The organism is Georgenia sp. Marseille-Q6866, assembly GCF_965111665.1.
This window is the reverse complement of sequence record NZ_CBCOOR010000001.1, coordinates 114,725-331,549: the sequence shown is the minus strand read 5'-3', so window position 1 is coordinate 331,549 and position 216,825 is coordinate 114,725. Positions and strand designations below refer to the sequence as shown.

General features: G+C 72.0%; 223 protein-coding genes, 1 tRNA gene, 5 pseudogenes and 2 riboswitches (2 of these 231 only partly in view). Of the genes and pseudogenes, 97 read left to right on the top strand and 132 right to left on the bottom strand.

Going from position 1 to position 216,825, the window contains the following annotated elements:
• Positions 1 to 98 carry the 5' end (the start) of a hypothetical protein gene (locus ACWPXV_RS01635; RefSeq protein WP_454083576.1) on the bottom strand. 592 nt of this gene lie to the left of the window's left edge, so only the first 98 of its 690 coding nucleotides appear in the window; the start codon lies at positions 96 to 98; its stop codon lies beyond the left edge, outside the window.
• A gap of 106 nt (positions 99 to 204) precedes the next feature.
• Between ACWPXV_RS01635 and ACWPXV_RS01630 the strand changes: the two genes are divergently transcribed.
• Positions 205 to 582: a bleomycin resistance protein gene (locus tag ACWPXV_RS01630; RefSeq protein WP_454083575.1), complete on the top strand. Its 378-nt coding sequence runs from the start codon at positions 205 to 207 to the stop codon at positions 580 to 582.
• Here ACWPXV_RS01630 and ACWPXV_RS01625 read toward each other — a convergent pair.
• From ACWPXV_RS01625 to ACWPXV_RS01615, 3 genes are read right to left on the bottom strand one after another with little or no spacing between them, the layout of a single operon-like run.
• Positions 579 to 1,451 (bottom strand): FKBP-type peptidyl-prolyl cis-trans isomerase, encoded by an 873-nt coding sequence (locus ACWPXV_RS01625; protein WP_454083574.1) that lies wholly within the window; start codon positions 1,449 to 1,451, stop codon positions 579 to 581. The genes ACWPXV_RS01630 and ACWPXV_RS01625 overlap by 4 nt on opposite strands.
• 1 nt (position 1,452) lies before the next feature.
• On the bottom strand, positions 1,453 to 2,835 hold the full coding sequence (gene pafA / locus ACWPXV_RS01620) for a Pup--protein ligase (RefSeq protein WP_454083573.1): 1,383 nt from the start codon (positions 2,833 to 2,835) through the stop codon (positions 1,453 to 1,455).
• A complete protein-coding gene (locus ACWPXV_RS01615) occupies positions 2,832 to 3,029 on the bottom strand; it encodes a ubiquitin-like protein Pup (protein WP_251303036.1) in 198 nt (65 codons plus the stop codon). Before ACWPXV_RS01615 ends, pafA begins: the two co-directional genes overlap by 4 nt.
• A gap of 365 nt (positions 3,030 to 3,394) precedes the next feature.
• Here ACWPXV_RS01615 and ACWPXV_RS01610 point away from each other — a divergent pair, with 365 nt between their 5' ends.
• Complete coding sequence (locus ACWPXV_RS01610; protein ID WP_454083572.1) at positions 3,395 to 4,243, top strand: RCC1 domain-containing protein; 849 nt, start codon at positions 3,395 to 3,397, stop codon at positions 4,241 to 4,243.
• A gap of 889 nt (positions 4,244 to 5,132) precedes the next feature.
• Here ACWPXV_RS01610 and ACWPXV_RS01605 read toward each other — a convergent pair.
• The 5 genes from ACWPXV_RS01605 to ACWPXV_RS01585 form a co-directional block, all read right to left on the bottom strand.
• Positions 5,133 to 5,579 (bottom strand): AAA family ATPase, encoded by a 447-nt coding sequence (locus ACWPXV_RS01605; RefSeq protein ID WP_454083636.1) that lies wholly within the window; start codon positions 5,577 to 5,579, stop codon positions 5,133 to 5,135.
• A 1,134-nt stretch (positions 5,580 to 6,713) separates the two neighbouring features.
• Positions 6,714 to 6,842 carry a hypothetical protein gene (locus ACWPXV_RS01600; protein WP_454083571.1) on the bottom strand — a complete coding sequence of 43 codons (129 nt, stop codon included), beginning with the start codon at positions 6,840 to 6,842 and terminating at the stop codon, positions 6,714 to 6,716.
• Complete coding sequence (locus ACWPXV_RS01595) at positions 6,821 to 7,261, bottom strand: GrpB family protein (RefSeq protein ID WP_454083570.1); 441 nt, start codon at positions 7,259 to 7,261, stop codon at positions 6,821 to 6,823. Before ACWPXV_RS01595 ends, ACWPXV_RS01600 begins: the two co-directional genes overlap by 22 nt.
• Before the next feature lie 50 nt (positions 7,262 to 7,311).
• A complete protein-coding gene (locus tag ACWPXV_RS01590) occupies positions 7,312 to 7,554 on the bottom strand; it encodes a toxin (RefSeq protein ID WP_454083569.1) in 243 nt (80 codons plus the stop codon).
• Positions 7,551 to 7,784 carry a ribbon-helix-helix protein, CopG family gene (locus ACWPXV_RS01585; RefSeq protein ID WP_454083568.1) on the bottom strand — a complete coding sequence of 78 codons (234 nt, stop codon included), beginning with the start codon at positions 7,782 to 7,784 and terminating at the stop codon, positions 7,551 to 7,553. The genes ACWPXV_RS01590 and ACWPXV_RS01585 overlap by 4 nt, the downstream gene beginning before the upstream one ends.
• Positions 7,785 to 7,932: 148 nt before the next feature.
• On the opposite strand from ACWPXV_RS01585, the gene ACWPXV_RS01580 reads away from it, so the two are divergent.
• The gene (locus ACWPXV_RS01580; RefSeq protein WP_454083567.1) at positions 7,933 to 8,547 is read left to right on the top strand and encodes a recombinase family protein; all 615 of its coding nucleotides are present in this window, start codon (positions 7,933 to 7,935) and stop codon (positions 8,545 to 8,547) included.
• A gap of 205 nt (positions 8,548 to 8,752) precedes the next feature.
• On the opposite strand, the gene ACWPXV_RS01575 is transcribed toward ACWPXV_RS01580, so the two are convergent.
• The 3 genes from ACWPXV_RS01575 to ACWPXV_RS01565 all read right to left on the bottom strand — a co-directional run bounded on the left by ACWPXV_RS01575 (position 8,753) and on the right by ACWPXV_RS01565 (position 12,220).
• Positions 8,753 to 9,667: an NADP-dependent oxidoreductase gene (locus ACWPXV_RS01575; RefSeq protein WP_454083566.1), complete on the bottom strand. Its 915-nt coding sequence runs from the start codon at positions 9,665 to 9,667 to the stop codon at positions 8,753 to 8,755.
• A gap of 87 nt (positions 9,668 to 9,754) precedes the next feature.
• A complete protein-coding gene (locus ACWPXV_RS01570) occupies positions 9,755 to 10,186 on the bottom strand; it encodes a cupin domain-containing protein (protein ID WP_154795780.1) in 432 nt (143 codons plus the stop codon).
• A gap of 96 nt (positions 10,187 to 10,282) precedes the next feature.
• On the bottom strand, positions 10,283 to 12,220 hold the full coding sequence (locus tag ACWPXV_RS01565) for a heavy metal translocating P-type ATPase (protein ID WP_454083565.1): 1,938 nt from the start codon (positions 12,218 to 12,220) through the stop codon (positions 10,283 to 10,285).
• A gap of 296 nt (positions 12,221 to 12,516) precedes the next feature.
• Here ACWPXV_RS01565 and ACWPXV_RS01560 point away from each other — a divergent pair.
• A pseudogene (locus ACWPXV_RS01560) lies at positions 12,517 to 13,819 on the top strand (IS3 family transposase).
• 60 nt (positions 13,820 to 13,879) lie between these two features.
• Here the strand turns inward: ACWPXV_RS01560 and ACWPXV_RS01555 are convergent.
• The 6 genes from ACWPXV_RS01555 to ACWPXV_RS01530 all read right to left on the bottom strand — a co-directional run bounded on the left by ACWPXV_RS01555 (position 13,880) and on the right by ACWPXV_RS01530 (position 17,376).
• Positions 13,880 to 14,299 carry a hypothetical protein gene (locus tag ACWPXV_RS01555; protein ID WP_324649984.1) on the bottom strand — a complete coding sequence of 140 codons (420 nt, stop codon included), beginning with the start codon at positions 14,297 to 14,299 and terminating at the stop codon, positions 13,880 to 13,882.
• 200 nt (positions 14,300 to 14,499) lie between these two features.
• Complete coding sequence (locus ACWPXV_RS01550) at positions 14,500 to 14,733, bottom strand: heavy-metal-associated domain-containing protein (protein WP_454083635.1); 234 nt, start codon at positions 14,731 to 14,733, stop codon at positions 14,500 to 14,502.
• A gap of 35 nt (positions 14,734 to 14,768) precedes the next feature.
• Entirely contained in the window at positions 14,769 to 15,008 is a 240-nt protein-coding gene (locus ACWPXV_RS01545) for a heavy-metal-associated domain-containing protein (RefSeq protein WP_324649983.1), read from the bottom strand.
• Between the two features lie 130 nt (positions 15,009 to 15,138).
• Complete coding sequence (locus tag ACWPXV_RS01540; protein WP_324649982.1) at positions 15,139 to 15,459, bottom strand: Crp/Fnr family transcriptional regulator; 321 nt, start codon at positions 15,457 to 15,459, stop codon at positions 15,139 to 15,141.
• Positions 15,460 to 15,844: 385 nt separating this feature from the next.
• Positions 15,845 to 16,213, bottom strand: coding sequence for a DUF5655 domain-containing protein (locus tag ACWPXV_RS01535; RefSeq protein ID WP_454083564.1), 369 nt, complete (start codon positions 16,211 to 16,213; stop codon positions 15,845 to 15,847).
• Positions 16,214 to 16,398: 185 nt separating this feature from the next.
• Complete coding sequence (locus ACWPXV_RS01530; RefSeq protein WP_454083563.1) at positions 16,399 to 17,376, bottom strand: GlxA family transcriptional regulator; 978 nt, start codon at positions 17,374 to 17,376, stop codon at positions 16,399 to 16,401.
• A 101-nt stretch (positions 17,377 to 17,477) separates the two neighbouring features.
• Between ACWPXV_RS01530 and ACWPXV_RS01525 the strand changes: the two genes are divergently transcribed.
• Positions 17,478 to 18,116 (top strand): HD domain-containing protein, encoded by a 639-nt coding sequence (locus ACWPXV_RS01525; RefSeq protein WP_454083562.1) that lies wholly within the window; start codon positions 17,478 to 17,480, stop codon positions 18,114 to 18,116.
• Between the two features lie 182 nt (positions 18,117 to 18,298).
• Here ACWPXV_RS01525 and dop read toward each other — a convergent pair whose 3' ends face one another.
• From dop to ACWPXV_RS01495, 6 genes are all read right to left on the bottom strand, one after another.
• On the bottom strand, positions 18,299 to 19,876 hold the full coding sequence (gene dop / locus ACWPXV_RS01520) for a depupylase/deamidase Dop (RefSeq protein WP_454083561.1): 1,578 nt from the start codon (positions 19,874 to 19,876) through the stop codon (positions 18,299 to 18,301).
• A gap of 13 nt (positions 19,877 to 19,889) precedes the next feature.
• Positions 19,890 to 21,527: a proteasome ATPase gene (arc, locus tag ACWPXV_RS01515; RefSeq protein WP_454083560.1), complete on the bottom strand. Its 1,638-nt coding sequence runs from the start codon at positions 21,525 to 21,527 to the stop codon at positions 19,890 to 19,892.
• 68 nt (positions 21,528 to 21,595) lie between these two features.
• The gene (locus ACWPXV_RS01510; RefSeq protein WP_454083634.1) at positions 21,596 to 22,597 is read right to left on the bottom strand and encodes a tRNA (adenine-N1)-methyltransferase; all 1,002 of its coding nucleotides are present in this window, start codon (positions 22,595 to 22,597) and stop codon (positions 21,596 to 21,598) included.
• A 103-nt stretch (positions 22,598 to 22,700) separates the two neighbouring features.
• Entirely contained in the window at positions 22,701 to 22,982 is a 282-nt protein-coding gene (locus ACWPXV_RS01505; RefSeq protein WP_454083559.1) for a DUF2277 domain-containing protein, read from the bottom strand.
• Between the two features lie 39 nt (positions 22,983 to 23,021).
• Positions 23,022 to 23,459 (bottom strand): MmcQ/YjbR family DNA-binding protein, encoded by a 438-nt coding sequence (locus ACWPXV_RS01500; RefSeq protein WP_454083633.1) that lies wholly within the window; start codon positions 23,457 to 23,459, stop codon positions 23,022 to 23,024.
• A gap of 57 nt (positions 23,460 to 23,516) precedes the next feature.
• Positions 23,517 to 24,641: a site-2 protease family protein gene (locus tag ACWPXV_RS01495; protein WP_454083558.1), complete on the bottom strand. Its 1,125-nt coding sequence runs from the start codon at positions 24,639 to 24,641 to the stop codon at positions 23,517 to 23,519.
• An 87-nt stretch (positions 24,642 to 24,728) separates the two neighbouring features.
• Between ACWPXV_RS01495 and ACWPXV_RS01490 the strand changes: the two genes are divergently transcribed.
• Positions 24,729 to 25,661 (top strand): RecB family exonuclease, encoded by a 933-nt coding sequence (locus ACWPXV_RS01490; RefSeq protein WP_454083557.1) that lies wholly within the window; start codon positions 24,729 to 24,731, stop codon positions 25,659 to 25,661.
• Positions 25,662 to 25,685: 24 nt separating this feature from the next.
• Here ACWPXV_RS01490 and ACWPXV_RS01485 read toward each other — a convergent pair whose 3' ends face one another.
• Positions 25,686 to 26,519, bottom strand: a complete 834-nt coding sequence (locus ACWPXV_RS01485; protein ID WP_454083556.1) for an aldo/keto reductase — start codon at positions 26,517 to 26,519, stop codon at positions 25,686 to 25,688.
• A 228-nt stretch (positions 26,520 to 26,747) separates the two neighbouring features.
• Here ACWPXV_RS01485 and ACWPXV_RS01480 point away from each other — a divergent pair, with 228 nt between their 5' ends.
• Positions 26,748 to 27,128 carry a hypothetical protein gene (locus ACWPXV_RS01480; RefSeq protein WP_454083555.1) on the top strand — a complete coding sequence of 127 codons (381 nt, stop codon included), beginning with the start codon at positions 26,748 to 26,750 and terminating at the stop codon, positions 27,126 to 27,128.
• Between the two features lie 15 nt (positions 27,129 to 27,143).
• Here the strand turns inward: ACWPXV_RS01480 and ACWPXV_RS01475 are convergent, their stop codons facing one another.
• Both ACWPXV_RS01475 and ACWPXV_RS01470 read right to left on the bottom strand, forming a co-directional pair.
• Positions 27,144 to 27,857 (bottom strand): HAD family hydrolase, encoded by a 714-nt coding sequence (locus ACWPXV_RS01475; protein WP_454083554.1) that lies wholly within the window; start codon positions 27,855 to 27,857, stop codon positions 27,144 to 27,146.
• 141 nt (positions 27,858 to 27,998) lie between these two features.
• Positions 27,999 to 28,646, bottom strand: coding sequence for a class I SAM-dependent methyltransferase (locus tag ACWPXV_RS01470; protein WP_454083553.1), 648 nt, complete (start codon positions 28,644 to 28,646; stop codon positions 27,999 to 28,001).
• 169 nt (positions 28,647 to 28,815) lie between these two features.
• Between ACWPXV_RS01470 and ACWPXV_RS01465 the strand changes: the two genes are divergently transcribed.
• Together ACWPXV_RS01465 and ACWPXV_RS01460 are read left to right on the top strand one after the other, a co-directional pair.
• Positions 28,816 to 28,995: a hypothetical protein gene (locus ACWPXV_RS01465; protein WP_454083552.1), complete on the top strand. Its 180-nt coding sequence runs from the start codon at positions 28,816 to 28,818 to the stop codon at positions 28,993 to 28,995.
• Between the two features lie 96 nt (positions 28,996 to 29,091).
• On the top strand, positions 29,092 to 29,988 hold the full coding sequence (locus ACWPXV_RS01460) for a PAC2 family protein (protein WP_454083551.1): 897 nt from the start codon (positions 29,092 to 29,094) through the stop codon (positions 29,986 to 29,988).
• On the opposite strand, the gene ACWPXV_RS01455 is transcribed toward ACWPXV_RS01460, so the two are convergent.
• The 4 genes from ACWPXV_RS01455 to ACWPXV_RS01440 form a co-directional block, all read right to left on the bottom strand.
• Positions 29,931 to 31,190 carry a YihY/virulence factor BrkB family protein gene (locus ACWPXV_RS01455; protein WP_454083550.1) on the bottom strand — a complete coding sequence of 420 codons (1,260 nt, stop codon included), beginning with the start codon at positions 31,188 to 31,190 and terminating at the stop codon, positions 29,931 to 29,933. The two genes, ACWPXV_RS01460 and ACWPXV_RS01455, sit on opposite strands and share 58 nt — an antisense overlap.
• Positions 31,191 to 31,194: 4 nt before the next feature.
• Entirely contained in the window at positions 31,195 to 32,469 is a 1,275-nt protein-coding gene (mshC, locus tag ACWPXV_RS01450; RefSeq protein WP_454083549.1) for a cysteine--1-D-myo-inosityl 2-amino-2-deoxy-alpha-D-glucopyranoside ligase, read from the bottom strand.
• A gap of 17 nt (positions 32,470 to 32,486) precedes the next feature.
• On the bottom strand, positions 32,487 to 33,401 hold the full coding sequence (locus ACWPXV_RS01445) for a VOC family protein (protein ID WP_454083548.1): 915 nt from the start codon (positions 33,399 to 33,401) through the stop codon (positions 32,487 to 32,489).
• A gap of 67 nt (positions 33,402 to 33,468) precedes the next feature.
• On the bottom strand, positions 33,469 to 34,332 hold the full coding sequence (locus ACWPXV_RS01440) for an undecaprenyl-diphosphate phosphatase (protein WP_454083547.1): 864 nt from the start codon (positions 34,330 to 34,332) through the stop codon (positions 33,469 to 33,471).
• A gap of 44 nt (positions 34,333 to 34,376) precedes the next feature.
• Between ACWPXV_RS01440 and ACWPXV_RS01435 the strand changes: the two genes are divergently transcribed.
• Positions 34,377 to 35,315 (top strand): aldo/keto reductase, encoded by a 939-nt coding sequence (locus tag ACWPXV_RS01435; RefSeq protein ID WP_454083546.1) that lies wholly within the window; start codon positions 34,377 to 34,379, stop codon positions 35,313 to 35,315.
• A gap of 3 nt (positions 35,316 to 35,318) precedes the next feature.
• Here ACWPXV_RS01435 and ACWPXV_RS01430 read toward each other — a convergent pair whose 3' ends face one another.
• Positions 35,319 to 35,588 carry a DNA primase gene (locus ACWPXV_RS01430; RefSeq protein WP_454083545.1) on the bottom strand — a complete coding sequence of 90 codons (270 nt, stop codon included), beginning with the start codon at positions 35,586 to 35,588 and terminating at the stop codon, positions 35,319 to 35,321.
• A gap of 80 nt (positions 35,589 to 35,668) precedes the next feature.
• On the opposite strand from ACWPXV_RS01430, the gene ACWPXV_RS01425 reads away from it, so the two are divergent.
• Complete coding sequence (locus ACWPXV_RS01425) at positions 35,669 to 35,902, top strand: DUF5703 family protein (protein WP_454083544.1); 234 nt, start codon at positions 35,669 to 35,671, stop codon at positions 35,900 to 35,902.
• A gap of 5 nt (positions 35,903 to 35,907) precedes the next feature.
• Here ACWPXV_RS01425 and ACWPXV_RS01420 read toward each other — a convergent pair whose 3' ends face one another.
• The 3 genes from ACWPXV_RS01420 to ACWPXV_RS01410 all read right to left on the bottom strand — a co-directional run bounded on the left by ACWPXV_RS01420 (position 35,908) and on the right by ACWPXV_RS01410 (position 40,162).
• On the bottom strand, positions 35,908 to 37,215 hold the full coding sequence (locus ACWPXV_RS01420; RefSeq protein WP_454083543.1) for a M20/M25/M40 family metallo-hydrolase: 1,308 nt from the start codon (positions 37,213 to 37,215) through the stop codon (positions 35,908 to 35,910).
• Positions 37,216 to 37,460: 245 nt separating this feature from the next.
• Positions 37,461 to 39,521: a M3 family metallopeptidase gene (locus ACWPXV_RS01415; RefSeq protein WP_454083542.1), complete on the bottom strand. Its 2,061-nt coding sequence runs from the start codon at positions 39,519 to 39,521 to the stop codon at positions 37,461 to 37,463.
• Positions 39,518 to 40,162: an L-2-amino-thiazoline-4-carboxylic acid hydrolase gene (locus ACWPXV_RS01410; RefSeq protein ID WP_454083541.1), complete on the bottom strand. Its 645-nt coding sequence runs from the start codon at positions 40,160 to 40,162 to the stop codon at positions 39,518 to 39,520. The genes ACWPXV_RS01415 and ACWPXV_RS01410 overlap by 4 nt, the downstream gene beginning before the upstream one ends.
• A gap of 189 nt (positions 40,163 to 40,351) precedes the next feature.
• On the opposite strand from ACWPXV_RS01410, the gene ACWPXV_RS01405 reads away from it, so the two are divergent.
• A complete protein-coding gene (locus ACWPXV_RS01405; protein ID WP_454083540.1) occupies positions 40,352 to 42,451 on the top strand; it encodes an RCC1 domain-containing protein in 2,100 nt (699 codons plus the stop codon).
• A gap of 6 nt (positions 42,452 to 42,457) precedes the next feature.
• On the opposite strand, the gene ACWPXV_RS01400 is transcribed toward ACWPXV_RS01405, so the two are convergent.
• A complete protein-coding gene (locus tag ACWPXV_RS01400) occupies positions 42,458 to 43,513 on the bottom strand; it encodes a GNAT family N-acetyltransferase (RefSeq protein WP_454083539.1) in 1,056 nt (351 codons plus the stop codon).
• 51 nt (positions 43,514 to 43,564) lie between these two features.
• Between ACWPXV_RS01400 and ACWPXV_RS01395 the strand changes: the two genes are divergently transcribed.
• The 4 genes from ACWPXV_RS01395 to ACWPXV_RS01380 are packed head-to-tail and all read left to right on the top strand — an operon-like array spanning position 43,565 to position 46,706.
• Positions 43,565 to 43,918 (top strand): VOC family protein, encoded by a 354-nt coding sequence (locus ACWPXV_RS01395; RefSeq protein ID WP_454083538.1) that lies wholly within the window; start codon positions 43,565 to 43,567, stop codon positions 43,916 to 43,918.
• 56 nt (positions 43,919 to 43,974) lie between these two features.
• A complete protein-coding gene (locus ACWPXV_RS01390) occupies positions 43,975 to 44,841 on the top strand; it encodes an SDR family oxidoreductase (RefSeq protein WP_454083537.1) in 867 nt (288 codons plus the stop codon).
• 1 nt (position 44,842) lies between these two features.
• Positions 44,843 to 45,982: a PQQ-dependent sugar dehydrogenase gene (locus tag ACWPXV_RS01385; RefSeq protein ID WP_454083536.1), complete on the top strand. Its 1,140-nt coding sequence runs from the start codon at positions 44,843 to 44,845 to the stop codon at positions 45,980 to 45,982.
• 13 nt (positions 45,983 to 45,995) lie between these two features.
• Positions 45,996 to 46,706: an NUDIX hydrolase gene (locus tag ACWPXV_RS01380; RefSeq protein WP_454083535.1), complete on the top strand. Its 711-nt coding sequence runs from the start codon at positions 45,996 to 45,998 to the stop codon at positions 46,704 to 46,706.
• A 2-nt stretch (positions 46,707 to 46,708) separates the two neighbouring features.
• Here ACWPXV_RS01380 and ACWPXV_RS01375 read toward each other — a convergent pair whose 3' ends face one another.
• Positions 46,709 to 47,191 (bottom strand): NUDIX hydrolase, encoded by a 483-nt coding sequence (locus ACWPXV_RS01375; RefSeq protein ID WP_454083534.1) that lies wholly within the window; start codon positions 47,189 to 47,191, stop codon positions 46,709 to 46,711.
• A 19-nt stretch (positions 47,192 to 47,210) separates the two neighbouring features.
• Positions 47,211 to 48,242 (bottom strand): Rv2578c family radical SAM protein, encoded by a 1,032-nt coding sequence (locus ACWPXV_RS01370; RefSeq protein WP_454083533.1) that lies wholly within the window; start codon positions 48,240 to 48,242, stop codon positions 47,211 to 47,213.
• A gap of 140 nt (positions 48,243 to 48,382) precedes the next feature.
• Between ACWPXV_RS01370 and ACWPXV_RS01365 the strand changes: the two genes are divergently transcribed.
• Together ACWPXV_RS01365 and ACWPXV_RS01360 are read left to right on the top strand one after the other, a co-directional pair.
• Positions 48,383 to 48,691 carry an ArsR/SmtB family transcription factor gene (locus ACWPXV_RS01365; protein WP_454083632.1) on the top strand — a complete coding sequence of 103 codons (309 nt, stop codon included), beginning with the start codon at positions 48,383 to 48,385 and terminating at the stop codon, positions 48,689 to 48,691.
• Entirely contained in the window at positions 48,688 to 50,433 is a 1,746-nt protein-coding gene (locus ACWPXV_RS01360; RefSeq protein WP_454083532.1) for a SulP family inorganic anion transporter, read from the top strand. The genes ACWPXV_RS01365 and ACWPXV_RS01360 overlap by 4 nt, the downstream gene beginning before the upstream one ends.
• Here ACWPXV_RS01360 and hemQ read toward each other — a convergent pair.
• Complete coding sequence (hemQ, locus tag ACWPXV_RS01355; protein ID WP_110853095.1) at positions 50,430 to 51,080, bottom strand: hydrogen peroxide-dependent heme synthase; 651 nt, start codon at positions 51,078 to 51,080, stop codon at positions 50,430 to 50,432. The two genes, ACWPXV_RS01360 and hemQ, sit on opposite strands and share 4 nt — an antisense overlap.
• 64 nt (positions 51,081 to 51,144) lie before the next feature.
• Positions 51,145 to 52,242 carry a ferrochelatase gene (locus ACWPXV_RS01350; protein ID WP_454083531.1) on the bottom strand — a complete coding sequence of 366 codons (1,098 nt, stop codon included), beginning with the start codon at positions 52,240 to 52,242 and terminating at the stop codon, positions 51,145 to 51,147.
• A 196-nt stretch (positions 52,243 to 52,438) separates the two neighbouring features.
• Here ACWPXV_RS01350 and ACWPXV_RS01345 point away from each other — a divergent pair, with 196 nt between their 5' ends.
• Genes ACWPXV_RS01345 through ACWPXV_RS01330 form a run of 4 tightly spaced genes read left to right on the top strand, consistent with a single transcriptional unit; the run spans position 52,439 to position 56,093 of the window.
• Positions 52,439 to 53,509: a FecCD family ABC transporter permease gene (locus ACWPXV_RS01345; RefSeq protein ID WP_454083530.1), complete on the top strand. Its 1,071-nt coding sequence runs from the start codon at positions 52,439 to 52,441 to the stop codon at positions 53,507 to 53,509.
• Positions 53,506 to 54,312: an ABC transporter ATP-binding protein gene (locus ACWPXV_RS01340; protein WP_454083529.1), complete on the top strand. Its 807-nt coding sequence runs from the start codon at positions 53,506 to 53,508 to the stop codon at positions 54,310 to 54,312. Before ACWPXV_RS01345 ends, ACWPXV_RS01340 begins: the two co-directional genes overlap by 4 nt.
• Before the next feature lie 11 nt (positions 54,313 to 54,323).
• Positions 54,324 to 55,292: an ABC transporter substrate-binding protein gene (locus ACWPXV_RS01335; RefSeq protein ID WP_454083528.1), complete on the top strand. Its 969-nt coding sequence runs from the start codon at positions 54,324 to 54,326 to the stop codon at positions 55,290 to 55,292.
• Positions 55,293 to 55,319: 27 nt separating this feature from the next.
• Positions 55,320 to 56,093, top strand: coding sequence for a FadR/GntR family transcriptional regulator (locus tag ACWPXV_RS01330; RefSeq protein WP_454083527.1), 774 nt, complete (start codon positions 55,320 to 55,322; stop codon positions 56,091 to 56,093).
• Between the two features lie 6 nt (positions 56,094 to 56,099).
• Here ACWPXV_RS01330 and ACWPXV_RS01325 read toward each other — a convergent pair whose 3' ends face one another.
• The 3 genes from ACWPXV_RS01325 to ACWPXV_RS01315 all read right to left on the bottom strand — a co-directional run bounded on the left by ACWPXV_RS01325 (position 56,100) and on the right by ACWPXV_RS01315 (position 59,265).
• Positions 56,100 to 56,477: a hypothetical protein gene (locus tag ACWPXV_RS01325; protein ID WP_454083526.1), complete on the bottom strand. Its 378-nt coding sequence runs from the start codon at positions 56,475 to 56,477 to the stop codon at positions 56,100 to 56,102.
• Between the two features lie 507 nt (positions 56,478 to 56,984).
• Positions 56,985 to 58,415: a DUF222 domain-containing protein gene (locus ACWPXV_RS01320; RefSeq protein ID WP_454083525.1), complete on the bottom strand. Its 1,431-nt coding sequence runs from the start codon at positions 58,413 to 58,415 to the stop codon at positions 56,985 to 56,987.
• A 58-nt stretch (positions 58,416 to 58,473) separates the two neighbouring features.
• Positions 58,474 to 59,265, bottom strand: a complete 792-nt coding sequence (locus ACWPXV_RS01315; protein WP_454083524.1) for a DUF429 domain-containing protein — start codon at positions 59,263 to 59,265, stop codon at positions 58,474 to 58,476.
• A gap of 50 nt (positions 59,266 to 59,315) precedes the next feature.
• On the opposite strand from ACWPXV_RS01315, the gene ACWPXV_RS01310 reads away from it, so the two are divergent.
• From ACWPXV_RS01310 to ACWPXV_RS01280, 7 genes are all read left to right on the top strand, one after another.
• Complete coding sequence (locus tag ACWPXV_RS01310) at positions 59,316 to 60,770, top strand: protein adenylyltransferase SelO (protein WP_454083523.1); 1,455 nt, start codon at positions 59,316 to 59,318, stop codon at positions 60,768 to 60,770.
• Between the two features lie 27 nt (positions 60,771 to 60,797).
• A complete protein-coding gene (locus tag ACWPXV_RS01305) occupies positions 60,798 to 61,529 on the top strand; it encodes a TSUP family transporter (RefSeq protein WP_454083522.1) in 732 nt (243 codons plus the stop codon).
• Between the two features lie 90 nt (positions 61,530 to 61,619).
• Positions 61,620 to 63,068 carry an alanine/glycine:cation symporter family protein gene (locus ACWPXV_RS01300; RefSeq protein ID WP_454083521.1) on the top strand — a complete coding sequence of 483 codons (1,449 nt, stop codon included), beginning with the start codon at positions 61,620 to 61,622 and terminating at the stop codon, positions 63,066 to 63,068.
• A 51-nt stretch (positions 63,069 to 63,119) separates the two neighbouring features.
• A riboswitch (TPP riboswitch) is annotated at positions 63,120 to 63,227 on the top strand.
• A gap of 47 nt (positions 63,228 to 63,274) precedes the next feature.
• The gene (locus tag ACWPXV_RS01295) at positions 63,275 to 63,946 is read left to right on the top strand and encodes a YkoF family thiamine/hydroxymethylpyrimidine-binding protein (protein ID WP_454083520.1); all 672 of its coding nucleotides are present in this window, start codon (positions 63,275 to 63,277) and stop codon (positions 63,944 to 63,946) included.
• The gene (locus ACWPXV_RS01290) at positions 63,943 to 64,560 is read left to right on the top strand and encodes an ECF transporter S component (RefSeq protein WP_454083519.1); all 618 of its coding nucleotides are present in this window, start codon (positions 63,943 to 63,945) and stop codon (positions 64,558 to 64,560) included. The genes ACWPXV_RS01295 and ACWPXV_RS01290 overlap by 4 nt, the downstream gene beginning before the upstream one ends.
• The gene (locus ACWPXV_RS01285; protein WP_454083518.1) at positions 64,553 to 66,268 is read left to right on the top strand and encodes an ABC transporter ATP-binding protein; all 1,716 of its coding nucleotides are present in this window, start codon (positions 64,553 to 64,555) and stop codon (positions 66,266 to 66,268) included. Before ACWPXV_RS01290 ends, ACWPXV_RS01285 begins: the two co-directional genes overlap by 8 nt.
• Positions 66,265 to 67,050 (top strand): energy-coupling factor transporter transmembrane component T family protein, encoded by a 786-nt coding sequence (locus ACWPXV_RS01280; RefSeq protein ID WP_454083517.1) that lies wholly within the window; start codon positions 66,265 to 66,267, stop codon positions 67,048 to 67,050. The genes ACWPXV_RS01285 and ACWPXV_RS01280 overlap by 4 nt, the downstream gene beginning before the upstream one ends.
• Before the next feature lie 2 nt (positions 67,051 to 67,052).
• On the opposite strand, the gene ACWPXV_RS01275 is transcribed toward ACWPXV_RS01280, so the two are convergent.
• Both ACWPXV_RS01275 and ACWPXV_RS01270 read right to left on the bottom strand, forming a co-directional pair.
• Positions 67,053 to 67,547: a hypothetical protein gene (locus ACWPXV_RS01275; protein ID WP_454083516.1), complete on the bottom strand. Its 495-nt coding sequence runs from the start codon at positions 67,545 to 67,547 to the stop codon at positions 67,053 to 67,055.
• Entirely contained in the window at positions 67,544 to 69,124 is a 1,581-nt protein-coding gene (locus tag ACWPXV_RS01270) for an N-acetylmuramoyl-L-alanine amidase (RefSeq protein ID WP_454083515.1), read from the bottom strand. The genes ACWPXV_RS01275 and ACWPXV_RS01270 overlap by 4 nt, the downstream gene beginning before the upstream one ends.
• A 218-nt stretch (positions 69,125 to 69,342) precedes the next feature.
• On the opposite strand from ACWPXV_RS01270, the gene ACWPXV_RS01265 reads away from it, so the two are divergent.
• Positions 69,343 to 70,194: an MBL fold metallo-hydrolase gene (locus ACWPXV_RS01265; protein ID WP_454083514.1), complete on the top strand. Its 852-nt coding sequence runs from the start codon at positions 69,343 to 69,345 to the stop codon at positions 70,192 to 70,194.
• Positions 70,195 to 70,306: 112 nt separating this feature from the next.
• Here the strand turns inward: ACWPXV_RS01265 and ACWPXV_RS01260 are convergent.
• A tRNA-Leu gene (locus tag ACWPXV_RS01260) sits at positions 70,307 to 70,392 on the bottom strand.
• A gap of 380 nt (positions 70,393 to 70,772) precedes the next feature.
• Here ACWPXV_RS01260 and ACWPXV_RS01255 point away from each other — a divergent pair.
• Positions 70,773 to 71,993 (top strand): AI-2E family transporter, encoded by a 1,221-nt coding sequence (locus ACWPXV_RS01255; protein ID WP_454083513.1) that lies wholly within the window; start codon positions 70,773 to 70,775, stop codon positions 71,991 to 71,993.
• Position 71,994: 1 nt separating this feature from the next.
• Here the strand turns inward: ACWPXV_RS01255 and ACWPXV_RS01250 are convergent, their stop codons facing one another.
• Positions 71,995 to 75,375, bottom strand: coding sequence for an error-prone DNA polymerase (locus ACWPXV_RS01250; RefSeq protein ID WP_454083512.1), 3,381 nt, complete (start codon positions 75,373 to 75,375; stop codon positions 71,995 to 71,997).
• Here ACWPXV_RS01250 and ACWPXV_RS01245 point away from each other — a divergent pair.
• Both ACWPXV_RS01245 and ACWPXV_RS01240 read left to right on the top strand, forming a co-directional pair.
• Complete coding sequence (locus tag ACWPXV_RS01245) at positions 75,374 to 75,583, top strand: hypothetical protein (protein WP_454083511.1); 210 nt, start codon at positions 75,374 to 75,376, stop codon at positions 75,581 to 75,583. The genes ACWPXV_RS01250 and ACWPXV_RS01245 overlap by 2 nt on opposite strands.
• Before the next feature lie 20 nt (positions 75,584 to 75,603).
• Complete coding sequence (locus ACWPXV_RS01240) at positions 75,604 to 76,179, top strand: protein-L-isoaspartate O-methyltransferase family protein (protein WP_454083510.1); 576 nt, start codon at positions 75,604 to 75,606, stop codon at positions 76,177 to 76,179.
• A gap of 59 nt (positions 76,180 to 76,238) precedes the next feature.
• Here ACWPXV_RS01240 and ACWPXV_RS01235 read toward each other — a convergent pair whose 3' ends face one another.
• Positions 76,239 to 78,614 (bottom strand): alpha/beta hydrolase domain-containing protein, encoded by a 2,376-nt coding sequence (locus ACWPXV_RS01235; RefSeq protein WP_454083509.1) that lies wholly within the window; start codon positions 78,612 to 78,614, stop codon positions 76,239 to 76,241.
• Positions 78,615 to 78,738: 124 nt separating this feature from the next.
• Between ACWPXV_RS01235 and ACWPXV_RS01230 the strand changes: the two genes are divergently transcribed.
• Positions 78,739 to 79,902, top strand: a complete 1,164-nt coding sequence (locus tag ACWPXV_RS01230; RefSeq protein ID WP_454083508.1) for an ROK family protein — start codon at positions 78,739 to 78,741, stop codon at positions 79,900 to 79,902.
• Between the two features lie 7 nt (positions 79,903 to 79,909).
• Here the strand turns inward: ACWPXV_RS01230 and ACWPXV_RS01225 are convergent, their stop codons facing one another.
• A complete protein-coding gene (locus tag ACWPXV_RS01225; RefSeq protein WP_454083507.1) occupies positions 79,910 to 80,317 on the bottom strand; it encodes a hypothetical protein in 408 nt (135 codons plus the stop codon).
• Between the two features lie 90 nt (positions 80,318 to 80,407).
• On the bottom strand, positions 80,408 to 82,399 hold the full coding sequence (locus tag ACWPXV_RS01220) for a Y-family DNA polymerase (RefSeq protein WP_454083506.1): 1,992 nt from the start codon (positions 82,397 to 82,399) through the stop codon (positions 80,408 to 80,410).
• Positions 82,400 to 82,530: 131 nt separating this feature from the next.
• On the opposite strand from ACWPXV_RS01220, the gene ACWPXV_RS01215 reads away from it, so the two are divergent.
• Genes ACWPXV_RS01215 through ACWPXV_RS01205 form a run of 3 tightly spaced genes read left to right on the top strand, consistent with a single transcriptional unit; the run spans position 82,531 to position 84,883 of the window.
• Positions 82,531 to 83,058, top strand: a complete 528-nt coding sequence (locus ACWPXV_RS01215; protein WP_454083505.1) for a YbhB/YbcL family Raf kinase inhibitor-like protein — start codon at positions 82,531 to 82,533, stop codon at positions 83,056 to 83,058.
• Positions 83,055 to 83,627, top strand: coding sequence for a YbaK/EbsC family protein (locus tag ACWPXV_RS01210; RefSeq protein ID WP_454083504.1), 573 nt, complete (start codon positions 83,055 to 83,057; stop codon positions 83,625 to 83,627). The genes ACWPXV_RS01215 and ACWPXV_RS01210 overlap by 4 nt, the downstream gene beginning before the upstream one ends.
• A 44-nt stretch (positions 83,628 to 83,671) precedes the next feature.
• Positions 83,672 to 84,883, top strand: coding sequence for an MFS transporter (locus ACWPXV_RS01205; RefSeq protein WP_454083503.1), 1,212 nt, complete (start codon positions 83,672 to 83,674; stop codon positions 84,881 to 84,883).
• Between the two features lie 7 nt (positions 84,884 to 84,890).
• Here the strand turns inward: ACWPXV_RS01205 and ACWPXV_RS01200 are convergent, their stop codons facing one another.
• On the bottom strand, positions 84,891 to 85,076 hold the full coding sequence (locus tag ACWPXV_RS01200) for a hypothetical protein (RefSeq protein ID WP_454083502.1): 186 nt from the start codon (positions 85,074 to 85,076) through the stop codon (positions 84,891 to 84,893).
• Between the two features lie 129 nt (positions 85,077 to 85,205).
• Positions 85,206 to 85,649: a hypothetical protein gene (locus ACWPXV_RS01195; RefSeq protein WP_454083501.1), complete on the bottom strand. Its 444-nt coding sequence runs from the start codon at positions 85,647 to 85,649 to the stop codon at positions 85,206 to 85,208.
• A 77-nt stretch (positions 85,650 to 85,726) separates the two neighbouring features.
• Between ACWPXV_RS01195 and ACWPXV_RS01190 the strand changes: the two genes are divergently transcribed.
• Complete coding sequence (locus ACWPXV_RS01190) at positions 85,727 to 86,188, top strand: tRNA (cytidine(34)-2'-O)-methyltransferase (RefSeq protein ID WP_454083500.1); 462 nt, start codon at positions 85,727 to 85,729, stop codon at positions 86,186 to 86,188.
• 90 nt (positions 86,189 to 86,278) lie between these two features.
• A complete protein-coding gene (locus ACWPXV_RS01185) occupies positions 86,279 to 86,812 on the top strand; it encodes an OsmC family protein (RefSeq protein WP_454083499.1) in 534 nt (177 codons plus the stop codon).
• 9 nt (positions 86,813 to 86,821) lie between these two features.
• Here the strand turns inward: ACWPXV_RS01185 and ACWPXV_RS01180 are convergent, their stop codons facing one another.
• Positions 86,822 to 87,184: a winged helix-turn-helix transcriptional regulator gene (locus tag ACWPXV_RS01180; RefSeq protein WP_454083498.1), complete on the bottom strand. Its 363-nt coding sequence runs from the start codon at positions 87,182 to 87,184 to the stop codon at positions 86,822 to 86,824.
• Positions 87,185 to 87,267: 83 nt separating this feature from the next.
• Between ACWPXV_RS01180 and ACWPXV_RS01175 the strand changes: the two genes are divergently transcribed.
• On the top strand, positions 87,268 to 87,672 hold the full coding sequence (locus ACWPXV_RS01175; RefSeq protein ID WP_454083497.1) for a RidA family protein: 405 nt from the start codon (positions 87,268 to 87,270) through the stop codon (positions 87,670 to 87,672).
• 6 nt (positions 87,673 to 87,678) lie between these two features.
• On the opposite strand, the gene ACWPXV_RS01170 is transcribed toward ACWPXV_RS01175, so the two are convergent.
• The 7 genes from ACWPXV_RS01170 to ACWPXV_RS01140 all read right to left on the bottom strand — a co-directional run bounded on the left by ACWPXV_RS01170 (position 87,679) and on the right by ACWPXV_RS01140 (position 95,627).
• On the bottom strand, positions 87,679 to 88,143 hold the full coding sequence (locus tag ACWPXV_RS01170; protein WP_454083496.1) for a hypothetical protein: 465 nt from the start codon (positions 88,141 to 88,143) through the stop codon (positions 87,679 to 87,681).
• 43 nt (positions 88,144 to 88,186) lie between these two features.
• Positions 88,187 to 89,008, bottom strand: coding sequence for a TrmH family RNA methyltransferase (locus ACWPXV_RS01165; RefSeq protein ID WP_454083495.1), 822 nt, complete (start codon positions 89,006 to 89,008; stop codon positions 88,187 to 88,189).
• A 74-nt stretch (positions 89,009 to 89,082) separates the two neighbouring features.
• Positions 89,083 to 91,014 carry an ABC transporter ATP-binding protein gene (locus tag ACWPXV_RS01160; RefSeq protein WP_454083494.1) on the bottom strand — a complete coding sequence of 644 codons (1,932 nt, stop codon included), beginning with the start codon at positions 91,012 to 91,014 and terminating at the stop codon, positions 89,083 to 89,085.
• On the bottom strand, positions 91,011 to 92,738 hold the full coding sequence (locus ACWPXV_RS01155; RefSeq protein WP_454083493.1) for an ABC transporter ATP-binding protein: 1,728 nt from the start codon (positions 92,736 to 92,738) through the stop codon (positions 91,011 to 91,013). The genes ACWPXV_RS01160 and ACWPXV_RS01155 overlap by 4 nt, the downstream gene beginning before the upstream one ends.
• 299 nt (positions 92,739 to 93,037) lie before the next feature.
• Positions 93,038 to 94,357: an SPFH domain-containing protein gene (locus tag ACWPXV_RS01150; RefSeq protein WP_454083492.1), complete on the bottom strand. Its 1,320-nt coding sequence runs from the start codon at positions 94,355 to 94,357 to the stop codon at positions 93,038 to 93,040.
• The gene (locus tag ACWPXV_RS01145; RefSeq protein ID WP_454083491.1) at positions 94,354 to 94,809 is read right to left on the bottom strand and encodes an NfeD family protein; all 456 of its coding nucleotides are present in this window, start codon (positions 94,807 to 94,809) and stop codon (positions 94,354 to 94,356) included. The genes ACWPXV_RS01150 and ACWPXV_RS01145 overlap by 4 nt, the downstream gene beginning before the upstream one ends.
• Positions 94,810 to 94,832: 23 nt before the next feature.
• Positions 94,833 to 95,627 (bottom strand): ABC transporter ATP-binding protein, encoded by a 795-nt coding sequence (locus ACWPXV_RS01140; RefSeq protein ID WP_454083490.1) that lies wholly within the window; start codon positions 95,625 to 95,627, stop codon positions 94,833 to 94,835.
• 49 nt (positions 95,628 to 95,676) lie between these two features.
• Here ACWPXV_RS01140 and ACWPXV_RS01135 point away from each other — a divergent pair, with 49 nt between their 5' ends.
• Positions 95,677 to 96,498, top strand: a complete 822-nt coding sequence (locus ACWPXV_RS01135) for a hypothetical protein (RefSeq protein WP_251839382.1) — start codon at positions 95,677 to 95,679, stop codon at positions 96,496 to 96,498.
• 11 nt (positions 96,499 to 96,509) lie between these two features.
• On the opposite strand, the gene glgA is transcribed toward ACWPXV_RS01135, so the two are convergent.
• Positions 96,510 to 97,721 carry a glycogen synthase gene (glgA, locus tag ACWPXV_RS01130; protein WP_454083489.1) on the bottom strand — a complete coding sequence of 404 codons (1,212 nt, stop codon included), beginning with the start codon at positions 97,719 to 97,721 and terminating at the stop codon, positions 96,510 to 96,512.
• A 67-nt stretch (positions 97,722 to 97,788) separates the two neighbouring features.
• Here glgA and glgC point away from each other — a divergent pair, with 67 nt between their 5' ends.
• Positions 97,789 to 99,045, top strand: a complete 1,257-nt coding sequence (glgC, locus tag ACWPXV_RS01125; RefSeq protein ID WP_286010969.1) for a glucose-1-phosphate adenylyltransferase — start codon at positions 97,789 to 97,791, stop codon at positions 99,043 to 99,045.
• Positions 99,046 to 99,183: 138 nt separating this feature from the next.
• Complete coding sequence (gene serB / locus ACWPXV_RS01120; protein WP_454083488.1) at positions 99,184 to 100,074, top strand: phosphoserine phosphatase SerB; 891 nt, start codon at positions 99,184 to 99,186, stop codon at positions 100,072 to 100,074.
• An 18-nt stretch (positions 100,075 to 100,092) separates the two neighbouring features.
• Here serB and ACWPXV_RS01115 read toward each other — a convergent pair whose 3' ends face one another.
• The 5 genes from ACWPXV_RS01115 to fabG form a co-directional block, all read right to left on the bottom strand.
• The gene (locus ACWPXV_RS01115; protein WP_454083487.1) at positions 100,093 to 100,806 is read right to left on the bottom strand and encodes an ABC transporter permease; all 714 of its coding nucleotides are present in this window, start codon (positions 100,804 to 100,806) and stop codon (positions 100,093 to 100,095) included.
• A complete protein-coding gene (locus ACWPXV_RS01110) occupies positions 100,803 to 101,552 on the bottom strand; it encodes an ABC transporter ATP-binding protein (RefSeq protein WP_454083486.1) in 750 nt (249 codons plus the stop codon). Before ACWPXV_RS01110 ends, ACWPXV_RS01115 begins: the two co-directional genes overlap by 4 nt.
• 183 nt (positions 101,553 to 101,735) lie before the next feature.
• Positions 101,736 to 102,242 (bottom strand): SixA phosphatase family protein, encoded by a 507-nt coding sequence (locus ACWPXV_RS01105; protein WP_454083485.1) that lies wholly within the window; start codon positions 102,240 to 102,242, stop codon positions 101,736 to 101,738.
• Positions 102,243 to 103,010 (bottom strand): enoyl-ACP reductase FabI, encoded by a 768-nt coding sequence (fabI, locus tag ACWPXV_RS01100; RefSeq protein WP_454083484.1) that lies wholly within the window; start codon positions 103,008 to 103,010, stop codon positions 102,243 to 102,245.
• A gap of 26 nt (positions 103,011 to 103,036) precedes the next feature.
• The gene (fabG, locus tag ACWPXV_RS01095) at positions 103,037 to 103,753 is read right to left on the bottom strand and encodes a 3-oxoacyl-ACP reductase FabG (RefSeq protein ID WP_454083483.1); all 717 of its coding nucleotides are present in this window, start codon (positions 103,751 to 103,753) and stop codon (positions 103,037 to 103,039) included.
• An 87-nt stretch (positions 103,754 to 103,840) separates the two neighbouring features.
• Here fabG and ACWPXV_RS01090 point away from each other — a divergent pair, with 87 nt between their 5' ends.
• From ACWPXV_RS01090 to ACWPXV_RS01080, 3 genes are read left to right on the top strand one after another with little or no spacing between them, the layout of a single operon-like run.
• Complete coding sequence (locus tag ACWPXV_RS01090) at positions 103,841 to 104,176, top strand: DUF3099 domain-containing protein (RefSeq protein ID WP_454083482.1); 336 nt, start codon at positions 103,841 to 103,843, stop codon at positions 104,174 to 104,176.
• On the top strand, positions 104,173 to 104,394 hold the full coding sequence (locus ACWPXV_RS01085; protein WP_454083481.1) for a hypothetical protein: 222 nt from the start codon (positions 104,173 to 104,175) through the stop codon (positions 104,392 to 104,394). Before ACWPXV_RS01090 ends, ACWPXV_RS01085 begins: the two co-directional genes overlap by 4 nt.
• A complete protein-coding gene (locus ACWPXV_RS01080) occupies positions 104,391 to 105,224 on the top strand; it encodes an SURF1 family cytochrome oxidase biogenesis protein (protein WP_454083480.1) in 834 nt (277 codons plus the stop codon). The genes ACWPXV_RS01085 and ACWPXV_RS01080 overlap by 4 nt, the downstream gene beginning before the upstream one ends.
• A gap of 93 nt (positions 105,225 to 105,317) precedes the next feature.
• On the opposite strand, the gene ACWPXV_RS01075 is transcribed toward ACWPXV_RS01080, so the two are convergent.
• From ACWPXV_RS01075 to ypfJ, 4 genes are all read right to left on the bottom strand, one after another.
• On the bottom strand, positions 105,318 to 106,931 hold the full coding sequence (locus ACWPXV_RS01075) for an ABC-F family ATP-binding cassette domain-containing protein (RefSeq protein ID WP_454083479.1): 1,614 nt from the start codon (positions 106,929 to 106,931) through the stop codon (positions 105,318 to 105,320).
• Between the two features lie 172 nt (positions 106,932 to 107,103).
• Positions 107,104 to 107,547 carry a hypothetical protein gene (locus tag ACWPXV_RS01070; protein ID WP_454083478.1) on the bottom strand — a complete coding sequence of 148 codons (444 nt, stop codon included), beginning with the start codon at positions 107,545 to 107,547 and terminating at the stop codon, positions 107,104 to 107,106.
• Between the two features lies 1 nt (position 107,548).
• Positions 107,549 to 110,512: a hypothetical protein gene (locus tag ACWPXV_RS01065; RefSeq protein ID WP_454083477.1), complete on the bottom strand. Its 2,964-nt coding sequence runs from the start codon at positions 110,510 to 110,512 to the stop codon at positions 107,549 to 107,551.
• Positions 110,513 to 110,946: 434 nt separating this feature from the next.
• On the bottom strand, positions 110,947 to 111,840 hold the full coding sequence (gene ypfJ / locus ACWPXV_RS01060; protein WP_454083476.1) for a KPN_02809 family neutral zinc metallopeptidase: 894 nt from the start codon (positions 111,838 to 111,840) through the stop codon (positions 110,947 to 110,949).
• A 954-nt stretch (positions 111,841 to 112,794) separates the two neighbouring features.
• On the opposite strand from ypfJ, the pseudogene ACWPXV_RS01055 reads away from it, so the two are divergent.
• A pseudogene (locus ACWPXV_RS01055) lies at positions 112,795 to 113,259 on the top strand (integrase core domain-containing protein); the annotation flags it as partial.
• Positions 113,260 to 113,413: 154 nt separating this feature from the next.
• Here the strand turns inward: ACWPXV_RS01055 and ACWPXV_RS01050 are convergent.
• Positions 113,414 to 114,154, bottom strand: coding sequence for a dihydrofolate reductase family protein (locus ACWPXV_RS01050; protein ID WP_454083475.1), 741 nt, complete (start codon positions 114,152 to 114,154; stop codon positions 113,414 to 113,416).
• 427 nt (positions 114,155 to 114,581) lie between these two features.
• Here ACWPXV_RS01050 and ACWPXV_RS01045 point away from each other — a divergent pair, with 427 nt between their 5' ends.
• From ACWPXV_RS01045 to ACWPXV_RS01025, 5 genes are all read left to right on the top strand, one after another.
• Positions 114,582 to 115,550: an IS481 family transposase gene (locus ACWPXV_RS01045; RefSeq protein ID WP_454083474.1), complete on the top strand. Its 969-nt coding sequence runs from the start codon at positions 114,582 to 114,584 to the stop codon at positions 115,548 to 115,550.
• An 87-nt stretch (positions 115,551 to 115,637) separates the two neighbouring features.
• A complete protein-coding gene (locus ACWPXV_RS01040) occupies positions 115,638 to 116,150 on the top strand; it encodes a TetR/AcrR family transcriptional regulator (protein ID WP_454083473.1) in 513 nt (170 codons plus the stop codon).
• Positions 116,151 to 116,452: 302 nt separating this feature from the next.
• Positions 116,453 to 117,991, top strand: a complete 1,539-nt coding sequence (locus tag ACWPXV_RS01035) for an MFS transporter (RefSeq protein WP_454083472.1) — start codon at positions 116,453 to 116,455, stop codon at positions 117,989 to 117,991.
• Entirely contained in the window at positions 117,978 to 118,556 is a 579-nt protein-coding gene (locus tag ACWPXV_RS01030) for a TetR/AcrR family transcriptional regulator (protein ID WP_454083471.1), read from the top strand. The genes ACWPXV_RS01035 and ACWPXV_RS01030 overlap by 14 nt, the downstream gene beginning before the upstream one ends.
• A 41-nt stretch (positions 118,557 to 118,597) precedes the next feature.
• Positions 118,598 to 119,425, top strand: a complete 828-nt coding sequence (locus ACWPXV_RS01025) for a ParA family protein (RefSeq protein ID WP_454083470.1) — start codon at positions 118,598 to 118,600, stop codon at positions 119,423 to 119,425.
• A gap of 284 nt (positions 119,426 to 119,709) precedes the next feature.
• Here the strand turns inward: ACWPXV_RS01025 and ACWPXV_RS01020 are convergent, their stop codons facing one another.
• Both ACWPXV_RS01020 and ACWPXV_RS01015 read right to left on the bottom strand, forming a co-directional pair.
• Positions 119,710 to 120,081 carry a MerR family transcriptional regulator gene (locus ACWPXV_RS01020; protein WP_454083469.1) on the bottom strand — a complete coding sequence of 124 codons (372 nt, stop codon included), beginning with the start codon at positions 120,079 to 120,081 and terminating at the stop codon, positions 119,710 to 119,712.
• A 257-nt stretch (positions 120,082 to 120,338) separates the two neighbouring features.
• Positions 120,339 to 121,553 (bottom strand): MFS transporter, encoded by a 1,215-nt coding sequence (locus ACWPXV_RS01015; RefSeq protein WP_454083468.1) that lies wholly within the window; start codon positions 121,551 to 121,553, stop codon positions 120,339 to 120,341.
• A gap of 166 nt (positions 121,554 to 121,719) precedes the next feature.
• On the opposite strand from ACWPXV_RS01015, the gene ACWPXV_RS01010 reads away from it, so the two are divergent.
• On the top strand, positions 121,720 to 122,295 hold the full coding sequence (locus tag ACWPXV_RS01010; RefSeq protein WP_454083467.1) for a TetR/AcrR family transcriptional regulator: 576 nt from the start codon (positions 121,720 to 121,722) through the stop codon (positions 122,293 to 122,295).
• A 170-nt stretch (positions 122,296 to 122,465) separates the two neighbouring features.
• Positions 122,466 to 123,365: an NAD(P)-dependent oxidoreductase gene (locus tag ACWPXV_RS01005; RefSeq protein WP_454083466.1), complete on the top strand. Its 900-nt coding sequence runs from the start codon at positions 122,466 to 122,468 to the stop codon at positions 123,363 to 123,365.
• A 465-nt stretch (positions 123,366 to 123,830) separates the two neighbouring features.
• On the opposite strand, the gene ACWPXV_RS01000 is transcribed toward ACWPXV_RS01005, so the two are convergent.
• Positions 123,831 to 124,646, bottom strand: a complete 816-nt coding sequence (locus ACWPXV_RS01000) for a hypothetical protein (protein WP_454083465.1) — start codon at positions 124,644 to 124,646, stop codon at positions 123,831 to 123,833.
• A gap of 91 nt (positions 124,647 to 124,737) precedes the next feature.
• Positions 124,738 to 125,322 (bottom strand): TetR/AcrR family transcriptional regulator, encoded by a 585-nt coding sequence (locus ACWPXV_RS00995; protein ID WP_454083464.1) that lies wholly within the window; start codon positions 125,320 to 125,322, stop codon positions 124,738 to 124,740.
• Between the two features lie 265 nt (positions 125,323 to 125,587).
• Between ACWPXV_RS00995 and ACWPXV_RS00990 the strand changes: the two genes are divergently transcribed.
• A complete protein-coding gene (locus ACWPXV_RS00990) occupies positions 125,588 to 127,219 on the top strand; it encodes a potassium channel family protein (protein WP_454083463.1) in 1,632 nt (543 codons plus the stop codon).
• Positions 127,220 to 127,262: 43 nt separating this feature from the next.
• Here ACWPXV_RS00990 and ACWPXV_RS00985 read toward each other — a convergent pair whose 3' ends face one another.
• Both ACWPXV_RS00985 and ACWPXV_RS00980 read right to left on the bottom strand, forming a co-directional pair.
• Complete coding sequence (locus tag ACWPXV_RS00985) at positions 127,263 to 127,517, bottom strand: recombinase family protein (protein WP_454083462.1); 255 nt, start codon at positions 127,515 to 127,517, stop codon at positions 127,263 to 127,265.
• Positions 127,402 to 127,860: a recombinase family protein gene (locus ACWPXV_RS00980; RefSeq protein ID WP_454083461.1), complete on the bottom strand. Its 459-nt coding sequence runs from the start codon at positions 127,858 to 127,860 to the stop codon at positions 127,402 to 127,404. The genes ACWPXV_RS00985 and ACWPXV_RS00980 overlap by 116 nt, the downstream gene beginning before the upstream one ends.
• Positions 127,861 to 128,095: 235 nt before the next feature.
• Between ACWPXV_RS00980 and cmtR the strand changes: the two genes are divergently transcribed.
• Together cmtR and ACWPXV_RS00970 are read left to right on the top strand one after the other, a co-directional pair.
• Positions 128,096 to 128,455, top strand: coding sequence for a Cd(II)/Pb(II)-sensing metalloregulatory transcriptional regulator CmtR (cmtR, locus tag ACWPXV_RS00975; RefSeq protein WP_028708027.1), 360 nt, complete (start codon positions 128,096 to 128,098; stop codon positions 128,453 to 128,455).
• Entirely contained in the window at positions 128,452 to 129,048 is a 597-nt protein-coding gene (locus ACWPXV_RS00970; protein ID WP_030153505.1) for a cadmium resistance transporter, read from the top strand. The genes cmtR and ACWPXV_RS00970 overlap by 4 nt, the downstream gene beginning before the upstream one ends.
• Positions 129,049 to 129,114: 66 nt before the next feature.
• Here the strand turns inward: ACWPXV_RS00970 and merA are convergent, their stop codons facing one another.
• Positions 129,115 to 130,563: a mercury(II) reductase gene (gene merA, locus ACWPXV_RS00965; protein ID WP_030153508.1), complete on the bottom strand. Its 1,449-nt coding sequence runs from the start codon at positions 130,561 to 130,563 to the stop codon at positions 129,115 to 129,117.
• 78 nt (positions 130,564 to 130,641) lie between these two features.
• Between merA and ACWPXV_RS00960 the strand changes: the two genes are divergently transcribed.
• Complete coding sequence (locus ACWPXV_RS00960; protein WP_028708020.1) at positions 130,642 to 131,031, top strand: heavy metal-responsive transcriptional regulator; 390 nt, start codon at positions 130,642 to 130,644, stop codon at positions 131,029 to 131,031.
• Positions 131,032 to 131,654: 623 nt separating this feature from the next.
• On the opposite strand, the gene ACWPXV_RS00955 is transcribed toward ACWPXV_RS00960, so the two are convergent.
• Positions 131,655 to 132,293: a TetR/AcrR family transcriptional regulator gene (locus ACWPXV_RS00955; protein WP_454083460.1), complete on the bottom strand. Its 639-nt coding sequence runs from the start codon at positions 132,291 to 132,293 to the stop codon at positions 131,655 to 131,657.
• Positions 132,294 to 132,405: 112 nt separating this feature from the next.
• Here ACWPXV_RS00955 and ACWPXV_RS00950 point away from each other — a divergent pair, with 112 nt between their 5' ends.
• The 6 genes from ACWPXV_RS00950 (at position 132,406) to ACWPXV_RS00925 (ending at position 137,142) form a co-directional block, all read left to right on the top strand.
• A complete protein-coding gene (locus ACWPXV_RS00950) occupies positions 132,406 to 133,338 on the top strand; it encodes an NADP-dependent oxidoreductase (RefSeq protein ID WP_454083459.1) in 933 nt (310 codons plus the stop codon).
• A 79-nt stretch (positions 133,339 to 133,417) separates the two neighbouring features.
• Positions 133,418 to 134,458 carry an LLM class flavin-dependent oxidoreductase gene (locus tag ACWPXV_RS00945; protein ID WP_454083458.1) on the top strand — a complete coding sequence of 347 codons (1,041 nt, stop codon included), beginning with the start codon at positions 133,418 to 133,420 and terminating at the stop codon, positions 134,456 to 134,458.
• Positions 134,455 to 135,096, top strand: coding sequence for an NAD(P)-dependent oxidoreductase (locus tag ACWPXV_RS00940; protein WP_454083457.1), 642 nt, complete (start codon positions 134,455 to 134,457; stop codon positions 135,094 to 135,096). Before ACWPXV_RS00945 ends, ACWPXV_RS00940 begins: the two co-directional genes overlap by 4 nt.
• A gap of 39 nt (positions 135,097 to 135,135) precedes the next feature.
• Positions 135,136 to 135,489, top strand: a complete 354-nt coding sequence (locus ACWPXV_RS00935) for a DoxX family protein (RefSeq protein WP_454083456.1) — start codon at positions 135,136 to 135,138, stop codon at positions 135,487 to 135,489.
• A gap of 27 nt (positions 135,490 to 135,516) precedes the next feature.
• Positions 135,517 to 136,380 (top strand): NAD(P)H-binding protein, encoded by an 864-nt coding sequence (locus ACWPXV_RS00930; RefSeq protein WP_454083455.1) that lies wholly within the window; start codon positions 135,517 to 135,519, stop codon positions 136,378 to 136,380.
• 96 nt (positions 136,381 to 136,476) lie between these two features.
• Positions 136,477 to 137,142, top strand: coding sequence for an NADPH-dependent F420 reductase (locus ACWPXV_RS00925; protein ID WP_454083454.1), 666 nt, complete (start codon positions 136,477 to 136,479; stop codon positions 137,140 to 137,142).
• Between the two features lie 113 nt (positions 137,143 to 137,255).
• Here ACWPXV_RS00925 and ACWPXV_RS00920 read toward each other — a convergent pair whose 3' ends face one another.
• Together ACWPXV_RS00920 and ACWPXV_RS00915 are read right to left on the bottom strand one after the other, a co-directional pair.
• A complete protein-coding gene (locus tag ACWPXV_RS00920) occupies positions 137,256 to 137,702 on the bottom strand; it encodes an AAA family ATPase (RefSeq protein WP_454083453.1) in 447 nt (148 codons plus the stop codon).
• A 108-nt stretch (positions 137,703 to 137,810) separates the two neighbouring features.
• Positions 137,811 to 138,233, bottom strand: a complete 423-nt coding sequence (locus ACWPXV_RS00915; RefSeq protein WP_454083452.1) for a hypothetical protein — start codon at positions 138,231 to 138,233, stop codon at positions 137,811 to 137,813.
• Positions 138,234 to 138,634: 401 nt separating this feature from the next.
• Between ACWPXV_RS00915 and ACWPXV_RS00910 the strand changes: the two genes are divergently transcribed.
• The 5 genes from ACWPXV_RS00910 (at position 138,635) to ACWPXV_RS00890 (ending at position 143,628) form a co-directional block, all read left to right on the top strand.
• On the top strand, positions 138,635 to 139,540 hold the full coding sequence (locus ACWPXV_RS00910; RefSeq protein WP_454083451.1) for a hypothetical protein: 906 nt from the start codon (positions 138,635 to 138,637) through the stop codon (positions 139,538 to 139,540).
• A gap of 7 nt (positions 139,541 to 139,547) precedes the next feature.
• Positions 139,548 to 139,919 (top strand): GntR family transcriptional regulator, encoded by a 372-nt coding sequence (locus ACWPXV_RS00905; RefSeq protein WP_454083450.1) that lies wholly within the window; start codon positions 139,548 to 139,550, stop codon positions 139,917 to 139,919.
• 330 nt (positions 139,920 to 140,249) lie between these two features.
• Positions 140,250 to 141,332 (top strand): ArdC-like ssDNA-binding domain-containing protein, encoded by a 1,083-nt coding sequence (locus tag ACWPXV_RS00900; RefSeq protein ID WP_454083449.1) that lies wholly within the window; start codon positions 140,250 to 140,252, stop codon positions 141,330 to 141,332.
• The gene (locus ACWPXV_RS00895; protein WP_454083448.1) at positions 141,329 to 141,865 is read left to right on the top strand and encodes a hypothetical protein; all 537 of its coding nucleotides are present in this window, start codon (positions 141,329 to 141,331) and stop codon (positions 141,863 to 141,865) included. Before ACWPXV_RS00900 ends, ACWPXV_RS00895 begins: the two co-directional genes overlap by 4 nt.
• A gap of 53 nt (positions 141,866 to 141,918) precedes the next feature.
• Entirely contained in the window at positions 141,919 to 143,628 is a 1,710-nt protein-coding gene (locus ACWPXV_RS00890) for a type IV secretory system conjugative DNA transfer family protein (RefSeq protein WP_454083631.1), read from the top strand.
• 2 nt (positions 143,629 to 143,630) lie between these two features.
• Here the strand turns inward: ACWPXV_RS00890 and ACWPXV_RS00885 are convergent, their stop codons facing one another.
• Positions 143,631 to 144,065, bottom strand: a complete 435-nt coding sequence (locus ACWPXV_RS00885; RefSeq protein WP_454083447.1) for a hypothetical protein — start codon at positions 144,063 to 144,065, stop codon at positions 143,631 to 143,633.
• A 22-nt stretch (positions 144,066 to 144,087) separates the two neighbouring features.
• Between ACWPXV_RS00885 and ACWPXV_RS00880 the strand changes: the two genes are divergently transcribed.
• From ACWPXV_RS00880 to ACWPXV_RS00870, 3 genes are read left to right on the top strand one after another with little or no spacing between them, the layout of a single operon-like run.
• Positions 144,088 to 144,687, top strand: a complete 600-nt coding sequence (locus tag ACWPXV_RS00880; RefSeq protein ID WP_454083446.1) for a single-stranded DNA-binding protein — start codon at positions 144,088 to 144,090, stop codon at positions 144,685 to 144,687.
• A 2-nt stretch (positions 144,688 to 144,689) separates the two neighbouring features.
• Entirely contained in the window at positions 144,690 to 145,313 is a 624-nt protein-coding gene (locus tag ACWPXV_RS00875; protein ID WP_454083630.1) for a hypothetical protein, read from the top strand.
• Positions 145,313 to 146,323 (top strand): hypothetical protein, encoded by a 1,011-nt coding sequence (locus tag ACWPXV_RS00870; protein ID WP_454083445.1) that lies wholly within the window; start codon positions 145,313 to 145,315, stop codon positions 146,321 to 146,323. The genes ACWPXV_RS00875 and ACWPXV_RS00870 overlap by 1 nt, the downstream gene beginning before the upstream one ends.
• Before the next feature lie 167 nt (positions 146,324 to 146,490).
• Here the strand turns inward: ACWPXV_RS00870 and ACWPXV_RS00865 are convergent, their stop codons facing one another.
• The 10 genes and pseudogenes from ACWPXV_RS00865 to ACWPXV_RS00820 all read right to left on the bottom strand — a co-directional run bounded on the left by ACWPXV_RS00865 (position 146,491) and on the right by ACWPXV_RS00820 (position 154,974).
• Positions 146,491 to 146,703 (bottom strand): helix-turn-helix domain-containing protein, encoded by a 213-nt coding sequence (locus tag ACWPXV_RS00865; protein ID WP_110853490.1) that lies wholly within the window; start codon positions 146,701 to 146,703, stop codon positions 146,491 to 146,493.
• Between the two features lie 38 nt (positions 146,704 to 146,741).
• A pseudogene (locus ACWPXV_RS00860) lies at positions 146,742 to 147,912 on the bottom strand (site-specific integrase).
• Between the two features lie 390 nt (positions 147,913 to 148,302).
• Entirely contained in the window at positions 148,303 to 148,641 is a 339-nt protein-coding gene (locus ACWPXV_RS00855; protein ID WP_454083444.1) for a metal-sulfur cluster assembly factor, read from the bottom strand.
• Complete coding sequence (sufU, locus tag ACWPXV_RS00850; protein WP_454083443.1) at positions 148,638 to 149,132, bottom strand: Fe-S cluster assembly sulfur transfer protein SufU; 495 nt, start codon at positions 149,130 to 149,132, stop codon at positions 148,638 to 148,640. Before sufU ends, ACWPXV_RS00855 begins: the two co-directional genes overlap by 4 nt.
• Positions 149,125 to 150,435 (bottom strand): cysteine desulfurase, encoded by a 1,311-nt coding sequence (locus tag ACWPXV_RS00845; protein ID WP_454083442.1) that lies wholly within the window; start codon positions 150,433 to 150,435, stop codon positions 149,125 to 149,127. Before ACWPXV_RS00845 ends, sufU begins: the two co-directional genes overlap by 8 nt.
• 20 nt (positions 150,436 to 150,455) lie before the next feature.
• Complete coding sequence (gene sufC, locus ACWPXV_RS00840) at positions 150,456 to 151,214, bottom strand: Fe-S cluster assembly ATPase SufC (protein ID WP_454083441.1); 759 nt, start codon at positions 151,212 to 151,214, stop codon at positions 150,456 to 150,458.
• Positions 151,215 to 151,245: 31 nt separating this feature from the next.
• On the bottom strand, positions 151,246 to 151,593 hold the full coding sequence (locus tag ACWPXV_RS00835; protein WP_454083440.1) for a non-heme iron oxygenase ferredoxin subunit: 348 nt from the start codon (positions 151,591 to 151,593) through the stop codon (positions 151,246 to 151,248).
• On the bottom strand, positions 151,590 to 152,825 hold the full coding sequence (sufD, locus tag ACWPXV_RS00830; protein ID WP_454083439.1) for a Fe-S cluster assembly protein SufD: 1,236 nt from the start codon (positions 152,823 to 152,825) through the stop codon (positions 151,590 to 151,592). The genes ACWPXV_RS00835 and sufD overlap by 4 nt, the downstream gene beginning before the upstream one ends.
• Entirely contained in the window at positions 152,825 to 154,255 is a 1,431-nt protein-coding gene (gene sufB / locus ACWPXV_RS00825; RefSeq protein ID WP_454083438.1) for a Fe-S cluster assembly protein SufB, read from the bottom strand. The genes sufD and sufB overlap by 1 nt, the downstream gene beginning before the upstream one ends.
• On the bottom strand, positions 154,255 to 154,974 hold the full coding sequence (locus ACWPXV_RS00820; protein WP_454083437.1) for a helix-turn-helix transcriptional regulator: 720 nt from the start codon (positions 154,972 to 154,974) through the stop codon (positions 154,255 to 154,257). The genes sufB and ACWPXV_RS00820 overlap by 1 nt, the downstream gene beginning before the upstream one ends.
• Before the next feature lie 180 nt (positions 154,975 to 155,154).
• Here ACWPXV_RS00820 and ACWPXV_RS00815 point away from each other — a divergent pair, with 180 nt between their 5' ends.
• Positions 155,155 to 156,105, top strand: coding sequence for an ABC transporter ATP-binding protein (locus ACWPXV_RS00815; protein WP_454083629.1), 951 nt, complete (start codon positions 155,155 to 155,157; stop codon positions 156,103 to 156,105).
• Entirely contained in the window at positions 156,102 to 156,842 is a 741-nt protein-coding gene (locus ACWPXV_RS00810) for an ABC transporter permease (protein ID WP_454083436.1), read from the top strand. The genes ACWPXV_RS00815 and ACWPXV_RS00810 overlap by 4 nt, the downstream gene beginning before the upstream one ends.
• 2 nt (positions 156,843 to 156,844) lie before the next feature.
• Here ACWPXV_RS00810 and ACWPXV_RS00805 read toward each other — a convergent pair whose 3' ends face one another.
• Positions 156,845 to 157,219, bottom strand: a complete 375-nt coding sequence (locus ACWPXV_RS00805; protein ID WP_454083435.1) for a DUF5997 family protein — start codon at positions 157,217 to 157,219, stop codon at positions 156,845 to 156,847.
• On the opposite strand from ACWPXV_RS00805, the pseudogene ACWPXV_RS00800 reads away from it, so the two are divergent.
• Positions 157,125 to 157,853 (top strand): annotated as a pseudogene (locus ACWPXV_RS00800) (LysR family substrate-binding domain-containing protein); the annotation flags it as partial. The gene ACWPXV_RS00805 and the pseudogene ACWPXV_RS00800 sit on opposite strands and share 95 nt — an antisense overlap.
• A 328-nt stretch (positions 157,854 to 158,181) precedes the next feature.
• Here the strand turns inward: ACWPXV_RS00800 and ACWPXV_RS00795 are convergent.
• The 5 genes and pseudogenes from ACWPXV_RS00795 to ACWPXV_RS00775 form a co-directional block, all read right to left on the bottom strand.
• Positions 158,182 to 159,155: pseudogene (locus ACWPXV_RS00795) on the bottom strand (RNA polymerase sigma factor).
• 8 nt (positions 159,156 to 159,163) lie between these two features.
• Positions 159,164 to 159,514: a YciI family protein gene (locus tag ACWPXV_RS00790; RefSeq protein ID WP_454083434.1), complete on the bottom strand. Its 351-nt coding sequence runs from the start codon at positions 159,512 to 159,514 to the stop codon at positions 159,164 to 159,166.
• A 41-nt stretch (positions 159,515 to 159,555) separates the two neighbouring features.
• A complete protein-coding gene (locus tag ACWPXV_RS00785; protein WP_454083433.1) occupies positions 159,556 to 159,900 on the bottom strand; it encodes a hypothetical protein in 345 nt (114 codons plus the stop codon).
• A 14-nt stretch (positions 159,901 to 159,914) separates the two neighbouring features.
• A complete protein-coding gene (sppA, locus tag ACWPXV_RS00780; protein WP_454083432.1) occupies positions 159,915 to 161,516 on the bottom strand; it encodes a signal peptide peptidase SppA in 1,602 nt (533 codons plus the stop codon).
• Positions 161,517 to 161,598: 82 nt separating this feature from the next.
• Complete coding sequence (locus ACWPXV_RS00775; protein WP_454083431.1) at positions 161,599 to 162,420, bottom strand: SDR family NAD(P)-dependent oxidoreductase; 822 nt, start codon at positions 162,418 to 162,420, stop codon at positions 161,599 to 161,601.
• Between the two features lie 174 nt (positions 162,421 to 162,594).
• On the opposite strand from ACWPXV_RS00775, the gene ACWPXV_RS00770 reads away from it, so the two are divergent.
• Complete coding sequence (locus ACWPXV_RS00770; RefSeq protein WP_454083430.1) at positions 162,595 to 162,942, top strand: DoxX family protein; 348 nt, start codon at positions 162,595 to 162,597, stop codon at positions 162,940 to 162,942.
• Between the two features lie 3 nt (positions 162,943 to 162,945).
• Here ACWPXV_RS00770 and ACWPXV_RS00765 read toward each other — a convergent pair whose 3' ends face one another.
• On the bottom strand, positions 162,946 to 163,323 hold the full coding sequence (locus ACWPXV_RS00765; RefSeq protein ID WP_454083429.1) for a VOC family protein: 378 nt from the start codon (positions 163,321 to 163,323) through the stop codon (positions 162,946 to 162,948).
• Positions 163,324 to 163,452: 129 nt separating this feature from the next.
• Here ACWPXV_RS00765 and ACWPXV_RS00760 point away from each other — a divergent pair, with 129 nt between their 5' ends.
• Positions 163,453 to 165,216 (top strand): alkaline phosphatase D family protein, encoded by a 1,764-nt coding sequence (locus tag ACWPXV_RS00760; protein WP_454083428.1) that lies wholly within the window; start codon positions 163,453 to 163,455, stop codon positions 165,214 to 165,216.
• Positions 165,217 to 165,219: 3 nt separating this feature from the next.
• Here the strand turns inward: ACWPXV_RS00760 and ACWPXV_RS00755 are convergent, their stop codons facing one another.
• Together ACWPXV_RS00755 and ACWPXV_RS00750 are read right to left on the bottom strand one after the other, a co-directional pair.
• Positions 165,220 to 166,458, bottom strand: coding sequence for an alpha-hydroxy acid oxidase (locus ACWPXV_RS00755; RefSeq protein ID WP_454083427.1), 1,239 nt, complete (start codon positions 166,456 to 166,458; stop codon positions 165,220 to 165,222).
• Positions 166,459 to 166,493: 35 nt separating this feature from the next.
• Entirely contained in the window at positions 166,494 to 166,952 is a 459-nt protein-coding gene (locus ACWPXV_RS00750; RefSeq protein WP_454083426.1) for a DUF6508 domain-containing protein, read from the bottom strand.
• A 42-nt stretch (positions 166,953 to 166,994) separates the two neighbouring features.
• Between ACWPXV_RS00750 and ACWPXV_RS00745 the strand changes: the two genes are divergently transcribed.
• Positions 166,995 to 167,933 carry an NAD(P)-dependent oxidoreductase gene (locus ACWPXV_RS00745; RefSeq protein WP_454083425.1) on the top strand — a complete coding sequence of 313 codons (939 nt, stop codon included), beginning with the start codon at positions 166,995 to 166,997 and terminating at the stop codon, positions 167,931 to 167,933.
• A gap of 126 nt (positions 167,934 to 168,059) precedes the next feature.
• Here ACWPXV_RS00745 and lsrF read toward each other — a convergent pair whose 3' ends face one another.
• The 3 genes from lsrF to ACWPXV_RS00730 are packed head-to-tail and all read right to left on the bottom strand — an operon-like array spanning position 168,060 to position 171,325.
• Positions 168,060 to 168,947, bottom strand: coding sequence for a 3-hydroxy-5-phosphonooxypentane-2,4-dione thiolase (gene lsrF / locus ACWPXV_RS00740; RefSeq protein WP_454083424.1), 888 nt, complete (start codon positions 168,945 to 168,947; stop codon positions 168,060 to 168,062).
• The gene (locus tag ACWPXV_RS00735) at positions 168,940 to 169,335 is read right to left on the bottom strand and encodes a cupin domain-containing protein (protein ID WP_454083423.1); all 396 of its coding nucleotides are present in this window, start codon (positions 169,333 to 169,335) and stop codon (positions 168,940 to 168,942) included. Before ACWPXV_RS00735 ends, lsrF begins: the two co-directional genes overlap by 8 nt.
• A 13-nt stretch (positions 169,336 to 169,348) precedes the next feature.
• A complete protein-coding gene (locus ACWPXV_RS00730; protein ID WP_454083422.1) occupies positions 169,349 to 171,325 on the bottom strand; it encodes a bifunctional aldolase/short-chain dehydrogenase in 1,977 nt (658 codons plus the stop codon).
• A 133-nt stretch (positions 171,326 to 171,458) separates the two neighbouring features.
• Between ACWPXV_RS00730 and ACWPXV_RS00725 the strand changes: the two genes are divergently transcribed.
• Genes ACWPXV_RS00725 through ACWPXV_RS00715 form a run of 3 tightly spaced genes read left to right on the top strand, consistent with a single transcriptional unit; the run spans position 171,459 to position 174,483 of the window.
• Positions 171,459 to 172,373 carry a transketolase gene (locus tag ACWPXV_RS00725; RefSeq protein ID WP_454083421.1) on the top strand — a complete coding sequence of 305 codons (915 nt, stop codon included), beginning with the start codon at positions 171,459 to 171,461 and terminating at the stop codon, positions 172,371 to 172,373.
• Positions 172,370 to 173,389: a transketolase family protein gene (locus ACWPXV_RS00720; RefSeq protein ID WP_454083420.1), complete on the top strand. Its 1,020-nt coding sequence runs from the start codon at positions 172,370 to 172,372 to the stop codon at positions 173,387 to 173,389. Before ACWPXV_RS00725 ends, ACWPXV_RS00720 begins: the two co-directional genes overlap by 4 nt.
• Positions 173,386 to 174,483 carry a RuBisCO large subunit C-terminal-like domain-containing protein gene (locus ACWPXV_RS00715; RefSeq protein ID WP_454083419.1) on the top strand — a complete coding sequence of 366 codons (1,098 nt, stop codon included), beginning with the start codon at positions 173,386 to 173,388 and terminating at the stop codon, positions 174,481 to 174,483. The genes ACWPXV_RS00720 and ACWPXV_RS00715 overlap by 4 nt, the downstream gene beginning before the upstream one ends.
• Before the next feature lie 23 nt (positions 174,484 to 174,506).
• On the opposite strand, the gene ACWPXV_RS00710 is transcribed toward ACWPXV_RS00715, so the two are convergent.
• Positions 174,507 to 175,193 carry a GntR family transcriptional regulator gene (locus tag ACWPXV_RS00710; RefSeq protein WP_454083418.1) on the bottom strand — a complete coding sequence of 229 codons (687 nt, stop codon included), beginning with the start codon at positions 175,191 to 175,193 and terminating at the stop codon, positions 174,507 to 174,509.
• A gap of 181 nt (positions 175,194 to 175,374) precedes the next feature.
• Between ACWPXV_RS00710 and mtnA the strand changes: the two genes are divergently transcribed.
• From mtnA to mtnK, 5 genes are read left to right on the top strand one after another with little or no spacing between them, the layout of a single operon-like run.
• Positions 175,375 to 176,412: an S-methyl-5-thioribose-1-phosphate isomerase gene (gene mtnA / locus ACWPXV_RS00705; RefSeq protein ID WP_454083417.1), complete on the top strand. Its 1,038-nt coding sequence runs from the start codon at positions 175,375 to 175,377 to the stop codon at positions 176,410 to 176,412.
• 39 nt (positions 176,413 to 176,451) lie between these two features.
• Positions 176,452 to 177,567, top strand: a complete 1,116-nt coding sequence (locus tag ACWPXV_RS00700) for a substrate-binding domain-containing protein (protein WP_454083416.1) — start codon at positions 176,452 to 176,454, stop codon at positions 177,565 to 177,567.
• Between the two features lie 60 nt (positions 177,568 to 177,627).
• On the top strand, positions 177,628 to 179,187 hold the full coding sequence (locus ACWPXV_RS00695) for a sugar ABC transporter ATP-binding protein (protein ID WP_454083415.1): 1,560 nt from the start codon (positions 177,628 to 177,630) through the stop codon (positions 179,185 to 179,187).
• Positions 179,187 to 180,215 carry an ABC transporter permease gene (locus ACWPXV_RS00690; protein ID WP_454083414.1) on the top strand — a complete coding sequence of 343 codons (1,029 nt, stop codon included), beginning with the start codon at positions 179,187 to 179,189 and terminating at the stop codon, positions 180,213 to 180,215. Before ACWPXV_RS00695 ends, ACWPXV_RS00690 begins: the two co-directional genes overlap by 1 nt.
• A gap of 20 nt (positions 180,216 to 180,235) precedes the next feature.
• Positions 180,236 to 181,480, top strand: a complete 1,245-nt coding sequence (gene mtnK, locus ACWPXV_RS00685) for an S-methyl-5-thioribose kinase (RefSeq protein ID WP_454083413.1) — start codon at positions 180,236 to 180,238, stop codon at positions 181,478 to 181,480.
• Here mtnK and dinB read toward each other — a convergent pair whose 3' ends face one another.
• The 4 genes from dinB to ACWPXV_RS00665 all read right to left on the bottom strand — a co-directional run bounded on the left by dinB (position 181,481) and on the right by ACWPXV_RS00665 (position 184,345).
• A complete protein-coding gene (gene dinB, locus ACWPXV_RS00680; protein ID WP_454083412.1) occupies positions 181,481 to 182,749 on the bottom strand; it encodes a DNA polymerase IV in 1,269 nt (422 codons plus the stop codon).
• Between the two features lie 40 nt (positions 182,750 to 182,789).
• The gene (locus ACWPXV_RS00675; RefSeq protein WP_454083411.1) at positions 182,790 to 183,131 is read right to left on the bottom strand and encodes a hypothetical protein; all 342 of its coding nucleotides are present in this window, start codon (positions 183,129 to 183,131) and stop codon (positions 182,790 to 182,792) included.
• Between the two features lie 97 nt (positions 183,132 to 183,228).
• Positions 183,229 to 183,867, bottom strand: a complete 639-nt coding sequence (locus ACWPXV_RS00670) for an NAD(P)-dependent oxidoreductase (protein WP_454083410.1) — start codon at positions 183,865 to 183,867, stop codon at positions 183,229 to 183,231.
• 88 nt (positions 183,868 to 183,955) lie between these two features.
• Entirely contained in the window at positions 183,956 to 184,345 is a 390-nt protein-coding gene (locus ACWPXV_RS00665; RefSeq protein WP_454083409.1) for a hypothetical protein, read from the bottom strand.
• Positions 184,346 to 184,720: 375 nt separating this feature from the next.
• On the opposite strand from ACWPXV_RS00665, the gene ACWPXV_RS00660 reads away from it, so the two are divergent.
• A complete protein-coding gene (locus ACWPXV_RS00660; protein WP_454083408.1) occupies positions 184,721 to 184,969 on the top strand; it encodes a hypothetical protein in 249 nt (82 codons plus the stop codon).
• 29 nt (positions 184,970 to 184,998) lie between these two features.
• Positions 184,999 to 185,742: an AAA family ATPase gene (locus tag ACWPXV_RS00655; RefSeq protein WP_454083407.1), complete on the top strand. Its 744-nt coding sequence runs from the start codon at positions 184,999 to 185,001 to the stop codon at positions 185,740 to 185,742.
• On the opposite strand, the gene ACWPXV_RS00650 is transcribed toward ACWPXV_RS00655, so the two are convergent.
• From ACWPXV_RS00650 to ACWPXV_RS00630, 5 genes are all read right to left on the bottom strand, one after another.
• Positions 185,718 to 186,653 (bottom strand): universal stress protein, encoded by a 936-nt coding sequence (locus ACWPXV_RS00650; RefSeq protein ID WP_454083406.1) that lies wholly within the window; start codon positions 186,651 to 186,653, stop codon positions 185,718 to 185,720. The genes ACWPXV_RS00655 and ACWPXV_RS00650 overlap by 25 nt on opposite strands.
• 70 nt (positions 186,654 to 186,723) lie before the next feature.
• On the bottom strand, positions 186,724 to 188,220 hold the full coding sequence (locus ACWPXV_RS00645) for a UDP-N-acetylmuramoyl-L-alanyl-D-glutamate--2,6-diaminopimelate ligase (RefSeq protein WP_454083405.1): 1,497 nt from the start codon (positions 188,218 to 188,220) through the stop codon (positions 186,724 to 186,726).
• 37 nt (positions 188,221 to 188,257) lie between these two features.
• A complete protein-coding gene (locus ACWPXV_RS00640; RefSeq protein ID WP_454083404.1) occupies positions 188,258 to 188,782 on the bottom strand; it encodes a CarD family transcriptional regulator in 525 nt (174 codons plus the stop codon).
• Between the two features lie 268 nt (positions 188,783 to 189,050).
• A complete protein-coding gene (locus ACWPXV_RS00635) occupies positions 189,051 to 190,226 on the bottom strand; it encodes an RtcB family protein (protein ID WP_454083403.1) in 1,176 nt (391 codons plus the stop codon).
• A 63-nt stretch (positions 190,227 to 190,289) separates the two neighbouring features.
• A complete protein-coding gene (locus ACWPXV_RS00630) occupies positions 190,290 to 191,495 on the bottom strand; it encodes an MFS transporter (protein WP_454083402.1) in 1,206 nt (401 codons plus the stop codon).
• An 80-nt stretch (positions 191,496 to 191,575) separates the two neighbouring features.
• Between ACWPXV_RS00630 and ACWPXV_RS00625 the strand changes: the two genes are divergently transcribed.
• Both ACWPXV_RS00625 and mug read left to right on the top strand, forming a co-directional pair.
• Entirely contained in the window at positions 191,576 to 192,220 is a 645-nt protein-coding gene (locus ACWPXV_RS00625; RefSeq protein WP_454083401.1) for a FadR/GntR family transcriptional regulator, read from the top strand.
• Between the two features lie 17 nt (positions 192,221 to 192,237).
• Positions 192,238 to 192,810, top strand: a complete 573-nt coding sequence (gene mug, locus ACWPXV_RS00620; protein WP_454083400.1) for a G/U mismatch-specific DNA glycosylase — start codon at positions 192,238 to 192,240, stop codon at positions 192,808 to 192,810.
• A gap of 10 nt (positions 192,811 to 192,820) precedes the next feature.
• On the opposite strand, the gene ACWPXV_RS00615 is transcribed toward mug, so the two are convergent.
• Positions 192,821 to 193,000: a DUF5302 domain-containing protein gene (locus ACWPXV_RS00615; protein ID WP_251839336.1), complete on the bottom strand. Its 180-nt coding sequence runs from the start codon at positions 192,998 to 193,000 to the stop codon at positions 192,821 to 192,823.
• 91 nt (positions 193,001 to 193,091) lie between these two features.
• Positions 193,092 to 194,273 (bottom strand): hypothetical protein, encoded by a 1,182-nt coding sequence (locus tag ACWPXV_RS00610; protein WP_454083399.1) that lies wholly within the window; start codon positions 194,271 to 194,273, stop codon positions 193,092 to 193,094.
• Between the two features lie 63 nt (positions 194,274 to 194,336).
• Between ACWPXV_RS00610 and ACWPXV_RS00605 the strand changes: the two genes are divergently transcribed.
• The 3 genes from ACWPXV_RS00605 to ACWPXV_RS00595 are packed head-to-tail and all read left to right on the top strand — an operon-like array spanning position 194,337 to position 195,594.
• The gene (locus tag ACWPXV_RS00605) at positions 194,337 to 194,675 is read left to right on the top strand and encodes a DMT family transporter (protein WP_251304733.1); all 339 of its coding nucleotides are present in this window, start codon (positions 194,337 to 194,339) and stop codon (positions 194,673 to 194,675) included.
• Entirely contained in the window at positions 194,675 to 194,992 is a 318-nt protein-coding gene (locus ACWPXV_RS00600; protein WP_454083398.1) for a DMT family transporter, read from the top strand. The genes ACWPXV_RS00605 and ACWPXV_RS00600 overlap by 1 nt, the downstream gene beginning before the upstream one ends.
• On the top strand, positions 194,989 to 195,594 hold the full coding sequence (locus tag ACWPXV_RS00595) for a class I SAM-dependent methyltransferase (RefSeq protein WP_454083397.1): 606 nt from the start codon (positions 194,989 to 194,991) through the stop codon (positions 195,592 to 195,594). Before ACWPXV_RS00600 ends, ACWPXV_RS00595 begins: the two co-directional genes overlap by 4 nt.
• Here ACWPXV_RS00595 and ACWPXV_RS00590 read toward each other — a convergent pair.
• Genes ACWPXV_RS00590 through gcvP form a run of 4 tightly spaced genes read right to left on the bottom strand, consistent with a single transcriptional unit; the run spans position 195,584 to position 200,346 of the window.
• The gene (locus ACWPXV_RS00590) at positions 195,584 to 195,994 is read right to left on the bottom strand and encodes a PPOX class F420-dependent oxidoreductase (RefSeq protein ID WP_454083396.1); all 411 of its coding nucleotides are present in this window, start codon (positions 195,992 to 195,994) and stop codon (positions 195,584 to 195,586) included. The genes ACWPXV_RS00595 and ACWPXV_RS00590 overlap by 11 nt on opposite strands.
• Positions 195,995 to 195,997: 3 nt before the next feature.
• Complete coding sequence (gene gcvH / locus ACWPXV_RS00585) at positions 195,998 to 196,384, bottom strand: glycine cleavage system protein GcvH (RefSeq protein WP_454083395.1); 387 nt, start codon at positions 196,382 to 196,384, stop codon at positions 195,998 to 196,000.
• Between the two features lie 18 nt (positions 196,385 to 196,402).
• Positions 196,403 to 197,515, bottom strand: coding sequence for a glycine cleavage system aminomethyltransferase GcvT (gene gcvT / locus ACWPXV_RS00580; RefSeq protein ID WP_454083394.1), 1,113 nt, complete (start codon positions 197,513 to 197,515; stop codon positions 196,403 to 196,405).
• Positions 197,515 to 200,346 (bottom strand): aminomethyl-transferring glycine dehydrogenase, encoded by a 2,832-nt coding sequence (gene gcvP, locus ACWPXV_RS00575; protein WP_454083393.1) that lies wholly within the window; start codon positions 200,344 to 200,346, stop codon positions 197,515 to 197,517. Before gcvP ends, gcvT begins: the two co-directional genes overlap by 1 nt.
• A 123-nt stretch (positions 200,347 to 200,469) precedes the next feature.
• A riboswitch (glycine riboswitch) is annotated at positions 200,470 to 200,560 on the bottom strand.
• Positions 200,561 to 200,669: 109 nt separating this feature from the next.
• Here gcvP and ACWPXV_RS00570 point away from each other — a divergent pair.
• Positions 200,670 to 201,350 carry an HAD hydrolase-like protein gene (locus ACWPXV_RS00570; RefSeq protein WP_454083392.1) on the top strand — a complete coding sequence of 227 codons (681 nt, stop codon included), beginning with the start codon at positions 200,670 to 200,672 and terminating at the stop codon, positions 201,348 to 201,350.
• A gap of 51 nt (positions 201,351 to 201,401) precedes the next feature.
• Here the strand turns inward: ACWPXV_RS00570 and ACWPXV_RS00565 are convergent, their stop codons facing one another.
• On the bottom strand, positions 201,402 to 201,740 hold the full coding sequence (locus ACWPXV_RS00565) for a DUF4282 domain-containing protein (RefSeq protein WP_454083391.1): 339 nt from the start codon (positions 201,738 to 201,740) through the stop codon (positions 201,402 to 201,404).
• A gap of 302 nt (positions 201,741 to 202,042) precedes the next feature.
• On the opposite strand from ACWPXV_RS00565, the gene ACWPXV_RS00560 reads away from it, so the two are divergent.
• From ACWPXV_RS00560 to ACWPXV_RS00550, 3 genes are all read left to right on the top strand, one after another.
• Positions 202,043 to 202,321 carry a hypothetical protein gene (locus tag ACWPXV_RS00560; protein ID WP_251304741.1) on the top strand — a complete coding sequence of 93 codons (279 nt, stop codon included), beginning with the start codon at positions 202,043 to 202,045 and terminating at the stop codon, positions 202,319 to 202,321.
• 15 nt (positions 202,322 to 202,336) lie between these two features.
• Positions 202,337 to 203,179: an SDR family oxidoreductase gene (locus ACWPXV_RS00555; RefSeq protein ID WP_454083390.1), complete on the top strand. Its 843-nt coding sequence runs from the start codon at positions 202,337 to 202,339 to the stop codon at positions 203,177 to 203,179.
• Positions 203,180 to 203,325: 146 nt separating this feature from the next.
• Entirely contained in the window at positions 203,326 to 204,387 is a 1,062-nt protein-coding gene (locus ACWPXV_RS00550; RefSeq protein ID WP_454083389.1) for an ATP-dependent DNA ligase, read from the top strand.
• Between the two features lie 18 nt (positions 204,388 to 204,405).
• Here ACWPXV_RS00550 and ACWPXV_RS00545 read toward each other — a convergent pair whose 3' ends face one another.
• The 11 genes from ACWPXV_RS00545 to iolD all read right to left on the bottom strand — a co-directional run.
• Positions 204,406 to 206,337: a heavy metal translocating P-type ATPase gene (locus ACWPXV_RS00545; RefSeq protein ID WP_454083388.1), complete on the bottom strand. Its 1,932-nt coding sequence runs from the start codon at positions 206,335 to 206,337 to the stop codon at positions 204,406 to 204,408.
• A gap of 91 nt (positions 206,338 to 206,428) precedes the next feature.
• Positions 206,429 to 207,487 (bottom strand): non-homologous end-joining DNA ligase, encoded by a 1,059-nt coding sequence (gene ligD / locus ACWPXV_RS00540; RefSeq protein ID WP_454083387.1) that lies wholly within the window; start codon positions 207,485 to 207,487, stop codon positions 206,429 to 206,431.
• Positions 207,488 to 207,719: 232 nt separating this feature from the next.
• Entirely contained in the window at positions 207,720 to 208,922 is a 1,203-nt protein-coding gene (locus ACWPXV_RS00535; RefSeq protein ID WP_454083386.1) for a Gfo/Idh/MocA family protein, read from the bottom strand.
• The gene (locus ACWPXV_RS00530) at positions 208,919 to 209,965 is read right to left on the bottom strand and encodes a Gfo/Idh/MocA family oxidoreductase (RefSeq protein WP_454083385.1); all 1,047 of its coding nucleotides are present in this window, start codon (positions 209,963 to 209,965) and stop codon (positions 208,919 to 208,921) included. The genes ACWPXV_RS00535 and ACWPXV_RS00530 overlap by 4 nt, the downstream gene beginning before the upstream one ends.
• Positions 209,952 to 210,968, bottom strand: a complete 1,017-nt coding sequence (locus tag ACWPXV_RS00525) for a sugar ABC transporter substrate-binding protein (RefSeq protein WP_454083384.1) — start codon at positions 210,966 to 210,968, stop codon at positions 209,952 to 209,954. Before ACWPXV_RS00525 ends, ACWPXV_RS00530 begins: the two co-directional genes overlap by 14 nt.
• Positions 210,965 to 211,771, bottom strand: a complete 807-nt coding sequence (locus ACWPXV_RS00520) for an ATP-binding cassette domain-containing protein (RefSeq protein ID WP_454083383.1) — start codon at positions 211,769 to 211,771, stop codon at positions 210,965 to 210,967. The genes ACWPXV_RS00525 and ACWPXV_RS00520 overlap by 4 nt, the downstream gene beginning before the upstream one ends.
• Positions 211,768 to 212,832, bottom strand: coding sequence for an ABC transporter permease (locus tag ACWPXV_RS00515; protein WP_454083382.1), 1,065 nt, complete (start codon positions 212,830 to 212,832; stop codon positions 211,768 to 211,770). The genes ACWPXV_RS00520 and ACWPXV_RS00515 overlap by 4 nt, the downstream gene beginning before the upstream one ends.
• A 126-nt stretch (positions 212,833 to 212,958) precedes the next feature.
• On the bottom strand, positions 212,959 to 213,822 hold the full coding sequence (locus ACWPXV_RS00510; RefSeq protein WP_454083381.1) for a TIM barrel protein: 864 nt from the start codon (positions 213,820 to 213,822) through the stop codon (positions 212,959 to 212,961).
• Entirely contained in the window at positions 213,819 to 214,829 is a 1,011-nt protein-coding gene (gene iolG, locus ACWPXV_RS00505; protein ID WP_454083380.1) for an inositol 2-dehydrogenase, read from the bottom strand. Before iolG ends, ACWPXV_RS00510 begins: the two co-directional genes overlap by 4 nt.
• A gap of 20 nt (positions 214,830 to 214,849) precedes the next feature.
• The gene (locus ACWPXV_RS00500) at positions 214,850 to 216,349 is read right to left on the bottom strand and encodes a CoA-acylating methylmalonate-semialdehyde dehydrogenase (RefSeq protein ID WP_454083379.1); all 1,500 of its coding nucleotides are present in this window, start codon (positions 216,347 to 216,349) and stop codon (positions 214,850 to 214,852) included.
• Between the two features lie 25 nt (positions 216,350 to 216,374).
• A protein-coding gene (gene iolD, locus ACWPXV_RS00495) for a 3D-(3,5/4)-trihydroxycyclohexane-1,2-dione acylhydrolase (decyclizing) (RefSeq protein ID WP_454083378.1) crosses the window boundary here: on the bottom strand, positions 216,375 to 216,825 show its end. The gene runs 1,454 nt beyond the window's last position; only the last 451 of its 1,905 coding nucleotides appear in the window; its start codon lies beyond the right edge, outside the window — the gene reads right to left on this strand; the stop codon is at positions 216,375 to 216,377.

Sequence of the window (216,825 nt, the reverse complement as noted above, 5' to 3'; positions counted from 1 at the left end):
CCCGACCGCCACGCGCGGTGCTGCCCGCCCGGAAGCGGCTCGGGCGGCGTGGTTGCGCCGAACGCATCGAGGACGCCGGGTGGCGGTGGTCGATCCACGTGGTCCTCCGATCGCTGGGCAGGCCGGTCACAGCCTGCCGTGCCGCGGCGCGAACGGCACGGCCTTTGCGACGCGGCGCCCGGACGGGGCGAGTAGGTTGCCGCCATGGAGCACGCCGTCCCGATCCTCCCGAGCCGCGACCTGGGAGAGACGCTCGCCCTCTACGCGGCGCTCGGCTTCGAGAGCCTCGGCGAGGAGGGCTGGGAGTACCTCATCCTCGGGCGCGGCACGGTCCGGCTGCACTTCACCCACCAGCCCGACGTCGACCCGCTCTCCTCCGCCGGCAGCTGCTACGTCTACGTCGAGGACGCCGACGCGGTGTACCGCGTGTGGGAGCCGCTCGTCCAGCCGGACCCGGCCACCGGTAGCCGGATCGTCGCGCCGAGGTCCACCGAGCACGGCATGCGGGAGCTGGCGGTCGTGGACCGCAGTGGCAACCTGCTGCGGATCGGCAGCCCGCTCGACGCGGGAGGAGCCGGCTAGCTGGGCGCCTCCTCCTGCTCCTCGACGTCGGAGGCGGCGAGGATGTCGACGGCGAAGACGAGCGTCTGCGTCCCGTTGCCGAGCTCCGGGGGGACGACGACGAGCACGCGCGAGCCGACCGTCTGGTCGACGAGCCCGTCGCGCAGGCCGGTGAAGGTGTCGTTGACGAGGATCGTGCGCGGCACCTGGCCGTCGGCCCACGTCGAGTCGTAGATGTCGCCGCCGGGCCACGTGACGGCCTGGTACTGCACCGTGATCGCCTGCCCGGGCGCCACCTGGCGCCCGTCGCCGCGGATGACGGTGTCCACCTCGAGCGCGGACGGCGGGTCGCTGTCGGGCAGGGAGATCGTCACGCCGTCGTTGTCCTGCGCGACGGCGGGCATCCCCTCCTCCGGCTCGAGCTCCTCCCCCTGGGCGACCGTGTGGAGGACGTCGATGACGAGGACGAGCATCCGCTCGCTGTCGTCGGCGCTCACCGGCTGGGTGACGAGCAGGCGGCTGCCCTCGGGCGTGCCGACGAGGAGCGGGTGGACGTCCTCGCCGACCTGCTCGGGGGTGAGGAGCAGGGTGCGGGCGGTGCCGGTGCCGCGGTCCGGGAGCGGCTCGCCGGTGTCGCCGTCGTAGGCGCTCAGCGCGATGAGCGCGGGGCCGCCGTCACGCAGCTCGCGCCCCTCCCCCTCGACGAGCACCTCGGTGTCCTCCTCGGTCAGCTCCAGCGGCGCGTCGAAGCTGACGACGGGTGGGCGGCCGAAGGCACCGGTGACGGCGATGGTCGGCGGCTCCTCGACAGGGGCCTCGGGCTCCTGCGAGCAGCCGGCGAGGACGAGGACGGCGAGAAGGGCGACGACGAGGGCGCGCAGGCGGAGCACGTCAGGCCCCCATCGCCGCGATGAGGGCAGCCACCCGCTCGTCGCTGCTCGCGAACGGGTCCTTGCAGAGAACGGTGTGCTGGGAGGCGTCGTTGAGCTTGAGGTGCACCCAGTCGACGGTGTGGTCGCGGCGGCGCTCCTGCGCGGCGGCGACGAAGTCCCCGCGGAGCTTGGCGCGCGTCGTCTGCGGCGGCGTGGTCCGTGCGGCGGCGATCTCCTCGTCCGTCGCCATGCGTGCCATGAGCCCGCGGGCCCGCAGCTTCTCGGCCAGCCCGTCCGTCGGCGAGATGTCGTGGTAGGCGAGGAGGAGCCGCTCGACACGCACGTCGGCGAGCCCCGCGCCGCTGCTCGTGCGGTAGCGCTCCACGAGACGCTGCTTGATGGCCCAGTCGAGCTCGGTGTCGACGAGCGAGTGGTCCCCGGTGCGCAGGGCGCGCAGCCCGCGCTCCCACAGCTCGAGCACCTGCTGCTCCACGGGGCGCAGGCTCATGCCGGAGGTGTGCGCGAGGACCCGCTCGAGGTACTCCTCCTGCATCTCCAAGGCGCTGCGGCGGCGGCCGGAGACGAGCTCGAGCGGGGTGGTCGCGGTGAGGTCGCGCGAGACGTCGCGGATGGCGCGCATCGGGTCGGCGAGGAGGAGGTCGTCCACCCGCTTGCCGGACTCGACGAGGTCGAGGAGCAGCGCCGTCATGCCGAGCTTGAGGAGCGTCGTCGTCTCTGCCACCGAGGAGTCACCGGAGATGACGTGCAGGCGGCGGTAGAGGTCGGGGTCCCCGTGCGGCTCGTCGCGGGAGTTGATGATCGGCCGGGAGCGGGTGGTCGCGGAGCTCATCGCGTCCCACAGGTGCTCCGAGCGCTGGGAGAAGCAGTACGTCGCCCCGCCCGCGGTCTGGCGGACGGCACCGGCGCCGGTGAGGATCTGGCGGGTGACGAAGAAGGGGACGAGCTGGTCGACGGTCCGCTGGAAGTCGCGGCGCCGGCGCAGGAGGTAGTTCTCGTGGCAGCCGAAGGCGTTGCCCTCGGAGTCGACATTGTTCTTCAGCAGGTGGACGCGCCCGCCGATGCCGTCCTCGGCCAGCCGCGCGGTCGCGTCCTCGGCGAGGTCGATGAGGATCGCCTCACCGGCCCGGTCCTGGACGACGACGTCACGCACGTCGTCGCACTCCGCCGTCGCGTACTCGGGGTGGGAGCCGACGTCGAGGTAGAGCCGGCCGCCGTTGCGGAGGAAGACGTTGGACGAGCGGCCCCACTCGACGACCTTGCGGAAGAGGTAGCGGGCGGCCTCGTCGGCACCGATCGGCGGGCCACTCTCGGGACGGCGCGCGCCGTCAACCGTGATCCCGTACTCGGTCTCGATGCCGACGATGCGGGGAGCGAGGCTCACTGCCCGCCCTTCTGCACGAACCCGCGCACGAAGGACTCGGCGTTCGTCTCGAGGACGGAGTCGATCTCCCCGAGGAGGTCGTCCAGCTCGGCGCTCTGCGCCTGCGCGCTCGCCCCGGTGGGTGCGGGCAGCGGCGGCGGCGTCGGCTCCTCCGGCTCGCGCTCGCTCCGGCGCTGCTGCTCCTGACGGGCCATGGTGGCTGCCTCCTTCTCGACTACCCGTCGATCCTAGTTCGCATCGTCGCTGGTGCGAGCAGCTGGGTCATTTGCGACCGTGCAGCAGCCTGCCGTCACGGACGGCACGGACTCGGGCATGTTGGCTTGGCGGAACGTGAGTCGAGGAGCTGTCGGTCAGCGCACCCTCACCGGGACACATCAACGGACGGGTCATGCGGGACAGCCTTCTGTCCACACGTACGTCGCTGCAGCCCAGCGAGGCACCCGGCCGGTAGGGGTTCGTCCCGTGGGGCACGTGCGTGCGCGGTGCCCGCTTGCTGTAGGCCTTGCAGGGGTCGCGCCTAGAGTGCGGTGGAGGACGCGACGCGCGGCGAGGAGGAGCGATGACACGCGGAGCCGCTGTGGCCGCCGGAAGGCGACATTCGGTAGGTCGGCGCCGCGACGGGTTGGTCGTCGCTGCAGGGAGAGACGGCTCTGGTGAACTCGATGTCGGTCACTGGCTCGACATCGTTGCCGTCGCTGCTGGCAACGTGCACACCGCCGCAAACACAGGGCGATCGCACACAGTAGGCCTTCGATCCAATGGCACCGTGGTCGCGGCAGGGTGGAACGCCGACGGGCAGTGCTCCCTCGACACGTGGGCGGACGTGGTCGCGGTGGCGGCCGGGTGGCGGCGGACGCTCGGTTTACGCAGCGATGGCAGGGTTCTCGTCGCCGGACGAGCTTCTGAGGGCGCGTGCGATGTGCAGAACTGGCGGGAAGTCGTCGCCATCTCGTGCGGTGACTGGCACTCCGTCGGAGTGCGCGCCGATGGAACGGCGGTAGCCGCAGGAAGCAACCGCCGAGGGCAATGCGACGTTGACGCGTGGCGCGAGCTCACTGACGTGGCAGCCGGGTATCTGCACACAGTGGGCCTGCGCAGAGACGGCCGAGTCGTGAGGTCTGGTAGCCGGGCCTCCGCGACCGGCGTGGATGAGTGGCAGGACGTGACCGCCGTGGCCGCCGGTAGCTATCACACCGTCGGAGTGACTGCCGCGGGCCGAGTCGTCGCCACCGGAGACAATGACCATGGGCAGTGCGACGTCGGTGCCTGGCGAGACGTCATCAGCGTGGCCGCCGGCTCCACTCACACCGTCGGCCTTCGCTCCGACGGTTCGGTCATCGCGGTGGGCAACAACGCTGACAGCCAGTGCGAGGTCCAGGCGTGGAACGAGATCCAGCCCGTCAGCTGACCTAGGTAGAGCTACACCTGACCGGGCGACAATAGTGCGCCCGCATCGGTCCACAGAGCCATCGCCTGCCGAAGACACATTAGTCCCAGTACGCGACCGCCAACGGAGTCCCGTCGGCCGCCGTCCTGGTCGTCAAAGTCCACGACTTGCGACCGTCCTCGATGAGAACGACGCCCAATCCGTCAGGCTGGGCACCGCGGAGGCGATAGTGACGGCCGGGACCGTTGTAGTCGAGCAGTAGAACGTCCATGCCGGGGAGCATGCCTTGCGCGCCCCGTTCACGTCACGTCCTGAAGGCGATCTCCTGCGGGACATGTCCCTCCGCATCTCGCTGACGGGAGTCGCGCGTCGATTCGGGCTCCGATTACGACGGTCCGTGTCGGCCGAGCCCTCGAGTGTCAAGGCCGGTCCGCATATCGAGGCGTGTAGGAGTTCTGGGCTCCAATGCGACGGCTCATCGCGTGTGCTCTCGTCGCCGCGCGGACGTTCTTCCTCGGCGTGCGCGTCTCTGACCACTCGCTCGTCGTCACCAACTTCTACAGCACACGCCGCCTGTCCCGGGCCGAGGTCGTGGACATCAGTGCGGTCCAGTATGACGGCCTGCTTGCCCCGGTGGGCTCCTGGTCTTGGACGACCGTCCGCATTCGTCTCCGTTCTGGACGTGAGGTCGTGGCGTATGGGTTAGTCGGGCGTCGAACGGTGGTGAAACGTGTCGTGGCGAAGCTGCGCACGGCCTGCGAGCTCGAGGCACCGGCGCGATCAAGGTCCCACGTGCGTCGGTGATCGGTAGGCCACGGACGAAGGCGTTCGGTCACCGCGCCCCTGAGGGATTCACGAGTGCAACGTCGGTCAGCGATCGATGTGCGGGACATGAACGCTCCGCTGGCCATCAGGGCGCCGAGAGGAGGCGCTGAACCGCATCTGCAAGCTCCGCCACTGAACGCTCACCATTCAGCTCGACTGTCGCACCTCGCCGCAGCAACGGCTCGACTGTCTCGACGTAGTTCGCTACCTCCCCCGCTTCCACTTCCGACTTGCCATAGGGGTTGTTCGTCCGAGACCTCAATCGCTGCAGCAGCACCTGGAGCGGTGCGCTGAGCAGGACCACATGATCGAACCGGTCATAGAACCGGCCTTGGTTATCCACGGTGCCGGACACGACGACATCACGATGATCGGCCAAGAGCTGAGAGATCCGGGGTTCATCCCACGTGCCATCCGGGAGCGTCCATCCGCCGTAGTCGGTGTCGACGACGACGTGGCCGCGCCGCTCCAGTTCTCCGAGCACGGTCGACTTCCCGGTGCCCGACATCCCCGTTACGAGAACTCTCGCCACCATCGCGACTGTAGTGCCGAGGTCTCGCACCGGCGAGTGTCTGGGTTCGCCGAATGCCTCCGGTTGACGATCCGCGATCGGGACGTCCATCAGTAAAATTGCATCGTCGCGAGCTCAGCGGATACGAAATCCCCAAGTCGCCGAACGCTGCGACGTCCTCAGTGGATTACCTGCGAACGTCAGCGTGATGATGACAGCCTTCGCTGTCGCGGCCGCTGGGATGGCCAAACACCAGTGGCCGTCGCGAGTCCTATCGACTTCCGCCAGTCGCGTGGGCCCATCCATATCGACCTCGCGGCGTTCCCCGCAGGGTATGCCATCAGCATCGATACCGGAGAAGTACGCCACGCGAGCGAGCGTAGGCCGCTCCGTGCCCCCAACGGCCACCACTGTCGTGACCGTGCGATCCAGTGCGAGGTCCGGAAGTCGCGCGGCAAGTCGGACCTCCTCTGCCCTGGACGTGGGAGACGTCCCGGGATCTGCGGTGTGGCCCCAATGCGAGCTGAGAAGAGGCAGAACTGCTGCTTCGACCGTGACGGTCGGTGGCTCCAGGGCAGGCCGCTCGTCCTCCGGTGTGGGCGTGACTGCCCGAAGGCGAGCTCGAGCAGGCGTCTCCTCAAAGGGCAGCGGGTTCATCGGCGCCGATGCTGGAACGCCGCGGCGCTCAAGGACGGTTGCTTCCCCAATGACCCGCGGACGCGAGCGCAGAGACAAAAGCTCGAGTAGCGCGCCTGGTTGGATCTCCTGCCATGCCTCGGGCAGCATCGGATGAATCAGTACGTGGCCAGTGCTGCCCGGAGCAAGACTGCGGGCATTGACGAGGTCAATCGGCCCGCTCTCAACGACCCCCTGCCCGTTGCCCTGCTGGAACGACCACACCGCCCCGAAGCCGGACTGCAAGTGACGCACCTTCCCCGCGCGCTCCGGTGGCCACAGCGCTAGAGCGGCCAAGAACGTTCCCTGATGACCGATAGCCCGTCGCCACCCGGTAAGTTCACTCATTTGTCCATCCTGGCAGCCACCGTGGATGAGCGACTGGACACGCGAATCCGATGACTCCAGGCGTCGGCGGTTACGCGGACGGCGGTCTACCGTCACGCCAGTCCGGCGGCGGATCCGGTGACGGGACAGCTCTCACCCTCGGTCGGGACGTCGCCGATCTCGGAGAACACTCCAGAAGTCGGCCTTCCCTGCCGTGTACGCCTCACGGTCCGTGGCGTGCTCCGCAGCCAAGGTGCGCTTCAACTCCGCGTAGCGCCGCACGAGCGCAGGGTCAGCGCGCGAAGCGCATCGCGGAACGCCAGCTGTTCTGCCCAGCGGGTGCTGTCGGCCGACAGTAGGTGCAGGTGCGCTGCACGGTGCTCGTCAACCACCTGGATCAGGAAGCGACGCCAGGGCCTCGCGTCGAGCTGGGCAGGAACGAGGTGCCAGCCAGTGGCGGCCAGAGCTTGGGCCACAGCGTCCGCGCAGCCGAGGTCGACGACCGCGGCCTGCACGTCAATCACTGGCTTAGCTGCCAGCCCCGGCACGGCAGTGGACCCCACGTGCCGGGTGGGCGCTACCAGCCAGCGGGCGAGCACGGCATCCAACTCCCGGCACAGACGCGCTCCTCGCCGCTGGCACTCCTCTTGAGGTGGCTCGACGTGCACCTCCTCCGTCGCCCACGCTGGCCACTCATGCATCAGGCCATGGTGCCATTCGCCGATCCGCTTGTGGTGAGGTGAGAACCTCTTCAGGGCAGGAGGTCCCAGTACTGCCTGCGGGCTGACATCGCGTGAATAACGAGTTCTTCGCCGCTCTGGAAGACAAGGACGACCGTCTCGAGGAGGCGAGCGTGGGTGTCGAATCCGAGTCGCAGTTCGCGGTGGGGCCAGTCCTCCTCATCGAGTGGCTCCACCCAGAGCGGCCAGTCGGCCGCTTGAACAGCGTCGTCTGCAAGCACTCCGTGCTTCAGTGCGCTGGGATGGACTTTCACGCTGCGAAGCCGGCCAATGCCCTGCGGATAGCTTCGGACCGCGAGATGTGCTCGCGCTCGGCGATGGCGTCGACCGCAGCGAGCTCCTCGGCAGTGAGACGGACAGCGACGACCTGCATCGGCTCTGCACCCCGCCCCGGACGACCACGGCCGCGGCGCTTCAACTCCTGGGCGTCATACCCGGCCTCAGCCTCTTGAGCCCACTGCCGGATCTGCTCCTCGCTCACCATGACCAAAATCGTATGACGAAAAGATGGTCACCGGAAGCACTTGCGCACCGAGAAGGAAAGGCAGCCGCTGGTGGTGTCGGGCTCCGCCCGGCGCCCGAGTCGACCACATTCGTGGCACGGCCGGGCCGATCCCTTGGGGAGGTGCGCCATGAGCGCACTACTTGTCGGGTACGCCCGATGCTCCACCGATCAGCGGGACCTCACAGCGCAACGCGATGCCCTGCTCAGCTTCGGCGTCGAGGAAGAACGCATCTATGTCGATCACGGCCTGACCGGCACCAACCGAGAACGCCCCGGCCTGCGCGAGGCCCTGGCCGCGTGTCGGGCTGGGGACACGCTGGTGGTCACGAAGCTCGACCGCCTTGCCCGGTCCCTGCCCGATGCGCGGGCGATCGCGGACGAGTTGACCGCCCGGCAGATCAGCCTCTCGCTCGGTGGGTCCGTCTACGACCCGACCGACGCCGTTGGTCGTCTCCTGTTCAACGTGCTGGCCATGGTCGCGGAGTTCGAGTCCGACCTGATCCGACTGCGCACTGTCGAGGGCATGAAGGTCGCGAAGGCCAAGGGTCGGTTGAAGGGCAAGCAGCCCAAGCTCAGCCGTAAACAGGAAGCACATCTCGTGTCGCTCGTCCACAGCGGTGAGTACAGCACCCTCGAGGTCGCCGAACTCTTCGGCGTTGGTCGGTCCACCGTCTATCGCGCCATCCAACGCCAACGGCTGGCAGCCAAGGCCCAGCTCGCCGCCGCGTCGGCACGAGGCTGAACGCCTCACCTTGCCGGCGTCCCGCAACCGGCTCCGTCGCGGGACGCCGTCAAGCGGGTCTCCGTCGCTGTGGCTTGCGTCGTTATATGGCGGGGTTCTATCGGAGTTGTGTGGCGGCCGGGTCAGCTGACGCCGATGGCGAGGGTGCTCGCGGTGCTACCGGGCCCGGCCCAGGTGCTTCACATACGCAACCGGTCAACCCGCGTCAGGCGTTGTGAGGCTGGATGACGATCTTGCCGGTGGCGTGGCCGCTCTCGACCGCAGCAATGGCTTCGCCCGCGTCCTCCAGCGGGTAGAGGGCCGAGACGTTGGGGTCGACGAGGTTGTATTCGATGACGCCGGTGATCTTCTCCAGTGCCTCGGTGGTGCGCTTCAGGGGACTGCCGCCGAGCTCGGTGACGGTGTCGGGGTCGGCGGCGGAGATGGTCCTGGCCGGGTCGGTGACGAGTCCGGCGACCTGACGCAGGGCATCGCCACCGACGAGGTCCAGGATCAGGTCTACCCCCTCGGGGGCGATCTGGCGCACCTGGTCGGCGACATTTGCACCGGAGGGGATGAACGTTGCTCCGGTGGCTTGAACGATCTCGCGCTTGGCCTGCGAGGCGATGCCGATGACGGTGAACTGGTGGACCTTGCCGATCTGGGCGGCCATGAGTCCGACACCGCCGCCGGCCCCGAGGATGAGGAGCTGCTGGCCGGGCTCGAGCTCGATCTGGTGGGTGGCGTCGTAGGCGGTGGCCCCGGCGACGGGGATGGTGGCCGCGTCGGCGAAGGCGATCTCGTCCGGCTTGGCCACGGCATCGGTAGCGCGCACGAGGGTGTCCTCGGCGAAGGCGCCGTAGTCCGGGACCACAGGGCCGAGGATCTCGTCGCCCACGGCGAAGCTTTCGACTCCCTCACCGAGGGCGGTGACGACACCGGAGACCTCCTGACCCATGGGGGCCGGCAACGGCTGGTCCCGACGGTAGCGGCCGGCGCGGGTCTTGTAGTCGACGGGGTTGACACCGGCGGCGCGGACCCGGACGGCGAGCTCACCGGGGCCGGGCTGCGGCGCTGGACGGTCGATGAGTGCCTGGGTCTCGGGGCCGCCGAAGTCGGTGAATACGTACACCTTGGACATGGGGTTCTTCTCCTTCTGCTGTGTGTTCGAAGCGGGTGAGACAGGTGCGGCCAACAGCCGCTGAGTTCGCTGCGCGGGGATGGCCGGTCAGGCGGCGGTGGGAGGTTCGTCCTGGCCAGCGGCCTCGGCGGCGTCGGCTTCTTCCTTGGTGGGGTAGGCGCCGTCGGCCGCGTGCTCGGGCGGGGAGTAGATGGTGTAGAGCACGAGCGGCTCGTCACCGGTGTTGCGGAAGTTGTGCCGGGCGCCGGCGGGGACGGCGCACTGGTCACCGGCCTCGATCGGGTGGGTATGGCCGTTGAGGTCGGCCTGACCGGCCCCGCTGACGAAGGTCAGGATCTGGTCGGTGTGCTCGTGGACCTCCTCACCGATCTCGCCACCGGCGGGGATCGTCATGATGACGATCTGGGCGTGCTGGCCGGTCCACAGCACCCGGCGGAAGTCGGGATTGTCCTGGGCGACCCGCGCGATGGTGAAGTGCTCGACGTTGCCCTCGATGGTGAAGTGTTCTTCGTTACTCATGATTCCTCCTGTTGTGGTTGTGCCGGGCTTACCCGGCGGTGATACATCCGCGCCTGGCCGGGACGGTGGATGAGGCGTCCCGGCCGGGGTAGAGGGTCAGGACCGGACCGCAGCTGGGATCGGTGCGGCGGTAACTGGCGCGGAAGGTGTCGCCGTGGTGCTGGTGGTGTCCTGGTGGCGGCGCAGCAAGCGCATGGCGTTGACGATCACGACCAGGACCGAGGCTTCGTGGACGAGCATCCCGATGGACATGGTCACTCCGCCGAGCAGCACTCCGGCCAACAGCACGGCCACGGTGATCAGGGCGATGGTGATGTTCTGGCGCATGTTGTTCACGGTGCGCCGGGCCAGGCCGATCGCTTCGGGGAGCTTGAGCAGGTTGTCGCCCATGAGGGCGATGTCGGCGGTCTCTACGGCCACGGCCGAGCCGGCCGCACCCATGGCTACGCCGATATCGGCGGTGGCCAGGGCCGGGGCGTCGTTGACGCCGTCACCGACCATGGCCACGACGTGACCCTGACGCTGCAGGTCGGCCACCGCGTCGAGCTTGTCCTCGGGCAGCAGACCCGCCCGGATCTCATCGACCCCGATCGCCCGGCCGACGGCGTCGGCCACGAGCGGGGCATCGCCGGTGAGCATGACCACCTTCTTCACCCCGGCCTCGTGCAGGCGGGCGACCATCTCCGCGGCGTCGGCGCGCACCTCATCGGCGACGGCGACCACACCGGCCACCGTCTCGTCGAGCGCCACGATCATCGCGGTGCGCCCGGCGGCCGCGAGCTCATCAGCCACCTGCCCGGCGCCGACGGTGTCGGCGATGCCGTACTGCTCGAGCAGGGCCAGGTTGCCGATCAGGACCCGGTGTCCGCCGGTGGTGGCGGTGATGCCCTTGCCGGGCACGGGCTCGGTGACCTCGGGCAGGCCCGGGGTGGCCACCCCCTCTGCGGCTGCGGCGTCCAGGATGGGACGGGCGAGGGGGTGTTCGGAGCCGGCCTCGGCCCGGGCGGCCCAGGTCAGCACCTGACTGCGGTCCATGGTCGGGTCCAGGACGACGACGTCGGTCAGGTGGGGGCGGCCTTTGGTCAGGGTGCCGGTCTTGTCGACTGCGACGGCGGTGATCTTGCCGGAGGTTTCCAGGTACTCCCCGCCCTTGATCAGGATGCCGTCCTTGGCGGCCCGGCCGATGCCGGCGACGATGGAGACGGGGATGGAGATGACCAGCGCGCCGGGGCAGCCGATAACCAGCAGGGTCAGCCCGAGGACGACGTCACCGGTGAGCAGGCCCACCACGAGGGCCAGGACCATGATGGCCGGGGTGTACCAGGCGGAGAACCGGTCCATGAACTGGGCGGTCTTGGCCTTGGCGTCCTGGGCGTCCTCCACGCGGTGGATGATGCGGGCCAGGGTGGTGTCGGCGCCGATTCCGGTGGCCAGCACCTGGAGAAACCCGCCCTTGGCGACGGTGCCGGCGAAGACGTGGTCGCCCTTGGACTTCTCCACGGGGATGGACTCTCCGGTGATGGAGGCCTCGTCCAGGGCGCCGGTGCCGGCGACGACCTCGCCGTCGACGGGGACCTTGGCGCCGTTCTTGACCAGGACGATCTCGCCCATGGCCACCGAGGCGGCAGGGACTTCGACCTGCTCACCGTCACGCATGACCACGGCGACGTCGGGGGCGACGGCGACCAGCTCGGCTAGCGCCGAGCGGGTCTTGTTGAGTGTGGCTGACTCAAGGGCGTGGCCGATGGCGAAGAGGAAGGTCACCGCGGCGGCCTCCCAGTACTCCCCGATGATGACCGCACCGATCGCGGCGACGGAGACCAGCAGGTCGATGCCGATGACCCGGGCCATCAGCGCGCGGGCGGCCTTGGTCACGATCGGGGTACCTGCGACCACGGCGGCGGCCACCATGAAGGAGTTGCTCCAGGCATTGGACCCCAGGACGCGGGCCACAAAGAAGGAGATGAGGATCAACGTGCCCGAGAGGACCGGGATCGTCCACCTGCCGTACCACCACTGCTGCAGCTTGTTCATCGCTGTTCGACCTTCCTATAACTGTCCAACCCCAGTTCGAGGTGCTGACAACGACGTTACGAAGATCGGCACCGGGCAACCATGACCGGCGTCAATCAACCGCAGACCCGTCCGTGTACCGCCGCCGGGACTGCTCCAGCGTGCTGGCGCGACGCTCAGCTGGTCTGGCTCAGAATGCGGCCGGACGAGCCACGTAGCCTTGGCCCGCGGGCGCCCATGACCACACCCCACTCCACGGGACCCGTGGGGCCGGGTGAATCGCCCCGGGTCTGGTGGAGGCTCTCAATCCATGGAGGATGAGAGTCATGGCAGCACCGAGGAAGTACCCCGACGAGTTGCGTGAGCGTGCCACGAGGATGGCCGTGGAGCTCCGGCAGGACCCCGCTACGAAGCAGGGCGCGATCCAGCGTGTGGCTGAGCAGCTCGGCATGCATCCGGAGACCCTGCGCGGCTGGGTCCGGCAGGCCGAGATCGACGGCGGCGCGCGTCCGGGCACCACGAGTGCCGAGGCCGAGCGGATCGCCAAGCTCGAGCAGGAGAACCGCGAGCTGCGGCGCGCGAACCACATCTTGAAGACCTCGGCGGCTTTCTTCGCGGCGGAGCTCGACCGCCCCACCAGCAAGTAGTCGCCTACATCGACGCCCACCGCCACGACATCGTGGATGGGCGCGAGGTCGGGGTCGAGTCGATCTGCACCGTGCTGAAGAAGGCCGGCGTTCAGATCGCCCCGAGTGGCTACTACGCAACGAAGACCAGGGCGCCGTCGGCGCGCGCGATCCGCGACGCCGAGCTGGTCACCGACATCAAGGTCGCCCACAAGGCCAACCTGGGTGTCTACGGAGCGAGGAAGATCCACGCCGAGCTCAACCGTGAAGGCGTGAAGGTCGCCAAGTGCACCGTCGAACGCCTGATGCGGCAAGAGGGTCTGCGTGGAATCTCGCGGGAGAAGACCCGCAAGACCACCATCGGCGATGGCGGCGAGACCGAGCGGCCTGAGGACCTGGTGAACCGGAAGTTCGTCGCGACCGGCCCCAACCAGCTCTGGGTCGCGGACCTGACCTACGTGCGCACGCACGCGGGCTGGACCTACGCGGCGTTCGTCCTGGATGTGTTCAGTCGAATGATCGTCGGCTGGCAGGTGTCGACGTCGTTGCGCACCGACCTGGCGCTGGATGCCTTGGACATGGGCCTGTGGAACCGGCAGCGCGCGGGCCGCGACGTCACTGGACTGGTCCATCACAGCGACAGAGGAGTGCAATATCGAGCGATTCGCTATACCGAGCGGCTCGCCGAGGCCGAAGCCGTCGCCTCGGTCGGCAGCCGCGGTGATTCCTACGACAACGCGATGGCCGAGGCGCTGAACTCGCTGTTCAAGGCCGAGTGCATCCGCAACCCGATCATGCGGCCCAAGGGCGGTTGGAAGAACGTCACCGACGTCGAGATCGCCGTCGCCGAGTACGTCGACTGGTTCACCACAGGCGCCTGCACGGCGAAATCGGACTCGTCCCGCCGGCCGAGCTCGAAGCTGCCCACTGGGCCAGCGTCACACCCGAGCACTACCCTGAAACACCTGTCCCGACCGGGGCTGGTTCCACGTAACCGAGCCTCTACGAGACCCGGGGCGATTCAGGGTGTCATACGCATGGCGGGACGGCTCCGTCAGGTTCGCCTGGTTGCCAGTTCCTCCACCATCAGGCCCAGACCGCTACCGAGCATGAAGACGTCCCGAGCAATCCCCATGCCAGCCGGCGCTGGACGGATTCCGTCATCACGGGTGAAGCCTGGCGTCTTGAGGTACACGGCCATCAATGCGGCCGAGAAACCACTCAGGCCGGCCGCGGCCACCCGGGTGGGTACCACCGGGGCTAGCAGCGCCGTGCCCAGAGCGATCTCGAAGGTCGACAACGCCTTCCCGAAGCGGACCGGGTCCATCTTCTTCAAGAACGGGAACGCGTTGGCGGCTTGGTCCCGCAACCCCGTTGCCCCTTCGAGGTCCAATGACCGCTTCGTGATTCCGGTGTTCAAGATGAAGGCCCCGCTCGCCAGTCGCGGCGGGACATGGTGAAGCTTGACGATCATAGCGACCTCCTGAGTTTCGGACGGGGGAATACCAGCGGCTCGAACTCCACAAAGCAGCGGGCAGGCTCCCCCTGATTCATTGATGGAGCCCGTGACCGGTTCGGGCACCGATTGGCGGCGGGGGCCGTCCGGCCAGTTTGGGCTCTCGCTTGCGGTCTGGGCACGGGTCGACGTCCCCGCTTGTCCCAGTGGAGGCGGTTCTACCTGTCCTCCGAGACAACGCTTGCGGTAACGCCGGCACCGCCGACGGTCACCAGGATGTCCTCGACGTCCAAGCGTTGAGGGTCGTAGTCGACGTCGACCCGGCCGGAGCCGAGATCGACGTGCACGGCTTGCACACCCGCAAGACGCTTCAGGTGCCGGTTGATGTCGGTGGCGCACGAGGGGCAGAACAACTCCCCCAGGCGCAACTGCAGGTGCGCCGCCTGCGCCATCACGCTCACTGTCCTTCTCCTTGGCGCGGCGGGCGTCAGAATGCGGCGGGCTTGGCGACGTACCCGGCCTTGGCAACGGCGGCGATCAGGTCCTCGACGCTGGCCTTCGCCGGGTCGTGGTCGACCTCGATGCGCGCGGAGGCGAACTGGACCTTCACGGCGCTGACGCCGTCCAGGCGCCCGACACGCTTCTCGATCTTCGCCACGCAGGAGGGGCAGGAGAAGCCCTCGGCGCGCAGGATGGTGTGGGTGGTGGTGGGAGCGGTGGTGCTCATAGTGTGTCCCTTCCATTTCTGACGAGGTCTCACCCTTCTTGGGTGCTGGCTACGACGTTACGGGCGGGGCAGGAACCGAACCATGATCTACGTCAATCAACCGCAACAGACATCAGCAAGTCCTCGGCCCTCAGGCACTGGCCGCCACGGTGGCGAGCAGACGGCCGCGGTCCAGGATGGCGGTCCATCTGCGTCCGGAGTCGATGATGCCGTCCTTGCGGAGCTGGCTCATCACCCGGGAGACGGACTCCGGTGTCGAACCGGCCATGCCGGCCAGGTCGGTGCGAGACAGCGGCAGCTGGATCAAGGTGCCACCACAGGCACTGTCCTGCCCGAACTTCCCGGCCAGGCGCAACAACGTGGTCGCTACCCGCTGGGCGACGGTGGCGGTGGACTGCGCGGTTACGTCCGCACGCGCTTGCGCTAGCAGCGCGGTGACGTCGTCTAGCACTGTCCGCGCCACACTAAGCCGCCCACCTATCCCGGGCATCTACGGGCTACGTCGATGCCAGTCCGCTGCCATCGGATCCCCGTGCCGGCCTTCCACGGTCAGCTGCGGCGGGAGCCCTGGATGGAGTCCCGCATCACGTTGACAGTGCGGCTCTGATTGCCGCATTCCATTCTTGGCAGCCACGGCGCACCACTGGCAGTCTGCTGTACGCAAACGAACGATTCCGCTACAGCGACGACGAGGGCTCGTCGCCCTCTTCAGGATGCTTGACGGTTCGCGGTTCTCGGCTGTGGCTTGCGCCACCGTCGCAGCCACGGAGAGCGCCCCCCGAGGGTGGTTCCCATCCGGGACGCTCACAGCGGCTCGGCGCGCGGCCGTGCCGCGGTCAACGTGCGCTCGCGTACGCCTCGGTAAGCCATTCGACGATCTGATCGTCCACGTCGCTGGGCTCGTGAAGCTCAATGTGGTGCATCCACACCTTCGCCGAGGAATGAGCAACTTCCTTGATTCGTTCGGATCTCAGTTCGCGCGGCAGCGCGATGGAGAGCACCGCTGGTACATCACTATTGACGTACTGCCCCGGTCGCCACACGTAGGCAAAGCCACGGCGGCGGCCGAAGGTGACCTGGCTCTTGGTCACCCTCACCGTCGCTTCGCCGATCGCGTGCACGGCCTCCTGGACCGCGCGGCAGATCGCAAGACCCTCGGGGAAGCCGTGAAACAGATCCTCCGGGGAAGCAGCCTCATCGCGCATCGCCCGAGCGTAGATCCACAGGACGCCACCGGCCACCAGCCCAGGCAGGACCAGGAGAGATCACCTGGACGGCACGCGGGTGGGCAAGCCGCGTCATGAGCGGCCGGCCGGTGCACCTCACTCGCTCCGCGCTGACCGAGGTGGTTCGTGAAGACATGAGTAGCCGCGCAGCCGGCGCAGTCCGCTCAAGGACCCTTCGCCGGAACGGTGCCGTCAAGCGCTGTGCTGAACCGTGCCCGGTAGTTGGAGGGCGTTGTTCCCAGGTGCCGGGCGAAGGCGCGGCGGAGCGTTTCGTCGCTGCCGAGGCCGCACAGCTGCGCAACACGCGTGAGGGTGTGGCCATCGAGGACGAGTGTGCGGGCGACGTCGACGCGGACCTGCTCGAGCCACCGTCCTGGTGGTGTGCCGAGCTCGGTACGAAACATCCGGTGGAGGTGGCGTTGACTGACGCCGGCCATGGCCGCCATCGTGGCCACCGTGTGTTCTGCAGCGGGCTCGGCGAGCACCGCGTCCATGAGTGAGCGCAGTTGTGGCGCCCGGGCGGGCGGGGTTTGCAGGACACTGGAGAACTGTGTCTGGCCTCCGGGGCGCTGCATGAACATCACCAGCTCGCGTGCGGTCTCGCGAGCGGTGTCTACCCCGAGGTCGGCCTCCACGAGTGCGAGGGCGAGGTCGATTCCGGCACTGATGCCGGCGGAGGTGAGGTAGCGCCCGTCGCGGACGTGGATGACGTCGGGCTCTACCTGCACCCGCGGGTAGAGCCGCGCCAACACGTGGGCATGACGCCAGTGGGTGGTGGCGCGGCGCCCATCGAGGTAGCCGAGCTCGGCGAGCACAAAGGCGCCGGTGCACACCGACGCCACCCGCTGGGCGCCGTCGGCGAGCCGTTGCACGGCAGCCAGGAGCGCGGCGTCGAACGGACCGCTTGCCAGGTGACGGCCGCCGGCCACCAACACTGTGTCCAGCGGGGCGATGTCGTCGGCCGCGATAGTTCCCGCCAGTGCCATCCCGGATGAGGCGACCACGGTGCCACCGGCCGGGGAAACGTAGGTGATGTCGTAGTGCTCACCGGACGGGTCGGCGTGGTGGAACACCTCGGCCGGACCGCTGGCGTCCAACAGCGTCATCCCGTCGAACACCACAATCCCGACGCGGTGCTTCATGTCCGAAACCGAGGGGTATCGGGCTGGAATGACATGGCGTGACCGTAGCAGTAGGCGCCACGATGGTTGAAGACCCCGTTCCCCTCCGAAAGGCGGCCCCGATGACCGAGATGATCGCCGGTGTCCAGATCCCCGACAGCGCGATGGCCAAGGATGCGACGGCGCTGCTGCGCGACGTGGCAACCCAGCTCGTGTACGACCACTCCCGTCGCGTGTTCCTGTTCGCGTCACTGCGGGGGCAGCGCGACGGCCTCGAGTACGACCCCGAGCTGCTGTACATCGGCACGATGTTCCACGACCTGGGCCTCACCGAGCGCTACCGCCGCACCGACCAGCGGTTCGAGATCGACGCCGCCGACGAGGCCCGCCGCTTCCTCGGAACCTACGGCATCGACGGCGAGGCGGCCGATCGGGTGTGGAACGCCATCGCCCTGCACACCACGCCCGAGATCCCGCTGCACATGGCCCCCGAGGTCGCCCTCGTGACCCGAGGCGTAGAGCTGGACGTCCTAGGAATGGGCTACGACACGATCACCGATGAGCAGCGAGCGGCCGTCGTCGCGGCCCACCCGCGCCCAGGCTTCAAGAAGCAGATCATCGCTTCCTTCGCCGAGGGCCTCAAGGACCGCCCGCACACCACCTTCGGCAACGTGAAGGCCGACGTCCTGGCCCACACCCAGCCCGGGTTCGAGCGTATGAACTTCGTGGAGATCATCCAGAACTCCGCCTGGCCAGAGTGACATCATCCTGCCGGTAGGGCCGGAGTGCGAAACCTCCCGGGTTAGCGAATAGAGCAACCCACGGGGAGACGGCCCACAGCCCGATCCTGGTCCCACATCCCCGTACGCGCCGCACTGACCCATATCGTTCGCCCCCTACCGTCATGTCTCGGTGAACAAGTCGGCTCTCGATGAGGAGAGCGTCAGCCGTGGCGGCGGCGCAGCTCCTCGAGGAGCGTGGCGATGTCGGCGCTGGCGTCCAGTGCTTCCCCGACGTGCTCGCGGCTGCCGCGCGCCGGCTCGGCCATGGGCAGGCGCACGAGGTGCTCCTCGCCCGGCACGTCGAGGACGACCGACTCCCACCCGGCCGCCGCGACCCCGGCGCCGTAGCGGCGGATCGTCTCGCCGCGGAACCACGCGCGCGTGTCCACCGGGGCGGCGTGGACCGCCTCGGTCACTTCCTCCGGGCTCACGATGAGCTCGACAGCACCGGACGCGGCAAGGCGCTGGTAGATGCTGCGCTCGGGACGCACGTCGGACCACTGGAGGTCGAGCGCAGCCAGGCGGGGGTCGTCCCAGCCGATGCCGTCGCGGCGGCGCATGCCCTCGAGCAGCCTGAGCTTGGCCACCCACTCCACCTCGGCGGCGCAGGACATCGGGTCCTCCCCCAGGCGGGTGAGCAACGAGTCCCAGCGGTCGAGGACCGCGCGCGTCTCGGCGTCGACGTCCTCGCCGAGAGCATCACCGATGACGTCGAGGTAGACCCGCTGGATCTCCAGCGCCGTCATCTGCCGCCCGTCGGCGAGCGTGAGCCGGTGGGTGAGGGTCGTGTCGTGGCTGACCAGCCGCGTCTCCGCCACGGAGTCGTCCAGCGCCATCGCGTCCAGGGCGAGCGGCACGGCGTCCTGCTCGAGCAGCCACAGCACGAGGGAGGTGGTGGCGAGCTTGAGCCAGGTCGCCACCTCGAGGAGGTTGGCGTCCCCGACGATGACGTGCAGGCGCCGGTAGCGCGACGCGTCGGCGTGCGGCTCGTCGCGGGTGTTGATGATCGGCCGGTTGAAGGTCGTCTCCAGACCGACGTCGTTCTCGATGTAGTCGGCCCGCTGGGAGAGCTGAAAGCCCGGCACCTCCGAGCGCTGCCCCAGGCCCACCCGGCCCGCGCCCGTGAACACCTGGCGAGTGACGAGGAAGGGCGTGAGGTAGCGGACGACGTCCCCGAAGGGCACCGCCCGGTCCATGAGGTAGTTCTCGTGGGTCCCGTAGGACTGGCCCTTGCCATCGACGTTGTTCTTGTACAGCGCGACGTCGGGCATCGCGGGCTCGGCGGCCAGCGCGGCGGCGGCGCGGCGCATGACCTCCTCCCCCGCCCGGTCCCACCGCACCGCGTCGCGCGGACCGGTGACCTCGGGGCTGGAGTACTCCGGGTGGGCGTGGTCGACGTACAGCCGCGCACCGTTGGTGAGCACGAGCGACGTCGCCGCGGAGGCCGGCTCGTCCACGCCCGGGCGACGGCGGTGGAAGCGTCCCAGCGCCGCGGCCCGCTCGGCCGGGGAGTCGGTGAGCTGGTCGGGGTGCGCCGCGGCACGGTCGAGACGGAAGCCGCGGGCGTCGGCCAGCGGGTCCTCCCCCTCGTAGTCCCACCGCGCCGTCGCGCCCTCGCCCACCGTCTGCGCGTACGCGACGACGACGGCGGCCGACAGAGCCATCGGGTTGGCCATCGGCTGCCCGGGCTGCAGGACCCCGTACTCGGTCTCGATGCCCATCATCCGGTGCACGGTCATCGGCCCGCTCCGCTCACAGGTAGTCGCGGGTCTCCACGACCCGCGTGGGCTCGGCGCCGTCGGTCATGCCCGACCCGCCGAGGGTGCGCATAAAGACGATCCGCTCGCCCTTCTTCCCGGCCACCCGCGCCCAGTCGTCGGGGTTCGTGGTCGAGGGCAGGTCCTCGTTCTCGCGCATCTCGGCGGCGTAGCCGGCGAGGAGGTGCGCGGTGCGCAGACCGCGCTCGCCGGTGGCGATGAGGTCCTTGATCGCCGCCTTCTTCGCGCGGTCGACGATGTTGGCCATCATCGCGCCGGAGGCGAAGTCCTTGAAGTACAGGACCTCCTTGTCACCACTCGCGTAGGTGACCTCGAGGAAGCGGTTGTCGTGCGTCGTCGAGTACAGGCGCTCGACGACGGCCTCGCCCATCGCGGCGACCGCGCCGGCGGCGTCGCCGTGGCGCTCGATCTCCTCGGGGTGGATGGGGAGGTCGGGGGTGAGGTACTTGGCGAGGATCTGCCGGGCGCCGTCGGCGTCGGGACGCTCGATCTTGATCTTCACGTCGAGGCGGCCGGGGCGCAGGATCGCGGGGTCGATCATGTCCTCGCGGTTGGAGGCGCCGATGATGACGACGTTCTCGAGCTTCTCCACGCCGTCGATCTCACTGAGCAGCTGCGGCACGATCGTCGTCTCGACGTCGCTGGACACGCCGGTGCCGCGGGTACGGAACAGGGAGTCCATCTCGTCGAAGAAGACGACGACGGGCAGCCCCAGGGCGGCCTTCTCCCGGGCGCGGGCGAAGATGACGCGGATCTGCCGCTCGGTCTCCCCCACGTACTTGTTGAGGAGCTCGGGGCCCTTGACGTTGATGAAGTAGCTGCCGGGGCGGTGCCCGTCGGCCTGGCCGGCGGCCTCGGCGAGCGAGGTGGCCACCGCCTTGGCGATGAGGGTCTTGCCGCACCCGGGCGGGCCGTACAGCAGGACACCCTTCGGCGGCTTGAGGCCGTGCTCGCGGTAGAGCTCGGGGTGGAGGAAGGGCAGCTCGACGGCGTCGCGGATCTGCTCGATCTGGGTGCCGAGACCACCGATGTCGCCGTAGTCGACGTCCGGCGTCTCCTCCAGCAGCAGGTCCTCGACCTCCGAGCGCTCGACGTGCTCGAGCGCGAAGCCGCTGCGCAGGTCGGCGAGGACGGTGTCCCCCACCCGCACGCCCGCGGCGGCCAGGGGCGCCGAGAGGCGCAGGACGCGCTCGTCGTCGGAGCGGGCGACGACGAGGACGCGGGTGTCGTCGACGACCTCCTTGACGGCGACGAGCTCACCGGTGTCCTCGAAGCCTCCCGCCTGGACAGCGACGAGCGACTCGTTGAGGCGCACGTGCTGGCCGGGGCGCAGCGCGCCCAGCGGCAGGGACGGCGCGGCGGCCACGCGCAGGCGGCGGCCGGAGGACAGCACCTCGAGCTCGCGCTCGGTGACGTGGACCGACAGGACGGTGGCGATGCTGGCCGGCGGGCGGGAGAGGGCGTCGAGCTGCTCCTGCATGGTGGCGAGCTGGTCGCGGGCGCCCTGGAGCGCCGTGGCGAGCCGCTCGTTCTTCGTCGCGAGGCTGATCGCCTGCTGCTCCAGCTCGCGCACGCGGTTCACGCGGAAGTCGTCCATCCCAGCCTCGGCCATGTCGGCCCCTTCCCTGCTCGGTACCGCCCCCACGGTAGGTCACCCACCGTGGGGGCCGCAGGCGCGGGTCAGAGGGTGGGCGGCTCGGACTCGTCCGCGGCGGTGCCCTCTGCCGGTCCCGCGTCCCCGGGCTGCCCGGAGGCCCGCAGCTGCTCGGCACGGTCCTGGTCGCGGCGCACGCGGCGCAGCTTCTTGTCCGAGACGGTGCGCTCGCCCAGGTCCTCCGCCCAGTCCTCCTCCACCGGGTAGGACCCCTTGGCGGGGCGGCGCTTGCGCAGCGGGGGCGTGACGCCCGGAGCCATCCGCCGGGTGGTGACGAGGAAGCCGGTGTGGCCGATCATCCGGTGGTCCGGGCGCACGGCCAGGCCCTCGAGGTGCCAGCCGCGCAGGAGCGTCTCCCACGCGCGCGGCTCGGTGAACTGCTCGGTGGCCTTGGCGTCCTCGACGAAGCGCGAGAGCTGGGTGGTGGTGGCGACGTAGGCGATGAGGACACCGCCCGGCGCGAGGGCGTCGGCCGCGACGGCGAGGTTCTCCCAGGGGGCGAGCATGTCGAGGACGATGCGGTCCACCGACCCGGGCTCGACGGCGGTGGGCAGGACGTCGGCGAGGTCACCGATGACGACCTCCCACGCGGGGTGGTCCTCCCCGAACCAGGCCCGCGCGTTGGACTGGGCGATGTCGGCGAAGTCGGCGCGCCGCTCGATGGACAGCAGCCGCCCCTGCGGGCCCACGGCCTGGAGCAGGGACATGCTCAGCGCACCCGAGCCGACGCCCGCCTCGACGACCCGCGCCCCGGGGAAGATGTCGGCCATCGCGACGATCTGCGACGCGTCCTTGGGGTAGATGACGGCGGCGCCGCGCGGCATCGACAGGACGTGGTCGGCCAGCAGCGGGCGCAGCACGAGGTACTCGACCCCGCCGGTGGTGGCGACGACGACGCCCTCGTCCCCGCCGATGATCGCGTCGTGGCGCAGGTAGCCGCGGTGCGTCTGGAAGGTGGCCTGCGGGTCGAGGGTGATCGTGTGCAGGCGGCCCTTCGGGTCGGTCAGCTGCACCCGCTCCCCGATCATGAGGGGTCCGCGACGGCGTGCGGGACCGAGCGGGCGGTCGGTGGCGGGTTCGGAAGTCACGGTCGACGAGTCTACGGGCCGTGACCGTCGGGCCTTCCGGCCGTCAGGCGGTCTGCTGCTCGGGGAAGCGGAGCCGGCTGCGCTCGCGCGCCTTGGCGGCCTCGACCTCCCGGTCCTTGGGCGGGGCGTGGGTGACGAGCGAGTCGAGGAGCTCGCGGGTGGCGGCGACGACGTGCTCCACCGCGTGCTCGAAGGCCTCGGCGTTGGCCTGCGAGGGCTTGGTCATGCCGGCGACCTTGCGCACGTACTGCAGGGCGGCGGCGTGGACCTCGTCGTCCGTGGCGGGCGGCGCGTAGTTGTGCAGGGGGTGGATGTTGCGGCACATGTCTCCAGGGTGGCACCGCGAGGGGCCACCGGGAAGACCTCAGGCGCCTCCTCTCCCGGCGGGGCCGCCGTCCTCGTCCAGGCGCCGCACGAGGCGCGGCCCGGCGACCTGCCGGTAGGAGCCGTCGAGCAGCTCGGCGACCTCCTGCCAGTCGACCTCCTCCGGCGCAGCGGCGGCAAGGTCGATCCCCACCCAGCCGAAGGGCCCGTAGTACGCGGGCACGAAGGCGCGCGGGTCCTCCTGGAGGGCGGCCAGCTCCTCCTCCCCGTCCGGGACCACGATGAGACCGTGCTCGTACTGGCGGCGCGTGCCGGCCGGACCCTTCGTGCCCCCGCCGTAGATCGCGAACATCTTGCGCGCCCGGAAGGTGGGCCGCCCGAAGGTCTCGACCTCCGTGGCGGAGGGGAAGCCGAGCGCGAGGGGACGCAGCCGGGCGAGGTAGGGATCGTCGTCGTCGTACATCCGCGGGTGCGGCACTGTCACCACCTCCTCATGACGGGAGGGTAGGACCGGGCACCGACATCGCGGGCCTGTTCACCGCGGGGCGTGGCGCAACGCCTCCTCGAGGCGGTCGACGGTGAGGACGCCGACGATCCCGGCCGGCCCGTCGGCGAGGACGACGACGGGGCTCGTGCGGGCGGCCCGGGCGGCGGCGCCCACGCCGTCGGCACCCAGGAGCTCGGTGACGACGCTCCCGGCGGGGAGCACGGAGGCGACCGCGGACAGCGGCGTGGTGGGACGGGCGTGCGGCGGGACCTGGGCGAGGACCGAGGGGTCGACGAGCCCGCTCACCCGGCCGCCGTCGTCGAGCAGGACGATGCGCCGCTGTCCCACGGTGTCCGCGGCCGCGACGGGGGCGGAGGCGGGCAGGGCGACGGCGGGCTCGGCGATGAGACGCAGGTCGATGTGCGCTGCGTTGCGGCGGGCGCGGGCGAGGTTGACGGCCTGGCTGGAGGCGGTCCACAGGTAGCCGGCGAGCAGCACCACCCACAGGACGGTGAAGATCGTCGGGCGCAGGCCCACCATGAGGGGCCGTCCCAGCCCGACGACGACGATGAGGACGGCGACGACGCGCCCGCCCCAGCCGGCGACGCTCGTCCCGGTGAGCCGGTCCCCCGTGATCTTCCAGACGATCGCCTCGAGGATGCGGCCGCCGTCGAGCGGGTAGCCGGGCAGGAGGTTGAAGATCGCGACGACGGCGTTGCTCAGCGCGGCGATCTGCCACACGACCGACGCGAGCGGGGAGTCGACCTGGAGGACGGCGATCCACGAGAGGCCCGCGAGGACCGCGTTGGCGAGCGGGCCGACGACGGAGACGAGCGCGGAGGCGCCGGGACTGCGCATGTCGGAGGTGAACTGGGTGTGCCCGCCCCACAGGGTGAGGACGTACTCGCGCGGCGGGGAGCCGACGGCGTGGCCGGCCATGCCGTGGGCGAGCTCGTGGGCGAGCACGCCGAGCAGGAGCATGAGGGGCACGCTCGCGGCGGCCATGACGGTGGCGGCCGTCCCGGCGCCCGGCACGACGCGGGTGATCGTCGGTGCGACGAGTGCGCCGAGGACGATCGCCATGAAGAACCAGGACGGGGCGAAGACGACCGGGACGCGGCGGACGTGCCCGATCACCCAGCCCGAGGACGTGCGCTCACCCAGCCGTGCCATTGCTGCAGCCTATGTCGCCTCGCGACCTTGCCCACAGCCTGGGCGGGGCTTCCCGGCCGTGTCGGACCCCCGACATACAGTGGCGCCATGGCAGTGAGCAGCACCGAGTCCCCCGCCCTGGCCTCCCCCACGGCGGAGCCGGCGGCGTTGCGCCCGGTGGCCCTGTCGCCGTCGCGCGCCAAGGACTTCATGCAGTGCCCGCTGCTGTTCCGCTTCCGGCTCGTCGACCGGCTGCCCGAGCCGCCGAGCCCGGCCGCGGTCAAGGGCACCCTCGTCCACAGCGTCCTCGAGCGGCTCTACGACCTGCCCGCTGCGCAGCGGGACCCGGCCGCCGGCGTCGAGCTCCTCGCGCCGGCGTGGGAGGAGCTGCGCACCGAGCGGCCCGAGGTCGAGGAGATGTTCGGGACGCCGGAGGAGCTCCAGGCGTGGCTCGTCTCGGCCCGTGAGCTCGTCGAGCGGTACTTCCAGGTGGAGAACCCGCAGCGGCTGGAGCCGGCGGAGCGGGAGAAGCTCCTCGAGGTGGAGCTCGGCTCCGGCATCATGCTGCGCGGCTTCGTCGACCGGATGGACGTCGCGCCGAACGGCGCGGTGCGGGTGGTCGACTACAAGACCGGCCGCTCCCCGCGGCCGCAGTACGCCGCGGACGCCCTGTTCCAGATGCGCTTCTACGGCCTCATGCTGTGGCGCCTCACCGGCACCCCGCCGCGGCGCCTCCAGCTCGTCTACCTCGCCGACGGGCAGGTCCTCACGCTCGACCCCACCGAGAACGAGCTTCTCGCCACCGAGGAGCAGGTCGAGTCGATCTGGGGTGCCATCACGCGCGCCGCGCAGACCGGTGACTTCCGCCCGCGCGTCTCGCGGCTGTGCGACTGGTGCAGCTTCCGGGACAAGTGCCCGTCCTTTGGCGGCACGCCCCCGGAGCCGCCGGAGGAGGGCATGGACCGCCTCCTCGCGGCCGTCGGGCGGACGGCGGCCGGGGCCACCGCGGTGCCGGCCGTCGCGGGCGGGACGACGGTTTAGCGCCGCCGCTCCCGGAGCCGGCGCTCAGGCCTGCGGCAGGTCCATCGTCGCGGGGTCCCAGCCGGTGCGCTCACCGGCGTCCAGGGCGTCGATCGCGGCAAGCTGGTCCTCGTCGAGCTCGAAGCCGAAGAGGTCGATGTTCTGCTCGATCCGCTCGGGCGTCGCCGACTTGGGAATGACGATCCGCCCACGCTGGAGGTGCCAGCGCAGCACCACCTGGGCAGGTGTGACGCCGAGGTCCTTCGCCGTGCGCGTGACCTCCGGCTTGTCCAGCGCGGCACCCCGGCCCAGCGGCGAGTAGGCCTCCACGGCGATGCCGGCCCGCTCGGACGCCTCCGTCACGGCGCGGTTCTGGAACCCGGGGTGCACCTCGACCTGGTTGACGGCGGGAAGCACGTCGGTCTCCGCACGCAGCCGCTCCAGGTGCTCGGGCAGGAAGTTGGAGACGCCGATCGCCCGGGCGGCGCCGTCGGCGTGGAGCTTCTCGAGGGCGCGCCAGGTCTCGACGTAGCGGTCCTTGCTCGGCACCGGCCAGTGGATGAGGTAGAGGTCGACGACGTCGAGTCCGAGCGCGCGGCTGGAGGCGTCGAAGGCGGCGAGGGTCTCCTCGAGGCCGTGGTCCTTGTTGCGGACCTTGGTCGTGACGAAGACGTCCTCACGGGGCAGCCCGACCGCACGCAGCGCGGCGCCCACGCCCTCCTCGTTGCGGTACGCGGCAGCCGTGTCGATGTGCCGGTAGCCGGCCTCGAGGGCGGTCTCGACCGCCCGCTGGGTCTCCTCGGCCGGCACCTGGAACACTCCGAAGCCGACCTGAGGGATCTGGACGCCGTTGTCGAGGGTGAGGGCGGGAACGGTCATGGGTCCTCCTGGACTGTCGGGGAGCGGATCTCAGGCCACGACGGTGGCACGCCCCGTCAGTGTCGGCCCCGAGAGGGTCCTCGGCATGCCGAGACCAGGCTCCGGAACACTGTCCTCGCGGAGCGCCTCAGCTCCTCGAAAACCGTCCCTCCCCGCCCCCCTCGCCCATAGCCTTGGCCCACTTCCCCGGAGTCGCGAGGACGGCGGGGCCTCGTGAGGGGGTCGGACATGGACAGAAGGCACTGGTTGGTGGCCTTTGGCGCTGCATCCGTCGTCGTTGGCGCAGGTGCCGCGATCGTGGGAGGCGGTGACGTTCCCCGCGATCTCTCTCGCGATGTCCCACGCGACGATGACTTCGTTTTCATGGACGACCTTTCCCCGGAGCAGCAGGTCGCCTACCGTCGCATCGAGATCGAGAACCTCATGATCCAGGGTGGTGAGCCATACACCCAGGAGGACGTCGACAGGGAGCTCGCCGAGCTGCTCGAGGCCGAGCGACTGTTCCCGCAGGAGGTACACGACATCCCGCTTTCAGAGGTTCCGAACGTCCCCCTCGAGGACACCGGCGACGCCGACATCACCAACATCGTCGTCGACGACGGCCGGTGAGACGCGCGGCCGCTGCTACCGGACGAGTGGCTCGCCGGACGCGACGGTCGCGAGCTCGCTGAGCGTGAGCCCCTCGAGCGTTGTCAGCATGCTGAGCCCGGGCCCCGGCGCGATCTCGACCATGAGCGGCACGGCGATCGTCGCCGCGCCCGAGGCCAGCGCCGAGGCGACGCCCGGCACCGAGTCCTCGACGGCCACGCAGTCGCGGATGTCGACGTCGAGCATCTCGGCGGCCCGCAGGTAGGGCTCGGGGTGCGGCTTGCTGTGGGTGACCTCGTCCCCCGTGACGACGGCGGAGAAGGTGCCGGCCGGCAGGGTCTCGATGACGGCCTCGGCCATCGAGCGGTAGGACATCGTCACGAGCGCGCAGGGCACGCCCGCCTCGACCAGGGCCGTGAGGATCTCCCGGGCACCGGGCCGCCACGGCGGGCCGTCGGTGCGGATGTGCTCGGTGACGCGGCGGACGAGCTCGGCCGCGACCTCGTCGTCCGTGCCCGGCACGCCCAGCTCGCGGAGCTTCGCCGCGGTGTGGGTGATCGGCTTGCCGACCATCGCCAGCCCCTGCTCGTGGGTCCAGGTCCCACCGTGCTCGGCCGCCAGCGCGGCCTCGGTGGCGATCCAGTACGGCTCGGTGTCGACGAGGGTGCCGTCCATGTCCCACAGGACGGCGGCGGGGAGTCGCAGCGCGTGGTCGGGGCGTGCGGACGTGGCTGAGTTCGCGAGGGTCAAGCGAGGCTCCATCGGTCAGCGACGGCGCCACGACCGACCGGTCGTCGGCGCTGCGTCGCACGGCAGGTCTTCGTCCAGGCTACCTGGGCTGACGGTGTCGACCAGGCGGCCGGGCCACATGGCATGAGCGCGCGGGTGGACTCACGCTCGCCGGAACTCGGCACGCCACGACGGGCGCCCGTCGGCGTCGATCTCCTCGACCGCGACGGTCGTGAGCCCCTGCGTCGCGAAGGACTCGAGCTCGGCGCGGGTCAGCGGCCAGGGCGGGCCCTCGTCGTCGGGCTCCTCCGCAGCGGCCTGGACGACGAGCAGGGTGCCGCCCGGCGCGACGAGCGAGCGCACGCCGTCGACCATCGGGCCGCGCACGTCACGGCTCACCGCCTGGACGGTGTAGATCTCCACGACGAGGTCGAAGGCGCCGGCCCAGGCGGGCGGCAGGTCGAGGAGGTCGGCGACGGCGTACGTCACCGGCGAGCCGACGTTCCTCGTCCGCGCGGCGGCGACGGCGGACGGGGAGACGTCGAAGGCCGTCGTCGCGTAGCCGAGCCGCGCGAGGTGCTCGGCGTCCGCCCCCAGGCCACAGCCGACGACGACGGCGGTGCGGCCAGGCCCGTCAGGCGGCCGCGCCCAGGAGGCCAGGGCGGGGTGCGGATCGGTCCGGTCCCACGGCGTCGTCACCTCCCCGCGCCGCGCGGCCGACCAGAGCCGCTCGAACCAGGCCGTCGGGTGGGCGGGGTCGGCGTTGCCGAGCCGGTCGGCCTCTCTCTGCCACGCGCGCCGGTCGGACATCGCAGTCTCCCGAGGGTCAGTGCGGAACGGGCGTGCCCGCGGGACCACTGTCCCGGAGGTCTGCGGCGCGGACAAGACCCGACACGCGCGTGGTCATGGAACGGCTCAGTCGCATACGGAACAGGCCGCGCACGGCACGCGACATGACGTCGGAAGATAGCCTCCCGCCATGGCGGATGACGTGTGCACCCCGGCCGATCTCGCCCGTGAGCTCGATGTGTCCCCAAAGCGGGTCCGCGATGTCCTCCGAGCGCAGTACGGGCTGCTGGCCGAGCGAGGCGCAACGCGCTGGATGCTGAGCAACGAGCAGGCCGAACACGTGCGGCGCACTATCGCGTATAGGCGGTAGGTCTCAGGTCGGTCCACTGACCTCCGCACGCGCGCCTCCGGTGGCCACGCCCGGTCGAGAACACAGGAGGTCCGCTCGCCCGCATAGGCTGAGCGGATGACCGAGCAGCCTGAGCCCAGCACGGCGCCCGAGAAGGACGCCGAGCGCACCCCTGCCATCCTCCTCGCCGCGTTCGAGGGGTGGAACGATGCCGGCTCCTCCGCGAGCCAGACGCTGCAGGTGGTCGCCGAGGCGTGGGGCGCTCACGAGGTGCACGACCTCGACCCGCAGGACTTCCACGACTTCCAGGTCAACCGCCCGATGAGCGTGCGTGACGAGGACGGCGTGCGTGTCCTCAAGTGGCCGACGACGACGATCTCCGTGGCCCGCACGCCGGTCGCCGGGCGCACGGTGGTCCTCGTCCAGGGCATCGAGCCCTCCTTCCGCTGGCTCGACTTCTGCGAGGAGATCCTCGACATCGCCGAGGAGTGGGAGGTGGGCAGCGTCGTGAGCATCGGCGCCCTCCTCGCCGACGTCCCGCACACCCGGCCGGTCCCCTGCCAGGTGACGAGCGACGACCCCGGCGTCCAGGCCCTCCTCGGTGTCGAGAGCTCGGAGTACGAGGGTGCTGCGGGCATCGTCAGCGTCCTCGCCCAGCTCGCGCAGGAGCGCGGGATGCACGCGATGTCGCTGTGGGCCGCCGTGCCCCACTACGTCGCGCAGCCGCCCTCCCCCAAGGCCACGCTCGCGCTCCTCGGCTCGCTGGAGGAGCTCGTCGGTGAGCCGCTGCCCCTCGGCGACCTCGTCGAGGAGGCGCGCGCCTGGCAGGCGGGCGTCGACGAGCTCGCCGAGCAGGACCCGGAGGTGGCCGAGTACGTGCGCCAGCTCGAGGAGGCCAAGGACACCGCCGAGCTGCCCGAGGCCACCGGCGAGGCGATCGCCCGCGAGTTCGAGCGCTACCTGCGCCGCCGGGACAAGGGCGGGGGCACCCCTCCCCCGCCGCCCGTGCGCTGAGCCCTCGCTAGCTCGGCGTTGACCACGCCGCCGGCCAGCGTGACGATGCTGCTCAGCCACAGCCACACCACCCCGGCGAGCACGAGCCCGATCGTCTGCGCCGCGGCGGTCACCGCCGCGCCCTCGACGTTCTCGCCGCCCGGCGCGCCGGGTCCCGCGAGGCGTAGGTAGGCGCTGAAGCCGACCGACACGAGGACGAGCCCCACGGTGCCGACGGCCGCGCCCGGCAGGCAGCGCCGCCACGTCGTCGTGATGTTCGGGCCGTAGCGGTAGACGATGGTGAGGTACGTCGTCGTCACGACGGCCAGCGCCGGCCACCGCAGCACCGACCAGGACACCTGGAAGAAGGCACCGAGGCCGAGCTGGTCGGCGATCTCCTGCCCGTCGCCCAGCAGTGGGCCAATGACGACGAGCGCGAGGATGACGAGCAGCGTGATGACGGCGCCCAGCGCGAGGGCGATGCCGAGCGCGTACTGGCCGACGAGGCCGCGCCGCTCGGGCACCCGGTAGGCGTCGTCCAGCGCCCGGATGGCCGCGCGGAACATGCGGCTGGCGAGCCACAGGGCCACGAGCACGCTGCCGACGGCGACGCCGGCGCGTTCCTCGCGCAGCAGCCCCTCGATGAGCGGGGCGAGCACGTCGGAGGCGACCTGCTCGGCGAAGACGGTGGAGACGGCGTCGACGAGCGACTCCTCGATCCGCGTCACGGCCTCGGCGCCGACGAGCCGCTCGAGGAAGCCGAGGCTCGCCCCCAGTGCGGTGAGGAGCGGGACGAGGGAGATGAGCCCGTAGTACGTCATCTCGGCGGCGAGCCCGGTCACCCGCACGTCGATCGCCCGTGTCCACGAACCGACGGCGACGGCGAGCAGGTTGGTCCCGCGCGGTCCGACGTGGTGGCGCTCGGCCCAGGACTCGGCCCGCTCGGCGAGGGTTGGTCCCTCGGCCGACCGTTCGCGCAGCGGCGTGAGCCAGCGCGCGTTGACGACGGCACCGAGCGCGATGAGGGCCGCCGTGCCGGCCGCGGCCGGGACGAGCACCCACCACCCGCCACCGCCGGCGAGCAGCGGCAGGCCCGCCAGCGCCGCGCCGAGGAGGGCGAGGATCGTCGTCGACGCCGTGCTCAGGCGTGCACGGACCGCGTCCACCTGGCGCGCGAGCACCCCGCCGCCCAGCCCGACGAGGAGGACCGCGACGGCCAGCACGGGATCAGGGGGTGACGGCCACGCCGAGGAGGGCGTCGACGGTCCGGGCGGCGAGCGCAGGGCCGCGGTCCGGGCCGGTGTGGGCGGCGCCGTCGTCGTACTCGGACGCCGCCACCCACGCGTCGACGGCGTGGAGGGCGGTGGGGGCGTCGAGGTCGTTGGCAAGGGCGGTGCGGACCTGCTCGAGCATGCCGGTGGCGTCGAAGCCGCGCTCGGCGCTCATCGCCCGGCGCCACAGGGCGAGGCGCTCGGTGGCGGTCTCGAGCTGGGCGGGGGTGTACTCCCAGTCCTCGCGGTAGTGGTGGGCGAGCATGACCAGGCGCACGGCCATCGGGTCGACGCCCGAGGCGACGAGCTGGGAGACGAGCACGAGGTTGCCCAGCGACTTGCTGATCTTGGCGCCGTCGTAGGCGACCATGCCGCCGTGCGCGTGGACGCCCACGGCGCTGTCGCGGCCGGTGAGCATGCGCAGGTGGGACTCGCTGCACGCGTGGTGCGGGAAGACGAGGTCGCTGCCGCCGGCCTGGACCTCGACGGGCACGCCGAGGAACTCCCTGACGATGCTCGCGCACTCGATGTGCCAACCGGGGCGCCCGGCGCCCAGGCTCGCGCCGTCCCACTGCGGCTCGCCCGGGCGGGCGGTGCGCCACAGCAGCGGGTCGAGGGGCTGACGCTTGCCGGCGCGGTCGGGGTCGCCGCCGCGCTCGGCGAAGAACTCGGCCATCTCGGCGGCGCCGAGGCCGCTCTCGGTGGCGAACAGCGGGTCGGCGGCGGTGTCGGCGTAGACGTCACCCACGCCGTGGCCCTGCGCGTCCGGTTCCGCCACGCGGTAGGCGGCGCCGCTCGCGAGCAGCTCCTCCACGGCGTCGACGACGAGCGGGATCGTCTCGACCGCCCCGACGTAGTGAGCCGGCGGGACGATGCGCAGCGCCGTCATGTCGCCGCGGTAGAGCTCGGTCTGCTCGGCAGCGAGGTCGCGCCAGTCCACGCCGGTCGCCGTGGCGCGCTCGAGAAGCGGGTCGTCGACGTCCGTGACGTTCTGCACGTACCGGACCTCGCGGCCCGCGTCGCGCCAGGCGCGGACGAGCAGGTCGAAGGCCAGGTAGGTGTTCGCGTGCCCCATGTGCGTCGAGTCGTAGGGGGTGATCCCGCAGACGTAGAGGCTCGCGGGCCCCTCCGCCGCCGTCGCGACGAGCTCGCCGCTGCCGGAGTCGGTGAGGTGGACCTGGTGGCCACGTCCGGGGAGATCGGGAAGGTCAGGGGCGGGCCAGGAGTGCACGAGGGGCAGCCTAACCGTCAGCGCGCGGCGGCCACGACTCGGACGAGGTTGCGCCACGGGTCCTCGACCTCGAGGGTGCGACCGTCGTCACGGAAGGACCAGCCCTTGGTCCGCAGTCGGTCGGTGAGCGCGGCGATGTCCTCGGAGTCGGGCACGACGATGTCGACGACGCCCAGCCCGAGCGCCGGGACGCGCGGGCCGGCGCCGGCGCTGTTCCACGTGTTCATCGCCATGTGGTGGTGGTAGCCGCCGGCGGAGACGAACAGGGCGCTGGGCATCTCGAAGGTCGCCTCGAAGCCGAGCGTGTCGACGTAGAACTGCTTCGCCGTCGTCGTGTCCCCCACCTGGAGGTGCACGTGCCCGACGACGGCGGGGTCCGCCGTCGCCGTGGACAGGCGGCCGGCGTCGAGGTGCTCACCGAGGTAGGCGTTGGGGTCCAGGGCGATGGTGTCCATCGCCACCTGGCCGTCGGTCCACGTCCACGTGTCGCGGGGGCGGTCGAGGTAGAGCTCGATGCCGTTGCCCTCGGGGTCGGTGAAGTAGAAGGCCTCGGAGACGAGGTGGTCCGAGCTCCCGACGAAGCTCTGCGGCGCCAGGCGCGCGAGGGAGGCGACGGCGGAGGCGAGGGCGGCGGGGTCCTCGAAGAGGATCGCGGTGTGGAACAGGCCGGCGTCGCGGCGGCTGCCGCGCGGCAGGCTCGGGTCGTGGCGCAGCACGACGATGGGGCGCGAGCCGCGGCCGAGGACGGTCTCGTTGCCCTCCGCGCTGATGACGGTGAGGGCCAGGCCCTCGACGTAGTAGCGGGTGAGCAGGTCGAGGTCACCGACGAGCAGGGTGACGGGACCCATCTCGGTGTCGGCGGCGAGCAGGTCGCGGTTGCCGGCAGCACGCGTGTTGGTGCCGGGCAGGGAGTGCGTCGCGGTGTTCGTCATGCCCCCATCATAGTTGATGCGTCAACTATGTGCGGGAGAGATCTGTCACGCCGCTATTCGCCGGCCCCTACTCCGCGCCGGCGGCGGCCCCCAGCGGGTCGAGGACGCCCGCGGCCACGCCCGCGACGACGAGGGCCGCCAGGACGATCCGGTAGACGACGAACGGCATGTAGGAGTACGTCGACACGATCTTGAGGAAGGCGATGATGACGAGGAAGCCGACGCCGAAGGCGACGACGGTCGCGATCGCCGTCGCCGCGGCTCCGGGGGCGTCCGGGGCGGGGTCGGCGCCCAGCAGCTGGTAGAAGCCCGAGCCGAAGACGGCCGGGACGGCCAGGAGGAAGGAGTACCGCGCCGCGGCCTCACGCGTGTAGCCGAGCAGCAGCCCCATGGTGATCGTCCCGCCGGAGCGCGAGACCCCCGGCACGAGGGCGAGGGACTGCGCGAGGCCGAACAGCAGGCCGTCGCGCAGGGTGAGCTCGCGCAGCTCCTTGCGCTTGCGGCCCATCCGGTCGGCGATGCCGAGGAGGATCGCGAAGCCGGCGAGCATGGCGGCGGTGATGTAGAGGTGCCGCAGCGAGGTCTCGATCGCGTCCTGGAAGAGCAGCCCGAAGACGACGATCGGCACCGAGCCGATGATGATGTACCAGCCCATCCGGGCGTCGGGGTCGCTGCGCGGCACCGTGCCGCGCCACGGACCGACCGGCAGCGCCCCGAACCAGGCGCGGATGATGCGCCAGATGTCCTTGCGGAAGTAGATGAGCACTGCCGTCTCGGTACCGAGCTGGGTGATCGCCGTGAAGGCCGCCCCGGGGTCACCCCCACCGGGCAGCAGGTCCCCCACGATGCGCAGGTGCGCACTGGAGGAGATGGGGAGGAACTCCGTGAGTCCCTGGACCACGCCGAGCACGATTGCTTCCCACCACGTCACGAGGGATCACCTTACGTGCCGCGGGCGCCGGTAGCGTGAGCGCCATGGAACTTCGCAGGGCCGGGCGCAGCGGGCTGCTCGTGTCGTCACTCGGGCTGGGCACGATGACCTGGGGGCGGGACACCGACGAGCACGAGGCGGCCGAGCAGCTCTCGCTGTTCCTCGACGCCGGCGGCACGCTCATTGACACCGCCGCCTCCTACGGCGACGGCGCGGCCGAGGCCCTGCTCGGGAGCCTCCTCGCGGAGGTGGACCGCCGCGACGTCGTCCTCTGCTCCAAGGCGGGCGTGCGCCGCACCTCCCGCGGCAACCGCCTGGACGCCTCGCGCACCACGCTCCTCGACACCCTCGACGAGTCGCTCGCCGCCCTCGGCACCGACCACCTCGACCTGTGGCTCGTCCAGTCCCACGACCCCGAGGTCCCCGTCGAGGAGACGCTCTCGGCGCTGCGGCACGCCGTCGCGACCGGGCGCACGCGGTACGCGGGCCTGTCCAACCACCCCGCCTGGTACCTCGGCTACGCCGCCGCGAGCCTGGACACGGACGCGACCGGGCTGGCCGCCGTCGAGGTCGAGTACTCGCTCCTCGAGCGCGGAGTCGAGCACGAGGTGCTCCCCGGCGCGGAGGCGCTGGGCGCGGGGGTGCTCGCGTGGTCGCCGCTGGGCCGCGGGGTGCTCACGGGCAAGTACCGCAGCACGATCCCGGCGGACTCGCGCGCGGCGTCGCCGCACCTGCGCGGCTTCGTCGAGCCCTACCTCACCGACCGCTCACGCGGCATCGTCGAGGCCGTCGCGACGGCGGCGGACGGGCTGGGGCGCACGCCGCTGGAGGTCGCCCTCGCCTGGGTGCGTGACGCGCCGGCGGTGAGCTCGGCGATCGTCGGGGCGCGGACCGCCACGCAGCTGCGCGGGGTGCTCGCGGGGGCCGACCTCGAGCTGCCCGGCGCGATCCGCCGGGCGCTCGACGACGTCAGCGCCGAGTGAGTCCTACTCCTCCTCGACCTCGTCGAGGCTGAAGTCCTCGAGGTCGTCGTCCTCGTCGAGGTCGTCGTCGTCGTCGCCGTAGGCCTCGAGGGGGATCTCGACCTGGTAGGCGGTGTACAGGGCGTCGTCGTAGGTGAAGAACGCGTCCTCCACCGTGGCGGCGGCGTCCTCGATGGCGGGGGACTCGGGGTCCTGCGCACTGCTGGCGAGCTCGAAGTGCGCTTCGAGCGCGGCGATGAAGCGATCCAGAGCGGCGCGCGGGTCGATTGACATGGGATGACCGTATCGCGCCTGGTAGGAATGGGCACAGCCCGCCCGGGCAGCGGTGACGATGGGAGACAATGGGTTACGACATGGCCTGGTACACCCCTGAAACTTCCCCCCGTCCCGATGTCCGCAGCGCCTCCCAGTACGAGTTCCGCGTGCTGTCGCTGCCGCCGACGGCCAGCCGCTCGCAGGTGCGGCAGCTCCTCACCGAGGAGGCCGAGTACGGCCGTTGGGAGCTGGCCCGCACCCGCCTCTACATCGGCGGCAGCCGCAAGGTGTGGCTGCGCCGCAAGATCATCAAGGTCCGCAGCACCCTGTAGCCGCGTCAGGCAGTGCGCAGCAACCGCTCGAGCACCCGCACGCCGAAGCGCAGGGCGTCCACCGGCACGCGCTCGTCCACGCCGTGGAACATGCCGGCGAAGTCGAGCTCGGGCGGGAGCTGGAGCGGTGCGAAGCCGTAGCCGGTGATGCCCAGGCGCGCGAGGGACTTGTTGTCGGTGCCGCCGGAGAGCATGTAGGGCAGGACGACGGCGCCCGGGTCCTCGGCGTCGATGGCCGCGACCATGTGGTCGACGAGATCGCCCTCGAAAGGCACCTCGAGCGCGCGGTCGCCGTGGATCGCCTCGATCCGCACGCCCGGGCCGGCGAGCTCGGCGAGCGTGGCTCGCACCGTCTCCTCCTCCCCCGGCAGGAAGCGGACGTCGACGGCTGCCTCCGCGCTGCCGGGGATGACGTTCGCCTTGTACCCGGCGTTCAGCTGGGTGGGGTTCGCGCCGGTGCGGAGCGTGGCGCCGACGAACTTCTGTGCCGGGCCGAGCGCGCGGACGAGACGGTCGATGCCCTCGGGGTCCTCGGGGTCGAAGGTGGTGCCGGTGAGGTCGGCGACGCCGCTGAGCAGCTGGCGCACCGTGCCGGTGAGGTGCAGCGGCCAGGAGTGCGCGCCGATCCGGGCGACGGCGCCGGCGAGCCGGGTGACGGCGTTGTCGGTGTTGACCTGGGAGCCGTGCCCGGCGGTGCCCTCGGCGAGCAGCTTGAGCCAGGCGATGCCCTTCTCGGCGGTCTGGAGGAGGTAGACGCGGCGGCCGTCGATCTCCACCGAGTAGCCACCCACCTCGCTGATTGCCTCGGTGGCCCCCTCGAAGAGCTCGGGGCGGTGGTCGACGAGCCAGCGGGCGCCCTTGGCGCCACCGGCCTCCTCGTCGGCGAAGAGGGCGACGACGACGTCGCGCCGCGGCCGCCAGCCGGTGCGGGCCATGTCACGGACGACCGCGAGGATCATCGCGTCCATGTCCTTCATGTCGACCGCGCCGCGGCCCCAGATCATGCCGTCGCGCACCTCGGCGCCGAAGGGGTCGACCTGCCAGTCCTCGGCCTGCGCCGGCACGACGTCGGTGTGGCCGTGGAGGACGAGCGCCGGGAGCGTCGGGTCGGTGCCCTCGATGCGCAGCACCACCGAGGCACGGCCGGGCTCGGACTCGATGAGCTCCGGCTCCCAGCCGACCTCGGTGAGCAGCTCGGCGACGTACTCGGCGGCCTTGCGCTCCCCCGGCCCCGAGCCGTCGCCGTAGTTGGACGTGTCGATCCGGATGAGCCGCCGGCAGATCTCGACGACCTCGTCAGTGGGAGCAGTCATGCCCCGACCCTAACGCGGGCACCGGACCCCACCCCTTCTCCCGCCGAGCGCTGAGTTGTTACGGGCGTCCCCTCCCGGGCGCCCCCTCGCGCCGAGCGCTGAGTTGTGACGGGCGCCCCCCCCCGCGCCGAGCGCTGAGTTGTTACCCGTAACAACTCAGCGCTCGGCGCAGGAGGGAGGGAGCGCGCGGGTAACAACTCAGCGCTCGGCGCAGGAGGAGGGGAGCGCAGGAGGGAGGGTCTCGGTCAGGTGGTGAGGCCGCGACGCTCGAGGAGCGGGCGGATGTCGGCGTCGCGGCCGCGGAGCTCGCGGTAGAAGCTCAGCGGGTCGGCGCTGTGACCGCGCGAGAGGAGCACCTCGCGGAAACGCTGGCCGGCGGCGCGACCGGGCAGGCCGCCGTCGTCCTTGGGCGCGTCCGTCTCGAACCACCGCACCGTGTCGGCGTCGAGGACCTCGCTCCAGATGTAGGAGTAGTAGCCCGCGTCGTAGCCGCCGCCGAAGGTGTGGTTGAAGTACGTCGAGCGGTAGCGCGGCGGTACGAGCCGCACCGACGCACCGGCGCGCTCCAGCGCCCGGGTGGAGAAGTCCTCGACCTCCGCGGGGTCGGTGGGCACCTCGTCGGGGCCGACCTGGTGCCAGGCCTGGTCGAGGAGCGCCGCGCCGAGGTACTCGGTGGTCGCGAAGCCCTCGCCGTACTGGGCGGAGGCGAGCAGCGCGTCGAGGAGTTCGGTGGGCATGGGCTCGCCGGTCTCGTGGTGGCGGGCGTAGCGGGCGAGGACCTCGGGGTCGCGTGCCCACATCTCGTTGACCTGGGAGGGGTACTCGACGAAGTCGCGGGGCACGTTGGCGCCGGACAGCGAGGGGTGGTGGACGTCGGAGAAGAGCCCGTGCAGGGCGTGGCCGAACTCGTGGAACGCGGTGATGACCTCGTCCCAGGTGAGCAGCGTGGGCTCCCCCGGCGCCGGGCGGGTGATGTTGAGGTTGTTGACGACGACGGGGCGCTGGCCGAGCAGGTGGGACTGGTCGACGAGGTTGTGCATCCACGCCCCGCCGCGCTTGCCCTCGCGGGCGTAGTAGTCACCGACGAAGAGGCCCAGCGGGCGGCCGTCCTCCTCGGTCACCTCCCACACGCGCACGCCGTCGGCGTAGCCGGCCAGCTCTGGCCGCTCGGTGAGCGTGATCCCGAAGAGCCGGTGGGCGGCGTGGAAGACGCCGTCGCGCAGGACGCGCTCGAGCTCGAGGTAGGGGCGCAGCACGGAGTCGTCGATGCTGAAGCGCTCCTGGCGCACCTTCTCGGCGACGAAGGACCAGTCCCAGGGCTCGACCTGCCCGCCGTTGGCCGCCGCCAGCTCCTCGGCCTCGGCCGCGGCATTGGCGACGGCGGGCGGGGCCAGGCGCGCGAGCATCTCGTTGACCGCGGCGGTGGTGCCGGCCGTGCCGTCCTCGGCGACGTAAGCGGCGTGGTGCTCGTAGCCGAGCAGCCGGGCGCGCTCGGCGCGCAGCCGGGCGATCTCGAGCAGCGTCGCGCGCGTGTCGCTGGCCTCGTCGACGCCGGTGCCGCGCTGCACGGAGGCGGTGAAGAGCTCCTCGCGCAGGGCGCGGTCCTCGGCCTGGGCGAGCAGGGCCTGCTGGGTGGGCAGCTGGAGGGTGATGAGGTGGCCCTCGCGGCCGCGGTCGGCGGCGGCCTGGGCGAGGCCGGCGACGGTGCCCTCGTCGAGCCCGGCGAGGCGGGTGTCGTCGGTGACGTGGACGGCGCCCGCGTCCATCGCCTTGACCACGCGCTGGGAGAACTCGGTCTCCAGGGTGGTGAGGCGGGAGTTGAGCTCACGCAGCCGGGTCTGGCTCTCGCCGTCGAGCCGGACGCCGGCGCGGACGAAGTCCTTGCGGTAGGTGCGCAGCAGCCAGGCGGTCTCGGCGTCGAGGTCCTGCCCGGTGAGCGCCTCGAGGCGGTCGAAGATCCGGCGGTCGAGGTAGAGGGCGTCCCAGTGCGCCGACTGGAGCGGGGCGAGCTCGGCCTCGAGCTCGCGCAGCTCGTCGTTCGCGCAGGAGGAGACGAGGGTGCTGAGGACCGGGCTCACCCGGCGCAGGAGGGCGCCGGACAGCTCGAGCGCCTCGAGGGTGTTGGCGACGTCCGGCTCGGCCGGGTCGGTGGCGATGGCGTCCCACTCGGCCCGCTGCTCCGCGAGCCCGGCGAGCATGGCGGGGCGCAGGTGCTCGTGGCGCACGGCGGTGAAGTCGGGAAGCTCGAAGGGCAGGTCCGAGGGGCTCGCGAAGGGGTTGTCCGCGGCAAGGGTGGTGTCGGTCATGGGGCCATTGTCTCCCTGCCCGCAGGCCGCACGGGCTGCAGGAGGAAGTCGCAGCGAGCGGCTCCGGTCGCCAGGGCGCCGGTCCTGGTGAGGCGCACGCTGCGCGGCATCTGCTCGAGGACCACCTGGTCGCCGTAGCAGAAGACGCCCGTCAGCTCGGGGGCGGCGTAGTGCCGCAGCACCCGGAGGTAGAAGCAGGTCGTGACGTCGAACCGGAGGCCGGCCTCGTCGTCCTGGCCCCAGCCGATGGTGAACCCGGCCGGCGGGAACGCGCGCGGGACCAGCCGTCTCGTCACGCGGCGCAGCCGCCCGAAGGGCACACCCACGCGGTCGAGGACCCGGACGACTCGCAGCACCGCCAGCAGCTGCGCCGTCATGAGGTCGCGCACCACTCCCCTGGCCACCGCGGCGTCACCGTGCTCACGGCTGAGCACCCGGTAGGCCGCCAGGTCGGGGAGGATCGCCTGCCGGACGTGGAAGCGCAGCGCCCGGCTCTCCTCACCCCACGGTGGGCGCCGGGCGAGGAGCGCGGAGTACTCGGCGTCGACCGCCCGGGCGAGCTCGCGGCCACGCACGCCGTACCGGGCGACGAGGGCGCGGCGCCACCAGCGGCGTCGCGGCACGTGGACGCGTGAGGGCATCGGGGGCTCCCCTCGCCGACGGGACGCCGGCCGCGGGACGGTGCGGCCGCCTGCGCCCAGGCTACGCCTCGGGCATGCCCCGCCGAGCCGGTACCGCGGGCAGCCGGCCGCGGATCCGGGCGGGCCACGACGGCACGGCAGGAGTACCGTCGAGGTGTCGGAGCTCGTGCGGGACAGGAGATCCACGACATGCGAGCGATCATCGGCAAGACCCTCGTGCTCCTGGGGCTCCTCGCGGCCATGACGGCCGCCGGTGGCCCGCCCGTCGCAGCCGACGGCGCGCCCGCACCGCCGTCGATCAGCGCGGGCGGTCTCCACACCTGTGCGGTGACGGCCGCCGGCGCCGCCACGTGCTGGGGCTTCAACGAGGACGGGCAGGTCGGTGACGGCACCAACCGTGACCGTCACGAGCCGGGCGACGTCGTCGGGCGGGCCACCGGGACCGCCGCCGTCGCCACCGGCGACCGGCACACGTGCGCCCTCACCGACGACGGCGGCGTGCAGTGCTGGGGCAGCAACGAGACCGGGGAGCTCGGCACCGGCGTCACCGGGTACGGCACCGGCTCCCCCGTGCCGGTGGACGTGGTCGGGCTGGGCGCGGGTGTCGCCGCCGTCAGCTCCGGCCACGGGTTCACCTGCGTCGTCACCGTCGACGGCGGCGCGCAGTGCTGGGGCAGCAACAGCCGCGGACAGCTGGGCGACGGGGCCGACGTCGAGATCCTCGCCAACCCGAGCTCGCCCGTCCCGGGGGACGTCATCGGGCTCGACCGCAGGGTGGCGGACATCAGCACCGGTCAGGCCCACACCTGCGCCCTGACCGACGTCGGCGCGGTGCTGTGCTGGGGTGCCAACTCGGACGGCCAGCTGGGGGACGGTGGCACCGACACGACCTCGGTGCCCGTGCACGTCGTCGGGCTCGACCGAGGCATCGCCGCGGTCAGCGCCGGCGGTCAGCACACGTGCGCCCTCACGGAGGACGGCGCGGTGCTGTGCTGGGGACGCAACGGTGAGGGGCAGCTCGGGACCGGAAGCAGGACCAGCAGCAGCGTCCCGGTGCCGGTGAGTGGGCTGGACGGCGGGGTCACCGCGATCAGCGCCGGGCAGTACCACACGTGCGCGCTGACGGACGCTGGCGACGTCACCTGCTGGGGGTCGAACACCTTCGGCGAGCTGGGCAACGGCTACGAGGACCAGGACCCCAGCGAGACCCCGGAGGACCACGTGCTGACCCCGGTGCCGGTGCTCGGGCTGGACGGTGAGGTCGCGGCCGTCAGCGCGGGCGGCGGCCACACGGTCGCGCTCACCACGTCCGGTGAGGCGTGGGCGTGGGGAGACAACTACTACGGCCAGCTGGGCGACCGCGCGCTGCAGAACCGCAACGTGCCGAGCCGGGTGCACGCGCTCGACCTCGACGGTCCCCTCGTGGCGACCCCCGGGCGGGGCGGGCAGTGCCTCACGAGCGGCGCCACCGTGGCGCTCACGGTGGTCGGTGGCACCGGGCAGGACGTCGCTCTCTCGGCGACGTCCTCGGACGAGTCCGTCGTCCCCGCGAGGAGCATCCGATTCGGCGGTGACGGCGCGAACCGGACGGTCTCGCTGCGCGTCTCCCCCGGCGCCGGGGCACGAGCGGCGACGGTGGAGGTGACCGCCGAGGCGGCGTCCGGGACGTCCACACTCACCGTGAGCGTCCGCGTGGGCACGAGCGGCCCGGACACGCTCAGGGGCACGCCCGGCGCGGACCTTCTGCTGGGCGGGCGCGGGGCCGACACCCTCACCGGCCGTGACGGCGCGGACACGCTGTGCGGAGGCCTCGGCGACGACAGGCTCCTCGGCAGCGACAGGGAGGACACCCTGGTCGGCGGCGACGGTCGCGACGACCTCGGCGGAGGCGACGACGGCGACCTCCTCGCCGGGGGCGACGGGAACGACGTCCTGCGCGGCCAGGACGGGGAGGACACGCTCGTGGCCGGCAACGGTGACGACGACCTCCGGGGCGGCGACGGGAACGACGTGCTGCGCGGCGAGAGGGGCCGTGACCGGCTCGAGGGCAGCTACGGCGACGACCACCTCGACGGCGGGCGTCACGACGACGAGCTCCGGGGCGGGACCGGCGACGACCAGCTGCACGGCGGGCCGGGCGAGGACGGTCTCGACGGCGGTCGCGGCGCCGACGTCCTCTACGGCGACGAGGGCGCGGACCACTTCCGTGGCGGCCCCGGCGTCGACGCCGCCTACGACTTCAGCAGCGAGGAGGGCGACACCAAGGACCGGACGGTCGAGAACACCTGAGACCGGTCAGGATGTCGCGGCGTCCCTACCCGCGGCGCGGTCGGCCGCCCACGCCAGGACGCCGGCCACGTCCGGGGGCCGGTAGCCGGGCGCCTTGAGGACCTTCCCGTCCTCCCGCAGCAGCGGACGGCCGTCCGCGCCGAGCTTGGACAGGTTGGCGGCGTGGACCTCGGCGAGCACATCGGGCAGCGGGACGGCGCACTCCTGCGCCATGCCGTAGAGGACGTAGACGAGGTCGGCCAGGGCGTCGGCGGCGGCCACGGTGTCGCGGGCGCCGTCGTCGGCGCCGACGGCGCGGGTGAAGGCGGCCTCCATCTCGCGTCCCGCCGCGGCGCCGTAGACGGCGGTGACGAGCTCGGCGAGCTCCTCGGCGACGAGCGCCATGCGCAGGTGGACGCGGTCGCGGTCGACCGAGGGCGCGTCGTCGGCGACCGGGACGCCGAAGTGCTCGTGGAACTGGCGCACGAGCGCCTCCGGGTCGCGCGGGTCCGCGGGCACGACGCCGGCGACCGGCCCGTCCCAGGGGTGGGCGGGCTCGCGCGGGTCCTCGCGCAGGAGCGTGCCGATCCACTGGTCCACGCGGCGCTCGCCGTGCGTGCCCATCCCCCGCACCTGCCCCTCGCGGCGGAAGCCGTGGCGCCACACCACCTTCCAGGACGGCCAGTTCCCGACGTCGGCGCGCCACTCCACCCGCTCCATCCCGAGCCGGCCGAAGGCCGCGTCGAGGACGAGCCCGACGGCGCGGTGCATGAGGCCCAGGCCGCGGCCCTCGGGTGCGAGCCAGTAGCCGATCTCCCCCGACCCGGCGGCCCGCGAGACACCCACCATCCCGACGAGCCGCCCGCCGTGGCGCAGCGCCCAGGTGAGATTGTCACCTCTCTCCCAGCCGTCAGCGACGAAGCTACCGATGAAGCCGACGGCGTGCTCCCGGCGGTAGGGCGTGGGCACCGTGGTCCAGCGCTGGACCTCCGGGTCCTGGCAGACCTCGGTGACGCGGTCGACGTCGGCCAGGGTCGGCGTCTCGAGGTCCAGGTCGCCGTCCTGCAGCGTGAAGGGCTCCATGAGCGCGCAGGCTACCGACCAAATGTCGGTGCCGGGGTCTACCGTCCGTCCATGAGCAGACACCACAGCATCGACTACATCGAGATCCCGGTCCGCGACCTCGCCGTGGCCAAGCGGTTCTACGCCGCCGCGTTCGGCTGGGACTTCACCGACTACGGCCCCACCTACAGCGGCATCCGCGGTGAGGGCGACCGCGAGACGGGCGGGCTCGTCCTGTCCGACGACGTCCGCCCGGGCGGCCCGCTCGTCATCCTCTACAGCGACGACCTCGAGGCCAGCGTCGCGGCGGTCGAACGCGCCGGTGGACGGGTGGTCGCGCCGCCCTACGACTTCCCGGGCGGGCGCCGCTTCGAGCTCGAGGACCCGAGCGATCACCGCCTCGCGGTGTGGACCCCCACCACCTGAGCCGGGACCGGCCGGCACCGGATGCGACCCGGCCCCACGGGCCGAAAGATGGGGGCATGGACATCGACACCGAGGCAATGAAGGACTTCCCGAAGCAGAGCCAGCCCTGGCCGGGCTGGACCGACCGTCTTGACCCCGTGCCCGACCACGGCGAGACGAGCTACGTCGGCCGCGGGCGGCTCGAGGGCAAGCGTGCCCTCATCACCGGCGGTGACTCCGGCATCGGGCGCGCCACCGCGATCGCCTTCGCCAAGGAGGGCGCCGACGTCGCGATCTCCTACCTCGAGCAGGAGCAGGAGGACGCGGAGGAGACGAAGAAGCACGTCGAGGCCGCCGGCCGCCGCTGCGTGCTCATCCCCACCGACCAGCGCACCGAGGAGGCGAACATCGCCCTCGCGAGGGCCGCCGTGGAGGGCCTCGGCGGCATCGACGTGCTCGTCAACAACGCCGGCTACCAGATGGCGCAGGACTCCCTCGCCGACATCAGCGACGCGCAGCTGCGCCAGACCTACGAGACGAACATCTTCGCGATCTTCTGGCTGACCAAGGCCCTGCTCGACGACCTCCAGGCGGGCGCCAGCATCATCAACTGCACCTCGATCCAGGCCTTCCAGCCCTCCGAGACGCTGCTCGACTACGCCTCGACGAAGGCCGCGATCAACAACTTCACCGTCAACCTCGCCGCCGAGCTGGGTCCGAAGGGCATCCGGGTCAACGCCGTCGCCCCGGGCCCGATCTGGACCCCGCTGCAGCCGGCCACCAAGCCCGCGGAGTCGATGCCGGAGTTCGGCAAGGCGACGCCGCTGGGCCGCGCCGGCCACCCGATCGAGGTCGCCACGGCCTTCGTCTTCCTCGCCACCGACGACGCGAGCTACGTCTCCGGCACCGTCCTCGGCGTCACGGGCGGCAAGCCCGTCTTCTGACATGACCCGCACCGCGAGGACGACGACGGCGGCACTGCTCGCCGTCGTCGTCCTCGCGGCCTGCGGCGGCGGGGAGGAGGCCAAGGAGCGGGCCACCGTCCCGCCAACGAGCCCGACGACGACGGCGCCTGCGCCCGAGCCGACGACGACCGAGCCCGCTCCCCCGGAGCCGGAGGTGCTCGCCACCGAGCTCGACGTGCCCTGGGGCCTGGCGTTCCTGCCCGACGGCACCGCCCTGGTCACCGAGCGGGACACCGCGCGGGTCCTCGAGCTGGTCGCCGGTGAGGAGCCGCGCGAGCTGGCGACCGTGCCAGAGGTGGCCGCGGAGAACGAGACGGGACTGCTCGGGATCGCCGTGTCGCCGGACTTCGCCGACAACGGCCACGTCTTCGTCTACCTCACCACCGCGACCGACAACCGGGTGCTGCGGATGGTGCACGACGGCGAGCGGCTCGCGCCCGACGTCGTCGTCCTCGAGGGGATCCCGCGCGAGACCTACCACTCGGGCGGGCGGATCGAGTTCGGCCCGGACGGCGCCCTCTACGTCGCCACCGGGGACGCCGCGGTCCCCTCGACGTCCCAGGACCCGGGCTCGCTCGGCGGGAAGATCCTGCGGGTCGACGAGGACGGTGAGCCGGCGCCCGGCAACCCGGACCCGGGCTCGCCGGTGTGGTCGCTGGGGCACCGCAACGTCCAGGGCCTGGGCTGGGACGCCGAGGGGCGGATGTACGCCTCGGAGTTCGGGCAGGACACCTGGGACGAGCTCAACGAGATCGAGGCGGGAGCCAACTACGGCTGGCCGGAGGTCGAGGGGACCGCCGGCGCCGCGGACTACGTCGACCCGCTCGTCACGTGGCGCCCGGCCGACGCCTCCCCCAGCGGCCTCGCCGTCACCGAGGACGCGGTGTACGTCGCGGCGCTGCGCGGGGAGTCGCTGTGGCGCGTGCCGCTGGAGGCCGACGGCGCCGCGGGCGAGCCGCAGCGCCTCCTCGAGGGCGAGTACGGGCGGCTGCGCACGGTGACGGTCGCGCCGGACGGGCGGCTGTGGCTCCTCACGTCCAACACCTTCCGCGGGGAGCCCGGACCGGAGGACGACCGCGTCGTCGCCGTCGACGAGGAGTGGCTCGCGTCCCAGGGGTGACTATGGTGGCGCGGTGGACCGGCACCTGGCGCAGGCGCGCAGCGACCTCGAACGTCTCGTCGCGAGGGGCGCCGCGGGTGAGCTGGGGCAGCCCCAGGAGATGCACCGGGTCGACGCCGTCGCCCGCGCCGAGTACCGCCCGGCGGCCGTGCTCCTCCTCTTCACCCCGACCCTCGCGCGGCCCGACGTCTTCCCCGGGCTCGACCTCTACCTCGTCCAGCGCTCCCCGCTGCTGCGCCACCACCCCGGGCAGATCGCGCTGCCCGGCGGGCGCGCCGACGACGGCGACTCCGGACCGGCCGCCACGGCGCTGCGCGAGACCCACGAGGAGATCGGCCTCGCGCCCGAGCGCGTCGAGGTCATCGGCACGCTGCCGCAGGTGGCCGTGCCGATCAGCCGCTTCCTCGTCACCCCGGTGGTCGGGTGGTCTGCCGACCCTGGCGGTCTCGAGGACGTCGAGGTGGGCGAGGTGCTCCACACGCTGCGGCTGCCGGTCAGCGACCTCCTCGACCCCGCCGGGCGCTCCACGGTGACGATCCACGGCCACGGCAGCGCCGGCTTCGCGGTGCAGGGCGGCTGGGTGTGGGGCTTCACCGGCAACCTGCTCGACGGCGTCTTCGACGAGCTCGGCTGGACGCGGCCGTGGGACCGCTCGCGCGAGTACGCGATGTCGATGGCGGAGGCGCGCGGCGACACGCTCCCACCGGCGACGCCGGAGGGCTGAGCTCAGCGCTCGAAGCGCGGGCCGGCGGCCGGGTCGGCCCGGACGGCGAGGGCGTCGGCGATGCGCGTGGCCGACGACGGCGCGAGCGGCTGGGGCAGCGCGTCGAGCGGAAACCAACCCACCTCGAGCGACTCGTCGTCGGCGACGTGTGCCTCCCCGGACTCGTACTCGCAGAGGAAGGCGAGGGAGAGGTACTGGGCCTGGTCCCCGTTGGGGTAGCTGACGACGTCGCCGCTGTCGACCGAGACGAGCGCGAGGACGCGGGCGACGACGCCCGTCTCCTCGAGCACCTCGCGCACGGCGGCGCGGGCGGGCTGCTCACCCGGGTCGAGGATGCCGCTGATCGCGGCCCACATCCCGTTGTCGGCGCGCCGGCCGAGGAGCACCCGGTCCCCGTCGAGGACGACGGCGGTCACGCCCGAGAGCCACAGCGGCGCGTGGCCGACGTGGGCGCGCAGGGCGGTGACGAACTCCGGGACGGGCACCGGGCCAGTGTGCCAGCCCTCAGAACAGCGCCGCCTGCATGACGGCGTCCGGGGCCTGGGCCGGCGCCTCCTCCTGCCGTGGCTGGGTGCGCAGCCCGGCGCCGCGGGCCAGGCCGTGGCGGCGCAGCAGCGGCGCGACCCGCTCGGCCAGCCACGTGCGGTACGCGTCCGGGGCGTAGGCCCCGCGCCCGTACAGGCGCTGGTACTCGGGCACGAGCGCTGGCCGGTGCGTCTGCAGCCACTGGAGGTACCAGTCCTTGACCCCCGGGCGCAGGTGCGCCGCCATGACCGAGGCCGAGGTGGCGCCAGCCTCGGCGATGGCGGCGAGGAGCGCGTCGAGGTGCTCGCGGGAGTCGGTGACCCAGGGCAGGACGGGGGCCACCATGACGTGGCAGTCCAGCCCGGTCTCGCGGATCGCGCGCACGAGGTCCAGGCGGGCGCGCGGGCTCGGCGTGCCCGGCTCGAGGAGCTGCTGGAGGTCGGCGTCGAGGACGGCGAGGGAGATGCCGAGCGACACGGGCACGTGGGCGGCGGCCTCCCCGAGCAGCGGCAGGTCCCGGCGCAGGAGGGTGCCCTTGGTGAGGACAGACAGCGGCGTGCCGGACTCGACGAGCGCGCCGATGATGCCGGGCATGAGCCGGTAGCGGCCCTCGGCGCGCTGGTAGGGGTCGGTGTTCGTGCCCAGCGCTACCTGCTCCCGCTCCCAGGAGGGCTTGGCCAGCTCCCGGGCGAGCACCTCGGGGGCGTTGACCTTGACGACGATCTGGCTGTCGAAGTCCGCGCCGGCGTCCATGTCGAGGTAGGTGTGGGTGGAGCGGGCGTAGCAGTACACGCAGGCGTGGCTGCAGCCGCGGAAGGGGTTGACCGTCCACCGGAAGGGCATCCGCGAGGCCGCCGGCACCCGGTTGAGGACCGAGCGCGCCGTCACCTCGTGGAAGACGATCCCCGCGAACTCGGGCGTCCGGACGGTTCGGACGAGGCCGGCCATCGTCCGCAGACCGGGCAGCGCGGCCTCGTCCTCCGTGCCGATCTGCTGCCCGTCCCACCGCATGACACTAGTCGAACATGCGTACGAGCCGACGTCAACACCCTGGCCTTCGGCTTGATGACTTGATAGAGTCGTCAAGTCACCCACCGACCCGACCTGGAGAACACGTGCCCGACCGCGCCATCGACACTCCCGTCTACGTCATGAAGGCCGAGCTCTTCAAGGCACTCGGGCACCCGGTTCGGATCAGGGCGCTGGAGCTTTTGCGCGACGGCGACCGTCCGGTGAGCACCCTGCTCACCGACATCGGCATCGAGGCCTCCCACCTGTCGCAGCACCTGGCGGTCCTGCGCCGTGCCGGGGTGGTGGCCAAGTCCCGGCAGGGCAACACCGTCACCTACACGCTCGTCGACGACTCGCTCGCCACGATGCTCGACGCCGCACGCACCTTCCTCCTCGGCTCGCACGGTCGGACCACCGAGGCCCTCGGCTCGAACGGGCAGGCACGATGAGCGGCCCCACTCCCCTCGCCCCGCGCCCGACCTGGCGCTCGGCCCTCGGCCACGTCGCCTCCCTCACGCTCCCCCGCCGCTCGGACTACACGGGCCTGTCGCGCTCCTGGCGCGGGGACCTCGTCGCCGGCGTGACGGTGGGCGTCGTCGCACTCCCGCTGGCGCTGGGCTTCGGCGTCGCGTCCGGCGTCGGCCCGGCGGCCGGGCTCATCACCGCCATCGTCGCCGGCTTCGTCGCCGCCGTCCTCGGCGGCTCGCACCTGCAGGTGTCGGGACCGACCGGCGCGATGACCGTCGTCCTCATCCCCGTGGTGGCGCGCTACGGGACGGAGGCGGTCTTCGCGCTGTCGATCCTCGCCGGCGTCCTCGTCATCGTCATGGGGCTCGTGGGGATGGGGCGCCTCGTCTCCGTCATCCCGTGGCCGGTGGTCGAGGGCTTCACCCTCGGCATCGGCGTCATCATCTTCCTCCAGCAGGTCCCCCTCGCCCTGGACACCGAGCGGCCCCAGGTGGAGAACGCGACGGCGGCCGCCGTGGAGACCCTGCGTGTCACCGACTGGGCGCGCGCCGTGACTCCCCTGGCCGTGACCGTCGGCGTCGTCGTCCTCATGGTCCTGCTCACCCGCCTGCGGCGGTCGCTGCCGGCCTCGCTCATCGCCGTCGCCGTCGCCACCGTCGTCGCCGAGCTCGTCTCCCTCGACGTCGAACGGATCGGCGCGCTGCCCGACGCGCTGCCCTCCTTCCAGGTGCCTGCCTGGGACTCCTCCGCGCTCGCGGCCATGCTCCCGTCGGCCATGGCGATCGCCGCCCTCGCGGCGCTGGAGAGCCTGCTCTCGGCGCGGGTGGCGGACGGCATGGTCGAGACCGTGCCGGACACCGACGCCAACCGCGAGCTCGTCGGCCAGGGCATGGCGAACGTCGCCAGCGGCCTCTTCGGCGGCATGCCCGCGACCGGCGCGATCGCCCGCACCGCCGTCAACGTCCGTGCCGGTGCGCGCACACGAGTGGCCAGCGCGAGCCACGCCGTCGTGCTCGTCCTCATCGTCCTGGCGCTCACGCCGGTGGTCGCGCTCATCCCGATGTCCGCCCTGGCCGGTGTCCTCATCGTCACGGCGTTCCGGATGATCGACCTGCGCACGGGCCGCGCGATCCTGCGGGCAACCCGGGCCGACGCGGTCGTCTACCTCTCGACCGTCGTCGTGACGATCGTCTTCGACCTCATCGTCGCGGTCCAGGTCGGCGTCGCGGTCGCCGCGCTGCTCGCGCTGCGGGCGATGGCGCGCGTCTCGGGCCTCACCCGGCGCGACCTGCCGCCGGAGCTCGCCCCCGAGGAGGAGGACGCGCTCCTCGACGAGCACGTCGCCGTCTACCACTTCCGCGGTGCGCTCTTCTTCGGCGGGACGAAGCGCTTCCTCGACGAGATGACGGCGGTCAAGGACGTGCGCGTCGTCGTCCTCGCGCTGCGGGAGGTGCGCGTCATGGACGCGTCGGGCGCCCATGCGCTCGGCGAGATCATCACCGACCTGCGCCGCCGCGGGATCACCGTGCTGCTCAAGGGCCTGGACGCGCAGCAGCTGCGGATGTCGGCCGCCGTCGGGGTCCTCGACGCCCTCGGGGACGAGGGCCACTACTTCGACGACCTGCCGGCCGCCGTCGCCCACGCGCGCAACCACGTGCGCTTCGAGGTGCGCGGCGGCGCCGTGCTCGAGTGCGGCACGGGCGCCGCCGCGCCGGCTCGCTAGCCGCGGGGCAGCTTCTCCACGATCTCACCGAGCTCGCGGCGCGGGCCGGTGAAGAAGGGGACCTCCTCGCGGACGTGGCGGCGGGCCTCGGTGGCGCGCAGGTCACGCATGAGGTCGACGATGCGGCCGAGGTCGTCGGCCTCGAAGCCGAGCAGCCACTCGTAGTCACCCAGCGCGAAGGCGGCGATCGTGTTGGCGCGGACGTCGCCGTAGTCGCGGGCCGCCAGGCCGTGGTCGCGGAGCATGGTGCTGCGCTCCTCCGGGGGCAGCAGGTACCACTCGTAGCTGCGGACGAAGGGGTAGACGCAGAGGAAGCCGCGCGGCTCCTCGCCCATGATGAAGGAGGGCAGGTGCCCGCGGTTGAACTCCGCGGGGCGGTGGGTGCCCACCTGGGACCACACCGGCTCCAGCGCCCCGCCGAGGTTGCTCGCGAGGAGCCGGTGGTAGGCCTCCTGCACCGCCTCGACGTCCTCGGCCCACCACCACACCATGAGGTCGGCGTCCGCCCGGAAGCCGGCGACGTCGTACCAGCCGCGCACGGTGAGGCCCGGGACGTCCGCCAGGTCCGCGAGGACGTCGCGGACGAGGCCGGCGCGCACGTCGTCCTCCTCAGGCAGCGGCTGGATCGCCCGGAAGACGGAGTACATGACGTAGGCGGACTGGGGCTGGGCGGAGCTCACGGGTCATTCCTCCTGGTGGGGCTGGACGGGGTCAGTCGGCGGTGCCGGCGAGGACGGGGATGCCGGTGGCCTCACCGTGGCGCATCCGGCAGCTGCCGGGAGGGGCGACGTCGGGGAAGGCCGGCAGCTGACCGCGCACGGTCACCTGCGGCTCCTCGCCCCGCTCGCGAGCGGCACGCTCGAGGACGAGGTCGACAAGCCCGGAGACGAAGACCGGCGCGGTCCCGGCCGTGCCGGCACGGGCGGCGTCCATGCCGAGCTCTCGGGCCGTCTCCATCGCCTCGGTGTCCAGGTCCCAGGCCACCTCCATGTGGTCGGAGATGAAGCCGATGGGGGCGATGACGACGCGGGTGACGCCGTCCTGCGCGAGCTGGGCGAGGTGGTCGTTGACGTCCGGCTCGAGCCACGGCGTGCGCGGGTCGCCCGAGCGCGAGCAGTAGGACAGCGACGAGGTGATGGTCACGCCACGCTCGCGCAGGGTGGCGTCGATGGCGGCCCGGACGTCCTCGTGCTGCTCGCGGTAGCCGGGGCCGGTGGCGGCCGAGGCGTCCTGCATGGTGTCGGGGATCGAGTGGGTGACGTAAGCGATGTGGACGCCCTCGCCGGCCGGCAGCTGCTCGACCGCAGCGAGGACGGCGTCGGTGTTGGCGTCGACGAAGCCGGGGTCGTTGAAGAAGGGGCGCAGGACGTCGATCTCGAGGCCCTCGGCGTCGACGCCGAGCTCGCTCACGGCCGCGGCGAGGTGCTCGCGGTACTGGCGGCTGCCGGAGTAGGAGGCGTAGGCGCTCGTGACGAGGACGAGGATGCGGCGGGCACCGAAGGCGACGGCGTCGCGGAGGGTGTCGACGGTGTAGGGGTGCCAGTTGCGGTTGCCCCACAGGACCGGGAGCTCGACGCCGCGCTCGCGCAGCTCGGCCGCGAGGGCGGCGCGCAGGGCGAGGTTCTGCTCGTTGATCGGGCTCTTGCCGTCGAAGGCGAAGTAGTGCTCGCCGACCTCCTCGAGCCGCTCGTCGGGGATCCCCTTGCCGCGCACGACGTTGCGCAGGAAGGGCACGACGTCCTCCGTCCTGTTCGGCCCGCCGAAGGAGCAGAGCAGCAGGGCGTCGTAGGGCGCGGCGGGGTGGGACATGGTGACGGGCTCCTCGGGACGGCGTCGCAAACGGGCTCACCGTAACATCAGATGAAGTGGCCCCTGCCGGTGGGGTCTCTCGCCACTGAGGCGTTCGCCACGACTCGCCGCCTCATCAGATGAACTGCTTGATCTGATGAAGTCCGATGTGGTCAGGTAAGGCAGTCCGCCCCGCCCGACCGCTCGAAGGTGCCCGATGACCCAGCTGGCCTCACCGCCGTCCGCGGCGACGGCGCCGGCGGCCGGCTCCTCCCCCTCACCTCGCCGGCCGGTCCCGCGCCGTGCGGCGTGGCTGGCGGGCGGTGCGGTGCTCGCCCTCGTCCTCGCCGCGCTGCTCAGCGTGGGCCTGGGGACGCTGCGGCTGGACGCGCTCGAGGCGGTGCGCGCCGTCGTCGCCCCCGACGGCGGCCAGGTGAGCACGGTCGTGTGGTCCATCCGGCTGCCGCGGATCGTCGTCGCGATGCTCGTCGGCGGGGCGCTGGCGGGGGTGGGCGTGGTCATGCAGGCCGTCTTCCGCAACCCGCTCGCCGACCCGGGCGTCACCGGGGTGTCCTCCGGGGCGGCGGTGGGCGCGGTCGCGGGCATCACACTGGGGCTGGGCGGCTCGCTCCAGTGGGGCGTGCCGGTGGCCGCCTTCGCCGGCAGCCTCGCGGTGGCGCTCGTCCTCCAGGCGGTGCTGCAGGCCAACCGTGGTGCGAGCACCTACACGCTCATCCTCGTCGGCGTCTCGATCAACGCCTTCGCCGGCGCGATCATCTCCGTCCTCGTCGCCAACGCCCACGACGACGCCCTCGCGCGCGGCGCCGTGTTCTGGCTCGCCGGCGACCTCGAGCTGCGCACGTGGACGCACGCGGCGATGGCGGCCGGGCCGGTCCTCGTCGGGCTGGCCCTCCTGCTCACCCGGGCGCGGGCGCTGGACGCCCTGCTCCTCGGCGACGACGTCGCTGCCACCTCCGGCTACGACGTCCACCGCACGCGGCTCGTCCTCCTCCTCGTCGCCTCCCTCGTCACCGGCGCGGCCGTCGCGGTCTCCGGGGTCATCAGCTTCGTCGGGCTCGTCGTGCCGCACGCGGTGCGCCTCGTCATCGGCGCCAAGCACGCACTGCTCCTGCCCATCTCGGTCGTGTGCGGGGCGCTGTTCCTCCTGCTCGCCGACACGGTCGCGCGCGCGGCCTCGGTCTCGGTCGTCGTCCAGACCGGCGCCGTGTGCGCCGTCATCGGTGCGCCGGTGTTTCTTGCGCTGCTTCTCTCGCGGAGGCGGGCATGAGCGACCTCGTCCTCGACCAGCTCGTCGCGCACCGCGGCCGGCCGCTCTTCGCGCCGGTCGACGCGGTCGTCTCGCCGGGCACGCTGCTCGGGCTCGTCGGCCCCAACGGGGCGGGCAAGTCCAGCCTGCTCTCCGCCGTCGTCGGCAACGGGGTGCGCTCGACCGGCGCGGTCCGCTACGGCGACGCGGACCTGCACCGGATGCGTCCGCGCCGGCTCGCGCAGGTGCTCTCGTACATGACCCAGGACAGCTACGCGCCCAACGAGCTGCGGGTGCGTGACGTCGTCGGCGTCGGGGCGCTGGCCACCCCGGAGGCCGGTCCGGCGGAGCAGCGGACGCTCGAGGCGCTGGAGCGGCTCGGGGTGGGCGAGCTCGCCGACCGCAGCTACGCGCACCTGTCCGGCGGGGAGCGGCAGCTGGTCCAGGTCGCGCGCGTCGTCGCGCAGGCCGCGCCGGTCATGCTGCTCGACGAGCCGACCTCCGCCCTGGACCTCGGGCACCAGCTCACCGTCATGCACGTGCTGCGCGAGCACGCGAACGCCGGGCACGTCGTCGTCGTCACGATGCACGACCTCACCCAGGCGCTGCGCTGGGCCGACCGGGTCGCCGTCGTCGCGGACGGCGCGGTGGTCCTCGGCCCGCCGCACGAGGTCATCACCGCCGAGCTCATCCGCCGCGTCTACGGCGTCACGGTCGAGGTCTTCGCCTCGCCGGCCGGCTCCCCCACCCTCAGCCTCGTGCGGCCGTCCTGCCCGACGGCCGCCACCTACACCCGCCACCGCCCCGTCGCGGTCCGTCACTGAGAGGACGCCCGTTGCGTCACCGTCTGCCTGTCCTGCTCGCGCTCCTGCTCACGCTCGGCGCCTGCTCCTCCACCGCTTCCTCCGAGCCCGCGGCCTCGGTGGCCGACGACGGCGCGGCCGCCTTCCCGCGGACCGTCCAGGTCCCGGCGGGGCGTGAGCTCGCGGCCGACGAGGTGACCCTCGAGGCCGAGCCGGAGCGGGTCGCCGCGCTCACCTACGAGACGGCTGCGGTCGTCGCCGAGCTCGGCGCCGCGGACCGCCTCGTCATGGTCCCCGAGGAGGCCTCGAACCCGGCGCTGTCGAACCACGCGCAGGAGATGGCCGCCGTCGAGCACCACGCCGCGAGCGAGAGCAGCATCGACGCCGAGGCCGTCATCGCGGCGGCGCCCGACCTCGTCGTCCTCAACGACCGCCACGGCCTGGAGGCCGGGGTGGGCCAGGTCCTCGAGGGCGCCGGCATCCCGGTGCTCGTCCTGCCGAACACCTGGGCGAGCGTGGATGACATGACGACGAACATCGCGCTCGTCGGTGAGGCGCTCGGCGTGGAGGACACGGCGAGCACGCTCGTCGAGGAGGTGACGACGGGCCTGGTGGACGAGTCCGCCGAGGACGGCCCGCGGGTGCTCGTGCTGAGCAACCAGGCCGGGCGCCCCTTCGTCACCGCTGGCGGCGCGTTCCCGCTCGAGGTCCTGCGCCTGGCCGGCGCCCAGGACGCCAGCGAGACCCTCGGCATGGTGCGGACCGGGCCCATCTCGGCCGAGCAGGTGCTCGCCGCGGAGCCGGACCGGATCCTTCTCGTCGACATGAACGGCTCGGGTGACGCGATCTTCCGCCCGCTGCTCGACAACCCGGCGGTCGCGGCGCTGCCCGCGGTGGCCGATCACGAGACGCTCCTCCTCGAGGGACGCGAGGTGCAGGCGCTCGGCCTCACGGGGACCGTGGAGGGGCGCGACCGGATCGCGCAGTGGATCGCCGGCTGAGCGGCTTTCCCTTCCTATACTCGCAAGATGGTCACCAGCAGCGGCACCGAGCGCGCCCGGAACACGCTCGCCTACCTGCGGCGGCAGATCACCACCGGCGCGTGGGAGGTCGGCTCACGCATCCCGATCGAGCCCGAGCTCGCCGAGACCCTCGGCGTGGGCCGCTCGACGATCCGCGAGGCCGTCCGCTCTCTCGCGAGCATCGGCATGCTCGAGACGCTGCCGGGACGCGGCACCTTCGTGCGCTCCAGCGCCCCGACGAGCGCGGTGCTCTCGGAGTTCCTCACGGCGTACACGCTCGAGGAGCTGCTCAGCTACCGCCGCGCGCTGGAGGTGGAGGCCGCCCAGCAGGCGGCGCTGCACCGGACGCCCGAGGACGTCGCGGCGCTCGAGGCCTCGGTCGCGCAGTCGCTGCGCGGCGGGCAGTGCCCGGCCGTCGGACCGCGGGACACGAGCGTGGAGCTCGCCTCCCGCTTCCACTACCTCCTCTTCGACGCCGCGAAGAACCGGCTGCTCGCCTCGCTGTACGCGGGGATCACCGAGAAGCTCGCGGCGCCCGGGCACGTCGATCGCCTCACCCACGGCAGTGACGCGCAGACCATGCAGGTGGAGCACGAGCGCATCGTCGACGCCGTCCGGCGCGGTGACTTCATCGACGCGGTGCACGCCATGGCCGACCACATGGACAACGACCTCGTCATCATCACGCCCGACGACGAGATCATCCCGCCGCTGCAGCGCTCGCCGGTGGACGTCGAGCGGATCGCGGCGGCTCGCGCCCAGGAGCGCGAGCGCGCCTAGCGTCCGTCAGTCCGCGGCGGTGAAGAACACCGTGTTGCCGCCCCAGCCGGTGCTGAGCGTCCACAGACCGTCGGCGCCCTCGGGGACGGCGACGCAGACGTTGCCCTCGGCGACACCGCCCTCGTAGAGCTCGTCGACGTCCATGAGGTCACCGGGGATGACGCCGCAGCTGTCGGTGTAGGTGCGGGCGTCGCTCCCGACGAACTGGACACTGAGGTCCATCCACGGCAGGCCGGTCTCGTCGCCGAGGTAGGTGGCGGTCACCGGGACGAGGTAGTACTCGGTGCCCTCGGCCGGCGCGTCGTTGAACTGGTTCTCCGCCTGGATCTCCGACCAGCCCTCGCGAGGCTCGCCGAGCGTCACCTCCCACTCGCCGTCGGTCACGGGGGTGCCGACGGGGTAGGGCGTGGAGCGGGCGCCCTCCTCGTCGTCGGCGGGGGCGTCGTCGGTGGGCTCGTCGTCCGCAGCCTCGGTCGCGTCGTCCTCGGCGGGCTTGGCGCTCGGCTCCTCGGTCCGGGCGATGGGGTGGGAGCCGCAGCCGGGGCGTCGTCGTCGCCCGCGCCCCCGATGCCGATCCCCACGACGAGGCCGAGCACGCCCGTGGTCGTGGCCACGGCCGCCACCTGCCAGCCCTTCATGCCGCGCCGCGGCGGCTGCGGGGCACCGGGGAAGGACGGTTGGTACCCGGGGACGCTGACCGGGTCCCCGTACGACGGGACCGGTGCGGCGCCGTAGGGAGGGGGCACCGACCCCGGCGGCGGGACCGGGGCGTAGGGGTTGGTCGGCTGCCCCTCGGGCGGTGTGGTCACGGTGTCTCCTCGCCGGTCGATCGGTCTCCTCGGTCCCATCGGCACGACTGGACCGGATGTGAGGCATCGCTCAGCTTCCTGGTCAGGCGACGCGGTGGAGGTCGAGGAGGTAGCGCTCGGCGGCGCTGTCCCGGTCCGGGTGCGCCGGCTCGCGCTCGTCCGGTGGCGGGTGGCCGGGCAGGGCCGGCGCCCGGGAGCGGTAGCGGTGCCCGGTGGGGCTGGTGGTCTCGACGACGTGGCCGCGCTCGTCGTCCGGCGGTCCGGCGCGGGTACGCCAGCCGGGTGCCTGCTTGGCGTAGTTGCACGCCTCGCAGTAGCCCTCCAGGCCGTCCGCCTCGGTCCTCCCGCCCTCGCTCCAGGGGACGACGTGGTCGACGTGCCGGACGGGCGCGTCGCACCACGGGGTGCGGCACGTCTGGTCGCGGGCGGCGATAAAGCGGGCGAGGCCGGGTGGGACGGTGCGGCGACGCGAGTCCATCTGGACGAGCTGACCGGTGGTCGGGGAGGTGAAGAGGCGGCGCAGCCACACCCGGGTGTGGCGGCCAAGGCCCGCGAGCTCCGGCGTGCCGAGCCGGCGGGCCACCAGGCGCCGCGCCCAGCCGCCCGGGACGGTCCCGTACCCGGGGATGTGGGCGGGTTCGTCGTCGCCGGCGAGGAGCGTGCGCTCGGTCATGACGAGCTGCACCTCGACCGGCACGGCGTCCGCCGTGTCCTGGCCGGTGACCCGCTCGACGAGGGTGTCGGCCATGACCTGCCCCCGGCTGCGCCCGTCCCCCCGGGCACGCGCGGAGTCCGCGGCCTTGGTGAGTGCGGCGAGGACCGCCACACCCTGCGTGACGGGCAGCAGGCCGGTCAGGTAGCTCATCGTGTCCGGGGCGGGCCGCAGGCTCACGCAGCGCTCGTTCTCCGCCTTGCGCGCGCGGCGGACCACCGAGGCGGCGTCGAGGCGGTAGGCGACCTTCTTGGCCCGGGCGACCAGCTGCCGGTCCCCGAGTCCCTCCAGCTGCGCCGGGTCCCCCGCCATCTCGGCGTCGAAGGCGGTGCGGTCCTCGACGGACAGGCAGGCCGACTCCCGGACGAGCAGGGTGGCCCGCCACTCGCTGAGCAGGCCTTCCTGCAGCGCCCGGTAGGTGTGCGGCATCTCGACGACGAGCGCCTTGGCGAGCCCGAGCAGCCGCCCGCCGCGGTGCGGGGACTCGCGCCGGGCGAGGGCGACCTGCGTCCCGATGCCCGCGCCCCGGCGGGACAGCGGGACACCGGCCCGCGCCTGCTCCGCACGCTGGGAGGCATCCAGCTCCACCGAAAGCTGCGCCTGTGCCGCGCACGCGGCCGACTTCAGCTCCTCCAGCGCCCGGATGAGGTCGACGCGCTCGGCGTCGGAGATGGTCCTGTCGACCTCGCTCAGCACTCCCCGCCACGACTCGAGCACCGCCACGGTGAGCGTGCCTGCCGGCACGCTGCCGGCGGCGGAGGTGACCCTCCCACCGCCCGGTGCCACGCCGTCGTCGTCCATGTGATCGACGTTACAGACGGGGTCTGACATTCGGCCGCGGCCGGGATAGACCCGCTGGTCACCACACGTTCGGCGTCAGCCGTGGCGCCTCGGTACTCTCCGTCGGCACCGCAGCCGCAACCCGCGGGGTGGCCGGGTGGCTGGGCGCTGGCGGCGCGACGATGTAGCCGCTCTCCGCGTCGCCGAACACGTGCAGCGACTGGGGCGCCCGGTGCCAGAGCCAGGCGAGGTGCGCGCACATGACGGCGTCGACCTCGTCCTCCACCCGGTCCAGGTGCATGGGCCGCGTGGCCTCCTCGACCGCCACCCGAACCTCGCGCCACAGGGCGTTCCCGGACAGCCCGAGCACGGGGATGCCCTCCATCCGCTCCAGCAGCTCGACTAGCGCCGCCCGCCGCGCGAGCACCGGACCGCTCTTGTACTTGAGGATCCGGCCGAGCCCGAACAGCCCCACCATGGCGGCGTGCGGGTACACCTCGATCGCGGCGGGCCGGTCGACGCTCCCCCGGTGCGACGGATCGGTCGCCCACCCGTGCCGCTCCGCGAGCGTCCACGCGCGCGGCGGGTCGAAGTACGGGATCGAGCGGTTGCTCGCGTGGCAGCTCGCGTCGTAGCGGCCGTAGGCCTTGCCCACCTGCTTCTCGCACTCGCGCATCCCCGTGGCGTTGACGACGACGAGCGGCGCGTCGATCGCGACGCTGACGACGGGCGCCGGCAGCCCCGCGAGCCAGTCGTCGATCTCCGCGTCGCTCACCGCACTGCCAGACGCGACGAGCGCGCCGGCGTCGTCCACCGCCGCCAGGCCGGTGCGACGACGGGTGTTCCAGGCCAGGTCGATGCCGATGTGCACGTGACGAACCGTACCGAGCAGCCGCGCGGCCACCGACGTATCGTCGAACGATGAGCACCACCGCTCCCGCCAGCAACGTCCTCGGTGACCGCTACGCCCGCGAGCTCCCCGAGCTCGTCGTCCCGTGGCGCGCGGCCGGCGTGCCGACGCCCACGCTGCTTCTCCTCAACGAGCCGCTCGCCCGCGAGCTCGGCCTCGACCCCGAGGAGCTGCGGACCCCGGAGGGCATGGGCCTGCTCGTCGGCAGCACCGTGCCCGACGGCGCCACGCCCGTCGCCATGGCCTACGCGGGCCACCAGTTCGGCTCCTACTCCCCGCGCCTGGGCGACGGCCGGGCCCTCCTCCTCGGTGAGCTCACCGACACGAGCGGCGCGGTCCGCGACCTCCACCTCAAGGGCTCGGGCCCCACGCCCTTCGCCCGTGGCGGTGACGGTCTGGCCGCCGTCGGCCCGATGCTGCGCGAGTACGTCGTCAGCGAGGCGATGCACGCGCTCGGCGTGCCGACCACCCGCTCCCTCGCCGTCGTCGCCACTGGCGCCTCGGTGCGGCGCGAGACGCTGCTGCCCGGCGCCGTCCTCGCGCGCGTCGCCGCCAGCCACCTGCGCGTGGGGACGTTCCAGTACGCGCGCGCCACCGGCGACCTCGAGCTGCTGCGCCGCCTCGCCGACCACGCGATCGCCCGCCACCACCCCGACGCCGCCGCGGCGGACAACCCCTACCTCGCGCTCCTCGAGGCGGTCCTCGACGCGCAGGCCTCGCTCGTGGCGCTGTGGATGCTCGTCGGCTTCGTGCACGGCGTGATGAACACCGACAACATGACGATCTCCGGGGAGACGATCGACTACGGGCCGTGCGCCTTCATGGAGGCCGTCGACCCGGACACCGTCTTCAGCTCCATCGACGCCCGCGGGCGCTACGCGTACGGCAACCAGCCGGTCATCGCGCAGTGGAACCTCGCCCGCCTCGCCGAGGCCCTCCTCCCCCTCGTCCACACGGACGAGGAGGAGGCCGTCCGCGTCCTCACCGACCTCGTCAACACCTTCCCCGCCCGGTACAGCGCCGCGTGGACGGCCGGTATGCGGGCCAAGCTCGGGCTCTCGGAGGACGACGACGGTGCGGACCGGCTCGTCGCCGACCTCACCGCGCTCCTCGTCGCCGCCCGTCCCGACCACACCACCTTCTTCCGCGCCCTCACCTCCGCGGCGCACGGGGACACCGCCGCGGTACGTGCGCTGCCCGGCTTCGACGCCCGGCTCGGCCGGTGGCTCGAGCAGTGGCAGGCGGTGGACCCGGACGCCGCCCTCATGGAGCGCCACAACCCCGTCTACATCCCGCGCAACCACCTCCTCGAGGAGGCGCTCGACGCCGCCACCGCCGGGGACCTCGGCCCGGTGCGCGAGCTCCTCGACGTCGTTACGCGCCCCTACGAGGAGCGGTCCGGGCTCGAGCGCTACGCCCTCCCGGCGCCTCCGGAGACGCCGTTCGTCACCTACTGCGGCACCTGACGGCCCGGACGGCACGTGGAGGTCTGGGTGCTTGCTGCCGTGCTGGGCGCCGTCGTGCTCGGCGCGGTGCTCCAGCGCACGAGCGGCATGGGGACCGGCCTCGTCGTCTCCCCCACCTTCGTGCTGCTCATCGGCCCGGTGGCCGGGGTGGTCCTCACCAACATTACGACGGTCGTGTCGGCTCTCGCCCTCACCGTCGTCATGCGCGCGGACATCGACTGGGCGCGCTTCCTCCGCATCGCGCCGACGATCGTCGTCGGCTCGGTGCCGGCGGCGCTGCTCGTCCGCGCCGCGGACGCCGGCTGGCTGGAGGTGGTCATCGGCGCCGCGCTCCTCGTCGCCCTCGCCCCGATGGCGCTGGCCTGGCAGCTGCCCGACCTCGGCCGCGCCGCTGCGCCCGTCGCGGGGCTCACGGGCGGCTTCCTCAACACGGCAGTGGGCGTCGGTGGGCCGGCCGTCCTCATCTACGCCCAGGCCACGAGCTGGCCGCAGCGGGCCTTCGCCGCCACGCTCCAGCCCATCTTCCTCACCATGGGTCTCGTCTCGCTGCTGACGAAGACGGTGACCGGTGCCGCCGCGGGCGGGCTGCCCGGGTGGCCGCTCGTCGTCGCCGCGGTGGCCGCCGTGCCGGTGGGCGTGCTCGTCGGGGGCCGGGTGGCCCGCCACGTGCCGGCGACGACGGCGCGACGGGTCGCCGTCGCCGTCGTCGTCCTCGGCGCGACGGCGACCCTCGTCCGCGGGATCCTCGCCGTGACCTGACGCAACTCGCCCGGCCAAGTTCACCACCGATGTCTGTGACCCGTGGCACAGTGGCGGCCATTCAGCCGCACCGATGCCCGGGGAGCACACATGGACCAGCTGGTCGAGGACATCAACGACTTCTTCGAGGCCGTGTCGGGGGTCGTGTGGGGTCCCTTCGTCCTCATCCCCCTCCTGTTCGGCGTCGGGCTGCTGCTCACGATCCGGCTGCGGGGCCTGCAGTTCCGCAAGCTCGGCGCGGCGCTCAAGCTGGGGATCGTCAAGCGTAGGGACGTCGGCGCCGACGACGGCGACGTGTCCCAGTTCCAGGCCCTCACCACGGCTCTCTCGGCCACCGTCGGCACGGGCAACATCGTCGGTGTCGCCACGGCGATCAGCATCGGCGGGCCGGGCGCGCTGTTCTGGATGTGGGTCACCGGCCTCGTCGGGATGGCCTCGAAGTACACCGAGGCCTTCCTCGGCGTGTACTACCGCCGCACCGACTCCGCCGGGGAGAAGTCCGGAGGCCCGCAGTACTACCTGGAACGCGGCATCAAGGGCCCTGTCGGCAAGGTGCTCGGGCTGATGTTCACGGTCATGGCGATCATCGCGTCCTTCGGGATCGGCAACCTGGTCCAGGGCAACGCCGTCGCCGAGAACCTCGAGGGCTCCTTCGGGGTCGACCGGTGGGTGACCGGTGCGGTGCTGGCCGTCGCCGCGTTCATCGTGCTCGTCGGCGGCATCAAGTCGATCGGCCGGGTCACCGCGGCCTTCGTCCCCGTGATGATCGTCTTCTACGTCGTCGGCGCGCTGTTCATCCTCATCGTCAACATCACCGACGTCCCCGCCGCGATCATCCTCATCTTCACCGACGCGTTCAGCGGCACCGCCGCCACCGGCGGGTTCGTCGGCTCGACGATCATCATCGCCGTCCAGCTGGGCGCCGCCCGCGGCATGTTCTCCAACGAGTCCGGTCTCGGCTCCGCGGCGATCGCGGCCGCGGCGGCCAAGACGTCACACCCCGTCCGCCAGGCGCTCGTGTCGATGACGCAGACCTTCATCGACACGATCATCGTCGTCACCTTCACCGGCCTGGTCATCGTCACGACCGGCGTGTGGGACATGGGCAGGGACCAGGCGGGCATCATGACCGGCGAGGCCTTCTCCCACGGTCTGCCCGGTAACTGGGGCGGCTACATCGTCACCATCGCCCTGGCGATGTTCGCCTTCTCCACGGTCCTCGGCTGGTCCTACTACGGCGAGCGGTGCATCGAGCGCCTCGTGGGACGCGGTGGGGTCATGCCCTACCGGGTCGTGTTCTCCCTCATGGTCTACGTCGGTGCCACCGTGTCCCTGGACGTGGTGTGGAGCTTCGCCGACGTCATGAACGGGCTCATGGCCATCCCCAACCTCATCGGCCTCGTCATCCTGTCCGGGCTCGTCGCACGGGAGACCAAGAAGTACCTCGACAACGACCCCGGGCTCTCCGCCACCCTCGACGAGGTGCGCGTCTTCTCCCCGCGCAGCTTCGCCGACGACGTCGACCGCGTGGCCCGCTGAACGCTTCGTGGGACGGGGTGGACACCGCCCCGGCGCGCTGCCTAGGCTCGGCCCACACCCCCGGGGAGCGCCAGCAGGCGCTGAGAGTGCGGAAGGTCCGCAGACCCGTCAACCTGATCCGGTTCGTACCGGCGTAGGGAGCAGGGCACCCACCGACATGTCGTCGGTGGGGCTTCGAGGTACCCCTGGGGCCTGAGAGGGCCCAGATGAGCACCACCCAGCAGTCCACCCACGACACCGCGCGCGTGCCCACCCCGCAGGAGCACGGCATCGGTGCACGCGTGAGCATCCACCCCCACAGCGACGACTTCGTCGAGGTCATCGTCGGTGCGCTCGACGACGTCGAGCGGGCCGGCCTCACCGACGGCCTGACGCTCGAGACCGACGAGGTGAGCACCTACGTGGGCGCCTTGGAGACTCCCGCCGAGGAGCGCCTGGCGCGCTACCTCACCGCCGTGATCGCGGCGGCCACCCACCGCAGCAACGGCGGGCACGTCGTCGCCCACATCCTTCTCTCACGGGGCTGCCCGTGCGTGCGCAGCTGCGACGTCACCACGGCCGAGCTGCCGAGCGCGCCGCCGGTGGACGTCGAGGCCACGGGGATCCCCGCCGTCGCGCACTGGGCGCTGTACCCGCTGCTGGAGGGCACGTCGGACGGTGCCGACCACATGCCGCTCATCAAGGCCGCCATCGAGGCTGCCCAGCGGCGCGGGACGGCCACCTCCGCCACGCACTACGCCACGCGCCTCAGCGGGGACGTCGCCGAGGTGCTGGCCACCGCGGTCAGCGCGTGGGCCCTGGTCGGCACCGAGATCCCGCACGTCGTCTCCCACCTCACCGTGTCCGTCGGGTCGCCGAGCGCCGGGACGACCCGGTGAGCGGCGCGCCCCTCCCGGCACCGCCCCGCGCCCGGGCGCCTTTCTGGGATCTCAAGGAGCTCATGCTCATGGTGGTGCTCGGCGTCGTCTTCGGCTTCGTGTACTGGGTGCTGGTGCAGGCCTGGAACGGGCTGGCCATCCTCATGGGGCCGGCCGGTGACCTCGCCCAGCACGTGCTCTTCGGCGGCTGGTTGATCGTCGCGCCCATCGTCATCGCGATCGTCCGGCGCCCGGGCGCCGGGATCGCGGCCGAGATCATCGCGTCGGTGGTCGAGGTCGTCTTCCTCGGCTCCCCGGTGGGACCGAGCCTCATGATCGCCGCGGCGATCCAGGGCGCAGGCAGCGAGCTGGCGTTCGCGCTCACCCGGTACCGCCGGTTCGGATGGGCGGTCTTCGCGGCCTCCGGGCTGCTCGGTGCGGGACTCGTGTTCTTCTACGTCGCGTTCTCCGCCGGCTGGTACGGCCAGGACGTCTTCGCCCTGCGCCTCGTGCTCCAGCTGGTCTCCGGCGTCGTGCTCGGTGGGCTGCTCGCCAAGGTGGTCGTCGACGCCCTCGCGCGGACCGGCGTCGTCGACAACTTCGCGATCGGCCGGGAGGCGAGCGCCCGTGCCTGAGCACCCGGCCGACCCGGTGGTGCTCGACGGCGTGTCCGTCACGGTCCCGCGCCGCGCGGCCCCGGTGCTCAGCGGCATCGACCTGCGGCTGCGGCACGGCGAGCACCTCCTGCTGCTCGGGCCCTCGGGCTCCGGCAAGTCCACCGTCCTGCACTGCCTCACCGGCGTCGTGCCGCACACCGTGGCGGCGCGGCTGGCCGGTGAGGTGACCGTCGCCGGCACCCGCACCACCGACGCGGCAGTGGTGGAGCTGTCCCGCCACGTGGCGCTCGTCGCCCAGGACCCGGCGGCGGCGGTCTGCCTGCCGACCGTCGACCAGGAGCTGGCCCTGCCCCTGGAGAACCACGCGACCGACCCGGCGGAGATCGGGCCGCGGCTGGACTCCGCGCTCGCGACCGTGGGCGCCGGCCACCTCCGTGAGCGGGTGACCGGCGAGCTCTCCGGCGGGGAGACGCAGCGGGTGGCGCTGGCGGCAGCCCTCGTCACCGACCCAGACATCCTGCTCCTCGACGAGCCGACCTCGATGCTCGACCCGGCCGGGGTGGCCGACGTGCGGCGCGCCCTCACGGCGGTGTGGTCGCGGCCGGGCACGACGGTCGTCCTCGTCGAGCACCGGCTCGACGAGCTCGCCGGTGAGGACGGCGCGGGTGCGCTGCCGGGGCGCGCCGTGGTGCTCGACGAGGGCGGCCGCGTCCTCGCCGACGGCGTCACCGAGCAGGTCCTGCGCGACCACGCGGGCGGGCTGCTGAGAGCGGGGTGCTGGCTCCCGCTGGACGCCGAGCTGCGCGCCCTCAGCGGGGGCGACGGTGGTCTCAACTCTCCGGCGGCCCAGGACCTGCTCCGGCAGCTCGCGCAGGCGCCCGGCGGCGAGGTGCCGGCCGGCCCACCGGTTGGGGACGTCGTGCTCCGCGCCCACGGGCTGGCCGTCTTGCGGCACGCCCCGGTCCGACGACGGCGTCGCGCGCCCGGCCCCACCGGCCCGCCACCGCTGCTGGCCGGGATCGACCTCGAGCTGCGCGCCGGCGAGGTGGTCGCCCTGCTCGGGCGAAACGGGGTGGGCAAGACCTCCCTGCTCCTCACGCTCGCCGGTCTCCTGGCACCGGCGGCCGGCAGCGTCGAGGGCGAGCGCGCGGGGATGGTGTTCCAGAACGCCGAGCACCAGTTCGTCGCGCACACCGTCGCCGAGGAGGTCGCCCACGGGCTCACCGGCCCGGTGGACGAGGTGGTGCGCAGGCAGCTGCGCGCGCACCGCCTCGAGCACCTCGCCGGGCAGAGCCCCTTCCGGCTCTCCGGCGGGGAGAAGCGCCGCCTCAGCCTTGCGGCGATGCTCGCCCACGAGCGGCCCTGCCTCCTCGCCGACGAGCCGACGCTCGGCCTGGACCGCCGCGACACCATCGCGACGACGACGGCGATGCGGGCCGCCGCCGACGCGGGCTGCGCCGTCGTCGTCTCGAGCCACGACCTGCGGACGGTGCTCACGCTGGCGGACCGCGTCGTCGTGCTCGCCGAGGGCGGCGTCCTCGCGGACGGCCCGGCCGTCCCGGTGCTGCGCGACGCCGACGTCCGGCGCCGCAGCGGTCTCACCCTGCCGCCGCTGGTCGGCTGGCTGCTGGAGGAGATCGGCGAGCCCGCCGCGGTCCGCCGCGCGCTGCTCGCCCTCGACGCCGCCGTGGGCGCGCCGCCCGCGCGCGCCGAGGCCCTGCGGTGAGCGCGACCGCTCCCCCGCTCGACCGGCGCAACCCGACGGTCAAGCTCGGGATCGTCTTCGTCGTCTCGCTCGTCGTGATGTTCGTCCTCGACCCGCTGACACCGGCCGTCCTCTACCTGCTCGCCGTCGTCGGCGTCGCGACGACGACGAGCGCGACGCCCCGCACGCTGCTGCTCGCGCACGTGCCCTTCGCTGCCTTCGCGCTCGGGGTCCTCGTCGTCAACGTGCTGAGCCGCCCCGGTGAGGTGCTGTGGCAGGCAGGGGTGCTGCGGGTGACGGCCGAGGGGCTGTCGGTGGGGGGCGCACTGGCGATCCGCACCCTGCTCATCGGGGTGCTCGCGACCGGCTTCCTCCTGTCGACCGACGCCGTGGCACTCATGCACAGCTTGCGGCAGAACGCCCGGCTCAGCCCCCGGGTCGCCTACGCGGTGCTCGCCGGGTACCGGCTCCTCCAGGACATGCCGCGCGAGTGGTCGACCATCCAGCACGCCCACGCCGTGCGGGCGCCGCTCGGGCGCGGCGGACGCCCACCACGCGGCCCGCGCCACCTGGGCCGCGTGATCTTCACGCTGCTCGTCGTCACCGTGCGGCGCGGGGAGCGGATGGCGCAGTCACTGGAGTCGCGCGGTCTCGGGCTCAGCCCCCGCACGACGTGGTGGCCGGTCACCGTCACGCGTGCGGACTGGGCGCTGGCGGCAGGGGTGCTCGGCGTCGTCGGCGCCGTCCTGCTCGCCAGCGCGTGGCTGGGGGTGCTGCGGGGTCCGGCCGCCCTGGTCGGCTGAGCTCAGGGCCGGTGGACCCCGAGCGTGTCGGTGCCGTCGCCGTTCCAGTCCCCGACGAGGACGACGTCGTTGCGCCGCCCGTAGTTGAGGACGAGGTCCGCCGGCCCGCCGGTGATGCGGTTCTTCACGTGGTAGGCGATGCCGCGCCGGACGGCGAAGGTGTCCACGCCGTCGCCGTCCCAGTCCCCGACGAGGACGCGGTCGCTCGCGCGGCCGTAGGTGATGGCGGTGTCCGCCGGCCCGCCGGTGATCGCGTTTTTCACGTGGAAGACGTCGCGGCGGCGGACGGCGAAGGTGTCCTTCCCGTCGGTGTCCCAGTCGCCGACGAGCACCTCGTCACTGGTCCGCCCGTAGACGAAGACGTGGTCGGCGTCGCCGGAGGACACGGTGTTCTTCACGTGGAAGGTCTTGCCGCGCCGCACCGCGAAGGTGTCGGTCCCGTTGCCGTCCCAGTCCCCCACGAGCACCTCGTCGTTCGCGCGGCCGTACTGGATCACCGACTGCAGCGCGCCCGAGGCGTTGCGGCCGTGGACGTAGAAGGTGTTGCCCTTGCGGATGGCGAGCGTGTCGGTGCCGTCACCGTCCCAGTCGCCGACGAAGACCTGCGAGCGCTTGTCCCCGAAGGCGAAGTCGACGCTCGACCACGGGGTCCAGTCGTTGTTGAGGTAGACCGTGCCGGTGTGCTTGAGCGGGTCGGTGATCGCCGCGGGCGGCGCCGGCCTGGCCGGGGTCGTCGGCGGGGGCGGGCGTCGGCTCGGGGCGGGGTGGGGGTGGCGTTGTCGACGCGCTGGTCGGCGGCCCGGGCGAGCCAGCCCATGCGGGAGTAGATGTCGTCGCCGGGGCAGGCGGTGGCGGAGACGTCGCGGTGGGCGAAGACCCGGCCCAGCCGCTGGCCCTTGGGACGGGCGTACGTGCCCGGCGAGACCATGCCCGAGCTCGCGGTCGCGTCGAGGCCCGCGCGGCCGAACTGCCAGGCGAGGATGTCGGCCATGGCGTTCATCGCGGCGCTCGGGACACCGACCTTGGTGTAGTCGCCCATGACGCTGAGCCCCACGGTGCCGGTGTTGAACGGGGCCGCGTGCGCGCCGACGGGCATCTTGCCGGTGGGCGAGGCCAGCGAGCCGCTGCGGCCCTCGTAGATCCGACCCCACTTGTCGATGAGGAAGTTGTACCCGATGTCGCCCCAGCCGCGCGTGACCGCGTGGTAGTAGTAGATGCCGCGCACGATGCTCGGGCTCTGCGCCTTGGTGTAGGTGTTGCTCCCGGCGGTGTGGTGGACGACGGTGGCCTGCAGGGTCGCGTAGGAGGGGCGCCACTTCATCTGGGACTCGTTCGCCCCCCAGCCGGCGCGGCTGGTGATCGCCGGGCGCGGGACGGACACGGCGGCCCGGCTGACGGTCGCGGACTGCGTGGTGGCCTGGGCGGACGGGGCGGCGGAGGCGCGCGCGGCCGGCTGCTGGAAGGGCAGGGCGGCCGCCGGCACGGGGGCCAGCGGGTCGGTGGTCGGTGCGGCGGAGACGGCGGGGGCGTCCTCCTCGAGCACGACCTGCTCGTCCCCCGGCCACTCCGGGGTGAGGCTGAGCCGGACGTTGGCGGGCAGCTGCGCGGCGTCCCCGGTGATCTGCACCTGGACGGCCTCGGCGCCCGCCGCGATGTAGGGCTCCGTCCCGCCGGTGGGGCCCGCGTCGTCCGCGGCGCTCTCGACCTCGAGCTGCGTCCAGTCCTGCCACTGCCCGCTCTCCAGGACACGGATGAAGACCGCGGCGTCCTGCGGCAGGGCGTCCGCGCCATCCCAGGTGACGCCCGCGACGTAGAACTCGTCCGTCGCGATGGGCGCGGTGAGGACGGCGACGTCGTCGGTCTCGGGGGCCGCCTGGGTGCGCATGGAGCGCGCGCTGGACTGCAGCGGCCGCAGGCCCTCGTCGGCGAGGCCGGTGAGGCTGCCGTCCGCGGTGGTGAGGGCGACGACGGTGACCGGCTCCTCCTCCACGGTCCCGGCCGCAGCGGGGACCGTGCCCGCGAGGATCAGTGAGGTGACGACGAGCGTGGGGCGGGCAGCCCTGAACAGTGGCATAGGAAAGGCGAACTTCCGGGTTGCGGGTGGTGGAGGCGCACGGAGGCGTCCCCAGCAGTATCGGCAGGTGTAGACCAGGATTGAATGGTTCGCACTTGTCTCATCCGTCACACCAGTCACACGCAGCGACGACGGCCTACCTCGCACGCCGTCACCCCGTCGCCGGGAACCACTACTCTCGCGGCATCGAACGCTCACCGACGAGACGGGGGAACGCCATGAGTGACCGGACCGCTGTGCTGCGAGGTGCTGCAGACCACGTCGTCTGTGCCACCTGCGCGGTCGAGTACGGACACGAGCCGCTGCCGGACGTGTGCGTCATCTGCGCCGACGAGAGGCAGTGGGTGCCGCGCAGCGGCCAGGCGTGGACCACGGTGGGGCGGCTCCTCGAGGCCGGGCACCGCACCGTCGTCGAGGAGCTCGAGCCGGGCCTGCTCGGGATCAGGACCGAGCCGTCCGTCGGCATCGGACAGACCGGCAAGCTCGTCGTCACCGACCACGGCAACGTCCTGTTCGACGTCCCCGGCCTCATCGACGACGCCGCCGTGGACGCCATCGCGTCCCGCGGCCGGCTCGCGGCCATCGTCGCGAGCCACCCGCACATGTACGGCGTCCAGTCGCTGTACAGCCGCGCCTTCGACGACGCGCCGGTCCTCGTCGCCCGCGCCGACGCCGCCTTCCTCCCCCTCCGCGCGCCGGCGGTGCGGCTGTGGGACGAGGCGCACGAGATCGTGCCGGGCGTCCACCTCGAGCAGATCGGCGGCCACTTCCCCGGCAGCACGGTCGCCCGCTTCACGGGCGCCGACGGGCAGGGCGTCCTGCTGGCGGGAGACGGCATCTTCCCCGGCCCCGAGGGACGGACCGTCAGCTTCCTGCGCAGCTACCCGAACCGCATCCCGCTGTCCGCGACCGTCGTCCGGCGGATCGCCGACCAGGTGGCGCGGCTCCAGTTCGAGCGGCTGTACAACAACTTCCGCGGGGTCGTCCCCTCGGGTGCCGGTGAGGTGGTCGAGCGCTCGGCGCAGCGGTACATCGAGTGGGTCAGCGGCGCGCACGACGACCTCACCTGAGCGGTCGTCCGGCGCGCTCGGACCCGAGGAGTGCCAGGGCGACCCCATCCTCGGGCGCGCACGCTGCATGCAGAAAGGCCCGCGGGATCTGAGATCCTGCGGGCCTTGCCTGTGTCCGAGGGGGGACTTGAACCCCCACGCCCTAATACGGGCACTAGCACCTCAAGCTAGCGCGTCTACCTATTCCGCCACCCGGACGAGTGGTGTCCTCCAGCTGCCTGAGCCCCTGGCGACGTCCCAAAAGATAGCACGGTCGCGAGGGCCGTTTCGAACTGCGGCGGCCGTTCCGGGCGGAGTGTGGCGAGCGCCACCACCGGCTGCCTCGGCGTGCCCGTGCGGGGTCGGCCGTGTCGTCGGGCTGCAGGGCGCGCGGTGCGCCACACTGGGCACGTCCAGCACACGAGGAGGCCGCCCGGATGAGGCTTTTCGGCAAGGTCCGCACCCGCCGACCGGAGCCAGGTGGCCCGCCCGTGCACGGCGCCAGGCCGTCGCCGTCCTCACCGGCTGACCGGAGCCCGGCACGTGCCGCCCGGATGCCTCGCGCGTCGTCGTCGGTGACGCGGGTGTCGGTGCGCCGCATGCCGGAACGGGCGCTGCACGCCGAGCGTGACCCCTTCGACGTCCCCCGGTGGCTGCGCCGCTACGGCCTCATGGCCTGGTTGTTCCTCGGGATCGTCATCGTCGTGGCGATGGCCGTCTTCGCGACGACGCGCATCCAGGCGGTGTTCATCGCCGTCTTCGTGGCTCTCGTCATCACCTCCGTCCTCTACCCGGTGGTGAGCGCCCTCGCACGGGTGATGCCACGCGCCCTGGCCACCGCCGTCGCCATGCTGGGCTCGCTCGCCGTCGTCGCCGGCATCTTCACCTACGTCATCACCTCGGTGGCCGGGCAGTGGGAGGACCTCGCCGACCAGTTCGGCCAGGGCATCGACGACATCTTCGAGTTCCTCGAGACCGGGCCGCTACCCATCCACTTCACCCAGGCGGAGATCTACGACTGGATCAACGGGCTCGTCGCGGAGGCCCAGAACTACGTGTCGCAGAACGCCGGCACGCTCGCCGGCCAGGTGCTGAGCAACGCCGGCGCCGTCGCCCTGATCTTCACCGTCCTCGCGCTGAGCATCTTCGTCACGGTGTTCTTCCTCCTGCGCGGCGGGGACATGTGGCGCTGGTTCATCAACCAGCTGCCGGCCCGGTCCCGGGAGAACGTCCACCGGGCCGCGAGCTCGGGCTGGTACACCTTCGCCGGCTACGCGCGCGGCACGGTGATCATCGCCTTCGCCGACGGCGTCCTCGCCTTCATCCTCCTCGCCATCGTCGGGGTGCCGCTCGCCGCGCCGCTCGCGGTGCTGGTCTTCATCGGCGCCTTCATCCCGCTCATCGGCGCACCACTGGCGATGATCATCGCGGCCGTCGTCGCACTGGCCGCCGGCGGCATCGTCGACGCGCTCATCGTGACGATCGGTATCGCGCTCATCGGGCAGATCGAGGGACACCTCCTCCAGCCGCTCGTCATGGGCCGGCAGGTCTCGCTCCACCCGGTCGTCGTCGCCCTCGGCGTCACGGCGGGCACCTTCCTCGCCGGCCTGCTCGGCGCCATCATCGCCATCCCCATCCTCGCCGTCCTCTGGGCGGTCTACTCCGCGCTGCACGAGCCCGACCCGCCCGTCGAGGGCGACCTGCCCGACCCTCGCGGCATCGCCGAGGGCGTCCAGCGCCGTCGTCAGCGGCACAACGAGCGCGGCACCGACGACGAGGTCGCCGAGGGCCGGCCGAGCGTCGGCGGCGTGCGGGGCTGACTCAGCGGAAGTCGCGGGAGCGCGAGGCCACCCGGAGCGGCAGGTCGCGCACGTGGTCGGCGACGAGGTTGAGCACGCCGTCGCCCCGTTCCACCGTCCCGCGCACCACGAGGGCCGCGCTCGTGCGCGCCGTCTGCCGGTAGCGCGCCCACAGCCCGGGGCTGCACACGACGTTGAGCAGGCCCGTCTCGTCCTCCAGGGAGAGGAAGGTGACGCCGCCCGCCGTCCCCGGCCGCTGGCGGTGGGTGACGACGCCGGCCACCTCCACCCTGCTGCCCACCTCGGTGGTGGCCAGCCCCGCGATGCTCGAGATCCCCTGGGCGGTGAGCTCGGGGCGCAGGAACTGGGTGGGGAAGCTGTCGGTGGACACACCGGTGGCCCACACGTCGGCGACGGCGGTCTCCAGCTCGTCCATCCCCGGCAGCATCGGGGCCTCGAAGCCGACGGCGGTGTGCGGCAGGGTGTTGTGCTCCCCCGCCAGCACCCCCGCGGCCCACAGCGCCGCGCGCCGCTCCAGGCCGAAGCAGTCCAGCGCACCGGCCGTGGCCAGGGCCTCGAGCTGGGCGGCGGTGAGCCGCACCCGCCGGGCAAGGTCGGCGATGTCGGCGAAGGGACCGTTCGCCTCCCGCTCGGCCACGACCCGCTCGGCCGTCCTCTCCCCGATGCCGCGGACCGGGGCCAGCCCCAGCCGGACGGCCAGGTGCGGGTGCGGGTCGACCAGCGGCCGCCCACTGCCCACGTCCCGCGGCACGTCCTCGGGCGGGCGTGATCCAGCTGCCGGCGCGGGGGTGGCCCCCTCCTCGCCGAGAGCTGAGTTGTTACTCCGCTCCACCACGGCCTGGGCCTGGGAGGTCTGCACGTCCGCCCGCAGCACCCGCACGCCGTGGCGGCGGGCGTCGGCGACGAGGGTCTGCGGGGAGTAGAAGCCCATCGGCTGGGCGGCGAGGAGCGCCGCGTAGAAGGCCTCGGGGTGGTGGACCTTGAGCCAGGCACTGGCGTAGACGAGGTAGGCGAAGGAGAAGGCGTGGGACTCCGGGAAGCCGAAGTCCGCGAAGGCCTTGAGCTTGTCGTAGATCTGGTCCGCGACGGCACCGGTGACGCCCTTGCGGGCCATGCCCTCGAGGAGCCGCCCGCGCAGCGCCTCCATCCGCTCGGTGGAGCGCTTGGAGCCCATCGCCTTGCGCAGCTGGTCGGCCTCGCCCGGGCTGAAGTCCGCGACGTCGATGGCGATCTGCATGAGCTGCTCCTGGAACAGCGGCACCCCGAGGGTCTTGGACAGCGCCGGCTCGAGCAGCGGGTGGAGGTAGGTGACCTCCTCCCGGCCGCGACGGCGGTTGATGTACGGGTTGACCGAGTCGCCCTGGATCGGGCCGGGACGGATGAGCGCGACCTCGACGACGATGTCGTAGAAGTTCCGCGGCCGCAGGCGCGGCAGGGTGGCCATCTGGGCGCGGGACTCGACCTGGAACAGGCCGACGGTGTCCGCCGCGCACAGCAGGTCGTAGACGCGGGGGTCCTCCTGCGGCAGGGAGTGCAGGCCCACCGGCGGGGTGCCCGGCGCCGCGTGCGCGTTGACGTCGGCGAAGGCCAGGCGCAGGGCGGTGAGCATGCCCAGGCCGAGGAGGTCGAACTTCACCAGGCCGGCGTCGGCGCAGTCGTCCTTGTCCCACTGCAGGACGGTGCGCCCGGGCATCGTGGCCCACTCCACCGGGCAGACCTCGACGACGGGACGGTCGCACAGCACCATCCCGCCGGAGTGGATGCCCAGGTGGCGGGGCAGGCGCAGCATCTGCTCGGCGATGTCGACGACGTCGGCGGGGATGCCGGCGACGTCGTCGGCGGGTGAGGGCCCGCGACCGTCACGGGCCCCGCGCGCGTCCCCGCCGTCGTCGGGGTTGCGCAGGCTGCGCCACCGCTCGATGGACTTGCTCCACGCGTCCTGCTGCCCGAGGTCGTAGCCGAGGGCGCGGGCGGCGTCGCGGACCGCCGAGCGGGGCCGGTAGGAGATGACGTTGGCGACCTGCGCGGCGTGGGTGCGCCCGTAGCGCTCGTAGACGAACTGGATGACCTCCTCGCGGCGCCCGGACTCGATGTCGAGGTCGATGTCGGGCGGGCCGGAGCGGCCCGGGGACAGGAAGCGCTCGAAGAGCAGCCGGTGCTGGACGGCGTCGACGGCGGTGATCCCCAGCGCGAAGCACACCGCGGAGTTGGCGGCCGAGCCGCGGCCCTGGCACAGGATGCCCTGCGCGCGGCAGAAGTCGACGATCTCGTGGACGATGAGGAAGTAGCCGGGGAAGTCGAGGTCGATGATGACCTGCAGCTCGTGCTCGATCATCGCGTAGGCGCCGGGGATGCGTTCGGCCCCGCGCGGCCCGTACCGCTCGGCCGCGCCGCGGTAGGTGAGCTCGCGCAGCCAGGTGGCCTCGGTGTGCCCGGCCGGGACCGGGTGCGGCGGCAGGTTGGGGGCCACGAGCGCGAGGTCGAAGGCGCACTCGGCGCCGAGGTCCGCGGCCGTCGTCACCGCCTGCGGGTGGCGGGCGTGGATCGCGGCCATCTCCGCCGCCGAGCGCAGGTGGGCGGCGGTGGGCGGGCGCCAGCCGTCGATCTCCTCCAGGGTGGCGCGGGCGCGAATTGCGGCGAGGACGTCGGCGAGCGGCTGGTCGGCGGGGCGGGCGCAGTGGACGGCGCCGGTGGCGACGAGCGGGAGACGCGCCGCGGCGGCGAGCTCGGCGAGGGCGTCGTTGCGGGCGGAGTCGAGCGGGTCCCCGGTGTCGGTGATCTCGACGGCGACGTTGTTCCGCCCGAAGAGCGAGGTGAGATCGTCGAGGGCGGCGCGGGCGGCGCCCTGCCCGCCGGTCTCCAGGGCGCGGCGCACCGCACCCTTGCGGCAGCCGGTGAGGACGAGCCACTGCCCGTCCGCGGCCTCCGCGAGCGCCGGCAGGCGGTAGTCGCTGCGGCCCTTCTCCCCCGTGGCGAGGTGCGCCTCGGCGATGGCGCGGGACAGGCTGCGGTAGCCCTGCGGTCCCCGGGCCAGGGCGAGGAGGTGGGTCCCGGGCGGGTCCATCTGGCCGGTGGCGCGCTCGGCGGACCCGAGGGTGAGCTCGGCCCCGATGACGGCGGGCAGCCCGATCCGGCGGGCGGCCTCGGCGAAGCGGACGACGCCGTAGAGGCCGTCGTGGTCGGTGACGGCCAGCGCCGAGAGCCCGAGGCGGTGCGCCTCGACCGCGAGCTCCTCGGGCTGGTTGGCGCCGTCGAGGAAGCTGAAGGCCGAGTGCGCGTGCAGCTCGGCGTAGCGCGGGGTCACCTCCGCCTCCTGTCGTACATGTGTTCGAGTGTACGTCCCCGGTGGCTGGTGACGAGCCGCGGAGTACCGTCGACTCATGAGCACCGACGACGTCGTCGACCGCGACCAGCCCCGTCTCGCCGAGGCCGACCGGGACAGCCCCCTGTCGCCGGAGCTGGAGACGCTCCGCTTCGCCGGCACCGGGGGTGACGGCCTCGGCGTGCCCGTCCTCGAGACGTGGCAGGAGGTGCCCGTCCCCGGCAGCGAGCATCTCGACCTCGCCGCCCCGTACGACGGCAGCGACTGACGGGACACCCGGGGGCGCAGATGGACGACGACGGCGACGCGCGGGTCCGGGAGGCGATGGCGGCCGTCGACCGCCGCACGTTCCTCCCGCCGGACCAGCACCGCTTCGCCGACGCCGACCAGCCCCTGAGCATCGGCCACCGCGCCACCTGCTCCCAGCCGAGCACCGTGGCGCGGATGCTCACCCTGCTCGACGCGCGGCCCGGGCACCGCGTGCTCGACGTCGGCTCCGGGTCCGGGTGGACGACGGCGATCCTCGCCCGGCTCGTCGCGCCGGGCGGCGAGGTGCTCGGCGTCGAGCTCGAGCCGGCGCTCGTGGAGACGGGGCGCGGGAACCTCGCGGCCGCCGGTGTCGCCGCCCTCATCGAGCCGGCCGTCCCCGGTGAGCTCGGCCTGCCCGGCCTCGCACCCTTCGACCGGGTCCTCGTCTCCGCCGAGGCACGCCGCCTCCCGCGCGCCCTGGTCGACCAGCTCGCCGACGGCGGGCGCATGGTCATCCCCGTCCGCGGGGAGCTCGTCGTCGCCGACCTCAGCGGTGGCGAGCTCGCCACGCGCGCCTTCGGCAGCTACCGCTTCGTCCCGCTGCGCAAGGGCTAGGACGTCGCGAGACCCGCACCCCGGTGAGCGGGGTGCGGGCCTCCGTGCGTCCCACCCGGTCAGGGGGTGCGGCGCACGCCCAGGGTGTCGGTGCCGTTGCCGTCCCAGTCACCGACGAGGACCGCGTCACCGGCCCGGCCGTAGGTGAGGACCCGGTCGGCGTCCCCGCCCGTCAGGGAGTTCCTCACGTGGTACGTCGCCCCCCGGCGGACCGCGAAGGTGTCGCGGCCGTCGCCGTCCCAGTCGCCCGCCAGGGTCACGTCACCCGCGCGGCCGTAGGTGAGCACGACGTCGGCGTCGCCACCGGCGATGACGTTCCGCACGTGGTACCGCGCGCCGCGGCGGACGGCCAGCGTGTCGGCACCGTCGCCGTCCCAGTCGGCGACGACGACCTCGTCGCCCGCGCGGCCGTACCGGACCACGACGTCCGCCGGGCCCGACGCCATGGTGTCGCGGAGGTGGTACTCCGCCCCGCGACGCACCGCGAAGGTGTCGCGGCCGTCGCCGTCCCAGTCGCCGACGAGGACGGTGTCCCCGGGCCGGCCGTAGACGACGACGCGCTCGGCATCCCCGCCCCGGGCGGCGTTGTTGACGTAGAACCGGTTCCCGCGGCGCACCGTGAGGGTGTCGGTGCCGTCGCCGTCCCAGTCGCCCACGAGGACCTCGTCGGTGTGCCGGCCGTACTGGAAGGCGACGTCCGCGCGCCCGTCCCAGTTGTTGTTGAGGAAGAAGCCGTACCGCTGAGCGCCGGGCTGGGGCTCGGGCTCGGGCTCCGGCTCGGGGAGCACGGCGAGGGCGGCCATGGCCTGGCGCAGGACGGCGGCCTGCGCCGCGTCGTCGACGTCGGATCCGCTCACCTGGGCGACGACGAGCTCGAGCTGCTCGACGGCAAGGTCCAGCTCGCCGTCGTCGGCGTGCCGCAGGGCCTGTCCGGCCGCGGTGGTGAGGGCGCCGGCGAGCGCCTCGGGGATCCGGCCGTCCGTGGCGAGGTCGCCCACGAGGTAGGCGAGGTCGGAGTACCACGCCTGGTCGACGGCGACGTCGGCCGGCACGTACCCCTGCTCCACCGCGTGCTCGGTGGCGACGGCGACCTGCTCGGCGTACGCCTCGGGCGTGGGGTAGAGCTCGCCGAGCACGTCCTCGGCCAGCGGCGTCGAGCTGCCGTCGAGGAAGCAGAACCCGGGGCCGGAGTTGACGCCGCTGTTGACTCGCACGGGCACCTCCTGCGCGGCCAGGCGGATCCCGCCCTGCGAGAGGCCGAGCTCGTCACGGACGATCTCGCCCTCCTCGTCCAGCTCGATCGGCTCCGCGGTCGGCGGCTGGACGCCGTGGGCGACCCACGCGACGGTGTGGTCGTACACCGCGGCCTGCACCTGGTGCTGGGGCACCCGCGAGAGGGAGGGCAGGTCGCAGGTCTGCGGGAGGTCCGGGTGCCCGCCGGGCAGCGTGCCGATGTCGCGCAGGCGCAGCGGCCCGTAGTCGGTGATGAGCTTCCAGTCCCCGTGCGAGGCGCCGGCCACCTCCCAGGTCCGCAGCACGTCCGAGTCGGGCTGGCGCTCGGCCGCCCCGAGGAGGTTGATCGCGACGTCGCCCTCGGAGTTCAGCTTGAACAGCGGGGTGTCGAGGTCCGTGCGGACCTCTCCCCCGCCGCCGTGGAGGACGACCGCGTCGACGACGTCGGCGAGCGGGTGGATGCCGTTGTAGTAGGTGTGCAGGCGGCCGGCGGACTGCGAGTGGCCCGTGGCGATGACGTACTCCGGGTCGAGCGGTCCGAGCGGGTCGGTGCCGGCCGGGTCGCGCAGCGCCTTCACGGCCTGGCTGAAGACGTCGTAGGACAGGGAGTCGTCCTCGACGGTGCCGCCGTCGGTGAGGTCGAGCGTGCCGTAGCGCTCGGGGCTCCACGCCCTGAGCCCGGTGGCCGAGTGGACGCCGGCGCGCTGGGCGGAGACACCCACCCACGTGTAGCCCTCGCGCATGAGGTGCTCGTGCGTCTGGAACCAGTCGACCTCCTGGTCCCACTGGTTGGAGACGTTGAGCCACTCGGCGACGACGACGCCGTTGGAGTCGGCCTCCTCCGCCGGGCGGCGGACGACGAGGCGCGTGGTGTACGGGTGGCCGGTGCTGGTGACGACGGCGTCCGACAGCCCCTGCGTGGCGTAGCGGGTGGCCTCGCCGGAGATGAGGAACTCCTCCTCGACGTAGCCGGCGGCGTCCAGGTCGACGTCGGTGGCGAGGAAGGGGTAGCCGTGCGCGGGGTCCCCGACCTCGCTGGTCACGGCTACCGGCCCGGTGACGGTGGGCGCGGGGACGCTCTCGCCGGCGGCCGACGACTCGTGCCGCTCGGGCCCGGGTGGTGAGGCGGCGGCGGACGGCCCTAGCAGGGCGGGGATGGTGAGGGCGGATGCGGCGACGAGCGCCGTGAGTGTGCGCGCCATGGGTGCTCCCGGGATCGACGGTGGCCGGGTGGCCAGAGGCCTGAGTACGGACGCTCCAGAACCTAGGAGGGGCTTCTGGCGGTGTCAATGGTTCAGTTCCGGCCGAAAGGAGTACCGTCTGCCCATGGCCGATCTCCGGGACGCCACCTCGCGCGCCGTCACCGCCCTGCGCTCGTTCGGGCCGATGACCCGCGCGGAGCTCGCCCGGCGCACCGGGCTGCCGAAGTCGACCGTCTCGGGCGTCGTCGCCGCCCTCCTGACGGCGGGGACCATCCACGAGACCGGTCAGGCGACCCGGGCTCTGCCCGAGGGACGGCGCGCCGAACGAGGGCGCGGGCGGCCCGGGACGCTCCTCGCCCTCGACGCCGGGCGCGGTGAGGTCGTGGGGGTCGAGTTCGGCGCCTCCCACGTCCGGGCACGGGTGGTGGACGCCGGGCACGGCCACGGACCGGGCGCGGTGCGGCGCCTTCCGCTGGCGTACGGCGCGGGCGACGCCCTGGACGCGACGCTCGACCTCGTGCGCGAGCTCAGCGGCCGGGAGGAGGCCGCCCCGCTGCTCGGGGTGGGGCTCGCCCTGGCGCTGGGGCTCGGACCGGCGGCGACTCCGGCCCCGACCGGGCCGCAGGGCATGCGTCAGGGGTGGGAGGACCTCGACCTCCCGGCGGCGCTCGCCGAGGCCCTCCGGGTGCCGGTGGTGGCGGACAACGACGCGAACTGCGCGGCGCGCGGGGAGCTGCTGTGGGGTGCGGCCCGTCCCTACGACGACCTCGTCCTGCTCAAGCTGCACGCCGGCGTCGGCGGAGCCGTGGTCATCGACCGTCAGGTGCAGACCGGCCGCCGCGGGGGCGCCGGGGAGTTCGGGCACGTGCCGGTCGACCCGCGCGGACCGCTGTGCCGGTGCGGGGGCCGGGGGTGCCTGGAGGTCTACGCCGGGGTCCCCGCCGTGCTCGAGGCGCTGACGGTCCGGCACGGGGGTCGGCCGACCCCGCGCGAGGTGCTCGGGGCCGCGGCCGCCGGTGACCCGGCGTGCCTCCGGGCGTTGCGGGACGCCGGGGAGGCGACGGGGCAGGTGGCGGCCTGGCTGTGCAACGCGCTCAACCCGCAGGCGATCGTGCTGACCGGGGCCCTCGCCGGGGCCGGTGAGCTGCTCGCCGGCCCGGTGCGTGACTCGGTGGCGCGCACCGCGCTGCCGCTCAACGCCGACGTCGACGTGGTCGTGGGGACGCTGGGCCGCGACGCCGGCCCGCTGGGGGCCGCGGCGCTTGCCCTCGCCGCCCTGCCGGTCTGAGCCGCGGTCAGTCGTACAGGCCCTCCACCCACCACTGGCCCGACTCGAGGGCGAGGAGCTGGGCGACGCCGTCGGACAGGGCCACCTGGAGCCAGGCGCGCCGCCGGCCCTTGCCCCACCAGCGCTCCCACATCGGCCACGGCCCGGCCCAGCCGACCACCTCCCGGCTGCCGGCGTCGTCGACCACGCGCGCCGGCTCGCCGCTGAGCCGCACCCGTCCGTCCACCGACACCGGGGCGCCGGTGGCGTCGAGGACGACGACGGCGCGCCGCTCGTCCAGGAGGGTGGCCGGGGCGGGGTCGGGCAGCCGGCCGGGCCAGGGGGCGTCGGGGCGCAGGACGGGGACGGGATCGTCGCCCCAGGCGACCAGCCGCACCCGGGTGCGCGGGTCGCGCCCGCCCTGGAGGACGGGCACGAGCACGCCCTCGGCGCCGAGGAGGCCCTGGACGCGCAGCGCGGCCGCTCGGCCTGCACCTCCCGCGCCCGCGGCGCCCCAGGCCGTCGCTCACGACGCCGGCGGGGCTGATCTCCTGGGCGAGCAGCTCGAGGTGGACGAGGGCGCGCTGGGCGGGCGGGCGCTGCGGCCCGAGAGCCAGCCGTCCAGCTGCCAGCGCACGCGGTCGGTGAGGTCGGCGGGGCTGGGGGCGACGTCCAGGCGCCAGGTGCGGGCCAGCTCGGTGCCGTCCTCGGTGCGGGCGAGGACCTGGACGCGCCCGCACACGACGCCCCGGCGCTGCAGCCGTTCGGCGAGCTCCTCCGCCAGGGCGCGGGCGGCGAAGGCGGCGACGTCGGAGCGCGCGGCGGGCGGGTCGAGGTCGGTGCGCACGGTGACGTCCTGCTCCGGGCGGCGGGGCGCCGGCACGGAGACGTCCCCGCCGCGGGCGAGGCGGTGGGCGAGCAGGCCGAGGGTGCCGAAGCGGGCGGCGACGTCACCGGGGGCCAGGGCCGCGAGCGCCCCGAGGGTGTGCAGCCCGAGCCGGCGCAGGAGGTCGGTGAGCTCGCCCAGCTCGGCGCGCCGCTCCCGGGTGGTGGCGGCGAGCTCGAGGCGGCGCACGTCCTGCGGGGCGAGGAAGGCCGGTGCCTGCCCGGGCGGCACGACGATCCCGGCCCGGGCGGCGAGCAGGGCGGCGAGCAGGCCGTCGGCCACCCCGACCTGGCACTCGGCGCCGGTGTCCTCCGCGACCGCGCCGACGAGCAGCTCGGCCAGCGCGTCCTCTCCCCCGGCGTGACGGGCCGGCCCGCGGGCGGCCATGAGGAGCACACCGGGACGGGCGACCTCGACGCCCGCGACGACGTCCTCGACCGCCTGGACGAGCGGCTCGAAGGCACGGGCGTCACGGTTCTCGTCCGCGGCCAGCAGGACGAGCTCGGGGCACAGGCCCTGGGCGGTGCGCCGCCGCATGCCCTGCCGCACGCCCTCCGCGCGGGCGGCCGCCGAGCAGACGAGGACGCCGCGGGCGTCGTGGACGGCAACCGGCTCGTGGCTGCCGACGACGCCCTCGGCAACGGCGGCGGCCACCGGCCAGTCCGGCACCCACAGCACCGCCCGGCGCAGGGCCGACATCCCGGCCTGCGCCGGGTGCGCGGTGGGCGCCGTCATCAGGACACCGCCTGCAGGCGTGAGCGGGTGCCGGCCGCCACCACCTCGGGGGCCGGAGCCGCGACCTCGCGGCCGCCGTCGGCCACGACGTCCAGGCCCGTGGAGGTGAGGCGCACCCGCACCCGGCCGGCGACGCCGCTGCGGCCGCGGCCGTGGACGGTCATCTCCCCCGCCTCCACCCGGCCCCAGCCGCGCCCGAGCCCACCGGCGCGGACCTCCCCCGCCCGGAGGACGACGTCGGCGCCCGGCCAGTGCGCCGTGCTCAGCAGGACGGCCCGCGGGTGCGCAGCCGCGCGAGAGCAGCCGCCGGTCGCGCGCGCTCAGGGCGCGGCAGTCCCCGACGGCCAGGACGTCGACGCCGTCGACGAGGGCACCGACGACGGAGGCGGCCTCCGGCCCCGGCTTGGGCACGAGGAGGCTGCGGCCCAGGTGCAGCCCGGCGTCGGCCGCGGCCTGCAGCCCGATGTCCGGCAGCGCCGCGAGCGCGACCCAGCCCTCCCCCTGCGCGGCGGCCAGGAGGGTGAGGAGCAGGGAGGAGGAGCCGCCGACCTGGACGACGCTGCCCCGGCGCAGCCCGGCGGGCGGGAAGAAGCCGGCCAGGGCGGAGGGGACCGGCAGGTGGTCCGCGCCCGCGGTGGTGCGCGCCCCGGCTCGCGACGGGACGGGAGCGGGGGTGAGGTGCCCGTCGGGTCCCGGGGCGGTGCCGGGAGCCGGCACGGTGCCGGGAGCTGGCACGGCGTCGGGAGCCGGCACCGCGGGGAGGCGGGAGGCGACGGGACGGCGGGAGGCGGCGTCGTCGTCGTCGGCAAGAACCGCCAGCCGCGTCCGCAGGCCGGCCGCCGCCTCGGCCCGTTCCAGGGCCCGGCGCGCGGTCGCCATGCGCTCTGCCGGGGTCATCGCCACCTCCACAGTCTATCGAACAGTTGTTCGATGATGACAGGTGGGACTGACATCGTCGGCGTGCCCGTCGCGGCATCCCGCGGCCCCACGCCGTAGGTTGAGAGTGAACCCACACCAAGGAGGCCTCGATGGACCTGCAGCGCCCCGTTGCACCCGCACCCTACGACCTGCTCCCGCCCGTGCCGTCCTTCACCGTGACGAGCACCGACATCACCGACGGGCAGCCCCTCGACCGGACCTTCGCCGCCGACGGGGACAACGTCTCCCCCCAGCTCGCGTGGTCCGGCTTCCCCGAGGAGACGCAGAGCTTCCTCGTCACCTGCTTCGACCCCGACGCCCCGACGCCGGCCGGCTACTGGCACTGGACCGTCGTCGACCTGCCCGCCGACCTCACCGAGCTCGAGCAGGGCTGGGGCGAGAGCGACCTCATGCTCCCCGGCGCGGCCTACCACGTGCGCAACGACGGCGGCACCCACGACTACACCGGCGCGGCCCCGCCCGCCGGGGACCGTGCGCACCGCTACGTCTTCGCCGTCCACGCCCTCGACACCGACTCCCTCGAGCTCGACCCCGACGACAGCCCGACGAAGGTGTCCTTCACGGCGCTCTTCCACACCATCGCCCGGGCCGTCATCACCCCCACCTACCAGCGGTGAGCGAGCCGACGACGACGGCCGACGGCTCGGTCCGGTACGGCACCCTCACCTGGGTGCCGGCCCTCCAGCGCCCGGACCTGCTCGCCGAGCCCGTGCGCGCCGCCCTCGAGGCGCTGGAGCAGGCCGACCGGGTCCACGTCGCCGAGATCGACCCCGAGCTGGCCGACACCGCGGCGATGACCGAGGCCTACGAGCTGCCGCTGGAGGCCTCGGTCAACTGTGTCCTCGTCGCCGGCAAGCGGGCCGGTGAGGAGCGGGTGGCCGCCTGCGCCGTCCGCGCGACCACCCGGGCGGACGTCAACTCCACCGTCCGGCGCCTGCTCGACGTCCGCAAGGCCTCCTTCTGGCCGACCGACCGCGCCGTGGAGGCCTCGGGCATGGAGTACGGCGGCATCACGCCCGTCGGCCTGCCCGCCGAGTGGCGGCTGCTCGTGGACGCCGCGGTCGCCAGTGGGCCGGTGATCGTCGGCAGCGGCGTGCGCCGGTCCAAGCTGCTGCTGCCCGGCGAGGTGCTCCTCGCGCTGCCCGGCGCCGAGTCGGTCGAGGGGCTGGGCCTGGCCGCCGACTGACCGCCGGACGGGTGGGGGCGGTGCGCCCCATACGATCGTGAGCCGTGAGCACCGCCCCCTCCTCCGCCCGCCCCGCGCCGTCGCGCCTCCTGCGCAACGCCCGGGTCGCCACCGGTGCCCTGTTCTTCACGAACGGCGCGCTGTTCTCCAACCTGCTGCCGCGCTACCCGGCGATCAAGTCCGGGCTGGACCTCACGAACACCGAGTTCGGGCTCGTCGTCATCGCCTTCCCCGTGGGCGCGATCATCTCCGGCCTCGCGGCCGCGGCGGCGATCCGCCGCTTCGGGGCGGCGAACGTCGCCGTCATCGGGACCGTGCTCACGGCGGCCGGGCTCGTCGCCGTCGGGTGGGCGCCGGCGCTGTGGCTGATCGTCGCCGCCCTGTTCGTCGCGGGCTCGGCCGACTCGATCACCGACGTCGGGCAGAACAGCCACGGGATCGCCGTCCAGCGCGGCTACGGCCGCTCGATCATCAACTCCTTCCACGCGGTGTGGAGCGCCGGGGCGGTGACCGGCGGCCTCATGGGCACGGCGGCGGCCGCGAACGAGGTGCCGCTCGGCCTGCACCTCACCGTCTCGAGCGTCGTGTGGGTGCTCGTCGCGTTCGTCGCGCGGCGCTTCACGCTCCCGGCCGGGATGTCGGTGGGGCCGCCGCTCGTCGAGGAGCACCACGTCGCCGGCGGTCCGGCGGCCGCGTGGCTGCGCCGCCCACCGGTGTTCCTCGCCGCCCTCGTCCTCATCGCGATGAGCGGGACGATGGTCGAGGACGCCGGCAACACGTGGTCGGCGGTCTTCCTCACCCAGGAGCTCGACGCCGGCCCGGCCCTGGCAGGTCTGGCCTTTGTCGCGACGGTCGGTGCGCAGTTCGTGGGCCGGGTGCTCGGGGACCCGATGACCGACCGCCTCGGCCAACGGACCGTCGCCCGGTTCGGCGCCGTCCTCATCATCGCCGGGATGGGGCTGGTCGTCGTGGGGCCGACCGCCGTCGCCGTCATCGTCGGCTTCGCCCTGGCCGGCTTCGGCTCCGCCACGCTCGTGCCCGCGGCGATGAACGCGGCCGACGACATGCCGGGCATGCGCGCCGGGAACGCCCTCACCATCGTCTCCTGGCTCATGCGCGTGGCCTTCGTCGTCTCCCCGCCGCTCGTCGGGGCGATCGGTGACGCCGCCGGCCTGCGGGCTGGTCTCGCCGTCGTGCCGGTCCTCGCGGTCGGGACGCTGCTGCTGGCGGGGGTGCTGCGCGGACGGGAGCGCTGAGCCGCCGTCAGCCGCGCTCGCGGCGGGGCGTGCCCGCCCACGCGATCCCGGCGAGCCCGGCGATGAGCCCCCCGGTGATCGCCGCCGACTGGGCGGGACCGTCGAGGAGGAAGAGCGACGCGGCGATGACGGCGAGCACCCCGACGAGCACCCAGGACAACCGTCCACCCGCGGCCCTGCTGTGGTCCGTCACCTCGCCCACGATCCGCCCCGATCAGTCGACCCTCCGTGGGGCGTCAACGACGACGGCGTGTGGTCACGCTCCCCCTGCAGCCTTCCTACCGGCGCGGGCCCAGTGTGTCAACGACCACACCGCTGAGACTCAGGCGGGCGGGAGCCTGCGCTGGTCGTCGCCGTCCTGCTCGACGAGCGCGGTGAAGATCTGGGCGAAGAGCTCCTCGACGCGGGCCTCGATGGCGGCGGCGTCGGTGGTCTGGCCCTTGCGGTCGTGCAGGGCCATGAGCTCGATCGCGCCGTCGAGCTTGTCGGCCTGGGCGAGCCACCCCTCGGCGCGGGTGACGTCCTCGGGGCTCGACGCGGTGGCGAGGGCGCGCTGCGCCTGCCCGCGCAGGACGTCGACGGAGCGGCGCAGGCCCTCCGGGCGGGAGCGGGAGGCGCGGGCCTTGGTGAGGCCGTCGAGGATCCGCTGCGCCTGCTTGGCGAGCTCGGGGTTCTCACGCAGCATGGCGGCCCCCTTCTTCACCACGGGGTAGACCACCGGCCCGAACTTCGCCGCGGCCTTGAGGACCATCGTCACCTTGCCCATATGTCCCTGCTCCTTCCGTCTGTGCCGAGGCTATGTCCTCGGCACGGCCTCCCGCGCGCCGGTGGGAGGATGTCCCGGTGTTCCATGTCATCTTCCACGAGCCGAAGATCCCGCCGAACACCGGCAACGCCATCCGAATGGTCGCGTGCACCGGGGCGACGCTCCACCTCGTCGAGCCGCTCGGCTACGAGCTGACCGACGCGCACCTGCGCCGGGCGGGCCTGGACTATCACGACCTCGCCCGCGTGGTCGTGCACCCGGACATCGACGCCGCTCTGGCGGCTGTAGCGCCGGGCCGCGTGTACGCCTTCACCGGGCACGCGACAACCGGCTTCTCGGAGATCCGCTACGAACCCGGTGATGCCCTGCTCTTCGGGACCGAGACGACCGGCCTGCCCGCCGAGCTGCTCGCCGACCCGCGCGTCACGGAGCGGGTACGCATCCCGATGGTGCCCGGCGTGCGGTCGATGAACCTGTCGAACTCCGCGGCCATCGGCGTCTACGAGGCGTGGCGCCAGCAGGGGTACGCCGGAGCGTGAGAAGGCGTTGCCCGCGCCGGGGGCGTGTGTTGTGATGCACACGCCCGAGCGCCGCGCGCTCACGCCAGCACCGACGGAGGACGCACGACGATGACCGCGACCAGCACCGACGAGACGCAGACCCCCTCGGCCGCCCTCCGTGCCCGCCAGCGCCCGCTCAAGGACGCCTACAAGGAGGACCCGGCCGGCGCGCTCGTCACGAGCACCGCGACGGCCCGGGTCGACCAAGGTGCGCTGACGGCGACCGTCCCGACGTGGGCGGGGGACGTCGTCGCCGGCCTTCACCCGGCCACCGGCGGTGACGGCAGCCAGGCGTGCTCGGCGGACATCGTCCTCCAGGCCCTCGTCGCGTGCGCCGGCGTCACCCTCTCCTCGGTCGCGACGGCGATGGGCGTGGAGCTGCGCTCTGCCTCGGTCACGGCCAACGGCACGTGGGACGCCCGGGGCACCCTCGGGGTCGACCGCGAGGCGCCGGTGGGGCTCAGCTCCGTGGAGGTGCTCGTAGACGTCGACACGGACGCCGACGACGCCACCGTCGCCAAGCTGCTCGAGCTCACCGAGCGGTACTGCGTCGTCGCGCGCACGCTCACCGCTCCCCCGCCGGTCACCGTCCGCCGTGCCTGACGGCCGGCGCTACTCCAGGTCGAAGCGGTCGCGCGCCGCCTCGATCTCCTCCTCGTGCGCGGCCGACCACGCGAGCAGCGCGTCCACCGGCTCGCGCACGGTCTTGCCCAGCGGCGTCATCGCGTACTCGACGGCGACGGGCCGGGTGGCGAGCACCGTGCGGCTGACGAGCCCGTTGCGCTCCAGGCGGCGCAGCGTGCCGGTGAGCGACTTCTGGGTCACGCCCGGGATGGCGCGCCGGAGGTCGTTGAAGCGGCAGGGCCCCTCGCAGAGCTCGCTGAGGACGTGCAGGCTCCACCGGTCGAGCACCTGACCGACGAGCTCGCGGTGGGAGGCGCTGACCTGCGCGGACAGTGACGCGGTATCGCTCATGAAACCTGGTCTCGTTGAGGTGCTCGCCGGGCGGCCGGTAGGAAGGGGACCGCCCCCTTCCGGCACACCCTAGAGGAGTCCCCATGACCGTCCACCGCCTCAGCCCCGCGGGCCTCGCGCGCGACACCCCGTACCACCACGTCGCCGTCGCCACCGGTACTCGGCACGTCCACATCGCCGGCCAGGTGGGCCAGGACGCGGCCGGTGTCCTCGCCGACGGCCTCGCCGGCCAGACGGCTCAGGCCCTTCGGAACGTCGCCGTCGGGCTGAGCGCCGGCGGGGCGACCTTCGACGACGTCGTGCGGCTCACCGTCTACGTCACGGACTGGGAGGTGGAACGGATCGCGGACTTCATGGCGGGCGTGGAGGCGGTGGCCGAGGAGGTCGGGCTGTCGCTGCCGATGCCGGCGGCCTCGCTCATCGGGGTGAGTGCGCTGTACACCCCCGAGATCCTCGTGGAGGTCGAGGCGACCGCCGTCGTCGACTGACGGCGCTCAGCCGACCACGTCGATGAATGCGAAGGGCTCCCGCGCGCACTGCATCGTCGGGTCTGTCTCGCAGACCGTCTCGGCGCCGGTGAGGTCGACGGACACCTCGGCCCCGCCCGGCGGGACGTCGTCCGGGAGTCGCAGGGTGCCGACTGCCCCACCGTCCACGCCGGGCTCGAGGACGCCGAGGGTCGCCGTGTACGGCCCGTCGGCCGAGCCCTGGGCGTTCCGGTCGGACGTCAGCCGGATCTCGTAACGTGCGCGGTCCGGCAGGCTCTGCTCACAGCCGTCGACGGCGGCGGCTCCTGCCACCTCGACGCGCAGCTCGTCGCCGGGCCCGGCGGCAGCCGGGGCGAGCTGCGGCTCGGCCGGCCCGCAGTACGCCGTCGTCGGTCCGGTATCGACGCAGCCCGCCAGCCCGGCTGCGGCGAGCAGCAGGGCGGCCGCCGTCGGCCGGGTCCGTGTGGGCACCTCGCCACGGTAGCGGTCCCGGCGCCGGGCGGGGCGCGGTCGGCTACCGCGTCGCGTAGAAGACGACGGCGGCCGAGGCGGCGACGTTGAGGGAGTCGACTCCTGCGGCCATCGGGATACGGACGACGCGGTCAGCCATCTGGAGGACCCGCGGAGCCAGGCCGTGGCCCTCGGGGCCGAAGACGAAGGCGGAGCGTTCGTGGCCCTCGGTCACGTACTCGTCGAGGCTGATGGAGTCGTCGCTCAGCGCCAGGGCAGCCACGGTGTAGCCCAGGCGTTGGGCCTCATCGATGGCGTCGGGCCAGGACTCCAGGCGGGTCCACGGCACCTGGAAGACCGTGCCCATCGAGACGCGGACCGAGCGGCGGTAGAGCGGGTCGGCGGAGGTGGGCGTCATGAGGACGGCGTCCACCCCGAGGGCGGCGGCGCTGCGGAAGGCGGCGCCGAGGTTGGTGTGGTCGACCATGCCGTCGAAGATCGCCACCCGGCGTGCTCCCGCGACGACCTCCTCGACATCGCGCAGCGGCGGGCGGTGCATGGCCGCCAGCGCACCGCGGTGGAGGTGGAAGCCGGTGATCGCCTCGAGCACCGGCTCCTCGGCGACGAACACGGGCACGTCCGCTCCGCCGTCGTCGGCGCCGCAGGCCCCGGTGATGACGGGCGCCATGGTGTTCAGCCACTTTTCCGCCATGAGGAAGGAGCGGGGCCGGTGACCTGCCCGGATCGCTCGCGTGATGACGTTCGTGCTCTCGGCCATGTACAGGCCGCGCTCGGTCTCCAGGCGCCGGCGCAGCGCGAGGTCGGTGAGGCCGGTGTAGTCGAGGAGGCGGTCGTCGGTGGGGTCGGTGATGCGGATGAGCGGCACGGGACCATTCTGCCGCGAGAAATTCAGCTGTCGGCGCGAGGGGTGGGTGCGGGGGTGGGCGGGGTCCTGTCCCGCTACTCCTCCGCCGCAAGTGCCGGGGCGGCGAACTGGCTGCGGTAGAGGCGGGCGTAGGCGCCGTCGGCGTCGAGGAGCTCCTCGTGGGTGCCCTGCTCGACGATGTCGCCGTGCTCCATGACGAGGATGACGTCGGCGTCGCGGATCGTGCTCAGCCGGTGGGCGATGACAAAGGACGTGCGCCCGCTTCGCAGCCGGCTCATCGCCTGCTGGACGAGCATCTCCGTGCGGGTGTCGACAGAGCTCGTCGCCTCGTCGAGGATGAGGAGCTGCGGCTCGGCGAGGAAGGCGCGCGCGATGGTGATGAGCTGCTTCTCGCCGGCGGAGACGCCGCCGCCCTCCTCGTCGATGACGGTGTCGTAGCCGTCCGGCAGGCTCTGGACGAAGCGGTCGACGCTCGCCGCCTCGGCGGCCCGGTGCACGTCCTCCTCGGTGGCGCCGTCGCGGCCGAAGGCGATGTTCTCCGCGATCGTGCCCTCGAAGAGCCACGTGTCCTGGAGGACCATGCCGATCGGCTCGCGCAGGTCGTGGCGGGTCATCTCGCGGGTGTCGACGCCGTCGATGAGGATGCGCCCGGAGTCGATCTCGTAGAAGCGCATGAGGAGGTTGACCAGGGTGGTCTTGCCCGCCCCGGTGGGCCCGACGACGGCGACCGTCTGCCCGGGCTGCACGTCGAGGTCGAGGTGGGTGATGAGCGGGCGCTCGGGGTCGTAGCTGAAGGCGACGTCCTGCAGACGCACCGCGCCGCGCACCTGCGCGGGCCGCTTGCCCGGCTCGGGGTCGGGCGACTGCTCGGCGGCGTCCATGATGTCGAAGATCCGCTCCGCGGAGGCCACCCCGGACTGGACGAGGTTGGCCATCGAGGCGAGCTGGGCCAGCGGCTGGGTGAACTGCCGCGAGTACTGGATGAAGGCCTGCACCGAGCCGAGGCTGAGGTCGCCCGAGGCGACCCGCAGGCCACCGACGACGGCCACGAGCACGTAGTTGAGGTTCCCGACGAACCCCATGACCGGCATGATCATCCCGGAGATGAACTGGGAGCGGAAGCTCGCGCGGAAGAGCCGCTCGTTGTCCTCGTCGAAGCCCTCCCGCACGCCGTCCTGGGCGTTGAAGGCGGTGACGAGCTCGTGGCCGGTGAAGGCCTCCTCCACCTTGCCGCCGAGGTCCCCGGTGGACTTCCACTGCGCGACGAAGTGCGGCTGGGCGCGCTTGGCGATCGTCGCCGTCGCCCACGCCGACACCGGCACGGTGACGAGGGCGATGAGGGCGAGCTGCCAGGACAGGACGAACATCATGACGAGCACCCCGACGACCGTGACGAGCGAGGTGACGACCTGGGAGAGGGTCTGCTGGAGGGTCTGGGAGACGTTGTCGATGTCGTTGGTGACGCGGGACAGGACGTCACCGCGCGCCCGCGAGTCGAGCTCACGCAGGGGCAGGCGGTCGATCTTGGCCTGGACGTCGCGGCGCAGCTGAAAGGCGGTGCGCTGGACGATCCCCGCGAGCATCCGCCCCTGGATCCAGAGGAACACCGCCGAGCCGACGTAGACGGCGAGGACGAGCAGCGCCATGCGGCCGAGCGCGTCGAAGTCGATGCCCTGCCCGGGCACGACGTTCTCCATGCCGCCGACCATCTGGGCGACCTGGTCCTGCCCGGAGGCACGCAGGGCCGCCACGGCCTGGTCGAGGGTGGAGCCCGCCGGGAGCATCCGGCCGACGACACCGTTGAACACGATGTCGGTGGCCCGCCCGAGCAGGGTGGGGCCGAGCACCTGCAGCCCGACCGCGACGACAGCGAGGACGAGCACGACGACCAGCCGCACCCGCTCCGGCGCCATCGCGCGCAGCAGCCGCCTCAGCGAGGCGCCGAAGTTGGCCGACTTCTCGCCGGGGGGCACCCCGGCGCCGGGACCCGGACGGTGGTGGCTCATGCCGCCTCCTGCGCGCTCAGCTGGGACAGCACGATCTCCTGGTAGGTGGGGTTGTCCTCCATGAGGCCGGCGTGGGTGCCGCGGCCCACCACCCGGCCGTCGTCGAGGACGACGATCTCGTCGGCGTCGCGGATGGTCGCCACCCGTTGGGCGACGATGAGGACGGCGGCGCCCGCGGTGGCCGCCGGCAGCCCGGCCCGCAGGCGGGCGTCGGTGGCGTAGTCGAGCGCCGAGAAGGAGTCGTCGAAGACGTAGAGGTCCGCCGGCTTGAGGAGCGCTCGGGCGATCGCCAGGCGCTGGCGCTGCCCACCAGAGAAGTTCGACCCGCCCTGCTCCACCCGGGCGTCCAGGCCCAGCCCGGTGACGAACTCACTGGCCTGGGCCGCCTCGAGGGCCGCCCACAGCTCCTCGTCGGTGGCCTCGGGCCGCGCGAAGCGGAGCGTGGAGGCGATGGTGCCGGAGAAGAGGTAGGCCCGCTGCGGCACGACGGAGACGCGCGCCCGCAGCTCGGCGGGGTCGAGCTCGCGCACGTCCACTCCCCCGGCGCGCACGACGCCGCCGGTGGCGTCGACGAGCCGCGGCAGCAGGTTGACGAGCGTGGACTTGCCCGAGCCGGTGGAGCCGACGACCGCCGTCGTGCGTCCCGGTTCCAGGCGCAGGGAGACGTCGTGGAGCACGGGGGCGGCGGCGCCCGCGTAGCCGAAGCTCACGCCGTCGAGCTCGATGACGGCGCGCCCGGCGGGCAGCCGGCGCGGCCGCGACGGGGCGACGATCGCGGGCTCGGTGCCGAGGACCGCCTCGATGCGGTCCGCAGACACCGCGGCGCGCGGGACCATCATGAACATCATCGAGGCCATGAGGACCGACATGAGGATCTGCATGAGGTAGTTGAGGAAGGCGACGAGCGAGCCGACCTCCATGGCCCCGGAGTCGATGCGCCCGGCGCCGAACCACACGACCGCCACCGACGAGGCGTTGATGACCACCTGCACGGCGGGGAACATCAGCGCCATGAGGTAGCCGACCGTCAGGCTCGTGCCCATGAGCTCGCTGTTCGCGCGTGCGAAGCGCTGCCGCTCGCTGGGCTGGCGGTTGAAGGCACGGATGACCCGCACGCCGGAGATCTGCTCGCGCATGACGAGGTTGATCCGGTCGATGCGGCCCTGGATGAGCTTGAACAGCGGGCCCATGCGCAGCGCGATGACGACGATGAGCCCGAGCAGCACCGGGACGACGACGAGCAGCAGCGCCGAGAGCCCGACGTCCTGGCGCAGCGCCATCACCACGCCGCCGACCATCATGATCGGCGCCATGACGATGACGGTGAAGGTCATGAGCGTGACCATCTGGACCTGCTGGACGTCGTTCGTCGAGCGGGTGATGAGCGAGGGGGCGCCGAAGCGACCGGCCTCGGCCACCGAGAAGCGCTGCACCCGGGTGAAGACGGCGCGGCGCAGGTCGCGGCCCACGCTCGTCGCGGCGCGCGCACCGAGGTAGACCGCGCTGATCGCGCAGGCGACCTGGACGGCGCTGATGAGGAGCATGAGGGCGCCCACCCGCATGATGTAGCCGGTGTCCCCCACGACGACGCCGTTGTCGATGATGTCGGCGTTGAGGCTGGGCAGCGACAGCGCGGCAAGCGTCTGGACGAACTGGAGCAGCACGACCACCGTGACGTCGCGGCGGTACGGGCGCAGGTGGCGCCGCAGCAGGGTGAGGAGCATGTCAGCCTTTCACTTCGCCGCCGGTGGGTCGGCTCCGAGAAGGGTAAGACGCGCCTATGACATCCCCCGACCGATTTCGCTCAGGGCAGGCCCGGACGGCGACGCGGCGCGGCTCGGCCGGCCCGTCTTGGGTCGTACTTTCACCTCCTGCGTGACCGCCGGAAAGGGCGCCCCATGACGGAGAAGTGCGACCCAAGCGCAGGGGGTGGGCGCGTGCGGGTGGGCGGGCCGGAGGGAGGGCTGGCACGACGACGACGGCGCACCGCCCGCGAGGGGTGGTGCGCCGCCGTCGTCGCTGGCTACTGCTGGGGCCAGTCGGGGTCCTGCTCCGGCTGCGCCGTGGTGGGCGGGCCGGCCGTGGGGCCGGGCTGGTTCGCGCTCGGCGGCGGCGGCTGGCGGTGCGAGCCCGGCGCTGGCGGCGGGGGCGTGGGCGCGCCCGCTGGCGGGGCGAAGCGCGTCTGGTCGGCGGCGCGGCGGCCGCCGCCTCGCGGCTCGTCCTCCGCCGGCCGCTGGCCGCGCTCGGCGGAGTCGGAGAAGGGCCGGCCGGAGCGCTCCCCGGCGGCGTTCGCCTCCGAGGTGGCCTGCTGCGCCTCGCTGCGGGCCTGGGCCAGCGCCTCGTCCGGGTCCTGGAGGCTCGCGGCGGCCAGGCCGGCCGCCATGGAGCTGCCGTGGGGCCCGAAGTCGACCTCGGGGGTCGGGCCGGAGTCGTCGTCGTCGGGACCGCCCACCGGCCCACCGCCACCGAAGCCCTTGGAGATGGCGCCCAGCGCCGCGGTGAACTCGGTGGGGATGACGAAGAACTTGCTCGACTCCTTGTTCGCCAGCTCCGGCAGCATCTGCAGGTACTGGTAGGCGAGGAGCTTGGAGTCGGGCTTGCCGCGGTGGATGGCGTCGAAGACCTGGAGGATCGCGCGCGACTCACCCTGCGCCCGGAGGATCGCGGACTGCGCCTGGCCCTCGGCCCGCAGGATCGAGGACTGCTTCTCGCCCTCGGCGGTGAGGATCTGGGACTGCTTGACGCCCTCGGCGGTGAGGATGGCGGCGCGGCGGTCCCGCTCGGCGCGCATCTGCTGCTCCATCGCGCCCTGGATGCTCTGCGGCGGGTCGATCGACTTGAGCTCGACCCGGTTGACGCGGATGCCCCAGCGGCCGGTCGCCTCGTCGAGCACCCCGCGCAGCTGGCCGTTGATCTGGTCGCGGCTGGTGAGCGTCTGCTCAAGGTCCATCGAGCCGATGACGTTGCGCAGCGTCGTCACCGTCAGCTGCTCGATACCGGTGATGTAGTTGGCGATCTCGTAGGTCGCGGCCTTGGGGTCGGTGACCTGGAAGTAGATGACGGTGTCGATCGACACGACGAGGTTGTCGGACGTGATGACCGGCTGCGGCGGGAAGGAGACCACCTGCTCGCGCAGGTCGACGCCGGCGCGGACGCGGTCGACGAAGGGGATGAGGAAGTGCAGGCCCGCGTACATCACGGTGTTGAACTTGCCCAGCCGCTCGACGATGAGCGCCACGGCCTGCGGCACGATCCGCACCGCCCGCCAGATCGCGATGATGACGAAGAGGGCGAGCAGGACGAGCACGACGGTGAGCACGAGGCCCCCGGTGTTGTCGTTCACATGGCTCCTTCGGGGTAGGTGACGGGCAGGGGCGCGACGACGGCGGTCGCCCCGTCGATCCGGACCACCTGGACGGTGGTCCCGGTGGGCAGCAGGCTGCCGGGCTCGGCGGCGCGGGCGGTCCACACCTCTCCGGCGAGCTTGACGCGCCCGGCCCGGTCGGTGACGTCGACGAGGACCTCGGCGCTGCGGCCCACGTGCGCCGCGACGTTGGTCAGCGTGTCAGGGGTGGAGCGCTTGAGGTAGCCCAGCGCCCACGGGCGCACGACGACCAGGAACACCACGGAGACGACGGCGAAGGTGAGGATCTGGGCCCACAGCGGCGCCCCGAGCATCGCGACACCACCGGCCGCCAGCGCACCGCCGGCGAACATGAGGAAGATGAGGTCGACGGTGAGCATCTCGACCACACCGAGGACGAGTGCTCCGCCCAACCACCACAACCACGCCATCGTCGTCCCTCCTCCGCCCGATCCTAGCGACCGCGTCCGGCCGCGCGGGCGCTCCAGCGCCCGCGGTGCCGCTCGACCTCGAGGTCGAGGCCGAAGGCGCGCGACAGGTGCTGGGGGGTCAGGACCTCCTCCAGCGGGCCGGCCGCCTCGACGCGCCCCTCGCGCAGGAGCAGCCCGTGGGTGAAGCCCTCGGGAATCTCCTCGACGTGGTGGGTGACGAGGACGATGACGGGCGAGCGGTGGTCGCCGGCGATCTCGGCGAGGGCGGCCATGAGCTCCTCACGGCCGCCGAGGTCCAGGCCCGCGGCCGGCTCGTCGAGGAGGAGCAGCTCGGGGTCGGTCATGAGCGCGCGGGCGATCTGGACGCGCTTGCGCTCCCCCTCGCTGAGGGTGCCGAAGTTCCGGTCGGTGAGCTGCTCGACCCCGAAGGCGGCGAGCAGGTCCCGGGCGCGGCCGGTGTCGTAGTCGTCGTAGGACTCGCGCCAGCGGCCGGTGACGCCGTAGGAGGCGGTGAGCACGACGTCGAGGACGCGCTCGCCACCGGGGATGCGGTCGGCGAGGGCGGCCGAGGCCAGCCCGATCCGGGTGCGCAGCTCGGAGGTGTCGACCGCGCCGAGCCGCTCCCCGAGGACACGCACGGTGCCCTCGCTGGGGAAGAGGCGACCGGCGGCCATCTGGAGCACGGTCGTCTTGCCGGCGCCGTTGGGGCCGAGCACCACCCAGCGCTCGCCGTCGTTCACCGACCAGCCCACGCCGTCGAGGATCGTCTTCGACCCGCGTCGCAGGGTCACGTCGGCAAGCTCCAGCACATCGCTCATGGACCGACCTTATCCGTCACCAGGCCCGCGAGCCGTCTACGGTGGGGGCGTGCCCGAACTCGTTCTCCCTCATGCCGTGCTCGGGGCGCTGTGGCTCCCGTCCGTCGTCGCCGCCGGTCCGTCCGGGAGCGGCGAGGGGAGCGACGTCGTCGATGCCGCCCTGCGTGCCGTCGCCGGGGACGAGACGCACGTCGTCCTCCGTCCCGACGGCGAGGTCCGCTCGCTGCGTCAGATGACCGGACGTCTCGTGGGCGAGGAGCTGACGGACGTCGGCGCCGTGCTCCCCGCGCCCGGGCACGTCGCCGGGCTGCCGGGGGTGGCGCTCCTCGACGCCGTCGACGCCGGCCAGTGCCTCCTCATCCGCTCCGAGGGCGGCTCGTGGGCCGTCGTGCCGCAGGTCGAGTCCTTCGGCAGCGAGCTCGAGCCCGGCACCCTCGTGCGCTGGGTGCTCCACCCCTTCCCCTTCGCCGAGCGTCCCGTCCCCACGCTGCTCGGGCTGACCGGCTCGCTGCGGCAGGCCCGCCAGGAGATCGTCCGGGCGCTCGTGACGGCCGGGGACGCGCTCGAGCAGCTCGACCTCGCCGGCTGGCGGCCGGACGTCGCCCGCGAGGCGGCGCACCTCCTGCGTGAGGACGTCTCCAGCGACCTCCTGCCCCCGGGCCTGGAGCCCGTGCGGGTGGAGGTGCTCACGCGCGCGGCGCGGCTGCTCGCCGTCGTCCAGCTCGCGCTCGAGGACGACGGCGGTGCGGTCGTGGCCCGGCAGGGTGCGGCGCGCGCGGAGGTGCTGCGCGAGCTCGAGCACACCGCCCGCCGGGCGCTGGCCGCCGCGAGCGTCAGCCACGTCTCCGGCGGTGTCGCCCGCGCCCGCTGAGGCCGGCCCCGTCAGGAGCCGGCGAGGACCTGCTCGTAGAACGCCATCGTGCGGTCGGCGATCGACTCCCAGGAGAAGTGCTCCTCGGCGCGGCGACGCCCGGCGGCGCCCATCTCGGCGGCACGGGTCTCGTCGGTGACGACGGCGGTGAGCGCGGCGGCGAGGTCGGCCTCGAAGCGCGCGGGGTCCACCGGCGTGCCGGTCCCGTCGGTGACCTGGTCGATTGGGACGAGGGTGCCGGTGACGCCGTCGTCGACGACCTCGGGGATCCCGCCGGTGGCCGAGCCGACGACGGGCAGGCCCACGGCCATCGCCTCGAGGTTGACGATGCCGAGCGGCTCATAGACCGAGGGGCACACGAAGACGGTGCAGGCCGTGAGCACGGCGATGAGGTCGGCACGCGAGAGCATCTGCTCGATCCACACCACGCCCCCGCGGGTGGCCTTGAGCTCCTCGACGCCGGCCTGGACCTCGGCCATGAGCGCCGGGGTGTCCGGGGCGCCGGCGCACAGGACGAGCTGGACGTCCTCGGGCAGCGCCCGGGCCGCGCGCAGCAGGTGCGGCAGGCCCTTCTGCCGCGTGATGCGCCCGACGAAGACGACGGCGGGGCGCGTCGGGTCGATGCCGTGCGAGCGGGCCACCTGCTCGGCGCGCTCGGACTCCGCCCCGGTGGGTCGCTGCCAGCCGGCGAGGTCGATGCCGTTGTGGATGACGGTGACCTTGTCCGGGTCGACGGTGGGGTAGCTGCGCAGGATGTCCTCGCGCATGCCGCCGCTCACCGCGACGACGCCCGCGGCGCCCTCGTAGGCGGTGCGCTCGGCCCAGGAGGACAGCGCGTACCCGCCACCGAGCTGCTCGGCCTTCCACGGCCGCAGCGGCTCCAGGGAGTGCGCGGACAGCACGTGGGGGACGTCGTGGAGCAGCCCGCCGAGGTGGCCCGCGAGGTTCGCGTACCAGGTGTGGGAGTGGACGATGTCGGTGCCGCGGACGGCGTCGGCCATCGCGAGGTCGACGCCGAAGGTCTGCAGGGCGGCGTTCGTGCCCGCGAGCTCCGCGACGGCGGAGTAGCCGCGCACGCCCCCCTCCCCCTCCCGGGGGCCGTCGAAGCAGTGGACCCGGACGTCCGCGCGGCTGCGCAGCACCCGGGCCAGCTCGGCGACGTGGACGCCCGCACCGCCGTACACGTGGGGCGGGTACTCCCTGGTAAGCATGTCGACGCGCATGCTGGACCCTCCTCCGGGACCGACGATTAGCCTGCAGGACCATCTAAGCAGCCCTAGAGTCAGCCACATGTCACCTCGGCGCACCCATCAACCCAGAGTCCTCGCCATCGTGCTCGCCGGCGGCGAGGGAAAACGGCTCATGCCGCTCACCGAGGAGCGCGCCAAGCCGGCCGTCCCCTTCGGTGGGATCTACCGGCTCATCGACTTCGCCCTGTCGAACATCGTCAACTCCGGCTACCTGCGCGTCGTCGTCCTCACGCAGTACAAGTCCCACAGCCTGGACCGCCACATCGCCAAGACGTGGCGCCTGTCGACGCACCTGGGCAACTACGTCGCGCCCGTCCCCGCACAGCAGCGGATCGGCAAGCACTGGTTCCTCGGCAGCGCGGACGCCATCTACCAGTCGCTCAACCTCATCGACGACGAGCAGCCCGACATCGTCGTCATCGTCGGCGCGGACAACATCTACCGCATGGACTTCTCCCAGATGGTCGACCAGCACATCGACTCCGGTGCCGCGATGACCGTCGCGGGGATCCGGCAGCCGATCTCGCTGGCCGACCAGCTCGGCGTCATCGACGTGGACCCCGCCGACCCCAAGCGCATCCGCGCGTTCCTCGAGAAGCCGGCGAAGGCGCAGGGCCTGCCCGACGCCCCCGACGAGGTGCTCGCCTCCATGGGCAACTACGTCCTGTCGACCGACGCGCTCATCGAGGCGCTGCGGGTGGACGCCGAGGACCCGGACTCCAAGCACGACATGGGCGGCAGCCTCGTGCCGTGGTTCGTCGACCGCGGCCAGGCCGGCGTCTACGACTTCAAGGACAACGAGGTGCCCGGCGCCTCGGACCGCGACCGCGGCTACTGGCGCGACGTCGGCACGATCGACGCCTACTACGACTCCCACCAGGACCTCATCTCGGTCTCCCCGGTCTTCAACCTCTACAACCAGGAGTGGCCGCTGTTCACCGGCATGCCGAGCATGCCGCCGGCGAAGTTCGTCTACGGGCACCGGGAGCGGCTGGGGCACGCGCTCGACTCGCTCGTGTCCCCCGGCGTCATCGTCTCCGGCGGTGAGGTCGTGGGCTCGGTCATCTCCCCGAACACGAAGATCAACTCGTGGTCCTCGGTCCGGGACTCGGTGATCTTCGACAACGTCGACATCGGCCGCAACGCCGTCGTCGAGCGGGCGATCATCGACAAGAACGTCCGCATCGCCGACGGCGCGCACGTGGGCGTGGACCTCGAGCACGACATGGAGCGCGGCTTCGTCGTCACCGAGTCCGGCATCACGGTGGTCCCGAAGGGCGCCACGGTCCGCCGCTGACCCCGCGCCGCCCATCCTCGGCCGCTTGCGTCGCCCTTTCCGATCATCGGACGCCGACCGTATGACTCCGCCCCCGTCCCGGCGCCCGCGGATGAGCGGAAGGGGCGACCCGTCGCCGGGCCCCCGTAACCGGGCCCGGTGATCCGCATCGGCCTCGTCTCCGCCCGCCCGGTCCCGCCCGCGCTCGTCGAGCACGCGCGCGAGCTGCTCTCCGCCGTCGCCGACGACGTCGCCACCTCCGACTCGTCCCGGCCGGGCTGGTCCGGGGTGTCCGTGGCGGGCGTGGCGCGTCCCGGCGCGGCGGCGGACGTCCACGTCGCCCTCACGGCCGAGCTCCGCGGCCCGGCGACGGCGCTGGGGGTGGACGTCGCGGTGACCGCCGGTCCGCTCGCCGCCGACGGCGTGGGCCTGCTCGTCATGGACGTCGACTCCACCCTCATCACCGCGGAGGTCATCGAGCTGCTCGCCGAGCACGCCGGCACCCGCGAGCAGGTGGCCGAGGTGACCGAGCGTGCGATGCGCGGGGAGCTCGACTTCGCCGCCAGCCTGCGCGAGCGGGTCGCGACCCTGGCCGGGCTGGACACCGGCGTGGTGGACGCGGTGCGCGACGCCGTCGAGCTGTCCGCCGGTGCCCGCGAGCTCGTCGCCGCGGTGCACGAGCGCGGCGGGAAGGTCGCCCTCGTGTCGGGCGGCTTCCTCGAGGTGGTGGGGCCCATCGCCGAGGAGCTGGGCATCGACCACCTCACCGCCAACCGGCTCGGGGTGGAGGACGGGCGGCTCACCGGCCGCACGACCGGGCCGGTCGTCGACCGCGCCGCCAAGGAGCGCCACCTGCGAGCGTGGGCTGCCGAGGACGGCGTCCCACTCGAGCGGGTGGTGGCCGTGGGCGACGGCGCCAACGACCTCGACATGCTCGGCGCCGCCGGGCTGGGCGTGGCCTACTGCGCCAAGCCGGTGGTCCAGGAGCAGGCCCGCGCCGCCGTCACCTTCCCGCGCCTGGACGCGGTGCTGGGCCTGCTCTGCGGCTGAGCCGGGCCGCCCGCGCCCTCAGGGCGTGCGCCTCCGCAGCGTGACGGCGCCGAGCACGAGGACACCGCCGATGACCCCGACGAGGACCCCGACCTCCAGCCACAGGTCGGGGCGCGGCCTGGTGGAGATCTCGTTCATCGCGTCGACGGCGTAGGACAGCGGCAGGAAGTTCGACACGTACTCCAGCGCGCGCGGCAGCTCGCCGCGGGGCACGAGCAGCCCGCACAGGAGGAACTGCGGCAGGATGAGCGCCGGCATGAACTGCACCGCTTGGAACTCCGTGTGCGCGAAGGCCGAGACGAACAGGCCGAGCGCGACGCCGAGCACCGCGCCCAGCACCGCGAGGCCGATGAGGCCCCACCACGGCCCGGCGACCTCCAGGCCGAGCGGCCCGAGCGCCAGCCCGGTGGTGACGAGCCCCTGGACGACGGCGACGAGCCCGAAGGCCAGCGCGTAGCCGAGGATGAGGGACAGCTTGCCCGTCGGCAGCGTGAGCAGGCGCTCCAAGGTGCCCGAGCGCCGCTCGCGCAGCGTCGTCACCGAGGTGATGAGGAACATGATGATGACGGGGAACAGGGCGAGCAGCGCCGGCCCGATGCGCTGGAAGACCGGCCCTCCGTCGTAGACCCACCACAGCAGGGAGATGAGGACGCCGGGGACGACGACGATCATCGCGATGGTCCGCGGGTCGTGCCGCAGCTGCTGCAGCACCCGGACGGCGGTGGCCGTCACGGCCCGGCCTCCCCGGTGACGAGGGCGAGGAAGGCACCCTCCGCCGTCGTACGTCCCGTGCGCTCGAGGAGCGCCTGCGGGGTGGCCTGGGCGAGGACGCGGCCGGAGCGCAGCAGGACGAGCTCGTCGCAGCGGGTGGCCTCGTCCATGACGTGCGAGGAGACGAGGAGCGTGGTCCCTCCGGCGAGGCGGCGGAACATCGTCCACAGCGACGCGCGCAGCACCGGGTCGAGCCCGACGGTCGGCTCGTCCAGGACGAGGAGCTCGGGACGCCCGAGCAGCGCGGCACCGAGCGACACCCGGGACGTCTCGCCGCCGGACAGGGTGCGGACCAGCTGGTCGCGGCGCCGTGCGAGGTCGACGTCGTCGAGCACCTCCTCGACGCGGTCACGCCCGACACCGAGGATGCGGGCGAAGTACCGAAGGTTCTCGGCGACGGTGAGGTCCTCGTACACGCTGGGCGACTGGGACACGTACCCCACCCGGCGGCGCAGCCCCCGGCTCCCGGCGGGCTCCCCGAGCACCTGCACCGTCCCACGGTGGACGAGCTGGACCCCGAGGATCGCCCGCAGCAGGGTGGTCTTGCCCGACCCGGACGGACCGAGCAGCCCGGTCACCCGCCCCGGTGCCACCCGCAGGTCGACGCCGTCGAGCGCCGTCGTCGACCCACGCCGTACGTGCAGGCCGTCGGTGCGGACCGCCGGACGCACTTTGTCCACCTCACCTGCGCCTGCCACGCTGGCCATGGGCCCACCGTAGCGAGGCGGCCCGCGCACGGACAGGGACCGCCCGTGCAGCCGGAGGAGCGGACCGGCCGTCGAGCCGCGTCGCCGGCTCGATCCGAAGTGCGCGACACGCGCGCGACACGCCGGGACAGTGACGATCAGGCGACCGTCAGCCCGACATCGGATCAGCCCAGCAGCAGGCGCTCAGAGCTCGGGGCGGACGATGGTGACGAGGCGGGCGGTCGAGCGGTCGAGCGCGGCCCACGGCACCGGCACCTCGAGGACCGCGGCGTTGGCCGTGCTCATCCCGAGGGACACCATCTCCGCCAGCGTGCTGCGCTCCCCGTCGAGCAGGTGCGCGAGGGAGGACATCGTCGGCTCGTGCCCGACGACGAGCACGCGCCGGACGTCGTCGGGCAGCTCGGCGAGGACCGCGAGGACGTCACGCGGCCCGGCCTCGTAGAGCTCGTCCCGGACGTCGGCCGCGGGAGCGCCGTCCCAGCCGGACGCGACGATCTTGTACGTCTCGGTGGTCCGCAGCGCGCTGGACACGAGCGCCCGGTCGAGCCCGCCCACCTGGGCGGCAAGGATCGGCCCGAGCGCGGCGCCCTGCCGCCGGCCGTGCGCGGACAGCGGCCGCTGCTCGTCGCCCAGGCCGTTCTCCGGCTCGGCCTGGGCGTGACGCAGCAGCACGAGGGTCCGAGGCGTCACCTACTGGCCCATCGCGTGGACGCCGCCGTCGACGTGGACGATCTCCGCCGTCGTCGCCGGGAACCAGTCCGAGCACAGGGCGACGACGGCGCGGGCGGCCGGCTCGGCGTCCTTGACGTCCCAGCCGAGCGGCGCACGCTCGGCCCAGACGCTCTCCATCTGCTCGAAGCCCGGGATGGAGGTGGCGGCCGTCGTGCGGATCGGGCCGGCGGAGACGAGGTTGACGCGGATGCCCTCGGGGCCGAGGTCGCGGGCCAGGTAGCGCGCGGTGGACTCGAAGGCGGCCTTGGCCACGCCCATCCAGTCGTAGACCGGCCAGGCGAAGGAGGCGTCGAAGGTGAGCCCGACGATCCCGGCGCCCGTGGTGAGCAGCGGCTGGGTGGCCACGGCGAGCGACTTGAGCGAGAAGGCCGACACCTCCATCGCGGTGGCGACGTCGGCCCACTCCCCCGCGAGGAAGTTGCCGCCCATGACGGACTGCGGCGCGAAGCCGATCGAGTGGACCACGCCGTCGAGGTGGTCGGTGTGCTCACGCACGCGGTCGGCGAGGGCCGTGAGGTCCTCGGGGTTCGTCACGTCCAGCTCCACGACCGGCGCCTCGACCGGCAGCCGCCGGGCGGTGACCTGCGTGAGGCGCAGCTGGCGCCCGAAGGAGGTGAGGATGACCGTGGCTCCCTCCTCCTGCGCGAGGCGCGCCACGTGGAAGGCGATCGAGTTGTCCTTGAGGACGCCGGTGACCAGGAGGGTCTTGCCGTCGAGAAGTCCCATTGCTGTCTCCTGTCGCGAAGGTGAGGTCAGTGGCCCATGCCGAGTCCGCCGTCGACGGGGATGACGGCCCCGGAGACGTAGGCGGCGGCGGGCGAGGCGAGGTACTGGACGGCGCCGACGATGTCGGAGACGTTCCCGAAGCGGCCGGCGGGGATCGCGGTGCGCAGCTTGTCCTGCTGCGCGTCCGGCAGCGCGCGGGTCATGTCGGTGTCGATGAAGCCGGGGGCGATGACGTTGGCGGTGATCCCGCGGGAGCCGAGCTCGCGCGTGATCGACCGGGCCATGCCGATGAGGCCGGACTTGGTGGCGGAGTAGTTGACCTGCCCGGCGTTGCCGTACATGCCGACGACGGAGCCCATGAGGATGATGCGGCCGCCGCGCTTGCGGATCATGCCCTTGGACACGCGGCGCACGCAGCGGAAGACGCCGGTGAGGTTGACGTCGAGGACCTCCTCGAACTCCTCGTCGCTCATCCGCATGAGGAGCTGGTCGCGGGTCATGCCCGCGTTGGCGACGAGCACCTCGACGGGGCCGTGGGCGGCTTCGATCTCGCCGATCGCGGCGTCGACGGCGGCGGTGTCGCGCATGTCACCGCGGACGCCGAGGACGCCCTCGGGCAGCTCCCCGCCGCGGTGGATCGTCGCCACCCTGTCCCCCGCCGCGACGAAGGCCTCGGCGACGGCGCGGCCGATCCCCCGGCTCGCGCCGGTGACGAGCACGCTGCGTGCGTCGGTGTCGTTCACGTTCTCCTCCTGTGATGTTCGTCCGGTGGAACGGTATCCGACGGCAGCCGCCACGCGCGGGAAGCGTCCGGGAACTACCCTTGCTCAGTGAGCAGGAGACAGCGTGTTCACGCGATCACCTCGGTGGGGCGACCGCTGAGCGAGGACGTCCACGACCGAGCCGTGCGCTACGTCATCTCGATGGCCATCCGCTCCGCGTGCCTCGTGGGGATCCTCTTCACCGACGGCTGGCTGCGCTGGGTCATGGTCGCCGGCGCGGTCCTCCTGCCGTACTTCGCCGTCGTCCTGGCCAACGCGGGCAAGGAGCGCCCCGCCCCAGCGGATACGCTGATGGAGCTCCAGCTCCCCGAGATCGAGGCGTCTCCCTCCGGGCAGCGCCCGACCTACCCGCCCATCGACCTGAGAGGTGGCTACCTGAGGTGACCACGCCGGCCGACGAGTCCGCGCCCGCCGAGCAGGTCTGCAGCGCCAAGGGCTGCCGCCAGACCGCCGCGTGGGGCCTGCTGTGGAACAACCCCCGGCTGCACACCGAGGAGCGCCGCAAGACGTGGCTCGCCTGCGAGGAGCACCGTACGCACCTGGAGACCTTCCTCGGGTCGCGCTCGTTCCTGCGTGAGGTCGTGCCGGTCGCCGACCTATGAGCCGCTACCGCTTCCTGCTCTCCCGCCGGTGGCTCGGCCTCGCCGTCGTGTTCCTCGTCATCGCGGTGGCCTGCGTCTTCCTCGGTGCGTGGCAGTGGAGCCGGCACGAGGACCGGTCGGCGGCCAACGCGCTCGTCAACGGCAACTACGACAGCGCCCCGCAGCCCGTCGAGGAGCTCGTCTCGGACACCGTGCCGGCCGACCTCGTGTGGCGCAGCGTCGTCGTCGAGGGCAGCTACACCGGTGAGCAGGTGGTCGTGCGCAACCGTCCCGTCGACGGCACCGCCGCCGCGCGCGTCCTCGCCGTCCTCGAGGTGGACGAGGAGGACGACGACGGCGGCCGGCTCGTCGTCGTCGACCGCGGGTGGGTGCCGCTCGGGGAGGGCGACCCGCAGCTGCCCGACTACCCCACCGGTGAGGTGACCCTCGAGGGGCGCCTGCGCGCGGCCGAGGGCACCGACGAGCGGACGGCACCGGCCGGCCAGGTGTACCGGATCGAGCCGGTCACCGTGGCCGAGGCGGCCGGCGTCGCGGGCGGTGAGCTGGTCGACGGCTATCTCATGGCCACCACCGAGAACGGCGCGCCGGCCGCCGGCCTGGAGCCCTTCCCGCGCCCGGACACGAGCCCGGGCTCCCACCTGTCCTACGCCTTCCAGTGGTGGGTCTTCTCGCTCGGCGCGATCGTCGGCTACGTCGTCCTCGCGCGCCGGGAGGCGAAGGAGCTCGCGGGCGTGCCGGAGCGCGCCGCCCGGCCCGCGCGGACCCCGCGGCGCCGCACGGACGCCGACGAGGAGGACGCCCTCATCGACGCCCAGCTCCAGGACCGGTAGCCCGCCCTCGTCGCCGAGCGCTGAGTTGTTCCCCGCCCCCGCCGCCGAGCGCTGAGTTGTTACCCGCCCCGCCGCCGAGCGCTGAGTTGTTCCTCAGGCCAGGGCGACGAGCTCGCGGTAGGAGTCGTTCCACATGTCCTCGTCGCCGTCGGGCAGGAGGAGGACGCGGTCCGGCTCGAGCGCCTCGACGGCGCCCTCGTCGTGGGTGACGAGGACGACGGCGCCGGTGAAGGTCCGCAGCGCGCCGAGGATCTCCTCGCGGGAGGCAGGGTCGAGGTTGTTCGTCGGCTCGTCGAGGAGCAGCACGTTGGCCGAGGACACGACGAGCACGGCCAGCGCGAGGCGCGTCTTCTCCCCGCCGGACAGGACCTTGGCAGGCTTCTCGGCGTCGTCCCCTGAGAAGAGGAAGGAGCCGAGGACCGAGCGCACCTGGGTGTCGGTGAGGTCCGGCGCGGCGGAGCGCAGGTTCTCCACGACGGTCCGCTCGACGTCGAGGGTCTCGTGCTCCTGGGCGTAGTAGCCGACCTTGAGCCCGTGACCCGGGATGACCTCGCCGGTGTCCGGCTCCTCCACGCCGCCGAGCATGCGCAGCAGCGTCGTCTTGCCGGCGCCGTTGAGCCCGAGGACGACGACCTTCGCGCCGCGGTCGATGGCGAGGTTGACGTCGGTGAAGACCTCGAGGGAGCCGTAGGACTTGGACAGGCCCTCCGCGGTGAGCGGGACCCGGCCGCAGGGGGCGGGGTCCGGGAAGCGCAGGGCGGCGACCTTGTCGGCGCGACGCGTCTCCTCCAGGCCGGCGACCATCCGCTCGGCGCGGCGGATCATGTTCTGGGCCGCGACGGCCTTGGTGGCCTTGGCGCGCATCTTGTCGGCCTGGGCGAGGAGCACCGAGGCCTTCTTCTCGGCGTTCTGGCGCTCCTTGCGACGGCGTCGCTCGTCCTGCTCACGCTGCTTGAGGTAGGCGTCCCAGCCGAGGTTGTAGACGTCCAGCTCGCCGCGGTTGGCGTCGAGGTGGAAGACGGTGTTGACGGTCGCGCGCAGCAGCTCGACGTCGTGGGAGATGACGATGAGGCCGCCGGAGAACGTGGAGAGGTACTCGCGCAGCCACACGATGGAGTCGTGGTCGAGGTGGTTGGTCGGCTCGTCGAGCAGGAGCGTGTCGGCGCCGGAGAAGAGGATGCGGGCGAGCTCGACCCGGCGGCGCTGGCCGCCGGACAGGGTGTGGAGCGGCTGGTCGAGGACCCGGGTGGGCAGGCCGAGGTTGGAGGTGAAGCGCGCGGCCTCGGACTCCGCGGCCCAGCCGCCCTGGGCGTCGAACTCGGCGTCCAGGCGGGAGTAGCGCTCCATCGCCTTGGCCTGCGCGTCACCGGTCTTGGTGCCCATGTCAGCCTCCGCCTTGCGGATGCGGCGCAGGATGCCGTCGATCCCGCGGGCGGAGAAGACGCGGTCCCGGGCGAGGACGTCCATGTCGCCGGTGCGCGGGTCCTGCGGGAGGTAACCGATCTCGCCGGTGCGGGTGATCGTGCCGGTGTGCTGGACGACGCCGGAGGTCGCGTCCTCCCCCGCCAGCAGCTTGGTGAGGGTCGTCTTGCCGGCGCCGTTGCGCCCGACCAGCCCGATCCGCATCCCGGCGTCGACTCGGAACGTCGCCTCGTGGAGCAGCTCGCGTGCGCCGATGCGCATCGAGACGTCGTGGGCGGTGATCACAGGCAGACCTCAAAGACTTTCGGGGGTGGGGTGCAGGCGGCGAGGGCCGCACGGCGCCATCCAGTCTACGGCGGCTGTCACCCAGATAACCGCGCCGCCCGGTGTCGTCGGTCGCACCACCAGCCTGCGTCGGCCCGCCACGGCCGCGGCTCGTCGACGACCTCGTCCCGGCTCAGTCCTCCAGCGCCAGTCCAGGCAGGCACTGCACCCGGAAGGATGCCATGGCAGCCCAGAAGTCGTCCTCGGCCACCACCCAGCGGAGGTCCGGATAACGGTCCAGCAGGCCCATCACGGCTCCGTGGAACGCGAGGAAGACCTCTCGTCGATTCTCCGCGAGGTGCAGCGGGCCGGCAGGGCCGGACACCTCGACGCTCCCGTCGGACCGGTCCCGTAGCTCGAGCAGGCGCTTGTACTCGGAGCTGGTGAGAGTCGCGGCTCCGGGCCCGGAGCGACACCACGCCAGGAGCTGCTCCGCCATGGCGATGAGGGTCACGACGAGCTGCAGCCGGCTCCCGGTGGACCATCGGCCAAGGTCGCCGCTGACCCGCAGGTCACCGAAGGACAGGTCGGACGGTGGCACCGCCTCCACGGGGAACTCCGCCTCGATCCGGAGCATGTCAGCCTCCTCGGACCGGAAAGATCGTGATGACCCGCCCGTCGGACGCGTCCACCTGGACCAGGATGTTGTCCGACTGGCCGTTCACGGTCATCCGCTGCTGGAAGATCTGCATACGTGCTCCTCCCGGTGACGTCCTGGTGCCGTTCGCGACGACCTCCTCGGCTGCTGCCTGGATCTGTGCCCGGGTCGTGCCGGGAGCGAAGAGATCACCATGGCCTCCTGGAGCGTTTCCGGTGACGTGGCGCTCGTCGATGTGCCGCCAGCCTTCCACCGCGTTGCCGTCCTCGATGTGGGGGCGGCCCCGCCAGTTCGGGTCCCAGCGTACGTGGGCCCTGTCGTCGAGCATCTGTCGGAGCACGGGCCAGTCGGTGTCGAGCAGTTCCATCAGCTTGTCGGGGGTGCGGCCGCGTGCCGCGTACTCCTGCACGAAGTTGCGCAAGCCGGCCAGCCGGTCACGGCCGATCCCGCGGGCAGTGATCAGGTCGAGGATGCGTTGGCACTGCACGTCGTCGAGGTACCCGGCGACCGTCAGTGCATCCATCCCCAGCCGCTGGGACAGCTGCTGCTGGACCGGGCTGGCAGCAGGTCCCGGAACGAGGCGGGCTACCCGCTGCTCCAGGTCGTAGGCGGTCGACTCCCCGGCCCGCAGCTCGCGTCCGAAGCCGGGCAGGTCCTCTGCGCGGCCGGCCGTACCGAGTCGGTCCGACAGGGCTCCCACCCTGTTCTCCAGCCCGGTGATCTCGGCGTCCAGGGCCGCGTCGGCCGCGCCGGAGGCGGCGTAACGTTGCCGCAACGCCGCCGCCCGGGTCTGAAGCAGCTGCAGCTTCAGCCGCCACCCGGTGAGCACGGCGACGTCGTCCGTCGGCGCTGGGCTCTCGTCGCGCCGCGGCGCATCCTCGGTGTCTCGGACAGGGCCGGTGTCGTGCTCGTCGGACACCGGTGGCCCTCGGCGCCGGGACGCGCCGCGCGCGAACTCGTCGGCGGCGGCGGCCAGCCGCGGCGGGACCACCCGCGCCAGCCTCGGGACGAGCCGGGCGGCGTACCGGGCACCGACCCACCCGGCGAGGAGCAGCACGATGAGGAGAGCGAGCGCGATCCCGCTGTCCGCGGCCTGGTTGTAGTCGTCCTCCTTCTCTGCCGCTGTCTGCCGGACGCTGACGAGGTCGGCCAGTGACTTCACGAGGTCGGCAAGATGGGCTGCGGCGAACGCGACGAGGACGGCCTCACCGAGGGCCACTGCCGTCCCGAAACCGGCGCCAGCTCCCGCAGCCCCGCCACCGACACCGCCACCCACCGCCCCGGCGGGGGTGGCGAGCCCGAAGCTGGCCAGGGCGGACGCCACCCCACCGACGAGCGTCCCGGCACCCGTGCCGAGGACGCCTCCGGCGAAGGTGAGGATGATCGTCACCCAGCCCATCAGCGCCAGACCCATCGTGCTCAGCCGTCGCACGACGACGATCGGCAGGTCGAGCACCGTCATCATGTTCGACCAGATGTCGTGCAGGGAGCCGAGCGGATCGGTGAGGGGGTTGCGCGGGAGGTGGAACTGGCCCGCGAACGCCACGAGGTCCGAACCCAGGCCGGTGATCTCAGCCCAGACCGCTGGGATCGGCCAGAACAGGTCCACGACGAGCTGCATCGCCGCCTGGAAGAGGAACCCGACGCTCAGCCCGGACAGCTTCTGGCCGAGCACGTGCCACAGCCCGCCGCCGATGGAGCCGAGGTCGACCGAGCGGTCCTCACCCGTCTGCCGCTGCACCACCGGGCCGGCGGACGCCGTAGCGCCTACCCCCTGCTGCTTCATGTGGTCGGTGAGCACCTTGCGGCTCTCGCCGGGAAGCTCGCTGTGCACCTTCTCGGCGACACCGCGCGCGTACGGCGCGACGGCAGCCTCCGGGTCGCGCACCACGGCCTCGACCTGGCGCAGCACCGGGACGGCCTCACCTGCCCGCTGCAGGGCAGCCGCCCAGGGGATGGAGCGGATCCGTCGGACCAGGCCGGCCACCCCCTCGGTGACGTGGTCGACGCCCACGGTGGCCTGCTGCGCGGCCTGCTCGTGGCCCGTTCGGGCCTGCGCGGTGACGCCGGCGAGATCTGCGGTGCTCGCCGTCCCGGCGCCGGTGACCTGCGCGGTCGCGGTGTCCGCGGCCGGCGTGAGCCGGGTGGCCAGGACCGACCACCCGTTCTGGGCGCCTGTCCACAGCGCCCGGGGGCCCCCGAGCAGGCGCTCGACCATGCCCGCGGCCACCCCGGTGGCGCCGGAGGCGAGGCCGTCGATCCCGCCGGCCCGCTCGGACAGTCCGGTCCACGCAGCACCGAGCCCGGTCGCGAGGGACCCGGTGAGTGACCGCACCCCGGCGACCGCGGAGCCGGCCAACGTGGACAGCGTGGCGCCGGCCGCGGAGGCGAGGCCGCCGAGTCGTGCCCCTGCCGCGGCGACCGTCTCCTTCAGCGCCCTGCCGGCGGCGGCCACACCACCGCTGAGCCCGTCGACGACCGACATCAACCGGCCGACGACACCGGTCAACGCACCGATGTCCAGCGCCGTGACCGCGCGGCGCAGTGCACCGACGGGATCGCTCAGCGCCGACACTGCACCGCCGACCATCATCTGGAACCGGCCGGTCGCTCCGGAGACCACCTCCCGCGCCGCCGTCGAGGCCTGGTGCAGGCGCCCGGCCAGTCCCGTACCGAGCGTACGGACGCGACCAGCCGCCGCGCCGGCGGCGGTACGGACCTGAGCCAGTGCTCCGGCTGCCCGGCCGCGTACCGACTCCCAGCCCGCGCGCAGTCCGCCGGTGAGTACTGAGACCCGTCCGCGCAGGCCGCTGAGCAGCCCCTCACCGATCCGCTGCACCGCAGGCGTCCCGGTGGTGGGGAGGGGACGGAGGGCCGGGTCGCCCACGCGCCCCGGCGTGAGCAGCGCGCCTCCAGGCACGTCCGCGTCCTGTCCATCCTCCATCACGGGCTCCGCAGTGACGGAGGCGGTGCCGTCCGCTGCCGCCGGCACCGGTGTCCCGGGCGCTGCCGTGGGGATCGACGCTGCCGGCCGAACCTCAGCCGCCGCGCTCTGGTGTTGCGCGGTGAGAGCGACCGTCACGGCGCGGTTCCCCGCACCGCGCTGCAGTGCCAGCACCGCGGACGGGGAGCGAGGTCCGCGCACGGCGTGGGGCGCATCCCCCCGTGCCGAGCCCCCCGGCTGCTGCTCGCGGCTGGGGTGCAGCTGCCGGTCCGGCACGATCGGCTCGGTCCTGCCAGTCTCCCGGTCCACCCGCGCCTCCCGCCGCCGGTTTCCCGTCAGCATGGCACCGGGCTCCCTCCGCACGACGCGTCACGGGCCGCCTCTGCCCGATCGGACACGGGTGCTGCCCCGGCAGCCGTGTCGCGCAGGTGGCACTACGGCGTGGCGACGGCGAAGGTGTCGCAGGACTGGACCGTTCCCTGCTCGTAGCCGGTGGTGAACCAGCGGGTGCGCTGCTCGGCGGAGCCGTGCGTCCACGTGTGGGGCTCGACGTCCCGGCCGCTCGTCTCCTGGATGCGGTCGTCGCCGACGGCGGCCGCGGCCTCGAGGGCCGAGGCCACCTCGTCGCGGGTCGGCTGCTGGAGGAAGGTCTCACCGGAGTCCGGGTCCACCGTGCCGGCCGCCTGTCCGACGAACATCCCAGCGAAGCAGTCGGCCTGGAGCTCGGTGCGCACGGCATCACCCGCGGGGCCGGTGTCGGTGCGGTCGGCCTGGTCCATGATGCCCAGGGCGTGCTGGGCGTGGTGGCCCCACTCGTGGGCGACGATGTAGATCTGCGCCAGCGGCGCGTTGCGCGCACCAAGCTGGGTCTCGAGCTGGTCGAAGAAGCCGAGGTCGAGGTAGACCGAGCTGTCGGCCGGGCAGTAGAACGGCCCGACGGCGGCGGTGGCCGAGCCGCAGCCGGTCCCGACCGAGCCGGTGAAGACCTCGAAGCCGGGCATGGCGTACTGCTCCCCCACCTCCGCCATGGCGCCCTCCCAGTAGACGTCGAGCGCGTCCGCGGTGAGGACCATGCGGCACTCGGTGGGCTCGTTGGCGTCCGCGCCGGTCTGGCAGTGGCTGAGGTCCACGCCGCCCCCGCCGCCCGCCGTGTCGCTGCCTCCGCCGTCGAGCAGCCCTGCGGGGTTCTGTCCCGTGAGCAGCATGATCGCCAGGACGATCAGCAGCCCGCCCCCACCGATCCCGCCGCCGATCGCCATGCCGCGCCGACCGCCGCCGGACGTGCGGACCCGCCGCGAGTCCGCCCGGACTCCCTCGTTGAACGTCATGACTCGATCTTGCGACGAGAGCCCTCAGCGTGCGCGCGGTGAGCTCCCCGGTTCACCTCACCAGAACCTGCTCGGACGAGGGAGGTCGGAGGAGAACCGGGAAGGTCAGCGGTGGAGGCTGCCGCCCGCCCGCCGCCAGACGCCGAGAGCCGGATTCCTCGGTGGAGGAATCCGGCTCTCGGCGGAAGGGCGCGGTGGGCTCAGACGTTGAACTCTTCGAACCCACCCTCACCTGCAGGTTCGCCGTTAGCCGGGAGGCTGTGGGGGAACCATGGGGGAATCGGGCCGTGTGCGCTCCCCCGCCGAGACGGAGGTGGCGAGACCCTGACGGTCACGTCGTGATCTCGGGTGGGCAGCGCACCCACCATCGACCACTCTACCGAGCCCTGAGTTCTCCGTAGCCCGGGCCGTCCATCTAGGATCGGCGCGCGGGTCAGGGGTCAGCGCCCGGATGAGTCATCAACGCTGGCCCCGCGGGGGTCGTGGACTCGTACCTGAGGATGAGATCGCCCAGGAGCTCGACGGCCTGGGAGCCCGATAATACGACTCGCTGATGCCGAAGTCGGCAGCGGTCTACTTCAGGTGGACGCCCGGCTCACGGTTCCTCGCGACACGAACGACGTCGTCGCGGAATTCCTTGGGGTACGGCTTCGGCACGGTGCACATCCTCCCAGTGGCACTGTTCGGCACCACAGATCAGATGTCACCTATCCGTGCGGCAGCCCCGAAGTCCGCTCACGCGGCCGACGCCGCTCGCTTCGATGGGCCCGGACCACGAAGCTTGCAACCACCACGACGAACACTGCGAACCCTCGCGACCTGGTCCACGTCGATATCAAGAAGCTTGGCCTAATCCCCGACGGCGGGGGCCACAAGGTCCTGGGCCGCGCGGCCGGCAAGCGTGATCGCCGCCGTGGCATGGGCTACTGGTACATCGACAATGCTGTTGATGACCACTCCCGCCTGGCCTACAGCGAGCTCCTGCGCGATGAGAGCAAGGAAGACCGCCGCGGCGTTCTGGGACCGCGCGAACGCGTTCTTCGCGGGCCGCTGGGATCACCGTTCGCCGGGTCCTGACCGACAACGAGCCCTGCTACCGCTGGCCCTCGGCCAGGACGTCCCCCACAAGCACACCCGCCCCTGCCAGCCCCAGACCAACGCCAAGGTCGAGCGCTTCAACCGCACCATGCTCAGGAGTGGGCCTACGCCCGCCCCTACTCATCTGAGACCGAACGCGCCGCGACCTTCCCCGCCTTCCTCCATCACTACAATCACCACCGCGGCCACACCGCACTCAAAGGCGACTCACACGCCGACCGCGCACCCAACCTCAGTGGGCATACAGCTAGGGGCACACAGGCACGTCGACACGCCTCTCGCCGCAGTGGACGTCCGGCAATGGAGTACGGATCTCAGTGATGGTGTCGGTGCGAAGTAGACAACGGTCACCGCGTGACCTTTCGAGCGAACTTCTCGCGGCACTCTCGCAAGGACCGTCACGGGCACGGTCGATCCAAGTATCGACCGTGCCCGCCAGCTCGAGGAACCACTCCCGTCCTTTGACGCTGATGACTTACCCTCCGTGGGCCGTGTCCCCTGACGCGGCGCCGTGAAGCGTGTATCGCAGCCAGACCATGCCCTCTTCGAGCGTCTCGACGCCGCGTAGTTCGAGCGTGCGTCCGGCGGCCGGGAGTCGGTCCTCGCTGGGCTCGGCCTCAACGTAGGACGGGGAGTCCGACGCACCGTCGATCCCTGCGTGGATGAGGACGCTGAGTTCGTCGATGAGTCCGGCGGTGAGGAAAGCGCCGTTGACCAGGCCGCCACCCTGCAGCAGCAGTGTGGTGACGGCGAAGTCGGCAGCGAGGACCTCGAGCGCCCGAGTGAGGTTTCGGCCGTCGTCCCCGGCGAACAGGTAGGAGATCCCGAGCCCACGCAGGTGCTCCAGGTAGGCGTCCGACACGGACGTACCCAGTACGGCGACCACATCGTCGCCGTTCAGGGTGGGCTCGAGGTACTCGATCAGACCCCGTGGATCCGAGACGACCATGAGGCGTGGGTTGTTCCGGGGAGCCACATGGGTTGACCGGTCGCTTGTCGGCGGAAGGCCTGTGCGGTCGAAGTCACCGACATTGAAGTCCGTCTGGATGGTGACCCGTCCGAGGAAGCCGGCGTCGGCGTCGAAGGTCTCGGCGGTGCGCAGGAAGGCATCCAGCAGCAGGTCGGAGGAATTGCCGCTGTGCAGTGGTGTCCACCGCTGAGGGATCAAGCGGCCGTCGACGGAAGTGAGCATGTGACAGATCACGCGGGGGTGCATGGTGAGTCCTCTCAATGAGACGTACGTTCGTACGCGGTTCTTGTCGATCCTTGAGCTGCGGGGCCTTTGTGAAGCGTGACAGTTCGGTTCAGCACGCATCCGGGGGGCCAGCGTCAAGTCCTGTGAGCACACTCAACGAGGAACACTCGACCGGTGGCACGCTACAGCACAGCTGGTCGGTACGCCAACCCAACGGGCCGGTCGAACGGCGCACTGGTTCGGGCGCTCGGATCGGTCTGCTGTGTACCGTGCGGTGGCAGGCTCTGACAGCCCGCCGCGAGTTCGCTCAGGGGCGATCGACGCTGCGACGGAACTAGGTGTACTCAGCCAGGAGGTTGGTGACACTGCCGGTCGGTCGTTGACGTAGGGAGGACCTCCGGGTGAGGTGTGGCTTGTCGAGAGTCACGCCCAACACCCGGAGGTCCTCGTGTCCCACCGTAATGCCCGTCTGACGTTCCACGGACGCCTGCTGCTGGTGCAGCGCGTGCGGCAGGAGGGGTGGGCGGTGGCCCACACCGCCAAGGCGATGGGCGTCTCGCGGCAGTGCGCCCACTACTGGCTCAAGCGCTACGACCAGGAGGGCGAGGCGGGGCTGCATGACCGCTCCAGCCGCCCTCACCGCAGCCCGCGGCAGACGACCGCGCAGGTGGCCGCGCAGATCGTGGCCTGCCGCCAGGCCCACCGCCGTGGGCCGGACTGGATCGGCGCCGAGCTCGGCGTGCCGGCCCGCACGGTGTCGCGGGTGCTGCGCCGGGCCGGTGTGCCGTACCTGCGGGAGCTGGACCCGATGACGGGTGAGCAGATCCGCTCCTCCAAGGCCACCGCGGTGCGCTATGAGCGTGACCGGCCCGGGGATCTGGTCCACGTCGACGTGAAGAAGCTCGGCAAGATCCCCGACGGGGGCGGGTGGCGCGCCCACGGCCGGGGCAACGTGAAGAAGGACAAGACCCAGCGCATCGGCTACGACTACGTCCACTCCATGGTCGATGACCACTCCCGCCTGGCCTACAGCGAGATCCACGACGACGAGAAGTCCGAGACCTGCGCCGGGTTCCTGCTGCGCGCGGCGGCCTACTTCGCCTCAATGGGCATCGAGCGCATCGAGCGGGTGATGACCGACAACGCCTTCGCCTACCGCCACGGGCGGGCGTTCGCCGAGGCGGTCGCCCAGCTCGGGGCGGTGCAGAAGTTCATCCGACCCCACTGCCCCTGGCAGAACGGCAAGGTCGAACGCTTCAACCGCACCCTGCAAACCGAGTGGGCCTACCGCCATGTCTTCGCCAGCAACCAACACCGCCGCGACGCCCTTGCCCCATGGCTGCACACCTACAACACTGAACGCCGCCACACCGCACTCGGCGGCCAGCCCCCGATCAGCCGAGCGTCAGCAACGTGATGGCTGAGTACAACTAGGAGGCGGTGATCAGCCGTGAGAGCTGACAAGAGTCGCGATAGAGAACGGACACGACGTCTCATCCTCGACGTGGCGACGAAGCTCATCCATGACCGAGGGATTGGCGTCTCCCTCGACGTCATCGCCGCTGAAGCGGAGATCTCCAAGAGCGGACTCATCCACCACTTCCCGGGCCGAGATGCCCTGATCCGGGCCGTTGCCGAGGATGCCATCGAGAGATTCCGAGAGGTCGTCAACGAGAACGTCGACCTCTCGGAGAACCGTCCTGGCAAGCTCGTCCGCGCCTACATCCGCACAGTTCTCGGCGATGACGACACACCCAAGTTCAACTATCCCTGCTTGTGGGAGCAACTCACCTTGGCGGAGGGAGTCGCCGAGATTATCCGTAGCGACACGAAGCAGTGGCGCAGCGATCTCGGACGTGACGGGCTCCATCCAGACCGGATCACAACCGTCTATTACGCTGCAGAAGGTCTCAGCGCTAGTGCCCATTGGGACAGCACCATCTCAACAGAGACTCTCGCGCACGCGCGTAAGTTGCTCACCGCCATCTCAGACGGGAGCGGCCCACTTGAGCCGTGATCGTTGCTCCAACTGATGGACTCGTTGGCCATACAGCCTGAGCGGCTGGGGTGGGGTTCCAGCTCGTGTTTAGCGGAGGAACTTGGTGCTCTTCCGGCTCCAGGGTGTGGAGGTGGCGGCGTCGAGGCGGACGTCGGCATCGGGCGCGTCGCTCGTCGGATAGGGGTCGAGATCCTCCGAGGATGAATGAGGCCCGACCATCGCGAAGCCAGCACGGGCGCCGCCAAGTGGCAGTCGACACCGCACGCCGTACGAACCATACGCCCTTGACGTCAAACCATTTAGTTCGTTAGCGTCCCGCGGTGACCACACTCCACACCACCCCGCCACCGGCGCCCTCGAGGGCTGGACGCAAGGAATGGCTGGCCCTGGTCGTCCTCATCTTGGCCGTCACCCTGCTGGCGATCGACGGAACCGTCCTGTACCTCGCCGTGCCGGCGCTCATGGCCGACCTCTCGCCTACCGCGACCCAGCTGCTGTGGATCGGGGACATCTACTCCTTCGTCCTGGCCGGTCTGTTGATCACCATGGGGAACTTGGCGGACCGGATCGGGCGCAAGAAGTTGCTGCTCTTCGGAAGCGTCGCGTTCGGACTCGCCTCGGCGCTGGCGGCGTTTGCACCGAGCGCCGAGGTCCTGATCGGCGCCCGAGCCCTACTGGGGGCCGCTGGCGCCACCATCATGCCGTCAACTCTGTCGATCATCCGGAACCTCTTCCACGACCCTGCCCAGCGCACCCGGGCAATCGCGCTGTGGTCGGCCGGGGCGATGGCCGGCGGGGCGGTGGGCCCGCTGCTGGGAGGAGCGCTGCTGGAGTTCTTCTGGTGGGGTTCGGTCTTCCTGATCAACGTGCCCGTGATGGTCTTGATCGTCGCGTTTGGGCTCGTTCTCCTGCCGGAGTCACGCAATCCCCTGCCGAGTCGGATTGACCTGGCGTCCGCGGCGCTGTCCGTCCTTGCCATCGTGCCCGTGGTGTACGCGATCAAGCAGGCCGTCGGCCAGGGATTGAGCTGGTCGGCCCTCGCCGCCGTCGTTCTCGGAATCTTGAGCGGATGGTTCTTCGTGCGGCGTCAGCGTGGTCTCGACACCCCGATGCTCGACATCTCGCTGTTCCGGATCCCGGCCTTCAGCGGCGCCGTCGCAGCCAACGCCCTGTCAATCTTCGCCTTCCTCGGGTTGCTGTTCTTCTTCTCCCAGTATCTGCAGCTGGTCCGGGGTTACTCCCCGTTCTGGGCGGGCATGGCCGAGATGCCGGCGACCATCGCCTCCCTGGCCGTAGTTGCCGTCGTGGGTGTCGCCCTGACCAGGCTCGGACTGGGCCGCGCTATTGCCGGCGGGCTGCTCATTGGCGCGCTGGGGCTGGCGCTGCTCAGCGTCGCCGAGGGACTACCGGGATACGTGTGGATCGGCGTCGCCCTGGGCGTCATCGGGCTCGGCACGGGCCTGTCGATGACGCTCTCCACCGATGCGGTGGTCTCCGCGGCACCGCCCTCTCGTGCTGGTGCTGCCGCATCGATTGCCGAGACCGCCTACGAGCTGGGTATCGCTTTGGGTATCGCTGTCCTCGGTTCCCTGCAAACGGCTCTCTACCGATCCCACCTGCAGATCCCCGCAGGGACCTCCGCCGAGGAAGAGGCGGCCATCCGAGACTCCCTCGCCCGCGGGGTCAGCGTGGCAGGCGACCAGAACACCGAGCTCCTGTCGATGGCACAGGCAGCATTCACCCACGGCATGCAGACCACCGCCTACATCGCCGCCGGCCTCCTCGTCATCGCTGCGTTCATCGCCTGGCGACTCATCCCCTCTACCAAGAACCCAGGAGCCATCCGTGCCGCACACTGACACCACACCCACGCGTGACAAGGAACGCACCCGCGCAGCGATCCTCGACGCGGCCGCGCAGATGATCTCCGAGCACGGCGCCGGGGTGAGCCTGGCGGACATTGCGGCCCGAGCGGGGGTCTCCAAGGGAGCGCTGACCCATCACTTCCCCAGCCGCGAGGAGCTCGAGACGACCCTCCTCGTCAATGCCGCGGAGCGGTTCTGGGACGACGTGCGCGCACACGTCGACCTGGCCGAGAACCGTCCCGGAAAACTGCTACGGGCCTACATCCGAACTCTCACAAGCGACAGCGCCATCACCCAAGAGACCTTCTCCCCCTCATCCCTGCTGCAAGTGCTCGGCAGCCGCCCCTCAATGGGTGCGATAGTGGCGAGCGACGCTCGCCGGTGGCGGGAGGCATTCGCCGCCGATGGCCTGGAAGTCGCACTGTCTCTGGTGTTGAAGCACGCCGCAGAGGGTCTCGCCGCCAACTCCGGCACGCCCTACCTCACCGAGGACGAGCGCGACCTTGCGCGCGCCGAGCTTCTCAGGCTCGCAGAACCCCGGCCGATGCCGCCGGCCTAAACGCCACCAACTACCAAGTACGTGACCATGAAGGACTCCTGATGCACCCAACCCTGGACTGTCAGGTCCTGGCAGTGACGCACGCACATCCGGGTATGAGCGGCACGACAACGGCAGTCGCGCTAGCACTGGAGGCCGCACGCGCCGGTCAGTCCGTGCTACTGATCGACCTCTCGCTCGATGGCGACGCCACCAGATGGCTCGGCGCTACCCCGTGGGAGAAGAGTAGGGACATCGGGTCGATCTTTGCCGACGGCTACCCCATCGGCTGGGCCCGTGAACTCGCCGTCCCCACACGACACAGTCCCAAACTCTGGGTAATCCCAGCCTCGGACAACCTCTCTCGAAAAGCACCACGAGCAACGGGCGGACACTTACGCATCGCCCTGACGACTGTTGACGACTTCGACGTCGTGATAATCGATTGTGGTCCCGGGCATACGGACGGACGACTGACGAGCGCACTGGTCGCAGCCACCGACCTCGTCGTGGTCAGCTCGGCGAGCGAGGAGAACCTCACCGAGGTAGCCCACGTCATCGAGACCCTCGACCGTTTTCGCCGTTCCGCAGCATCATGCGGGATCGACGAGACCACCTTGGTGCGGCTCCGCGGGATCGTGGTGGAAGACGACGGCGGTGCCACAGGGCGCCACCGGACGTCGCGAACGACCAACCCCGTGAGCAAAACCTGGCCGGAGCACGTGCTCACACCCGCCGTCCCGCCCGGGACGACCCCAGGCAAGGCACCGCAGACCGGCGAGCGGTCAAAAGACCAATGGGCCCCCGGCGGACAACTCTCGACGCTCTACGCACAGCTCGCGGCACAGGTGATCGACAGTCAGACACCCCTGATCCCACGTTCCGTGTGAGGAACATCCATCGGCTCGACCCAAAGGACATACCGGACGGAATGCGAGGCGCGGCGGGTGCGCTCGTCAGGGCGCCCAAGCGCAGCGGTCCGTCCACCATGGCTGGGTCGAAGCGGTAGGTGACGGCCTCACGTACGAGGGCTTCGAAACCGGCCGCGATCTGTTCCACCTGGGCCCTGAGGCCGGGGGTCTGCTTGACTGACCATCACGACGCCTCCGACCGCCAGCTCCATGAGCGTGCCGCTCGGACGCTGCAGAGCTCCGTCGGCACGCGAGTCTGGCGATTAGTTCGTAACCGCTGCGTCCATGCGCCGCTGAATCTCGGCGGCGCATGCTTCCAGAGTTTCTCGCGCTCGATTCACCAGCTTCAACTGCTCCTCAACGCCATCCAGCCTTCCCTGGATAATCTCGAGCACAGCCAAGAGGTCCGTTCTTTGAGGACTCGCGGCAAGTGAGGCGTTGATCGTAGCGATATCCCGTGTCGATAGCCCGATGGCCAGAGATTCCGCAATCTCGCGCACCACCTCGACCGCTCCCGAGGCATATTCGCGATAGCCGTTAGGACTCCTCGTGGACGACAGCAGTCCCTGCGATTCGTAGTACCGCAACTGATGGGGGTTGCATCCCGTCCGCGCACTCAACTCCCCGATCCTCATGCACACCTCCGCGTTGACTTCAACATGACCCTAACGTTGCAGGTGGCCGTCATGGAGGCCAACGATTCACCATCCGGACGAACCGTCAGCATTCAGGGGCTCGGCGGGCCACAGGAGCCGCGCTTGCGCGCATGTTCGATGCCGGCAACGACACGCGTCTGGACCTGAACTTTCTCGCGGCCCACGTCGCTGAGGCCTCCCGCATCCAGACTCAGGTCAGCGGATCACAGCCACAGCCAATGGCGCGGGCCAGTGCGCTAGGGCATCGCGGGGGATCCGACCTTCGACTCCTCATCCTGGTCGACGGGCTTCACCATCGCCGGGGTGAGGAAGCTTGCGATGACGACGAGGCCCAGGACGAGGAGCAGCGCCGATCGCAACCCGAGGTGATCGCCCAGGAATCCGAGAAGGGGCGGGGCGACAAGGGTGGCGAAGTAGCCGATCGAAGCGACGACCGAGACGCGTGCCGCGCCATCCGGGCCCGCGCCAGCGTTGGAGATGGCGATCGGGAACGTGAGGGCGGTTCCCAGTCCCCACAAGATGACGCCGGCAGCGGCCGCAGCTGGCACATCGGCGAGTGCTACGAGCGCGATCCCCGCCGCGGCGGTGAGAACGCTGACTCGTACGACGACGACCTGTCGGAACCGCTTGAGGAAGAACCCTGCGGAGAATCGGGCCACCACCATCGATGCCGCGAACGCGGCGTACGTCCCCGAGCCCATCGTCTCTGTGAACCCGTGCCCGTCGACCATGATCAGCGGAAGCCAGTCGTTGGCGGTTCCCTCTGAGAACGTCATGGAGAACACGACGAAACTCATCAGCCAGAGCGGGAGGTCGCGCAGCATCCGACCGTACGCGCCATGCGTACGACCTTCCCCGCGATCGGTGCCTCGACGGGTAGCACGCCCGATGCCCGAAGGGATCTGCGCGAGCGCGGGAGTCGTAGCGACGACGACAAGGGCTGCGATCGCGGCCAGATGGAAATACGGCGGAAACTCAACGGCGGTCAGCAGCATGCCGAGCAATGCGCCAACGACAAACCCGAGGCTCAGGAAGCCGTGCATGAGAGGGAGAGTGGGGCGCCCGACCTGCTTCTCGACGTCCGCCCCTTCCACGTTCATCGCGATCTCGATCCCGCCCATTGCGATCCCGAACACGGCGAGCGCGCCGGTGACGAGCGGAGTGGACGCGATCGCTGACCCGACCGCGACGAGCGACAGTCCCGCGACGATCAGGGCCATGCCGCTCATGAGCACTGAGCGCGTCCCCAGTCGCGCGACGAGCACTCCCGACAAGAGGATGCCGACCATCGCGCCACCGGAGAGACCGAGCAGGACCAAGCCCATCTCAGCCGTGGACGCCCCGAGGCTGTCTCGGATTGCTGGCGTTCGCGCGATCCAGGACGACATCGCGATCCCTGGGACGAAGAACATGACGGAGACCGCCAGATAGCGGCGGGCGATGGGGTTCACAGACCCTCTCAGGGGGGATCAACGAAAGACGTCTGACAGTACCGCACACTTGGTTGGTAAAGCCACCGTTCCGATCGGTCTAGCCAATGTACACTTGCGGCAGTCTGTCCTCGGCCCGAGGACGCGCCTCGCCACCGGCGCACCACAGCAGCGGAGGATGGCCACCATGGGATCAAGCAACAACGGCCGCGATCGGGAACGGACGCGACGCGCCATCCTCGACGTGGCGACGAAGCTGATCCACGACCGAGGTATCGGCGTCTCTCTGGATGTGATCGCCGCTGACGCGGGGATCTCAAAAAGTGGCCTCGTCCATCACTTTGCTGGTCGGGATGCGCTCGTCCGAGCGGTCGCCCTCGACGCCGTTGCACAGTTCCACGAGACGGTCAGCGCGAACGTCGACCTCGCGGAGAACCATCCCGGTAAGCTGCTTCGCGCGTACATCCGCACGGTGATGAGCGACACCGGGCCAACGGACATCAACTACCCCTGTCTCTGGGAGCAGCTGAGCCTGGCGGACGGGATCGCTGAGATCCTGCGCGGCCACATGGAGCAGTGGCGCGCAGATCTCGCACGTGACGGCTTACACCCCGATCGCATCACGGTGGTCTACTACGCCGCTGAAGGACTGAGCGCCAACGCCCATTGGGACAAAAGCATCTCCCGCGACGATCTCACTCGCGCACGGGACCTCCTCACGGCCATCACAAACGACAGCGGTCCGCTCGCGACAGCACGCTGAAGGCGGTGATCTCCTCCCCGGGCCACCTCTACGACGGGGCGTCCGCTGCCGGGAGATCACGGCGCAGCCGGAGCACGGGGGCCATAGCGCGCGCGTGGTCGCGCGAGAGGTCACGTCCGTTCTGATCGCTCGGTTGACCTTCAGACGATGTCAAGGTTGAGGATGGAGACATGACTACTGAACCAGCTTTCTCGCAGAACGTCACGGTGCTCGGGCTCGGAGCCATGGGTACAGCAATCGCATCGGCCTTCCTCGATGCGGGCCACCACACGACCGTCTGGAATCGCACCTCAGCGAAGGCAGACGGACTGGTCCAGAAGGGTGGCCTGAAGGCTGCCTCACTCGCAGACGCCGTCGGCGCCAGTCCCCTGATCGTCGTCTGCGTCTCCGACTACGCGGCGGTCGAAGGGCTCCTGGATTCGGTGGAAGACTTCGACCAGCGCACGCTGGTCAACGTCACGTCCGGAGGCGCCGCCGCCGCGCGCGAGCTCGAAGCGTGGGTTCAGCAACGAAATGGGCGGTACCTCGATGGGGCGATCCTCGCGATGACGTCCGAGATTGGGCCCGACCAGTCTGGAATGGTCCTCGTGAGTGGCGACGCCTCTTCGTGGACCGAGAACGAGAAGACCCTCGCCGCGCTCGGCGGCGGGCTGAAGTACCTGGGCTCAAACGTGGCGTTGGCGGGGCTCCATGATCTTGCTGGCCTGGCTGTTACGTGGAGCGTGCTGAACGCATTCATGCACGCTGCGGCGCTCTTCGAGTCTGTGGGAGAGAGTCCGAAGTCGATGGTGCCCCTGATCGAGGACACGCTCAAGAGCGCGGCGTCATGGCTACCTGGCTACGCCGACCAGATCGAGTCGGGCGACATCGCGCCTGACGGTGATATCGCTGGCACGCTGCAGGCCATGGAGAATCTTCTCGAGGAGAGCGTCGCCGCCGGCATCAACACCGACCTTCCGAAGTTCCTCAGGGGGCTGGCGGCGCAGGCCGTCGACGCCGGAGATGGCGGCAAGGGATATCCCGCGTTGATCCACCAGCTGCGGAAGCCGTCGGTCGCTGCCGCCCACTAGGTTTCGAGCCAGAAAACTCACACTCACGGGGCGGCACGCGACACGGTCCTCACCGCGCGCGGCAGCGGCCCACACGCCGAGCACTGCCGCTGAAGGATGGTTCACTGATCCCGTCCGGCGCCCTGTCGGTGCGCCGCACGCGTTCTGCTCGCGCGCGGCTTCGTGAGCGTCCGCGCGCCCGGCGTCCCGCAATAGGCGGCGCGCCGGGCGCGATCGGCTGCTGACCGTGCGCTCGGCGTCTGCGTGCGCGCGATCGCGTTCGATCGCGGCCTCACAGCTCTTCTCTCATGCGCTGCTCCGCTCGCCCGACCGTTCCCCGGCCATCGGCAAGGTTCAATGGTTCAATGGTTCAAGCGCACCATGCTGGGGCTTACGCCCGCCCCCTTCTCAACCGGGGGCGGCGAGAACCGGTCCCCTTTCCCGCTCTCCTCGGCCACTACGTCCCCCACGGCGGCCACACCGCACTCAAAGGCGCCTCGCCCGTCGGCCGTACACCCACCCTCCATCGGGTGTGCAACAACTCGTTCCGCCTGACCCCGGCTGGTGAGTCATTGCCGCGGACCTGTCAGCCGGGGTCCAGTCACGCTTCTCCGAGACGAGTTCGTCGAGGAGTTGCCAGACGTCTTCCGGAGGTGTGCGGGGCCCACTGGGTCGGCGTAGTGGCAGGACGTAGTGGTAGTCGATCGCCGCAAGCGCAGCGAGAAGGCCGGCAGCACTGTCGTCATTGCGTGCTGCGCGTTGCAGCCGCAACCTGGCGTACAGCCGCGGGTCGACGCTGTCTCGGATTCGCTGTCGGGATAAGCCTGCGAGCGTGAGCATGAGCCCCATTGCGTAGAAATGATGAGTGAGGCTCCACATTTCCTTCGCTACCGCATGCGCCCCGGCAGGATGCAAGAGGTCATCAAGTATCTCATCCACGACAAATGATCTCTGATCTGCGAGCAGGCGCTCCGGCGTGCCAAAAATACTCCGCAGTGCCCCAACGCGGACGCCCGTTATCGCGGCAATATTGGAGAAGGTGACGTTCTGCAGTCCTCCACTCTCGATCAGCTCGACCGTGGCATCAAGAATCGGGTAACCCGTGGGCCAGGCATCGCCGTCCTGCGCGGCGCGCGCCTCCGCGCCCCACCGAACCTGCCCGTGCAGGCCAGCGGCGCTGGCGATCAGTCCGAGCGCCTCCGCCGTAATCGGGGAGGATAGATCGATAAGCCTGGCGTGCGCAGCAAGTTGCAGCCCCACGACCGCTCGGTATGCGACTTCCTGATGCGCGTCCTCGGTCACACCTCCACACCACAGGCCCTCAAGCCGGCGTTGCAGCGCGCCGCGCGGTGAATTCGTCACAAGCAGTCCTCAGTAAATCTCTCTGGTGCCGTTAAGCGGTGATGGCTTCCTGGGCGTATACGCCGCGAGTGAGGGTGGTCAGTATTGCCTCGACGATCTGCTGGCGAGTCATCTCACCGCTATCGGCCGTTTCCCACCCGGCGTAGAGCAGTGCCCAGAAGGTGCGTCGCAGCCAGGGCCCGGACAGGTGAGGGTTCAGATTCAGATCGCGCCGGGCGAGCACACCGTCGATGCCCGACTCCATCGCGGTGAGCTCCGCGGCGGTGGAAGGGTCGGACCCGATCGCGGGGTCGGTGTAGATGAACATCAGGATCGAGCCGAGTTCCAAGTGCGCCTCGACGATCCGGCGCAGCGCGGCCTCGACTGGTCCAGTCTGCGGCTCTGCCCGTTCGATGGCTTGCATGCTCCGCTGAGCCACGTGGCGCACCACAGCCTTCACCAGGTCCGCACGCTCAGGGAAGTAGCGGTGCAAGGTAGTGCGGCCGACCGCGGCGGCCGCGGCGACATCGGCAAGTGATGCCTGAGCATCCCTACCCAGCACCACCACCGCGGCGTCAAGGATCGCCCCCCGTGTACGGGCCTTCGCTCCACTCTCTGTGTCCGCGGGCGCTGCCATAGCATGACGATACCAGGAGCTCCCGTTTCAGGCCACGCTAGTGCAGTTACGGAACAGCACTGTTCCGTTAAGGTAGACCCAGGATCGGGGTCCATCGAGCCGCGACGACTCCGCAGCAGCTCGACGTCGCACGCGGTGCGTCGCTTCCCCACTGCCCACGCCAAGGGCAGCTCGCTACGACGTGCACAAAGGAGAGGACTCCGTGAAGGCCCCAAGGCTCGGAGTTGCTAGGTTCGCTGCGCGAAACGTCCGCTTCGCCGCCACGATGCTCATCGTCCTCGCGCTCATGGTGCTCGGGTACAGCTGGCTTTTTCGTCACATGATGGCGTACGAAGGTCGCGAGTTCTCGTGGGCAACCAGCATCTACTGGACCCTCGTGACGATGTCGACACTGGGGTACGGCGACATCGTGTTCGAGTCGGAGGCCGGCCACATATTCTCGTCCGCAGTGGTCGTGACCGGCTCGATGTTCATCCTCGTGCTTCTGCCGTTCGTCTTTATCCAGTTCGTGTTCAGACCGTGGCTCAACCGGCGCGAGGCTGCGCGCGCACCGCGCCGGGTGAGCGAGTGGATCGAGGGGCACATCGTGCTCACGGGACTTGATTCAGTGACCGACGCGCTCATCCATCTGGCTGAGCACGAGGGAGCACCATACGTGTTGCTCGAGCCCGACCTTCAGAACGCGTTGCGGCTCCACGACAGCGGCTACCACGTGATGCTAGGGCAGCTTGACGACCCTCGGACCTACCGCAGAGCCCGCATCGACAAGGCGTCACTCGTCGTCACGACGCAATCGGACACCACCAATACGAACGTCGCTTTTACCGTTCGCGAGATCTCTCCCGAGATCTCTATCGTGGCCACCGCCAACGCCACCGCTTCAGTTCCGATCCTCGAGCTCGCGGGATGCTCCGAGGTCGTGCAGCTCGGCAAGACCTTGGGACGTGCCATGGTTCGCCGCGTTGTCGGCGTGGACAGCCGCGCGCACGTCATCGGTGAGTTCGGGGATCTGCGAATCGCCGAAGCGAATGTGTGTGGGACCGTGTTCGCGGGGAAAACACTGGCAGAAACCGACCTCAGCGACTGGCGCGGTCTCAACGTCATCGGGGTGCGGGACAAGGGCACCTTCTCCCTTGCCAGTCCAGACACTCGCCTCACTCCGCGCAGCATCCTCCTCCTGGCTGGCACTGAGGACCAGCTCGCCGGGTACGACGACGCCTTCGCCGGCGAAGCAACCGTGGACCGCCCGGTCCTCGTGATCGGCGGTGGACGCGTCGGGCGCGCAGCGGCCGATGCGCTCGAGGAAGCCGGAATCCGTGCGGTGATCGTGGAGAGCCGCGCGGAGCGAATCGTGCCCGGGCGAACGTATGTCGAGGGTGATGCGGCGATGTTCGAGGTGCTCGAGCGAGCCGGCTTAGGAGAAGCCGCGGCGGCGCTCGTGACCACCCATGAGGACGACGTCAATGTCTACCTCACGCTGTACCTGCGCCGATTGCGCCCTGACCTGCAAGTCATCGCGCGGGCGACGCGGGAACGCAACGTCTCCACCCTGCACCGCGCAGGGGCAGATGCCGTCCTCTCCTATGCCTCCATCGGGTCGGCCATGATCTGGAACACGCTCGGCTGGCGACCTCGGCTGGTGATCGCCGAGGGCGTGGAGGTCTTTCGCACCCCGACGCCGCGTGCCCTTCGTGGCCGGTCGCTCCGAGAGTCAGATGTCGCGCGGAAGACCGGGTGTCAGGTCGTGGCGATCGCCCGAGAAGGTCGCTTCGTCGTTCCAGATCCCACCGAGCCGCCGCCGCTTGACGCGGACCTTCTCGTCATCGGCGACGAAGCAGCCGAACAGCGTTTCGTGGAGCGCTACGGCAGTCGACGGCGCCGCTGGGGCTGGGCGTAGTTGAGGTCGCTTTTGGGGGCAAATGCCGCTAGGAACGACGCACTCAGCCGCGCGGCCGTCCTTCGCTCGAGGTCTCAGACAGGAGGTACCGGTAGACAGTGGCCCGCGAAACCCCCAGCGCCCGGGCTATCTCGGTTGGACTCTCGCCGTTCGCCCGCCTTGCCCGCGCGACGGCGAGCTTGTCACGGTCCATCACCCGAGGTCGCCCACCCGTGCGCCCCTGCGCTCGAGCGGCTCCCAGGCCCGCCATGGTGCGTTCTCGGATGAGGTCGCGCTCGAGCTCGGCGAAGGCGGCCATCATCGTGAAGAAGAACTTCCCCTCCCCCGCCGGGGCTGTACGTGCCAGCCAGCGTCCCCGTGAGGACGCGCAAACCGATACCGCGGTCACTGAGGTCGTCTGCGACCGTGAGGATGTCTTTAGTCGACCGGCCCAGGCGGTCGAGCTTCCACACGACCAGGGTGTCCGTGCCGTCGCGCATGTAATCCAGCGCCGCGGCGAGCCCTGGGCGATGGCTGGATCGGCTGCTGATCTTCTCCACGAAGATCCTGATGCAGCCGCCCGCCTGGAGGGCGTCGCGCTGCAGCTGGGCATCCTGGGCGTTGGTGGACACGCGGGCGAGGCGGACGAGGTGGTGCGTCATCCCGAAAGCGTCTCAGAAACGATCGCAGAACACCTGCGAGACACGGCCATTTTTGACACGAGGGGTGTGTGGCCTTGGCCGTTATGTGGCGGGGTTCTGTCGCCGCTTCGTGAGTTCCCTGATGATCGGGCGAATCGTCCCGTGGGTCGATCCCCAACTGACACAGCCTCGTTCGCACGCTTAGCGACTCCGGGCTGCGTAAAACCACTTCAGTCCTCGCTGTATAGTTCAGCGCATGCTGACCATTGCTTCTCGCCTGGACGTGATGAACCGGTTGGGCCGCGCGCTGGCCGACCCGACCAGGTCCCGGATCATCCTGACGCTGCTCGACCGGCCGGCCTACCCGGCAGAGCTGGCCCGCGATCTGGACCTCACACGCTCCAACGTGTCCAATCATCTGGCGTGCCTGCGCGACTGCGGCATCGTTGCTGCCGAACCCGAGGGCCGCAAGACGCGCTACGAGATCGCCGATCCCCACCTGACGCAGGCGCTGACCGCCCTGGTTGACGTCACCCTCGCGGTTGACGAGAACGCCCCGTGCATCGATCCTGCCTGCTCGGTGCACGGATGCGACGCAGCAGAGGCGGGCGCGTGATCCTGGCTGCGGTCCTGCAGGCAATCGGCCTGTTCATCGCGACCAACATCGACGACATCATCGTGCTCTCCTTGTTCTTCGCCCGCGGCGCGGGCCAACGCGGGACGACCACCCGCATCTTGGTCGGCCAGTACGTGGGGTTCGCCTGCATCCTCGGTGCCGCTGTGCTGGTGACTATCGGAGCCGGAGCATTCCTGCCCTCAGCAGCTATCCCGTACTTCGGGCTCATCCCCCTGGCCCTCGGTCTCTGGGCTGCATGGCAAGCCTGGCGCGGAGACGATGACGACGATGACGCCAAGGTCACGGGCACGAAGGTCAGCGCGTGGACCGTCGCAGGAGTCACCTTCGCCAACGGCGGAGACAACATCGGCGTCTATGTCCCCGTCTTCCTCAGCGTGGAACCCATCGCAGTGGTCGCCTACTGCCTCGTCTTCCTCGCGCTCGTCGCGGTCCTGGTCGTAGTCGCCAAGTTCGTTGCCACCCGGCCGCCGATCGCTGAAGTCCTCGAGCGCTGGGAACACATCCTGTTCCCCATCGTCCTGATCGGCCTCGGCATCGTCATCCTCGTCAGCGGAGGAGCGTTCGGTCTCTGACGGAGCCAAAGCGAACGAGAGAGGTCGCCAGGCTCGACGCTCCGGTATAGGGATCCCTGTGCGGGTTCATGCTGCGCAGCAGGAGAGTTTGGTGATGTCGGTGGTGAAGGTTTGGGCGGTGAGTTTGAGGCCTTCGGCCATGGTCAGGTAGGGGCTCCAGAGGTTGGCGACCTGGTCGGTGGTCATGCCGGCCTCGAGGATGTAGACGCCGGCGGCGGCGAGGTCACCGGCGTCCTGGGCGAGGGCGGTGATGCCGATGATGCGGCCGGTGTCGGCGTCGGTGACGATCTTGATGAGCCCGCGGGTGTCACGGTTGACGATGGCGCGCGGGACGTGCGCCAGGGGCAGGACGCGGCTGTCGCAGCGGATCCCGGCAGTGCGGGCCTGCTGGTCGGTCATTCCGACGGAGGCCAGGGCGGGGCTGGTGAACACGACCCGGGGCAGGTGGCGGTAGTCGACCTCCCGGCCGGCTCCGGTGAGGGCGTTGTCGGCGACCAGGGCGCCGTGGGCCGCGGCGACGTACACGAACTGCGGGTGGGCGGTGACGTCACCCGCGGCCCAGATCCGCGGGTTCGTGGTGCGCAGGTGGCTGTCGATGATGACCTCGCCGCGCTTGCCGGCGCGCACGCCGATGGTGTCGAGGCCGAGCGTGCCGGTGACCGGGCGGCGGCCGGTGGCAACGAGGAGCTCGGCCGCGCGGAGCTCGTGTGAGCCGTCGGCGGTGGTGGCGGTGACCGTGACCTCGCCGGTGGCCGGGTCGCGGCGCACCGCGGTGGGCACCGCGCCGCGGATGATCTCGATGCCTTCGTCGGCGAGGATTTCTTCCAGGGCGGTGGCGGCCTCGGGTTCCTCGTGGGAGGCCAGCCGTGAGCGGACGAGCATGGTGACCTGGGCACCGAGGCGGGAGAAGAGCTGGGCCTGCTCCATGGCGACGTAGCCGCCGCCGATGACCAGCAGCGACTCCGGGACGTGGTCCAGCTCCATCGCGGTCGTCGAGGTCAGATAACCGGCCTCCTGCAGGCCGGGGACCGGCGGCGCCCAGGGCGTGGAGCCGGTAGCGATGAGGTGGTGCGCGGCCCGGACGGTTTCCGCCGTGCCGTCCGGGCCGGTCACGCGGAGTGCCGGCTCAGTCGGTGTGCCGACGAAGGTGGCCTCGCCGGGGTGGAGGGCCCACCCGTACTCGGCGGCCAGGGCCGCGTACTTCTCGCTGCGCAGCGATCCGACGAGCTTGTCCTTGCCGGCGACCATGGCGGGCATGTCGACCGGTGGGGCGTCGGGGAGTGGCAGACCGGGGAACCGGGCGGCGTCGAGTGTGACGTGGCGGGCCTCGGCGGCCGCGAGCAGGGCTTTGGAGGGCACACACCCGGTGTTCACGCAGGTACCGCCGATGGTGCCGCGCTCGATCATCACCACCCGCTTGCCCAGGGTGGTGGCGCGGATCGCGGCCGCGAACGCCGCCCCACCGGACCCGATCACTGCCAGGTCATACGACCTGCCCTTGTCCGTTGCCGTCATAAGTCCTCCCTTGTTGCCGCGCCTCAGGACCAGGATCGACCTTCCAGTGCACTGGAAGGTCAAGGCAGAATGAGTGGCATGCGGATCGGTGAGGTGGCTCAGGCGTCGGGCACGACAGCTAAGACCCTGCGGTACTACGAGGACGTCGGACTCCTCCCCGACCCCGACCGCAGCCCGGCGGGGTACCGGGACTACGGCCCCGAGGTGCTCGACCGGCTGCACTTCATCCGCCGGGGCCAAGCCGCCGGGCTGACCCTGGCCCAGATCGGCCAGGTGCTGGCCATCCGAGACCGGGGCCAGGCCCCCTGCCAGCACGTCACCGACCTGCTCGACACCCGCCTCGCGGTCATCGACCGGCAGCTCGCCGAGCTCGCGCAGCTACGCACCACGATCGCCATCCTGCGCGAGCACGCCACCACCGGCGACCCGGCCACATGCTCCCCCGAGGACGTCTGCCGCTACCTGTGACCCGCGAAGGTCACCGGCCCGTGGCACCATCGCGACATGGCCGATGACACCCAGCAACGATGCTCGTGCTGCGGCCGCCAGCGGCCACGAAGGTCGCTCCACGCACTCGGGAGCGAACCGGCCTACATCTGCCGAAGGTGCGCGCTCTGGGTCGCCCTTCGCATCGCTCGCGACTGAACGACTCCGCCCGCAACGCGGGCACGCCGCCGGCCGCGGCGAACATCGTCGGATGGTGCGCGAAGGAACCAAAGGGCGCGAATGACGACCAATCATCACGCCGCCAGCGCGATCGCGGGCGCCCGTTGCCGCACTCCTCATCCGACGGTCTGAGCTCCACCGCCTGGCAGCGGTCCGAAGCCTGGAGAGGGCATCGGAGCCGGACGGGACCCCCTAACGCTCAGTGGTCCGCCCTCGCAGCGGTTGCGGTCGGTCCAGTTGTCCGTCCCGTAGGAGGAACCCGCCGCGGTCAGCCCGCAGGGAGCTCGTAGTCCTCCTCGAAGCGGAGGCCAGCCGCGTTCCGCAGGGGATGGTCGTCCGGTGAAGGTCGGGGCGTCCTGCCCTACCCGAGGTGACAGGCTCTTCCGCCGTCTGGGCGGCGACCATCCGCCTTTGCTACCGGGATCTCAGCGTTGGCCGGCAGCTAGAGCCCTGGTCCAGATGCTCGACGGCGGGGTGAGCGGTTCGACGCTGGGCTCCCGGAAGGCCTGGAGCATGTACTCCCCGAACCTCTTCCAGGCGAGGGGTGCGATGCGTTGAGTGCCGCGCAGCAGGCCTCGGGTGGCGTGCTGGAGCATCAAGAGGTCGCTGTGGTGGAAGTCCTCGCGGACAGCGCCGGCGTTCCGGGCTCGCTCCACCAGTTGCACTGAGGCCTCGAGGGCGCGGGTCAGCTCGGCGCGGAAGAGTTCGGTACCGCGGCTGGAGGAGAGTAGGACGTCGCTGAAGGCGGCGTCTTTGGCCTGCTGCTCGAGGATGAACATGACGTAGTCGCGGAAGGCCTCCCACGGCTGGTCCTCCGCGTGCTGCGCGAACTGCTCCGTCCGTTCGGCGTAGCGGCGCATCTTCTCCTCGAGCACCACGCCCATGAGCTCCTCGACCGAGGAGAACCGTCGGTAGATCGTTCCCACCCCGACGCCGGCGACGTCGGCGATGTGCTCGAGTGTGACGTCGCTGCCCTCCTGGGCGAGCACTGATCCCGCAGCGCAGATGATCGCCTGACGGTTGCGCTCGGCGTCCGCTCGCAAGGGTCGCTTCTCGGTGCTCATGTACCCCATCCTACCGATCTGGAATAGACGCTCCGGTTCTGTGGTTCACTAGACCAATGGAAAGCGGAGCACCGGCTCCACTTCAACCGGCAAGAGTGAGGAAGACACAGACATGAAGGTTGTGGCACTGCGCGCATTCGACTCGGAGCCCGAAGTCACTGAGGTAGAGGCGCCGCACCCCGGCGTCGGTGAGGTGCGGGTGCGCGTGCACGCCGCGTCGGTGAACGGCTTCGACCTGTCGGTCGCCAAGGGGATGCTGCAGGGGATGATGGAGCACCGCTTCCCGGTGGTGCTCGGCAAGGACTTTGCGGGGGTCGTCGATGAGGTCGGCGAGGGCGTCGAGAGCTACTCCGTGGGCGACCGCGTGTTCGGCGTCGTGACCAAGGACTTCCTCGGCGACGGCTCGTTCGGTGAGTACGTGACCGTGCCGACCGCCGTCGGGATCGCGAAGCTGCCGGAGTCGATCGGCTTCGCCGAGGGCGCCGGCCTCGGCCTGGCCGGGACCGCCGCCGTGACGGCCTTCGACGGCGCCGGCGTGCGCGAGGGCGACACGGTGCTCGTCGTGGGCGCCACGGGCGGCGTCGGGCAGCAGGCGCTGCAGCTCGCCGCCCGCACCGGGGCGACGGTCATCGCCACCGCGCACACCGAGGCGGAGAAGGCGGTCGTCACGAAGCTCGGCGCCGTGCACACCGTGGACCACACCGAGGACGTCGCTGCGCAGGTCCGTGGCATCGTGCCCGACGGCGTCGACGTGGTGCTCCACTTCGCCGGCTCGCCCGAGCCCCTGGTCGCCGCCGCCAAGGCGGAGGCGGCGTTCGCCTCGACGATGCTGCGCAGCCCGGCCGACGTCCCCTCCGAGACGCTGCGCGTCATCTCCGTCTACGCCCACCCTGCGCCCGAGACTCTCGAGCGCCTCGCCAGCCACCAGGCCGAGGGCCGCACCGCCGTCACCGTCCAGGAGACGTTCGGCCTGGAGGACGTCGAGGCGGCGTTCGCCCGGTTCGCCGAGGGCACCCTCGGCAAGCTCATCATCTCGATCGCCTGACGACCCAGGCCCCATCGCGCGGCCCCGCCTGCACCCGTGCACGACGTGGGGCCGCGCGGCGCCCCCGGAAGGACTTCCCATGGAACTCGGTGTCTTCTCCCTGAGCGACATCTCTCCCGACTCCCCCGACACGGCCGCCAGCCGTATCGACGACATCGTCGAGTACGGCGTCCTGGCCGAGCGTCACGGCCTGGACGTGTACGGCATCGGTGAGCACCACACCCGCCAGTTCGCCGTCTCCTCCCCGGCGGTCGTGCACGCTGCGATCGCCCGCGCGACCCGGCGCATCCGGCTCACCACCACGGCGAGCGTCCTGAGCGTGCTCGACCCGGTGCGCGTCTACCAGGACTTCGCGACCCTGGACCTTGTCAGCCACGGCCGCGCGGAGCTCATCGCCGGGCGCAGCGCGTTCGCTGAACCGTTCGCCTTGTTCGGGGAGGACATCTCTCAGCTCGACGACCTGTTCGCCGAGAAGCTCGACCTGCTGCTGCGGCTGCGCGAGCAGAAACCCGTCACCTGGCAGGGGCGCTTCCGCGCACCGCTGCACGAGGCCCACGTCAACCCGCCCACACACGGGGACCTGCCGGTGTGGGTCGCCGTCGGCGGCACGCCCTCCAGCGCGCTGCGCGCCGGCCGGCTCGGCCTGCCGATGACACTCGGCCTCATCGGCGGCACGCTCGACCACGCCAAGCGCCTGGTCGACCTCTACCGGGCGGCCGGCCGCGAGGCCGGCCACCCCGAGGAGAAGCTCACCGTGGGCATCACCAGCCACTTCTACGTCGGGGAGTCCCAGGAGCAGGCCCTGGAGGAGCTCTACCCCTACTACCACCGGTACCTGTCGCCCGAGACGAACGGCGGGCGCGGCTTCTACGTCGACCGCCCGAGCATGAACGCCCTGGCCGCCCGCCGCGGCGCACTCATGGTCGGCGGGCCGCGGGAGGTCGCCGAGAAGATCCTCGACCTGCAGGCCGTGCTGGGAGCCGACCGGTTCCTCGGTCAGGTCGACCTCGGCGGCATGCCCACCCAGATGGTCCGCGACTCCATCCAGCGCTTCGGCGAGGACGTCGCCCCCGCCGTACGCCACGTCTTGGCGACCTCACGAGAGAAGAGCCCTGCATGAATGTCACCGTCTTCGGTGCCACCGGCGTCATCGGCCAGCTGACCGTAGCCGAGCTGCTCCAGCGCGGCCACACCGTCACCGCCTACGCGCGCAACCCCAGCAAGGTCCCCACCTCCTGGGGCGAGCGTGTGCGCGTCGTCGTCGGCGAGATGTCCGACGCCGCTGCGATCGACTCCGCCGTCGCCAGCGCCGACGCCGTCGTCTCCACCCTCGGCCCCAGCATGGACCGTAAGGCCGTCGGCACCCCGTTGGTCGCGGGCACGCGCCACATCCTCGACGCCATGCACCGCCACGGCGTCCGGCGCTACATCGGGCAAGCCACCCCCGCCGTGCTTGACCCGCACGAGACGCCAACACTGGTCACGCGCCTGGTCGCGTTCATGCCGCGCACCTTCATGCCCCGCGCCTACGAGGAAATCCGCGGCATGACCGACCCCGTCAAGGCCTCCGACCTCGACTGGACCATCGTGCGGTTCATCCGCCCGACGAACGACCCCAAGAAGGGCGCCCTGCGCGCCGGGTTCTTCGGCACCGACAAGCTCGGGTTCGCCGTCACCCGCGCCGACATCGCCGCCTTCACCGCGGCCCAGGTCGAGGACCGGACCTACGTCCGCCGCGCCCCCGCCATCAGCAACTGACCCTCACCACCGCCGCGACCCACACCAACGAAGGACGTCATGTTCATCGCCCTCGTCATCCTCACCGCCCTCCTCGCCCTCGTGGCGCTCAACTCCGCCGTGATGAAGCTCCGCAAGAACGGGCAGGTCGTCTCCACAATCGGCGGCACCGTCGGTGTCCCCGAGCGCTACTTCCCCGTCCTGGCCGCTCTGGAGATCGCCGGCGCGATCGGCGTCGTCGCTGGCCTGTGGATCGAACCGCTGGGCATCGCCGCCGCCGCCGGCCTGACCGCCTACTTCATCGGCGCCGTCATCGGCCACCTCCGGGTCGGCGACACCAAGGGCGTGACGATGCCGCTCGTGCCGCTCGCCCTCTCCGTCGCAACCCTCGTGCTGCGCATCGTCACCGCCTGAACACCTCGAGACAAAGGAAGAACTCCCATGACCATCGCGATCATCGGCGCCACCGGACAGCTCGGCGCCCTCACCATCGACGCCCTCCTCGAGCGCGGCGTCCCCGCCGGCGACATCCTCGCCCTCGGCCGCAACCCCGAGCGCCTCGCCGCCCTCGAGGCCCTTGGCGTGCGCTCCGCACCCCTCGACCTCGACGGCCCCGACGCTGTCGCCACCACCGCCGCCCAGCTCGACGGCGTCGACAAGCTCCTCCTGATCTCGGTCGGCATGCCCGGCCAGGCGCTCGCCCCGCGCGGCGTCGCGATCGAGGCCGCCCGCAAGGCCGGCGTCAGCCACCTGATCTACACCTCCGCGCTCGAAGCCCCCACGACCGTCCTGGGCCTGGCCGCAGAGCACAAGGCCACCGAGGAGCTCGTCACCGCCACCGGTATCCCGGCTACCTTCCTGCGCAACGGCTGGTACACCGAGAACCATCAGCAGGACTTCGCCGCCGCACGGGACCGCGGCGTCATCGCCAACAGCGTCGGCGAGGGACGCCTCGCGACCGCACCCCGTAAGGACTACGCCGAAGCCGCCGCCGTCGTGCTCACCACCCCCGGCCATGAAAGCCGCGCCTACGAGCTGTCCGGCGACGTCGCATGGAGCTATGCCGACTTCGCTGCCACCGCGCAGGAGGTCCTCGGGTCCCCCGTGCGCTACGAGGCGCTCACCCCCGCCCAGGAGCTCGAGCAGCTGCAGGCATTCGGCCTCGACGAGGGCACGGCCGGCTTCATGGTCGCGCTCAACGGCAACATGCGAGACGGCGCCCTCGCACCGACCCACGGTGACCTCGCCCGCCTCATCGGTCACCCGACCGAGCCGCTCGACGTCACCATGCGCACCTGGGTCTGACCCGAGTCGCCGACCGGGGAGGGGCCACTTCTGCCCATCCGGGGCCCCTCCTCCTCCCCCGCCCGCTCCACACCTCGTCCCAGGGAGACCAGCACGATGAGCACGACCCGTCGCCCCGTCATCGGCATCTTCGGCGCCGGCAAGTCCGGCGTCGCTATCGCCCGCCTCGCCCTCGACGCCGGGTACGCGGTCCAGATCGCCTCCTCCGGCAGCGCCGAGGACACCGACCAGCTCCTTCGCTTCGTGGCACCTGGCGCCGTGGCCACCGACGCCAACGACTTACCGGGCGAGGCCGACATTCTTGTTCTCGCCGTCCCCCTACGTCGCTTCCGCGAGCTGCCCCTCCATGCCCTGGCCGGCCACGTCGTCATCGACGTCATGAACTACTGGCCGCCCATCGACGGCATCCTGCCCGAGTTCGCCGACGCCGGCCGCGCCTCCAGCACCGTCGTCCGCGACGCCCTGCCCTCGACCGCCCTGCTCACCAAGACGTTCAACCACATCGGCTACCACCAGATGGAAGAGCTGCCCCGGCCCGCCGGCGCGCCCGACAGGGTCGCCCTCGCCGTGGCCGGCGACGACTCCGACGCGGTGACGATCGTCGCGAGGATCGTCGATGACCTTGGATTCGACCCCGTCCCCGCCGGATCTCTCGCCGACACCGGCAAACTCGAGCCCGACGGCCCCGTCTTCGGCAAGCAGCTCGACGCGCCCGCCATGCGCCGAGCCCTCCAGATCGACACCAGCGAGCAGGCGGCCTGACTCAGACCCGCCGATCGGACGTTTGCGCGCTTAGCCTCCGTCGCGCGACCCCGTCAAGATGCGCGCACGTCCTGAAACGATCGATGTGCGGGACATGAACGCTCCGCTGGCCATCAGGGCGCCGAGAGGAGGCGCTGAACCGCATCTGCAAGCTCCGCCACTGAACGCTCACCATTCAGCTCGACTGTCGCACCTCGCCGCAGCAACGGCTCGACTGTCTCGACGTAGTTCGCTACCTCCCCCGCTTCCACTTCCGACTTGCCATAGGGGTTGTTCGTCCGAGACCTCAATCGCTGCAGCAGCACCTGGAGCGGTGCGCTGAGCAGAACCACATGATCGAACCGGTCATAGAACCGGCCTTGGCTATCCACGGTGCCGGACACGACGACATCACGATGATCGGCCAGGAGCTGAGACATCCGGGGTTCATCCCACGTGCCATCCGGGAGCGTCCATCCGCCGTAGTCGGTGTCGACGACGACGTGGCCGCGCCGCTCCAGTTCTTCGAGCACGGTCGACTTCCCGCTGCCCGACATCCCGGTTACGAGAACTCTCGCCACGATCGCGACTGTAGTGCCGACTTCTCGCACCGGCGAGTGTCTGGGTTCGGCGAATGCCTCCGGTTGACGATCCGCCACTGGTGACTGCGCGGGCTCGGTCGCTGGTCCTCAAGCTGAGTGCACGAGGAAGTACTGGCCACCCTCGCAACTACTCGGAAGGTGCTCAACGATCGACGGGGACGCTTCGCTAAAACCTCCTCCCAGTGACACGGAGTCGCCGGCGGAGAACGTGTGACCGAATCCGGAGAGCTCGCCGGCATCGGCGTCCCAGGTGAAGTCGGTTGGAAAGATCGGCACGATGACCTGACCGGCGTCATCCACCACAGTCAGGCAGTCGTTCTCGAGTGCCACCGTGCCCTCGAGAAGAGCCGTGTCCCCCTCGCCCCAGCGGCTCGTTCTCACATAGGAGGCCGCCGGCGAATCGGGGTCCGCCTCTGGAGGAGTCGGTGACGAAGAGCACCCAGTGAGCGCGATTGCCGCTACGGCCGACGCCAGCCACGGCGATCGGGCACTCCAGGTGATCGGCTGCATGTAGTCAGCCTGTCAGCCTCCGCGGCCCAACGGAGCCGAGTCATGACGGTATGCCAGATCGTTACCTGCGCCTACTGAGAGTTACTGACGACGCCTGTGGCCTTCGCCGTTGAGTGGCGGGGTTCTGTCGACGCTCCGTGGCGGCTCCGCTTCCGAGTGACGCTGGGGTTGCGCTGGCTATGTTCCGCAAGCCGATAGCCGATCCCCTACAGGCACGAGAGAGCGAGGTTGCTGGAGCCGGTAGGTGGTTCTGCGAGGCGACCCGGTCTGCCTCCAACCTCGCAACTGGGCATGTGGTTCGGTCAAGGGCTCTGCGTGTCGGTCGACAGTGTGCCATCCGAGTGATACAAAGTGTGTCACTCAGATGATACGGATGATACGGCGACCCTCCGGGGGTTCTTGTGGAACTGGTACTGCTCATGGTGTTCGGTCCACCGTTGCTGGGCCTGTTGGCCGCGTTGGTGGTGTGGGCGGTAACCCGCTCACGCGTGCCGCGGCCGGCCGTGGGTGGTGATGTCCGCTGGTGGACCATCGCCAGCGTGGGGTGCGCGTCGGTCATCGTGCTTGCTCAGCTCCTGCTGGGAACACCGTGGGGTCTCCCACGGCCATCGCCCACGGCATACATGATGACCCTGTTCACCGCCCCCATCGTCGCGGGGCTAGTGGCGGTCGTGGTCCTCATGCTCCCGGTGGCGCGCAGGAGCGGCGGAAGGACCGCGGACCTGCACCGCAGGACACTCACGAGCTTTGCGAAGCGGAGTTGGATCCTCGCACTCGGCGGGACCGTGGTCTTGATGGTCGTGGTCGCCCTGTGGGCGGGAAGTGCGTCCGTGCCCGACGACCAGGGCCGCTACACGATGTACTGGATCGACCTCGGGTCCGCCGGCAGCATGGGCAGCCCCATGTACGGGTGGCACTTCTCCATGCCATCTCTCGCACTCGCGGCGCTGCTCGTGGCGGCCGCGTTGCTCGCCGCTGGACTGATCTCCCGACCCGCGCTGGCTCTGGATCGCGAGACCGACGTTGCCGTCCGGCGGTGGCGCACGTCCAACGTCATGGCGATCACCATCGGGGCGCTGCTGCTACATCTAGCGCGGGTGGCCAATTCCCTTGCTGGCACCGCGAGTATCTATGGACAGACGCAGACCGACCAGGGACTGTTCACGACCGGGACACCGTTCGCCGGCCTTGAAGGACCGCTGCGCCTGGCAGCCGACATCCTCGCGGCCGGGGGATGGTTCTTCTGGTTTAGCGTCCTTCTGATCGCCGTCACGGCCCACGCGCCACTCCGCACGAACAGGCGATGAGGTCGCCATGGTCCTCCGAATCACTCTGACCACGGGCACCTCACCCGCCGAACAGATCCAGGACCAGATCCGGGGGCTCATCGCGACCGACCGCATCGCCGCCGGCGAACGACTTCCGTCGGTCCGCCAACTCGCAAAGGACCTCGGGATCGCGCCGGGAACCGTAGCCAAGGCCTACCGTTCGCTCGAGCAGCAAGGCCTGCTGCAAACCCGTGTCGGCGGCGGTACCCGCATCAGCCCCACGGCCAGCACCACACCCCGAGCCGTCATCGACCACGCGCACGCGCTCGCCCGGGCTAGCGCCGAGACTCATGTGAGCCTCGAGGACACCATCCGCGTGCTCCGCGCCGTCTGGTCAGAATCTCACCACAAGCAGTAGGCGAACGAGAGGCCCTAGCCGCCGGCCGGCACGAAGCACACAACGAGGTGCCGACTGCGCTGGCTGCGTGGCGCCATAAGCCGAACCGTCATCGGTGAGCCGCCACGCTGGCCTGCGAGGACACTCGCTCTCGACCAGAGGGATCCGCAAGACCCGTCCGGTCGGGTTCCCGGTGATGGGGGCCTATGTGAGCCGCTAACAGGGTGCCAGGAGAACGCTGTAGGCGGCCTGCCCACGCAGAGGCGTCCTGGGCCGCCGTCACCTCGTCGGAGGAATGCAAGGCGGCGATTGCACACCTAGCCAGCGAGCACTGCCTGGAGGGTGTGGGAGATGGGACGCTGGACCCAAGCGGACGCTGAGGCCGCGGCCGCGGCGCGCGACGCGAAGCTCGAGGAGGCGCACAAGCGCCTCGCCACCGCGGTCGACGCGATGGCCAGCGGTGATGGCTTCCGACGGGCAATCGAGTTTGCGGCGCGGTTCCGCACCCGCTCGTTCAACAACACGCTGTTGATCATGCTCCAGCACGCCGAGGCACACCGTGCAGGGCGGGTGCCGTCACCGGAACCGGCATTCGTCGCCGGATATCAGCAGTGGCAGCACGTGGGCCGGCAGGTGATGAAGGGCCAGTCCGGTTACGTGATCCTGGCTCCGGTCACCGCGAAGTACGCCACCGACAACCCCGCGGGCGGGCCGTGGCGCTTGCTCGCCCGCGGTGAGCGGGCCGCTCCGGGCGAGGTCGTGCGCGAGCGTCTCAGGGGCACTAAGCCCGTCTACGTGTGGGACGTGACCCAGACCGAGGGTGATCCGATCCCGCAACAGCCGATGCCACAACTCCTGCGTGGCGCGGCACCCGAGGGGCTGTGGGACGGGTTGGCCGCACAGGTGGTCGGCGACGGGTACGCGCTGCTCCGAGCTCCGACGGCGGCCGGCATTGCGGGGGCGAACGGCCTGACCGACTATCTGGCGAGGACCGTGACCGTTCGCGCCGATATGGACGACGCCGCACAGGTCAAGACGCTGGCGCACGAGCTGGGGCATGTACGACTCCACTCCCCCGATGCGGCCGACGCGCGCGCGCACCGCGGCATTGTCGAGGTTGAGGCCGAGGCGGTCGCCCTGATGATCGGTGCCGCTCACGGCCTGGACACCTCGGAGTACTCGGTGCCGTACGTGACGTCGTGGGCCGGCTCGGTGCCAAACAGGACCGTGTTCGACGTTGTCACGGCAACGGCGGAGCGCGCCCGCAAGGCCGCGGCCGCGATCCTCGACACGCTGGACACCCACCAGATCAGCAACGGTGAGCCGCCCGGGTTGGCCGGTGGCCACGACCAGCGTGCCGCGCGTGAGCGCGAGACCGCCCGGCCTGCCAGACGGCGCGGGCCCAGCACACGATCGACGGTGGTGACCCGGTGAACCGTAACGACCCACAGACCGAGCTGGCCAAGGTGCGCATCGACTACGAGCCGGACTGGACCCCGGCGGTGACGGTGGCCGGCAAGCCCTACGAACTGCCCGAAGCCCCGGTGCCGATCAACGCGCGTGACCCCCGGGACGTGGGCCGGCTGGTCGCGCTCGAGCTCGGGCAGGCCGTGCACGTGCTCGCGGTCAACCCCGAGGGCGGGATTTACACCCAGATCTGCGAACCCGACCCCTTCCCCAGCGCCCACCCGGTTGTGGTCTCGGCCCCGGTCCCGCGGTCGGAGGCCGTGCCCCTTCTGGAGGTTCCGTTCGGGATCGTCGGTCAGGGATTTCTGCCCGGTGAGCAGGTGTGTATCGCCGTCGTCGTCGCTGCGCGTGACGCCGACGCCGACGGTCGGGCCGCCCTCCCACTGCCCGCTCCTCTCCTCGAGCGGCTCCCCTCGACCCTCGTGCTGCTCGGCCGCACGTCGGGCACCGTGGTGATCCACGACCCCGCTGCGGATGTTCTTGCGGGCGGTGTCGCGTGAGCGTCCCGTCCTCCCCCCGCGGCGGTGACGAGCTGACCAACCTCGGGCTCATCATGCTCATCGCTGCGGTTGCGTGCGCCGCCCTTCTGCGGGTGGCCGGCACGGCTGCCGCCTACATCACCGGTATCGACCCGCCGACGTCAGGCCTCGCGGCGGGGATCAGGGTCCTTCTCTCCCCCCGGAACCCCGGCTTGGCCCTTGACGCACCCGGATTGAATCCGGTCGTGTACTGGGCGGTGGTTGGGGTCCTGCTCATCGGCCTCGGCGCGTCGGCCCGGGGGGTGTGGCACCTGTCTCGCCGTGACACGACCCGGGTCTCGCGTGATCCGCACAGGCTCGTCGGAACCGCCACCCGCCGGGATGTCGACAAGGTGGCATCCACCAGGGCCCTGCTCGCCCGCTCTGGAGCGCTGCGGCCCTCGTATGCGAACCCGGCTCCGTCCGATGTCGGCTATCTGCTTGGTTCCTCCAGGGGGAGGGAGGTGTGGGCATCGGTGGAGGACTCCGTTCTCGTGCTCGGCCCGCCCCGCTCCGGGAAGGGACTGCACCTGGTCGTCAACGCGATTCTCGACGCGCCCGGGTCCGTCATCACCACCTCCACCCGCCCTGACAACCTCACCGCCACCATGACGGCGCGACAGCGGCGCGGCCCGGTCGCTGTCTTCGATCCCCAGCACCTGGCTGAAGGACTGCCGACGGGGCTGCGCTGGTCACCGGTGCGCGGGTGTGAGAACCCGCTCACGGCGATGATCCGCGCGACCGGGTTCAGCTCGGCCACCGGGCTGTCCACCGGTGGGGTGGAGTCCGGCGGGTTCTGGGAGGGCAAGACCCGCACCGCCTTGCAGGCCCTCCTGCACGCTGCCGCCCTCGGACACTGCTCACCGCGCGACCTGTTCGCCTGGTCCCTGTCCCCCTCGGCCGCAGCCGACGCCGTCGCCATCTTGTCCTCCCAGCCCCACGCCGCACCCGGCTGGGCCGAGTCGCTGGAATCGACGATCCACTCTGACCCCCGCACCCGGGACTCGATCTGGATGGGCGTCTCCCTCGCACTGACCTGCCTAGCCGACCCGCGCGTCATGGACGCCGTCTCCCCCGGGCCCGGCGAGTCATTCGACCCCACCACGTTCCTACGTGACAACGGCACGATGTACCTGCTGTCCACCGGAGCCGGCGCCTCCGCGTCCTGGTCGCTCGTCGCCGCCTTCCTCGAGGACCTCGTCGAGACCGCCCGGACGCTGGCCGCCGCCTCACCAGGCGCCAGGCTGGACCCTCCACTGCTCCTCGCGCTCGACGAGATCGGCAACCTCTCCCCCTTGCCGTCCCTTCCCGTGCTCATGGCCGAAGGCGGCGGCACCGGCATCACCACCATGCCCGTCCTGCAGTCCCTGTCCCAAGCCCGCGCCAGGTGGGGTGACCACAACGCCGGAGCGATCTGGGACGCCTCCATCGTCAAAGTCGTCCTCGGCGGAGCCTCAGTCGCCAAAGACCTTCAGGACGTCTCCGCCCTCCTCGGCGAACGCGACGAGATCACCCACTCCACCTCCACCGGCGACCGCGGTTCCCGCTCGGTCCAGCGATCCGTGCGCCGTGTCCCGGTCATGCCACCCGAGACCATCCGGATGTTGCCCTTTGGCACGGCACTGGTGCTCCTTCGCTCCGCACCCCCACTCGTCACCGCCCTCCGCCCGTGGACCAAACGCCCCGACGCCAAACAGCTCGCCGCCGAGCGCGCAGCGATCGAACACACCCTGCGTCGGGCCTAGCGTCAGCGGTCGAGAGCACCGAGCCGAGAGGCGATGGCGAGTCGGTCTTCACCGGGGCGACGGACGATCTTTCCTCGGCGGCTCTCGAAGGCGTCGAGTGTGACAATCACCAACGTCATCCCGTGCTGAGGGATGAGCTCGCGGCGACGCTCGTCGTACAGCGCCCGTTGCAGCCCGCGATGTACACCAGAGACGGTGAGTCGCTCCGGCTTATCGAAGAAGACCACCGCTTCGTCGTGCTGGCGCTCGTGGTACTCCACGACGAGGTCGAAGCCGGGCCAGTACGCATCGACGGGTAGAGCGACCTGCCGCCCCGTCTTCGGAGACGGATCTCCCAGCAGCCACGGGAATCGGTGCTGGCGAAGCCCCTTCACGCCGAGCACCGCATCACACAGGTCGATCACATAGTGCTCATCGCTGGATGCTCGTGAGGCCACGACTCCAACCTTAGAAGGAGCCGTGTCGAACGTCGCGCACCTGCTTGTTGAAGCGGTCGCTCGGACAGAGGGCGCCGCCCGACATGAGGACCGGTGCATGATGACCATCCCCGTGCAGCAGTCCCTGGCAGGGTTCATCGCCAGCGACGCGGACGTTTCGTTCACCGACGCCGGCACCACCCGAGTCCACTTCCGCGCCGGAGTTGAGCACTGGCGCCGGGAGCAGGACGGGACCTTCACCAAGCTCGACAACTCGTTCCACGACCTCCTGATCTTCGGCAAGACCGCCGAACGGGCCGCGGCACGGTTCCGCAAGGGCGACCAGTTCGTCGCCCACGGTTACGTCGACACCCGACCCGCCGAGCCGCCCGCCCGGCCTGTCGAGCGCGAGGTATTCGTCGCCCGCAAGATCGGGCACGACCTCGCCCGGACGGCCTACGACGTGGACCGCACCCCCGCCACCGCACGGCAAGATCCTCACCATCTCGAGCAGGCCGCGGTCGGTGCAACGTCCCCGCAGACCGGCAACGCACAGAACGCGCCGACGACACCGCCATCGGGTGCAACGCATCCGAGCGCGCCGCGCCCCCGCACCTCCCCCGCCCCGGGGATTGGGTTGTGAGCATGGACGGAGATGTGCCCTGGGAGTTCGATACCGAGCCGGTCGACGGGCCTGGAGCGCCCGTCCCTGACGGGCAGCTCGCGGTATTCGAGGCCGGACTCACCGATGGCCTCGACCGCCTCGGCGGCTCTGATGTTCGGGACGGCCCGGTCGAGCCCGTCGACTGGTCGACGCTGACCGCGGCCGAGGCCGAGGCGCAGTGGCGGGCGTTGGACGAGTTCGTCACCTGGCTGCGCACTACCTACGGGCTGCCACCGACCGTGGTCCCGCCACTGTGGCACCGCCATCCCGAGCTGGTTGAAGAGTTCTCCGCCCTCCACACCCACCGCTTGGCGTGCTACGAAGTCGGCAGCTCCGGCTCAGGACCGCTCGCCTGGCACGCCGATTTCGCCGACGCCCGCGAACGCCTGCGCGAGTGGGTCGCCACCTCAGGCACCCGCCTGGACCGCGACCGGCCCACCCGCGCCACCTCCTGGCCCGGCGAGCCCGCCGTCGCCCCGGCCGAGGAAAAGTCCATCACCGACCGGCAGGCCGACTTCGCGGCATTCGTCGCCGCCGACCTCGACTCTCGCCGCGCCACCAGGGCAGGCGCGCCCCGCACCGGCGAGCAAAGGCGAGGTGTGTGATGACCAGGGAGCCCTCCCGCAACGACGCGAACGACCCGCACGCCCTGCGCCTGGAAGCTGACCACATCGCACTCGAGGACCACACCACGACCTCCGCCCAGCCCTCGCACCGGATCATCGCGACCCACCTGTGGACCATGCTCCGCGATCTGGAGTTCACCGAGGGCCGGGTGCTGGCCCTCGGTGACGACGCCGCGACCTTCATCGGGCTACCGCACACCGACGGCCCCTCGCCCGTATCCGTGGTCGCGGACATCACCGATGCCCGAACCCCGGGCACCCAGTTCCCGGTGCAGCTGCGGCTCCCGAAGGCGCACGACCGGTTCGACGTCGTGATCGCGTCCCTGCCCTACAACGACGTGCGTCTCCAAGACCCCGGGCACGTCGTCGTACGGCGCACCGTCCAAGCCCAGCTCGCCCTCACTCTGGCAACACTCACCCGCTCCGGCGGGTACACGATTCTCCTCGCCTCCCACGACCTGATGGACCAACCGTTCCCCGAAGCGCGCCGCCACCTGCACTTGGTCGCCGACCTGCTCGGCGCGGTCCGCCTCCCGGCCGGCGCCCACCGCAGGCTCCCCGGCCTGGACTCGCCCACCGACCTGCTTGTCCTAAGGCACCGGCCCGACGGTCAAAGCACACGGTCGCAGGACTTCGAGCACACCACCACCATCCACGTCGATGACCGCGACGTGGAGATCAACACCTACTTCGAGAACAACATCGGCCAGGTACTCGGCACGGTCGGCGCCGACCCCCTAGCCTGGGGACCCGCCGCCGTCACCGTCTCCAGCACATCCGACCGACTCGGCCGCGACCTGGCGCAAGCGCTCAGCAACGTCACTGCCAGAGCACTCCGCGCCGGTCTGGCCTACACGCCTGACACCACCCATCGTGGACCCCAGCGGCCGTCCCTCGGCGAGCCCATCCGCCAGCGCGACCGTCAGGCAGCGCCCCGCCGCCACACCCCCACCCGCAGTGCCCACCGCCACACCGGGCTCGAGCGGTGAGGACGACACGTGACGTCGCCCAGCGCCCGCGAGGTGCGGACGCTGACCGCCGTCACGCAGCTCGCAGGAGCCTGGCGCTCGGACTCGAACACTAGCGACGCATGGGGCCAGCGCCCGATGCCGGGGCGCTGGCCCTTGCTGTCAGACTGAGCTGCCGCGCACCGCGTTTACCGGGCCGTCGGAATGGTGATGACGAGTGAGCGGCGGAGCTCCTCAAGGTCGACCCGGATGACGCGGCCGACCTTGTACCCGGTGATGGTGCCGTCAGCGATGCGTCGCCGGATCGTTTTGGTGCAGACGCTGAACTCTGCTGCGGCGTCGGCGAGTGCGACGAGCTTGCCGCTCGGCACCCGCGTGGTCGCTGGTCGATTCGCGCTCATGTGGGCCTCCTGGTGATGTGGACGGCACTCTCGGTCCGTCATGTCGGAGGTGTGCGCCCTGCCCCTTCGGGCCTCTCCTGTCCGCCTGAGGCCAGCGACTCTGCAGCCCCGTCGACGCCGGTCGTACGCCGAGCACGCCGTTGGGCGAGCTCGTCGGTGAAGGCGGCCCCGACCTTCTCCGCGATGGCGTGGCGACGCTCCTCGTCGCCGATGTGCTGATATCGCAGCGCGATGGTGGGGTTCTTGTGGCCCGCGATCGCCATGAGCTCAGCCAGCGTCGCACCCGAGCGCGCGGCCCACGTCAGGGCCGTGTGCCGCAGATCGTGGATGGTGCAGGTCGTCCAGCCCCACCTGCTTGCGCGCGGACCGCCAGTTCGACTCGACGACGGACGCGTGCAGCACTGCACCTTTTCGCCCGACGAAGACGAAGCCGTCGTCACCGGGCTGCGCATGTTTGTCGAGATGAGCCGTCAAGATCGGCACGACGAACGACGGGATCGCGACGTCGCGCTTGGACGCCTTCGTCTTCGGTTCCCCGATCTGGTTGTACCGGCCACTGGCCTTGTTGTTGGCGGCGGTGCCCCGGACATGCACGACGGCCCGTGCGGGGTCGTCCAGGTCCAGGTGCCGGCGCTGCAGCGCCCGCAGCTCGCCGTGGCGTAGCCCAGTCGTCGCGGCCAGCGGCACGAGCGCCGCCAGATAGTCGGGCATCAGCTCGTGCAACGTCCACATTTGCTCTGGTGTCAGCACCACGGGTTCGTGGACGGCGTCGTACCGCAGTGCCCCCTTGACGCGGGCCGGCGAGGTTTCGAGGAGTTCGTGGTCCACGGCGTCGTTCAGCACCGAGGACAGGACTTGGTAGGCGGAGAACGCCGCGCCACGGCCTTCGCCCTTGCGTTGGGCGGCCCTAGCCTCGGCGGCGAGCTGCGCCCGCATCTTCGTGTACCAGTTAGAGATGTCCAACCTCGACAGGTCCCGCAGCGGGATGTCGCCGAGATCGGGCAGCACTCGCTTCCGCAGCGTTCGCTCGTACCGATAGCGGGTCGAGGGGCGCAGCTGCTTGCCGGCGACGGATCGTTCCGCCCACTCGGCGAACGTGATCCCGCGCTGGGCATCCAGCCAGGCGCTGCGCTCCCGCTCGCGCGGTGGGGTCCACAGGTCGCGGTCGATCAGCAGCCGCTCGGCGTTGAGCCAGGCCTCGGCGGCCATCTTGTCACCGAAGTTGCGCGAGTGGCGCTTGAGGTCGGGGCCGGTGTAGCGCGCGCGCCAGCTGGTGACCGCGCCAGCCTGCTGGCTCTTGCGTCGCTCAAGCTCGCCGAAGGTCCGCTTTCGTCCCTGCTTCTCGGTCATGGGTGTGCCTCCACCCATCAGGTGTCCCGCCGGGACCTCCTGTGGTGGGGGACTCGCACACCCGAGAGAACCGACGATCTGGGCACCGACCTGGGCAGACGGACCGAGATCCGTGGGGGAACTGTGGGGGAATGAAGTGCCCTGAGAGGGCCCTCCAGTCCACCTCGGTCCCCGACGGATAGCACTGTCGTCGCAGGTCAGGCAGTGTTTTCCGCTGATCTGTCGATCAGCGGAAAACCGCCAAAAAACTCAGACGTTGAAGCCGAGGGCGCGCAGCTGCTCGCGGCCGTCGGGGGTGATCTTCTCCGGGCCCCACGGCGGCATCCAGACCCAGTTGATCCGCATCTCGTTGACGAGACCGTCGAGGGCCTGGTTGGACTGGTCCTCGATGACGTCGGTCAGCGGGCAGGCCGCCGAGGTGAGCGTCATGTCGATGACCGCGTTGTTGTGCTGGTCCACGGTCACGCCGTAGACGAGCCCGAGGTCCACGACGTTGATGCCGAGCTCGGGGTCGATGACGTCCCGCATCGCCTCCTCGACGTCCGCAGCGGTCGTCGGGGACGGGTTGGTCTGGGTGATGTCACTCATCGTTCCTCCTCCTGCGTGCCCGAGGCGGGCGCGCTGGTCAGTGCGTGGGCGAGGGCGTCACGCAGCGCCATCCACCCGAGCAGGGCGCACTTGATGCGCGCCGGGTACTTCGCCACCCCGGTGAACGCGGTCGCGTCCCCCAGCGTGTCCTGCTTCTCCTCGGGCAGCTCGACCCCACGGCCGTGCATGAGCTCGCGGAAGGTCTCGTTGATCGTGTCGACCTCGTGGACCGTCTGGCCCACGACGAGGTCGTTGAGCACCGACAGTGAGGCCTGGGAGATCGAGCAGCCCTGACCGACCCAGCCGACCTCGCCGACCCGGGGGCCGTCGTCGCCGTGGGTGAGGCGCACCCGCAGGGTGACCTGGTCCCCGCAGGTGGGGTTCACCTGGAAGGACTCGGCGTCGTAGGGGGCCAGCTCGCCCGCCCCGTGCCGCTCGCGGGCGTGGTCGAGGATGACCTGCTGGTAGAGCTGTTCCATCGGGTCAGCCATGATCGACTCCGAAGAAGTGACGCACCTTGCCGAGCTCCTCGACGAAGACGTCGATCTCCTGCTCGGTGGTGTAGATGGACGCGGACGCGCGGGCCGAGGCGTGGACCCCGAGCCGCTGGTGCACCGGCTGGGCGCAGTGGTGGCCCACGCGGACGGCGACGCCCGCGTTGTCGAGCACCTGGCCGACGTCGTGCGGGTGCACGCCGTCGACGGAGAAGGCGACGACGGCGAGCCGGTCCGCCGAGTCCTGCGGTCCGAGCACCCGCACGCCGGGCACCGAGGAGATGCCAGCCAGCAGCCGCTCGGTGAGCGTGTGCTCGTGCGCGGCGACGGCGTCCATCCCCAGCTCGGCGAGGTAGTCGACCGCGGCACGCAGGCCCACGGTCTGGGACACCATCTGGGTCCCTGCCTCGAAGCGCTGGGGGGCGTCGGCGTAGGTGGTGCCCTCCATGGTGACGATCTGCACCATGGATCCGCCGGTGAGGAAGGGCGGCATCGCGGCGAGCAGCTCACGCCGCCCGTAGAGGGCGCCCACGCCGGTGGGCCCGAGCATCTTGTGGCCCGAGAAGACGGCGAAGTCGACGTCCAGGGCGCGGAGGTCCACCGGGAGGTGGGGCACGCTCTGGCAGGCGTCGAGCAGGACGAGTGCACCGGCCGCGCGGGCCCGGCGCACGACCTCCGCCACCGGGCTGAGCGCGCCGGTGACGTTGGAGGCGTGCGTGAAGGCGACGAGGCGGGTGCGCTCACCGATGACGTCGAAGGTGCCGGCGTCGAGCCGGCCCTCGTCGGTCAGGCCGATCCAGCGCAGGGTGGCGCCGGTGCGGGCGCACAGCTCCTGCCACGGGACGAGGTTGGCGTGGTGCTCCGCCTCGGTGACGACGATCTCGTCACCGGGACGCAGCGCGAAGAGCTCCACCGCGCGGTCCCCGCCCCGGCCGATGCTCGCGTTGGACATCGCGTACGCCACGAGGTTGATGCCCTCGGTGGCGTTCTTCGTCCACACGATCTCGTCGGTGTCGACACCGACGAAGGCCGCGACGGCCGCCCGGGCCTGCTCGTAGGCCTCGGTCGCCTCCTCGGCGAGCTGGTGCGCGCCGCGGTGGACCGCGGCGTTGCGCTGCTCGTAGAAGTCCTGCTCGGCGTCGATGACGCACTGGGGCTTCTGCGAGGTGGCCGCCGAGTCGAGGTAGACCAGCGGCCGGCCGCTGCGGGTCGTCCTGCCCAGGATCGGGAAGTCGGCGCGCACGGCCGCCAGCTCGGACGCGCTCAACGCGCCCGAGCCGGCAGTGACCGGTGCACTCATGTCTGTCCTTCCGGTGCGGCTCAGACCGCGGCCGTCACGTACTTGTCGTAGCCCTCGGCCTCGAGGCGGTCGGCCAGCTCGGGGCCACCCTCCTCGGCGACGCGGCCGTTGACGAAGACGTGGACGTAGTCGGGCTTGATGTACTGCAGCACCCGCGTGTAGTGGGTGATGAGGAGGAAGCCGGCGTCCGTCTCGCCGTGGACGCGGTTGACGCCCTCGGCGACGATGCGCAGCGCGTCGACGTCGAGGCCGGAGTCGGTCTCGTCGAGGACGGCGAACTTCGGGCGCAGGAGCTCCATCTGGAGGATCTCGTGACGCTTCTTCTCACCGCCGGAGAAGCCGGAGTTGACGTCGCGCTGGGCGAAGACCGGGTCCATCTTGAGCTTGCCCATGGCCGCGTTGACGTCCTTGACCCAGGTCCGCAGTGCGGGGGCCTCGCCGTCGATGGCGGTCTTGGCGGTGCGCAGGAAGTTCGAGACGGTGACGCCGGGGACCTCGACCGGGTACTGCATGGCGAGGAACAGGCCGGCGCGGGCGCGCTCGTCGACGGTCATCTCGAGGACGTTCTCGCCGTCCAGGAGGATCTCCCCCTCGGTGACCTCGTACTTGGGGTGGCCGGCGACGGCGTAGGCGAGGGTCGACTTGCCCGAGCCGTTGGGGCCCATGATCGCGTGGATCTCACCGCTCTTGATGGTGAGGGTCGCGCCCTTGAGGATCTGCTTCGGGCCGTCGTTGGTCTCGACGTTGACGTGGAGGTTCTTGATCTCAAGCGTGGACATTCAGGTTCTCTTCCTTCAAGTTTTCGGCGGGTCAGGCGTTGGCTGCGACGGTCGTGGTGACGTCGACGAGCACGGAGTCGCCCTGGACGGTGACGGGGTAGACGGGCACGGGCTGGGTGGCCGGCAGGCTCAGCGGCTTGCCGGTGCGCAGGTCGAAGCTGGAGCCGTGGAGCCAGCACTCGATCGTGCCGTCCTCCACCTCCCCGTCCGAGAGGCTGACCTGACCGTGGGAGCAGGTGTCGGAGATGGCGTGGTACTGCCCGTCGTTGTCGCGGACGACCGAGACCGGCACGGGCCGGCCGTCGGCGTCCTCGATGTCGACGCGCATCGCCTCACCGGGCTCGAGGTCCCCGGTGTCGCACACGTACTGGGCGCTCATGCCGTGGCGTGCTCCATCGTGCGGTCCAGCTCGGCCTCGATGGCCTCCATGAGGCGCTCGGAGACGAGCGGGACGCCGATCTGCGCGATGAGCTCGGCGAAGAAGCCGCGGACGACGAGGCGGCGGGCCTCGGCCTCCGGGATGCCGCGCGAGCGCAGGTAGAACAGCTGCTCGTCGTCGAAACGACCCGTGGCGCTGGCGTGCCCGGCGCCCTCGATCTCACCGGTCTCGATCTCGAGGTTCGGCACGGAGTCCGCGCGCGCCCCCTCGGTGAGGACGAGGTTGCGGTTGAGCTCGTAGGTGTCGGTGCCCTCGGCCGCCGCCCGGATGAGGACGTCACCGATCCACACGGAGTGGGCGTCCTGCCCCTGGAGCGCACCCTTGTAGGTGACCCGCGAGACGCAGTTCGGCGCGACGTGGTCGACGAAGAGACGGTGCTCCTGGTGCTGGCCGGCGTCGGTGAAGTAGAGACCGAGCATCTCGACGTTCCCGCCCGGCGCGCTGAGCGCGGCGTCGGGGGTCACGCGCACGACGTCGCCGCCGAGGGTGACGACGATGTGCTTGAGGTTCGCGTCCTGGCCGAGGCGGGAGCGGTGCGCCGACAGGTGCAGGGCGCCGTCCTCCCAGTCCTGGACGCTGACGAGCGTGAGGCGGGCGTTGGCCGCGACGTCGATCTCGACGGTCTGGGCCAGGTTCGCGTTGCCGCGGTGGTCCAGGACGACGATCGCCTCGCTGCTCTCCTCGGCGCGCACGAGGAGGTGCTGGGCCGCGACGCCCTCGGCGCCGGTCCCGTTGACCGTGATCATCGTGTGCGAGGCCGCCACGTGGTTCTTCGGCACGGTGACGACGAGAGCCTCGGTGAAGGACGCCCAGGCAGCGGCCGCGGTGCGGTCACCGGGGGCGCCGACCTGGCCGAGACGGGAGTCCTCGCGGCCCACGCGCTCGACGGTGACGCCGTCGCCGGCCTCGATCGTGACGTCGGGAGCCGCGCCGTCGAGCTGGTCGGCGAAGAAGCGCTGGAGGCGGTCGACCGGCGTGAAGCGCCAGTCCTCCTCGCGCCCGTTGGGCACGGGGAAGTCGGACAGCTCGAAGGACGTGGCGCGGTCAGCGCGGGAGGCCTCCGGGACGGTGCCGCCGCCGTGGGTGTGGGCGGCGTCCGTGGTGGCGCGTGAGTGGTCGGTCTTCATCTGGTTGTTCGTCGTCCCCTTGGTCGTGTCGGTCGTCGCGGTCATCAGCCCACCGCCCCTTCCATCTGCAGCTCGATGAGGCGGTTGAGCTCGAGGGCGTACTCCATGGGCAGCTCACGCGCGATCGGCTCGACGAAGCCACGGACGATCATCGCCATGGCCTCGGCCTCCTCCATGCCGCGCGACATGAGGTAGAAGAGCTGGTCGGCGCTCACCTTCGAGACGGTGGCCTCGTGGCCCATCTCGACGTCGTCGACGCGGACGTCGACGTACGGGTAGGTGTCGGAGCGGGAGATGAGGTCGACGAGCAGCGCGTCGCACAGCACCGTGGACTTGGAGTGCGCGGCACCCTCGAGGACCTGGACCAGGCCGCGGTAGGAGGCGCGGCCACCGCCGCGGGCCACGGACTTGGAGACGATCGACGACGACGTGTTCGGCGCCATGTGGACCATCTTCGAGCCGGTGTCCTGGTGCTGGCCCTCACCGGCGAAGGCGATGGACAGCGTCTCGCCCTTGGCGTGCTCGCCCATGAGGTAGACGGCCGGGTACTTCATCGTCACCTTGGAACCGATGTTGCCGTCGATCCACTCCATGGTGCCGCCCTGGTCGACGGTCGCCCGCTTGGTGACGAGGTTGTAGACGTTGTTCGACCAGTTCTGGATCGTCGTGTAGCGGACGCGGGCGTCCTTCTTGACGATGATCTCGACGACCGCGGAGTGCAGCGAGTCGCTCTGGTAGATCGGGGCGGTGCAGCCCTCGACGTAGTGCACGTAGGAGCCCTCGTCGGCGATGATCAGCGTCCGCTCGAACTGGCCCATGTTCTCGGTGTTGATCCGGAAGTAGGCCTGGAGCGGGATCTCGACGTGGACGCCCTTGGGCACGTAGACGAAGGAGCCACCGGACCACACGGCGGTGTTGAGCGCCGCGAACTTGTTGTCACCGGAAGGGATGACGGTCCCGAAGTACTCCTCGAAGATCTCCGGGTGCTCCTTGAGCGCGGTGTCCGTGTCGAGGAAGAGGACACCCTGCTGCTCGAGGTCCTCGCGGATCTGGTGGTAGACGACCTCGGACTCGTACTGGGCGGCGACGCCGGAGACGAGACGCTGCTTCTCGGCCTCCGGGATGCCCAGGCGGTCGTAGGTGTTCTTGATGTCCTCGGGCAGGTCCTCCCAGCTGGTGGCCTGCTTCTCGGTCGACCGCACGAAGTACTTGATGTTGTCGAAGTCGATGCCGGAGAGGTCGGCGCCCCAGTTCGGCATGGGCTTCTTGTCGAAGAGGCTCAGCGCGCGCATGCGGCGCTTGAGCATCCACTCCGGCTCGTCCTTCAGCTCGGAGATGTTGCGCACGACGTCCTCGTTGAGGCCGCGCCGCGCGGTCGCACCGGCGTCGTCCTTGTCGTGCCACCCGAACCGGTAGTTCCCAATCGAGGCGATCGTCTCGTCCTGGGTCATGGGTGTGTCGGTCGTACTCGTCATCAGATTCCTTCCGTGTCGTCACCGTGCGGTGACGGGGTGGTGCTCGGGCGGCCGGTCGGGACAGTCGTCGTGGGGATGTGGGTGGTGCACACGTGCTCGCCGCCGGCAAGCGTAGCCAGGCGCTGGACGTGGACGCCGAGGAGGCGCGAGAACGCGCGTGTCTCGGCGTCGCAGAGCTGGTGGTAGGACTCAGCGACGGCCAGTACCGGGCAGTTGCCCTGGCACAGCTGGACCGCCAGGCCGCGCGGGCCGACGGAGCGGACCGTCGCGGCGTAGCCGTCCTGGGTGAGGGCACCGGCCAGGGCTCGGGCGCGGTCGGCGACGTCCTCCCCCGCGGCCTCGACGACGGGCGTGTAGCGCTCCTCGAGGCCGTGGACCCGCTGGTTGGCGAAGTGCTCGACGGCGTCGGGGCCCGCGACGTCGCCGATGAACTGCAGCGCGTGGGTGGCGAGGTCGGAGTATGCCTGGGACAGGCCGGAGCGGCCGGCGTCGGTGGCGACGTAGTAGCGCGCGGGGCGCCCGCGACGGCGCTGGCCGGGGCCGGAGGGCTCGTGGACGACGATGCGCTCGTCGCGCTCAAGGGCGGCGATGTGGCGCCGCACGCCGGCCGGGGTGAGGGTGAGGAGGCGGGCGAGCTCGGCGGCGCTGACGGGGCCGTGCTCGACGACGAGGCGGAGCACGCGGTCCTGCGTCGCTGACTCGACGCTGGTCTCGCTCACGGCTCGCTCCTCCTTCTGTCCGACGGGTGGAGGCACACCTGAGGCGTGCCGTCACATTAGGGAACAGTCTCGTTGCCGAAATGCTTCCCGGCAAGGAAGGCATACCTCACTGTGGCCCGTCCCACCCCTCTCCGGCGGGGGCCGGAGCGCCCGGAGTCCGCGGTTAGGCTGGGCCGCGTGCTGACGGACTCCCCCGCCCTCCTCGTCGACGGCCTGCGCAAGCGCTACGGCGACCGGGACGTCGTCTCCGGGCTCAGCCTGCGGGCCGCCCGCGGGGAGCTGACCGCCGTCCTCGGGCCCAACGGGGCCGGGAAGACGACGACGATCGAGTGCTGCGAGGGCCTGCGCCGCCCCGACGACGGACGGGTCGAGGTGCTCGGGCTGGACCGGGCACGCCCGGAGAGCGCCGCCGAGCTGCGCCACCGGGTGGGCGTCATGCTCCAGGAGGGCGGGCTGCCCATGGCTCCGCAGGCCGGGGCCGTGCTCCGGCACGTCGCCAGCCTGCACGACCGTCCCGACGCCGCCGGCCCGCTCCTCGAGCGGCTCGGGCTGACGAAGGTCGCCCGCACCCGGGTGCGGCACCTGTCCGGCGGCCAGCGCCAGCGCCTCGCCCTCGCCTGCGCGATCGTCGGGGAGCCCGAGCTCGTCTTCCTCGACGAGCCGACCGCCGGGCTCGACCCGCAGGCGCGCCTGGCCGTGTGGGACCTCGTCCGTGAGCTGCGCGAGTCGGGCACCTCGATGGTCCTCACCACCCACCTCATGTCGGAGGTGGAGGAGCTGGCCGACCACGTCGTCGTCGTCGACCGCGGCGCCACCGTCGCCGCCGGCCGCCCCGCCGAGCTGCGTGGCGCCCCGCAGGTGCGCATCACTCCCCCGCCCGGGACGCCGCCCGCGACGCTCGCGAGGGACCTCACCACCGAGCTGGCCGGGCACGCCGGTCTGGAGACGTCCACGGAGCGGGGCGACGTCGTCGTGCGGGGTGCGCGGATGGACGCAGGCGCTCTCGCCGTCGTCGCCCGTGCCCTGGCCGACACCGGCCACGGGACCGCGGAGGTCGCCCTCACCCGGCCGACCCTCGAGGACGCCTTCCTCTCCCTCACCGGGCGCGAGCTGCGGGCGGACGCGGCGTGAGCACGACCAGCCGCCGGGTCCTCGCGCAGACCCGGTTCGAGACCCTTGCCGTCCTGCGCAACGGGGAGCAGCTGCTGCTCACCCTGCTGCTGCCCGCGATCGCGCTCGTCGCCCTCGCGTCGACCGACCTCGTGCCGCTGCCCGGGCCGCGGGCGCACGCCGCGCTGGGCAGTGCCCTGGCGATGGCCGTGGCCTCGTCCTTCACCTCCCAGGCGATCGCCGTCGCCTTCGACCGGCGCTGGGGCGTGCTGCGCATGCTCGCGACGACGCCGCTCGGTCCGCGGGGGCTGCTCGCCGGCAAGCTCGGCGCGGTGCTCGTCGTCCTCGTCGTCCAGACGGTGCTGCTGTGCGCCATCGGGCTGGCGGTGGGCTGGCGGCCCGGCGGCCTCGACGTCGTCCAGGTGCTCGGGGCCGCGGCGCTCATGGTGCTGGGGACCGGGGTGTTCGTCACCTTCGCCCTGCTCGTGGGCGGGACGCTCCGGCCCGAGGCGGTGCTCGCGATCGCGAACCTGCTCTTCGTGCTCATGGTCGTCGGCGGCGGGCTCGTGCTGCCGCTCGACATGCTCCCCGACGCTGTCGCCACCGTCCTCGCGTTCCTGCCCCCGGGAGCGCTCGGCGAGGCGCTGCGCACCCTGCTCACCGACGGGACGGTGGACCTCGTGGCCCTGGCCGTGCTCGCCGCGTGGGCGGTAGTCGGTGGCGTGCTCGCCACGCGCGCCTTCCGCTGGGACGCCTGAGCTCAGTCCTGCTCGGCGGCGCGGCGCTCGGCGAGGCGGGCCTCCTCGGCGCGCACCCGGTTGAGGGTGACGCGCTCCTCGTTGAGCCAGGTGGGCGGCTCGTCGAGCAGGGCCTTGATCTCGTCCGTGGTGAGCGGCTCCGTGACACCGGCGCGGGCCAGGCCGGAGGTCGACACGCCGAGGCGGCGCGCGACCTCCTGGCGCGGGTGCGGGCCGTCGCGGCGCAGCTCGCGCAGCCACTCCGGCGGGTCCGCCTGGAGCGCGTTGAGCTCGTCACGGGAGATGTCGCTCTCCTGGAACTCCTGCGGGGTCGCGGAGAGGAGCACCCCGAGCTTGCGAGCGGCGGTCAGGGGCTTGAGCATCTGCGGCTTGGCCATTGCTGGATCGTATCGGCCGATAGTCTCGACCCGCGCCACCCCACCCGTCCCCCGAGGAGCAGCCATGGCCGAGCCCTTCCGTGTCGGCTTCGCACCCGGCGTCAGCCCGGGCAAGTGGTTCACCCGGTGGGAGCAGCGGCTTCCCGACTCCCCGCTGGCGCCACGGCTGGTCGAGCCCGAGGACCAGCAGCGGCTCCTCGCCGACGGCGAGGTGGACATGTGCTTCGTCCGCCTGCCCCTGGAACGTGACGGGCTCCACCTCATCCCGCTCTACGAGGAGCAGCCGGTGGTCGTGGCCGGCAAGGATCACCCAGTCACCGCCTTCGACGAGGTGGACGTCGCCGACCTCGCCGCCGAGCACCTCCTCCAGGACGCCGGCGCGTGCCCCGAGTGGGCCGCCGTCGCCGACGAGGTGCGCGAGGGCCGCCGGGTGGAGCCGCCGCCCATGACGGTGGCGCAGGCGGTGGAGGTCGCCGCGAGCGGGGCGGGGATCCTCGTCCTGCCGATGTCCGTGGCGCGGCTGCACCAGCGCAAGGACGTGCGCGCCGTCCCGGTGACGGGTGTGGCGACCACGCGAGTGGGCCTCGCCTGGCGCGCGGACAACGAGGACCCGCGGGTGGAGACCTTCGTCGGCATCGTCCGCGGGCGCACCGAGCGCAGCTCGCGGCAGCCCGACTCGCGGCCGGCCGACAGCGGTGCCCGCCCGGAGGCCAAGCACCCCGGCCCGGGCGCGGCCGCGGGGCCGGTGGGGGCCGCCGTCGGGCGGGCCCGGGCCGCGCAAGGGCCGTCCGGGGCGCTGAGCCGGCCTCTCGCCGCTCGGTGCCGCTCGCGGCGTCGGTGCCCACGCTGCCCGCGGCGCCGCGGGTGTCCGTGGCCTGCACCGAAGTCCGCGACACGCCCGCGACACGCCGGGACACCTGTCGCGCAGGTGGACTCCTGCGGCACTTGTGCGCAGGTCAGCGTCAGCCACCTCGCTCGAGTGAGGCGAGCCTCGAGCGCAGGTAGGACTGCTCCGCAGCGTTGGCGGTGTGCTCCAGCGCCGCCGGGTACTCCTGGACCGCCTCCGCGTCCCGCCCGAGGCGGCGGAGGAGCTCCGCGCGGACGGCGTGGAAGGGGTGGTACCCCGCCAGTCCCGTGGCCTCGACCAGGGCCAGCGCCGGTCGCGCGCCGTGCACCTCCGCCACTGCCACCGCCCGGTTGAGCGCCACGACCGGCGTCGGGCTCAGGGCGAGGAGCTGGTCGTAGAGGGCGAGGATCTGGCGCCAGTCGGTGTCCGCGGCCGTGGCCGCGTCGCTGTGGACGGCGGCGACGGCGGCCTGCAGCTGGTAGGGCCCGGGCCGGCCGAGCCGCAGGCACTCGCGGACCAGGTCCTGCCCCTCGGCCACGAGCGCGTGGTCCCAGCGACTGCGGTCCTGCTCCGGCAGCGGCACGGGACGCGGTACGGGATGCGCGCGTCCCGGATCTTGTTCTTGGCGCGCACCAGGCGCTGCGCCATCGCGGACTCCCGGACGAGGAAGGCCCGGGCGATCTCCCCCGTGCTCAGCCCGCCGAGCAGCTTGAGCGTGAGCGCCACCTGCGCCTCCCGGGACAGCGCGGGGTGGCAGCAGGTGAAGATGAGGCGCAGTCGTTCGTCGGGCACGGGTCCCGCCTCCTCGACCTCCTCGGCGGCATGGAGGAGCGCGGCCTCGGCGAGCTTCTCCCGGCCCACTGCCTCACGCCGCAGCCGGTCGATGGCGCGCCGCCGGGCCGTGGTGACGAGCCACCCGGCGGGGCTGGGTGGCAGACCCTGCGCCGGCCAACGCTCGACGGCGGCGGCGAAGGCCTCCTGGGCCGCGTCCTCGGCGAGGTCGATGTCCCCGAAGGCGCGGACCAGGACGGCCACGACGCGGCCGCACTCCGCGCGGAAGACCCGCTCGACGTCCGCCGCGGAGACCATGGCCGTCCCTACTGGAAGGGTCGGACCTCGACGGGCAGGGTGGTCGCCCGCGCCAGGCGCTCGCCCCACGCCAGGGCGGCGTCGAGGTCCCCGACGTCGATGACGGTGAGACCGCCCAGGTGCTCCTTGGCCTCGGCGAAGGGCCCGTCGGTGGTGAGGACGTCCGCTCCCTGCGGCCGCAGCACGGTGGCCGTCGTGGGGGCGTGCAGCCCGCCGTCGAAGACCCACACCCCCTGGCGGTGCATGTCCTCCTTCACCGCATGCACCTCGCGGATGATCGGCTCGAGGAACTCCGCGTCGGGGAACTCCTCCATGGTGTCGCCGTAGGGCTGGTAGATGCTCAGCAGGTACTGGCTCATCGTGTCTCTCCCGGTGTCCGGCGCCGGTCTCTCCGGCGCTCTCACCCTCTGGACGAACGGGCGCGCCCGGTTTCGACACCGGTGTTGATCCTCAGCGCGCGCTCCGAGCCCGCCATCCACACGCTGAACACGGCGACCCCCGCCTCGAACCAGTGGAGCCGCTCGTCCCAGCGCGGGGACGACGGCGCTCCAGCCGCCCGCCGCAGGAGCAGCAGCCCGCCGGCCAGGTTGGCCGCGCCCCACGCCCCGTTGACCGCCGGGGACGACTCCCGTCCCGCGAGCGGGGTGAGGTGGCGTCGCCCGGTGACCGCGCTGGCCAGGTGCGGCGCGCTGTTCGCCACGAGCACCCCGCTGAGGAGCGAGGTCCACCTCTGGTCTCGCGTCATGGTGTGCCCTCCGCTCAGCGGATCCGGACGGAGCGGTCGAACCAGGTGAGGACCTTCTCCGAGCCGAAGGGCCACAGCCGCTCCACGGCCCCGGCCGGCTGCGTGGCGAAGCTCGGCAGGCCGGGCAGCGCGAGCCCCGCGGACACGGTGCGCACGGGGGCGTCCTCGCCCAGGCCGGCGAGCCGGCGGGCGGCGGCGACACCGTCGTGGAGGTCGCCGAGCTCGTCGACGAGGCCGATGCCGGCAGCGTCCTGCCCGCTCCAGATCCGACCGCGGCCGACCTCGTCCACGCGCTCGTGGCTGAGGCTCCTGCCGCCGGCCACGCGGTCGACGAAGCGCGCGTAGACCTCCTCCATCATCTTCTCCGCCCACGCGCGCTGCTCGGCGGTGAAGGGCCGGTGCGGGCTGGCGAACAGCGCGGCCTCCCGCCCGACGGTCTGCGGGTTGAGCCCCTGGCGCTCGTCGAGCTGGGCGAGGACCGGCTTGCCGACGACGACGCCGATGCTCCCGGTGATCGTGTACGGCCCGGCGACGACGTGGTCGGCATGGGTGAGGACGTAGTAGCCCCCGGACGCGGCGACCTCCCCCATGACGGCGACGACGGGCTTCGTGCAGCGGGCGACGGCGCGGCCGATGACGTCGGAGGCCAGCGCGGAGCCGCCCGGGGAGTCGACCCACAGGACGATGGCCTTGACGTGCTCGTCACGCTCGGCCCGGCGCAGCGCGGTGACGACGGTCTCCGAGCCGGCCGTGGGCCCCGGCCCGATCGGCAGCGGCGGGGTGCTCCGCGACCGGCCCGAGACGATGGCGCCGACGACGGGCACGACCGCCACGCCGTCGGCCTTCCTCGCGACCTTGCGGGCGGAGAGGTCCGGCAGGAGCAGCTCGAGGGCTCGCGGCCAGTGCTGGTCGACGACGGTGACGATCTCGTCGTCGTAGGCGATACGGCTGACGAGCCCCGCGGCGAGCAGCTCCTCCGCGTTCGTGAAGCCGGCACCGAGGACGGACGCGGCGTCCGCGCCGTCGGCCACGGCGGCGAGCCAGGTGCGTTCGGCGGAGTCGAGGTAGACGGTGAGCTGCTCGCGCTCGTACTCGTCCATGCGGTCCTCGGAGAAGGCCGTGAGCGCGGACTTGTACTCGCGGATGCGCAGGTTCTCGAAGGTGATGCCGTGCTTGGCGAGGAAGGCCCCGAGGAAGACCTGCTCGGCCGCGAAGCCCGGCAGCGAGACCTCGGCAGACTCCGGGACGACGACCTCGGTCACTTGCGCGGTGACGAGCAGGGTGCGCATCGAGACCTGCGGGACGTAGCCGACCACGCGCTTGTGGGCGGCCAGCCGGCCCAGCGCAGCCCCCAGGGCGTGCGCCGTGCTCAGCCCGACCTGCAGCTCCCCGACGCGCACGAGGACACCGGCGAGCCAGTTGGCCTTGGCGAGCTTGTCGAGCCGCTCGGTGAGTGCCTCGAAGGTGTCGTCACGCTGGAGGAGCGCCGCGGCGGCGCCTGCCGGCGCGTGCGTGGGGTAGCTCCCGTGGAGGTCGAGGACCACCCAGTCGGGAGCGCTGCCCGCGGCGCGGGTGCGGCTGACGGCGAACCGGAGCTTCTCTGGGATCAAGGCCATGAGGCACCCTAACCGGGGCCTGTGACAGCCGTCACGGACGCGTGCGGGCGGGCACCGGCGTACCGGTGCCCGCCCGGAGGGTTCAGACCTTGGCGGGGGCCATGCTCTGGAGCATCGCGCCCATCTTCTTCGTGACCATCTCCGTCGTGCGGCGCGGCATGAGCCGGGAGAGGAGGTCGATCATCCGCGCGTCACTGCCGATGGTGGCCCGGTAGGAACCCTTCTCGACGGCGGCGACGAGCTGACTGGCGGCGTCCTGCGCCGTCGTCATCCGCATCTTCGTGTCGCCCGCCTCGGGGTCACGCTTTCCGCCCACGCCGGAGTTCGCGCTGATGTTCGTCGCGATCGCCCCGGGGAAGACCACCGTGACGGCGACGGGAGTGTCGAGCAGCTCGGCGTACAGACCCTCGGTGAAGAGCTTGACCGCGGCCTTGCTCGCGCCGTAGACGGACTGGCCGGGGACCGGTGAGAGGCCGCCCATGCTGCCGACGTTGACGATGCTCGCGGCCGGCCGCTCGAGCAGGTGGGGCAGGAACGCCTTGCACATGTGCACCACGCCCCAGTAGTTCACCGCCATGACCTTCTCGACCTCTTCGTAGGAGAGGTCGTTGACGGGGACGAAGCGCTGGATGATGCCGGCGACGTTGAGGACGCCGTCCACCTGCCCGTGGGCGGCGATGACGGCCTCGGGCAGCGCCTCGACGGCGTCCCGGTCGGCGAGGTCGACGACGTGCGTGGAGAAGAGCCCGGCGTTGCCCGCGAGCGCCGCGGTCTCGGCGAGGGCGGCCTCACTGACGTCGACGGCGGCCACTCCCGCGCCGCGGGCCAGCAGGTCCAGGACGACGGCGCGACCGATGCCGTTCCCGCCCCCGGTGACGACGAACACCTTGCCGGCGATGTCCATGTGCCCCAACTCCTCGTGTCGCGGCCCGTACGGGGCCCCTCGGTTGCCGGTGTCTCCCGGCTGACTTCATCCTGCCCGGGTGAATTGCCCGGAAAGAGGGCCCATGGTCCTGCCTCCTGGCCCCCGGCCGAATTGGCAGGACAGCACCGGCCGGGGTGGGGCAGGCTCGAGCGGATGGAGACCGCACGCATCGTCCTCGCCGCCCTCACCTGCGCCCTGCTGCTCGTCGCCGCGCTGAGCAAGGTGACCGGGCAGCAGTCGATGCGTGACATGGCGGCGCACCTCGGCGTCCCGTGGCCGCGCTACCGGGCCATCGGCTTCCTCGAGCTGGTGGCGGTGGCCGGGATCGTCGTCGGGCTGTGGTGGACGTGGCTCGGGGTCGCGGCGGGTGCCGGCGTGGTGCTCCTCATGGCGGGCGCCGTCGTCCTTCACGCCCGCGCGAAGGACGCGCCAGCGGACATGGTGCCCGCGCTCGCCCTGCTCGTCCTCGCCGCCGGCTACACGCTCACCAGCCTGCGGTAGGGGCTACGCGTTCTGCCACAGGCCGACGACGTTGCCCTCCGAGTCCTTGAAGTACGCCGCGAAGCCCATGTCGCCGACCGGCGTGCGGCCCTCGAGGACCTCACCGCCGTGGGACTCCACCCGGGAGAGGTCGGCGTCGATGTCGGTGCTGTCGAGGACGATGACGGTGGCGGTGTTCGACCCGGCCCGGGCGGTCATCCCGCCGCCGATGTAGCCGGGCTCGCTCGCCATGCCGTCCTGCCCCGTCGGGCCGGTCTGCACACCGACGTAGTCGAGCTCGGGCATCTCCTCCACCTGCCAGTGGAAGACGTCGCTGTAGAAGCGCTTGGCACGGTCCCTGTCCTCGAAGGGGATCTCGAAGTGGACCACTCGACCAGTCATGAGAACCTCCGCGTCCGAAGGCCGGCGGCAGCGCCGGCGCTGACCCCTCGATCGTAGGACTCGGCGGGCCCGCTGCACAGACCCACCGAACGGCCGACGCGACCCGTCCCGCGCGAGGACACTGCTCCCATGGCAGCCGAGCTGGTGCTGGGTCCGATGGTCCGCCGCGTCGAGGGGGCGTCGGCCGCGGTGTGGGTCGAGACCGTCCGCGCCGCCACGGTCACCGTCCGCCTTGCCGACGACGGCGGTGCCTGGTCCGCCGGCACCTTCACCGTCCACGGGCACCACTACGCGCTCGTCGAGGTGACCGGCCTGCCGAGCGGTGGCCGGGTGGCGTACGAGGTGCTCGTCGACGACGACGTGTGCTGGCCGGCCGCGGACGCCGCCTTCCCCGCGAGCACGCTGGCGGCGCGGGTGGACGACGCGCCGGTACGGCTGGCCTTCGGCTCGTGCCGCACGAGCGTCCCGCACGACGACGTCCATCACCTGACCCACGGCGTCGACGCCCTGCGCACCTACGCGCTGGCGCTGGCCGACGGCGAGGCGGGGCAGGCGCCGGACCTCCTCCTGCTCCTCGGTGACCAGGTCTACGCCGACGCGACGTCCGCCGAGATGCGTGAGTTCATCGAGGCGCGGCGGGACATCTCCGCGGAGCCGGGCGACGAGCTCGCGGACTTCGAGGAGTACGCCCACCTCTACCGCCTGGCCTGGGGCGAGCCGGCGCTGCGCTGGCTGCTGTCGTGGCTGCCGAGCCTCATGATCTTCGACGACCACGACGTGCGCGACGACTGGAACACCTCCCTCACCTGGCGCAAGCAGATGGAGGCGACGAGCTGGTGGCACGGGCGCATCGTCGCCGCGCTCGGCTCCTACTGGGTCTACCAGCACCTGGGGAACATGTCCGCGGCCGAGCGGGCCGAGGACCCGCTGTGGGCGGAGCTGCAGCGCCGTCAGGAGGCGACGCCGGGCGCCGAGGTCGACCTCAGCGACGCCGTCGACGCCTTCGCCGAGCGCGCAAACCGGGAGCCGGAGAGCTACCGGTGGAGCTACACCCACCCGCTGGGCCGCTCGCGGCTGGTCGTCGTCGACTCGCGGGCGGCGCGGGAGCTGGAGCCGGCCCGCCGGTCCATGCTCGACGACGCCGAGATGGCCTGGCTGGACGAGCAGCTGACCGGCGACGTCGAGCACCTCCTCGTGGCGACCTCGTTGCCCTTCCTCCTGCCGATGGGCCTGCACCGCGTGGAGGCGCTCGACGAGGCGCTCGCCGAGGGGCGGTTCGGGCGCCACCTGGCCCGGGCCGGGGAGTGGCTGCGCCAGGAGCTCGACCTCGAGCACTGGGGCGCGTTCAGCCGGTCCTTCACCGCCGTGGCGCAGATGGTCACCGAGGTCGCCGACGGACGGCGCGGCGCGGCGCCGTCGTCGGTGCTCTTCCTCTCCGGTGACGTCCACTTCTCCTACATCACCGAGGTGGACCGCGAGTCCGGCTCGCGGATGCTCCAGCTCGTGTGCTCCCCCATCCGCAACCCGCTCCCCCGGGCGCTGCGCGCCTTCGCGGCGCTCGGCTCCCACGGGGCCCGCCCGCTGGGCGCGCTGCTCTCCCGGCTGGCGCGGCTGCCCGAGCCGCCGTGGCGCTGGCACGGGATCGCCGGGCCGTGGTTCGACAACAACCTCGCCGTGCTCGAGATCGACGGCGAGCAGCTGCGGACCACCTGGCTCGGTGGGCGGGTGGTCGGCGCGCCGGAGGGCCGGCCCGACCTCGTCGCCGTCGCCGACCTCGAGCTCGACGTGCCGCCCGCCGGGAGCGCGCACCGCCGGCCGCTCGCCCAGGTGCACCGCGACGGGCGGCGCGGGCTGCTCGCGCGGCTGCGACGCCGCACCGGCCGCCGTCGCTGAGCCCTAGGGGCGCGGCCGCGGGACGAGGCGCTGGAGCTGGGTGACGTGCTGCGGGCCGAGCTCCTCCAGGGTGGTGACCTGGAGGAGCTTCATCGTGCGGCGGACCTGGTCGGCGAGGATGGCGATCGCGCGGTCCACGCCCTGCCGGCCGCCGGCCATGAGCCCGTACAGGTAGGCGCGGCCGATGAACGTGAAGCGGGCACCGAGCGCGACGCTCGCGACGACGTCGGCGCCGTTCATGATGCCGGTGTCGAGGGTGACCTCGAGGTCGCTACCGACCTCGCGCACCACCTCGGGCAGGAGGTGGAAGGGGACGGGCGCACGGTCGAGCTGACGGCCGCCGTGGTTGGACAGGACGATGCCGTCCACGCCGAGGTCCGCGAGCTTCCTCGCGTCCGTCACCGTCTGGACGCCCTTGACGACGATCGTGCCCGGCCACATGGCCCGGATGGTCGCGAGGTCCTCGTAGTCGATCGAGGGGTCCATCGCCGAGTCGAGCAGCTCGCCCACCGTCCCCCCGGTGGAGGACAGGGAGGCGAACTCGAGCTTCGGCGTCGTGAGGAAGTCGACCCACCACCACGGTCGCGGCACCGCGTTGGCCACGGTGCGCACGGTGAGCTGGGGCGGGATGGAGAAGCCGTTGCGGGTGTCGCGCAGTCGCGCCCCGGCCACCGGGGTGTCGACCGTGAAGAAGAGCGTGTCGAAGCCGGCCGCCGCGGCCCGCTCGACGAGGCCGTAGGAGATCTCGCGCTGCTTCATCACGTACAGCTGGAACCAGTTGCGCCCGTGGGGGTTGGCGGCCCTCACGTCCTCGATGGACGTCGTGCCGAGGGTCGAGAGGGTGAAGGGGATCCCCGCCGCCCCGGCGGCCGCGGCCCCCGCGCTCTCGCCCTGGGTGTGCATGAGCCGGGTGAAGCCGGTGGGCGCGATCCCGAAGGGCAGGGCCGAGGGCCCGCCGAAGACGGTCGTGCTCGTGTCCACCCGGGAGACGTCGCGCAGGATCGAGGGGTGGAACTCGATGTCCTGGAAGGCCTGCCGCGCCCGGCGCAGGGACAGCTCGCCCTCCGCGGCACCGTCGGTGTAGTCGAAGGCCGCCGCGGGCGTGCGGCGCTTCGCGATCGCGCGGAGGTCCTCGATGGTGAGCGCCGCGTCCAGGCGCCGCTTGCGGGCGTCGAGGCTGGGCCGCTTGAACTGGACCAGCTCGAGGATCTCCCGCGGGTTCGGGACCTGCCGCCTGACCATGGACCGACCTCCTCGACGTGGCTGCGTGCCCGACCCTACGGCGCGGGGCGGGGTGGGGCCTGGCGCGCCGACTCCTGCAGCTCGAGCAGCCGCCGCAGAAGCAGGGTCACGTCACCGCGCTCGCATGCCGTCAGCCAGGTGCCCTCCGCGAAGCGTTCACCGCGGACGACGGCGGTAAGCAGTTTGCGGATGGTGACGTCGTCAAGCGCGGCGTACTTGTTCGGGCGCTCGGAAGTGAAGAGCTCGCGTCCCTCTTCCCAGCTGGACCAGTCGAAGACGAAGTCGATATCCCGGTCGTAGATGAACTGGTACGCGCGGCTGACGATGGGATGCCACGCGTAGTACCGCAGCTGCGTGACTCCTCGCGCGTCGGGGCCGCCTCCGCGTATTTCGTACCACGCGCCCTCGTGACCCTCGAGATCGGTCACGAGCTCTCGCAGGTCCTGCTCGCCATGCCTGTCCAGCGGGAAACCCATTGGCGCCTCCTCCGGCATCGCAGCCACCGTAGCGCCGAGAACGCCGCTACGGTCGAGGTCATGCTCCGTCACACCTACCGCCGCATGCTGCTCGCCGGTCGCGACGGCGCCCGCCTCGCCGCGGACCTCGCCTCCGCCCTGCCGTCTCTCGAGACCCGTACCGTCCGCCACGGGCCCCTCTCCCCCGGGGACGCCGCCTGGGCGGACAGCTACACCGGCTACACCGTGCCGCCGAACCTCGCGGACTCCGGCGTGCGGTGGGTCCACCTGCCGATGGCGGGTGTCGACCGGGTGGTCGAGGACCTGCGGGGCACGGACGTCGTCCTCACGCGCACCGTCGGCGGCATGCCGGAGGCGATCGGCAGCTACGTCCTGGCCCACCTGCTCGCCGACGCGTGGCACCTGCGCGAGTACGCCGCCCAGCAGGAGCGGGCGCAGTGGCAACCGCTCGAGCCGGTCCGCACCCGCGGCGCCGCTGTCGTCGTCCTCGGCACCGGTGAGATCGGCGCCGGCGTCGCCCGGGTGGTGCGCGCCGCCGGGTACCGGACCGTCGGCGTCAACACGCGCGGCACGGCCGCGGACCCCTTCGACGACGTCGCCGCCCTGGCCGACGCCGCCCCGCACCTCGCGTCGTGCGCGGCCCTCGTCAACGCCCTCCCGCTCACCGACGGCACCCGTGGCCTGCTCGACGCGAGCGTGCTCGACCAGCTCGACGGCGCCGTCGTCGTCAACGTCGGTCGTGGCGCGACCCTCGTGGTTGACGACCTGCGGGCCGCCCTCGACGCCGGCACGGTGCGCCGCGCGGTGCTCGACGTCCACGAGACGGAGCCGCTCCCGGCCGACGACTGGCGCTGGTCGCACCCCGCGGTCACCGTGACGCCGCACGTGTCGGGGCCGACGCTGCCCGAGGACGTGGTCGAGGCGATCGTCAACGCTCACGCTGCACTGATCGATGGGCGCATGCCCTCGCACGTCGTCGACCTCGGGCGCGGCTATTAGCGCCGTTCGTGCGGGGCGCACGGGTTGGAAACCGGACGCCGCCCCGCGCCTGCTCACACGTCGGCGACCTCGAGCCGCCCGCGGTCGATGTGCGCGCCGTTCCGGCACGCTGCCCGGTGGTTCATCTCAGTCGGTCGCACCCCCGGACAGGTCCGCGTACATCTGGGCGGCGTCCTGCGCGCCGAGCTCGTCGTGGACCAGCGCGCGAACCGCCTGAACCATCGCCTCGGGACGGTGCCGCTGGAAGATGTTGCGCCCCATGTCCACGCCCGCGGCGCCCTCGTCGATCGCCCGGCGCGCCATGGTCAGCGCGTCGAGGACCGGCAGTTTCTTCCCGCCGGCCATGATGACGGGCACCGGGCACGCCGCCGTAACCTGGTCGAAGCCCTCCTCGCAGTAGTACGTCTTGACCATCTGCGCGCCGAGCTCGGCGATGATCCGGGTGGCCAGACCGAGGTAGCGCGCGTCGCGGGTGAGCTCGCGGCCCACTGCCGTGACGCCGAGCACCGGCATCCCGTACTGGAGACCCGCATCCACGAGCTGGGTCATGTTGTGCACAGACTGGGTCTCGTTCTCCGCCCCGATGAAGACCTGGACCGCGACGGCGGCGGCGTCGATGCGGACGGCGTCGGTGATGTCCATGGCGATGCGCTCGTCGGACAGGTCCTTGAGGATCGAGGGCCCACCGGAGGCGCGCAGGACGAGTGCGTTGTCCGACGCGGCAGGAACTACCGAGCGGAAGATGCCGCGCGTGCCCATGAGCGCGTCGGCGTACGGCGCCAGCGGCACGATGCTGAGGTCCACACGCTCCAGCCCGCTCGTTGGCCCCTGGAAGTACCCGTGGTCGAAGGCGAGCATGACGGTGCGGCCGTCTGCTGGGTCGAAGATCCGCGCGAGGCGGTGCTGCATGCCGAAGTCCAGCTGGCCAGCACCCTTGACGTGGAATCCGCGCAGCTCCTGCGGGCGGTCCAGGCCGTAGTCCTTGGCGGTGATGGTGCCGTCGAGGTCAGCCATCGGTTGTCTCCTTTGTGTCGGTCGACGGCACCGGCTCTCCGGGCGTCCAGGGGATGGTGATGGTGTCGCCGGGACTCGCCGGCGACTTGATGAAGACGCACCGGAAGGGAGCGCCTGAGTCGTTGACCAGGTAGTGCATCTCGCCAGGCCGGCAGCGGAAGACGGTGTCGGGCGTCATCTCGTGCTGCTCGGCCGCCCCTACCCACAGGCTGGCCCTGCCCTCGAGCACGACGAACGACTCGTCGCAGTGCCGGTGCAGGTGGTTGGGCATCGCGTCACCCGGCCGCAGGTGCAGGACGCCGATGTCCGAGGTGGGACCTTGGATGAGGTAGGCGGGTCCCCAGTCCCCGTGGCGGTACTCCGCCGAGCTCAGCGAGGCGATGTCCATCGGTGCTCCTTCGTCAGATGACACGTTCGTTGCCGCCGTCGATCGGCACTTGCGCGCCGGTGGTGCAGGCAAAGGTCTCGTCCGCCATCGCCCGCACGAGTCGTCCGACGGCGGCGCTCGTCACTTCGGTGCGCAGCAGGTTGCGACGCTTGTACTCCTCGACCGACAGCCCGTAGTGCGCCGCCCGGGTGGTGAGGAGCTCAGGTGTCCACAGCCCGGTGTCGAAGACGGCGTCCGGGTGGACGAGGTTGACCCTGATCCCGTCCTCGGCCCACTCGAGCGCCGCGACGCGGGAGAGCTGGGTGAGCGCCGCCTTGGACGCCGAGTACGCGGCCGCCCCCTTGCCGGGCGCCGCAACGTTCTTGGATGCCACGACGACGACGCGCCCTCCTCCCGGGGCGCACGCGAGCAGGCGGTGGGCCTTGCTGAAGAGGCTCGCGACGGCGTCGACGTTGACGCTCATGGTGCGCCGCCACGTGTCCGGGTCGAGCTCGGCGACCGGCTGGCTGCGGGGGAAGATCCCGGCAGCGACGACGAGCACGTCGAGCCCACCGAGCTGCTCCACCGTGCGCTGGAGCGCCTCGGTGACCCGGTTCTCGTCGGTGACGTCGACGGTGAGGCCCAGCCACTCGGGCCCGTCGAAGGTGCCCGCCACGTCGGGCGAGAGGTCCCAGCCGACGACGGAAGCGCCGGCCGTCAGCAAAGCCTCGGCGCACGCGCGACCAATACCCGACGCCGCCCCGGTGACGAGCGCGACGCGCCCCTCGAGCGGCGGCCGCGCACCGGCTCGGTGGAGCTTGTCCTGCTGCAGCGACCAGTACTCGAGGTCGAACACGTGCCCCTCGTCCGGTGCCCGGTAGCCACCGAGGGCCTGAGCCTGCTCGATCGTCGTCATCGTGTGTCGATAGACGTCGGCGGCCGCGGCCGCCTCGGTGGCGTTGCGCCCGGCGGTGAGCATCCCCAGGCCCTCGTCGAGGACCACACGCGGCGCCGGGTCGAGCCGGGTGACCGGCTCGTCGCGCCGGTGCTCGTGGCGCGTGACGTACTGCGTGTAGGCCTGGGCGTAGCCGGCGACGTCCGTGCCGACCAACGGGACGCGCTTGGTCCACAGCACGTGGTCCGGCGTGAGCGGGCCCTCCTGAGTGGCCGCCCGCAGCCGGGGGTCGGTGAGGAACCGGCGCACCTGCGCGTCGTCGTGGTGGCGCACGACCATCGGCCGGCCGGCGGCGGCAGACAGCTCGCCGCGCAGCCGGGCCAGGGCGACAGGGTCGGGCCGCGCGGGCGCGCCGTCGACGGCGGCTGCGTCCTCGCCACGGGTCCGACCCGCAGCGTCCGCGACCGCTGCTCGCAGCGCCTCGCCCGCCAGGTCCACGAGCCGCAGGTGCCGGTCGACCGCCTCACGCACGGTGCGGCCCAACGTGAAGAGGCCGTGGCGCAGCACGACGAGCCCCGTCGTGCCCTCGTGCGACTGCTCATCCCACGCCGCGGCGCACGCGGCCGCGAGGTCGGGACCGGGCATGGCGTACGGGACGACGACGACGTCGGAGCCGTACAGCTCACGGACCAGGCGCTCGCCGTCGTCGGTGTTCGTCAGCGCGAGGAGAGCGTCGGCGTGGGAGTGGACGACGGCGTCGTGCGGGAGCAGCGCGTGGACGAAGGTCTCGACGGACGGGTCGGGACCTTCGGAGTCGAGGCGGGCGCAGCGCAGCTCGTTGCGCATCTGCCGGTCGGACAGCCGGACGGGCGGGAGGAGCTCGCGGAGGCGGTCCAGACGCAGGGGGCTGAAGCCGGAGCGGTCGATGCTGGCGAGGTCGTGACCGCTGCCCTTCATGAGCAGCACCGGCAGCAGCCGACCGGTGACGTCCGGCCAGGAGACCTTGACGGACGTGTTGCCACCCCCGTGCAGCACGAGGTCCCGGTCCGCGCCGAGCTCGCGCGACCCGGCGACGAGCTCGTCCCACGCGGAGAGCACGGCAGCAGGAGCGTCCATTCCCACCTCCATCGGTCGAATGTTGTCAGACAACGTAGCAGGACAGGCACGAGGAACACTAGCGTCTGGCGCAAAAGGTCCCGTATCGTCTGCCCCGTCAGTTGTCTGACATCGACCGCGAAGGAGCGTCATCGTGACCGAGCCCGACCCTCGGCGGCTCGCCGAGATCGCACACGGCATCCGCCGCCGCGTGCTGGAGCACACCCTGAAGAACAACGGCGGGTACATGAGCCAGGCGTGCTCGGCCGCCGAGCTCCTCGCCGCGTGCTACGGCGGGGTCCTTGCCCTCGGCGAGGTGGGTGGGCCGTACCAGCCGCCCGCCTTCCGCGGGGCCCCCCGGCCGGGCGAGCCGCTGGTCACCGGCGCGGTCGTCCACGGCTCCCCCGCTCCGGACACCGACCGATTCATCGTGTCGCCGGCGCACTACGCCCTCGTCGTCTACGCCGCCCTCATCGAGGTCGGCCGCCTCTCGCCCGACTCGCTCGACCAGTTCAACGCCGACGGCTCCACCGTCGAGATGATCGGCGCCGAGCACTCTCCGGGCTTCGAGACCACCACCGGCTCCCTGTCGCAGGCCCTCTCCCAGGCGGGCGGCATCGCGCTGGGTCGCCGGCTCAAGGGCGAAACCGGCCGCACGTGGGTGTTCATGAGCGACGGTGAGCTGCAGGAGGGGCAGACGTGGGAGGCCTTCCAGGCCCTCGCGTTCCACCGCCTCGACACCGTCCGCGTCGTCGTCGACGTCAACGAGGCGCAGTGCGACGGCCCGATGGACCGGGTGATGACCGTCGAGCCGATCGCCGACCGGCTGCGCGCCTTCGGAGCGAGCGTCGACGTCGTCGATGGCCACGACGTGCGTGCCCTCCTCGAGGCCATGCGGCGGGAGACCGGCAAGCCCCACGTCGTCCTCGCTTACACCGACCCGGTGCGCGGTCTGCCGCTTCTCGACGAGCGCCGGCCCGTCCTGCACTACCTCCGTTTCACGAGCACCTCCGAGCGCGACGCATACGCCGACGCCTACGCCGAGCTGGCGGGAAGGACCCTGTCATGACCGAGATCGTGCGCCGCCCGCACCTGGAGAACTTCGTCCGGTGGAGCGCGGACAAGCCCCACGTCCTCGTTCTCACCGCCGACCTCACGAACTCCTGCGAGGTCGGGCCGTGGCGCGACGCCTACCCTGAGCGCTACTTCTCGATGGGGATGGCCGAGCAGAACATGCTCGGCTTCGCCGCCGGTCTCGCTCGAGAGGGCTTCGAGCCGTGGCTCCACACCTTTGCCGTGTTCCTCTACCGCCGGCCGCTGGACCAGCTGCTCATGTCGGTGGCCTACCCGGCCCTGCCCGTCCGGCTCATCGGGTTCCTGCCCGGCGTCACCACCCCCGGCGGCGTCACCCACCAGGCCATCGAGGACGTCGCCGTCATGCGGGCGGTGCCGAACATGACCGTCCTGAGCACGGGCGACGCTACCGAGGTGGAGACCGTGCTCGACGTCGTCCACGCCGCCCCGGGGCCTGTCTATGTGCGCATGCTGCGCGGTGAGATGCCCCGGCTCTTTCCCGCGGACGAGCCGTTCGAGCTCGGCAAGGCGCGCGACCTCAGCCCGGACACCGATCCCGCCGACGTCCTCGTCCTCACCGAGGGCATCTGCACCGAGGAGGCGCTGCGGGCGGTGCCCGCGGTGCGCGAGCGCGGAGTCCGGGTTCGCCACCTCCACATCTCCACGCTCAAGCCGTTCGACGACCCCGTTGTCCTCGCGGCGCTCGCCCAGCCGCACCAGCGCGTCATCACGATGGAGAACCACCTGCGCGTGGGCGGGCTGGGCTCGGCCGTCGCCGAGGTGCTCGCCGAGACCGGGGCCGGGGTCCCGCTCACCCGGCTGGGGCTGGACGACACCTACGCCCACGGCGCCTCCCAGCGGTACCTCCTGGCGGAGTACGGGATGGACGCCGCCGCGCTCGTCCGGGCCGTTGAACAGGCGGTCGGCCGGGACCTCGGTATCGCCGAAGGCGACTTCACCGACGTCCGCGTCACCGACGTCCACTCGACTGCGAAGGCGGAGGCACTGTGAGCACAGATCGCCTCCAGGTCCGATACCGGGTCACGGGGCGGGACGTCGCGGAGGTCGCCGAGGCGATTCGCGTGGAGCAGACCATCGAGTTCCCGGCCGACCTCGCCGCCGACTGGATCCGCGAGGAGGTCGTCGGCCGCGTCGAGGAGCAGGACGCGAGCTCCGTCGTCGTCTCCTATGCACCTGGGGTCCTCGCAGGCGGCCTCACCCAGCTTCTCAACGTGCTGTGGGGCAACGTCTCGATCTTCGAGGGGGTGCGCGTCGTCGACGTCCGCCTTCCCGACGACGGCGCCGTGCTCGGCGTCCGTGGTCCCCGCTTCGGCGTCGCCGGCTTGCGCGAGATCCTCGACGCCCCGCAGCGTGCACTGCTCACGACGGCGCTCAAGCCGATGGGTTCGAGCCCGGCGGAGCTGGCGGCGACGGCGCGGGTGCTCGCCGAGTCCGGGCTCGACGTCATCAAGGACGACCACTCCCTCGGGGACCAGCCGTGGGCGCCGTGGCGGGAGCGGGTCGCCCGCTGCGCCGAGGCGGTGTGGGAGGCCAACGAGCGCACCGGTGGGCGCGCGCTGTACATGCCCTCACTCAACGTCCCGGCCCCTGAGGTGCGGGAGCGGGCCCACCTGGCCAAGGAGCTCGGAGCGGGGGCGCTACTCGTCCTGCCCGGCATCAGCGGGTTCGACGCGATGCGTTTCCTCGCCGAGGACGACGCGCTCGAGCTGCCCGTGATGAGCCATCCCTCGATGCTCGGTTCCCACATCGTCACGCCCACGCAGGGCCTGGCCCACGGGGTGCTCCTCGGCCTCGTCAACCGCCTCGCCGGCGCCGACCTGTGCGTCTTCCCAAGCTACGGCGGGCGCTTCTCCTTCTCAGCGGAGCAGTGCGCGGAGATCCGCGACGAGTGCGCCGCGCCCCGCGGCACGCTCGCGACCGCCCTGCCTGCCCCCGGCGGGGGGATGACTCTTGAGCGGCTCCCCGAGCTCCTCAAGTTCTACGGAAAGGACGTCGCACTCCTCGTCGGTGGCGCCCTGCACCGGGGAGACCTCGCGAGCAACGCTGCGCGGATGCGCGAGGCCGTCGAGACGGCGGCCGCCTGATCCCTCGGTCTCGTCCGCAGCGCTCAGACGCTGCGGACGAGGCTGAAGGTGTACCGGCCCTCGATGAAGTAGGTCCGGGAGTAGAGCAGGAGCTCACCCGAGGCGTCGTGGTGGAGCTGGTTGAGCAGCAGGAAGAGGTTGTGCGTGGCTGCCTCGTTGCCCCAGCCGACGTGGTTGGAAGCCACAGCGTGGACCTCGGCCACCGCCGAGGCTGGCATTCGGCCCACCCGCTCCCTGAGGAAGGCGAAGAGCGAGCCCGTGACCTCCTCCGGTCTCGCGTCCGTGGGGAGCAGCCGCGCCGGCATGAGGTCGTAGGAGTAGGCGAGCACCTCGCCGTCGGCGAGGATCGTGCGGCGCAGCTCGAGGACCTCGGTGTCCCCGGTCACCTCCATCTTGGCGGCCTCTTCCGGCAGCACCGGGCGGATGAGCCGGCTCGCGTAGACCATCCCGGGCTCCCGCCCTGTCGCCCGGATCGACTCAGTGATGGAGTCGAGCCGCTCGAGGCCCGTGCGCACCGCTGGTTGTTCGACGACAAAGGTGCCAACGCCGTGCTCGGTCTTGACCAGGCCGAGGGTCTCCAGCTCTCGCAAGGCCGCGCGGACGGTGGGGCGGGAGACCCCGAAGCCGGCGGCGAGCTCGGCCTCTGGTGGCAGCTTGGAGCCGGCTACGTACTGGCCAGCAGCAAGCGCACTCCGCAGATTTTCCGACACTTGGGAGACCAGTGTCCCGGTACGCGCCATCGTGCCTCCTCGAGAAACCGGCCGGTCCCCGCTGTCCCGGCCGCCTGAGGCACTCTACAACGGGGCGAGGGCAAACCGTTGACAAGTCGTCAAACCTCCCTCTAACTTGTGGCCATCGGTTGTCGGACAACGCAGTTCGAAAGGAAGCCTGATGGTTCTCGCCGTCGAATGGGTCGACACACCACAGCGGACCCTCCGCCTCGTCGACCAGACCGCTCTGCCCACCGAGGAGCGGTACATCGACGTCACGAGCGTTGACGTCCTCGTCCGCGCGATCCAGGACCTGGCCGTCCGGGGCGCCCCTGCCCTGGGAGCCACCGGTGCCCTGGGCGTCGTGGTGGCAATGGAGCAGGCCACCCGGGAGGGCTGGGACGGGGACCGGTTGGACCGTGAGATCGAGCGGATCCGCACTGCCCGGCCCACCGCCGTCAACCTCGCCTGGGGCGTCGACCAAGTGCGCGAGGCCGTCCCGCACGGCGTGGATGAGGTCCTCACCCGGGCACGGAAGGTCGTGGCCGACGACGAGAGCGCCAACCGCCGGCTCTCCTCTCTCGGGGCCGACTGGATCCTCGAGCGCACGGGCCTGGACCAGGTCCGCGTCGTCACCCACTGCAACACCGGTGCCCTCGCGACGAGCGCCTGGGGAACGGCGTACGGCATCATCCACGAGCTGTACGACCGTGAGCGCCTCGGACTCGTCTACGCGGACGAGACCCGCCCGCTTCTGCAGGGTGCCCGTCTCACAAGCTGGGAGCTCACCAAGGATGGCATCGACCACGTCATCCAGGCCGACGGAGCCGCAGCGAGCACGATCCTGCGCGGGCTGGTCGACGTCGCCATCATCGGCGCCGACCGCATCACGGCGAACGGGGACACGGCGAACAAAGTGGGCTCGGTGAGCCTCGCACTCGCCTGTGCCAGAGCGGGGATCCCTTTCGTGGTCGCCGCGCCGTCCTCGACCGTCGACCTCGCCACCAAGCGGGGCGAGGACATCCACATCGAGGAGCGCGACTCCGACGAGATCGTCGCCTTCGCCGGTGTGCGGACCGCCCCCGAGGGCGCCCGGGGCTTCAACCCCGCCTTCGACGTCACCCCGAACGACCTCATCAGCGCCATCGTCACCGAGCACGGCGTCGTCGAGCCGGCGCTCAACCCCCAACCCGACCTCCTGTCCCAGGTCGCCGGCTGACGCTGTCGGCCCCCGACTGCCACTTCGAAAGGAAATCCCATGAGGACGCACAAGATCCTGGCAGGCCTCGCCGGCACGTCCCTCCTCCTGGCCGCGTGCAGCCAGGGCGACGCGACCGGTGAGGAGACGACCTCCGACGCCCCCGCACCGGACACCTCCGACGAGGGAGAGGTGGAGTCGCCCGCCGCGGACGCTCCCGCTCCCTTCGACGGGGAGGGTCTGGAGATCGCCATCGTTCAGCAGAGCGGACAGGGCGACTACTTCCAGCAGTACCTCAACGGCACCCGCCAGCAGGTCGAGGCACTGGGCGCGGAGCTCGCCGTCTACGACGCGCAGGGGGACAACGCGGCCCAGGCCTCCCAGCTGGAGCAAGCAATCGCCTCCCAGCCGGACGGCATCATCGTCCGGCACGGCTTCCCGGACACGCTGTGCCCGGGCGTCAACCAGGCGATCGAGGCCGGCATCCCGGTCATCATCTACGACGTCGAGATCCAGCAGTGCGCCCCCGACGCGATCCAGACCCAGCAGTCCGACATCGAGATGGCGTCCCTCGTCCTGGACAAGATGGTCGAGGACATCGGCAGCGACCAGAACGTCGGCTATGTCAACGTCCTCGGCATCGCACCGCTGGACCGTCGCCACGGGGTGTGGGAGGAGTACAAGGCCGACAACGGCTGGGACGAGCTGTTCATGACCGGCACGTTCACCAACTCCTCGGCGACCGACACCGCGCCGCTCGTGGACAACGCGCTCAAGGCGAACCCGGACGTCGCCGCGATCTACGCGCCTTACGACGAGCTGACCAAGGGCACCCTCTCAGCCCTCGAGCAGAACCCTGACCTCGAGGACGTCCTCGTCTACGGGGCCGACATCTCGACGGCGGACATCGAGCTCATGATCGCCGACGACAGCCCGTGGGTGGCTACCGGCGCGACCGACCCCAACGCGATCGGTGCCGCCGTCGTGCGGACGCTCGCCCTTCACATGGCCGGCGAGCTGGACGAGACGCTCGTCGAGTTCCCCCCGATCCTCATCACTCAGGACTTCCTGCGGGAGAACGACGTCCGCAACATGGAGGACCTCCGGGCAGCAGAGCCGGCGCTCAACATCTCCGACGTGTCCTCGGCGGACTGGATCCCCGCGGTCACCTTCTGACGACGCCGGGTGGGGGGCCTCCCCGCCCCGCCACCCGGCCCCGACTCACCCAAGGACGACATGAGAGGCGACACGGTGCGCGAGACAAGCCGCACCCCCGCAGCGGAAGCCCTGACCGAGGCGGCGCTGACGCTGGAGGGCATCACGATGTCCTTCGGGCCCAACCGCGTGCTCAAAGGCGTGTCCTTCGAGCTGCAGCCCGGCCGCGTCACCGCCCTGCTCGGGGCGAACGGGGCGGGGAAGTCCACGCTTATCAAGATCCTCTCCGGCGTCTACCGGCCCGATGGCGGACGCGTCCTGGTCTCGGGCGACCCGGTGGACATCTCCTCGCCGATGTCGGCAGCGCGCCACGGCATCCAGACCGTGCACCAGCGGATTGACGAGAGCATGGTCCCCGGGCTCACGGTGGCGGAGAACCTTGTCTTCGAGGAGCTGGTCCAGCGCCGGCTCGGTCGCGTCGGGTCGCTGCGGAGCCTGCTGCCGCGGGCGCGGGAGGTGGCTGAGACCCTGGACCTGGGCTGGTCTGACGCGACGCTCCTCAAGGACTCCTTCGAGCTCGGCATCGCCGACAGCCAGATGCTCCTGCTCGCCCGCGCGCTCAACCACCGCCCCAAGGTGCTCGTCCTCGACGAGCCGACGTCCACCCTCTCCGAGAGCGAGGCGCAGCGGCTCTTCACGCTCGTGGGGCGCCTCCGGGACGACGGCGTGGCCATCCTCTACGTGTCCCACCGGCTCAGCGAGGTCCGCGCACTGTCCGACGACCTCGTCGTACTGCGCGACGGGAGGATCAGCAACCGGCAGTCCGCACCGCTCGACATGTCGGCCGCCGTCACCTCGATGCTCGGGGAGACCATCCGGCTCGAGGCCGCCCGGCACGAGGAGCGCAAGGGAGAGCGCGTCGCCATCGCGCTGCGCGGCGTCCAGCTGCTCACCCGTTCCGCCCCGGTCGACCTCGACCTGCGCTACGGCGAGGTCACCGGAATCATCGGCCTCATCGGCGCGGGCAAGACCGAGCTCGCCCGGGCCGCGTTCGGTGCCGACCGGCTGCGCAGCGGGCACATGGAGCTCGACGGCGCCCCGTACGCACCTCGCCACACGCACGATGCGGTCCGCCGCGGCGTCTACCTCGCGCCGGAGGACCGGGCTGCCGAGGCGATGCTGCCAGGGTGGACCGTTGCGACTACCGGGACGCTCCCGTTCCTGCGCAGGATCAGCCCCGGCGGCGTCATCCGGCCCGGACGCCAGCGCGCCGTCGCGCAGGACATCATCGCCTCCTACGGTGTCGTCGCCACCGGTCCCGAGCAAGACATGGACTCTCTGTCGGGCGGGAACCAGCAGAAGGTCGTGGTCGCCCGGTGGCTGCGCGAGGAGCCCCGCGTCATGCTCCTGGACGAGCCGTTCCGCGGTGTCGACCTGGGCGCACGGCGCGACATCTCCCACCGCGCACGCGAGCAGGCGGAACGCGGCGCCTGCGTCGTCGTCCTCGTCAGCGACGTCGAGGAGCTGCGCGAGGTCGCCGACCGGGTCCTCGTCATGGTCGAGGGCACCATCAGCCTCGACGCGTACGCATCCGACGTCGACAACCGCGCCATCATCAGAAGCATGTCGGAGGTGGCCTAATGGCCCTGCTCAACGAAGACACCACTCCCCTGGTCAAGCTCCAGGACGCGACGGTCCGGTATGGCTTCATCGCGGTCACCGTCGTGCTGTTCATCTACTTCGCGCTCACCGAGCCCGCATTCGCGACCTCCGGATCACTGTTCTCGATGCTCAAGTTCGCTTCGGTGACGGCGATCCTTGGCCTGGGCGTGACGTTCACGATGGTGGTCGGGGGGCTGGACCTCTCGATCGGCTCCGTCGCCGGCCTCGCCGTGCAGATGGCCGCGATGACCATGGTGTTCTACAACCTCACCGGGATGACCGCCGTCGTGGTTGTCCTCCTTTCCGGCGCGGTCGTCGGACTGGTCAACGCCTTCCTCATCGTCGTGTGCAAGATCCCTGACCTCCTGGCCACGCTCGGGATGATGTTCGTCATCCAGGGCGTCAAGCTCATCCCCGTCTCCGGCCAGTCGGTGACGAGCGGGATGGTGCTGCGCGACGGGTCGGTGGCCCCCGGCCGGTTCACCTCCGACTTCCTCCTCATCGACCGTGGCTTCGTGGGGCCGTTCCCGCTGCCGGTCGTCCTCATGCTGGCGCTCGTCGTCGCGTCGTGGTTCTTCCTCAGTCGCACGACGTGGGGCCGGGTCATGTACGCCATCGGCGCCAATCCCGAGGCGGCGCGGCTCACCGGTGTCCGGGTCGGGCGTTACCGCGCCCTCGCGTACGTGCTTTCCGGCCTGCTCGCCTCGGTCGGTGGACTCATCCTCGTCTCCCGCATCGGCCAGGGAGACGTCAACGCCGGCGCCTCGAGCCTCCTGGAGGCTGTCGCGGTCGCACTCGTCGGCCAGTCGGTCCTCGGCCAGGGCAAGCCGAACGCCTGGGGCACGCTGCTCGGCGCGCTGCTCATCGCCATCGTCCTCACCGGCCTGACGATGAAGGGCTTCCAGTACTACCACCAGGACACCGCCAAGGGAGCCGTCCTCATCCTCGCTCTCATCTTCTCCTTCACCCTCTCCCGCAAGAAAGCTCGCTACAGCCCAGCGACCTGAGACCAAAGGCGGTCCTACCGATGCCTCCCGAGTACGAGTTCCTCACCCCGCAGAACGTCGCCGAGCACGTCCGATCCGTCCCCGCGCTCGCCGACCGGATGAACGCCGACCGGCTCGAGTCCGTCGACGAGGTGGGCGACGGCAACCTCAACCTCGTCTTCCTTCTCCGCGACGCCGACGGACGGCGGGTCTGCCTGAAGCAGGCGCTGCCCTACGTGCGGATGGTCGGTGAGGGCTGGCCGATGACGCCGGAGCGCGCCCGCTTCGAGGTGTCGGCACTGCGCGCGCACGGCGCGCTGACTCCGGAGCTCGTACCCGAGGTGCTGGACTACGACGCGGAGCGGTACATCATCGCGATGGAGGACCTCAGCGACCACAGGGTGTGGCGCGGCGCGCTCAACGAGGGGCTACACCACGACGGCGCTGCCGCGGCGGTGGGCCGGTACATCGCCGCAGTCGCGTTCGGCACGTCGACCTTCGCGCTCGAGCGGGAGGAGCTGGCACGCCGGCTCGCCGACTCGGTCAACCCTCAGCTGTGCACGATCACCGAGGACCTCGTCTTCACCGAGCCGTGCGTCGACGCCGGACGCAACAGCACGATCCCCGCGAATGCGCAGGACGCGGCCGAGCTTGCGGCCGACGAGGAGTTCGTCACCGCGATGGGCCGGGCCAAGTGGCTGTTCATGACCCGTGCCGAGGCGCTGATCCACGGCGACCTGCACACCGGGTCGGTCATGGTGCGCGGCGAGAACGGCACCGCCGACAGCGTCAAGGTGTTCGACTCGGAGTTCGCCTTCTACGGGCCGCTGGCCTTCGACCTCGGCGCAATTTGGGCGAACTACGTCATCGCGGCCGCGCGTGCCTTCGCACGGGGCGAGGACGAGCGTGCGGAGTGGGTGCTGTCTCTGCCGGGCCAGACGTGGCGGGCGTTCGAGGAGGAGTTCCGACGCCGGTGGCCCACGCGCCACGACCCGCGCGTGTGGCGCGAGCCGTTCCTCGAGGAGCTGCTCGCCCGCTGGCGGCAGGAGACCTGGCTCTTCGCCGCGGCGAAGATGTCCCGCCGGATCGTGGGGGCGGCGAAGACGACCGACATCGAGACGCTCCCGGAGACGCTGCGGGAAGGAGCGGCGCGGGGAGTGCTCCAGCAGGCGCGTCACGCGGCGCGGGCCTATATCGCGGACAGCAGCCCCGAGGCGTTCGTCGCGTCTGCACGGGACATCCTCATGCGCACCCGCACCTCGGAGGGGTCGCTGGCGGCGCACTAGTCACAGGTCCCTCTCGGCGAGTTCACGGAACTCCTCGGGCACGCCGGCGGCGCGGCCCATGGCGGCGGGCAGGTAGCCGACGGCGGAGCGGCCGAAGCGCTCCCGGGCGGCGTCCACCGATCGGTCCAGCGCCCAGCGCGCGGCCCCGGTCTCCGATCCCGGGCGCCACGGGTCGGGCGGCGGCAGCGGCAGCGGCAGCTCGAGCTGGATGGCGGCCTGCGACGTCAGCTTCGACACCGAGATGCCGAGCAGCGTGATCTCGGGCCGCTCGCTCTCTTCCTCGTCGATCGCCTGCCACACGAGACGCTCGGCGACCTCGGTGAGCGTGAGCGTCGCCGAGATCGGGCCCGGGAGCGTGAGGGACCGGGTGACCGAGCGCATGGCGAGGAACCGCACGCGGACCGTGACGGTGCGCCCGGCGCGGTCCTTGGCGCGCAGTCGCCCCGCCACCCGTTCGGCGAGGTGGCTGAGCACCTCGCGGACGAGCTCCGGAGTGGCCGGGCGGCGTCCCACCGCGGACTGCGCCCCCACGGAGCGGGCGCGGGTGGAGGTGCTCACCCGGCGGGGGTCCTCGTTGTGGGCGAGGCTGTGCAGCGTCCCGCCCGTCGCGCGCCCGAGGTAGCGCTCCATCGCCGAGCGCTCGGTCCGGGCGAGGTCGCCGATGGTGTGGATGCCGCGGTCGGCGAGCCGCTGCTTCGTCACGGGGCCGACGCCCCAGATGAGTCCGACGGGCAGCGGGTCGAGGAAATCGCGTTCGTCGTCGGGCTCGACGACGACGAGCCCGTCGGGTTTGGCGACCTGCGAGGCGATCTTGGCCAGGTGCTTGGTGCGGGCGGCGCCGACCGAGATCGGCAGCCCCACGTCGGAGCGCACCCGCTCGCGGAGCAGCGTGGCGATGGCGACGGGCGGCCCGAAGAGGTGCGTCGATCCGGACACGTCGAGGAAGGCCTCGTCGATGGAGATGCGCTGCACGAGGGGCGTGACGTCGCCAAGGATCGCCATGACGTCGTCGGCGATGGCCTGGTAGCGGTCGAAGGAACCGCGCACGAAGGTGAGTCCCGGGCACAGCTGCGCGGCCTTCCACCCCGCCATGCCGCCCTGGACGCCGTGCGCCTTGGCCTCGTAGGAGGCGGCGAGGACGACGCCGCCGCGTCCGCTCCCGCCCACGGCGATGGGCCGCCCCCGCAGCGCGGGCTGGAGCAGCTGCTCGACCGAGGCGTAGAACGCGTCGAGGTCGGCGTGGAGGATGGTCGGTCCGGTGGTGGACACGGGACCAGCATACTCGAACGCGCGTTCGACCAACCTCCGTCTACCGGGCCTTGCCAGCGAGCGCCGAGTACTCGGCGAGGAGCCGTCGAAGAACTTCGACGTACCGGGTACGGGAGGACCGGAACATCAGGGGCTCGACGAATCCGTCGCCCACGAGTGTGAGTTCCAGCGTTGTCCACCACCAGCTGTTCCATGGGGTGCCGCCGGGACGGCCGTCGTAGCTGACGACCCGGACGGCGCTGACCTCGGTGCGGGAGACCCGGTGGGACCACTCGATGTTGCGCACGATGACGTCATCGCCACGGACGGTCACGCCGAACGTGCATGCGCGGACTGCGAGCGCGACGGCGACGAGCACGAAGGCGACCGAGGCGTAGCCCATCCCGCGGTGTTCGGTGTGTGGTGCTCCCCGCGTCGTCAGAGGTCTTCGCCGCGCCTCTCTCACGACGACCGACGAGAGAACGGTCCAGCCCCGAGCCCTAGTAGGCGACGCTGATGTGCCCTCGGTGGTGCGCCGGGTTCTCGATCTCGTCGACCACCGCGAGGGCGAAGTCGGCGCCGGAGACGTACGAGCCCCCCTCGTCGTCCAGCAGGGCGACCTCGCCGCCGACCCGGTAGGTGCCGGTGCGCTCACCCGGCGTGAACGCGTTGTAGCCGCCGGCGGGGCTGACGAAGAGCCAGTCCAGCTGCTCGGGCGCCTGCTCGACAAGCTGCACCCGGGTCACCTCGGACTCCAGGGCCTCCGCCCGGTACGGCTCGGGGATCTCCCCCTCGGCGAAGCGAGGCTGGTCCGGCGCCAGCCGCAGAGAGTTGAAGCCGCCGATCTGCACGAAGCGTGCACCGGCCTCCGCCGACAGCGCGGCAAGCGTGCCGTACACCTCTCCGAGGCGGCCCTCCATGTCTCCTCGCGGTGACAGTGCGGCCACGACCACGTCAGCGCCTGGGACGACGCGCGGGGCGACGTCCTCGGCCGCGCCGTGCTCGTAGCGCACGCCGGCGACGGGCTCAGCGGGCTCGGAGCGACTCACCGAGATCACCTGGTGTCCACGCGACTCGGCCTCACGGACAATGTTGGCCCCGGTGTACCCGGTCCCCCCGAACACGACGATGCTGACCATGCCTACTCCTCTGCTCGTTCCTTGGATGATGCGTCAACCTCGAGCGCTCCTCGAATAATCCCGACGCCCAGCTACGCCTTGTCGGTCGTCAGTCTGCTGGCGAGCAGCCAGGGGGCGATGCCCGTCGCCACACCGGCCACCAGCCCGATCCACGTGTGCGCGCCCCGGACGCCACGCGCGTGAGCCCCTCACCCCACCGGTGGATCGCCCGCTCACCGGCCACCGTCCCGACGACGCTCAGCACGGCCAGCGCCACAGCAGCCGCCTTCACCCGCCCGGCGCGGTTCGACGGCTCGCCACCCGGGCCGAGCGCCTGCGTCTCGATCACCGGCTGGGTCGACATCCGTGCCACCAGCGAGGTGAGGTCAGCCTGGTTGGCCGGGGCCTCCCCGTCGCCGCCGCGGGTGCCCGCACTCTCACGGTCGCCCGCATGTCCCGTTCGGGCGGCCCACGCTGCACCGCCGACCAGCAGCCCCACCGTGAACCACCCGCGTGCCCGGCGCGACGAGACGACGTCGGGCAGGCGCGTACCAGGCCCCCGTCACCACGCCGTTCACGACGGCGTCGACCGCCGCCCCGCGTCCACCCTGCTCCCCCACGACGTGCTTCCCCTCCTCGGTGTCGCACCGAGAACGCGGGAGCCGCAGGACAAGTTCCGTCGGGTGGTCCGTCCGCGCGTTCTCTCCCGCGGTGCGGGCCGTGAGGGCTCGCCTCGCGGCCTCGGCTCGGGCGGTCCTCGGCGGATGCCACGACCTGCTCGACCGACCCGAAGGACGCGGCGACGCCGCACCTCATGCCCGACGCTACTCGCGCAGGTCTGGTCAGAACAGGACCGGCGGAGGATCATGGACCCATGGGACGCATCGTCGCGCTGCCCGCTCGGGGCGAGGTCGTCGCGGACACCCGCGGCGGCGGACGGGCGCTGCGCGTGTCCTGGCACCACGACGACGGCGTGGCCGTCCTGTCCCTGTGGCACGACCACGTGTGCACCGGCACGGTGCGGGTGGCCGCCGAGGACGTCCCGGCACTGGTCGCCGCGCTCACCGAGGGGCTGGCCCACGGCTACGGGAGCAGCACCGCCCTCGTGGAGCCCACCGGCTGAGTGTCACCGCCTCCTGGCACAGTGGGCGCGTGACCGCCCTGCTCCGCATCGAGCGCCGCCCCGACGCGCCCGTCGACCCCGCGGCCTGGCCCGACTCCGTGCCCGCCGTCGCCCACCTCCTCACCCACGGGCTGGACGTCCCCCCGGGTGTCACGTTCCTCGTCGGGGAGAATGGGGCCGGCAAGTCGACGATCGTCGAGGCCGTCGCCGAGGCGCTCGGCATCCCGCCCGACGGCGGGTCCACCGACCACCTCGGCGGCGCCGGGCGTGGCCGGGCCAGCGACCGCTCCGACCTCGGCGACCGCCTCCGGACCGTGTGGCGCGAGCGCGCCGCCTGGCGCCGGGGCTTCTTCCTCCGTGCTGAGACCATGCACCGCTTCGTCAGCTACCTCGAGGACGCCTCCGCGCCGGCGGACGGGCCACCGCCCACCCACCACCTCCACCAGCTGAGCCACGGGGAGTCCTTCGTCGAGATGCTCACCGGTTCCTGGGTGCGCACGGCGGGCGTGGTCCTCCTCGACGAGCCCGAGTCGGCCCTGTCCTTCACCACGTCCCTCGCGCTCCTCGACGTGCTGGCGCAGCTCGCCGACGGGGAGCGGCACGTCCTGTGCGCCACCCACTCCCCCATCCTCACGGCGCTGCCCGGCGCCCGGATCCTCCAGCTCGACGACACCGGCATCACTCCGGTGGCGTGGGAGGAGCTGGAGGTGGTGCGGCACTGGCGCGCGTTCCTCGACGCCCCCGGGCGCTACCTGCGCCACCTCGGGGACTGAGGCCGCTCAGGGACGTGCGGGTCGTCGGGGTGCTCCTCCCCCTCGGCGCCGGGCACGACCGCGACCGTCACCTGCGCGCGGGACAGCACGCCCTGGCTCACCGAGCCCAGCATGAGGCCGGTGAAGCCGCCCAGGCCACGGCTGGCGACGACGAGCAGGCCCGCGTCGGCAGCCTCCTCGACGAGAGCAGCCTCGGGGTGGCGGCGCACGACCTGCAGCTCGACGTCCACGGCCGGGTGCTGCGCCGCGACCTCCTCGACGGCCCGTCGTGCCGCCTCGGTGGCCTGGCTCGACCTGTCGACGAGGTCGGCGTACCAGCCCCCCGGGGGCGCGCCCATCGGCAGCTCGACGTACTCGGCACGCACCGCCCGCACGGGCGCACCCGTTGCGGCGGCGTGCTCGACGGCGAAGCGCAGCGCCCCCGTCGCGGCCGGGGAGCCGTCCACGCCGACGACGACGGGCCCGCGCTCGCCGGTCCCGCGGACGACGACGACGGGGCAGCCGGCGTACATCGCCACCTGCTGCGACACCGACCCGACGAGCAGGCCGGTGACGCGGCCGTGCCCCCGCGCGCCGAGGACGACCATGGCGGCCTCGCGGGAGGCCTTGATGAGCTCCGGTGCCGCCCGCCCCACGCGCACCTCGGTGGTGATGGTGAGCCCGGGGAACGCCTCCCGGGCCGGGCGGGCTGCCCGCTCGCACACCTCGCCGCCGATCTCGAGCGGGTCGGCGGTCTCGAGGACCGCGACGTACCCGCCGACGGCGTGCAGGTGGACGAACGCGTGGACGACGTGGAGCGAGGTGCCCCTGCGGTCCGCCTCGGCCGCCGCCCACAGGACCGCGGCGTCGGCGAGTGCCGAGCCGTCGACCCCCACGACGATCGGGCGAGTGGTGTCGGATGAGCTGGTCATGGTCATCGCCTCCCACCTCCTTGGTACCGCGCCCGGCGGGGGAAGACCAGGGACCTTCGGCCCGGGACCGTTAGGCCGTGGCGCCGACGTCGCGCTCCCGTCGCAGGGCCAGGGCGGCCCGTGCCTCGCCCATCTCGTCCCAGGGGATCGTCTCGGTGTCGCGCTCGAGCGTGGCCTCCGGGCCCTTGCCGGCGAGCACCACGGTGTCCTGCGGGCCGGCCTGGCCCACGGCGTGGCGGATCGCCTCGCGCCGGTCACCGATGCTCACGAAGTTCGAGCGGCCGGCCTCGCGGGCACCGCGCTCCATCTCGGTGAGGATGTCGGCCAGCGGCGTGTCCCGGTGGTCCTCCTCGGTGAGGACGGCAACATCGGCCATCCGGGTCGCCACCTCCCCCAGCGGGGCGCGCTTGGAGGGGTCGCGCGGGCCGCCGGCTGACCCGATGACCACCCACAGGCGGCCCTCGGTGGTGACGCGCACGGTGGCCAGCGCCTTGTCGAGGCTCGGCGGGGTGTGGGCGAAGTCGACGATGACGCGCGGGTCCCCGTCCTGGCGCTCGCACATCTCCATACGCCCGGGCACGCCGGGGAAGGTCGCCAGTCCGGCGACGAGCTCGGCGAGCGGGACGCCGGCCGCGTGGACCCCGGCCATCGCGGCCAGGGCGTTGGCGACGTTGAAGCGGCCGATCATCGGCAGCACGGCCGCCGCGGAGCCGGCCGGGGTGTGGACGGTGAAGCGCAGGTCGTCCGGGCCCTCGACGACGTCCGCGGCCCACCAGTCGGCCTGCTGCCCCTCGGCGCTGTACGTGGTGCGGCTGGGGGCCATGGGCAGCAGCTGCTCGGTCCACGGGTCGTCGGCGTTGAGCACGGCGTGCCGGGCACGCTGGACGAGGAGGGACTTGTCGGCGAAGTACTGCTCCATCGTCCCGTGGAAGTCGAGGTGCTCCCCGGTGAGGTTGGTCCAGATGGCGACGTCGAAGTCGACGCCGCGGACGCGGTCCAGGGCCAGCGCGTGGCTGGAGGCCTCGACGACGGCGTCCGTCGCGGCGTGGTCGACCATCTCGTGGAGGATCTGCTGGACCTGCGGCGCCTCGGGCGTGGTGAAGTGCGTGGGCGGCTGGCGCAGCACGCCGTCGGGCAGCTCGTAGCCGATCGTCGAGAGCAGTCCGGTGGGGCGGCCGGCGCTGCGCAGGAGGTGGCGCGCGAGGGCGGACGTCGTCGTCTTGCCGTCGGTGCCGGTGACGCCGAGGACGGTGAGCTCGCGGCTGGGGTTCCCGGCGAGGACGGACGCGGCGTCGGCGAGGGCGGCCCGGGCGCCCGCCACCCGCAGGTACGGGACCGGGCAGGTGACGCCGTCGGGCAGGCCCTCACCGATGACGGCGACGGCGCCGCGCTCGACGGCGTCGGCGATGAAGCCGTGGCCGTCGACGCGCGCGCCGCGAACGGCGACGAAGACGTCGCCGGGGCCGGCCCAGTCGGCCTGGTGGGTGGCGCCGCGGACCTCGGTCGAGGGGTCCGCCCCTGAGGGCAGCTCGAGGTCCAGCGCGGCAGCCAGGTCACCAAGTCTCATGCGGCCAAGCCTAGGTGCCCCCGGCGGGGGCGGCCGATCAGCTCGCGGTGGCGAGCTCCTGGCCGATGGTGGGACGGACACCCTCGAGGATCGCGGCGTCGACCATGGCAGCGATCTCCTCCTCGGTCCGGGACAGGACGAGAGCGAGCTCGGTGACGAAGGGGCCGCTCGCGTCGCGCAGCAGCTTCATCTCCCCGAAGGCGAGGCGCTTCTCCTCGTTGCTCCGGGTGAGGTCGCGGATGAGGGCGGCGATGATGAGGATCTCACCGGTGCGCAGGCGGTCGCCGTTGGCCTTGATGCGGCGGGACCAGACGGTCTCCTGCTCGGGGCTCGGCGCGAGGAGGACGTCGAGGATCTCCCGGACACCCTTGAGGTCCACGGCGGGACGCACCCCGACCTCGGCGGCGCGGTTCTCCGGCATCGTGACCTCGAGGTCGGAGTTGTGGACGTCGAGCTCCACGTAGGTCACCTTCTCCTTGCGGATGGTGCGCGTGGAGACCTTCTTGACCGTCGCCGGTCCGTGATGGGGGTGGACGACAACCTGACCAGTGGTGAAATTCAACGCGTGACCCTTCGCTAAAAGAGCGCCACACTCGGTGCCGGCAATACCTCAAAAAGGAAACCGACGACTGTCTCAAACCGCCCTACCGCTGATTTCCCGACATCGTCCGGGCGGTATGAGGACACGGAGGAATTCGCAGCCACATCCAGTGGGAGCGCCCGACCTCCGCGAGCCAGCGCATATCATCATCGCATATCTGGCAACAAATTGCCAGCCCGTGGCCTGCCCCACATTTCGCCAATGCGCAATCGGGCCCCGCGGCGCCGGCTCACTGGCCCTTGACGTTGACCAGCTGCCGCAGCACGTGGTCCACGGAGACGAGGTCGGCGGCGTCGGCCATGACGACGTCGACGTCCTTGTAGGCGTCGGGGATCTCGTCGACGAAGGCGGCGAGGTCGCGGTACTCGATCCCGGCCATCCGCCGTCGCAGGTCGGCCTGGGTGAAGGTGCGGCGCGCCTGGGTGCGGGAGTAGGCGCGGCCGGCGCCGTGCGGGGCGGAGCACAGGGACATCTCGTTCCCCTTGCCGGTGACGACGTAGGAGGCCGTGCCCATCGAGCCCGGGATGAGCCCGCGCACCCCCTCGTGGGCCGCGATGGCCCCCTTGCGCGAGACGAGACGGCGGCCGCCGGCGTGCTGCTCGACGGCGGTGTAGTTGTGGTGGCAGTTGACCTCCTCGAGGCGCTGCGCGTCCTCGTCGAGGAAGCGGCCCAGCTCCTCGACGACGCGGTCCATCATCACCTCGCGGTTGAGGCGGGCGAACTCCTGGGCCCAGTGGAGGTGAGCGAGGTAGGCGTGGAACTCGGCGTCCTCCTCGGTGAGGTAGGCGAGGTTGCGGTCGGCGAGGTGGTCCCCGCGGCGGTCGGCGACCCGCTGGGCGGCGGCGATGAAGCGACGGGCGATCTGGTTGCCCACCCCGCGGCTGCCGGAGTGGAGGAAGGTCCACACCCGGCCCTCCTCGTCGGCCGTCACCTCGATGAAGTGGTTCCCGCCGCCGAGCGAGCCGAGCTGCAGGCGCCAGTTCTTCGCGTAGCTCTCCGGGGTGACGTTCTCGTCGCGGGCGAGGCGCTCGAGCTCGGTGACCGCCTGCGGCGCGCGGCCCCACACCTTGCGGTTGTAGTTGCCGGGACTGAGCGGCACCGCGCGCTCGATCGCCTCGCGCAGGACGGCGAGCGGCCTCCCGGCCCCGCGGAGGCGATCGACGGTGAACTGCGTGCGCACGGCGACCATCCCGCAGCCGATGTCCACGCCCACCGCGGCGGGGATGACCGCGCCGACCGTGGGGATGACCGAGCCGACGGTGGCGCCCATGCCGACGTGCGCGTCGGGCATGAGGGCCACGTGCGGGTCGACGATGGGCAGCTCGGCAGTGAGACGGGCCTGGGCCAGGGCCTGCGGGTCGATGATCGAGGCCCAGGAGTACAGCTTGTCCGTGACGCGCTCCATGCCACCGACCATGGCAGGTCCGCGGCGGTCCGGCACGGGCAGGCGCACCGCCCGCTGCGGCGGTCAGACGCGGGCCAGCACCGGGGCGGGGCGCACCTGGTCCTCGAGCAGCGTGGGACGGCAGGCGACGTAACCGCTGACGAGGAGCACGGCGAGGCTGGCGAAGAGGACGACGAAGGCCCCCGTCCACGACCCGGAGCCGGCGTAGAGCGCACCGACGCCGAAGGGGCCGATGCAGGCGATCGCGTAGCCGACGCCCTGCATCGCGCCGGACAGCACCGTGGAGCCCGCCGTGGTGCGCGTGCGGGCGTTGACGAGCGTGAGGCACAGCGGGAAGGTGCTCACGCCGAGGCCGAGGAGCACCACCCAGACGACCGCGCCGGCGTCGGGCGAGAGCAGCAGGCCAGCGTAGCCGGCCACCATGGCCGCGGTGCACACGACGACGATGCCGAAGGGGTTGCGCAGCCGGATCGCCAGGGGCGGGACGACGAACGCGGCCGGCAGCCCGATGACCGAGAAGAGCGCGACGAGCGCGCCGCCGGACTCGGGGTCGGCGCCCGCGTCGATGAGGATCGCCGGGAGCCAGGTGAAGATCGCGTGGACGTTGAGGCTGGTGATGCCCATCATGAGCACGAGCGACCACAGCAGCGGCGTGCGCCACGCGCCGTGCAGGCGCTGCGGGCCAGTCTCCACCGGCGCTGCGGCGCCCGCGCGGGCGGCGAGGACGATCCAGAGCACGACGGCGACGGCGGTCGTCGTCGCCCACATCGCGATGGCCCACCGCCACCCGGCGACGAGGGCCACCGGGACCGCCGCGAGGGGGGCGACGAACTGGCCCACCTGCAGGAGCGCGATGTACATCGAGCTCACCGCCTTGAGGTGCGCCGAGAAGTACTTCTTCACGAGCGGGATGACGAGGACGTTGGACGCCCCCACCCCGACGAACGCGACGACGGTGGAAGCGACGAGCACGCCGGTCGACGGCGCCAGCGCCCGCAGCACGATGCCACCGGTGGTGAAGGCGACGGCGATCGCGATGGTGCGCTCCAGGCCGAGGCGGCGTGCCACGGGAGCCGCGACCAGCCCGAAGACGGCGAAGCAGGCCGTGACGATCGTGCCGAACACGCCATACAGGGACGGTCCGAAGTCGAGGTCGGCGCCGATCGTGTCGAGCAGCGGCGTGAACCCGGTGACCGCGGTGCGGAGGTTGAGCGCGGTCAGGACGATTGCCAGGAGGGGCAGCACGCTCGCCCGGGCCTTGTCGCTCATGTCGACCTCAAAGGTAGGATGATGGGATGAATCGGGCAGACACTAGCGCACACCAGGCACCCCTGCGCAAGGCGCCGAGCATGACCGACACCGTGACAGCGCGCTTCCACGAGGCGGTCGCCTCCGGCGAGTGGCCCGTCGGCGAGCGGATCCCGGTCGAGGCCGAGCTCATGGCGTGGGTCGGCGCCGGGCGCAACACCGTGCGCGAGGCGGTCCAGTCGCTCGTTCAGGCCGGGCTCGTCCGCCGCGAGCAGGGGCGCGGCACCTTCGTCATCGCCCGCTCCGAGCTCGCCACCACGCTCACCCGCCGGGCGACGCGTGCCCACCGACGTGACGGGCTCGAGCTGCGCGCGGCCCTCGACGGCGCAGCGGCCCGGATCGCCGCGCAGCGCCGGGAGGACGCGGACGTCGCGGCACTGCGGGAGGCCCTCGACGCGCGGGCCCGCGCCTGGGACCAGACCGACCACGAGGTCCGCATCGCCGCCGACCTCGCGCTGCACCGCGCCGTCGTCGCCGCGACGCACAACGAGCTGTTCACCGAGCTCTACGACGGGCTCGTCCCGCTCTACGAGGAGGTGCTCGCGGACGACGTCGACGAGGACGAGGACCCGCACGCGGACGAGCACGAGCGCCTCGTCCACGCGATCGTCGACCGGCGACCGTCCGACGCGGAGGCGGCGGTCGTCGACATCCTCGCGCCCCTCATCGACGAGCTCCCCCGCTGACCTGGCAGGCTGCCCCCATGCCTGCTGACCGGCGTCCCACGCGCGAGGAGCTGCTCGCCGCGGCCGACCGCACCCTCCCGCTCGTCGTCGCGCCGGGGCTGCGGGTGCTCTTCTGCGGGATCAACCCCGGCCTGTACTCCGCGTGGTCGGGACACCACTTCGCGCGGCCGGGCAACCGCTTCTGGCCGGCGCTGCACCGCTCCGGCTTCACGCCGCGCCAGCTCCACCCCTCCGAGCAGGAGGAGCTCCTGTCCTTGGGGCTGGGCGTGACGAACGTCGTCGAGCGTGCCTCGGCAACCGCCGCCGAGCTCTCCCCCGCAGAGCTGCGCGAGGGCGGGGAGCGGCTGCGGGCGGAGGTCGCGGAGCACCGCCCCGCGTGGCTGGCCGTGCTCGGCGTCACCGCCTACCGCACGGCCTTCGACCGGCCGCGCGCGACCTACGGGGAGCAGGACGTGCGCCTGGGGTCGACCCGGGTGTGGGTGCTGCCCAACCCGAGCGGCCTCAACGCCCACTTCACTCCGGCGCGACTGGCAGAGGCCTTCGCCGAGCTGCGCCACGCCGTCGAGGGGCGCGGCGCAGACCCGGCGTGAGGAGCGCGGTCTAGCCGGACTTGCGGCGGAAGGTGCGCTTGCCTCCGCCGTTCACCTGGCTCCCGTGAACCGCGCCGGTGTTCTGCTGCGCCTGGTGGTTCTGGTGCGCGCGCTCGTTCTTGCGCTCGAGCGCCTGGCGCATCTTCTCCTTGGCCGTCTCGGGCTGCGGTTCGGGCGTGGTGTCAGCCATCGTCCCTCCAGGTGTCTCGTGGGCGGAGCGGTCCTGGCCAGCCTGCCCTGCCGCGGCGCCGATAGCCAGGACTTAACGCGCGCGGCGGAGCTCAGTCCGTCAGCTCGGCCAGCCGCTGACGTGCCTCCTCGACGGCGTGGCGGGCGGCTTCCTCACGGGCCTCTGCGTCCTCGCGCTCCTCGGTGGCCTGCGCCCGCTCCTCGTCCAGATCCGCGAGCTGCTCCTCCAGCCGCTCGAGCTCACGGCGCAATTCCTCGGTGCGGGCGGCGGCCTGGAGCACCTGCGCCTCGATGCGTGAGAGCTCCTCGGTCGCGTCCTCGAGCTCGCTGCGGGCGTGCTCGGCCACGCGCTCCCGGGCGCGGAGCTCGCGCTCCGCGCGCCTGATCTCGCGGGCGGTGTCCGCCGGCTCGGGCGTGGGCTCCGGGGCACTGCGGCGGGTACGGCCGATCGCCCGCTGCGGCCGGGTCTGCTCCTCCGACTCCTCCTCGGGCTCCGTGCTGCGGGGCCGGCGGCTGATCGCCCGGCGCGGAGTCTGCTCCTCCGGCGCCTCATCCGGCTCCGTGCTGCGGGGCCGACGGGTGATCGCCCGGCGCGGCGCCGTCTGCTCCTCCGTGCTGCGGGGCCGGCGGCTGATCGCCCGGCGCGGCCTGTCGTCGTCGTCCTCCGCCGCCGGTTCCTTCGTCGCGGGAGCGGCAGGCCGGGTTCGCCGTGCCGGGCGGGGCGGAGCCGCAGGCTCCTCCTCCGGCTCGGCGGCCCCAACCGCGCCGGGCACTGCGAGGGCGTCCTCCAGGCCACCGCTCGGCTCGAGGGCCCGGACGAGCAGCAGGCTGCGCACCGCCCGCTCGGCGCCTCGGTCGATGACGACGGCGGACCACGTCGCCTCCACCTGCTCCTGCGCCGCCCCGGACAGCCCGACGCCGCGCTCCTCCGCCAGCCGCACCGCCGTCCGGGTCACCGCACCGGTCAGCTCCCGCCGGCGCTTGCCCAGCGCCCGCAGCTCGGCGGGGTCCGCGGCGACCTGCGCCACCCGCAGCTCGGCGCCCAGCTGGCCGAGCGCGTCGAGGTCCTCCGGGTGCTCGCGGGCGACCGCGCCCACCGCCCACGCCGCGACCGAGGCCTTGGGCAGCGCCTTGACGGCCGTCGCCAGCTCCCGGTCGCCGGCCCGGCGCGTCGCGGCGGCGCGCGCGTTGCGGCTCGCGATGAACTCGGCCGGCGGGTGGGCGTAGAGCTCCCGCGCGACGGTCACCAGCTCGGCGTCGGGGGTCTCGGTCACGGCCGTAGCCTGGCACGGAAGCCCCGGACCGCGCCCTCCCAGCGGCTCTGCGAGGATCGTCCGGTGACCTGGCTCCTCCTGGCCGGCGCCATCGTCTGCGAGGTGACCGGCTCCCTGTCCCTGCGTGCCGCCGTCGACGACCCCCGCTGGTACGCGCTCGTCGTCGTCGGCTACGTCTCCGCCTTCCTCTTCCTCGCGGCGGTGCTGCGCCGCGGGATGCCGCTGGGCGTTGCCTACGGCATCTGGGGCGCCACCGGGGTGGCACTGACCGCGGCGCTGTCCGCGGTGATCTTCGGTGAGCCGCTCACGCTGCTCATGGCCGCGGGGATCGTGCTCATCATCGGCGGCGTCCTGCTCGTCGAGGTGGGCTCCCACCGGGCGACCGAGGCGGTGGACGCCTGATGGGCTGGCTCTTCCTCACCGGCTCGATCCTCGCCGAGGTCACCGCCACGCTCTCCCTGCGCGCGAGCGTCGACGGGCGCAAGGCGTGGCTCGCCGTCGTTGGCGTCGGCTACCTCGTCGCCTTCACGCTGCTCTCCCTCACCCTGCAGCAGGGCATCGGGATCGGCGTCGCCTACGGGATCTGGACCGCCGTCGGGGTCGCGCTCACCGCCGTCGGGAGCAAGGTGCTCTTCGACGAGCCGCTCACGCGGATGATGGTCGGCGGCATCGTGCTCATCGCCGCGGGGGTCCTCCTCGTGGAGCTGGGAGCGCAGTGACGGCGACGTACTGGAACCACAACACGGCCTTCCACGGCCAGATCGTCGCGGACGCGCGCCGGCGGGGCGGTCGCGTGCTCGACGTCGGCTGCGGGGAGGGCCTCCTCCTCGAGCGCCTGGCCGGTGTGGCCGACGAGGTCGTCGGTCTCGAACCGGACCCGGCGGCCGTGGCCCGCGCACGTGCCAGGGACGTCCCTCGAGCGCGGGTGGTGCAGGCGGGACTGCTCGACACCGAGCTGCCGGCGATCGGGCTCTTCGACACCGTCACCTGCGTGGCGACCCTCCACCACCTGCCGCTGCGGCCGGCGCTGGTCCGTCTCGGGGCGCTCGTCGCGCCGGGCGGATGCCTCGTCGTCGTCGGGCTCGCCGCCAGCGCCTCGGTGGCGGACTGGCTCGTGTCCCTTGCGCAGGTGCTGCCGGTGCGGGCGCTCGACGTCGTGCACCGGGCGCAGGCCGACGTCGGGGTCGCGATGACCGACCCGGTCACCTCGCTCGCCGAGATCCGCGCGGCCGCGCAGGAGGTCCTCCCCGGCGCGCGGGCGCGACGGCGCCTGTACTACCGCTACTCGCTGGTGTGGGACCGGCCCCCGCTCAGCCGCTGACCGTCGGCCCGGCCTCCTCGGGGGTGAGGACGACGACGCAGCGGCGCTCCCGCTCCATCGCCGTGCGGTACTCGTCCCAGTCCTCGTGCTCCCCGGAGACGCGACGGTAGTAGTCGACGAGGAGATCCATCGCCTCGGGCAGCGAGACGATCTCCACGGTGCCGGTGAGCTGCACCCACGGCCCGAAGAACCGCTCACTGAGGTGGCACAGGGACGCACGAGGTGTGCGCCGCAGGTTGCGGACCTTGACCGCCGTCTCCCGGGTGCTGATGAGGACGCGCCCGTCGTCGTCGACCGCTGCCAGGACCGGTGACTGCTGCGCGTCGCCGCTGCGCCTGCGGGTGGCGAGGACGCCGCGCGGGTTGGCCCGCACGAACTCCAGTGCCGCGCCGAGCTCCACGGCTCAGTCCGTGATCTCGGCGCCGGTGGTCTCGGCGTACTCCTCCGGCGAGAGCAGCTCCGGCTCCTCCGCCACCTCGACGGCGAAGAGCCAGCCGTCCGCGAAGGGCTCGCGGTTGACGAGCGCGGGGTCGTCGATCGCCTCCTGGTTCACCGCCGTCACGATGCCGGTGACCGGCGCGTAGAGGTCGGAGACGGACTTCGTCGACTCCACCTCCCCGCAGGTCTCCCCCGCCGTCACCTCGGCGCCCACCTCGGGCAGGTCGAGGTAGACGATGTCGCCGAGGGCGTCGGTCGCCACGGTCGTGATGCCCACGCGGACGGGTGAGACGGAGTCGTCCACCCACTCGTGCTCGGCGGTGTACTTGAGATCGGGACGGATGGTGGCCATGGCTTCTCCTTCGATGGGTCAGGAACGACGGTAGAACGGGCGCTCGACGACGGTGAACGGTTCGCGTCGGCCGCGCACGTCGGCGTCGAGCGCCGTGCCGACCTCCGCGGCGGCGCGGTCGACGACGGCGAGCGCGATCGGGTGGCCCAGGGTGGGGCTGGGCAGGCCGGAGGTGACGACGCCGACCTCCTGGTCCCCGAGCAGGACGGGCGAGCCCTGGCGTGCGGCGCGGCGGCCCTGGCCGGCGAGTCCGACGAGGACCCGGCGGCCCGGCTCACCGGCCTCGTGCGCGTCATGGATGCGCTCCAGCGCCGTGCGGCCGACGAAGTCCGCCCTCTTGCGGCGCAGCCCGACGATGCCGCCGAGACCGACCGTGAAGGGGTCGACGTCGCGGCCCAGCTCGTTGCCGTACAGCGGCAGCGCGGCCTCGAGCCGCAGCGAGTCGCGCGCGGCGAGGCCGGCGGGGACGAGGCCGGTGTCCGAGCCGGCGTCCAGCAGCGCGCGCCACAGGGCGACGGCGTGCTCCCCCGGGACGAGGACCTCGAAGCCGTCCTCACCGGTGTACCCGGTGCGGGCAAGCAGCACGCGGAACCCGGCCAGCGTGCTCCAGCGAGCGGAGTAGTAGCGCAGGTCGTCGACCGGCTCAGCGGCGAGCGCCGTGACGATCTCGACGGCGCGCGGCCCCTGGACGGCGAGGAGCGCCGTCTCTTGGGTTGCCGCGCCGATGCGGACGTCGAAGCCCTTGACGCGCAGGAAGAGCTCGGCGAGCACGGCGGATGTGTTGGCGGCGTTCGGCACGGTGAGGAAGCGGTCCTCCCCCACGCGGTAGACGATGAGGTCGTCGACGATCCCGCCCTCGGGCGTGCACAGCAGCGTGTACTTCGCCCGTCCCACCTCGAGGGTGGAGACCGAGCCGACGACGGCGTGGTCGAGGAACGCTCCCGCGCCCGGCCCGTCGATCCACACGGTGCCCATGTGGCTGAGGTCGAAGAGCCCCGCCGCCTCGCGCACGGCGCGGTGCTCGGCCAGCTGGGAGCCGTAGTGAAGCGGCATCACCCAGCCGGCGAAGCCGGTCATCGTCGCCCCCAGCGCCTCGTGCTCGGCGCGCAGGGCGGTCTCCTTCTCGCTCATCAGTCCTCCTCGAAGGCCTCGGGCGGCGGGCACGCGCACACGAGGTTGCGGTCCCCGTAGGCGTTGTCGATGCGGCTCACCGGCGGGAAGTACTTGTCCTGCCGCAGCCCGGGGACCGGGAAGACGGCCTGCTCGCGCGGGTAGGCCCTGTCCCAGGCGTCGGTGGCGACGTCGGCCGCCGGGTGCGGGGCGCGGCGCACCGGGCTGTCGGCGACGTCGACCTCACCGTCGAGGATCTGCTGGATCTCCCCGTGGATCGTCACCATCGCCTCGACGAAGCGGTCGAGCTCGGCGAGGTCCTCACTCTCGGTCGGCTCGACCATGAGGGTGCCGGCCACCGGGAAGGACAGCGTGGGGGCGTGGAAGCCGAAGTCGACGAGCCGCTTGGCCACGTCCTCGGCGCTGACGCCGGAGCGCTTGGTGAGCTCGCGCAGGTCGAGGATGCACTCGTGCGCGACGAGCCCGTCCGCCCCGGTGTAGAGCACCGGGAAGTACGGGTCCAGCGCCCGGGCGACGTAGTTCGCCGCGAGCAGCGCGCTGCGGGTCGCGGCCGCGAGGCCCTCGGCGCCCATGAGCGCGATGTAGGCCCAGGAGATGGGCAGCACCCCCGCGGACCCGTACCGGGTGGCCGAGACGGGCACCGCGCCGTCGTCGTCGCCGGCGGCGTCCCCGGGCAGGAACGGGGCCAGGTGCTCACGCACCGCGACCGGGCCGACGCCGGGGCCACCGCCGCCGTGCGGGATGCAGAAGGTCTTGTGGAGGTTGAGGTGGGAGACGTCCCCGCCGAACTCCCCCGGCTGGGCGAGCCCGATGAGCGCGTTGAGGTTCGCGCCGTCGACGTAAACCTGCCCGCCGGCCGCGTGGACGGCCTCGCACACCTCCCGCACCTCGGTGTCGAAGACGCCGTGGGTGGAGGGGTAGGTGAGCATGATCGCCGCGAGCTGCTCCCCGTGCTGCGCGATGCGGGCGTGGAGGTCGGCCGTGTCGATCGAGCCGTCGTCGGCGGTCTTCACGGTGACGACCTTCATCCCGGCGAGGACGGCGGACGCCGCGTTGGTCCCGTGCGCGGAGGACGGGATGAGGCACACCGTGCGCTCGGCCTCGCCGCGCGAGCGGTGGTAGCCGCGGATCGCGAGGAGGCCGGCGAGCTCACCCTGGGAGCCGGCGTTGGGCTGGACGGAGACGCGGTCGTAGCCGGTGATCTCCGCGAGCCAGCCCTCGAGCTCGGTGACGAGCTCGCGCCAGCCCTCGGTCTGGTGGTCCGGCGCCAGCGGGTGGATCGAGGCGAAGCCGGGCCACAGCATCGCCCGCATCTCCGTGGCGGCATTGAGCTTCATCGTGCACGAGCCGAGCGGGATCATCGTGCGGTCCAGCGCGAGGTCCCGGTCGGCGAGGCGGCGCAGGTAGCGCATCATCTGCGTCTCGGAGCGGTGCGCGTGGAACGTGGGGTGGGTGAGGAACTCGCTCGTGCGGCGCAACGGCGCGGGGATCTCGAAGCCGCCGTCGTCGTGACCAGCGGGCTCGGCCCCGAAGGCGGCGACGACGGTGGCGAGGTGCTCCGGCGTCGTCGTCTCGTCGCAGGAGACGCCGACCGTGTCCTCGTCGACGAGCCGCAGGTTGATCCCGCCCCGCTCCGCCTCCGCGACGACGACGGCGGCCCGCCCGGGCACACGGACGGTGACGGTGTCGAAGAACGCGTCGTGGAGGACCTCGACGCCGCCGGCGCTCAGGCGCCGGGCCAGGGTGCGGGCGGCACCGTGGGCGTGGCGGGCGATCTCTCGCAGCCCGTCCGGCCCGTGGTAGACGGCGTACATGCCGGCGACGACGGCGAGCAGCGCCTGCGCGGTGCAGATGTTGCTCGTCGCCTTCTCCCGGCGGATGTGCTGCTCGCGCGGCTGGAGGGCCAGGCGCAGGGCGGGACGGCCCTCGCTGTCCTTGGAGACGCCGACGAGCCGGCCGGGCAGCTGGCGCTCCAGGCCCTCGCGCACCGCCATGAAGGCGGCGTGCGGCCCGCCGTAGAACAACGGGACGCCGAAGCGCTGGGCCGAGCCGACGGCGACGTCGGCGCCCTGCTCCCCCGGCGGCGCGATGAGCGTGAGGGCGAGGAGGTCGGCGGCGACGGTGACCATCGCGCCACGCTCCTTCGCCCCGGCGATGAGACCGGCGTGGTCGCGCAGCCGGCCGGAGGTCCCCGGCTGCTGGAGGACCAGGCCCGTGACGCCGTCGGGAAGGTCCGGCAGGCCGCCGTCGAGGTCGGCGACGACGGTGGTGAGGCCCACCGCCTCGGCGCGGGCGCGGACAACGGCGAGGGTCTGGGGGTGGAGCTCGTCGTCGAGGACGAAGGTGGCGGCCTTCGCGGCCTTGTTGGCGCGCTGCATGAGGAGCACGGCCTCGGCGACGGCGGTGGCCTCGTCCAGGAGCGAGGCGTTGGCGACGGGCAGTGCGGTGAGGTCGGCGACCGCCGTCTGGAAGTTGAGCAGCCCCTCGAGGCGGCCCTGGGAGATCTCCGGCTGGTAGGGGGTGTAGGCCGTGTACCAGGCCGGCGACTCGAGGACGTTGCGTTGGATGACGCTCGGGGTGTGGGTGCCGTAGTAGCCCTGGCCGATCATCTGGACGCGCTGGACGTTGCGCCCGGCGAGCTCGCGCAGCCGGTCGAGGACCTGCGCCTCGGTGCGCGGGGCGGGCAGGTCCAGGGGGCGCTGCTGGCGGATGGCGGGCGGCACCGAGTCGAGGAGGGGCTGCCAGTCGGCGTGCCCGAGCGAGTCGAGCATGGCCGCGGTGTCGGCGGCGCGCGGGCCGATGTGGCGGTCGGCAAAGGACGGTGAGGACATGGACACGGCTCCGGGGTGGCGGGAAACTGGTCCTCCCCGCTCTGTCATGGGACCTGAGAGTTTTCGCGAGCCGGGCTCGCCTGCACCGTCGGTGAGCGCTGACGCGCTGCTTTTCAGAGCTGCCTGATCGCGGCGGTACCGGGGCCTGAGAGACTAGCGGGAGGGCTTGCTCCTTCGGCGCCCGCACTGGGCGGGACTCTCCCGCCGCGGGTGGGCGGCGTATCGAGTTGTCCGGGTCACACTACCCGGCGACACCGACATCGGTGACTCACCGGTCCGTGCGACCCTGGGGGAAGACCCCGTTCCCCGAGCAAGGACAACGATTGACGCACGCCTCCGCCCCCACCGCCCTCGAGCCGATGCACCCCACGGCCGTCCTCCTCGACCTCGACGGCACGATCAGCGACTCCGGTCCGGTCATCACCGCCTCGATCGCCGAGACGCTCGCGCACTTCGGCTACCCGGAGCAGACGCAGGAGGAGCTGCTGCGCTTCGTCGGTCCGCCGATCCGCGACGGCTTCCGCGCCTTCGTCGGCGTGCCGGACGACCAGCTGGCCGCCGTCGTCGCCGACTACCGCGACCGCTACAACGACCGGATGCTCCAGGCCCCGGTCTTCCCGGGCATGGCCGAGCTGGTCCGTGACCTCCACGCACGCGGTGTGCCGCTCGCCCTCGCGACGTCCAAGCGGGAGTCGCTCGCCGTCGTCATCCTCGACGACGCCGGGCTGTCCCCGTACTTCACCGTCGTCCGCGGCGCCTCGGAGGACGAGACCCGCGCGGTCAAGGCCGACATCGTCGAGGACGCGCTCGCCGGGCTCCGTGAGCGGGACGTCGACCTCACGCGCGCCGTCATGGTCGGGGACCGTCACCACGACGTCGACGGCGCCGGCGTGCACGGCCTGCCGACCGTTCTCGTCGCGTGGGGCTACGCCCGCCCCGGTGAGGAGGACGGCGCCCACGCCGTCGTCCACGAGGCCGCCGAGCTCGCCCAGCTGCTCTCCTGAGACGCGACTGCGCCCCGTGCCGATCGGCACGGGGCGCAGTTCACGCGTGGGTCAGGACCGCGGGAGTCCGTGGCTGCGGTGGATGTCGTCGGACATCCGCACGAGCGCGAAGTAGAACTCGAGCGTCATCCGGAAGAACGCGAGGCTGACGACCAGCACGATCGGGCCGATGAGCAGCGCGAGCACGCCGATGACCGGGTCCGCCGCGAAGCCGGCGAAGACCATGAACAGCCAGTACAGCGCCGAGAGGATCATGACGGCGAGGTAGACCCAACTGACCAGCTTGGGGGTGATGAGGGTGTGGAACTTCCAGTCGAAGAGCGCCGCGAAGAAGTTCTTCGGCGTCTCGCCGCTCGGGCCCTGCGGGGCGGCGGGGCGCCGTAGCCCCACTGCTGCTGGCCGGGCTGGCCCGGCTGGCCCGGCTGCTGCCCGTAGGCGGGCGGGGCGGCGGGACCTGGCCGGGCTGGCCCTGCTGCGGCTGGTAGGGGCTGGGAGGAGGGGTGGACACGATGGAGCCTTTCCAATCGGGGGTCATCGGGCACCGGCGAGGCTAGCGGAGGCCCTGCGCCTGCCCGGGGACGGCCCGGCTCGGGCCCCCGTGACCCTGGTCACCGGCACCGGATGCGCGCGTCCGGCGGCGTGCCTACCGTCGGGGGGCGGCCACGCCCGTGGCCGGCGGGAGGAGGAGAACGATGGCATCCGAGACGAGCACGACGACCGACCACGACGAGATCCGCCGCTGGGTCGAGGAGCACGACGGGAAGCCCGCGAGCGTGCGCGGCACCGAGGGCGGCGACACCGCCGGTATCCTGCGGATCGACTTCCCCGGCGGCGCCGGCACCGACGACCTCGAGCACATCAGCTGGGAGGACTGGTTCGCGAAGTTCGAGGACCAGAAGCTGGCCTTCCTCTACCAGGAGCACAAGGCGAGCGGCGAGGACAGCACCTTCTTCAAGCTCGTGTCCCGCTGACCGGAGGGCACCGACATGAGCGAGAGCACCCAGGCCGCGCAGCCCGACGCCCGCGACGAGGGCGTCCAGCCCCGGCGCGTCATCGTCACCGGCGCCGACTCGGGCATCGGCAAGGCGAGCGCCGTCGCCCTGGCGGCACCCGGCCGGCACGTCGGCCTCACCTGGCACACCGACGAGGACGGCGCCGAGCGCACCGCCGAGGAGGTCCGCTCCCTCGGCGCGACGGCGCACGTGCGGCGGCTCGACCTCACCGACCCGCAGAGCGGCGCCACGGTGGTCGACGAGCTCGCCGGAGCGATGGGCGGCGTCGATGCGCTCGTCATGTCTTCCGGCACCGGCAGCTCCGAGCTGCTCCTCGACATGGACTTCGCCACCTGGCGCGAGGTCGTGTCCGTGGATCTCGACGGCGCGTTCTGCTGCCTCCAGGCGGCGGCCCGGCACATGGTGGCCGGCGGCACGGGCGGGCGGGTCGTGGCGATCACCAGCGTCCACGAGCACGCCCCGCGGGTGGGAGCGGCTCCCTACTGTGCGGCCAAGGGCGGCCTCGGGCTGCTCGTCAAGGTCGCGGCCCTCGAGCTCGCCGAGCACGGGATCACCGTCAACGCCGTCGCCCCCGGCGAGATCGCGACCCCGATGACGGGCCAGGAGGACGAGACCGTGATGGAGGGCAAGGAGCGCCCGGGTATCCCCGTCGCCCGACCCGGTGACGCCCGCGAGATCGCCGCCGTCGTCGCCTTCCTCTGCGGCCCGGAGGCGGGCTACGTCAACGGCGCCTCGTGGGCCGTGGACGGCGGCATGCTCCAGATGGGGCCGCAGGCGGGGTCGCACCTGGAGAGCAACGACTGGCGCCGCCCGTAGGAGCCCCCTCCCCCGTCCCCGCTGCTGATCCCGGTCCGCGCTGCCGACATGTCCGCAGCGCGGACCGGTATCAGCCGCGCGGATCCGTGGCGACCCGGCGCGCGGACCGGGGGCGCCGCCCTCGCGCGCCCAGTAGCGTCTGCGGGATGGACCTCCCGCTGCTGCCGCCGGTCGCCCCGATGCTCGCGAAGTCCGTCAAGGACGTGCCCGAGGGCGAGTACCTCTACGAGCCGAAGTGGGACGGCTTCCGCGCGATCATCTTCAAGGACGGCGACGACGTCGAGATCGGCAGCCGCAACGAGAAGCCGATGACGCGGTACTTCCCCGAGCTCGTCGAGAGCCTGCGCGCGCAGCTGCCCGAGCGCTGCGTGGTCGACGGGGAGATCGTCATCGTCACCGGCGCGCGCCTCGACTTCGAGGCCCTGCTCCAGCGCATCCACCCCGCCGACTCGCGCGTGCGGCTCCTGGCCACCGAGACGCCCGCGTCGTTCGTCGCCTTCGACCTCCTCGCGCTCGGCGACGAGGACCTCACCGGCCTGCCCATGGCGCAGCGGCGCGCGCGGCTGGAGCACGCGCTCGTCGACGCCCAGGCACCGGTCCACCTCACCCGCGCGACGACGGACACGGCCCTGGCCCGCGAGTGGCTCGACCTCTTCGAGGGCGCCGGGCTCGACGGCGTCGTCTCCAAGCCCCTCGACCTCACCTACCAGCCGAACAAGCGGCTCATGCTCAAGACGAAGCACGAGCGCACCGCCGACTGCGTGCTCGCCGGATTCCGCTGGCACAAGAGCGGCGACGTCGTCGGCTCCCTCCTCCTCGGCCTGTACGACGACGGCGGGAAGCTCCAGCACGTGGGCGTCGCCTCCTCCTTCACGATGAAGCGCCGTGCCGAGCTGGTCGAGGAGCTCGCGCCGCTGCGCCTGGCCGAGGGCGAGGACCACCCGTGGGCCGACTGGGAGAACACCGCCGCCCACGAGAAGAACCGGCTGCCTGGCGCGCAGAGCCGCTGGTCGGCCGGCAAGGACCTCTCCTTCGTGCCACTCCGCCCCGAGCGGGTGCTCGAGGTGGCCTACGACCACATGGAGGGCACCCGCTTCCGGCACAGCGGGCAGTTCCGCCGCTGGCGGCCCGACCGCGACCCGGAGTCGTGCGGCTACGAGCAGCTCGAGGAGCCGGTGCGCTTCGACCTGGCGGACGTCCTCGCCTGAGCGCCGGGGTCCCGGCTCTCAGCCCGCGCTGGACACGAGCGGCGCGTCGGTCCGCCGGCCCGCGTCGGGGCGCGGGGCGTCCCCGGCCGCCGCGGCCGCGGCCAGCCGCTCGACCTCCGCGCGCTCGGCGCGGCCCGGTCGCATCGCCAGCAGCGCCCACAGGATGCAGGCGAGGTCCACCGCCTCCTGCAACCAGGCGCCGACGATCGCGGGCAGCACCCCCGCCGCCGCGACGAGCATGAGCCCGACGGACATCGCGACGCCGATGGCGATGGACTGCCACGCCACGCGCAGGGTCCGCCGGCCGATGTGGACGGCGCGGGCACTGCGGGAGAGGTCGTCGACCGTGATGACGACGTCGGCGGACTCGCTCGCCGCGCTCGCACCGCGCGCCCCCATCGCCACCCCGACGTCCGCCGCCGCGAGGACGGGCGCGTCGTTGACGCCGTCGCCGACCATCATGACCGGCCGCGGCGCGGCGGCCCGGACGGCGTCGACCTTGTCCTGCGGGAGGAGCTCTGCGCGGACGTCGTCGATGCCTGCCTGCCCGGCGATGTGGCGGGCGACGTGCTCGCCGTCGCCGGTGAGCATCATCGTCGTGCGCACCCCGGCACGGTGCAGGGAGGCCATCGTCGCGGGGGTCTCGGCGCGCAGCTCGTCGGCGAGCGCGACGTAGCCCGCGTAGCGTCCGTCGACGCCGACGTGCACCCCCGTGTGCCCCTCGGGCGGGCGGGCCGGCTCCACGCCGGTCTCCCGGGCGACGAAGCGGGCGCTGCCGACGACGACGACGCGCCCGTCCACGACCCCTCGGACGCCGTTCGCCGGGATCTCGGTGACGTCGTCGGCGGTGGGCACGGCGCCACCGGCGGCGAGGGCCTCCTCGACGACGGCCGCGGCCAGCGGGTGGGCCGAGTACTGCTCGACGGCCGCCGCGAGGGCGAGGAGCTCGTGCCGCTCCCCCGCCTGCGCCTGGACCGACGTGACCCGCGGCTCACCGTAGGTGAGGGTTCCCGTCTTGTCGAAGGCGACGGTACGGGCCCGGGCGAGCTGCTCGAGCGTGCCGCTGCTCTTGACGATGATCCCGCTGCGGGCTGCGCGGGACATGCCGCCCATGAACGCGACCGGGGCGGCGATGATGAGCGGGCACGGCGTCGCGACGACGAGGACCTCCGCCAGCCGGCTCGGGTCGCCCGAGACGACCCACGCCCCGGCGGCGAGGGCCAGGGCGAGGACGGTGAAGGGCACGGCGACGCGGTCCGCCAGACGCACGAACGGCGCCTTGGACTCCTGCGCCTCCCGGACGAGGGCGACGATGCGCTGGTACTGGGACTCCGCCGCGGCGGCCGTGGCCCGGACCTCGATGGCCTCCCCGCCGTTGACCGCGCCGGAGAGCAGCTGCTCGCCGCGAGCGCGGTCCACGGGGAGCGACTCACCGGTGAGCGAGGACTCGTCGAGGGTCGCGGCGTCCGACTCGAGGACGCCGTCGACGGGCACCACCTCGAAGGGCCGGACGAGCAGCCGGTCATCGACGGCGACCTCTTCGACGGCGACGTCGTCGAGCGCGCCGGCGGCGTCGAGCCGGTGCGCGGTCTGCGGGGCGTTCTCGAGCAGTCCGGTGAGCTCGCGGCGCGCCCGTCCGGCGGCGTAGTCCTCGAGCGCCTCACCGCCGGAGAGCATGAGGCAGACGACGAGCGCGGCCCAGTACTCCCCCACGGCCACGGCGGAGCCGATCGCGGTGACCGCGAGGATGTCAATGCCGTAGGTGCCCGAGCGCAGGTCGTCGACCATCCCGCGGGCCTGCAGGAGGGCGACGACGACGGCGAAGGTCGAGACGACCCAGCGGGCCGCGCCGTGCTGCCCGCCGAGCTCGAGCACGCCTCCGAGGATCCCCACCGTGAGTGTCGCGAGGACCACCGGGTACTGACGCAGGCCGTCGAGGATCGTGCGCATACCTCAGTCGTACGCCTGACGGCCGTGCCTGTCCAGCAAGGAAAGGCTGCCCTAAACCGCGGAATCGCGGTGAAAAGTGGGTGTCGAGGTCTCAGTCCGGCTTGCGCGCACGGGAGGGCTGGACCCGTGCCGGCTCGCCCGGCATCTTCGGGTACTCCGGCGGGTAGGGCAGGTCGCTGTGGCCCTCGGCCTCCTGCTTCGCGTAGAGCTCGAGGAGCGGGGTGAGGTCGTGGGCGACGTCGTCGATCTCGGCGTGGAGGTCCCCCAGCTCGGCGAAGCGCGCGGGCATGGTGCGCACGGTGAGGTCGCGCGGGTCGACGTCGGGCAGCTCGTCCCAGGTGAGCGGCGCAGAGACGGGGGCGTGGGCGAGGGGCCGGATGCTGTAGGCACTGGCGATCGTGCGGTCCCGGGCGTTCTGGTTGTAGTCGACGAAGATCGTCTCCCCGCGCTCCTCCTTCCACCAGTTCGTCGTCACCTTGCCCGGCATGCGCCGCTCGAGCTCACGGCCGAAGGCGATGGCCGCGTGGCGCACCTGGGTGAAGTCCCACTGCGGCTCGATGCGCACGTAGATGTGCACGCCCCGGTTGCCGGAGGTCTTGGGGAAGCCGCGCCAGCCGAGCTCGGCGAGGTACTCCCGCGCGACGGCGGCGACCTCGACGGCGTCGGCGAAGTCGGTGCCGGGCTGCGGGTCGAGGTCGATGCGCATCTCGTCGGGGTGGTCGACGTCGTCGCGCCGGACCGGCCACGGGTGGAAGGTGATCGTCCCGAGGTTCGCGGCCCAGGCGACGGCGGCGAGCTCGGTGGGGCACAGCTCGTCGGCGGTGCGGCCGCTGGGGAAGGCGATCTCGACCGTCTCGATCCAGTCCGGCACTCCCTTCGCCGGCACGCGCTTCTGGTAGAAGGCGTCCCCGTGCGGGTCTGAGCGGGTGGCCCGCTTCATCCCCTCGCGCACGCCCTTGGGCCAGCGCTCCAGGGTGACCGGCCGCTCGTGGAGGGCGCGCAGGATCCCGTCCCCGACGGCGAGGTAGTAGTCGACGAGCTCGCGCTTGGTGATCCCCGGCTCGGGGAAGATCACCCGGTCCGAGCTCGTGATCCGCACGGGCCGGCCGGCCACGTCGATCTCGACGGCGGGGCTCTTCGTCGGTGCCATGGCCAGACGCTACCGTCCCGGTCCCGCAGGGCCCACCGCTGGACCGACCGTCCTGCTGCCCAGCGACTTGTCAGGTCCTCGCGCCGGGGTGGTCGAGCCGCGCCGCCCGATGGCTCAGGCATGTGCCACAACCGCTTTCGACACGCCCAGGTGACGTGCCGGGCACTGGCGTGTCGGGCCGACAAGCGGGTCCTTGTGGCACATGGTGCTCCTGCTCACGCGTCAGCGGCCGTCAGCGGTCGTAGGTGGTCCCGGGGACGGACGGGACGGCGTGCCACGCGCCGTCGGCGGCCGAGGCGACGACTGCCTCCCCCACCGCCGCGGCGGCCCATCCGTCCGCCACGGACGGGGCGCGCTGCTCGCCGGTCAGCAGGGACTGGAGGAACAGGGACGCCTCGATCGTCTTGAGGTCGTCGAAACCCATGCTCGTCCCCGCCCCGGGTTGGAAGCGCGCGAACTCGCCATGCTCCGGGCCGGCCATGACGGTGCGGTAGCCACCCCGCTCGTCGGCGACCTGCAGCTCGTTGAGCCGCTCGAAGTTCCACCGCACCGAGCCGCGCGTGCCGTAGACCTCGACGACGTACTCCGAGCGCGGCCCGTGCGCGACGCGGCTCGCCTCGAGCGTCCCGGTCGCGCCGGACTCGAACCGCACCAGCGCGGCGGCGTGGTCCTCGTTCTCCACCGCGCCGAGCTCGTCGCCGACCTCGTGGCCACCGTGGCCCATCCCGAGCCGGGTCGGCACCGGGCGCTGGGCGATGACGGTGCTCGTCGTCGCCGTCACCTCGGTGATGCGGCCGACGAGCTGCTGGACGAGGTCCGCGCCGTGCGAGAGCAGGTCCCCGACGACCCCCGAGCCGGCGAGCGCGCGCTCGTAGCGCCAGGTGAGCGGGGCGTCCGACGAGGCGGCGTAGTCGGCGAGCAGCCAGGCCCGCACGGTGGTGATGCGGCCCAGCTCACCGGAGCGGACGAGCTCGCGGGCGTGGGCGATCGCCGGCGCGTGACGGTAGTTGAAGCCGACGGCGGTGACCAGGTGACGCTCCACTGCGGCCCGGGCGATGGCCTCGCTGTCCGCGACCCCGATGCCCATGGGCTTCTCGATCCAGAAGGGCTTGCCGGCGGCGGCCGCGGCGAGGGCGATCTCGCGGTGGAGGTGGTTGGGGGCGCAGATCGAGACGACGTCGACGTCCGGGCGGGCGAGCACCGCGCGCCAGTCCGCGCTCGCCTCGGCGAAGCCGAGGTGGTCGACGGCGGCCTGCCGGGTGTGCTCCTGCGGGTCCGCGGCGACGAGGAGGCGGGGGTCGACGCGCAGCTCGGGGTAGCGCTCGGGCACGCCCCGGTAGCTGCGGGCGTGCAGGCGTCCCATCCAGCCCAGGCCGATGACGCCGACGCCGATGCGTCGGCGGTCGCCCGGCCTCGCCTGATCGACGGTGCTCATCCGGGCCGCTCACCGTCGGAGGGCCGTAACAACTCAGCGCTCGGCGAATGGGGTGGTGGGGCTGCTGCGGGGACGGGGACGGCGACCCGGCGGCCGCTGGACAACGACTCGATGCCGGCGGCGGCGACGACGGTGGCGCGGTGGCCGTCCTCCGCGGAGGCGCCCGTCACTCCCCCGCGGGCGGCGGCGGCGACCCAGGCGGCGAGCTCGGCGCGGTAGGCCTCGGCGAAACGCTCCCGGAAGTCCGCCGCCACGACGACGCCGGCCCGGCCGTCGTGTGCCACGTCCAGCCGGGCCGGTGGGCGCAGGCTCACCGCGCCCTCGGTCCCGACGACCTCGCACCGTACGTCGTACCCGTACCGCACGCTGAGGGACACCTCGACCGTCGCAAGCACCCGTCCGAGCTCGACGACGGCGAGCTGCGGCTCGCGCAGCCCCTCCGTCCGCGGGGAGCGCACCTCGATGCCCGTCACCGGCAGGCCGGTGAGCCACGGGAGGATGTCGAGCTCGTGGACCATCGAGTTCCCCACGACGCCCTCGGTCGTCGCGTCCGGGTGCGGGGAGGCGTTGCGGTGGACGCAGTGGACGAGCACCGGCTCGCCGACCAGGCCACCGAGCACGGCCTCCCGCAGCTCGAGGTAGCCGGGGTCGAAGCGGCGCATGAAGCCCACGGTGACCAGCCGCCGCCCGGCCGCCTCCTCCGCGGCCACGACTTGCGCAGTCTCCGCCACGCTGACGCCCAGCGGCTTCTCGCACAGCACGGGCTTGCCGGCCGCGAGGCAGGCGAGGGTGAGCGGCGCGTGCGTGCGGTCCGGCGAGGCGACGACCACGGCGTCGACGTCCGCGTCGGCGACGAGCTGCTCGGCGCTGCCGGCCACCCGTGCCCCCACGGACGCCGCCACCTCCCTTGCCCGGTGCGCGTCGACGTCGTGCACCGCGACCACCTGCGCGCCGGGGACGTGCTCGCTCAGCGCGACCACGTGCTCGGCGCCCATGGCGCCGAGCCCCACGACCCCGACGCGCAGCGGCTCAGCCTGCGACATCCTCGTCGGCGGCCTGCTCCTCGAGCTGGCTGCCGTACTCCTCGGCGTTCTCCTGGGTGACGACGGTGACGCCAGTGTCGACGCGCTCCTCGATCGTGCCGCCCTCGAGCAGCTCGACCGCCAGCTCCACGCTCGTGCGGCCCATCTCGTAGGAGTTCTGCGCGATGCTCGCGTCCAGCTCCCCGGCCGTCATCGAGGCGACCGCGTCGCTCGTGCCGTCCACGCCGATGACGAGGATGTCCTCCATCGTGACGCCGGCGGACTTGATCGCCTCGAGCGCGCCGAGCGCCATGTCGTCGTTGGCCGCGAAGACGATGGAGACGTCGGGGTTGGACTGGAGGATGTCGGCCATGACCGAGCGGCCCTCGGCACGGTCGGAGTTGGCGGCGAGGTCGGCGACGACCTCGATGCCGCTGTCGGCGATCGTCTCCAGCGCGCCGTCGATGCGGGAGTCGGTCGACGGGTTGCCCGGCACGCCGCGGATGACGGCGATGGAACCGGTGTCCGTCTGCTCCAGGATGTACTCCCCCGCCGTGACACCCGCCTGGTAGTTGTCCGTGCCGACGAAGGTCTCCTTGCCGTCCCAGCCCTCGATGTCGGTGTCCACGAGCAGCACGGGGATGTCCGCAGCGACGGCCTCCTCGAGGATCGGCTGGAGCTGCTCGGCCTGGGTCGGGGCGACGACGAGCGCGTCGGCCTGCTGGGTGATCGCCGCGCGGACCTTGTCGATCTGCTCCTGGACCTGGGTCTCGGCCGTGGCGCCGGCGAGGGTGACCTCCACGCCCGCGGCCTCCCCGCCGTCCTCCACGCCGCCGGCCACCTGGAGCCAGAACGGCGAGGACAGCGTCTTGAGGACGACGGCGACGGTGTAGTCCCCCTCGCCGTCACCACCGTCACCGGTCCCGTCCCCGCCCCCGCCGTCGTCCCCGCCGCAGGCGGCGAGGACGAGAGCGCCGGTGAGTGCTGCCGCGCTCAGCGCGGTCGTGCGTCGGGTGAGCCTCATTGCTGGTGTCCCTTCGTGGCGGCGCCCTCGGTGGCGCCGACGATCATCGCGACCATCTCCTGCGCCGTCTCCGGGGAGGGGCGCGTGCTGCCGACGACGCGGCCCTGCCGCATGACGACGGCGTTGTCGCACACCTGGACGACGTGGTCCATGTTGTGCGAGATGAGGATGATGGAGATCCCGTGCTCCTCGGGCAGCCGCCGGATGACGTCGAGGACGTTGCGGGTCTCCCGCACCCCGAGCGCCGCCGTCGGCTCGTCGAGGATGAGCACCCGGCGGGCGAAGGCGACGGCCCGGGCGACGGCGATGGCCTGGCGCTGCCCGCCGGACATGAGCCCGACGTGGCCCTTGAGGTCCGGCAGGTGCACCTGGAGGGTCTTGAGCCGCTCCTCGACGTCCCGGCGCATCGCCTTGCGGTCGAGCCAGCCGAGGCCGCGCCAGCCGCGCGGCTTCGTCAGCTCCTGGCCGACGTAGAGGTTGGTGGCGACGTCGAGGTTGTCGAAGAGCGCGAGGTCCTGGTAGACCGCCTCGATGCCGTGGTTGCGAGCCCCGGTCGGGCTGGTGACCGCTACCCGCTCGCCGTCGAGGAGGATCTCGCCCTCGTCGAGCTGGTGGACGCCGGTGACGGCCTTGATGAGCGTCGACTTGCCGGCGCCGTTGTCGCCGAGCAGCCCGAGCACCTCCCCGCGGTGGACGGCGAGGTCCACGCCGGCCAGCGCGGTGACCGCGCCGAAGCGCTTGACGGCGCCGCGCACCTCGAGGACCGGCACGGTGCCGGGAGCCTGCTCCGCCGTCGTCGTCATGTGCCCGCCTCCGTCTCCTCGGTCCGGACCACCCGCAGCCGCGTCTCCAGCCGGGAGCGGACGACGTCGAGCTCGACGGCGATGACGACGGCGGTGCCCAGGGCGACGTACTGCCAGCTGCTCTGGACGTTCATGAGGTTGAGGCCGTTCTGGATGACCCCGAGGATGAGCGCACCGACGAGGGTGCCGACGACGGTGCCGCGGCCGCCGAAGAAGCTCGCCCCGCCGATGATGACGGCGGCGATCGCGGACAGCTCCATGAGGTTCCCGGCCGTGGGGTAGGCGGAGTTCGTCTGCCCGGAGACGACGATGGCGGCGGTCCCGGCGCTCATCCCGCTGAGGACGTAGACCGAGATGAGGACGCGGTCGACGGGCACGCCGACGCGGCGGGCGGCCTCCCGGTTGCCGCCGATGGCGTAGATCCACTGCCCCCACGTGATGCGGCGCAGCAGGACGTAGGTGAGCAGCGCGAGGACGGCGACGAGGACGACGGCGTAGGGCACGTAGCCGATCCGGCCCGAGCCGACGAGGGTGACCGACTCGGGCATCCCGGTGATCGGCTGCCCCTCGCTGACGATGAGCGCGACGCCGCGCGCGACCATGAGCATCGCGAGGGTCGGGAGGAAGGGGTGAGGCAGCTTGCCCTTGACGAAGAGCGTGCCGTTGACCCCGCCCGCCAGGCCTCCGGCGAGGATCATCGTCGGGATGACGAGCCAGCCGGAGACGAGGTCGAGCTCCCGGATCCACAGGGCACCGAAGATGCTCGACATCGCGATGACCGACCCCTGCGACAGGTCGATGCCCGCGGTGACGATGACGAGCAGCTGACCGAGCGCGAGAATCGCGACGACGGACGCCTCCAGGCCCACGTTGCCGAGGTTGACCGGCGAGAGGAACAGCGGGTTGAGCGCCGCGAGCACCGCCATGATGATGGCGAGCAGGAGCACCGGCCCGAGCCGCACCACGGTGAGGGCGGCGTGCAGGCCCCGGCTCTGCTGGCCCGGGCGCCCCGAGGCGGGGCCGCCCGGTGGTGCGGCTTCGCGGTCAGCAACGGCCGTCATCGGCAGTCCCCTCGTCGGTCCAGGGGCAGGTGACCGCCCCGTCGCGCCCAGTGTGGTGCCGGCCACACGCACTGTCAAGGATTGTCCGGACAATCCGACATCGCGGCGTGTCGCCGACGGCGGCAGCTACCCGGCGAGCGCCCGCAGGTGCTCGAGCGAGCGGCGCACGTCCTCGAGCGGGCCGGTGCCCTCCGGCGGCTCGCCCGTGAGGATGGTGTCCTGCTCGAGGACGTACCAGCCGTCGAAGCAGGCGGCGTCGAGGGCCGCGACGATGGCGGCGAAGTCGACGTCGCCCGTCCCGACCGGGGTGTAGATGCCCTGGCGGACGGCGTCGGTGTAGGTCGTCTCCCCGCGCTGGACGCGCAGGGCGAGGTCCAGGCGCACGTCCTTGACGTGGACGTGGTTGATGCGCGCGGCGTGCTCGGCCGCGAGCGCCACCGGGTCGGTGCCGCCGATGAGGAGGTGGCCGGTGTCGAGGCACAGCGGGACGACGGAGCCGTCGAGGACGCGGCGGACCTCCTCCTCGCGCTCGACCATCGTCCCCACGTGGGGGTGCAGGCTGGCGCGCACGCCCCGGGAGGCGGCGAGCTCGGTGAGACGGTCGAGGTTGCGCAGCAGGGTGGCCCAGCCGGCGTCGTCGAGCTCCGGGCGCTCGTCGTAACCCTCCTGGCCCGAGGCTGCGGACAGGACGAGGACGTCCCCGCCGGCGGCCTCGAAGCTGTCGAGCTCACGGTCCACCTCGGGGACCGGGTCGTGGTCGGGGTCGTGGAGGACCACGGGGACGAAGGCGCCGACGGCGGCGAGCCCGTAGGGCGTGAGCGCGTGCGCCCGCTCAGCCGGGGCCTCGGGCAGCCAGCCCTGGGGGCCGAACTCCGTCGCGGTGAGGCCGAGCCCGGCCATCTCGGTGAGCACGCGGTCCGGGCTCAGCTGGTGTCCCCAGCCGGGGACCTCGCACACGCCCCAGCTGATGGGCGCTCCGGCGATCCTCATGGGTGGCTCCTCGCGGTGGTCGGCAGCAGGACGCGCTCACCGGTGGTGGCGCTGCGGGTGGCGGCGTCGGCCAGGACGAGGGCGGCGCGGCCGTCCTCGATCGTCGGGGAGGGTGCGCGTCCGGTGCGCACGGCGTCCACGAAGTGGCTGAGCTCGTCGCGGTAGGCGGTCGCGTACCGGTCGAGGAAGAAGCCGAGGTAGGGCCCCGCCGCGCCCGCCTGGGTGGCCGAGGAGTGCCGCACCGAGCTGGCCGTCTGGTTGAGCGCCTCCAGCGACCCGAGCGGGCCGAAGGCCTCGAGGCGCTGGTCGTAGCCGGTGGCGCAGTGGCGGGAGTTGACGATCGTCGCCACGGCGCCGCTGGCCGCGACGAGCGTCGTGACGGCGCCGTCGAAGTCCTCGAGGTGCGCGTAGGCGGGGTCGAGGCGCTGGCCGACGGCGCTCACCTCGACGATGTCCCCGAGGAAGAAGCGCGCGGTGTCGAGGTCGTGGATCGTCATGTCGCGGAAGATGCCCCCGGAGACGGCGACGTACGCGGGCGCCGGCGGGGCGGGGTCCCGGCTGACGATCGTCAGCTGCTCGAGCGGCCCGATCTCCCCCTGCTGCACGCGGGCGTGGATCTCGGCGAAGCTCGGGTCGAAGCGGCGGTTGAAGCCCACCATGACGCGGTGCTCGTGACCGGCGATCGCGGCGATGCACTCCTCGACCCGGGCGAGGTCGAGGTCGACGGGCTTCTCGCAGAGCACCGCCTTGCCGGCGCGGACCGCGCCGACGAGGTGGTCCACGTGCAGCGGCGTGGGCGAGCCGATGATGACGGCGTCGACGTCGTCGGCGTCGTAGACCTCGGCGAGGTGGCGGGTGGCGCGCGCCCCGTGCGCGGCGGCGAGCTGCTCGGCGGCGTTGCCGACGGGGTCGTGGACGATTCGCAGCTCCGCGTCGGGGTGGCGCGCGACGGTCGCGGCGTGGACGGCGCCGATGCGGCCCGCGCCGATGACGGCGATCCTCACCATGGGGGTGGGTCCTCTCGAGGTCAGTCGGTGGTGGAGGGGAAGCTCATCGACGCCTGCACGGGGCGGTCCACGTGGGGCCAGCGGCTGGTGACGACCTTGTTCCGGGTGTAGAAGCGCACGCCCTCGGGGCCGTGGGCGTGGTGCTCCCCGAACAGCGAATCCTTCCACCCGCCGAAGGAGTAGTACGCCACCGGCGTGGGGATCGGGACGTTGACGCCGACCATCCCGGCCTGCACCTCGTGGGTGAAACGGCGGGCGTACTCCCCCGAGGCGGTGAAGATCGCGGCGCCGTTGCCGTACGGGGAGGAGTTGACGAGCTCGAGGGCCTCCTCGAAGGTGTCGGTGCGCACGACCGTGAGGAGCGGGCCGAAGACCTCCTCGCGGTAGGCCCCGGCGTCCAGGCTCACCCTGTCGAGGACCGTGGGGCCGACGAAGTAGCCCTGCTCGTGGCCCTCGACGGTGAGCCCTCGCCCGTCGACGACCGGCTCGGCGCCGGCCTCGATCGCCTCGGTGGCGTAGCGGATGACGCGCTCGCGCGCCTCGGCGGTGATGACCGGGCCCATCGCGACGCCGTTGCGGTCCCCGGGGCCGACGACGATCTGCTCCGCCTCCCGGCGCAGCGCCGCGACGAGGAGGTCCCCGGCCTCCCCGACGGCGACGGCCGCGGGCACCGCCATGCACCGCTCCCCCGCCGAGCCGAAGGCGCCGGCGGCGATCTGCGCGGCGGCGTACTCGATGTCGCCGTCGGGCATGACGATGGCGTGGTTGTTGGCCCCGCCCAGCGCCTGGACGCGCTTGCCGCGGGCGGCGCCGCGCTCGCGGACGTACCGGGCCACGGGGGTGGAGCCGACGAAGGAGACGGCGGCGATGCCGGGGTGGTCGAGGATCGCGTCGACGGCGGTCTTGTCTCCGTGGACGACGCTGAACACGCCGTCGGGCAGGCCCGCCTCGCGGTAGAGCTCGGCGACGAGGTTCGCGGCGGAGGGGTCCCGCTCTGAGGGCTTGAGGATGAAGGCGTTGCCGGTGGCGATCGCGATGGGGTGCATCCACATGGGGACCATGACGGGGAAGTTGAACGGCGTGATCCCCGCGACGACGCCGAGCGGCTGGCGCAGGGAGTGGACGTCCACGCCGGTGGAGGCGTCGGCGGTGTACTCCCCCTTGCTCGCCTGGTTGATCCCGCACGCGAAGTCGAGGGTCTCCCGGCCGCGGCCCACCTCCCCGCGGGCGTCGTCCAGCGTCTTGCCGTGCTCGGCCGTGATGAGCCGGGCGAGGTCGTCGGTGTGCCGGACGACGAGCTCGCGCATCCGGAACATGATCTCGGTGCGCCGCGCCAGCGAGGTGGCGCCCCACTCGCGCTGCGCCGCGGCGGCCGTCCGCACGGCCTCGTCGACGACGGCGGCGTCCGCGCGGGCGAGGTGGGCGCTCACCTCCCCGGTGGCCGGGTCGTGGACGGGGGTGGTCGCCGTGGTGCCGCCCTCGTAGGGCGCACCGGCGATCCAGTGGTGGATGGTCCTCATCGCTTCCTCTCCTCCCGGCGGGCGGTCACAGGTAGGGCCGCTGGTCGCGCCGGGCACGCTCGTACTCGAGGCGGGCTCGGCGGGTGCTGTCGAGGCGGGCGGTCTCGGCCACGGGCACGTCCCACCAGGCCGACGACGGCGGGCCCTGGCCCTCGAGGTCGGTCTCGATGACGATCGCCGTCGTCTCCGCCGCGGCCGCCGCGACGGCGTAGGCCTCGCGGAACTCGGCGACCGACCGCGGCTCGAGGACCTCGATGCCGTAGCTGCGGATGTTTGCGGCGAGGTCCACGGGCAGCGGCTCGCCGTCGAGCATGCCGGTGGCGGGGTCGCGGCGGCGGTAGGCGGTGGCGAAGCGCTGGGAGCCGTGGGACTCGGAGAGCGCGCCGATCGAGGCCCAGCCGTGGTTCTCGAGGACGACGACGACGATCTTCAGCCCCTCGGCGACGATCGTCGCGAGCTCCTGCGGGGCCATCTGG

What these genes read in the sequence shown, in the direction of transcription:
- ACWPXV_RS00555 (WP_454083390.1), top strand. Translation starts at nt 202,337, where the DNA reads ATGAGCGAGAGCACCCAGGCCGCGCAGCCCGACGCCCGCGACGAGGGC.
- ACWPXV_RS00900 (WP_454083449.1), top strand. Translation starts at nt 140,250, where the DNA reads ATGGGACGCTGGACCCAAGCGGACGCTGAGGCCGCGGCCGCGGCGCGC.
- dop (WP_454083561.1), bottom strand. Translation starts at nt 19,876, where the DNA reads ATGACCGTGCACCGGATGATGGGCATCGAGACCGAGTACGGGGTCCTG.
- ACWPXV_RS00690 (WP_454083414.1), top strand. Translation starts at nt 179,187, where the DNA reads ATGGCCCTGCTCAACGAAGACACCACTCCCCTGGTCAAGCTCCAGGAC.
- ACWPXV_RS01495 (WP_454083558.1), bottom strand. Translation starts at nt 24,641, where the DNA reads ATGGCACGGCTGGGTGAGCGCACGTCCTCGGGCTGGGTGATCGGGCAC.
- ACWPXV_RS00600 (WP_454083398.1), top strand. Translation starts at nt 194,675, where the DNA reads ATGGGCTGGCTCTTCCTCACCGGCTCGATCCTCGCCGAGGTCACCGCC.
- cmtR (WP_028708027.1), top strand. Translation starts at nt 128,096, where the DNA reads ATGCTGACCATTGCTTCTCGCCTGGACGTGATGAACCGGTTGGGCCGC.
- ACWPXV_RS01350 (WP_454083531.1), bottom strand. Translation starts at nt 52,242, where the DNA reads ATGTCCCACCCCGCCGCGCCCTACGACGCCCTGCTGCTCTGCTCCTTC.
- ACWPXV_RS00770 (WP_454083430.1), top strand. Translation starts at nt 162,595, where the DNA reads ATGGAGACCGCACGCATCGTCCTCGCCGCCCTCACCTGCGCCCTGCTG.
- ACWPXV_RS01580 (WP_454083567.1), top strand. Translation starts at nt 7,933, where the DNA reads ATGAGCGCACTACTTGTCGGGTACGCCCGATGCTCCACCGATCAGCGG.
- ACWPXV_RS01250 (WP_454083512.1), bottom strand. Translation starts at nt 75,375, where the DNA reads ATGAGTCGACGGTACTCCGCGGCTCGTCACCAGCCACCGGGGACGTAC.
- ACWPXV_RS01550 (WP_454083635.1), bottom strand. Translation starts at nt 14,733, where the DNA reads ATGGCGCAGGCGGCGCACCTGCAGTTGCGCCTGGGGGAGTTGTTCTGC.
- ACWPXV_RS01415 (WP_454083542.1), bottom strand. Translation starts at nt 39,521, where the DNA reads ATGACCGACACCACCCTTGCCGCGGACAACCCCTTCGCGAGCCCCTCG.
- glgA (WP_454083489.1), bottom strand. Translation starts at nt 97,721, where the DNA reads ATGCGCGTCGACATGCTTACCAGGGAGTACCCGCCCCACGTGTACGGC.
- ACWPXV_RS00625 (WP_454083401.1), top strand. Translation starts at nt 191,576, where the DNA reads ATGACCGACACCGTGACAGCGCGCTTCCACGAGGCGGTCGCCTCCGGC.
- ACWPXV_RS01220 (WP_454083506.1), bottom strand. Translation starts at nt 82,399, where the DNA reads ATGACCCCGGCAGAGCGCATGGCGACCGCGCGCCGGGCCCTGGAACGG.
- ACWPXV_RS00695 (WP_454083415.1), top strand. Translation starts at nt 177,628, where the DNA reads ATGAGAGGCGACACGGTGCGCGAGACAAGCCGCACCCCCGCAGCGGAA.
- ACWPXV_RS01615 (WP_251303036.1), bottom strand. Translation starts at nt 3,029, where the DNA reads ATGGCCCGTCAGGAGCAGCAGCGCCGGAGCGAGCGCGAGCCGGAGGAG.
- ACWPXV_RS01435 (WP_454083546.1), top strand. Translation starts at nt 34,377, where the DNA reads ATGGAACTTCGCAGGGCCGGGCGCAGCGGGCTGCTCGTGTCGTCACTC.
- ACWPXV_RS00945 (WP_454083458.1), top strand. Translation starts at nt 133,418, where the DNA reads ATGGAACTCGGTGTCTTCTCCCTGAGCGACATCTCTCCCGACTCCCCC.
- ACWPXV_RS01420 (WP_454083543.1), bottom strand. Translation starts at nt 37,215, where the DNA reads ATGACTGCTCCCACTGACGAGGTCGTCGAGATCTGCCGGCGGCTCATC.
- ACWPXV_RS01490 (WP_454083557.1), top strand. Translation starts at nt 24,729, where the DNA reads ATGGCAGTGAGCAGCACCGAGTCCCCCGCCCTGGCCTCCCCCACGGCG.
- ACWPXV_RS00560 (WP_251304741.1), top strand. Translation starts at nt 202,043, where the DNA reads ATGGCATCCGAGACGAGCACGACGACCGACCACGACGAGATCCGCCGC.
- ACWPXV_RS01425 (WP_454083544.1), top strand. Translation starts at nt 35,669, where the DNA reads ATGGCCTGGTACACCCCTGAAACTTCCCCCCGTCCCGATGTCCGCAGC.
- fabI (WP_454083484.1), bottom strand. Translation starts at nt 103,010, where the DNA reads ATGGGACTTCTCGACGGCAAGACCCTCCTGGTCACCGGCGTCCTCAAG.
- ACWPXV_RS00735 (WP_454083423.1), bottom strand. Translation starts at nt 169,335, where the DNA reads ATGGACATCGCCTCGCTGAGCTCGGCGGAGTACCGCCACGGGGACTGG.
- ACWPXV_RS01245 (WP_454083511.1), top strand. Translation starts at nt 75,374, where the DNA reads ATGAGCACCGACGACGTCGTCGACCGCGACCAGCCCCGTCTCGCCGAG.
- ACWPXV_RS01535 (WP_454083564.1), bottom strand. Translation starts at nt 16,213, where the DNA reads ATGCGCGATGAGGCTGCTTCCCCGGAGGATCTGTTTCACGGCTTCCCC.
- ACWPXV_RS01340 (WP_454083529.1), top strand. Translation starts at nt 53,506, where the DNA reads ATGAGCGACCTCGTCCTCGACCAGCTCGTCGCGCACCGCGGCCGGCCG.
- ACWPXV_RS00865 (WP_110853490.1), bottom strand. Translation starts at nt 146,703, where the DNA reads ATGAGCGCGAATCGACCAGCGACCACGCGGGTGCCGAGCGGCAAGCTC.
- ACWPXV_RS01320 (WP_454083525.1), bottom strand. Translation starts at nt 58,415, where the DNA reads ATGGACGACGACGGCGTGGCACCGGGCGGTGGGAGGGTCACCTCCGCC.
- ACWPXV_RS00940 (WP_454083457.1), top strand. Translation starts at nt 134,455, where the DNA reads ATGAATGTCACCGTCTTCGGTGCCACCGGCGTCATCGGCCAGCTGACC.
- ypfJ (WP_454083476.1), bottom strand. Translation starts at nt 111,840, where the DNA reads ATGACGTTCAACGAGGGAGTCCGGGCGGACTCGCGGCGGGTCCGCACG.
- ACWPXV_RS00855 (WP_454083444.1), bottom strand. Translation starts at nt 148,641, where the DNA reads ATGAGTGACATCACCCAGACCAACCCGTCCCCGACGACCGCTGCGGAC.
- ACWPXV_RS01530 (WP_454083563.1), bottom strand. Translation starts at nt 17,376, where the DNA reads ATGAAGCACCGCGTCGGGATTGTGGTGTTCGACGGGATGACGCTGTTG.
- ACWPXV_RS01510 (WP_454083634.1), bottom strand. Translation starts at nt 22,597, where the DNA reads ATGATCGGGGAGCGGGTGCAGCTGACCGACCCGAAGGGCCGCCTGCAC.
- ACWPXV_RS00535 (WP_454083386.1), bottom strand. Translation starts at nt 208,922, where the DNA reads ATGAGCACCGTCGATCAGGCGAGGCCGGGCGACCGCCGACGCATCGGC.
- ACWPXV_RS00890 (WP_454083631.1), top strand. Translation starts at nt 141,919, where the DNA reads ATGCTCATCGCTGCGGTTGCGTGCGCCGCCCTTCTGCGGGTGGCCGGC.
- ACWPXV_RS00675 (WP_454083411.1), bottom strand. Translation starts at nt 183,131, where the DNA reads ATGGGCTACGCCTCGGTCGCCTTCGTGCTCGTCGCCGTCGCGCTCGCA.
- ACWPXV_RS01180 (WP_454083498.1), bottom strand. Translation starts at nt 87,184, where the DNA reads ATGAGCGATACCGCGTCACTGTCCGCGCAGGTCAGCGCCTCCCACCGC.
- ACWPXV_RS01585 (WP_454083568.1), bottom strand. Translation starts at nt 7,784, where the DNA reads ATGGTGAGCGAGGAGCAGATCCGGCAGTGGGCTCAAGAGGCTGAGGCC.
- ACWPXV_RS00515 (WP_454083382.1), bottom strand. Translation starts at nt 212,832, where the DNA reads ATGACGGCCGTTGCTGACCGCGAAGCCGCACCACCGGGCGGCCCCGCC.
- ACWPXV_RS01330 (WP_454083527.1), top strand. Translation starts at nt 55,320, where the DNA reads ATGGTCACCAGCAGCGGCACCGAGCGCGCCCGGAACACGCTCGCCTAC.
- ACWPXV_RS00935 (WP_454083456.1), top strand. Translation starts at nt 135,136, where the DNA reads ATGTTCATCGCCCTCGTCATCCTCACCGCCCTCCTCGCCCTCGTGGCG.
- ACWPXV_RS01365 (WP_454083632.1), top strand. Translation starts at nt 48,383, where the DNA reads ATGAAGGCCGAGCTCTTCAAGGCACTCGGGCACCCGGTTCGGATCAGG.
- ACWPXV_RS01310 (WP_454083523.1), top strand. Translation starts at nt 59,316, where the DNA reads ATGAGCACCACCGCTCCCGCCAGCAACGTCCTCGGTGACCGCTACGCC.
- ACWPXV_RS00985 (WP_454083462.1), bottom strand. Translation starts at nt 127,517, where the DNA reads ATGGCCGCCTTCGCCGAGCTCGAGCGCGACCTCATCCGAGAACGCACC.
- gcvT (WP_454083394.1), bottom strand. Translation starts at nt 197,515, where the DNA reads ATGAGCGAGAAGGAGACCGCCCTGCGCGCCGAGCACGAGGCGCTGGGG.
- ACWPXV_RS00980 (WP_454083461.1), bottom strand. Translation starts at nt 127,860, where the DNA reads ATGACGCACCACCTCGTCCGCCTCGCCCGCGTGTCCACCAACGCCCAG.
- ACWPXV_RS00760 (WP_454083428.1), top strand. Translation starts at nt 163,453, where the DNA reads ATGGCAGCCGAGCTGGTGCTGGGTCCGATGGTCCGCCGCGTCGAGGGG.
- ACWPXV_RS01400 (WP_454083539.1), bottom strand. Translation starts at nt 43,513, where the DNA reads ATGGAGCCCTTCACGCTGCAGGACGGCGACCTGGACCTCGAGACGCCG.
- ACWPXV_RS01050 (WP_454083475.1), bottom strand. Translation starts at nt 114,154, where the DNA reads ATGCACCCCCGCGTGATCTGTCACATGCTCACTTCCGTCGACGGCCGC.
- ACWPXV_RS01565 (WP_454083565.1), bottom strand. Translation starts at nt 12,220, where the DNA reads ATGAACAAGCTGCAGCAGTGGTGGTACGGCAGGTGGACGATCCCGGTC.
- ACWPXV_RS00875 (WP_454083630.1), top strand. Translation starts at nt 144,690, where the DNA reads ATGGACGGAGATGTGCCCTGGGAGTTCGATACCGAGCCGGTCGACGGG.
- ACWPXV_RS01140 (WP_454083490.1), bottom strand. Translation starts at nt 95,627, where the DNA reads ATGAGCGATGTGCTGGAGCTTGCCGACGTGACCCTGCGACGCGGGTCG.
- ACWPXV_RS00775 (WP_454083431.1), bottom strand. Translation starts at nt 162,420, where the DNA reads ATGGACATCGCCGGCAAGGTGTTCGTCGTCACCGGGGGCGGGAACGGC.
- ACWPXV_RS01410 (WP_454083541.1), bottom strand. Translation starts at nt 40,162, where the DNA reads ATGCCCTCACGCGTCCACGTGCCGCGACGCCGCTGGTGGCGCCGCGCC.
- sufU (WP_454083443.1), bottom strand. Translation starts at nt 149,132, where the DNA reads ATGGCTGACCCGATGGAACAGCTCTACCAGCAGGTCATCCTCGACCAC.
- ACWPXV_RS01460 (WP_454083551.1), top strand. Translation starts at nt 29,092, where the DNA reads ATGACCGAGCAGCCTGAGCCCAGCACGGCGCCCGAGAAGGACGCCGAG.
- hemQ (WP_110853095.1), bottom strand. Translation starts at nt 51,080, where the DNA reads ATGTACTCCGTCTTCCGGGCGATCCAGCCGCTGCCTGAGGAGGACGAC.
- lsrF (WP_454083424.1), bottom strand. Translation starts at nt 168,947, where the DNA reads ATGGCTGACCTCGACGGCACCATCACCGCCAAGGACTACGGCCTGGAC.
- ACWPXV_RS01145 (WP_454083491.1), bottom strand. Translation starts at nt 94,809, where the DNA reads ATGGCGTGGTTGTGGTGGTTGGGCGGAGCACTCGTCCTCGGTGTGGTC.
- ACWPXV_RS01430 (WP_454083545.1), bottom strand. Translation starts at nt 35,588, where the DNA reads ATGTCAATCGACCCGCGCGCCGCTCTGGATCGCTTCATCGCCGCGCTC.
- ACWPXV_RS00745 (WP_454083425.1), top strand. Translation starts at nt 166,995, where the DNA reads ATGCTCCGTCACACCTACCGCCGCATGCTGCTCGCCGGTCGCGACGGC.
- ACWPXV_RS00650 (WP_454083406.1), bottom strand. Translation starts at nt 186,653, where the DNA reads ATGACCAGCTCATCCGACACCACTCGCCCGATCGTCGTGGGGGTCGAC.
- ACWPXV_RS01025 (WP_454083470.1), top strand. Translation starts at nt 118,598, where the DNA reads ATGCACCCAACCCTGGACTGTCAGGTCCTGGCAGTGACGCACGCACAT.
- ACWPXV_RS01630 (WP_454083575.1), top strand. Translation starts at nt 205, where the DNA reads ATGGAGCACGCCGTCCCGATCCTCCCGAGCCGCGACCTGGGAGAGACG.
- ACWPXV_RS01405 (WP_454083540.1), top strand. Translation starts at nt 40,352, where the DNA reads ATGCGAGCGATCATCGGCAAGACCCTCGTGCTCCTGGGGCTCCTCGCG.
- ACWPXV_RS01010 (WP_454083467.1), top strand. Translation starts at nt 121,720, where the DNA reads ATGGGATCAAGCAACAACGGCCGCGATCGGGAACGGACGCGACGCGCC.
- mug (WP_454083400.1), top strand. Translation starts at nt 192,238, where the DNA reads ATGCCTGCTGACCGGCGTCCCACGCGCGAGGAGCTGCTCGCCGCGGCC.
- ACWPXV_RS01185 (WP_454083499.1), top strand. Translation starts at nt 86,279, where the DNA reads ATGACCGCGACCAGCACCGACGAGACGCAGACCCCCTCGGCCGCCCTC.
- glgC (WP_286010969.1), top strand. Translation starts at nt 97,789, where the DNA reads ATGTCACCTCGGCGCACCCATCAACCCAGAGTCCTCGCCATCGTGCTC.
- ACWPXV_RS00955 (WP_454083460.1), bottom strand. Translation starts at nt 132,293, where the DNA reads ATGAGCACCGAGAAGCGACCCTTGCGAGCGGACGCCGAGCGCAACCGT.
- ACWPXV_RS01610 (WP_454083572.1), top strand. Translation starts at nt 3,395, where the DNA reads ATGACACGCGGAGCCGCTGTGGCCGCCGGAAGGCGACATTCGGTAGGT.
- ACWPXV_RS00905 (WP_454083450.1), top strand. Translation starts at nt 139,548, where the DNA reads ATGGTCCTCCGAATCACTCTGACCACGGGCACCTCACCCGCCGAACAG.
- ACWPXV_RS00520 (WP_454083383.1), bottom strand. Translation starts at nt 211,771, where the DNA reads ATGACGACGACGGCGGAGCAGGCTCCCGGCACCGTGCCGGTCCTCGAG.
- ACWPXV_RS01555 (WP_324649984.1), bottom strand. Translation starts at nt 14,299, where the DNA reads ATGATCGTCAAGCTTCACCATGTCCCGCCGCGACTGGCGAGCGGGGCC.
- ACWPXV_RS00870 (WP_454083445.1), top strand. Translation starts at nt 145,313, where the DNA reads ATGACCAGGGAGCCCTCCCGCAACGACGCGAACGACCCGCACGCCCTG.
- ACWPXV_RS01595 (WP_454083570.1), bottom strand. Translation starts at nt 7,261, where the DNA reads ATGCATGAGTGGCCAGCGTGGGCGACGGAGGAGGTGCACGTCGAGCCA.
- ACWPXV_RS01020 (WP_454083469.1), bottom strand. Translation starts at nt 120,081, where the DNA reads ATGAGGATCGGGGAGTTGAGTGCGCGGACGGGATGCAACCCCCATCAG.
- ACWPXV_RS00750 (WP_454083426.1), bottom strand. Translation starts at nt 166,952, where the DNA reads ATGCCGGAGGAGGCGCCAATGGGTTTCCCGCTGGACAGGCATGGCGAG.
- ACWPXV_RS01480 (WP_454083555.1), top strand. Translation starts at nt 26,748, where the DNA reads ATGGACAGAAGGCACTGGTTGGTGGCCTTTGGCGCTGCATCCGTCGTC.
- sufC (WP_454083441.1), bottom strand. Translation starts at nt 151,214, where the DNA reads ATGTCCACGCTTGAGATCAAGAACCTCCACGTCAACGTCGAGACCAAC.
- ACWPXV_RS00785 (WP_454083433.1), bottom strand. Translation starts at nt 159,900, where the DNA reads ATGACGCGAGACCAGAGGTGGACCTCGCTCCTCAGCGGGGTGCTCGTG.
- ACWPXV_RS00915 (WP_454083452.1), bottom strand. Translation starts at nt 138,233, where the DNA reads ATGCAGCCGATCACCTGGAGTGCCCGATCGCCGTGGCTGGCGTCGGCC.
- ACWPXV_RS01240 (WP_454083510.1), top strand. Translation starts at nt 75,604, where the DNA reads ATGGACGACGACGGCGACGCGCGGGTCCGGGAGGCGATGGCGGCCGTC.
- ACWPXV_RS01370 (WP_454083533.1), bottom strand. Translation starts at nt 48,242, where the DNA reads ATGCGGTGGGACGGGCAGCAGATCGGCACGGAGGACGAGGCCGCGCTG.
- mtnA (WP_454083417.1), top strand. Translation starts at nt 175,375, where the DNA reads ATGGTTCTCGCCGTCGAATGGGTCGACACACCACAGCGGACCCTCCGC.
- ACWPXV_RS01390 (WP_454083537.1), top strand. Translation starts at nt 43,975, where the DNA reads ATGGACATCGACACCGAGGCAATGAAGGACTTCCCGAAGCAGAGCCAG.
- ACWPXV_RS00645 (WP_454083405.1), bottom strand. Translation starts at nt 188,220, where the DNA reads ATGAGACTTGGTGACCTGGCTGCCGCGCTGGACCTCGAGCTGCCCTCA.
- ACWPXV_RS00670 (WP_454083410.1), bottom strand. Translation starts at nt 183,867, where the DNA reads ATGGTCAGCATCGTCGTGTTCGGGGGGACCGGGTACACCGGGGCCAAC.
- ACWPXV_RS01545 (WP_324649983.1), bottom strand. Translation starts at nt 15,008, where the DNA reads ATGAGCACCACCGCTCCCACCACCACCCACACCATCCTGCGCGCCGAG.
- ACWPXV_RS00835 (WP_454083440.1), bottom strand. Translation starts at nt 151,593, where the DNA reads ATGAGCGCCCAGTACGTGTGCGACACCGGGGACCTCGAGCCCGGTGAG.
- ACWPXV_RS00700 (WP_454083416.1), top strand. Translation starts at nt 176,452, where the DNA reads ATGAGGACGCACAAGATCCTGGCAGGCCTCGCCGGCACGTCCCTCCTC.
- ACWPXV_RS01295 (WP_454083520.1), top strand. Translation starts at nt 63,275, where the DNA reads ATGAGCACCACCCAGCAGTCCACCCACGACACCGCGCGCGTGCCCACC.
- ACWPXV_RS01110 (WP_454083486.1), bottom strand. Translation starts at nt 101,552, where the DNA reads ATGGCCAGCGTGGCAGGCGCAGGTGAGGTGGACAAAGTGCGTCCGGCG.
- ACWPXV_RS00950 (WP_454083459.1), top strand. Translation starts at nt 132,406, where the DNA reads ATGAAGGTTGTGGCACTGCGCGCATTCGACTCGGAGCCCGAAGTCACT.
- sufD (WP_454083439.1), bottom strand. Translation starts at nt 152,825, where the DNA reads ATGACCGCGACGACCGACACGACCAAGGGGACGACGAACAACCAGATG.
- sppA (WP_454083432.1), bottom strand. Translation starts at nt 161,516, where the DNA reads ATGGCCTTGATCCCAGAGAAGCTCCGGTTCGCCGTCAGCCGCACCCGC.
- gcvP (WP_454083393.1), bottom strand. Translation starts at nt 200,346, where the DNA reads ATGTCCTCACCGTCCTTTGCCGACCGCCACATCGGCCCGCGCGCCGCC.
- arc (WP_454083560.1), bottom strand. Translation starts at nt 21,527, where the DNA reads ATGGCCGAGGCTGGGATGGACGACTTCCGCGTGAACCGCGTGCGCGAG.
- ACWPXV_RS00615 (WP_251839336.1), bottom strand. Translation starts at nt 193,000, where the DNA reads ATGGCTGACACCACGCCCGAACCGCAGCCCGAGACGGCCAAGGAGAAG.
- ACWPXV_RS01235 (WP_454083509.1), bottom strand. Translation starts at nt 78,614, where the DNA reads ATGGCGCGCACACTCACGGCGCTCGTCGCCGCATCCGCCCTCACCATC.
- ACWPXV_RS01445 (WP_454083548.1), bottom strand. Translation starts at nt 33,401, where the DNA reads ATGACGAACACCGCGACGCACTCCCTGCCCGGCACCAACACGCGTGCT.
- ACWPXV_RS00730 (WP_454083422.1), bottom strand. Translation starts at nt 171,325, where the DNA reads ATGGACGCTCCTGCTGCCGTGCTCTCCGCGTGGGACGAGCTCGTCGCC.
- ACWPXV_RS00930 (WP_454083455.1), top strand. Translation starts at nt 135,517, where the DNA reads ATGACCATCGCGATCATCGGCGCCACCGGACAGCTCGGCGCCCTCACC.
- ACWPXV_RS00925 (WP_454083454.1), top strand. Translation starts at nt 136,477, where the DNA reads ATGAGCACGACCCGTCGCCCCGTCATCGGCATCTTCGGCGCCGGCAAG.
- ACWPXV_RS01215 (WP_454083505.1), top strand. Translation starts at nt 82,531, where the DNA reads ATGGACCTGCAGCGCCCCGTTGCACCCGCACCCTACGACCTGCTCCCG.
- merA (WP_030153508.1), bottom strand. Translation starts at nt 130,563, where the DNA reads ATGACGGCAACGGACAAGGGCAGGTCGTATGACCTGGCAGTGATCGGG.
- ACWPXV_RS00635 (WP_454083403.1), bottom strand. Translation starts at nt 190,226, where the DNA reads ATGGAGCGCGTCACGGACAAGCTGTACTCCTGGGCCTCGATCATCGAC.
- ACWPXV_RS00500 (WP_454083379.1), bottom strand. Translation starts at nt 216,349, where the DNA reads ATGAGGACCATCCACCACTGGATCGCCGGTGCGCCCTACGAGGGCGGC.
- mtnK (WP_454083413.1), top strand. Translation starts at nt 180,236, where the DNA reads ATGCCTCCCGAGTACGAGTTCCTCACCCCGCAGAACGTCGCCGAGCAC.
- ACWPXV_RS00805 (WP_454083435.1), bottom strand. Translation starts at nt 157,219, where the DNA reads ATGGCCAAGCCGCAGATGCTCAAGCCCCTGACCGCCGCTCGCAAGCTC.
- ACWPXV_RS00630 (WP_454083402.1), bottom strand. Translation starts at nt 191,495, where the DNA reads ATGAGCGACAAGGCCCGGGCGAGCGTGCTGCCCCTCCTGGCAATCGTC.
- ligD (WP_454083387.1), bottom strand. Translation starts at nt 207,487, where the DNA reads ATGGCACCGACGAAGAGCCCCGCCGTCGAGATCGACGTGGCCGGCCGG.
- ACWPXV_RS01505 (WP_454083559.1), bottom strand. Translation starts at nt 22,982, where the DNA reads ATGTGCCGCAACATCCACCCCCTGCACAACTACGCGCCGCCCGCCACG.
- ACWPXV_RS00960 (WP_028708020.1), top strand. Translation starts at nt 130,642, where the DNA reads ATGCGGATCGGTGAGGTGGCTCAGGCGTCGGGCACGACAGCTAAGACC.
- ACWPXV_RS01230 (WP_454083508.1), top strand. Translation starts at nt 78,739, where the DNA reads ATGGCCGATCTCCGGGACGCCACCTCGCGCGCCGTCACCGCCCTGCGC.
- ACWPXV_RS01395 (WP_454083538.1), top strand. Translation starts at nt 43,565, where the DNA reads ATGAGCAGACACCACAGCATCGACTACATCGAGATCCCGGTCCGCGAC.
- gcvH (WP_454083395.1), bottom strand. Translation starts at nt 196,384, where the DNA reads ATGGCCACCATCCGTCCCGATCTCAAGTACACCGCCGAGCACGAGTGG.
- ACWPXV_RS01175 (WP_454083497.1), top strand. Translation starts at nt 87,268, where the DNA reads ATGACCGTCCACCGCCTCAGCCCCGCGGGCCTCGCGCGCGACACCCCG.
- ACWPXV_RS01070 (WP_454083478.1), bottom strand. Translation starts at nt 107,547, where the DNA reads ATGCTCCGGATCGAGGCGGAGTTCCCCGTGGAGGCGGTGCCACCGTCC.
- ACWPXV_RS01080 (WP_454083480.1), top strand. Translation starts at nt 104,391, where the DNA reads ATGAGCCGCTACCGCTTCCTGCTCTCCCGCCGGTGGCTCGGCCTCGCC.
- ACWPXV_RS00510 (WP_454083381.1), bottom strand. Translation starts at nt 213,822, where the DNA reads ATGAGGATCGCCGGAGCGCCCATCAGCTGGGGCGTGTGCGAGGTCCCC.
- ACWPXV_RS00765 (WP_454083429.1), bottom strand. Translation starts at nt 163,323, where the DNA reads ATGACTGGTCGAGTGGTCCACTTCGAGATCCCCTTCGAGGACAGGGAC.
- ACWPXV_RS01485 (WP_454083556.1), bottom strand. Translation starts at nt 26,519, where the DNA reads ATGACCGTTCCCGCCCTCACCCTCGACAACGGCGTCCAGATCCCTCAG.
- ACWPXV_RS00525 (WP_454083384.1), bottom strand. Translation starts at nt 210,968, where the DNA reads ATGAGGCTCACCCGACGCACGACCGCGCTGAGCGCGGCAGCACTCACC.
- ACWPXV_RS01385 (WP_454083536.1), top strand. Translation starts at nt 44,843, where the DNA reads ATGACCCGCACCGCGAGGACGACGACGGCGGCACTGCTCGCCGTCGTC.
- ACWPXV_RS01265 (WP_454083514.1), top strand. Translation starts at nt 69,343, where the DNA reads ATGAGTGACCGGACCGCTGTGCTGCGAGGTGCTGCAGACCACGTCGTC.
- ACWPXV_RS01195 (WP_454083501.1), bottom strand. Translation starts at nt 85,649, where the DNA reads ATGGGCAAGGTGACGATGGTCCTCAAGGCCGCGGCGAAGTTCGGGCCG.
- ACWPXV_RS00990 (WP_454083463.1), top strand. Translation starts at nt 125,588, where the DNA reads ATGCTCATCGTCCTCGCGCTCATGGTGCTCGGGTACAGCTGGCTTTTT.
- ACWPXV_RS00545 (WP_454083388.1), bottom strand. Translation starts at nt 206,337, where the DNA reads ATGCGCACGATCCTCGACGGCCTGCGTCAGTACCCGGTGGTCCTCGCG.
- ACWPXV_RS00720 (WP_454083420.1), top strand. Translation starts at nt 172,370, where the DNA reads ATGACCGAGATCGTGCGCCGCCCGCACCTGGAGAACTTCGTCCGGTGG.
- ACWPXV_RS01005 (WP_454083466.1), top strand. Translation starts at nt 122,466, where the DNA reads ATGACTACTGAACCAGCTTTCTCGCAGAACGTCACGGTGCTCGGGCTC.
- ACWPXV_RS00755 (WP_454083427.1), bottom strand. Translation starts at nt 166,458, where the DNA reads ATGGTCAGGCGGCAGGTCCCGAACCCGCGGGAGATCCTCGAGCTGGTC.
- ACWPXV_RS01155 (WP_454083493.1), bottom strand. Translation starts at nt 92,738, where the DNA reads ATGCTCCTCACCCTGCTGCGGCGCCACCTGCGCCCGTACCGCCGCGAC.
- ACWPXV_RS01345 (WP_454083530.1), top strand. Translation starts at nt 52,439, where the DNA reads ATGACCCAGCTGGCCTCACCGCCGTCCGCGGCGACGGCGCCGGCGGCC.
- ACWPXV_RS00995 (WP_454083464.1), bottom strand. Translation starts at nt 125,322, where the DNA reads ATGGCAGCGCCCGCGGACACAGAGAGTGGAGCGAAGGCCCGTACACGG.
- ACWPXV_RS01065 (WP_454083477.1), bottom strand. Translation starts at nt 110,512, where the DNA reads ATGGAGGATGGACAGGACGCGGACGTGCCTGGAGGCGCGCTGCTCACG.
- ACWPXV_RS01525 (WP_454083562.1), top strand. Translation starts at nt 17,478, where the DNA reads ATGACCGAGATGATCGCCGGTGTCCAGATCCCCGACAGCGCGATGGCC.
- iolG (WP_454083380.1), bottom strand. Translation starts at nt 214,829, where the DNA reads ATGGTGAGGATCGCCGTCATCGGCGCGGGCCGCATCGGCGCCGTCCAC.
- ACWPXV_RS01270 (WP_454083515.1), bottom strand. Translation starts at nt 69,124, where the DNA reads ATGCCACTGTTCAGGGCTGCCCGCCCCACGCTCGTCGTCACCTCACTG.
- ACWPXV_RS01570 (WP_154795780.1), bottom strand. Translation starts at nt 10,186, where the DNA reads ATGAGTAACGAAGAACACTTCACCATCGAGGGCAACGTCGAGCACTTC.
- ACWPXV_RS01300 (WP_454083521.1), top strand. Translation starts at nt 61,620, where the DNA reads ATGGACCAGCTGGTCGAGGACATCAACGACTTCTTCGAGGCCGTGTCG.
- ACWPXV_RS00660 (WP_454083408.1), top strand. Translation starts at nt 184,721, where the DNA reads ATGGGACGCATCGTCGCGCTGCCCGCTCGGGGCGAGGTCGTCGCGGAC.
- ACWPXV_RS01470 (WP_454083553.1), bottom strand. Translation starts at nt 28,646, where the DNA reads ATGTCCGACCGGCGCGCGTGGCAGAGAGAGGCCGACCGGCTCGGCAAC.
- ACWPXV_RS01465 (WP_454083552.1), top strand. Translation starts at nt 28,816, where the DNA reads ATGGCGGATGACGTGTGCACCCCGGCCGATCTCGCCCGTGAGCTCGAT.
- ACWPXV_RS00845 (WP_454083442.1), bottom strand. Translation starts at nt 150,435, where the DNA reads ATGAGTGCACCGGTCACTGCCGGCTCGGGCGCGTTGAGCGCGTCCGAG.
- ACWPXV_RS01255 (WP_454083513.1), top strand. Translation starts at nt 70,773, where the DNA reads ATGCCGGAACGGGCGCTGCACGCCGAGCGTGACCCCTTCGACGTCCCC.
- ACWPXV_RS01360 (WP_454083532.1), top strand. Translation starts at nt 48,688, where the DNA reads ATGAGCGGCCCCACTCCCCTCGCCCCGCGCCCGACCTGGCGCTCGGCC.
- ACWPXV_RS01160 (WP_454083494.1), bottom strand. Translation starts at nt 91,014, where the DNA reads ATGAGCCACCACCGTCCGGGTCCCGGCGCCGGGGTGCCCCCCGGCGAG.
- ACWPXV_RS01575 (WP_454083566.1), bottom strand. Translation starts at nt 9,667, where the DNA reads ATGTCCAAGGTGTACGTATTCACCGACTTCGGCGGCCCCGAGACCCAG.
- ACWPXV_RS00790 (WP_454083434.1), bottom strand. Translation starts at nt 159,514, where the DNA reads ATGAGCCAGTACCTGCTGAGCATCTACCAGCCCTACGGCGACACCATG.
- ACWPXV_RS00530 (WP_454083385.1), bottom strand. Translation starts at nt 209,965, where the DNA reads ATGTCGCAGGCTGAGCCGCTGCGCGTCGGGGTCGTGGGGCTCGGCGCC.
- sufB (WP_454083438.1), bottom strand. Translation starts at nt 154,255, where the DNA reads ATGACGAGTACGACCGACACACCCATGACCCAGGACGAGACGATCGCC.
- ACWPXV_RS00550 (WP_454083389.1), top strand. Translation starts at nt 203,326, where the DNA reads ATGGACCTCCCGCTGCTGCCGCCGGTCGCCCCGATGCTCGCGAAGTCC.